The sequence below is a fragment of the Terrimonas ginsenosidimutans genome, assembly GCF_022012415.1.
In the GTDB taxonomy this organism is placed as follows: Bacteria; Bacteroidota; Bacteroidia; order Chitinophagales; family Chitinophagaceae; genus Terrimonas_A; species Terrimonas_A ginsenosidimutans.
The window spans coordinates 1-230,686 of sequence record NZ_JAKLTR010000002.1 but is presented as its reverse complement, the minus strand read 5'-3'; the positions used below and the strand labels follow the sequence as shown (position 1 = coordinate 230,686).

At 46.3% G+C, this 230,686-nt stretch carries 157 protein-coding genes (1 of these 157 cut by a window edge); 68 read left to right on the top strand and 89 right to left on the bottom strand.

Features of this window, described 5'->3' with window-relative positions:
* The 6 genes from LZZ85_RS03545 to uvrA form a co-directional block, all read right to left on the bottom strand.
* Positions 1 to 166, bottom strand: partial view of a glycoside hydrolase family 18 gene (locus LZZ85_RS03545; RefSeq protein ID WP_237868563.1) — the 5' end (the start) only. Its footprint begins 905 nt before the window's first position; only the first 166 of its 1,071 coding nucleotides appear in the window; the start codon lies at positions 164 to 166; its stop codon lies beyond the left edge, outside the window.
* A 20-nt stretch (positions 167 to 186) separates the two neighbouring features.
* Positions 187 to 1,806: a RagB/SusD family nutrient uptake outer membrane protein gene (locus LZZ85_RS03540; RefSeq protein WP_237868562.1), complete on the bottom strand. Its 1,620-nt coding sequence runs from the start codon at positions 1,804 to 1,806 to the stop codon at positions 187 to 189.
* Between the two features lie 23 nt (positions 1,807 to 1,829).
* Complete coding sequence (locus LZZ85_RS03535; protein WP_237868561.1) at positions 1,830 to 5,132, bottom strand: SusC/RagA family TonB-linked outer membrane protein; 3,303 nt, start codon at positions 5,130 to 5,132, stop codon at positions 1,830 to 1,832.
* Positions 5,133 to 5,487: 355 nt separating this feature from the next.
* A complete protein-coding gene (locus LZZ85_RS03530; RefSeq protein WP_237868560.1) occupies positions 5,488 to 6,684 on the bottom strand; it encodes a FecR domain-containing protein in 1,197 nt (398 codons plus the stop codon).
* A gap of 228 nt (positions 6,685 to 6,912) precedes the next feature.
* Positions 6,913 to 7,473: an RNA polymerase sigma factor gene (locus tag LZZ85_RS03525; protein ID WP_237868559.1), complete on the bottom strand. Its 561-nt coding sequence runs from the start codon at positions 7,471 to 7,473 to the stop codon at positions 6,913 to 6,915.
* 186 nt (positions 7,474 to 7,659) lie between these two features.
* Positions 7,660 to 10,158, bottom strand: a complete 2,499-nt coding sequence (gene uvrA, locus LZZ85_RS03520; protein WP_237868558.1) for an excinuclease ABC subunit UvrA — start codon at positions 10,156 to 10,158, stop codon at positions 7,660 to 7,662.
* A gap of 64 nt (positions 10,159 to 10,222) precedes the next feature.
* Here uvrA and LZZ85_RS03515 point away from each other — a divergent pair, with 64 nt between their 5' ends.
* A complete protein-coding gene (locus LZZ85_RS03515; RefSeq protein WP_237868557.1) occupies positions 10,223 to 10,771 on the top strand; it encodes a GNAT family N-acetyltransferase in 549 nt (182 codons plus the stop codon).
* A 187-nt stretch (positions 10,772 to 10,958) separates the two neighbouring features.
* Here the strand turns inward: LZZ85_RS03515 and LZZ85_RS03510 are convergent, their stop codons facing one another.
* Complete coding sequence (locus LZZ85_RS03510) at positions 10,959 to 12,077, bottom strand: hypothetical protein (protein ID WP_237868556.1); 1,119 nt, start codon at positions 12,075 to 12,077, stop codon at positions 10,959 to 10,961.
* 184 nt (positions 12,078 to 12,261) lie between these two features.
* On the opposite strand from LZZ85_RS03510, the gene LZZ85_RS03505 reads away from it, so the two are divergent.
* Positions 12,262 to 12,636 carry a response regulator gene (locus tag LZZ85_RS03505; protein WP_237868555.1) on the top strand — a complete coding sequence of 125 codons (375 nt, stop codon included), beginning with the start codon at positions 12,262 to 12,264 and terminating at the stop codon, positions 12,634 to 12,636.
* Positions 12,637 to 12,669: 33 nt separating this feature from the next.
* Here LZZ85_RS03505 and LZZ85_RS03500 read toward each other — a convergent pair whose 3' ends face one another.
* The gene (locus LZZ85_RS03500) at positions 12,670 to 13,059 is read right to left on the bottom strand and encodes a RidA family protein (protein ID WP_237868554.1); all 390 of its coding nucleotides are present in this window, start codon (positions 13,057 to 13,059) and stop codon (positions 12,670 to 12,672) included.
* 111 nt (positions 13,060 to 13,170) lie between these two features.
* A complete protein-coding gene (locus tag LZZ85_RS03495) occupies positions 13,171 to 13,854 on the bottom strand; it encodes a Crp/Fnr family transcriptional regulator (RefSeq protein ID WP_237868553.1) in 684 nt (227 codons plus the stop codon).
* A gap of 98 nt (positions 13,855 to 13,952) precedes the next feature.
* On the opposite strand from LZZ85_RS03495, the gene LZZ85_RS03490 reads away from it, so the two are divergent.
* Complete coding sequence (locus tag LZZ85_RS03490) at positions 13,953 to 14,963, top strand: hypothetical protein (protein ID WP_237868552.1); 1,011 nt, start codon at positions 13,953 to 13,955, stop codon at positions 14,961 to 14,963.
* 26 nt (positions 14,964 to 14,989) lie between these two features.
* Here LZZ85_RS03490 and LZZ85_RS03485 read toward each other — a convergent pair whose 3' ends face one another.
* The 3 genes from LZZ85_RS03485 to LZZ85_RS03475 all read right to left on the bottom strand — a co-directional run bounded on the left by LZZ85_RS03485 (position 14,990) and on the right by LZZ85_RS03475 (position 17,409).
* On the bottom strand, positions 14,990 to 15,232 hold the full coding sequence (locus tag LZZ85_RS03485; RefSeq protein ID WP_237868551.1) for a hypothetical protein: 243 nt from the start codon (positions 15,230 to 15,232) through the stop codon (positions 14,990 to 14,992).
* 287 nt (positions 15,233 to 15,519) lie between these two features.
* Positions 15,520 to 16,323, bottom strand: a complete 804-nt coding sequence (locus LZZ85_RS03480; RefSeq protein WP_237868550.1) for an SDR family NAD(P)-dependent oxidoreductase — start codon at positions 16,321 to 16,323, stop codon at positions 15,520 to 15,522.
* Between the two features lie 168 nt (positions 16,324 to 16,491).
* Entirely contained in the window at positions 16,492 to 17,409 is a 918-nt protein-coding gene (locus tag LZZ85_RS03475; RefSeq protein ID WP_237868549.1) for a LysR family transcriptional regulator, read from the bottom strand.
* Between the two features lie 69 nt (positions 17,410 to 17,478).
* Here LZZ85_RS03475 and LZZ85_RS03470 point away from each other — a divergent pair, with 69 nt between their 5' ends.
* Together LZZ85_RS03470 and LZZ85_RS03465 are read left to right on the top strand one after the other, a co-directional pair.
* On the top strand, positions 17,479 to 18,015 hold the full coding sequence (locus tag LZZ85_RS03470) for a GNAT family N-acetyltransferase (RefSeq protein ID WP_237868548.1): 537 nt from the start codon (positions 17,479 to 17,481) through the stop codon (positions 18,013 to 18,015).
* Between the two features lie 41 nt (positions 18,016 to 18,056).
* Complete coding sequence (locus LZZ85_RS03465; protein WP_237868547.1) at positions 18,057 to 18,941, top strand: DMT family transporter; 885 nt, start codon at positions 18,057 to 18,059, stop codon at positions 18,939 to 18,941.
* A 126-nt stretch (positions 18,942 to 19,067) separates the two neighbouring features.
* Here LZZ85_RS03465 and LZZ85_RS03460 read toward each other — a convergent pair whose 3' ends face one another.
* The gene (locus LZZ85_RS03460; RefSeq protein ID WP_237868546.1) at positions 19,068 to 20,336 is read right to left on the bottom strand and encodes a PAS domain S-box protein; all 1,269 of its coding nucleotides are present in this window, start codon (positions 20,334 to 20,336) and stop codon (positions 19,068 to 19,070) included.
* A 402-nt stretch (positions 20,337 to 20,738) separates the two neighbouring features.
* On the opposite strand from LZZ85_RS03460, the gene LZZ85_RS03455 reads away from it, so the two are divergent.
* From LZZ85_RS03455 to LZZ85_RS03445, 3 genes are all read left to right on the top strand, one after another.
* Entirely contained in the window at positions 20,739 to 22,715 is a 1,977-nt protein-coding gene (locus LZZ85_RS03455) for a T9SS type A sorting domain-containing protein (RefSeq protein ID WP_237868545.1), read from the top strand.
* A 137-nt stretch (positions 22,716 to 22,852) separates the two neighbouring features.
* Positions 22,853 to 23,551: a hypothetical protein gene (locus LZZ85_RS03450; protein WP_237868544.1), complete on the top strand. Its 699-nt coding sequence runs from the start codon at positions 22,853 to 22,855 to the stop codon at positions 23,549 to 23,551.
* A 319-nt stretch (positions 23,552 to 23,870) separates the two neighbouring features.
* A complete protein-coding gene (locus tag LZZ85_RS03445; RefSeq protein WP_237868543.1) occupies positions 23,871 to 24,329 on the top strand; it encodes a ferritin-like domain-containing protein in 459 nt (152 codons plus the stop codon).
* A 684-nt stretch (positions 24,330 to 25,013) separates the two neighbouring features.
* On the opposite strand, the gene LZZ85_RS03440 is transcribed toward LZZ85_RS03445, so the two are convergent.
* Positions 25,014 to 25,241: a hypothetical protein gene (locus tag LZZ85_RS03440; RefSeq protein ID WP_237868542.1), complete on the bottom strand. Its 228-nt coding sequence runs from the start codon at positions 25,239 to 25,241 to the stop codon at positions 25,014 to 25,016.
* A gap of 146 nt (positions 25,242 to 25,387) precedes the next feature.
* Between LZZ85_RS03440 and LZZ85_RS03435 the strand changes: the two genes are divergently transcribed.
* The gene (locus LZZ85_RS03435) at positions 25,388 to 26,290 is read left to right on the top strand and encodes a magnesium transporter CorA family protein (protein WP_237868541.1); all 903 of its coding nucleotides are present in this window, start codon (positions 25,388 to 25,390) and stop codon (positions 26,288 to 26,290) included.
* A gap of 254 nt (positions 26,291 to 26,544) precedes the next feature.
* Here the strand turns inward: LZZ85_RS03435 and LZZ85_RS03430 are convergent, their stop codons facing one another.
* Positions 26,545 to 27,357, bottom strand: coding sequence for a DUF8192 domain-containing protein (locus LZZ85_RS03430; protein ID WP_237868540.1), 813 nt, complete (start codon positions 27,355 to 27,357; stop codon positions 26,545 to 26,547).
* Positions 27,358 to 27,689: 332 nt separating this feature from the next.
* Between LZZ85_RS03430 and LZZ85_RS03425 the strand changes: the two genes are divergently transcribed.
* From LZZ85_RS03425 to LZZ85_RS03415, 3 genes are all read left to right on the top strand, one after another.
* Complete coding sequence (locus tag LZZ85_RS03425; RefSeq protein WP_237868539.1) at positions 27,690 to 27,995, top strand: hypothetical protein; 306 nt, start codon at positions 27,690 to 27,692, stop codon at positions 27,993 to 27,995.
* A gap of 159 nt (positions 27,996 to 28,154) precedes the next feature.
* Positions 28,155 to 29,186 carry an alpha/beta fold hydrolase gene (locus LZZ85_RS03420; RefSeq protein ID WP_237868538.1) on the top strand — a complete coding sequence of 344 codons (1,032 nt, stop codon included), beginning with the start codon at positions 28,155 to 28,157 and terminating at the stop codon, positions 29,184 to 29,186.
* Positions 29,187 to 29,561: 375 nt separating this feature from the next.
* Entirely contained in the window at positions 29,562 to 29,810 is a 249-nt protein-coding gene (locus LZZ85_RS03415; protein WP_237868537.1) for a hypothetical protein, read from the top strand.
* A 134-nt stretch (positions 29,811 to 29,944) separates the two neighbouring features.
* On the opposite strand, the gene LZZ85_RS03410 is transcribed toward LZZ85_RS03415, so the two are convergent.
* The 8 genes from LZZ85_RS03410 to LZZ85_RS03375 form a co-directional block, all read right to left on the bottom strand.
* Positions 29,945 to 31,387: an alpha-L-fucosidase gene (locus LZZ85_RS03410; RefSeq protein WP_237868536.1), complete on the bottom strand. Its 1,443-nt coding sequence runs from the start codon at positions 31,385 to 31,387 to the stop codon at positions 29,945 to 29,947.
* 141 nt (positions 31,388 to 31,528) lie between these two features.
* A complete protein-coding gene (locus LZZ85_RS03405; protein ID WP_237868535.1) occupies positions 31,529 to 33,127 on the bottom strand; it encodes a SusD/RagB family nutrient-binding outer membrane lipoprotein in 1,599 nt (532 codons plus the stop codon).
* Between the two features lie 18 nt (positions 33,128 to 33,145).
* Entirely contained in the window at positions 33,146 to 36,553 is a 3,408-nt protein-coding gene (locus LZZ85_RS03400) for a SusC/RagA family TonB-linked outer membrane protein (protein WP_237868534.1), read from the bottom strand.
* A 75-nt stretch (positions 36,554 to 36,628) separates the two neighbouring features.
* On the bottom strand, positions 36,629 to 37,855 hold the full coding sequence (locus LZZ85_RS03395; protein WP_237868533.1) for an ROK family protein: 1,227 nt from the start codon (positions 37,853 to 37,855) through the stop codon (positions 36,629 to 36,631).
* Between the two features lie 405 nt (positions 37,856 to 38,260).
* Positions 38,261 to 39,154 carry a metallophosphoesterase family protein gene (locus LZZ85_RS03390; protein ID WP_237868532.1) on the bottom strand — a complete coding sequence of 298 codons (894 nt, stop codon included), beginning with the start codon at positions 39,152 to 39,154 and terminating at the stop codon, positions 38,261 to 38,263.
* A gap of 13 nt (positions 39,155 to 39,167) precedes the next feature.
* On the bottom strand, positions 39,168 to 40,838 hold the full coding sequence (locus LZZ85_RS03385) for a RagB/SusD family nutrient uptake outer membrane protein (RefSeq protein WP_237868531.1): 1,671 nt from the start codon (positions 40,836 to 40,838) through the stop codon (positions 39,168 to 39,170).
* 18 nt (positions 40,839 to 40,856) lie between these two features.
* The gene (locus LZZ85_RS03380) at positions 40,857 to 43,868 is read right to left on the bottom strand and encodes a SusC/RagA family TonB-linked outer membrane protein (protein ID WP_237868530.1); all 3,012 of its coding nucleotides are present in this window, start codon (positions 43,866 to 43,868) and stop codon (positions 40,857 to 40,859) included.
* Positions 43,869 to 43,938: 70 nt separating this feature from the next.
* On the bottom strand, positions 43,939 to 44,994 hold the full coding sequence (locus tag LZZ85_RS03375) for a FecR family protein (protein WP_237868529.1): 1,056 nt from the start codon (positions 44,992 to 44,994) through the stop codon (positions 43,939 to 43,941).
* 196 nt (positions 44,995 to 45,190) lie between these two features.
* Here LZZ85_RS03375 and LZZ85_RS03370 point away from each other — a divergent pair, with 196 nt between their 5' ends.
* Complete coding sequence (locus LZZ85_RS03370; RefSeq protein ID WP_237868528.1) at positions 45,191 to 45,682, top strand: RNA polymerase sigma-70 factor; 492 nt, start codon at positions 45,191 to 45,193, stop codon at positions 45,680 to 45,682.
* A gap of 232 nt (positions 45,683 to 45,914) precedes the next feature.
* Here LZZ85_RS03370 and LZZ85_RS03365 read toward each other — a convergent pair whose 3' ends face one another.
* From LZZ85_RS03365 to LZZ85_RS03350, 4 genes are all read right to left on the bottom strand, one after another.
* Positions 45,915 to 46,853, bottom strand: coding sequence for an NAD-dependent epimerase/dehydratase family protein (locus tag LZZ85_RS03365; RefSeq protein WP_237868527.1), 939 nt, complete (start codon positions 46,851 to 46,853; stop codon positions 45,915 to 45,917).
* Positions 46,854 to 47,049: 196 nt separating this feature from the next.
* Entirely contained in the window at positions 47,050 to 47,424 is a 375-nt protein-coding gene (locus tag LZZ85_RS03360; RefSeq protein ID WP_237868526.1) for a response regulator, read from the bottom strand.
* A 55-nt stretch (positions 47,425 to 47,479) separates the two neighbouring features.
* The gene (locus LZZ85_RS03355) at positions 47,480 to 47,983 is read right to left on the bottom strand and encodes a RidA family protein (protein WP_237868525.1); all 504 of its coding nucleotides are present in this window, start codon (positions 47,981 to 47,983) and stop codon (positions 47,480 to 47,482) included.
* 31 nt (positions 47,984 to 48,014) lie between these two features.
* Positions 48,015 to 49,187 (bottom strand): acetyltransferase domain-containing protein, encoded by a 1,173-nt coding sequence (locus LZZ85_RS03350; protein ID WP_237868524.1) that lies wholly within the window; start codon positions 49,185 to 49,187, stop codon positions 48,015 to 48,017.
* 240 nt (positions 49,188 to 49,427) lie between these two features.
* On the opposite strand from LZZ85_RS03350, the gene LZZ85_RS03345 reads away from it, so the two are divergent.
* The 17 genes from LZZ85_RS03345 to LZZ85_RS03265 all read left to right on the top strand — a co-directional run bounded on the left by LZZ85_RS03345 (position 49,428) and on the right by LZZ85_RS03265 (position 78,049).
* Positions 49,428 to 53,534, top strand: coding sequence for a hybrid sensor histidine kinase/response regulator transcription factor (locus tag LZZ85_RS03345; RefSeq protein ID WP_237868523.1), 4,107 nt, complete (start codon positions 49,428 to 49,430; stop codon positions 53,532 to 53,534).
* 363 nt (positions 53,535 to 53,897) lie between these two features.
* The gene (locus LZZ85_RS03340; RefSeq protein WP_237868522.1) at positions 53,898 to 55,070 is read left to right on the top strand and encodes a serine hydrolase domain-containing protein; all 1,173 of its coding nucleotides are present in this window, start codon (positions 53,898 to 53,900) and stop codon (positions 55,068 to 55,070) included.
* 3 nt (positions 55,071 to 55,073) lie between these two features.
* Complete coding sequence (locus LZZ85_RS03335; RefSeq protein WP_237868521.1) at positions 55,074 to 56,228, top strand: FIST signal transduction protein; 1,155 nt, start codon at positions 55,074 to 55,076, stop codon at positions 56,226 to 56,228.
* 16 nt (positions 56,229 to 56,244) lie between these two features.
* The gene (locus LZZ85_RS03330) at positions 56,245 to 56,550 is read left to right on the top strand and encodes an EthD family reductase (protein ID WP_237868520.1); all 306 of its coding nucleotides are present in this window, start codon (positions 56,245 to 56,247) and stop codon (positions 56,548 to 56,550) included.
* A gap of 10 nt (positions 56,551 to 56,560) precedes the next feature.
* The gene (locus LZZ85_RS03325) at positions 56,561 to 56,797 is read left to right on the top strand and encodes a hypothetical protein (RefSeq protein WP_237868519.1); all 237 of its coding nucleotides are present in this window, start codon (positions 56,561 to 56,563) and stop codon (positions 56,795 to 56,797) included.
* 225 nt (positions 56,798 to 57,022) lie between these two features.
* On the top strand, positions 57,023 to 58,129 hold the full coding sequence (locus LZZ85_RS03320) for a sensor histidine kinase (protein WP_237868518.1): 1,107 nt from the start codon (positions 57,023 to 57,025) through the stop codon (positions 58,127 to 58,129).
* A gap of 18 nt (positions 58,130 to 58,147) precedes the next feature.
* On the top strand, positions 58,148 to 58,474 hold the full coding sequence (locus LZZ85_RS03315; protein ID WP_237868517.1) for a hypothetical protein: 327 nt from the start codon (positions 58,148 to 58,150) through the stop codon (positions 58,472 to 58,474).
* A 63-nt stretch (positions 58,475 to 58,537) separates the two neighbouring features.
* On the top strand, positions 58,538 to 61,567 hold the full coding sequence (locus LZZ85_RS03310; protein WP_237868516.1) for an ATP-binding protein: 3,030 nt from the start codon (positions 58,538 to 58,540) through the stop codon (positions 61,565 to 61,567).
* 14 nt (positions 61,568 to 61,581) lie between these two features.
* Complete coding sequence (locus tag LZZ85_RS03305) at positions 61,582 to 63,735, top strand: ATP-binding protein (protein WP_237868515.1); 2,154 nt, start codon at positions 61,582 to 61,584, stop codon at positions 63,733 to 63,735.
* Positions 63,732 to 65,762, top strand: coding sequence for a tetratricopeptide repeat-containing sensor histidine kinase (locus LZZ85_RS03300; protein ID WP_237868514.1), 2,031 nt, complete (start codon positions 63,732 to 63,734; stop codon positions 65,760 to 65,762). The genes LZZ85_RS03305 and LZZ85_RS03300 overlap by 4 nt, the downstream gene beginning before the upstream one ends.
* 36 nt (positions 65,763 to 65,798) lie before the next feature.
* Positions 65,799 to 67,196: a serine hydrolase domain-containing protein gene (locus tag LZZ85_RS03295; RefSeq protein WP_237868513.1), complete on the top strand. Its 1,398-nt coding sequence runs from the start codon at positions 65,799 to 65,801 to the stop codon at positions 67,194 to 67,196.
* A gap of 42 nt (positions 67,197 to 67,238) precedes the next feature.
* On the top strand, positions 67,239 to 69,209 hold the full coding sequence (locus tag LZZ85_RS03290; protein ID WP_237868512.1) for a tetratricopeptide repeat-containing sensor histidine kinase: 1,971 nt from the start codon (positions 67,239 to 67,241) through the stop codon (positions 69,207 to 69,209).
* Positions 69,206 to 71,182: a sensor histidine kinase gene (locus LZZ85_RS03285; RefSeq protein WP_237868511.1), complete on the top strand. Its 1,977-nt coding sequence runs from the start codon at positions 69,206 to 69,208 to the stop codon at positions 71,180 to 71,182. Before LZZ85_RS03290 ends, LZZ85_RS03285 begins: the two co-directional genes overlap by 4 nt.
* A 36-nt stretch (positions 71,183 to 71,218) precedes the next feature.
* Positions 71,219 to 74,893 (top strand): two-component regulator propeller domain-containing protein, encoded by a 3,675-nt coding sequence (locus LZZ85_RS03280; RefSeq protein WP_237868510.1) that lies wholly within the window; start codon positions 71,219 to 71,221, stop codon positions 74,891 to 74,893.
* A 131-nt stretch (positions 74,894 to 75,024) separates the two neighbouring features.
* The gene (locus tag LZZ85_RS03275) at positions 75,025 to 75,402 is read left to right on the top strand and encodes a response regulator (protein WP_237868509.1); all 378 of its coding nucleotides are present in this window, start codon (positions 75,025 to 75,027) and stop codon (positions 75,400 to 75,402) included.
* Positions 75,399 to 76,430: a response regulator gene (locus LZZ85_RS03270; protein WP_237868508.1), complete on the top strand. Its 1,032-nt coding sequence runs from the start codon at positions 75,399 to 75,401 to the stop codon at positions 76,428 to 76,430. Before LZZ85_RS03275 ends, LZZ85_RS03270 begins: the two co-directional genes overlap by 4 nt.
* 167 nt (positions 76,431 to 76,597) lie before the next feature.
* Positions 76,598 to 78,049 (top strand): YitT family protein, encoded by a 1,452-nt coding sequence (locus LZZ85_RS03265; RefSeq protein WP_237868507.1) that lies wholly within the window; start codon positions 76,598 to 76,600, stop codon positions 78,047 to 78,049.
* 170 nt (positions 78,050 to 78,219) lie between these two features.
* Here LZZ85_RS03265 and acnA read toward each other — a convergent pair whose 3' ends face one another.
* Entirely contained in the window at positions 78,220 to 80,943 is a 2,724-nt protein-coding gene (gene acnA / locus LZZ85_RS03260; protein WP_237868506.1) for an aconitate hydratase AcnA, read from the bottom strand.
* Positions 80,944 to 81,246: 303 nt separating this feature from the next.
* Between acnA and LZZ85_RS03255 the strand changes: the two genes are divergently transcribed.
* Positions 81,247 to 82,623: a TlpA family protein disulfide reductase gene (locus tag LZZ85_RS03255; protein ID WP_237868505.1), complete on the top strand. Its 1,377-nt coding sequence runs from the start codon at positions 81,247 to 81,249 to the stop codon at positions 82,621 to 82,623.
* A 76-nt stretch (positions 82,624 to 82,699) separates the two neighbouring features.
* On the opposite strand, the gene msrA is transcribed toward LZZ85_RS03255, so the two are convergent.
* From msrA to LZZ85_RS03220, 7 genes are all read right to left on the bottom strand, one after another.
* On the bottom strand, positions 82,700 to 83,194 hold the full coding sequence (msrA, locus tag LZZ85_RS03250; RefSeq protein WP_237868504.1) for a peptide-methionine (S)-S-oxide reductase MsrA: 495 nt from the start codon (positions 83,192 to 83,194) through the stop codon (positions 82,700 to 82,702).
* A gap of 122 nt (positions 83,195 to 83,316) precedes the next feature.
* Positions 83,317 to 83,910, bottom strand: a complete 594-nt coding sequence (locus LZZ85_RS03245) for a hypothetical protein (protein ID WP_237868503.1) — start codon at positions 83,908 to 83,910, stop codon at positions 83,317 to 83,319.
* A 1-nt stretch (position 83,911) separates the two neighbouring features.
* The gene (locus LZZ85_RS03240) at positions 83,912 to 84,346 is read right to left on the bottom strand and encodes a hypothetical protein (RefSeq protein WP_237868502.1); all 435 of its coding nucleotides are present in this window, start codon (positions 84,344 to 84,346) and stop codon (positions 83,912 to 83,914) included.
* Positions 84,347 to 84,569: 223 nt separating this feature from the next.
* On the bottom strand, positions 84,570 to 85,364 hold the full coding sequence (locus LZZ85_RS03235) for a class I SAM-dependent methyltransferase (protein WP_237868501.1): 795 nt from the start codon (positions 85,362 to 85,364) through the stop codon (positions 84,570 to 84,572).
* Between the two features lie 192 nt (positions 85,365 to 85,556).
* Positions 85,557 to 86,396: an SDR family NAD(P)-dependent oxidoreductase gene (locus LZZ85_RS03230; protein WP_237868500.1), complete on the bottom strand. Its 840-nt coding sequence runs from the start codon at positions 86,394 to 86,396 to the stop codon at positions 85,557 to 85,559.
* A gap of 18 nt (positions 86,397 to 86,414) precedes the next feature.
* Positions 86,415 to 87,296 (bottom strand): phytanoyl-CoA dioxygenase family protein, encoded by an 882-nt coding sequence (locus LZZ85_RS03225; protein ID WP_237868499.1) that lies wholly within the window; start codon positions 87,294 to 87,296, stop codon positions 86,415 to 86,417.
* A gap of 319 nt (positions 87,297 to 87,615) precedes the next feature.
* Complete coding sequence (locus LZZ85_RS03220; protein WP_237868498.1) at positions 87,616 to 88,527, bottom strand: cupin-like domain-containing protein; 912 nt, start codon at positions 88,525 to 88,527, stop codon at positions 87,616 to 87,618.
* 145 nt (positions 88,528 to 88,672) lie between these two features.
* On the opposite strand from LZZ85_RS03220, the gene LZZ85_RS03215 reads away from it, so the two are divergent.
* Positions 88,673 to 88,930, top strand: a complete 258-nt coding sequence (locus LZZ85_RS03215) for a hypothetical protein (protein WP_237868497.1) — start codon at positions 88,673 to 88,675, stop codon at positions 88,928 to 88,930.
* 7 nt (positions 88,931 to 88,937) lie between these two features.
* On the opposite strand, the gene LZZ85_RS03210 is transcribed toward LZZ85_RS03215, so the two are convergent.
* From LZZ85_RS03210 to LZZ85_RS03190, 5 genes are all read right to left on the bottom strand, one after another.
* Positions 88,938 to 90,260 (bottom strand): YeiH family protein, encoded by a 1,323-nt coding sequence (locus tag LZZ85_RS03210; RefSeq protein WP_237868496.1) that lies wholly within the window; start codon positions 90,258 to 90,260, stop codon positions 88,938 to 88,940.
* Between the two features lie 47 nt (positions 90,261 to 90,307).
* The gene (locus LZZ85_RS03205; protein ID WP_237868495.1) at positions 90,308 to 92,836 is read right to left on the bottom strand and encodes a TonB-dependent receptor; all 2,529 of its coding nucleotides are present in this window, start codon (positions 92,834 to 92,836) and stop codon (positions 90,308 to 90,310) included.
* A gap of 635 nt (positions 92,837 to 93,471) precedes the next feature.
* On the bottom strand, positions 93,472 to 94,707 hold the full coding sequence (locus LZZ85_RS03200) for a M14 family metallopeptidase (protein WP_237868494.1): 1,236 nt from the start codon (positions 94,705 to 94,707) through the stop codon (positions 93,472 to 93,474).
* A gap of 806 nt (positions 94,708 to 95,513) precedes the next feature.
* Positions 95,514 to 95,897 (bottom strand): response regulator, encoded by a 384-nt coding sequence (locus LZZ85_RS03195; RefSeq protein WP_237868493.1) that lies wholly within the window; start codon positions 95,895 to 95,897, stop codon positions 95,514 to 95,516.
* A gap of 160 nt (positions 95,898 to 96,057) precedes the next feature.
* Positions 96,058 to 96,681, bottom strand: a complete 624-nt coding sequence (locus tag LZZ85_RS03190; protein WP_237868492.1) for an HPP family protein — start codon at positions 96,679 to 96,681, stop codon at positions 96,058 to 96,060.
* 319 nt (positions 96,682 to 97,000) lie between these two features.
* On the opposite strand from LZZ85_RS03190, the gene LZZ85_RS03185 reads away from it, so the two are divergent.
* Positions 97,001 to 97,315 (top strand): hypothetical protein, encoded by a 315-nt coding sequence (locus tag LZZ85_RS03185; RefSeq protein ID WP_237868491.1) that lies wholly within the window; start codon positions 97,001 to 97,003, stop codon positions 97,313 to 97,315.
* 55 nt (positions 97,316 to 97,370) lie between these two features.
* Here the strand turns inward: LZZ85_RS03185 and LZZ85_RS03180 are convergent, their stop codons facing one another.
* Positions 97,371 to 97,604: a thioredoxin family protein gene (locus tag LZZ85_RS03180; protein ID WP_237868490.1), complete on the bottom strand. Its 234-nt coding sequence runs from the start codon at positions 97,602 to 97,604 to the stop codon at positions 97,371 to 97,373.
* A gap of 114 nt (positions 97,605 to 97,718) precedes the next feature.
* On the opposite strand from LZZ85_RS03180, the gene pdxR reads away from it, so the two are divergent.
* Positions 97,719 to 99,137 (top strand): MocR-like pyridoxine biosynthesis transcription factor PdxR, encoded by a 1,419-nt coding sequence (pdxR, locus tag LZZ85_RS03175; RefSeq protein ID WP_237868489.1) that lies wholly within the window; start codon positions 97,719 to 97,721, stop codon positions 99,135 to 99,137.
* Positions 99,138 to 99,271: 134 nt separating this feature from the next.
* Here pdxR and LZZ85_RS03170 read toward each other — a convergent pair whose 3' ends face one another.
* Both LZZ85_RS03170 and LZZ85_RS03165 read right to left on the bottom strand, forming a co-directional pair.
* Positions 99,272 to 101,584 carry a GH92 family glycosyl hydrolase gene (locus LZZ85_RS03170; protein ID WP_237868488.1) on the bottom strand — a complete coding sequence of 771 codons (2,313 nt, stop codon included), beginning with the start codon at positions 101,582 to 101,584 and terminating at the stop codon, positions 99,272 to 99,274.
* Positions 101,585 to 101,942: 358 nt separating this feature from the next.
* Complete coding sequence (locus tag LZZ85_RS03165; RefSeq protein ID WP_237868487.1) at positions 101,943 to 102,938, bottom strand: S1C family serine protease; 996 nt, start codon at positions 102,936 to 102,938, stop codon at positions 101,943 to 101,945.
* Between the two features lie 189 nt (positions 102,939 to 103,127).
* Between LZZ85_RS03165 and LZZ85_RS03160 the strand changes: the two genes are divergently transcribed.
* Complete coding sequence (locus tag LZZ85_RS03160; RefSeq protein WP_237868486.1) at positions 103,128 to 103,649, top strand: hypothetical protein; 522 nt, start codon at positions 103,128 to 103,130, stop codon at positions 103,647 to 103,649.
* A gap of 19 nt (positions 103,650 to 103,668) precedes the next feature.
* Here LZZ85_RS03160 and LZZ85_RS03155 read toward each other — a convergent pair whose 3' ends face one another.
* From LZZ85_RS03155 to LZZ85_RS03105, 11 genes are all read right to left on the bottom strand, one after another.
* A complete protein-coding gene (locus LZZ85_RS03155; protein ID WP_237868485.1) occupies positions 103,669 to 104,187 on the bottom strand; it encodes a hypothetical protein in 519 nt (172 codons plus the stop codon).
* 305 nt (positions 104,188 to 104,492) lie between these two features.
* Complete coding sequence (locus LZZ85_RS03150) at positions 104,493 to 105,215, bottom strand: sensor histidine kinase (RefSeq protein WP_237868484.1); 723 nt, start codon at positions 105,213 to 105,215, stop codon at positions 104,493 to 104,495.
* A gap of 22 nt (positions 105,216 to 105,237) precedes the next feature.
* Positions 105,238 to 106,479: a PAS domain-containing protein gene (locus LZZ85_RS03145; protein WP_237868483.1), complete on the bottom strand. Its 1,242-nt coding sequence runs from the start codon at positions 106,477 to 106,479 to the stop codon at positions 105,238 to 105,240.
* Positions 106,480 to 107,879: 1,400 nt separating this feature from the next.
* Positions 107,880 to 109,574 carry a hypothetical protein gene (locus LZZ85_RS03140; protein ID WP_237868482.1) on the bottom strand — a complete coding sequence of 565 codons (1,695 nt, stop codon included), beginning with the start codon at positions 109,572 to 109,574 and terminating at the stop codon, positions 107,880 to 107,882.
* A gap of 560 nt (positions 109,575 to 110,134) precedes the next feature.
* Positions 110,135 to 110,365, bottom strand: a complete 231-nt coding sequence (locus LZZ85_RS03135) for a hypothetical protein (protein WP_237868481.1) — start codon at positions 110,363 to 110,365, stop codon at positions 110,135 to 110,137.
* 588 nt (positions 110,366 to 110,953) lie between these two features.
* Complete coding sequence (locus tag LZZ85_RS03130; protein WP_237868480.1) at positions 110,954 to 115,042, bottom strand: carbohydrate-binding protein; 4,089 nt, start codon at positions 115,040 to 115,042, stop codon at positions 110,954 to 110,956.
* Between the two features lie 202 nt (positions 115,043 to 115,244).
* Positions 115,245 to 117,233 carry an FAD-dependent oxidoreductase gene (locus LZZ85_RS03125; protein ID WP_237868479.1) on the bottom strand — a complete coding sequence of 663 codons (1,989 nt, stop codon included), beginning with the start codon at positions 117,231 to 117,233 and terminating at the stop codon, positions 115,245 to 115,247.
* 224 nt (positions 117,234 to 117,457) lie between these two features.
* Entirely contained in the window at positions 117,458 to 118,909 is a 1,452-nt protein-coding gene (locus tag LZZ85_RS03120) for a RagB/SusD family nutrient uptake outer membrane protein (protein ID WP_237868478.1), read from the bottom strand.
* Between the two features lie 23 nt (positions 118,910 to 118,932).
* Positions 118,933 to 122,187: a TonB-dependent receptor gene (locus LZZ85_RS03115; RefSeq protein WP_237868477.1), complete on the bottom strand. Its 3,255-nt coding sequence runs from the start codon at positions 122,185 to 122,187 to the stop codon at positions 118,933 to 118,935.
* A gap of 406 nt (positions 122,188 to 122,593) precedes the next feature.
* A complete protein-coding gene (locus tag LZZ85_RS03110; protein WP_237868476.1) occupies positions 122,594 to 123,796 on the bottom strand; it encodes a FecR family protein in 1,203 nt (400 codons plus the stop codon).
* 98 nt (positions 123,797 to 123,894) lie between these two features.
* Complete coding sequence (locus tag LZZ85_RS03105) at positions 123,895 to 124,455, bottom strand: RNA polymerase sigma factor (RefSeq protein ID WP_237868475.1); 561 nt, start codon at positions 124,453 to 124,455, stop codon at positions 123,895 to 123,897.
* Positions 124,456 to 124,808: 353 nt separating this feature from the next.
* Between LZZ85_RS03105 and LZZ85_RS03100 the strand changes: the two genes are divergently transcribed.
* Positions 124,809 to 125,315 carry a hypothetical protein gene (locus LZZ85_RS03100; RefSeq protein ID WP_237868474.1) on the top strand — a complete coding sequence of 169 codons (507 nt, stop codon included), beginning with the start codon at positions 124,809 to 124,811 and terminating at the stop codon, positions 125,313 to 125,315.
* On the opposite strand, the gene LZZ85_RS03095 is transcribed toward LZZ85_RS03100, so the two are convergent.
* Positions 125,303 to 125,845, bottom strand: a complete 543-nt coding sequence (locus tag LZZ85_RS03095) for a MepB family protein (RefSeq protein WP_237868473.1) — start codon at positions 125,843 to 125,845, stop codon at positions 125,303 to 125,305. The two genes, LZZ85_RS03100 and LZZ85_RS03095, sit on opposite strands and share 13 nt — an antisense overlap.
* 39 nt (positions 125,846 to 125,884) lie before the next feature.
* Entirely contained in the window at positions 125,885 to 126,232 is a 348-nt protein-coding gene (locus LZZ85_RS03090; RefSeq protein WP_237868472.1) for a hypothetical protein, read from the bottom strand.
* A gap of 175 nt (positions 126,233 to 126,407) precedes the next feature.
* On the opposite strand from LZZ85_RS03090, the gene LZZ85_RS03085 reads away from it, so the two are divergent.
* On the top strand, positions 126,408 to 127,019 hold the full coding sequence (locus LZZ85_RS03085; RefSeq protein WP_237868471.1) for a YceI family protein: 612 nt from the start codon (positions 126,408 to 126,410) through the stop codon (positions 127,017 to 127,019).
* A gap of 168 nt (positions 127,020 to 127,187) precedes the next feature.
* A complete protein-coding gene (locus LZZ85_RS03080) occupies positions 127,188 to 130,580 on the top strand; it encodes an astroprincin family protein (protein WP_237868470.1) in 3,393 nt (1,130 codons plus the stop codon).
* A gap of 93 nt (positions 130,581 to 130,673) precedes the next feature.
* Here LZZ85_RS03080 and LZZ85_RS03075 read toward each other — a convergent pair whose 3' ends face one another.
* Both LZZ85_RS03075 and LZZ85_RS03070 read right to left on the bottom strand, forming a co-directional pair.
* A complete protein-coding gene (locus LZZ85_RS03075; RefSeq protein WP_237868469.1) occupies positions 130,674 to 131,069 on the bottom strand; it encodes a MauE/DoxX family redox-associated membrane protein in 396 nt (131 codons plus the stop codon).
* Between the two features lie 221 nt (positions 131,070 to 131,290).
* The gene (locus tag LZZ85_RS03070) at positions 131,291 to 131,479 is read right to left on the bottom strand and encodes a CsbD family protein (RefSeq protein WP_237868468.1); all 189 of its coding nucleotides are present in this window, start codon (positions 131,477 to 131,479) and stop codon (positions 131,291 to 131,293) included.
* Positions 131,480 to 132,074: 595 nt separating this feature from the next.
* On the opposite strand from LZZ85_RS03070, the gene LZZ85_RS03065 reads away from it, so the two are divergent.
* The 14 genes from LZZ85_RS03065 to LZZ85_RS03000 all read left to right on the top strand — a co-directional run bounded on the left by LZZ85_RS03065 (position 132,075) and on the right by LZZ85_RS03000 (position 152,553).
* The gene (locus tag LZZ85_RS03065; protein WP_237868467.1) at positions 132,075 to 135,032 is read left to right on the top strand and encodes a SusC/RagA family TonB-linked outer membrane protein; all 2,958 of its coding nucleotides are present in this window, start codon (positions 132,075 to 132,077) and stop codon (positions 135,030 to 135,032) included.
* Positions 135,033 to 135,061: 29 nt separating this feature from the next.
* Positions 135,062 to 136,678 (top strand): RagB/SusD family nutrient uptake outer membrane protein, encoded by a 1,617-nt coding sequence (locus tag LZZ85_RS03060; protein WP_237868466.1) that lies wholly within the window; start codon positions 135,062 to 135,064, stop codon positions 136,676 to 136,678.
* Positions 136,679 to 136,737: 59 nt separating this feature from the next.
* Positions 136,738 to 138,579: a glycoside hydrolase family 88 protein gene (locus LZZ85_RS03055; protein ID WP_237868465.1), complete on the top strand. Its 1,842-nt coding sequence runs from the start codon at positions 136,738 to 136,740 to the stop codon at positions 138,577 to 138,579.
* Between the two features lie 45 nt (positions 138,580 to 138,624).
* Complete coding sequence (locus LZZ85_RS03050) at positions 138,625 to 139,896, top strand: DUF4861 domain-containing protein (RefSeq protein WP_237868464.1); 1,272 nt, start codon at positions 138,625 to 138,627, stop codon at positions 139,894 to 139,896.
* A gap of 12 nt (positions 139,897 to 139,908) precedes the next feature.
* A complete protein-coding gene (locus tag LZZ85_RS03045) occupies positions 139,909 to 141,261 on the top strand; it encodes a glycoside hydrolase family 88/105 protein (RefSeq protein ID WP_237868463.1) in 1,353 nt (450 codons plus the stop codon).
* 6 nt (positions 141,262 to 141,267) lie between these two features.
* Positions 141,268 to 142,230, top strand: coding sequence for a class II fructose-bisphosphate aldolase (locus tag LZZ85_RS03040; protein ID WP_237868462.1), 963 nt, complete (start codon positions 141,268 to 141,270; stop codon positions 142,228 to 142,230).
* Position 142,231: 1 nt separating this feature from the next.
* On the top strand, positions 142,232 to 143,110 hold the full coding sequence (iolB, locus tag LZZ85_RS03035; RefSeq protein WP_237868461.1) for a 5-deoxy-glucuronate isomerase: 879 nt from the start codon (positions 142,232 to 142,234) through the stop codon (positions 143,108 to 143,110).
* Between the two features lie 6 nt (positions 143,111 to 143,116).
* Positions 143,117 to 144,163 carry a 5-dehydro-2-deoxygluconokinase gene (gene iolC / locus LZZ85_RS03030; RefSeq protein WP_237868460.1) on the top strand — a complete coding sequence of 349 codons (1,047 nt, stop codon included), beginning with the start codon at positions 143,117 to 143,119 and terminating at the stop codon, positions 144,161 to 144,163.
* 11 nt (positions 144,164 to 144,174) lie between these two features.
* Positions 144,175 to 146,040 (top strand): 3D-(3,5/4)-trihydroxycyclohexane-1,2-dione acylhydrolase (decyclizing), encoded by a 1,866-nt coding sequence (iolD, locus tag LZZ85_RS03025; protein WP_237868459.1) that lies wholly within the window; start codon positions 144,175 to 144,177, stop codon positions 146,038 to 146,040.
* Positions 146,041 to 146,056: 16 nt separating this feature from the next.
* A complete protein-coding gene (locus LZZ85_RS03020) occupies positions 146,057 to 147,529 on the top strand; it encodes a CoA-acylating methylmalonate-semialdehyde dehydrogenase (RefSeq protein WP_237868458.1) in 1,473 nt (490 codons plus the stop codon).
* A 3-nt stretch (positions 147,530 to 147,532) separates the two neighbouring features.
* Positions 147,533 to 148,447 carry a TIM barrel protein gene (locus LZZ85_RS03015; RefSeq protein WP_237868457.1) on the top strand — a complete coding sequence of 305 codons (915 nt, stop codon included), beginning with the start codon at positions 147,533 to 147,535 and terminating at the stop codon, positions 148,445 to 148,447.
* A 117-nt stretch (positions 148,448 to 148,564) separates the two neighbouring features.
* Positions 148,565 to 149,590 (top strand): inositol 2-dehydrogenase, encoded by a 1,026-nt coding sequence (iolG, locus tag LZZ85_RS03010; RefSeq protein WP_237868456.1) that lies wholly within the window; start codon positions 148,565 to 148,567, stop codon positions 149,588 to 149,590.
* A gap of 218 nt (positions 149,591 to 149,808) precedes the next feature.
* Positions 149,809 to 150,891 carry a LacI family DNA-binding transcriptional regulator gene (locus LZZ85_RS03005; RefSeq protein ID WP_237868455.1) on the top strand — a complete coding sequence of 361 codons (1,083 nt, stop codon included), beginning with the start codon at positions 149,809 to 149,811 and terminating at the stop codon, positions 150,889 to 150,891.
* 33 nt (positions 150,892 to 150,924) lie between these two features.
* Positions 150,925 to 152,553, top strand: a complete 1,629-nt coding sequence (locus LZZ85_RS03000; protein ID WP_237868454.1) for a sodium/sugar symporter — start codon at positions 150,925 to 150,927, stop codon at positions 152,551 to 152,553.
* 128 nt (positions 152,554 to 152,681) lie between these two features.
* Here the strand turns inward: LZZ85_RS03000 and LZZ85_RS02995 are convergent, their stop codons facing one another.
* The 12 genes from LZZ85_RS02995 to LZZ85_RS02940 form a co-directional block, all read right to left on the bottom strand.
* Positions 152,682 to 153,182 (bottom strand): porin family protein, encoded by a 501-nt coding sequence (locus tag LZZ85_RS02995; protein WP_237868453.1) that lies wholly within the window; start codon positions 153,180 to 153,182, stop codon positions 152,682 to 152,684.
* A gap of 295 nt (positions 153,183 to 153,477) precedes the next feature.
* Complete coding sequence (locus tag LZZ85_RS02990) at positions 153,478 to 155,001, bottom strand: RagB/SusD family nutrient uptake outer membrane protein (protein WP_237868452.1); 1,524 nt, start codon at positions 154,999 to 155,001, stop codon at positions 153,478 to 153,480.
* A 19-nt stretch (positions 155,002 to 155,020) separates the two neighbouring features.
* A complete protein-coding gene (locus LZZ85_RS02985) occupies positions 155,021 to 158,452 on the bottom strand; it encodes a SusC/RagA family TonB-linked outer membrane protein (protein WP_237868451.1) in 3,432 nt (1,143 codons plus the stop codon).
* Between the two features lie 38 nt (positions 158,453 to 158,490).
* Positions 158,491 to 159,363 carry a hypothetical protein gene (locus LZZ85_RS02980; protein WP_237868450.1) on the bottom strand — a complete coding sequence of 291 codons (873 nt, stop codon included), beginning with the start codon at positions 159,361 to 159,363 and terminating at the stop codon, positions 158,491 to 158,493.
* A 17-nt stretch (positions 159,364 to 159,380) separates the two neighbouring features.
* A complete protein-coding gene (locus LZZ85_RS02975) occupies positions 159,381 to 160,667 on the bottom strand; it encodes a YdcF family protein (RefSeq protein WP_237868449.1) in 1,287 nt (428 codons plus the stop codon).
* Between the two features lie 345 nt (positions 160,668 to 161,012).
* Complete coding sequence (locus LZZ85_RS02970) at positions 161,013 to 162,857, bottom strand: glycoside hydrolase family 35 protein (RefSeq protein WP_237868448.1); 1,845 nt, start codon at positions 162,855 to 162,857, stop codon at positions 161,013 to 161,015.
* A 51-nt stretch (positions 162,858 to 162,908) separates the two neighbouring features.
* The gene (locus LZZ85_RS02965; protein ID WP_237868447.1) at positions 162,909 to 165,341 is read right to left on the bottom strand and encodes a glycoside hydrolase family 2 TIM barrel-domain containing protein; all 2,433 of its coding nucleotides are present in this window, start codon (positions 165,339 to 165,341) and stop codon (positions 162,909 to 162,911) included.
* A gap of 22 nt (positions 165,342 to 165,363) precedes the next feature.
* Positions 165,364 to 166,896, bottom strand: a complete 1,533-nt coding sequence (locus LZZ85_RS02960; protein ID WP_237868446.1) for a glycoside hydrolase — start codon at positions 166,894 to 166,896, stop codon at positions 165,364 to 165,366.
* A 194-nt stretch (positions 166,897 to 167,090) separates the two neighbouring features.
* Complete coding sequence (locus tag LZZ85_RS02955; RefSeq protein ID WP_237868445.1) at positions 167,091 to 168,788, bottom strand: RagB/SusD family nutrient uptake outer membrane protein; 1,698 nt, start codon at positions 168,786 to 168,788, stop codon at positions 167,091 to 167,093.
* Between the two features lie 16 nt (positions 168,789 to 168,804).
* A complete protein-coding gene (locus LZZ85_RS02950; protein ID WP_237868444.1) occupies positions 168,805 to 171,915 on the bottom strand; it encodes a SusC/RagA family TonB-linked outer membrane protein in 3,111 nt (1,036 codons plus the stop codon).
* A 332-nt stretch (positions 171,916 to 172,247) separates the two neighbouring features.
* Positions 172,248 to 176,306 carry a hybrid sensor histidine kinase/response regulator transcription factor gene (locus LZZ85_RS02945; protein WP_237868443.1) on the bottom strand — a complete coding sequence of 1,353 codons (4,059 nt, stop codon included), beginning with the start codon at positions 176,304 to 176,306 and terminating at the stop codon, positions 172,248 to 172,250.
* A gap of 141 nt (positions 176,307 to 176,447) precedes the next feature.
* Positions 176,448 to 177,233 carry a ThuA domain-containing protein gene (locus tag LZZ85_RS02940; RefSeq protein WP_237868442.1) on the bottom strand — a complete coding sequence of 262 codons (786 nt, stop codon included), beginning with the start codon at positions 177,231 to 177,233 and terminating at the stop codon, positions 176,448 to 176,450.
* A 414-nt stretch (positions 177,234 to 177,647) separates the two neighbouring features.
* Here LZZ85_RS02940 and LZZ85_RS02935 point away from each other — a divergent pair, with 414 nt between their 5' ends.
* Positions 177,648 to 178,736 carry a mechanosensitive ion channel family protein gene (locus LZZ85_RS02935; RefSeq protein WP_237868441.1) on the top strand — a complete coding sequence of 363 codons (1,089 nt, stop codon included), beginning with the start codon at positions 177,648 to 177,650 and terminating at the stop codon, positions 178,734 to 178,736.
* Positions 178,737 to 178,896: 160 nt separating this feature from the next.
* Here the strand turns inward: LZZ85_RS02935 and LZZ85_RS02930 are convergent, their stop codons facing one another.
* A complete protein-coding gene (locus LZZ85_RS02930) occupies positions 178,897 to 179,496 on the bottom strand; it encodes a hypothetical protein (protein WP_237868440.1) in 600 nt (199 codons plus the stop codon).
* 174 nt (positions 179,497 to 179,670) lie between these two features.
* Between LZZ85_RS02930 and LZZ85_RS02925 the strand changes: the two genes are divergently transcribed.
* Together LZZ85_RS02925 and LZZ85_RS02920 are read left to right on the top strand one after the other, a co-directional pair.
* Positions 179,671 to 180,393, top strand: a complete 723-nt coding sequence (locus tag LZZ85_RS02925) for a basic secretory family protein (RefSeq protein ID WP_237868439.1) — start codon at positions 179,671 to 179,673, stop codon at positions 180,391 to 180,393.
* A gap of 53 nt (positions 180,394 to 180,446) precedes the next feature.
* Positions 180,447 to 182,756: a GH92 family glycosyl hydrolase gene (locus tag LZZ85_RS02920; protein WP_237868438.1), complete on the top strand. Its 2,310-nt coding sequence runs from the start codon at positions 180,447 to 180,449 to the stop codon at positions 182,754 to 182,756.
* Positions 182,757 to 182,859: 103 nt separating this feature from the next.
* Here LZZ85_RS02920 and LZZ85_RS02915 read toward each other — a convergent pair whose 3' ends face one another.
* From LZZ85_RS02915 to LZZ85_RS02890, 6 genes are all read right to left on the bottom strand, one after another.
* Positions 182,860 to 183,771, bottom strand: a complete 912-nt coding sequence (locus LZZ85_RS02915; protein ID WP_237868437.1) for a polysaccharide lyase — start codon at positions 183,769 to 183,771, stop codon at positions 182,860 to 182,862.
* Positions 183,772 to 184,201: 430 nt separating this feature from the next.
* Positions 184,202 to 186,265, bottom strand: a complete 2,064-nt coding sequence (locus LZZ85_RS02910; RefSeq protein ID WP_237868436.1) for a tetratricopeptide repeat protein — start codon at positions 186,263 to 186,265, stop codon at positions 184,202 to 184,204.
* 311 nt (positions 186,266 to 186,576) lie between these two features.
* Positions 186,577 to 189,144: an alpha-L-arabinofuranosidase C-terminal domain-containing protein gene (locus LZZ85_RS02905; RefSeq protein WP_237868435.1), complete on the bottom strand. Its 2,568-nt coding sequence runs from the start codon at positions 189,142 to 189,144 to the stop codon at positions 186,577 to 186,579.
* A gap of 34 nt (positions 189,145 to 189,178) precedes the next feature.
* A complete protein-coding gene (locus LZZ85_RS02900) occupies positions 189,179 to 191,338 on the bottom strand; it encodes a glycoside hydrolase family 43 protein (RefSeq protein ID WP_237868434.1) in 2,160 nt (719 codons plus the stop codon).
* A gap of 316 nt (positions 191,339 to 191,654) precedes the next feature.
* Entirely contained in the window at positions 191,655 to 192,416 is a 762-nt protein-coding gene (locus tag LZZ85_RS02895) for an SDR family NAD(P)-dependent oxidoreductase (protein ID WP_237868433.1), read from the bottom strand.
* 99 nt (positions 192,417 to 192,515) lie between these two features.
* On the bottom strand, positions 192,516 to 193,445 hold the full coding sequence (locus LZZ85_RS02890) for a helix-turn-helix domain-containing protein (RefSeq protein WP_237868432.1): 930 nt from the start codon (positions 193,443 to 193,445) through the stop codon (positions 192,516 to 192,518).
* A 259-nt stretch (positions 193,446 to 193,704) separates the two neighbouring features.
* Here LZZ85_RS02890 and LZZ85_RS02885 point away from each other — a divergent pair, with 259 nt between their 5' ends.
* On the top strand, positions 193,705 to 194,154 hold the full coding sequence (locus LZZ85_RS02885; protein ID WP_237868431.1) for a GNAT family N-acetyltransferase: 450 nt from the start codon (positions 193,705 to 193,707) through the stop codon (positions 194,152 to 194,154).
* 140 nt (positions 194,155 to 194,294) lie between these two features.
* Here the strand turns inward: LZZ85_RS02885 and LZZ85_RS02880 are convergent, their stop codons facing one another.
* The 8 genes from LZZ85_RS02880 to LZZ85_RS02845 all read right to left on the bottom strand — a co-directional run bounded on the left by LZZ85_RS02880 (position 194,295) and on the right by LZZ85_RS02845 (position 209,431).
* Positions 194,295 to 195,332 (bottom strand): TlpA disulfide reductase family protein, encoded by a 1,038-nt coding sequence (locus LZZ85_RS02880; RefSeq protein WP_237868430.1) that lies wholly within the window; start codon positions 195,330 to 195,332, stop codon positions 194,295 to 194,297.
* A 33-nt stretch (positions 195,333 to 195,365) separates the two neighbouring features.
* Positions 195,366 to 196,895, bottom strand: coding sequence for a RagB/SusD family nutrient uptake outer membrane protein (locus LZZ85_RS02875; RefSeq protein WP_237868429.1), 1,530 nt, complete (start codon positions 196,893 to 196,895; stop codon positions 195,366 to 195,368).
* Positions 196,896 to 196,905: 10 nt separating this feature from the next.
* Complete coding sequence (locus LZZ85_RS02870; RefSeq protein ID WP_237868428.1) at positions 196,906 to 199,941, bottom strand: SusC/RagA family TonB-linked outer membrane protein; 3,036 nt, start codon at positions 199,939 to 199,941, stop codon at positions 196,906 to 196,908.
* A gap of 456 nt (positions 199,942 to 200,397) precedes the next feature.
* Positions 200,398 to 201,543: a cytochrome-c peroxidase gene (locus LZZ85_RS02865; RefSeq protein ID WP_237868427.1), complete on the bottom strand. Its 1,146-nt coding sequence runs from the start codon at positions 201,541 to 201,543 to the stop codon at positions 200,398 to 200,400.
* 101 nt (positions 201,544 to 201,644) lie between these two features.
* Positions 201,645 to 203,258 carry a DUF6850 family outer membrane beta-barrel protein gene (locus LZZ85_RS02860; protein ID WP_237868426.1) on the bottom strand — a complete coding sequence of 538 codons (1,614 nt, stop codon included), beginning with the start codon at positions 203,256 to 203,258 and terminating at the stop codon, positions 201,645 to 201,647.
* An 11-nt stretch (positions 203,259 to 203,269) separates the two neighbouring features.
* Complete coding sequence (locus LZZ85_RS02855; protein WP_237868425.1) at positions 203,270 to 204,583, bottom strand: DUF4876 domain-containing protein; 1,314 nt, start codon at positions 204,581 to 204,583, stop codon at positions 203,270 to 203,272.
* A 33-nt stretch (positions 204,584 to 204,616) separates the two neighbouring features.
* Entirely contained in the window at positions 204,617 to 207,586 is a 2,970-nt protein-coding gene (locus tag LZZ85_RS02850) for a TonB-dependent receptor (protein WP_237868424.1), read from the bottom strand.
* A gap of 594 nt (positions 207,587 to 208,180) precedes the next feature.
* Positions 208,181 to 209,431, bottom strand: a complete 1,251-nt coding sequence (locus LZZ85_RS02845; protein ID WP_237868423.1) for an erythromycin esterase family protein — start codon at positions 209,429 to 209,431, stop codon at positions 208,181 to 208,183.
* A 469-nt stretch (positions 209,432 to 209,900) separates the two neighbouring features.
* Here LZZ85_RS02845 and LZZ85_RS02840 point away from each other — a divergent pair, with 469 nt between their 5' ends.
* A complete protein-coding gene (locus tag LZZ85_RS02840) occupies positions 209,901 to 211,373 on the top strand; it encodes an ankyrin repeat domain-containing protein (protein ID WP_237868422.1) in 1,473 nt (490 codons plus the stop codon).
* 1 nt (position 211,374) lies between these two features.
* A complete protein-coding gene (locus LZZ85_RS02835) occupies positions 211,375 to 211,863 on the top strand; it encodes a DUF2271 domain-containing protein (RefSeq protein ID WP_237868421.1) in 489 nt (162 codons plus the stop codon).
* Between the two features lie 79 nt (positions 211,864 to 211,942).
* Here the strand turns inward: LZZ85_RS02835 and LZZ85_RS02830 are convergent, their stop codons facing one another.
* Positions 211,943 to 212,947 carry an FAD:protein FMN transferase gene (locus LZZ85_RS02830; RefSeq protein WP_237868420.1) on the bottom strand — a complete coding sequence of 335 codons (1,005 nt, stop codon included), beginning with the start codon at positions 212,945 to 212,947 and terminating at the stop codon, positions 211,943 to 211,945.
* Between the two features lie 245 nt (positions 212,948 to 213,192).
* Between LZZ85_RS02830 and LZZ85_RS02825 the strand changes: the two genes are divergently transcribed.
* The 6 genes from LZZ85_RS02825 to LZZ85_RS02800 all read left to right on the top strand — a co-directional run bounded on the left by LZZ85_RS02825 (position 213,193) and on the right by LZZ85_RS02800 (position 221,783).
* Positions 213,193 to 214,449, top strand: coding sequence for an HAD-IIIA family hydrolase (locus LZZ85_RS02825; RefSeq protein WP_237868419.1), 1,257 nt, complete (start codon positions 213,193 to 213,195; stop codon positions 214,447 to 214,449).
* A gap of 51 nt (positions 214,450 to 214,500) precedes the next feature.
* Positions 214,501 to 215,529 carry a hypothetical protein gene (locus tag LZZ85_RS02820; protein WP_237868418.1) on the top strand — a complete coding sequence of 343 codons (1,029 nt, stop codon included), beginning with the start codon at positions 214,501 to 214,503 and terminating at the stop codon, positions 215,527 to 215,529.
* A gap of 215 nt (positions 215,530 to 215,744) precedes the next feature.
* Positions 215,745 to 216,098 (top strand): hypothetical protein, encoded by a 354-nt coding sequence (locus LZZ85_RS02815; RefSeq protein ID WP_237868417.1) that lies wholly within the window; start codon positions 215,745 to 215,747, stop codon positions 216,096 to 216,098.
* Positions 216,099 to 216,211: 113 nt separating this feature from the next.
* Positions 216,212 to 217,447: a TolC family protein gene (locus LZZ85_RS02810; RefSeq protein WP_237868416.1), complete on the top strand. Its 1,236-nt coding sequence runs from the start codon at positions 216,212 to 216,214 to the stop codon at positions 217,445 to 217,447.
* Between the two features lie 28 nt (positions 217,448 to 217,475).
* A complete protein-coding gene (locus LZZ85_RS02805; protein ID WP_237868415.1) occupies positions 217,476 to 218,558 on the top strand; it encodes an efflux RND transporter periplasmic adaptor subunit in 1,083 nt (360 codons plus the stop codon).
* A gap of 114 nt (positions 218,559 to 218,672) precedes the next feature.
* A complete protein-coding gene (locus tag LZZ85_RS02800; RefSeq protein WP_237868414.1) occupies positions 218,673 to 221,783 on the top strand; it encodes an efflux RND transporter permease subunit in 3,111 nt (1,036 codons plus the stop codon).
* A gap of 104 nt (positions 221,784 to 221,887) precedes the next feature.
* Here LZZ85_RS02800 and lepA read toward each other — a convergent pair whose 3' ends face one another.
* On the bottom strand, positions 221,888 to 223,681 hold the full coding sequence (lepA, locus tag LZZ85_RS02795; protein WP_237868413.1) for a translation elongation factor 4: 1,794 nt from the start codon (positions 223,679 to 223,681) through the stop codon (positions 221,888 to 221,890).
* Positions 223,682 to 224,143: 462 nt separating this feature from the next.
* Between lepA and LZZ85_RS02790 the strand changes: the two genes are divergently transcribed.
* A complete protein-coding gene (locus LZZ85_RS02790) occupies positions 224,144 to 225,418 on the top strand; it encodes a PQQ-dependent sugar dehydrogenase (RefSeq protein ID WP_237868412.1) in 1,275 nt (424 codons plus the stop codon).
* 102 nt (positions 225,419 to 225,520) lie between these two features.
* Here the strand turns inward: LZZ85_RS02790 and LZZ85_RS02785 are convergent, their stop codons facing one another.
* On the bottom strand, positions 225,521 to 226,402 hold the full coding sequence (locus tag LZZ85_RS02785; protein ID WP_237868411.1) for a L,D-transpeptidase: 882 nt from the start codon (positions 226,400 to 226,402) through the stop codon (positions 225,521 to 225,523).
* 744 nt (positions 226,403 to 227,146) lie between these two features.
* Between LZZ85_RS02785 and LZZ85_RS02780 the strand changes: the two genes are divergently transcribed.
* Both LZZ85_RS02780 and LZZ85_RS02775 read left to right on the top strand, forming a co-directional pair.
* Complete coding sequence (locus tag LZZ85_RS02780; RefSeq protein ID WP_237868410.1) at positions 227,147 to 227,602, top strand: DinB family protein; 456 nt, start codon at positions 227,147 to 227,149, stop codon at positions 227,600 to 227,602.
* Positions 227,603 to 227,633: 31 nt separating this feature from the next.
* Positions 227,634 to 228,341, top strand: a complete 708-nt coding sequence (locus LZZ85_RS02775; RefSeq protein ID WP_237868409.1) for an aspartate/glutamate racemase family protein — start codon at positions 227,634 to 227,636, stop codon at positions 228,339 to 228,341.
* 6 nt (positions 228,342 to 228,347) lie between these two features.
* On the opposite strand, the gene LZZ85_RS02770 is transcribed toward LZZ85_RS02775, so the two are convergent.
* Complete coding sequence (locus LZZ85_RS02770; protein WP_237868408.1) at positions 228,348 to 228,800, bottom strand: DUF4268 domain-containing protein; 453 nt, start codon at positions 228,798 to 228,800, stop codon at positions 228,348 to 228,350.
* A 559-nt stretch (positions 228,801 to 229,359) separates the two neighbouring features.
* Here LZZ85_RS02770 and LZZ85_RS02765 point away from each other — a divergent pair.
* A complete protein-coding gene (locus LZZ85_RS02765) occupies positions 229,360 to 230,559 on the top strand; it encodes an MFS transporter (RefSeq protein ID WP_237868407.1) in 1,200 nt (399 codons plus the stop codon).
* The last annotated feature ends 127 nt before the right edge of the window (positions 230,560 to 230,686 follow it).

The following is a 230,686-nucleotide window of genomic DNA, read 5'->3' as shown; positions in this document are numbered from 1 at the left end:
AGATATTGTGATTGGTTTTCTTATACGCGCGAAGATTGGCATGATACTGCTCATCGTACGTATATGGCTTCTGTATTTCAAGAGCTTCTTCTTTGACACATCCTACCGCCAGCAGCAATACACTGCAAAGCGTAAAGAGTGGAATCAGTTTTATTCTATTAGTCATAATAAAAGTATTTCGGTTTATTATTTTTTATCCCACCAGAGTTTAACGCCACCGCCGTCGGGGCCGCCGAGTGCTGTCAGGCCTGACTGAACGCCCGGACGGTTGTTATTGTATTCAGATTGCGGATACGTGATCCGGCGGATCTGTGTAGCGGTGTTGATCGTTCCGTTACTGTTATTGGAAACAACCGGGAACAGTTTCGGATAACCGGTACGGCGAAATTCAGCCCAGCCTTCTGGTCCGTCGGGGAACATCGCCAGCCATTTCTGGGTAATGATCCTTTCAAGATTTGTTTCGAAAGAGGCAGCTGCATCCCATGCGATGGTAACAGTGCTTGGCGCTGGTGCATTATTACCTGACTGGCCGCTGTTATCAGCAAAAGCAACAGGTACAGAAGTGGTGTTTGCGAGATAAGCAGGAGCTGATCCGGCTACGCCATTCTCTGTAAATGAAGCGGTAATACCCTGGTTATAGAATTGTTCGGCCGTTCCACCCATTGCCCATCCGCGCAAAGCGCCTTCTGCACGCAGGAAAAAGGATTCAGCAGCCGTCATCCATACGATCTGCGATGTGCTGTTGTTGATGTTCAGGTTGGATATCGCCGGTCCACTGTATGGAGTCCAGTTGGTAGTAACGATCCCCTGGCGAACACCATGGAAGTTTCCATCACTCGCGCGGGTAAAATAGGAAGTACGTCTTGGATCATCATAACCATTCATGTAGGCATCCATTGACGCACTCATACGGACCTCACCGGCGTTGAAGGTATAAGCGATCTCATAGAGAGGGTGGAAATAAACCAGGTTTGGTGAATGGATCAGCGCCGCTCTTTCGTCCTGCGTTGAGATAAACCCAAGTGGATTGGCTGCAGATTTTTCAGCTTCCGTTCTCGCCAATCCTGCATTCGCATACACCACGCGCAGTGCGAGACGCAGACGAAGCGTATTGGCAAACTTCACCCATTTGGTGACATTACCGCCATAGATATTGTCATAAGAGCGCATTACCGTAGAGGAAGGATTGCCCTGCGCATAAGTGGTCAGCACATCGATCGCACCATCCAGTTCCTGGAAGAAGCGGGCATACACGTCCTGCAAAGGGTCATACGTTGCCTGCAATGTTCCATTACCGAAGTTGAGATAAGGGATCGGACCATATGCATCTGCCACGCGGTGCATAGCCTGTACTTTCACGATCGTTGCCAGTGCGGCAACTTCCGGCAGGCCCTGCTGCGAGGAAATGGTATTGATCGATTGCCATGCCGGCATCACCGAAGCAAAACCAGAAACAAAGGTTCTTTCGATCCATCCCGGGATCAGATAGTAAGAACCGTTATGCACACCGCCATACCATGTACCTGTTGGTGCTACATAACCAGAATAAACGTCACTGGTCAGGCCCTGTGCAACCTGGTAATCACTCGATAGGTTGATCCCATCCCTGAATAAAACCACGTTACGCTGCATCTGCGAGAAGAAAGCGCCTGTCTTGAGGTTGTCAGTCGCCATCATATCCTCGGTTGCTTCATGCTGGTTGGTATTGAGCTCGTCGAAATTTTTCGTACAGGCTGAACCAACGACCAGTAGCAGCGCGCCTACCGGTGTGAAGTATTTCCAAAAATTTGTTTTACCTGTTATCATATAGAATCAAGTGTCTTGGGTGATCAGAAATTTAATTTGAACGAGAAGCCAAGAGAACGAAGGCTTGGCATCATGAAATAGTCGATACCCTGGAAATAAGTCTGGGTATTGGAAGTCAACTCAGGATCGAACGGCGCCCTGTTGTACAACATGAACAGGTTACGACCGATCAATGACACATTCATTTTCTTTATCACGTTGGTGAATCTTTTCACAGGGATGTCATACCCGAGTGACAATTCAGCCAGTCTTACGTTCGTTGCGCTGTATGTGTACATTGATGCGATACCGCCGGATGCACCAGCACCAACTACCTGGTAGTATTCTCTTGCAGGAACCGGACGGCCATTCACGATCGCACCGCCATTATCCCTTGCTTCTGCTGTTGCTTCAGATACACCAAACGCATCCATGATCGCCTGTGTGTTGGATACAACGATACCACCAACTCTTGCTGTGAAGAGAAAGCTCAGACCGATGCCTTTCCAGTTAAGATTATTACCCCAGCCAAGATTATATTTTGGATTGTTACTTCCCGCATAGACGAACTTGTTTGGTTCTGCCACTACGGTCTGTGAACCCGGATCAACATAGATCGCCCCATGCTCATCCACACGAAGTGTGTTCACATAAATATCACCCATAGAACCACCTTCTTTCAGGGTCATACGGTAACTGCCTGTACCAGCCATTTCCAGCTCACGCAGGGTTACCACTTCTTTCGTGATCGGGTTAACCCAGCCTGGCAACAACTCAACGATCTTATTCCTGTTCAATGAATAGGTTGCATAAGAGCTTACATTCAGGTCGCCAAACTTGCGGTTATAACGCGCACTCACCTCGATACCTTTATTATCAACACGGCCAGCATTCACGATCACACTGGTGTAACCGGAAGCAGCAGAAAGCGTCGGTTCAAAGAACTGGTTGTAAGTACGGGATGTGTACACCGTCGCATCAATATTCAATGCGCCTCTGAACAATGAAGCATTCAGACCGAGTTCGATGGACTTTGTCAGCTCCGGCTTCAGGTTTGGATTTGGCATCCTTGTTTGTGTAACAGGGAAACCTCCTGCAAGCGGATAAGTCGGGATCGTCAGCAAATGCGTCGGCTCATTACCCACTTCTGAATAAGAACCACGCAGTTTCAGATATGATAAGATATCAGATTTGATCGGCAACAGATCTGTCATTACACCAGAGAGACCTACTGATGAATAGAAGAACGACTGGCTAATAGATTCTGCCAATGTAGAAGCAAAGTCATTTCTTCCTGTAACATCAAGGAATACACTGTTCCTGAAAGCGAGTTGTGCGCTTCCGAATACAGATTGCTTTTGTCTGCTGTAACCCGTCTGAGAGATATCGGCACCGGTAGTGCTGATATTTGCATATGTATACAAGTTCGGAACGCCCTGGAGCCTGCCGCCATACATGTACTGGTTGGCACGGATATCTTCGATAGAACCACCGATGTTTGCCGTAAGTACGTAATCGCTGCTCAATGTTTTGTTGATGTTCACAAGGGCGTCCGCATAGATCTGACGGTTATCGATCGTGTTGAGTGAGTAGTACCCTCTTTCGGATGCGAACAACTGGTTGGTAGAGGCTGCAAATTTGCGCTCCGCTTTTTCGTTGTTCTTATCCATTTTCACACGGCCTGTCAGGTTGATCCAGCTGTTCAGCTGATACTTCAGTGCGGCGGTGGTCATGTAGCGCTCCTTCTTATTCTGGAAGAGATCACGCTCCGTCACCCAGTACGGGTTCTGCATCATCAGACCGTTATCGCCGTAAGGCCAGAACTGCGTCATCAGGTTACGTGAAGGATCATATCTTTCAAACGCTTTTACTTTATTGAAATCTTCGCCGGGAGGGAAGAGATAAACAGCTACCAGCGGGTTGAAATACTGTCCCTGGGAGATCATATTCTGCTCGTCAACGATCCCGGCCATAAAGCCCAGATCGAGTGTCATTTTTCCATCGAGGAAGCTAGACGTATTGCGTGCCGTGAAATTGTAACGATTGAAATCATTGTTAGGAATGATCCCACGTGCGTTCACATTACCCAGCGAAACATATGTCTGGTTCTTATCGGTACCGGTAGAAAGTGTTACCGAATTGCTGATGTTCAAACCATTCTGGAAATAATCCTTCGGCTGATAAGATGATGGAGTTGTCAGTTTTTCACCCCAGCTGTAATAGCTGCCGGTTTCAGACTGACCATACGTGTTCTGGAATTTCGGCAGCATCAGCGGATTGGAGAACATCGTTGAGTTGGAAGCTGAAACTTCCGTTTTGTTCTTTGCGCCTTTTTTGGTGTTGATCACGATCACACCATTTGCAGCAGCGCTACCATAAAGTGCAGCCGCGGACGGGCCACTCAATACAGTAAGGCTTTCGATATCTTCAGGATTGATGTTAGATACAAAGTCGCCTGTTTGTCCCGCTCCGGAGAATATGTCTTCTGCCTGGCCGCGGACGTTGTTCGGCATCGGTATACCATCGATCACATACAGGGCATTGTTATTACCAGTAATCGATTTTGCACCACGCATTACCACGCGGGATGAACTACCGGCGCCCGCAGACGAACTGTTGATGGTTGCACCGGCAACTTTACCCACAAGGCTGTTTACAAAGTTGGCATCTTTCACTCTGTTAAGCTCATCGCCTTTTACTTCCTGCACATTGTAAGTAAGCGCTTTTGACTTCCTGGTGATACCAAGAGCGGTAACAACCACCTGCTCCATTTCGTTTACCGCCTTTTCAAGGGTAACATCGATGGTAGTGCGGTTATTCACCGGCACTTCAAGATTGGTGTAGCCCACATAGCTGAATACCAGCACCTGTGTTCCTTCAGCAGAAATGGAATAGCGACCTTCCGCATTAGTGATCGCAGATTCTCTTGAACCTTTGATAGACACGGTTGCACCCTCCAGCGGAGTACCATCTGAAGACGTAACCGTACCAGTGATCGCGAGTTTCGGGATCTCCGCAACAGTCAGCTCTGTTCTGTCCGCTGCGCGGGATACCGGCTTTTCTTTAATAAAGATGGTTTTGCTTTCGATCTCATAACCCAGGGGTTGATTCCTGAAAGTGAGATCAAGAAATTCAGTCAAAGGCATTCCTGAGGCAGACACGGTAACGGGTCTGGATTCCTTCAGCAATTCTTTGTTTGCAAAAATGGAATAGCCGGTTTGTTTTTCAACGGCTGTAAAGATTTTGGCAAGCGTTACATTCTTGCCAGAGAAGGTAATGGTTTGACCAAAACCTTCAGCCCGGGCATGCAGCATGCCCAATGCAAGAAAGACAATCGTAAGTTTCATAACTATCAGCGTTTTGGTGAGAACCCTTCGCGGCCACCGGGGTTTCCAGGCTGATTGCGCAGACCTTTTTTCGGAAACCGGCATCTCGGCAGTGCGCCGGTTAGAATAAGCAGTTTTCTGCATAAATTCGCATTGGTTTAATTTTGAATGTTTGATTTTCCTCGAACGTTTAAAGTGAACTCCCGAGTGATCGGGCAGCCACCGGGATGGCAGTCCTGGTGGCTTTTTTATTGAAAGAGTTTTACATATGATTTGTTGGTTTAAAAGTTTAAATGTTTAAGGTTTAAATGTTAACCTGTTCAATTCATACCGGAAAAACTTTTAAACTTTTAAACCATTAAACTTTTAAACTTACCTACGGCAACACCAGCAGCTTTCTCCCCTCGAGCTTGAAACGGACTTTGCTTAGTTCGAGCCCGCGCAGAACGGATTTGAGTGAGAGATCGCGGCCCATTTTTCCGACGAATTCGATCTTTGGAACGCCCTGTTCGTATACCACGTCGATATCATACCATCTTTCAAGCTGATGCATTACCTCTTCGAGCGTTGCGTCTTCAAAGTTGAACGAGCCGTTCTTCCAGGCCATCACTTTGTCGATGTTCACGGATTCCGCAATGCGCACTGTATTGTCTGAATTGCGGGAGATCTTGGCCTGCTGGCCAGGCTTGATCGTTGCCAGGTTGCTTTTGCCTGATACCTGGACAGATCCTTCGAGCAGGGTTGTTCTGATCTCTTCCTCGTTTGTATACGCGTTGATATTAAAGTGAGTGCCCAGTACTCTCACAGTTGTTTCGTCATTCACTTTTACGATAAAGGGAGCAGCGGGGTTTTTCGCCACTTCGAAATAAGCTTCGCCATCGATCTCGACACGTCTTTCGTTCGCGGCAAAGGCCGTTGGATAACGAAGTGAGGAAGCAGCATTCAGCCAGACTTTCGTCTGATCAGGTAAGACTATCTGGAAGAAACGACCTTTCGGCGTGGATATAGTATTATAATAAGAAGCAGTGGCGTTGTCTGATACATTATCGTAGATCAGCTGACCATCAGAGAGCTTGACCTCCGCACCTTCCGAAGAAGCGATGATCCCGTTACCCAGGCTGTCCAGCAGGATCTTGCGGCCATCGGCCAGTGTAAGCACCGCGCCTTCATGTCCCGGCGCAATATCCGTAGAAGCGATGTTCGCCGTAACCGGCACTTTTACATTATCAGACGATTGAGGCAAGAATTTGTAGACAGAGAATCCGACGATCCCGATCAGGATGGCGGCAGCGGCAAAGCGGAACCAGGACTGGCGGACGATGTTGGTTCGGAGATCACGCCTTGCATTCCCTTCCTGGATGATCAGGGGTAAACGTGCCTGAAGCCTTTGCCGGATCTCCGGGGAAACCTCCTGCGAAGAAGCCGTTTGTTGAAAAGCGCTTAAGATAGAATCTGAGACTTCACTCCTATTCTCCTCACGCTGAATCCATTTTAGTAAATCTTCCGTTTCTTCAGCAGATAGCTTACCCTCGAGCAGCCGATCGAACAATTCATCGTAATGCCTTTTGTCCACGCAGTTAGTTTTATTAGAACAGGAACGGAGGAGCAAACCAAATGGGGGGATAGATAAAGAAAAAAAATTTACCGGCGGGGGAGTATCGCAGAGGACGCAAAGAAACCGCAGAGAACGCAAAGATTTTCTCTGCGCTCTCTGCGGTTTCTTTGCGCCCTCTGCAATACCATTTACGCCATGCAGGAGTAAGAACAACCCGTTAGTAGAATGTAAGATAAAGACGATAAATCAATGTAAACCAAAATACAACGACCAGCTCACTATCAGTATTGCCGCCGCGTCTGTGTTCGCTAAGATGTAATTGCGTATTAACTTATTGGTTGCGACAAGATACTCCTTCACCGTAAGCGGTGAGATCCCCAGTATCTCCGCAGCCTGCTTATAGGTATGTCCATTTATTTTGACGAGTTCATAGACCCGTCTTTGCTGAGGAGAAAGTTGCTTCATTGCCTGTTGCAGGAATATATGATGTTGTTTGTCTTGCAAAGCTTCTTCAATGTGCTCGTAATGCTGTTGGGCAAAAACCCGAAATTTTTCTAAGAGTTGCGCATCACGCTTGAGGCTCCTGTAAAAATCATACACCAGGTTTTGCCCGATCCGGTAGATATATCCCTGGAAATTTTCAGCGATTGCCTTATGACGGCGCTGCTGCCAGATCCGCGTAAAAAGTTCCTGAACGATCTCCTCCGCCTGCACCTGGTCTTTCACCATACGGAGGATATTGACATAAAGCCTTGGGCCATAATGCCCATACAGAACAGTAAAAGCCTGTTCATCGCCTTCCTGCATTCTGGTTATCAACCATTTTTCATTATGTAGGCCTTCCGTTCGCACGATCGCTGCTAATCAGTTAGAGTAAAAATTAATCGAAAAGTAATGAAAAACTCTCAATTTGAACACATGGTTATGGACGACCGGGATCACAGGATCATTCGTTGTCCGTTGCCCCTTGTCCTTCATCCGGATTAAAGCCGGTCAATGGATAACGAACTTCTGAAGATACGGTGCCGTCCTGCTTTCCGGATGCGCCGATACCTGTTCCGGCGTGCCGGCGACAACCAGCTGACCACCTTTAGCGCCAGCTCCCGGCCCGATCTCCATTACCCAGTCCGCCCCTGCGATCACGCGCATATTATGTTCAACCACGATCACCGTATTACCGGCATCCACCAGTTTATGGAGTTGCTTCATTAACTTTTCCACGTCAAACGGATGAAGGCCGGTTGTCGGTTCATCCAACACATATAGCGTATTGCCCTTGCCTACCCGTTGTAACTCCGTAGCCAGCTTGATCCGCTGTGCTTCACCACCCGACAATTCTGTTGCGGGCTGACCAAGCCGGAGATAGCCCAGGCCTACTTCGATCAGTACATTTAATGACCGGCTGACCGTTTCCTCTTGTTTAAAAAATTGCGCCGCTTCATTCACCGTCATGTCCAGTACCTGCGCTATGTTCTTTTCAAGATAGGTGACTTCGAGTGTTTTACCAGTGTACCTCGAACCATGACAAACCGGACAGGGCGTATATACGCTGGGCAGGAATAATAATTCCACCATAACAAACCCTTCACCCTGGCAATTCGGACAACGGCCTTTCGGGAGATTGAACGAAAAATAACCTGCGTCATATTTCCGCTGTTTGGCAAGTCTTGTCGCCGCGAATATTTTTCTCACATGATCGAATAGCCCCGTATATGTAGCCAGGTTTGAACGCGGGGTTCGCCCGATCGCTTTCTGATCAACCTGGATCAAACGCGTAATTTTTTCCATCCCGGCGGTGATGACACCACTTTCTGTACGGACGGGTTTCTCCTCCCACTCTGCTCCGCTTTCTTCTTTCTCACTGACCAATTCCTGGCCGAGCGCAGCAGACACCAGTTCAACCAGCGCCTGGCTTACAAGGCTTGATTTCCCGGAACCGGAAATACCGGTCACTGCGGTAAAGATCCCCAGCGGAAAATCAACAGCCAGCCGGTCCAGATTGTTACGGGTAATATCCTTCACCCTGAGCCAGCCTTTGGGCAACCGCTGATGTGAGTCTACCGGTGATCGCTCCTGCAGGTAATTCTTTGTAAGCGAGGCTTCCACTTTTTGAAGGCCATCCAGCTTTCCGCTGTAAAGGATCTCTCCTCCGAGCTGACCGGCAAAAGGACCAACATCAACGATCCAGTCTGCATGCCTGATCACTGCAAGATCATGCTCCACAATAAAAAGCGAGTTTCCCGCAGCTTTCAGCATATCGAGTGTTTCCAGCAAGGCTTCGGTATCTGAAGGATGAAGCCCCGCAGAAGGTTCATCCAGCACATATACAACGCCGAAAAGATTGGCACGTACCTGTGTGGCAAGGCGCATGCGCTGCAGTTCACCCGGAGACAAAGTAGGCGTACTCCGATCGAGAGAAAGATAACCGAGCCCAAGCCTTAACAATACATTCAGCCGCGCAACCATGTCCTCCCCGATGCGCAATACAACCTGGTGCTGCTGTTCATCCTGAAACGGCTGACCCAGGGCTGCAACCAGCAGTTCATGTAATTCCTCCAACGGCAGGGAACTGATCTCTGCTATATCATAACCCTGAAAGGTGATGGACAATGCTTCTTTCTTCAAACGCCTGCCGTTGCACACAGGGCAATCAGAGGCCACCATATATTGTTGAGCCCGTTTTTTCAGCATGGCGCTTTGTGAATTCGCAAAGGTCTGCAATACGTGTTTGCGTGCACTGGTGAATGTCCCTTTATAACTTGGCGCCACTTTCAGTTTGATCGCCTGTTTTACTTCTTTATGGGAAAATCCCGCATAGACCGGAACAACGGGTTGTTCTTCGGTGAACAGGATCCACTCCCTGTCTTTCTTCGGCAGATCACGCCACGGTGTATCCACATCATAACCGAGCGTAATAAGAATATCGCGAAGGTTCTGTCCATGCCAGGCAGTTGGCCATGCAGCAACTGCTCTTTCACGAATGGAGAGCGAATCATCAGGTACCATCGACTGTTCCGTTACGTCATATATACGCCCCAGTCCATGACATCTTGGGCAGGCGCCTTCCGGTGTATTGGGCGAAAAGGACTCTGCATATAAGATCGTTTGACCTTTAGGATAGTCGCCCGCACGGGAATAAAGCATCCGCAGCAGATTGGAAATGGTGGTAACGCTTCCAAGTGTTGACCGGTTGGTCGCAGCTCCGCGCTGCTGTTGTAAAGCAACGGCAGGCGGCAATCCGGTGATCTCCTCAACCTGGGGAACGGATAACTGATGAAATAAACGGCGGGCATAGGGTGAAACAGATTCAAGATATCTTCTCTGTGCCTCTGCATATAAGGTGCCGAATGCGAGCGATGATTTTCCCGAGCCCGAAATGCCCGTAAACACCACCATTGCATCACGGGGTATAGACAAATGAATATTCTTCAGGTTATGCTCCCGCGCACCTTTGACTTCCACAAAACCGGTGTGTTGCTTTTTCTTCTGCATGAATAGATGGATTCAACAATTATGCCCGCCGGCAAGTTAAGACAGCTTTAGTAACTTTAGGGCAATGAACAACTTCATTACAAAATCTGCCGATCAACTAGCTGATACTGAAATTGGAGTCATTTTAACCAACTGGGAAATGAAAGAATGGATGGCGATGGACGCGCCAACCTTCAGACACAAATTCAGGCATTCTGAATTTTATCTGCTAATTGATAAAAATGAATGCATATTGAGCCTTGCGCGTATAAACAATAATTTCTCTCTGCGCATACCGGATAAGACCTACAACTTCGCCGAATTCGTAGGGTTCGTTTCCGTCGAAAAACAGAAAGGATATGGAAGTTTACTGCTACGAAAAATTACCAAAGAGGCAAAGGACAGAAATATACAAATGATCGGGTTTTGTGAACAAAGGCTGCGTTCATTTTACACCAAAAACGGAATGGAGGTACTGGCAGATAAAGCCCGGTCTATTTATGAAGAACAGGACGGCGAATGGATAGAATCCACGGATGATGATATTGTTGTGCTGAATTTATCGGAGGAGAACAAAGATGTTTTGAATAGTCTGCGAAAAGATTTTCCGGCTTATTATATCCCGCAAGATTAAGGCCATATAACCAACTTCTAACACGCGGGAGCATTGTCCTGGTGTTCTGGCTGAAAGACACAGATGAACTTCACAGACCCCAGGTCGACTTCCTATTGCAGACAGATATCAGCGTACCCATGGGTTGATCCCCGGAAACTACTTGCAAAGCTGGCAAAACCTACTGTGCATAGTTCATTTCTACGGATCACTTCTGCTGCACCTTTTTCCCCTTTTCATAATGCTCCGTCGAACTAAGCACGCCATCTTTATACTTTTTTAACGGTCCATCATACAGTCCCTTTTTGATCATAATTTCTGCGGTGAGCTCTCCCTCATAATACTGCCTGAACAATCCATTGCCAAGGCCATCCCTCATCGGCCCTTCCAGCGTCAATCGCCCGTCCTCATCAAACCTTTTTGCAACGCCGTTCACCGGAATAACAGCACGAAGTTTTCCATCATCATAGGTCTGCCTTAAGGTTTCAGTCAGCGCACCTTCGCGATATGTAACACTACTGATCAGCTTTCCGTCCTTATTAAACTCTTCGAAAACCCCATCGGAAATGAACTCCCTGTTTCGCTCAATGAATCTCTCTGTGATTTTTGAACTATCCTTTTTTGATCCCGTTTGAGCATACAGGTACTGACCACTCCGGTACACCCGCACAAATTTTTCTGCATCACGTGAGGAGGGCGCCACCGGGGCTTCCCGTTTATCATAGTACAATTTTCCCGGCTGAAATCCATAAGTTCCCTTGTCTATACGGGTCAACAGATCTTCAGCCACGTCCACCATAGCAGAACTAAGAGATAGAAAATGGTGATAGATCTTCATATTCTTGTCCGCAAACAGGAACAACGGAGTAGTTTTCCCATTCCACAGATGCTGGTCCGCCACCGTATCATCTGTGACCAGGTTGATGAATTTATTCCAGTCACGCTTTGAATTAGTACCCTTGATATACTCTTCGAGACTCTTAGTTTCCGGCTTAGACGAATTAGTGTATTTAAGGAGGATCGTGATCACATTGTAGCGGTCACCAAAACCTCTTGCGGCCAGTGAGTCGACCTGCCTGACGCAGGCCGAACAAAACGTAAACCAGGTATAAACAAGGATCGGTTTATCAGGATGAAGACGGTTATCGCGTATATAATCAGCCAGTTTGAACTTATTGCCGTTACCATCCTGCACAGTCATATTGGGAATTTCATTAAGACTGATACGGGGTCCATAGTATGCGGGATCACCTTTTCCTATCAGCTGAGCAGAGGATGCAAGATGAAATACGCAAAGCAAAAGTGGCAATACGCACAGTTTTTTCATAAAAGACAAATTATGCGGTCGCAAGAAAATGCAAAAAACACACTTTCACAATACCCATTTATAGGTCTTTTATCCTCTTTTTAAGCACTTTCCCGTTAATCGACACAAATGGCATGAAAATTTATTCAGGTACTATGCGCTCAGCCAGGTTCCGGCTGCGCCAGTAAAATCTTCTCCTTAAATTATGCAAGACAAAACCGTACTGATCTGTGACGATGACCCAGCCATACTGGATGTTCTTCAACGCCTCTTTCAACCACATTGCAAAGTGATCGCTGAGCCGGATAGCCAGCAGGTGATCACCTGGGTCGAAAAACACAAACCCGATGTCTTGCTGGTAGACCTTTGGATGCCTTATTTATCCGGCGATCAGATGATCCGTTTATTGAAGAAAAACAAAGCCGCAGCCCGCATGCGTATTGTCGCAATTTCAGCAAACCCAAATGGAGAGCGCGTAGCGCTTGGCGCAGGAGCAGATCACTTCTTTGCAAAGCCATTCGACGTTAATGAGCTGTTTGCGTCTGTAAAAACAATGATGGAGCAGAAAACCAACGACTGAGGCCTTGCGGCTATTAATCAACTCAAGTCAGCGCTATCTTACCGCGGTTGCTTCCAGTTCTACTGACAATGTTTCAAACAATGTCTTTACTTCCATGAAAGTAACCGCCGTCTGGATCCCATGCCTGCTGATCCATTCCTGCAAAACGGGGAAATGCGGCCACAAGGTTTCTGCCGACGTCGTATAAATGGTGAGTCGTACGATGTCTGCACACCTGTATCCTGCCTTGCTGATCACCTCTTCCAGGTTCGCAATAGCAAGGTTCAATTGTGTAAGCATATCCGCATTGCTTGATCTGCCATCTGCATGTACAGCAGCCTGCCCCGAAACATATAATGTGCTATTCGCATTCTTTACTTCTACCGCCTGCACGTAACTACGCTCATACTGCCATTGCCAGGGATTAATTATTGCCTTTTCCATAATCATAAAATTTTGTGACATACAAAATGTCGCTTGAATCAAGTTATTGACTACGCAAAATTGCTGCAATAATACAGGGAGGCTTGTGACATTTGTCACTATTTGAACACACTATCTGCTGCGGGATAACCTGCTCAATGTCTCCCGGGATACACCCAGGTATGATGCAAGCACTGTTTTGGAAATGCGCTGCACCAGGAATGGATATCGTTCCAGAAACCACTGATACCTTAATTTTGCATCGACCATTTGAAAGGAAAGAATGCGCTGCTGCGATGCAATATGTCCACCGTTTGCTTTTGCAAGGAAGAAACGTTCCATTTTCGGCACCCGGCTGCAAATAGTATTGTAACCATCCAGCGAAAGCTTCAGCATGGCCGTATCTTCAAGACAATACAATCCCATTGTTGCATGACGCTGATGAAGAAAAGCCCCGAGATCGGTTTCCCACCAGTCCTCCATCGCAAAGGAAAGAATATGCTCCTGACCATTGTCATCAAGATGAACCAGCACGGTTAAACCCGATAATATAAAGTATACAAACGGAACCCGCTCCTGCGGACGAAAGACGAATTGCTTCTTTTGAAACTGCTGAGCGGTAAAATGAGAAGAGATGAGACTGAACTCCTCATCCGTAAGCGTTACGATTCTCTCTATATGCCGCCGTAAAATATCCAATGATATATTTTTTGTAGTGAAATACCGGGCCATTCCCTGATTGCTGCAAATATAGAATCTTCGAAGAACCGAACCAGCAGAAGAAATGCTATCCGTCCCCATACAACTGATCTTCACCAAAACCCGGTTGATCCGTCAGTATGGTCATTTCAACTACCAGCGCAGATTCCGAAAGGACATCTACCTTAGTTTTCCACTTTAAAACCCTTGCTTAAATGGTCCAGTTCCGGAGAAAACGTTTCCGTCCGCTCGTACTTTTCACAATGATGGGGCTCATCATCGCGCTGACAACGATCAGGGCACACCATACTCCAGCGCCCAATCCTGCCGTGCAATTTGTACATTCATCCCTGGGTGATTATCTGTACCTGCTGTTCAACAGGAAGACACTCGACCATCATCCGGACATTGACAGCATCTCCGGCATCCGGAATTTATCAACGCTCGACGAGCTGATCGCACTGCCGGAAATTGTAACTTCCCTGCAGCTTAAGTACTACCGGGAGATCTATCCCCTGCTGGATCGCCTTTATAAAAAAGCCGGATCAACCACTATACAAAAGCCATTTCAGAAGAAGCTTGGTTTTGGGGAGCGACTACCGCACTATGACTCGATACTTGCACTGGTTAAAGCCGGCGAAGCCCATTTCAGTACCTTTGATAGCATATGGCAGAAACAGATCCTTCCGGAGATCGAGGCGCATACAGCCATATGGAAACACCAGCTCACTGAAATGAATGTACTGGAGAATTATCAACGGCTGACAAGGTTATACTTAGCAACAGACACCTTACAGATCGGAGCACTTGCTTATCACCTGGCCGGCAGCGCAAATTATAACCCGACAGGCATCTATACCTCGCTATTTAAAACACCGAATCTACCCTGGGTGATCGGACATGAAGGAACTCATTTGTTACTGACCGGCCCTGCCGGGCAAAACTGGATGGAATTGCCACGGGCAAAAAAGCTTGCAAAGCTTGCTATCAGCCATAAAACATCTTTATATGAGATGGAAGAAGCGATGTGCCATTTCATGCAGGCACAGCTGTCAAAAACATGTGGCACCAAGCCGGCTGACTTTCCAATTGCCAGCCGTTACGAAAAGGGAATGCTCAGGGAGCTTCTAGCATACTGGGAAATGAACTGGCCCCAATACATGGCAGGAACAACTACTATCATTGATTTTCTGATACAGGGAGGTGAAGTTGTATTAAGTCTCTGACAGATTGTGCGTTGTCTGGAACTATACTATCTCTTACCCCAAACACTCTCAAATACCGCTGCTGTAATAAAGTCCTTCTGATCAAGCTGAAGATCGTCCAGGGACTGATCATACAAACTGAATTCTCCCTCTATCGGGTTTTCTGTTGACAAAAAGACTTTATGGTTAGGAGTAACTTCGATCTGACGTACGGCCCTTCCATCCTGGAAGTGTACGTAGAACAGGATGTTCTCCTCGGCCCAGTACTTTTTAATAAAGACTTCCCGCATATACAATAAAGATTTGAGAGAGATGAACAAAAGGATGGTAGCTCAATTTACGGGGAAAACAGTGCCAGCCGAGTATACCCGGCATCACCATTTAAGATGAGTGTAAAAACGGTCACAGGCAAATTCAAGCAGGAAAAAGCACATGATACATGTGTCAAAGCTCCCTGTTGACCACATTTATCATCCAATAGGATTAATCAAAAAAGTCCAACACCACATACTATTTTTCAGCAGAACAGCAGCCGGACCTCTTGTACGATCAAGTTTTTTTCAGACGAAACAACAGGTCAATGCGGCAACCCCAGTGATTTCCTGTATGTTTTTGCCATCGTCGAAAGGATAAATCTCCTCGGCAATAATTTCATGAACCGGCTTCCATTCCGGTTCAGTGCACCAGGAATATAGAAGAGCTTCCTGAATTTTAACGACTGGATCCCTTCCAACGCTGCCTGGCTCACAGGCATCAGCCATTTCTTCAGCCCCCCGAACTTTTCGTCCTGCGTCATTTCCGTTTCAATCCCGCTTGGAGCAAATACAGTAAGTGAAAGATCTTTATTGGTAAGTTCCTGTGATAATGCCAGCATAAAATTTGTGATGAACGCCTTGCTGCCACTATACAAAGCCTGGTACGGCACTGGGTATAATGTCGCCATACTGGTAACAGTCATAACACCACCTTCCCGGCCATTTTCCTCAAAATATTTCACCAGTTGCGTAGCCATACGCACTACGCCGGTTACATTTGTTTGTATCAGCCGGTCGAAATCGGCATCCGTGATCTTCTTATGTTCTCCGAAGTAGGTGATACCCGCGTTCAGGATGGCAGCGTAGAGCTCCTGCCCTTCTGTGCTTTCTTTGATGATCCTGTCCACATCCGCATTAGTCGAAATATCCGCCACGATGATCTTTACCTGAACGCCCGCATTTTTCACCAGTTCTGCCCTGAGTTGCTCGAGCCTGTCTGCACGGCGCGCCGTGATAATCAGATTAGCACCTTCTTTTGACGCAAGCTGCAAAGCCATTTCCTGACCCAACCCGGATGATGCGCCGGTTACCAAAACCCATTTATTCTTGAAATTCAATGATCGCATGCGTCAAAGCTAGGTAAAAAGGCGTTATCCCGGAGTCGTCCGATGTCGGATGGCCGGGGATCCGATCGGCAACCTGATCAAAGTCCACTGCAACGGATCAACGCTGGGTTATACAATCATATTTAACACCGCATCCCGTTCGGCCATCGGCAGGAAATCCCGCCACCTTCAGATGATCAGATCCAACACGTTCCTGATAACTGCGTTCTCTTCATCCTTCCGCCAAAGTAAATAAAGCGGCACTTCAAATGGCAGCTTTATAAATCTGACGCCTGGTGGCTTTGCCTGCGAATAAGAAAACGGCATAATGGATATTCCAAGCTTTTTGGCAACAAGACTCAGGATCACGGAACCGAAATCAGATTCAAAACGGATATTCGGCTTGATGGCATACGTAGCAAAGATCTCGTCGATCTTAAGCTGATAAGCCTCTCCATCCGTAAGAGTGGATAAGATAAAGCGTTCATTCTGCAATGTCCTTGAAGAGATCTCTGCTTTCCTGGTGATCGGATGAGCTTCGGGTACAACCAACGCCAGATGATCCTGGCGAATAAGTGTAGAAGTGATCAGATCGTCTTCATACAAATGCCTGCTGTAACACAGATCTACTTCATACGATCTCAGCATTTCTATCTCGAGCGAGTGTTTGATCTGGATAAGCTCAACCTTCACATCGCTGTAAAGAGAAGCGATCCGGCTAAGCAGGACCGGAAGTATATCAAAGCTGATCGAACCGGGATGATTGATGATCACGCTGCCGCCTTCACCCTGATGGATCTTGCGCGCATAACGCGCCGCTGAATGGACCCGTTCAAACAGGGGCTTCCACTGCTGCTGAAGAAATTTACCGGCTGGCGTCAACTCCACCTTCCTGTTGGAGCGCACAAAAAGCTGCACCTGCAATTCTTCCTCCAGGGATTTGATCTGCCGGCTGATCACCGACTGCGTTGCGTTCATTTTATAAGAGGTTCGCCAATAGTGAAGCTCTTCAGATAGCTGCAAAAAGTATCCGATCTGCTGTGTCGTCATATCAGGGATTGATGCGGTTTCAGCATCAATAAAGCCGAATTTAGCATTTTTCAGCATCGAATCGGTTAGTAGTTTTGTGTCATGAACAAAGGATCACGGAACAGCCACGTTCTCACCCATTCTATAATGACACAACAACTCCTGATGGAAGAAATAAGGATCTCGAAAGTAACCGCATCGGATATAAATGAGCTGCATACGATCAGCAAACGGACGTTCCTGGACACCTTTGCGCAACATAACAGTGAAAAGAATATGGCTCACTATCTCACGGAAAGCCTTTCTCTGGAAAAGCTGGCCAGTGAAGTAGCGAACGAAAATTCAGACTTCTATTTTGCAACAGCAAACGACGAGGTGATCGGCTATCTGAAAGTAAATTACGGCCCTTCCCAAACGGAATTGCAGGACAGCCAGGCACTCGAGATCGAGCGCATCTATGTTTCACAACAGTATCAGGGTAAAAAAGTAGGGCAGCTGCTCTTTGATCTTGCGATCGATCTAGCTGAAAAAAGGAACGCCCTCTATGTTTGGCTTGGCGTATGGGAACAAAATGCAAAAGCCATCAGATTTTATGAGAAGAACGGATTCGTTCCATTCAGTTCACATGTCTTCAAACTGGGGGAAGATGTGCAAACAGACATCATGATGAAGAAAGAGTTGTAACGGCGGTTATCCTTCCGATCAAATCCTGCGGGAAATATTATATGCAGTCACAAAAAACAAACAGGCGACATATTTTCACAGGTCTCCTGATACTGGGAACAGCTTTTTGGGGAATCTCATTCCCTGTAACGAAAATGGCTGTCAGTGGTGTATCTCAATCTACGTTCCTGTTCTACAGGTTCCTGCTTGCAACATTGATATTGACGGTGATCTTTTTCCGCCAGGTGAAGTCGCTTAGCAAAAAGTCCTTTGCCGGAGGTATTTCCCTGGCAATACCGCTTATTCTCGGGATATATCTTCAAACACTCGCATTAAAACATACCAGTGCGTCTCAATGCGCTTTTATTGCAGGCATGTGTGTAATAGTGATCCCGGTCCTGAAGCTGATCGTATACAGAACATCTGTCGATAAAAGGATCTGGCTTGCCGCAATCGTTGCCATGGCCGGCCTCTTCATCATCTCCGTCAATGACCGGTTCTCTATCGGCGCAGGAGACCTTTATACAATTGCAGGATCATGCTTCTTCGCCGTTTACCTGATCCATATTGAAAAATATTCGGAAAAGAATGATATCATACCCACCATCGTCCCCATGTTCCTGACATGTACACTCATCATGCTCTGTGTGGCGGCCGCCGATAGTTCCGCTACCTGGCTGCCGGAAACAAAGCACTTCTGGCCGGGAATCCTTTATTGCGCATTTTTCGCTACAGCTTATATGTATACTATTTCAAACATCTCCCAGCGATATATAAAAGCAGAAAAGGTGGCGCTTATTTATTTGTTCGAACCGGTTTTCGCCGCAGTGGCATCTTTCTTCATACTGGACGAGATCATCACAACCAGGTTGATACTTGGCGGATTGCTCATCTTTGCGGGAACCATCATTTCCGAAATGAAATTACCTAAGACTGATTTAAGGTAATTTCATATTGGACCCCGCCTTCTCCTTGCAGTTGACTTATAGAAGTAGAGCGGCATGAAAGTATTTTAAAAAACGGCAAATACATTCCAGTAACCTGATCATGGCTGGCGACTGACTGATCTTGTCCTAATTTATCTGTTCGATCTCAACCACGATGCCAGTAAAATATCCTCCGCTTCCCTGATGATCCCGTTGAAGCGTACCTCCTCCCCGTAGCCAGCGTGTACCCCCGCCGGAATGATCCATCACAGGAAATTCGATCTCGATCCGTTCTCCGGTTTTCATTACAGCATTCAGTTTGTTCATCACGTCAGGGCGGAAGTCGTCCCTGATCTGCTGCATGCATCGATCATAAGAAAGCGTCTCCTGGCGGTCAAAGCCAAATAATTCACGGAACCGGTCTGAGCCCTGAATAGTCAGCGTCTGAGTATGTACAGAAAAAGTTCCCATCTGGGCAGCCTCTACGGCGAGCCGCAAACGTTCCTCCGCCTGTTGAATTTGCTGACGTGCACGTACTGCTTCTGTAACGTCTTCTGCCGACTGCAAAATACCCGTCACGATCCCATCCTCCCAAAGAGGTGTGTACGTGACATTATAATACCCTTGAAAGGCTTTTCCATCCCTGATGAATCTTACACGTTCTTCTTTGAGGCGCTGCTCTTTACCGCTTTGGAAGGCTCTGTCTATCACATCCAGTATTGGCTGGCCTTTCAGTTCAGGCATAATATCCATTAATGGCTTTCCTTTAATAGTACTATCCTTACCTATCATCTGTAACATAACGGAATTCACTTCTTCAAAAACAAAATTGCTTCCGCGGAGGATGAGCATTGCAACGGGAGAAGAATCGATCATGCGGCGGATACGGGAGCGGCTTTCTTCTACAGCGCTGAATGTCCGTTCGAGTTGAGCCTGATGCTCCTGCAACTGAGTATTTTTAGTACGCAACTCCTGGTTCAGTGCAAGCGTTTCTTTTTCACGCATAGCGGCCTGGCGGCGGCGGTCAACTGCTTCAGTTACCTCTATGGACGTCTGAACAATGCAATATGTCCGGCCGGTAGCATCCTGTACAGGAAAGTATACCAGATCAAACAATGCGGGAGAAGTCATACCATCAACCTGCATTGATAAGCTCTCGATCGTCTTCGCTTCGCCGCTCCTCCACACCGCTTGCAGTAGCTGGGAATATATATGATCCTTTAACTCCGGAATAGCTTCCAGTAATGGCTGCCCGATGATTTCAGGCGCTTTCCCAAAAAGCCTTACGAATCGCTCGTTTGCAAATTGGAGATAGAACTGCTCGCCGGTGTATATCGCGGTAGCGTCTTTGCTTTTCGCGAAGATGTCAAGCAGCTGCTCTTCGGAAAAATGGTGATGGGACATGTTGGTTTGCACAGTAACGTTTAGTATAAGAAATTGCAATTTTATCGCCAATCATCTGACAAACATGCATGCAGGAGTGCGGCTCTGAAGTAGAGGAAACCTTTACTCACCTTACCCGAAACGGATCACTACAATCAGTATACACGCCCGAATTATTCCACAGAACCGCATTTCACTATAGCTATATATGTTTATTCTAATAAGAGCCTGGTTGCTTGGCCGTTAAGTATACCTTCTCCCAACGTATCATTGCTTAAGAGGAAACCGTAGAGTACACAATCATCTTCCCGGGTCACTCATCTGTTCACACAACCGTTCATCATCGATGACCGATTAAGGGTACTGATTGATCCGTATCAGGTACAGGCAGTTTTTTCTTTGATCTACTTTTGCCACCCGTAAATAAACTACCTTATGAAACATTTGATAGGTCTGGCTTTGGCCGGGCTATGCAGTGCCGGCTCTTTTCAGGCGTGTGCACAAACTGAATCACGTACATATGCAAACTTCCAGGGCGGCTATAGAACGGGGATGTATGCCCTCGGTCTGGAAACAGTATTCGGGAGCATCATTGATCCGAACTTTGCAACTGACAGTGATCCAAAAACTTTTTCCTCCCCTGTCATTCCTGCCGGCCTCGCAGGTATAGCGGCTGTCACGCAGTTTATGGGTTTCACGACTGATGGAACATTGAGCACAGCAAAACATATCAATGCCGGGGTTCCCGTAACAATTAAAATGAGTCTTCCGCAAAGTCTGCTTGGTTTGGCTGACGCAATTGAAGTAGGCGTGTACAGCGGTCTTCACCCTGTTACAGCAGGGATCCCGCCCGTACTTGGCACGGGCGCAGGTAATGCTGCCGGCTACAATGCAACTTCAATGACCAAATTATACGGAGGCGCTTCTCTCATCAATCTGTTAAATGGCGCTGGCGAACTGGAGCTCACCATGACGCCCTCTCAATCCTACGAAGGTGTTTATGTGAAGCTGAGCGGCGAATTACTTTCGCTGGCCTTAAGCATGCAGATCTATGATGCATATATTATGGAAAGCAATCCCATCCCCTGCGCTTCACAAGGCAATGCCATTGATATATTATCGGGCGTGAGAGGAAACGGAGTCGTGAACCTTTTATCCGCAACAGGTACTGTGTTCCAACCATGGAATACAGTGGATCAGGGAGCAGGCCACCTGAATACTTACGCAACGATCAGCACAGGTGCACAGGTGTTAAGCGAAGTTTTTGAAACGGTCATATTTAATACAAAGGCAAAAGCAGGAGATTCGCTGCAACTCGTGATCAGCGATCCTGGGTCGGGGCTGCTTGATCTGAACCTGCTGGCGGCACTGCAACTTAAAACATATAATGGCCCTGTTGCGGGAACCGTCATCGGCACGGCACAAACCGGGCTTTCATTACGTTTGCTTTCCTCTTCCTCCAACAGGTATTTGCTTAGCATACCAATGACCACAGCTTTTGACCGGGTAGAGATCTCCCTCGGTGGCGTGGCAAACGTATTAAGCACCTTAAGGATATACGACGTACGAAGACGCATGGCTACGCCGCTTGTTACCGGCAACAACGGAACACGCCAGGCAGATACCATCACTGTATACAAAGGCACTCCGCTTCAACTCATAGCCACATCAACTGATCCCGTCAGTTGGTACAATGCGGGCAACACCTGGCTGGGGGATGGAAATACCTACAATATTCCCTCTGTAACCGCTGATGGATATTATACAGCAACTGCAATTCGCTATGGCTGTGCTCAAAACTCATCAGAATACAGGGTGTACGTTAAGGTGATCGGTCATCTGACACTCCCCGTCCGCGAGTTGTCTCTCACAGCCGCTAAAGGCAATGAGCGCATCAATCTCTATTGGACTGCAAAAGGTGAAGAACAGGTCAGTTACTATACACTGCAAAAAAACACCGGAAGCTCCGGCTTCGTTGATATCGCTAACATTTTCGCCATTGGCAACAGCAATGAAGCGAAATATGAGTTCCCTGACAAATCACCTCACACGGGAAGAAACCTGTACCGGCTGATCATACATGACCTTTCAGGCGCCATCCATTATTCCAATACGATCCAGCTCTCCTGGGGCGGTGAAGACCATTCGGATAGGTTTAGGGTATTCCCTAATCCTGCGACCCAGAGCAGCACGCAATACATCGCAGGATTGCCGGCAGGAGATTACACGTTGCAGATCACAACAGCAAACGGCAAGATGATCTCACAATCCAATGTAAATGTGGCTCAGAATAATTCACCGGTATCCTTCCAAACGGGAAACTTAGTGGCCGGGATATACTGGTTAACGGCTATACCGATCAACGCACCTGGGAACGGGAAAAGAACGACCGTTACTATCAGGATCCAATAAATAACAGAACCTTATCCTGTTAAAAGAAAAGAGGCTGTCTCACTTCACAGTATGAGGCGGCCTCGTTCTTTGGACGAAAGCCCGGTAAGGCTGCCCTTACTTTGTTGCCGAATGATTTTATAGCTATATTAGCCGCAATGATAGACCTATCTCATGCTGAGAATCAAATTCTTTGCGTCTCGAATTTCCAGGACCTGGTCTCAACTCCTTTTACCGGAGTGATCAATGCAATCTGCTGGACCAGAAAACTAACCGGCGACTTTTCTGAGATCGTCAATATGATAGAGCTGACCGAAAATATAGCAACGATCGGTGAAGAAGAACTCAATGCACTACAATTGAGTGAAGCAGGGAAACTTGCACGTGAGATCCTTTTAAATGATCTGAAGGCTTTGAAAGCTCATGGCGCATCACCCATACTAAATGTGATCCGTTCTTATGACAGGGATGAATCATACCCATTTTTCCCCACCGATGTTTATTCGTTTCATGTAGATCGGTCTCCTGTACCAACCGATACTTTTTTATGCACCTACCATGGAGATCCAAGTGATATACTGCCAAACTCACAAGGCAGGAAGAAAGTCCTTATTCCGGAAATACGTAAGGAACTCAGGAAATTATATCATGGAACTGATGAAGGCTTTGAATCATTTTTGAGCGAGCATTTCTTCGATCTGCACTATCAGGCTAATCCTGATGCGCATCCGGTAAGTCTCGGTCATGGCCACTTATGGAGATTGGCCGTTGATCATCCTGAAAGCCAGGTCCCACCCTGTCTTCACCGTGCGCCAAATGAAAGATCCGGACTTAAGAGATTATTATTGATCTGCTGAACAAAGTCCCCGAGATGAATTGGCGTTTGCAGAAAGGTTCTCCGTTTGCCGTCAAAAAACAATCAGGGTTAATCTGGATAAAGCGATTCAACTCATTCCCTTATATTCGCTTGCTGCTTTCTTAGAAACGCAGTGCTTAATTGTGTCTCCCCTTTCGCTTTTGCGAGAGGGTTTTTATTTTCCCCGCTGGCAAAGAATGGGGAAACAGATGCCAGCTTACGCATGCCAGTCCGGCCAGGGTAACATGTGCTTTCATTTTTCTTCTCACATTCCGCATGGCATACTCCTTGTCGTTTTATTCGCATAAAACTCAATCATTATGGCTACAATGACAGAAACAAGAAACAGTGTACTCAATGATCTTATTGAGATCAACAATGACAGGATTGCGGGATTTGAAAAAGTGCTGGCAGATATAAAAGATGAAAACGTAGATCTCAAAGCTCTTTTCCAGGAATATGCAACGCAAAGCCGTAAGTTCTCCCAGGAGCTGACAGCCCTTGTTGCAGCATCAGCCGGTGATCCGGAAACGGATAACAGTTTTGCGGGAACGCTCCATCGCGCATGGATAGACGTGAAATCATTGTTTGGCGGCAGCGATCGCAAAAGCATTCTGGCGGAAGCTGAGCGTGGTGAAGATGCGATCAAGAAAGCCTACACCACTGCATTGACCGATGGCAGCCTTAGCGGTGAAGCGCTTTCGCTGGTCACCGCGCAGTCCGCGGATATTAAGTCGGCTCATGATAAGATCAAAGCGCTGCGGGACTCCGCGATATAGCCCTCTTTAAAAAGTAAATGGGTTGCAACGGGAGCATTGAAGCTGCGGTTGCAACCCTTTCGCATTTAAACAAGGTCAAAAAAACGGATCATGTCGAAATGGCTTTGGTTGAAATGTTCCGGATGAGCATCGCTCGCATAACTTCTGGCTGCCCTTCCACCGTAGCGAAGCGGAGGAGGTAACCTTCTCCAGTCGCTCAAAAGATTTATCGCCCTCAGCGTGTCAGCTTGTCAGCATTTTTCACTGCCTAAAATCCCGTCAAACTTTGGACGGCCAAAGGACGACCAAGAGACGAACTAACGACGACTAACAACCATTTCAAAAACACGCGAAGTTTGACCCTGAATGATTATCATCAGCAACACATCAGCTGGCTTCGCGTGCCAGAATGTCGTATCTACGGAGCAAGTATCGCTTCAAGGCGTGCTCAGGTTTTTTGTGCCCGATCAGGCAGCTATCGCTTAAAAACCTGTAAGTGGACAAGTGATAATAACCCATTTGCAGCATACCGCCAAGCCTGATTACATCAGGCGAGGGACCGAAGCAAAAGCAAAAACTTTAAACTTTTAAACCATTAAACATTTAAACATTTAAACAACCATCCCACAACTTTTAAGCTTGATCCAAAAAAACATTACCAGTGTTCAATGACAAAAACCTTGCATGCATTCCCGGGATCTCACGCTATTTTCTACTCCATGCACGCTCAAACTCCTCTGCCGTGATAAAATCTTTAGGCCCGGCACAAAGATCATCCAAATGCTGATCATAAAGAGTTGACTCACCGTCAACTGGATTTTCCAGGGTCAGATACACTGTTCGCCGTGACGTCGCTTCGATCTGGCGGACGGCATTTCCATCCCGGAAATGCACAAAGAACAGGGTCTGTCCCTCCGCCCAATACTTCTTCAAATACTGTTCTTTCATCGCGCCATAAACGCTGACTGACCCTTTACTGTTGCACCACCAAAAAGATTGATCGCTTACAGGCATCCGCTATCGCCTGTAATATTATATCCGGAAAAACTCTTTGGCACCACGATTGCCTTTAACTGCCTATGGTACACCAACTTGCAACAAAAGACAATCAGCATTACGACTGGCTCGATGTTTCCGACCCCGATGAAAAAGACCTAAAAGACATTGCAGCGCGTTATAACCTGCAGGAACAATCCGTTCAGGATGCCACTGAAGCCGACCATCTCCCCAAGCACGAAAGATTGAAAGGATATACATTTTCTATTCTTCGCATCTATTCACCCGACAACGATATGGAATCTGATACTGTACAGGAGCTGACGAATAAAGTATCCATATTCGTAAGTAAAGACTTTATTATTTCCGTACACAGAAAAGAATGGTCGGCATTGGGATCGATCAGCAAACACCAGGTCCAACCCGGCGATTGCGAAACACCTCTGCATGTCTATATCGAGATCATCAGGGCAGCGCTATTGACTTTCGATCAACCTGCCAGCAAACTCAACAAGGCGCTTGACTATTATGAAGAACATATTTTCCTGAAAGACAAACGCAAACCTATTCTTAAAGGATTGTATTTTCTGAAAAGAAAAGTTGATGTCATCCGCAGGATCCTGCTTCTTTCTTTTGATATTATTGATCAGGTGGATCCGGAAGAGAACTCCACTGCCTATACAAGAGACGTGCGTGATCTGTATGTAAAACAACAAAGCATTTTCGATTCGCTTTCCGAGAACATAAATCATTTGCTCAACTTCTATTTCAACGCAGCAGCGCAAAAAACAAATGAAACGATCCGCATTCTGACCATCTTCTCCGTTTTCTTTCTTCCGTTGACATTCATCGTTGGTATCTATGGAATGAACTTCAAAGCGATGCCCGAACTTAACTGGCGATACGGTTATCCCGGAGTTTACGTGCTAATGGCCGTTGTAACAATTTCTATTTATGTGTGGTTCAAAAGAAAGAAATGGCTTTGATCAGTCCAGGAAAGTACCAACACCAGTACTCAGCATCTTTCGAGACCGTGGCAACACCCATCCGGTCACTTACAGTCCTGCGTTTATAAAACCGCTTGCTGGATAATAAGGTTCTCGTAGAAAGCGATGCCGGATCAGTCACCATAACTCACGAACTTCAAAAGCAAATGAATTGCTGAATGCTTTCTCAGCATAGCACCACCATATTTTACCCGCAAGCTGGCAAGACGATAAGGGAGTGAAATAAACGGCATTTATTGAGGCTCATACTCTTTTTTCAGTTTATCGATCAGCCCCTGTACCGGGGCTCCGATCTTATTCCGGTAACTGATGACCACATCATATCCGCCGGTCTCCGTTTTCTGTTCCGGTGTAAGCAGGTAAGTAAATTCCGGAGAGCACCTACCCGACTCATCAAGCCTGTCACGTACATATTGGACATATGACGAAACAGGTATGCGCCTGACCTTTTCAATATCGGTCTCCCTGGAAAATATCGCCACCTTTTTCCCGGTAAAATCAAATGGCTGAGGAAGACGGTCGGGATAATACCGGTAGACCTCGTTAAAGAAGACCGCGTTTGCAGAACTTAAAAGAGGGCTATCATCTTTACCTGCATCATCCGGGATCTGTGGATAGTTGTTGGAGTAATATGACAGAAGTCCGTTCCGCTTCAATCTTCTCATTTTCCCTTTATGTTTGCTGTTTCCCAGAACGAAGATCGCATCGAGTCCTGCCGTCTGCTTTTTCTCTTCTTCGGTCAATATAAAAAGTTTGTGGAATGATTCACTGATCCCGGGAATGAAAATATATTTCTGATGGAGCGGGAGCGTAAATTTCCCGATCCCATAAAAGCCGCCGGTGAGCAGTTCGGCAAAGGCTACATTTTTGCCTTTGAAATCGAAATCCCCGCGATCGGGAATATGCGTGTTCAACCATTCGGCTTCGGCGTTGGTCAGTCTCGGGTTATAATCCGGTCTTATAGAATCCGGTGATTGGGAAAGGGCTGGATCAGCATGAAAACCGGCCAGTATAAACAGGAAGAATAATCGGGTAACCCTCTTCATAAATGATCAGTTTAATGATTAAGACTATACAAAGAAACGTTTGAACCGGATCAGTTGTTACACCTTTAAGAAGGCATATTCCGCGGAAAAGAATCCCGGCAAGACAGCAGCGGGAACACGGAAACATCTTTTAAGCGGCAGGTTGCGGCTTTACGCATGAAGCTGTCGACGATCCTTGACAGGAGAATACCTGCGTCAACTACAATTTCCCCAATGATGCGGACCTACCTTTGCGGTCCCGGAATAAATCCCCTTGTTAGCAAAGCAAATACCTGATAGCGAAGCGCCTCCCTGACAAGCATTGATCACAAAGGCCGGATGGAAAACAATTTATGTACAAGCTTATCAAAGACCTCCGTGATCTCGACACGCTCCGTATTGGCGACCTTCTAATCCAGTATCCGCTCTCCGGATGCCCGGCAGAAACGATCGATCTGTCTGTACCCGAAAACTTTGCGCTTTACCAGATCGCATCAGCGGGATCTGTTAAACTACGTTTGCTACTGCGCCAGGACATTGCAGACACGCCGGCCGCAGCACCTAACCCTTCGGAAGATCTACGTTCAGCAGCTGTCTCGATCGTTGTGGAAAAACTGACCTATGCACTCGTGAAGGAAAAAAACTGGTGGCGCCAGTAGGGCGAGATTGCTCCGTAACGTATTAACGATCTGGCCGATCTCCCCGAACTCTCCGGGACGGTTCCTCATTGCTTCCCAGAAACCTTCGCTGATGATCCCCGGAAGATTGTATTTTCATAATCTAACACGCAACATCAACCCATTAACCTGCCAGGAACAATGAGAAAAACAAGTTTCGTTCTGATCGCCATCCTGCTCACGCTAGTGCTCACTGCACAGGAGCAGAAAGACAGTGTCTACCATGCCAAAATAGCATCACCCGGTGTGCGGTTCATCCCAGTTTACGGTGGCAAATACAACGTATTCACGCAAAAGACCGGCAATGGACATAACAGCTTATTGCTGCTCAGTGGCGGTCCCGGCGAAACGCATGAGTATTTTGAAAACTTTCCCGAACACCTCAGGAATGCGAACCTTACTGTATACCTCTATGAACAATTAGGGAACTACTTTTCAGATCAGCCGGATGATTCATCCATCTGGCATGTTGACCGGTTTGTTGAAGAAGTAGAAGAGGTAAGGAAAGGTTTGGGCATTGACCATTTCTTCCTGCTTGGCCATTCCTGGGGCGGCATGCTGGGGACTGCTTATGCTGCGAAATATGGACAACATCTAAGGGGATTGATCTTATCAAATATCCCCGGATTCCCGGCGAATGACACCAACTATTTCTTTTCCTTGATGGACAGTATGGAAAACGTAGTAAGGGAGAAAACAATCAACTTTCCGCGTTTTGCTTCACACCGCGCACAAGTAGATTCGATCAGTAAAGGGCTTCCGATCGCCGATACAGCTTTATTGATCAGCTTAAAAAAAGACTATCGCAAGGTAAATGACAGCCTGTACGGAAGAACGATGTATTACCGCAAGCCGGGAAAGATCCCTGATCCCCTTGCAAGAAGCACCAGACATTATTCGCCGCCCGGCGGAGGAAAATATAATTTCAACATATTTGAAGTTGACTATGCGTCTATGATGAAGAATATACGTGTGCCCGTGTTCCTGCTGGGATCCCGGCATGATTTCCTTCACAACGAGCGATATCACGAACTTAAACAGCAATTCGCAAACACTTCAGTAAAAGTTTATCTCTGCCCTGATGGCGCTCATTTTCCCATGTGGGATGATACAGCTAACTATTTCAGGGAACTCTCACAGTTTATCAGCGAGGTCAGCAAAAGAAAAAAATGATGAAGATTGTTCTGTGATGCGTCAACGGACTATCGCCGAATACGTTCCCATCGGCTTACGCCGTACTTTAAAATTCAATGTCGTTTAGTCACGAGATCTTACTACACTAGCTCGATGTCCGATGACTGATGGCCGATCGCCGCATTTGGATGGAAGTTATTGCTCCTAATTGGTATAGGGTATTAACTAGCAGGTATATGTATTTTCGGCCATCGGCCATCGGCCATCGGTCAACGGTCAACGGTCAACGGCCATCGGCCATCGGCCATCGAATTAACTTTCGGAAAAATCCTTAACTAAACAACATTGCTTTAAAATTGATCGTCACAAAAAATATAATTCATTGTATTTTGCGCGAAATTGAAACCACACATCATGGCAGCAAGAAAACCAGCAGAACTAAGCAATGAAGAATTAATAAAAAACGAGAAAACGCTGAAAGCATCAACCTATATGTTGCTTGGAGCATCTGTAGCCTTACTGGTGATCGGGATCTTTCTTACCTTCAAACAGGGGTTTAGCTTCCTGGTGATCATTCCGACAACATTTACACCGATCATCATCATGAATGCAAATTCATTAAAGGAGATCAAGAAAGAGAAAGAAGTGAGAGGGTTACAATAATAACTGCGGGATGGTTAACTGATCTTATACCTGGTACCAGGTTTTTAAGATCTGCCTTAAATACTCTCTTAGCGCCTCACCGCTAACACCAACACGGTGAGACGATAAGAAAGTCCATTGTAAATAAATACTGTCTATTCGGGTTCAGCAATAAAGGAGAATGCCAATGCAGCAGTCTGCAACTTTGCAACAGATGCCGGAAGAGTTACACGCACAGCGCCGTCCTCCAGTTTCCATTTCACGGTCTCTCCGGTTTGCAGCAATTTCATCTTTGTTCCTTTTTTTGGAACATTGCCTTTCCAGGAAATCCCTTTCACTACATTCTCCCCTTCCTGTAAACACACGATCGCATATTTCGTTGTGCCTGTTTTATCCTGGGTGAACCAGGTATTGCCGTCATGATAATTCTTCGTGATCCTTGTGTTGTAAAGCGCGGCACCATTCTGATCCATCCAGCTCCCGATCTGCAGCAGTCTTTCATTGGCTTCATCGGGGAAAGTACCGTCTGCTTTGGGACCAACACCGAGTAATAAGCTGCCGCCTTTGGCAACAACTTCAACGAGTGTATGGATCACCTTCGCTGCTGATTTGAATTGATCTCCGGGTACATACCCCCAGGCTCCGCCTAATGTCATACAGCTTTCCCAGGGATAGCTGAGCTGCGCTTCGGGAACACGTTGCTCCGGTGTCTGGTAGTTTTCATATGGACCGTGAACGGTTCTGTCAACCATCAGCAAGCCGGGTTGTGCCTGCCTCGCCATTTTAGCGATCTTCGGCATATCGATATCCTGGCTCCATTCAGGAATGGGAGCTCCCCATGACAACACTTCTTCATTCACCGTTTCCCGCGGGCGTACCCAGCCTCCATCCAGCCAGAGAATATCTACTTTGCCATAGTTATGCATCAGCTCACTGAGCTGGTTGAACGTAAACTGCTTGTATTTATCCCAACGCCACGGATACTTACGGATATCGTAATTATTGTTCCTGTCTGCTGTTGCATACTTGGGCCACCAGTAGTTCTCCGAATGCCAGTCAGGCTTGGAGAAATATGCGCCGATCATAAAGTCCTGTTTACGGAATGATTCAAACACATGTTTCAGTACATCAGCTTTGGGATTGTCTTTGAAAGGTCCGTTCGAGATCTTGAAGTCGCTTTCTTTTGTATCAAACATATTAAAGCCGTCATGATGCTTGGTAGTGAACACCAGGTATTTCATTCCTGCTTTCTTTGCCACGCCGGCCCATTTTTCGGGGTCGAAATTTACAGGATTGAATTGGCTGGCATGCCCCCAGTACCATTTCTTATAATCCTCATACGCGATCGTGCTATCACGCTCGATCCAGCTCTCATTGCAGATACTCCAGGACTCAATGATTCCCGGAACAGCATATAATCCCCAATGCAGGATGATCCCAAACTTCTGATCACGCCATTTCTCCAGCTTCTCCCTTACTTCAGGTTCCGCGGGATATTCGTATTTAACAGAAGATGGATGAACGTTCTGCTGTGCATGAACTCCACTTGTCTGCAGCAAAGCAAAGGACGCTGCGGTTAAGATTTTCCTGATAGTCATTATTCTATTTTAAAAACTAAGTCTGAAAGGCTTGAGAAGTTTGAAAGGTTTGAAAGGTTAAAAACGTATCAAACGTGTCAAACCTTTCAAACCTTTCAAACTTTTAAACCTTACACTATTAAACTTTAAAACGCTCTCCCTCTATGGCTGCAACCAGATCTTCTTCGAAGGAAGATCATTGGAGCCGGTTTCAGCTCTCCAGTTCTCAAAGTTGTAGCTGAATTCATTATCCGGATAAACAAACCTGTTGTATGTACCAAAATTAGCAGCGTAGTACTGCGTATTGGTAGTTGACATTGGTGTTTTGCCGCCGGTCCTCCTCATCAGCGTCCAGGCATCCCATGGCTGTTTGAAAGTGCTCACCCAGTATTGTGCATAGATCTGGTTCAATGCGGTAGCGGGTGTTGCGCTATAAGCTACAGCGGGACTGGTGATCAGGGTGTTCAACACTCCCGCAGATACAGTAGCAGCAGCTGGCTTATTCACCACCCAATCAGGTGTAGAGAAGGCAACTTTTGTCCACATGTTTACGGATGCTTTGATACCTGCTTCATATTCCTGCTTTGCTGTAGCTGCGTTTGCCGCTACACCGATACCACGGTTATACACTTCTGCTTTCAGCAGGTATACCTGTGAAGCTGTCAGCATCAGCTCAGGAATATTGGTCATATCTTTTTCAAAATAGAAATTGAAGTTGGAGCTGTTATTACCGGTGCCTTTATCAGCCCAGGCTGCGGTGCGTTTCTCCAGGTTGTAAGGAGCACCTCCTTCAGAAGGCGTACCTGATGTTGGATTCTGCGGGTAAGCAGCCCACTGATCGGCTACGTTCGTTTCGAAATAGATCTTTGCACGCGGGTCAAAGATGCCGCTGCCATCGGTGTTGTTGTTGGCAGACATCAGGTTCCACATTGTGGTACCCATACGCAGGTAACAGTTTGCAGAGAAAGACCATTGTCTCCAGTCAAATTTCAGGTTGGGGATCTGAGTTGGCCACAGACCGATATCTTCACCGTCCACCAGTAATGGCTTGGAGAGGGCTTCGGTAATATGAGGTGCAGCGAATGCAGGGTTCTTATCGTGCATTGTTACAGCGGCCTGCAAACGAAGACTGTTGGCGAATTTCACCCAAAGAGGAATGTTATTCTTCAACAATGTCTCGTATGCACCAAGAGAAACCTGGTTAGCATTGGTCGATAAATTATCTACCGCCCACTTCAGATCAGTGAGCACGGCTTTGTAGATATCTTCCTGTTTGTCATAAGTCGCCTTATATCTTGTCACATCAGACAGGGGAGCAAATCCTGCATTAACATAAGGCATGCTGCCATAGTAGTTAGTGGTCTTCAGCGTTTGGTAGGCCATGATGGTTTTAGCCATCGCCATGATATTGTTATAGGTATCCTTGCTGGCGTCCTTGTTAATGCGATCTTCCATCACGCGGAAGTTACCCATTGTGAGGTAGTAATTCTCCCACACAGCGTTCTTGGCGTTATCATAAGGATAAGCGCCAGATACAACGATCCCCTGCTGTGTGATCGGATAGATCCAGGAGTTCAATACAGATTGCTCTCCGGCGGTAAGCGGAAGGGAGCTCACTATGGCATTGAATAGTTCCGGAGTCGTTGCGTTAGATGCCTTATCCGGCGGCGTATTCAATTCTTCAAAGCCTTTCTTGCAACCTGACCCAATGATAACCGTTGCAAAAACTGCGGCGTATATTTTATTTTTTATGCTTTTCATTGTTTGTCCATTTAAAGATTAAAATCTCACTTTAAGTGCTACACCCATATCTCTGATCATTGGAAACTGAGCCCACTGGATACCCTGTGCGTTACCGATACCGTTGATTGCTTCAGGATTCAGTTTTTCCGGCAGCGAAGAGTAGATATAGAACAGGTTACGTCCGATCACAGAAAGATCCAGGCCCTGTACAAACTTCATTTTCCTTACAAAACTTGAAGGAACGGAATAAGTGATATTCACCTCTCTCAGCTTTACCCATGAGTTTTCAAACACAGCATTGGCTCTTGGCATTTTCACATTTGACCAGCCCTGGTAAGCACCGGCATATTTGTACATGTAATGAACAACATCCGTATTTTTTGTACCATCAGCAAACACGCCATCGAGGATCACGCCATGATTGGCTTTTGTACCATCGGGATAGGTATAAGCCAAGCCGCCACCGTCTCTTTCAGTCAATGTCGATGGTGAAAGGCCCATTCCCACTGCTGCTGCATAATCCGCAGAATAGATATCACCGCCCAATTTAAAATCAGCCAAAGCATAGATGCTGAAGTTGCCGATCCGGAGACTGTTACCCAAACCACCGGTCAGTTTTGGCGTTGCGTTACCGATCGCAACAGGGTCAGTAGTGGTCACATAACGTGTACCAACCACTTTTGTAGGATCAGTTCTATCAAGGATCTTTTCGACTACACGCTGACCATTCTGATAGGTGTAATCATATCCATAGATCGTTCCATAATTTTCTCCTTCACGAACGAACATCTGCACACCATTGCTTCCCCAGAGATCCTGGAGAGGGAAACGGTCGATACCTTCCGTCAATTGCAATACTTTGTTCTTATTATGAGCAGCATTCAGCGTTACATCCCAGCGCAGTTTGGTCGTCTGGATCGGAGTACCTCTTACGATGAACTCAATACCCTTGTTAGATAATGCTCCTGTGTTGAATGTAACAGACTGCGCACCGGAAGAAAGTGCCAGTGCACCACTGAGAATCTGTGAAGTTGCCTTGGTCTGATAGTAAGTCACCTCCATGTTCAGGCGATTGTTCAGGAAGCCCAGTTCCAGGCCTACTTCGTACGACTTGTTATCCTGAGGGATCAACAGGTTTGCCGGAGGCAATATTTTCTCCGTTCTTCTTACGGGCACACCACCAAAAGAGGTTGGAGCCGTTCCGTTGATATAGTTGCTGATCACTTCTGAATTGTAGGTGTATACTGATCTGTAAGGATCGGTCCCATTTGCACTTTTAGCTGCCGATACTTTCAGTTTACCATAAGTCAGCCAGTCGATGTTCTGCATGCCCTTGATGCTTTCTGTAAACACATAGCTGAGGCTGGCAGACGGGAAGAAATAGGACGCGTTCTGGATCGGGAGTGTGGATGACCAGTCATTTCTTCCGGTAACCTGTAAGAACAGGTAATTCTTGTAAGAAAGATCCAGTACACCAAACAAGCTGTTCAGGTTATAGTCCCACCATTTCTCCGTTGCCGCAGGAAGGTTTCCTGTTGTGTTGGAGAGATAATATTTGTTCGGAATAGAGAATGGAGTGGTTTCGCCATTATTCCAGGCATTGATACCGTACTGTCTCGAGCGCAGGGCGCTGTTACCGATCATCAGGCTTGCATTAAGATCCGGGAGGATATTGTCTTTGTGCAGCGTGGTGAACAATTCGAAGTTTGCATTCCGGTCTTTGATCGATTCCATTCCGTATTGACCACGTACACCGCCTGCATCGATCGGCGTATACTTGCTCTCAACAGAAGCGTTTGAATAGTTCATGGATGCACGGCCCGAGATATTCAGCCAGGGTAACAGATCTGCCGAAAGTCTTACAGCACCAAGCAACTGATCACGGCTAAGTTGTTGATTGTGCTCATTGAGGTTCCAGAAGAGATCCTTAAATGAGTTATTGTTATAAGGATAAAAACGGAAAGGGGTAGTCTGATCAAAGATATTCTTGCTACCATCCGCGTTCTTATACATATCAAACTCCAGTGGCTTGTAATCTCTGGACATACCATGGATCATGAATTTAGCCCATGAATTCTCAGATCCGATATCCGGAGTATTCTTTCTGTTATAGTTTGTATAGCTGAAAGTAACTTCTGCTTTCAACTTCTCAGAGATATTGAGATTGGTTCCGACATTGATCGCATTCTGGTTGTAGTTACTGTTTGGCAACACAGCGGTATTATCCTGTCTTGTCAGACCAACACGTACGGTACCGAATTCACCACCACCGCTGAAAGAGAGATTATGAGTGGTTGTATTACCTGTTCTGAAGAATGCTTTCCTGTTATCAGGTTGTGCATCCCATTTCCTTTTCACACCATCCCACCAAACGATCTCTGTTCCGTCCAGCTTATGTCCCCATGAAGATGCAGGGCCATACCAGCTGAACAGGTCCCAGGTAGAGTAGCCGCCAGGGATTGAACCGGCCGCCTGGTATGCATCACCTACAGGCTGACCATCCCATGGATAGTTACCCGGGTAGCGAAGCTCACCATTCACTGTAGGGAATTGCGGCGTAGCAGACCACATCGCATTCGCACCACCGTAGCCATAGGAATTCTGCACTTCCTGGAATCGGGCAGCTTTGCTGAACAATGAAGAAAGATTATAGTCAACGCCGATACCTGGTTTCTTAACGCCTTTCTTTGTGGTGATCAACAACACACCGTTACCGCCGCGTGCACCGTAGAGCGCAGCTGCTGTAGCACCTTTGAGCACCGTGATATCCTGTACATCATCGGGGTTGATAAAGTTCAGGAAAGAACCCCAGTCTTTGGGATTTTCAAGGCTTGTTCCCGCCGTGCCGGTAGTACCGCCAACTGGATTATTCTCCACCTGGATCCCGTCCACAACGATCAGCGGTTGGTTACTTCCCAGGATGGCATTGTTACCACGGATCACGATCCGCTGAGAACTGCCCTGGATACCATTGGGAGAAGAGATATTTAAACCTGCGGATTTACCCATCAGGCCTGAACCAAGATCAGGTGCGGCAGCTTTGGTGATCTCTGTAGCAGAGACCTTCTGCGCAGAATAGCCGATCGATCTTGCTTCTCTTTTAATACCTAATCCTGTAACGACCACTTCAGACAGATCAACAGCACTTGTTTCAAGTGATACATTGATACTCGACTGATCTGAAACGGGGATTTCTTTTGATCCGAAGCCTACGGCGGTAATAACCAGCACGGGACTGGCCTGTTTAACACTCACACTGAATTTACCGGCTTCGTCGGTAATTACGGTTTGTGTTGTTCCTTTGACATTTACTGTTGCGCCGGGTACTGGTTTTCCAGAGGTGTTATTGACAACACCATTGACTACCCTGCCTGTTTGAGCCATAAGCAGTATATGGCCACAGAGCATCGCAACAAACACGAGTAACAATCGTTTTGTTTTCATTGCAGTTGTTTTGAGTTGAAGTATATAGAGTTTCAAGAGTTAAACAAGAGGCAAAGGAGGGAAAAGGATATCAGTTTACTGAACCTCTTTTTTTTCCTTTGAACTCCTGGCTTTTATAGGAGAATCGTTTGTTTTAGCAAGATGTTCCATTACCAGTGCGGCGGAGCCGATCAGTTCAGCCTGATAGCCAAGCGTGGAAATTGCCAGTGTAGTGTTTGCCGCCAGCCGGGGAATACTGTGTTCGTTCAATGCCTGTTGGATCGGAGCCTGCCATACTTTTCCGGCGAGTGCGCCCCTGCCACTCAGTACCACAACTTCCGGGTTCATCAGGTGAATAAGGATGGCGATCGCGCGGCCAATGTTATAGCCGGTGGTTGACAACAGCTCCATCACAAGGCGATCCCCTTTGGATGCCGCTTTCACTACTTCTTCCCAATCCTGTTCGGGATGGCCTGCGGGAAATCCTGCGCCCAAAGCTGAATTGCGGCCCTGCTGAATACCATTAGCCGCTTTTTCAATAATAGCCAGCAACGAAGCTTCCGTTTCAAGACAACCACTCTTACCGCAGCTGCATAATTTATTATTATCGAACAACGGGATATGGCTGAACTCACCGGCGAAGCCATTATGTCCACGGAATAATTCGCCATTCAGGATCATTCCGAGACCAATACCCCAGCCTTCATTGATCACCATTGCATTCTTGCGGTGTTTCGCCGATCCGAAATGCAGCTCTGCAAGCGCGATCAGACTCGAATCATTGTCTATATACACCGGCATTTTCAGCTTCTCCGAGAGGTACCCGGTGATTGTTTTTTCCTGTATTTCCAGGAAAGAATAGTTGACGCCTTTTTTAAAGTCGATAAACCCCGGCATGCCGATCCCGGCTCCGACGATCTTCTTCTGATCGATACCGGATTTCCTGATCACCTCTTTTATACGGTCAGCCAGTATGGAAATGGCCTTAGGGTTATTATTGAGCGGAAGCTCAAACCGTTCAACGGGAATAACATGATTGTTGTCGATATCCATCAGAGAGATCCGGCTTACGAGCTGATCCATTGCCACGGAAAGAATGTAGATCGTATCGGGTTTGATGGCATAGGTTACGGGCCTGCGGCCACCGCTGGAGGGAGCATATCCCGACTCAATCACGACACCTTCGTTGATGAGTTCGGTCAGCAGGTTCATTGTAAGAGGAACACTCTTACCGATCCGTTCGCTCAGGTCAGCACAGGAGAGCTTCCCGGAAAAGTAGAATTCCTTTAATAGAAGTCCTCTATAATGGCTCTTTTTTCCCATTTTCAGCAGTTAAGTTTGGCAAGCTTTACAATTAATTAACTCAATATTAGGAAACTTTTTAAAAAAATAACAGAAGTATGGGAAGTTTTTTTAAAATATTGTCCTGACGGGAAGTGTCCTTTCTTTGGCAAGAGCTTCTGCCTGCTCCGGCCAAACTTATTGCACGGATCTTCGATTTTACTGGCGTAGGGGATCGCAAAGCACGCAAAGTTGCCGCTAAGGACGCAAGGAAATACTTAGCGACCTTAGCGGCAACTTTGCGCGCTTTGCGATACTCTTATGCCCTTGCTATGTCAACCTGATTGTTATGAGGAAGATCAGTGTGGCCGAAATGGCGAAATTTTAGTTCAGGTTTTAAACAACAAACATATATTGCCAAACAAGCAATAGTAAAAGACTACGAATTCATTTCTCATACTCTACATACCTCCAGGAAACCTCCTCTCCTTTCACCTTTACCTCCATAAATCCCCGCTCACCATTTCTTGTCCCTGACCAACTCGGTCTTCCGGCAACCGATCCTGCCGTGAGAAAATGCGTTTTGTTGTTCACAAACACATCTTCGATCCAATGCACATGCCCCTGCATGACCAAACGCAGGTTGTAATCACTGAACAGATCCAGCACTTCGTTTCCCTTAAAGATCAGTACTCCATTCGGCTGATCCGACGACAACGGTTTCTTTGAGCCATACAGCTGATTGAAGGAAGAAAGAAATGGAATATGAACAGTCAGCGCAACCGGTGTTTTCTTATCAACCCCGGCAATATCCTGCTTTAACCATTCCAGCTGTTTTTTATCGATCCCTCCGAAATAAGCTTTCTCTGTATTTACATCGATCGAGTTCAGTACGATAAAATGCCAGCCTTTATGATCAAACGAATAATACGTTTTCCCGATATGCTTTTCATACATTCCGTATTTGTATCCCGGGTGGGTGCTATCCACATCACTCTCGGGGTAGATCCCAAACAGCTCGTGATTACCGATGCAGTTATACACTTTCGACCTGATGCCTGCACTCATCTTTTTGTATAAGTTAAAGAGCGAGTCAGCATGACCAGGATTTCCCCGCATTACATCATATACAAGATCGCCAGCCGCCATGACAAAATCTGGCCGGAGTTTATTTACGGTATCGATCGCGCGTTGAAATCTCTCCGTCACTTCCGGTTTTATATGAATATCTGACATCAGGACAAAGCTGAACGTGGAATCAATCGGCGATCTTCCTGTTTTCTGACAAAAGGAGTTCAGTGACAAAACGAGCATCGCGCATGTAATAATTATACTCTTCATACTATCAGATTTATCAGAAGCCGGGATTCTGTACCATTTTTTGTGTAAGATTTGCATCGATCACAGTCTGCGGGATCGGGAATAAAGTATCTCTGGCGGCTACCAATTGTCCGCCATTCTTATTATACTTCTTCGTTCTTTCCACCCATTTACCCGTACGAAGCAGGGTATAACGCCTGTGTTCTTCCAGCATCAGCTCTCTTGAACGTTCATCCAGCACAAAGTCGATCGTCATATCATTACCGGAGATCGTTGAAGCTTTTGCACGGCGGCGCAGTGCATTGATCGTTTCAGCGGCTGCGTCTTTTTGATTAAGCAGCAACTGTGCTTCTGCTTTCAACAGGTAAGTTTCACCGAGACGCAGATATACCTGGTCATTATAAGCCGATGACCCGCCCGGATTCAACGGATCTCCGGAATCGGCTTTGCGGGAAAATGGCCAGTCGACACGGGAACGGGAAGTCGCTGTAATATCATTTGCCCAGCTTAATTTTATTGTATCGCCATATTGGTAACCTGCAGGCAGCCTGTCCGCTTCCTGTGGGGCATTAGCCGCCGCATTGTTCAATACAAAATATTTACGGATCGCGAATCCGGATGCCCGCTCGTCAGTGGCTTCATAATTATCGATCGCCCATTTTGTAAGAGACATCCTTCCATAACCCTGTCCGCCACGCTCAGCAGTGACAATGAACGGAGAGATGGTGCCCACCCGGATATTTGTATAGCGGCTATGATGATCGCGGCGAAGGATCGCGTTTGTTCCGCCGCCATTTGTTTCCTGCTGGAACTGGAATACCCATAACGCTTCCGTATTCCCTTCTTCCCGGTTTGCATTGCCGTTGTAAAACATATCCATGAACGCGACGCCCGGCTGCGTTCTCTTCACCCCATATCTGGCCGTGATCAGCTTGTATGCAGGAGTAGCAATGGCTTTCTCAGCCCAGAGTAACGCGCTATCGGGTTTCTGGATCGTCAGGTACATTTCGGAAATGAAATGCTGCACGGCGCCTTTTGTGATCCGGCCCGCGTGAGAAGGTTCCACTCCGATGTATTGCTCGGCAAACCGGAAATCATCGATCACCTGTCTTCTTACAAGAGTCAGAGGAGTACGCTGCCAATCAGTACGGATCGTTGATCCCAATGATTCCGTCAGGCTCATCGGAACATCGCCCCAGCAGAAACTCAGATGACGGTAAGCCCATGCGCGCATTGCTTTTGCCTCCGCGATCACGCGAAGCTTATTAGCATCTGCGGTGGCAGATCCGCCGCGCCAATCAATATCAGATCTTGTCTCGGCACTAACGACAATAGTGTTCGCCGCATTGATCACCTGGTAAAGCCAGGCAAAGACATCTGCATAGAAACTATTCGCCGGGTTATTCAATGCGCCCCAGCCTTCGGCGATCTGTGAAAAACCGCTTACGGTATGATTGGTGACCATATTGTCCACCCCATTCATGAACATATTGCAAACGAGTGCAGTTCCTCCATTCAATCCTTCCCTTTCCTGTCTCACCAAAGAGTACAACCCATTCAGTCCGGCTTCGAAACCCGACAGATTTTTGTACAAAGTTTCTGTAGAAATAATATGCGGGGGATTTTCATTCAGCAGATCTTTCGAGCAACCGAATGATACACCCAACAACAGCGCTGCTGCTATGATTTTTGAAAACAATTTCATCGTTGATCATTTATTCGTTTAAAAAGATAAGTTTACTCCAGCCACCAGTTCACGTTGCAATGGAAGAGAACCTCTGCCCACGTTCAGTTCGGGATCGCTGGCTGTCCAATCAGTAAACGTGAAAAGATTCCGGGCCGTGAGGTAGGCACGCAGGCGGCTGATACCGGTTTTGCCTAACAGGCCTGCCGGAAAATCATAAGAAAGCGAAATATCCCTAACGCGGATAAAGCTTGCATCTTCGTAAAGCACTGCTGAGATCCCACTCATTTTTTCCGCATTGATGGCATTTGCATAAAACCCGTTGGTTGGATTCTGCGGTGTCCACCAATTCTTCTCTAACACATTTCTTCTCACTTCGGAACTCGCTGATGCATCCTGCAGCATCCGGTTCTCTCTTGTTACACCGTGCACTCCATGAATGAAAACTTCAAGATTGAATCCTTTATAAGAAAAAGAATTGCTTAGTCCCCACAGGAACTTCGGATCGCGCTGACCGATCACCTGCCGGTCATTTGCATCCAGTTTTTTGTTGCCGTCAGCGTCACGCAAGCGGGCAAAACCGGGTTGAGAGCCCCATTCAGCAGCAGCGGCGGCCTGATCCTGCTGCCATACGCCATCAAATACATAATCAAAATTCACGAGTATGGGTTTACCTATAAACCATTTGTTCGCCACATCATCGATCTCTTTACCATTTGCGTCACGAACACCATACAGCGAAACGATCTTGTTCTTAATATAGGACAGGTTACCGGAAGCCGTCCATTTGAAACCTTTCGCGTCGATCACCTTTCCGGTAAGCGTCAACTCAATGCCTTTATTTTCGGTTTCACCTATATTTTGTGTGATAGAGGAAATGCCATGCACAAGGGAGATCGTCCTGTCAAGCAACAATGCGCTTGTGCTTGTGCGGTACATATTCAGATCACCCGATAAACGGCCCTTCAGCAAGCCAAAATCGACGCCGATATTCAGGATGGAGGTAGATTCCCAACCAAGGTTATCCTGCCCCAGTTTTACCGGCACATAACCAGGCAACGCCTGCGTAAGAGCCACCATATTATTTTCACCAAGACGTGAGATGGTTTCATAAGCGGTTACTGCCTGGTTGCCATTCTTCCCATAAGAGGCACGCAACTTCAACCGATCAAACACGCTGTTCTGCGGAAAGAATTTTTCCTGGTCAAGGTTCCATCCTATTGCAACAGAAGGAAAGGTTCCCCATTTGTTCAATGCACCAAAACCTGAGTAACCATCGCGTCGCCCTGTAAGTGTAATAAGATAACGGCTATCATAGGAGTAGTTCAAACGAACCATTTGCGAGATGAGATCAGTCCGGTAATAACGGTATACGGGCGTGATCAGGTTTGCCTGGGCTATAGAATAATAACCAAGAAAATCCTGTGGAAAGCCGCTTGCATTGACCACATTGGTGGAGCTGGTGTTCTTTTCATAACTGTACAATCCAGTGGCGCCAAGCTGATGCATACCCAAACGTTTCTCATACGAAACGATATTCTCGATCACCAGATTGTCATCAATCGTTCTGGCTGTGTTTGCAACACCACGGGCCTCCAGGCCGGTCTTTGTATTCCGGCCAATATACGTTGCTGTATCTGCTGTCGTTTTACGAACCCCTGTATTGATGCGATAGCTCAGGCCTTTTACGAAAGGAATATCAACTATCGCATAGTTATTTGTCACAACCTGGAAGGCTTTATCCGTATTGGCATAATTGATCACTTCCAGCGGATTACCTATATCTGTGTATTCAGGCCATGGATAGATGGTCAGTTCTCCGTTATCATCATACGCCTTTGTCAGCGGATTTGTGCGCAGCACATCTTCCCAGTTGATCGTACTGCCGCTTCGGTCATCAAACGACAGTTGCGTACGCGTTCCAATGGTCAACCACGAAGTGATCTTTGTATCAAGGTTGATACGGGTGGTAAAGCGTCGGTATTTATCGTTCAGCGAAACACCTTTTACATCTAAAAAGCTCCCGCCAATAAAATATTTTGTCTGTTGAAATCCCCCGGAAACAGATACGTTGTGCTGTTGCGAAGTACCCGTTCTCAATACAAGATCGGCCCAGTTCACTGTTCTTCCATTATCGAAATTATCCTGTTCCGAAGCTGTCATCTTACCCGGTTCGCGAACATTCTTAAAATCATAGAACTCCTGCGCCGTCATAAAGTAAGGAACATTTACCGCTTCCTGCGTTGAATACCAGCCATCATAGGAAACGACAGGTTTGCCCTTTGCACCGGTTCTGGTTGTCACGATCACCACACCGTTCGCGCCACGTGAACCGTAAATAGCAGCAGCAGAGGCATCCTTTAACACATCGATCGATTCGATATCATTTACATTGATATCACGGAGCTGTCCGCCATAGGGGATCCCATCCACAACGATCAATGGATTGTTAGCCGCGAGAATAGACTTCCGTCCACGGATCATCAATTCTTCGCTGGACGCAGCTCCCGCTGATGTTTGCTGTACCATAAAACCCGGCACGGCCCCCTGCAGTACCTGTGCAATGTTCAGGTTTGGATTCTTTTCCAAACGATCCTTCGATACGGAGGAAACGGCGCCTGTAATATCTTTTCGCTTTTGCGTGCCGTACCCAACTACCACTACACTTTGCATAGACGCTTCGGCGATCTTCAGACTGATCAGGATTGACTCCTCATTACCAGGATTCAACTTTGACCTGCGGATCACCTGCGTTTCATAACCAACATAACTGACAACGATCTCGAATGGCTCTTGCGGATCAAGGTTCGTAAAAATGAACAGCCCTTTCGAATCCGTTTGAACGGTTTGTTTCAGCGAACGGGCATCATTTTTCAGAACGACTGTTACGCCTTGCAGAAATTCGCCCTTTTCATTTTCAACAAGTCCTTTGATCGAAGACACAAGTTCCTGTGCCGTCAGATCACGAACACAGAGTACAAATATCAACATAAAAAAGATCTTTTTGCAGTGGGCCAGGAACAGGCCCATTCGCAGCTGATTTTCTCTCATAACATTAATTTTTAGACATACCTTCTCCTTTACCCCAGTAAGGAGTTTTATCAAAAACGATACAAATGAATTACTGACTCGTGATTACATACTTTCCGTTAGAAGATTTGACGGATAAATTATTCAGGAGACCGATACGTTGCAGAACAGGCATCAGGTGATCTCCCGGTTTGACAGTTCCTGAAAAATCAAGATCCCGGATCTCGTTCAGGTTATACGTGATGGCAACTTTGTAAATGAGCGCAAGCTCGTCCAGTACTTTATGCAGCGGTTGTTGTTCAAAAATTACTGGTGTTCCTGCATTAACTAAGCCTGCTCGTTTAACAGCAACCAGTTCCCTGTCATTCTGCTTAGCTACAGGCATTACAGCAGATGCGATCAATGTATTTGTATTAAAACTGACAGTATACCCTGGATCAAGGTAGACAACCCTATCCCGCACTTCGACAGGCTTGACACTCACCCGTCCTTCCTGCAATAAAACATGAACAGTTGTATCGGATTCATATGCGGTAACATAAAATGAAGTACCCAGGGCGGTAGTAGCGATATTCTTACTATAAACAATAAATGGCTTTGCAGGATCTTTCTTTACTTTAAAAAAAGCTTTGCCTTTCAGCGTCAGTTCCCTGTTGCTTACGTTATAATTGCTACCATATGTAATTACACTAGTTGGTGACAGAGAAACTGAAGTCCCGTCAGGTAATGTATACTTCTCCTCAATACCGGCATTATTTTCCAGTGTAACAATCATCTGTGGATATGTAGATCCATCCTCAGCAGAAGCTATTTGCAGCACATTTACGTCATCCTTTTTATCTGACAGAGAAAAAATGAGGAAGAGCCCGAGTACAAGTACTACCGAAGCCGCCACAGACCATCGAAGGACCACCGCCCTACGCTTGCTCCTGAGCTGAAATCGCTCCGTCTCTTCCACACGAAGCATCAGGCCATCAGCCATTTCTGTTAATTCTCGCTGTTCGGCGTCTGACCTGCCTACGGAATAAAGCCCGGAATGGCCATTCTGCATATCCTGATACCATCGATCCAGTTCTCTCTGCTCCGAGCCGGACAGTTCTCCTTTATAATGCTGCTCCAGTAAATAATCTAACCTTTCCTGTGTCATGAAATTGCTTCTACTAGTATTAACACGCCAAAAGAACAAACTACCCATCCATTTCGAAAAAATAAAGGTTCATAGTAAGTTAACATCCAGCATTGAAAGGCTTGAATAAATTTGTCAAAATTCTTTCCTCATCCACCGCATCAATAACTATACAGACGAGCAACTGTGGAAGGGCATCAGGCTTGGCAACAAACCGATGTTCAGGGAATTTTATGTCCGCCACGCTTTGCAACTTACAAACCAGGCTTACAGGATCGTAATGGATGAGGAGCAGGCAAAGGACCTTGTGCAGGAAGTATTTCTTCAATTATATATAAAGGCAGAAAGTTTGCCGGAAGAGCTGAATCCGGGCGCGTATCTTAACACAAGTATCCGCAACAGAAGTTTAAATATCCTTCGGGATAAAAGGTTGCAGCAACAACACCACAGGCATCTGGCAATGGAAATGAGAGAGCAGGAAAAGAAACCATTGTTTGAAACGCTTGAACTGCGGATGCAACTAAACAATAGCATGAATGCATTGCAAGGAAAAAGCCGCGACGTTTTCTTTCTTCGTCACTACGAAAATAAAAGCCACCGGGAGATCGCGAACATTATGGGGATCTCTAAGAGAACTGTGGAGAAACATATAAGCAAAGCAGTTCATCAGATGAGGGAAGACCTCGGCGAAAACAATATCAACTCATAATTAGCATAGTTGAATTAATCGATTGACATAGGGCCCCGCTGATTTCGCAGATTTTATATTCATGATAACGAAGATGCTTGATCGACATGAACCATTCTTCAGTTTTGGGAGTGCAGATAAAGCAGATCAGTCCCTGATATCAGAAATTTACCAGCGTAACCAGCGGGAAAGAATGACGGCAGAGTTAAAAATGTGTCCGCCCACTAACTTAATTCATGGCACCACCCGCCGCTCAGTTAGAATAATTTGCCAATGTTTCCCGGACGGGCTTGAACTGCACGCCGAGATCAGTTGTGGCGCGGGCATTCTGATATATGACAGCTCCATTCTCTTTCGGCGCATAGTGATTCAACATCAGGTTCACATCAGATGCTTTATATGTTTCGCTCGTCAGCAAATAATCCTTACCATGCAGACCTTTCGTTGTTGCCGCGTTGAATATTGCCCGCGCTACATCTTCTACATCAACGATCGTTAAAGGAAGATCATTATCATATATCGCCTGAATAAACGGATCCGGGGCAATCTTGTTCTTAATCAGATATTGAAGACCACTGGAAGTGGAATCCTGCCTGGTAGATAAGGATCTCCCCATGACCATCACCGGAGATACTGAAGTGATCTCAAAAGAAAGTCCGCTTTTTTCAGTAATGAACTTCTCCACTGCCTGGTGCACGAGGTATTTGGCCTGCGCATAGGGATGACTTTCGTTGCTGATGAACCTCGTATCATTTTCATCAAACGAATCAGTAAAAGACTTCCCTCCTGCCGGCATCGGGAAGTTGGTATTCCAGCTGGCAACAGAAGCGATCAACACCACTTTTTCTATACCTGGTGTCTGACTAACCACTTCCAGGAAATTCTCCGTCCCTTTTATGGTACGATCAAAAAGATCCTTTTGCGGATCCTGCACACTGAGTTGAAAAGGCGTACCACCATGCACAACGATATCACATCCGGATACAAAACTGCGGAGCGCTTCTTTATCCTCAACATTAAGCGGAGCGAACTCAATTCTATCTGAATGCTTAAGCGACATCAGATGCTGATACTTCTCTTTGTTTGTAATATCAGTTGAAGAAACCTTCACCTGGTAACCATTGTCGAGAAAAACTTTGGTAACATAACTTCCGATGAAGCCTGAACCACCGATAATACCTGCTTTTTTCATAATTAAGGTTTTATAATGAATGCTGAAAAAAATCAACCCGGTTGGCGTAAGGTTCCCGCAGATTTACGCAGACGGGTACCAGGTATGCAGATACTCGATCAATATAGATCTGCGGGAAACCTACGCCAGCAACATTTAAAGATCAAGGCTAGCAAGAAACACGCATCTGGCAGCTTAAAATCCTGCATCTATCTGCTTACGACAATGACCTAAGCTTTTCCTTCAAGGCAACAAAGTCGACAGGTTTTGTCAGAAAATCATCCGCTCCCAGTTTCTTGGCCATGTTGTAATTCTCTGCATCTCCGTAAGCCGTCACCATTACTACAGTGGGCGGTGGCGCGGTAAATTGCTGTTTGATCTGCTCAAGCAACTGCAATCCACTCATTCCCGGCATATTGATGTCAGATAAGATCAACGTGGGTCTGTCTCCGCTCTTATCGAGATACTCCAATGCATCAGGACCTGAAAACGCAAAAGCGAGCGAGATCTCCTGGTTCCTGATCTCTTTACGAAAGCGTTGTTCAAATAACATTTGCACGTCCGTTTCGTCATCTACTACTAAAACTTTCATGTCTTTATTTTTATTTACTGTGGCAGCATAGGGCAAATCAATCGCAGCCCCTGCCTCACCGCGCTTTATACACTTCCAGCTCAATCTCGATCAAAAACTCCGGTAACGCCAGTTCACGCACTCCCAGCCACGAGCCCGTTGGGTAATGTTTTTTATAGATCTCATTCCGGTAGCCCGAGACCTTTAAAAAATCCGGCATATTCGTCGTGAAAATATTTTCAACTACCACGTCATCAAAACTGCAACCGTAGTGTTTTAAGATCTTATCAAGATCACTATAGCAATTCTTCATCTGCTGCGTCATATCTCCTTTCGCTGTTGGCACTCCTGCATCATCCATACTTACGGCCCCGGAGATCCTGATCTCATTTCCTATACGGACAGCGTGTGTGTAACCGTACGCTTTTTCTGCTACCGGTCGGAGAATAAAATAGTCAGGCACTTCAAATGTTTTTTCAGCAGATGCAGCTGTTGGGTCTTTTGACGTATCAGCATTGTTGCAGCCGGTTGTTGTAACAACCGTGATAAGTGTTAAGATGAATAGGATTTGTTTGATCATGTTTGTTTATTTATTCAGTTAATCTTCGTTTTTACAGGTAACTCAACCACCATTTTTCCTTATGAGCATTTTTATATCTGTCATACCATCTGCATATTGGATAAGCGATAGCGATCACCAGGATCCACACGAGATAAACGCCAACCAGGTTTGTTCCATAGCCTCTCATACTTCGGATCTCAGGCAACCAGTCGGGCAATGACAGCAGTTTCCATCCGTGCCCTGATGCAAGTCCATATATCACAGCAAGCACATGCATCAGGTATAAATGAAGCAGGTAATAAACGAAAGGTACCCGCCCGAACGTCGTAAAGAAATGGACCACCCTGCCTTTAAAATTCTCACTGACCCCTAAAAAGATCATCGTGCAGCCAAGTGTGAGCAACAGGTACAACAGAGATGGTGGATATTTCGTCACATTCAGGAAAGAAAAGAATGTTCTGACAGCTGTCGCCTGCACAGTCCATGGCAACAGGTCTCCGTATATATTCAGCCATCTTAACAAAAAGAACAGGCAAACGGCGGCGATTCCTATCGTGGTCAATAATTGTCTCCGGTGCCGGGAATCGAATCCTGTACTATAAAGCGGTCCGAAGCAGTAGCCCAGGGCCATGACGGCAAACCAGGGAATGATGGGATAATCCACATAAAACTTAACGTTGCCGAACTGAAATACACTTTGCTGGTGAATGACCGACCAGAGAAAGTTTTCCGGAAGGTTGATCGGATCCAGCAGGTTGTGACCAACAATCACGAGACAGCATAACACCAGTAAAACGGTGCGCGGCAAATGGATCAATGCCGCCAGCAGCATCATGCTCATGCCGAGGCAGGCGATGACTGCAATATTATTCATGCTAAAAGTTGGATCAAAAGCCCATCCAAAAATGACGAGCGTGAATTCCAGCAATATCAGCCAGAGTCCTCTTTTCAATAAAAAGGCCGACAGTGCGCCCTTCGACTTTTTCCGCCCACTCATAAAAGCGGAAAGTCCGGCCAGGAAACTGAACGCAGGCGCACAAAAATGCGTGATGAACCGGGTAAAGAAAATTGGAACCGTTGTTTGAGTTGGATCCATCGGGTTAAAGAAAAAAGTCGAGTAGTGAAAAAAGTCCCGGACATGATCGAGCGCCATGACAACCATCACGAGTCCTTTCAACAGGTCGATAGACGATATACGGTTCTGCGGCAGTGTGTTGGTCATGGTGGCTGGTAAAAGGGATAAGGCGGATGCGAACTGATACTCTCAAGGGTGGGGATGATATAAAGGTCTGCTCATCAGCAGATTTCTGTGAGTAGTTTTTCACTTTTCCCCTGACGATTTACTGCGTACACCCGGACAAATTCTCCACAGCTGGGATTTTTTCACCATTTTATCCGCATATCTCCTTGATTTCTTTTGGCTAAAAGCGGAAGCCTATGCCTTTACTTTACCTTTAGGAAGATGCCCACACCATCCACTGCTTTAAGAACCTTATTCCTCCTGTTCCTTTTATGGACGGGTATGCCATGCATCGCCCAAAACCTGCAGCCGGCCTACCAGACCATTTCCACAGCGCAGGGGCTTTCACAGGGGATGGTGTTTGATCTTCTACAGGACCGCGAAGGTTTCATCTGGGTGGGCACCAAGAATGGACTGAACCGGTATGACGGCTACTCTTTCAAAGTTTTTTCGACTGACCCCTACGACCCCAAAAGTCTCAGCAGTAATACCATCTTAAAGCTTTTCGAAGACTCAAAAGGAAGGATCTGGATCGGCACCCAGGATGCCGGTTTGAATGTGTATGACAAAAGATCCGGAAAATTTGTGCGTATCGCTAATAAGATCTCCGATCCAGCCAGTCTATCCGGCAATACGATCCGCCTTATGGATGAACTCCGCGACGGCCGTATGCTCGTAGCCGCAGATGGCGCAGGATTGAATATCGTTGATCTACCCGCTACGGGAGAAGCAAAACCTCATATCACCCGGCTGACGCTGCCTGACGACGTTACCATTTTCGGATTGGGAAAGGATAAGGACGATCAGATGTGGGTTGGCGGAATGGACCGTTCGGTTTATCGCTTTGACCCCGCCAGGAACAGTTTTGTCAAACTGGAAAATGGTCAGCTCCTGCATACCGGAATACTGACCCAGGACGGAAGCGTTGTTATTAACCGGAACGTTTACCTGTCGGACGGAAAGAAAATCCTGTCGCCTTTATTTGACACCGCCAGATACGGAGCCGGCAACATCGTTCTGCGCGAGTGGAAACCATTAAGTGATAATTACTATGGCGAATGCGGCTCTTATGATATCAGCAGACTGGAAGAGGAAAAAGAACTTCAATGGGATCTCAAATTAGGAGAACATACACCGATCGCGTATCCATTTATCCTCGATCGCTCAGGTATATTATGGTCGGGATCCGCCGGATACGGTCTTCGTAAATACAATGTTGCTACCAGCAAATTCAAAACATTGCTTGCCGGTACAAGCGTGAGATGGATCGTCCCTGATGCCGCAGGCAATATCTTTGCCGGCAACTACCAGCATGAATGGACAAAACTAACCCAGGACTCCGCGCAAAAAAATCCTTTCCCTGCCAGGCAACCATTTGACGAACTGGATAATTTCGCCATTACTCAAACAGGCGACTTCTGGTTCAGAACAGAAAAAAAAGGCTTCCTGCATTACACCCGTTCCGGAGAGTTAACGGAATATCCCTTACTGACACGTCATGCTGGTGCCGGTGAAAAACAACTGATCGTGGAAGATCGAAAGGGCCGGATCTGGTTTCCAGGCCGTGGAGGAAAACTTGCGCTCATCGATCCAGCCACTAAAAGGATCGACAGCTTCAGCATTAATACAAAAGTTTCAAGATCTATCCTTCCCCAGGCCGTCATTACTGCATTATATGACGACGGGCAGGGAACCTACTGGATAGGCACACAGGAAGGCTTTGCCAGTGTAAGGCTGAATAAAGAAAACAAGCCGGATCAGATAACATGGTACTACAATAATAGCAACAGCCGCAATTCACTTAGCTATAATCATGTGGCCTGTTTCATGAACGACCCGTCAAAGCCGGATCAATACCTGTGGATCTGTACCAAAGGAGGCGGGCTGAACCGGCTGGATAAAAAAACAGGTAATTTCTTTCACCTGACCACCAAAAACGGATTACCGGACGATGTAGTTTATGGTGTTCTATCCGATAATGACGCCAATATCTGGGGAAGTACGAACAATGGCTTGTTCTGCCTGATGGCAAATAAGACCGGCGACAGTACGAAATGGTCATTCAGAAATTTCACCAAATCCTATGGTTTGCAAGACAACGAATTCAATACCGGCTCTTATGCTAAATTAAAAAACGGGAACCTGGCCTTCGGTGGTGTTAATGGTTTGAATGTATTTAACCCGAAAGAGATTCTCAGTTCCGGATTCACTCCCAATGTATTCATTACAGGAATTCTTGTTAACAACTTACCGGTATCGGCAGGTGATCAAACAGGCGTACTGGAAAATACCATTGAGCAAACAAAAAAGATCACACTGGATCATCAGCAGGATATAATTACCCTAACATTCAGTTCACTTGATTATACCGCCCCATCACAGAACAAATACCGCTATCAATTAGTAGGGATCGATAACGATTGGGTGGAAAGCGGCACAAGACAAACAGCCACCTACCTGCATCTCCCTTCCGGAAATTATACGTTCAAAGTGCAGGGCAGTAACAGCCAGGGTATCTGGAGTGATAAGATCCATGAGCTGAACATAAAGATCCTGCCCCCATGGTGGCTCAGCTGGTGGGCTTATCTTGCTTATGCGGTACTCGTGTTGCTGGCCATCAGAGCATATTTCAAATTCAGCGTGAACAGGGAAAGGTTGAAAGCACAACTGAACTTCGAAAAACTGGAAGGCAAGCGGGTGAAAGAATTAGACACTGCCAAAACACAATTGTATACAAACATTACGCACGAGTTCCGAACACCACTCACCGTGATCATGGGAATGGCTCAACAGGTTGTGAATAATCCCAATGAACAGTTCGACAGCCGGATGAACATGATCATCCGTAACGGACAAAGCCTGCTCAACCTTGTGAATGAAATGCTCGACCTGTCAAAACTGGAAACAGGAAAGATGCAGCTTCAACTGTCCAGTGGAGACATTATCAATTTCCTCCGGTATATCGTAGAATCATTTCATTCATTCGGAGAAGGCGAGCAAAAGCAATTCCACTTCTTAACTGATATCGACGCACTATATGTTTCGTATGATCCGGAAAAAATGCGGCAGATCATCGTCAACCTGTTGTCAAACGCATTGAAGTTTACGCCGGAAAAAGGAAACATTTATATCAATGTAGCTAAAACAGAAACTGATCCCGGCGAGCCGGAAGTCACCCTCCTCATCAAAGTAAAGGACACCGGCATCGGCATCCCGGAAGATCAGTTGCTGCATATCTTCGACCGGTTCTATCAGTTGGACAATAGCCATACCCGTAAAGCGGAGGGCACGGGCATCGGGCTTGCGCTTACAAAAGAACTCGTAAAATTAATGGGTGGCGAGATCGCGGTAAAAAGTCCCGCAAGCGGAACAAATAAAGGAACCGAATTCACGATCACTATCCCTCTGTTAAAAACCGATGAGGCATTGACACAGGTCAATCAGCTGATCTCAACCGGAAAAGAGCCGCCGGTTAACGTCTTCAAGGAGACTCACGCATTAGAAATCCAACACCATCATAATAATGGCACAGCGCCGACCATTCTGCTGGTAGAGGACAATCCGGATGTTGTAGCGTACACCGCATCCTGTATTCCTGAATACCGCCTCGCCATTGGAAAGGATGGAAGAGAAGGCATTGCGATCGCCACAGAGATCATCCCTGACCTGATCATCACGGATGTGATGATGCCATTTGTAGACGGCTTTGAACTCTGCCGCCAGTTAAGACAGGATGAACGTACCAGCCATATCCCGATCATCATGCTCACAGCAAAAGCAGACCTGGCAAGCAAGCTGGAAGGATTGCAACAAGGCGCCGACGTTTATCTCGAAAAGCCTTTCCAGCAGGAAGAATTACAGGTACGGATCAAAAAACTGCTGGAGCTCCGCCTCACCTTACAGGCTTATTACTTAAGAAAAGCAGGTATCAGTTCTCCTTCCGTTGAAAACCTGGTCGAAGAGCCTGTCTCTGTTCCGGAAGAAACCAAAACGGAAGATGCGTTTGTAAGAAAGGTCAGATCAGCAGTTGAAGAGAATCTGACCAATACGGACTTCACTGTTGAACAGCTGTGCAAGCTCATATTCATGAGCCACTCGCAACTGCACCGCAAACTGGATGCACTAACAGGCCATTCTCCTAACCGGTTTATCCGCGTTGTGAGGCTGAACAAAGCGAAAGAGCTACTAAGAGAAACATCAGACAGTATCGCGTCGATCGCATTGGACTGCGGCTATAGTGATCCCGGTTATTTCGCACGTGTATTTAAACAGGACACGGGCTCAGCTCCGCAGGACTGGAGAGCAGAGAATATGAGTAGTGTAAAGTAAGTCCGGCAAAAAATCCTATCAATCGAACAACCAACCGTCCCCTCGTAATGTGTATTTCTTTGATTGACCGGCGTAGTTTCCCGCGGATTACGCAGATCTTATCTGGCCGATCTCAGAACGTGTACGATGATATAGCAAATGTTTTTGTGTAACACCGCAGAACACGCAGATTAGGCTCCATTATCAGACACTTATCCGCGTAATCTGCGTTAACGAAAAAATAATTATCAGAAGAGGCATAAATTTTCCAGGGAAGACATTTAAAATCAGCGAGATCTGCCGGGACCTACGCCAAACCCAAACTATTATAACGACCTGACCAACGCAGAAAAAAAAGAAGAACCACAAAAAACGCATCAGAAAATGAAACCAGTCATTATCATGAAGAAGATCACTTACTATTTTACAACATTCCTTCTCCTGTTTATATACGCAGCAGCGACTGCTCAATCTATCTATTACCCGGATACAGCCTGGCAGTCAAAAACGCCGCAACAGGCCGGCATGAACCAAACAAAGGTTGACAGTGCCATTGCATTTGCCTTACGGAGCGAAAACAAAGTGGAGAAGGATCTTCGTATCGCCAACCTGAGATCGTATGCAAGAGAACCGGGCTACGCCATCAACGGACCTATGAAAGAAAGAGGTGGCCCCGCAGGTCTGGTGATCAAAAACGGATACATCGTTGCTCAATGGGGTGATGTAAAAAGAGTGGACATGACCTTCAGCGCCACCAAAAGTTATTTATCCACCGTTGCAGGGCTGGCGGTTGATGACGGCCTGATCCGGTCTGTTCACGACCGCGTATCCAATTACGTTTGGGACGACAGTTATACAGGTCAACATAATTCAACCATCACCTGGGAGCACCTGCTTAACCAGTCATCTGACTGGAGCGGTTCCCTATTCGGTCTGCATGACTGGGCCGACCGTCCGCCAAGAGAAGGCGGCATTGATGACTGGAAGAACAGGAAGCTGCAGGAGCCGGGAACGGTGTTCAAGTACAACGATGTTCGTGTAAACCTTCTCGCTTATTCATTGCTGCAGGTATACCGCAAACCTTTACCGGTGATCCTGAAAGAAAAAGTGATGGATCCCATCGGCGCATCAACCACCTGGAGATGGTATGGCTATGACAACACCTTCGTAAACATCGATGGTATCATGATGCAAAGCGTAAGCGGCGGCGGTCATCACGGCGGAGGCATTTTTATCAATACCCTCGACCATGCAAGATTTGGTTTATTGTTCCTCAGAAAAGGAAAATGGAAAGGCAAGCAATTGCTTTCTGAAAAATGGATCAGTGAAGCACACAAACCGTCCGTCCCGAATAAAGAATATGGTTATATGTGGTGGATGAATACAACACAGAAATGGAAAGATGTTTCACCCGAAGTATACTACGCGGCAGGTTTTGGCGGGAACTACATTGTAGTGGATAACGAACATGACCTCGTCGTTGTTGCAAGATGGATGGACGACAGCAAAATGGGTGAATTCATGAAAATGATCATTTCATCAATTGATAAAAAATAACGCATGCGGGCCAAATCGATAAAAGGCGAATCGCCAGAGGAGATCAGGTCAGCTTTGAATGAAAGCTTGCAGGATGGCTTTACGCCATCGCTGGCCATCGTATTCATTTCTGTTAAACAAAACAGAGACGCGCTATGCGATATCCTGAACAGCGCTGGCATTGACATTATCGGGGCAACATCAGCCGGGGAATTCATCGATAATCACCAGAGTGATGGCGCTATCGCGATCCTGCTATTGGATCTCAGCAAAGAATATTACCAGATCATTTTCAGTGAAACAAAAGACACCGATGTGATCATCGCCGCAAAAGATGCTGTAAACAGTGCGAAACAAACCTTCAGCCGTCCGGCCTTTATCGTGTGCAGCACCTCCTTTTCGAGCACAGGAAAAATGTACGAAAGCGATAGATTGATCCATGGAATTGTTGAGGAAGCAGGAAACGAAACGCCTGTATTCGGTGCGATGTCGGGAGACGACTATCTTCTGGAAGGCACTTTCATTTTTACCAATCATCAAACAACAGACGAAGGTTTTATCATACTTGCGCTGGATAACGACAGGATCGATCTGCACGGAATGGCCATTTCCGGTTGGAAACCCCTTGGAAAAGTAAGAACTGTTACAAAGGCGGATGGCGAATGGTTGTTAATGATTGACGATCAACCTGCACTGGATATGTATTTGCGCTATCTGGGACAATCGATCGACACAGAAGTCAATTCATCCAACTTCCGCGAGAACATCGCCTTCTATTATCCTTTTCTTTCGGTAGATGGAGGAGAGCCGTCACTGCGAACACCAATGATCATAGACAACGAAAGAAAAGCCGTCAGGTTAGACTTTGCTATTCCTGAAGGAAAACAGCTGCAGTTCACCCTTCCTCCTGATTTCGATATCGTGGAATCAGTTTTAAACAAGGCAGCAGAACTAAAACAACAAGAAAGTGCCTCTGCCGATGCCCTGCTTGTCTTCTCCTGTCTTGGAAGACGGACAGCTCTTGGCCCAATGATCCAGGAAGAAAATGATGGTCTACACAGGCTGTGGGATGTTCCAATGGCGGGCTTCTTTTCCTATGGAGAATATGGGAAAGATCCGGTAAATGACAATGTTTTTCACTCTACCACTTGCAGCTGGGTAGCATTAAAAGAAAAATAACCTTAAACCAGATAGCATGATCAAAGCAACTGTTTTATACGGCCATCCTTCCAGCCCGGAAGAGTTTGAGAAATATTATAAAGAAACACACGACCCTCTTGTAAATAAGACAGCAGGTATCGTCAAAAAAGAATATACCAGGTTCCTGCAGAACGCAGACGGCAGTGCGCCGGTCTATTACCGGATGGCCGAACTCTGCTTTGAAAGCGGAGAAACCATGCAACGGGCAATGGCTTCAGAAGAAGGCAAAGCTATGGCCGCTGATCTGTCAAATTTCGCCACAGGCGGCGTGAAGATCATTGTTGGTATTGTAGAAAACTAAATCAGCAGACATGAAAGCGAACTCGATCAAAGGCAACTCACCGGAAGAGATCAGATCAGCTCTTGCAAAAAAAATGGAAGAAGGTTTCAAGCCCACGCTGGCAACTGTCTTTATCTCCCGGAAACAGGATCATAAAGCAGTGACCAAAATATTATCTGATGCTGGTGTTTCCATTTTCGGCGCAAGTACCAATGGAGAATTTATCGATGGAGATACCGGGATGGGCGCCATCGTTCTCCAATGCTGAATTGGGAAGAGCGACCGGTGGTAATCTTGAAAGCATAACCTCACTACCTGCGTTGTAGCGTTAAAAGAAAGATGAAGATATCTTACAAAGAGAACGGCGTAGGAGTATCGCAAAGAGCGCCAGGTCACGCAAAGAGCGCAAAGCATCGTGATAAACTGAACACCCTTGCGTCCATTGGGGCCCTTCGCGCACTTTGCGATACTCGTACGCCGCCCAACTATCTATATGAAACTCGTAAAAAGTAATCCATATTCATACCCGTACCTGTTATTACCTAAAACTTTCATCCTTTTGAACCCACACCTCCAAAATATAAAGAAACTGCTAGAACCAGCAGACCTTCCCGAAGCAGAGAAAGCCGCCCTGCTTAAAGCCATTACTGACGCCGATAAGCAATGGGCCATCACCGACTTTAAACTGGACAGAACCGGAAAAGTAAAAAAAACAACAGCCATCCTCCTGGAAGAAACCATAGAAGAACTCGAACAAAAAAGAAAAGCCGTAGAAGACACTAACGCCGCACTAGAAAGATCATTGACAGAATTAAAATCCGCACAACAACAACTCGTTCAATCCGAGAAAATGGCTTCATTGGGAGAACTGACTGCCGGTATCGCACATGAGATCCAGAACCCGCTGAACTTCGTCAACAACTTCAGCGAGATCAGCGCCGAACTGATCGATGAAATGAAAGAAGAATTAAAAAACGGAAACCACGAAGAAGCCTTGCAGATCGCGGAAGACATCAAACAAAATCTTGAAAAGATCAACCATCATGGCAAACGCGCCGACGGCATTGTAAAAGGGATGCTTCAACACAGCCGCACAGGCAGCGGGCAAAAAGAACTAACCGACATTAATGCACTGTGCGAAGAATACGTCAGGCTTTGTTATCACGGATTAAGGGCGAAAGAAAATACATTCAATGCAACCATAATTACAGATTTCGATCCGTCACTTACCGGTGTCAATATCATTCCGCAGGATATGGGCAGAGTGATCATGAATATTCTGACCAATGCCTTTTATGCCGTTAATGAAAAGAAAAAAAGACAAATACCCGGATATGACGCAACCGTTTCCATAAAAACAGAACACTGCGGAAACAAAGCAACCATTGCAGTATCTGACAATGGCTATGGCATACCGCAACAGATCATCGACAAAATATTTCAACCATTCTTCACCACTAAACCAACCGGGCAGGGAACAGGCTTAGGATTGAGCCTGAGTTATGACATCGTTGCAAAAGGACATGGCGGTGAATTAAAAGCCGAAACGAAAGAAGGAGAAGGATCACTCTTTACCATCACACTACCAAACACCAAATAACTCATTACAAAAGACAATATGAAATCTTACGAAAACATTCCTGCTTCAACGTTGCTACTGTTCTTAACCTTGGCAACAATGACCGGTTTTAATCAATTGAGAAAAGGAACCCTAATGTTTGACTCCCTCGCAGCTATAAAAGAGATAGATATTCAGAGCGGACTATTCGCAGAAGCTTTACGAAATTCAGATTCTGTAAAAGCAGGCAATTGTTATACAAAAGACACGCGCATCTTTAACAGCGTTCGAACCACTACAGAAGGCCGCGAACACGTCATCCACTTTTACGGATACATGATCAGAAATAGTGTTGATTTTCATCTGTCCCACAGACATACGAACTGACGTTCCATCCAAAGAAAACGAAGGATCCACATTTATCATCAACGCCCCATCTAAAAATAAAACATGAACCCGGAAAAGGAAATATTGCTGAATGAAGCTCTTGACCGAGTCTGCGCAATCGGATGGGGACTAGAACCAGACGATTTGCTTCAAAACTATTTCGCTGAGCATTTAATGATCGTCGGAACCACGGCAGATGAATTGTTTTTTGACCTGGATGGTCTTCGAACCCTGATCCGCCGGCAAAAAGACCAAAGTGCCGGACTTGAGCTACATTTTTCCCGTACGCCTGTATACCGGAACTATTGTGCAGATGATAACGTTGCAGTCTTTGTTGAGCACGTTGCGGTGAAGATAAAAACCGGCACTGAAACAATCATTCTTGGGATCCGCTCCTCCGCTGTCATGGAATACATAAGCGGCAAATGGAAACTGGTTCACTGGCATGCATCAAAACCGGAAATGGTCCAATCAGATTCAGATACATTCGGCATTGACGACTGGAAGAAGAAAACCGACGCGCTCGAAAAACTGGTTGCGGAAAGGACTGCAGATCTGGTTATAAAAAACCGGGAGCTGGAAATTGAAACTTCCCTCGAGAAAGTGAGAAGCCGCACCATGGCTATGCATCACAGCAGCGAACTCAAAGAGATCATCCGTGTACTATACCAGCAACTGATCTATATCGGGATGCCAGTTGAACATGCCGGGTTCATTATTGACTATAAGAGCGGCGATACAATGAAACTTTGGATCGCTGATCACTATAAGATCCCGTCAAAGATTACCATTCCCTATTTTGATTCACCACACTGGAACAGCTTTCTTACAGCAAGAGAAACAGGCGCAAATTTCTTTGCCAACCATCTTGACTTTGACGAAAAAAATCGTTTTTATACAAAACTGTTTACCTTCTTTCCCGAACTACCGGCTGAAGCAAATGAATATTATTTTACCTGCCCCGGTCTCGCGATCTCAACTGTACTGCTGGAGAACATCGGCGTGTATATCGAAAACTTCTCCGGCATTCCCTATACAGATGAAGAGAACGCTACGCTTATGCGGTTTGGAAATGTTTTCCAGCAGGCCTATACACGTTTTCTTGACCTCGGGAAAGCAGAAGCACAGGCGAGAGAAGCGAGAATTGAAAACGCACTCGAGAAAGTCCGTTCGAGAACAATGGGCATGCAGCATAGCAACGAGCTTGCGGATGCATCTTTCGTTTTGGATAGCCAGGTGCGGGCATTGGGTATTGAAACCTGGGGTTGCGCTTTTAATATCTATGGCGAAAATGATTCTACCGAATGGTTCAGCTCCGAACGAGGCACCCTGCCTGCGTACAAAACCCCAAGAGAGAATCTCTTTCTCCGATATTACGAAGCAGGTCAGACGGGAGCTCCGATCCATGTTGAAACTTTCAAAGGCGAAGAGTGTATAACGCACTATGAGTATCTCTGCACCATTCCGGTGATGGGAGATGCGTTAAGAGGAATGCTGGCTGCCGGCGGATCATTTCCGACACAGCAAACAGATCACGCTATTTACTTCAAATACGGATACTTGCTATTTATTACGTTAGATCCCGCGCCGGAATCTTATGATATCTTTATTCGTTTTGCTAAAGTCTTTGAGCAGACTTACACCCGTTTTCTTGATCTGCAAAAAGCAGAAGCGCAGACAAGGGAATCGCAGATCCAATTGGCACTGGAACGCGTACGGGCACGTACCATGGCCATGCAGAACAGTAACGAGCTGATAGAAGCTGCCAATGTAATGTTCCAGCAGGTTGCCATACTCACGGGAGATGTTTCCTGGAATTATGGATTTAACATCTGGGACGATGATAAACAATGGGCCACTTCCTGGAATGGCACAAAGATCGGCATCGCCGAAGCGTTCAGAACACCAAGTAATCAGGATGTTTATAAACGGATCTATGATGCGCTGCAAAAAGGCGAAACCTTATATATCGAAGAGATCGGTGGTCAGGAACTCACAGAACATTACCAATATATCGATTCACTTCCCATAGCAGGACAGATATTGAGAGATTTTCAAAAAGCAGGAATCGCATTACCTTCCTATCAGATCTTCCATGTTGCTTTTTTTACGCAGGGATACCTGATGTTTATCACTTATGAACAAGTCCCCGCATTGCACGATATCTTCAAACGGTTTGCTGTAGTATTCGAACAAACCTATACGAGATTCCTTGACCTTCAGAAAGCGGAAGCACAGGCACTGAAAGCGCAGCAGGATGTGACAGAGATCAAGCAGGCGAGACAAAAAGCAGAGAACGCCCTCTACGATCTGCAAGCGGCGCAGAAACAATTGATACAATCTGAAAAGATGGCAAGCCTGGGTGAACTCACCGCAGGTATAGCGCATGAAATTCAAAACCCGTTGAACTTCGTCAATAATTTCAGCGATGTCAGCAAGGAACTCATCGATGAAATGAAAACAGAACTGGCGAATGGAAATACAACCATCGCCATCGAAATAGCCGATGACCTGATCCAAAACCTGGAAAAGATCCATCATCATGGCAAACGTGCTGACTCGATCGTAAAAGGCATGCTGCAACATTCACAGTCAAGCAAAGGACAAAAGACTCCCACGGATATCAATACACTGGCGGATGAATACCTGCGTCTGGCTTATCATGGCTTAAGAGCAAAAGATAAAAACTTCAACGCAACACTCCAAACTGATTTCGACAGCACCATCGGAAATATCAACGTCATTTCGCAGGATATTGGCCGAGTTTTGCTGAACCTGATCACAAACGCATTGTACGTTGTTGAAGAAAAAAGGAAATCCGGAATAGGGAACTACAATCCGACAGTTTCTATAAGCACTCGAAAGACAAACAATACCGTGGAGATAGAAGTCTCAGACAATGGTAACGGCATTCCCAAAGCGATCATTGATAAGATCTTTCAGCCATTTTTCACCACCAAACCAACAGGCCAGGGAACTGGTCTCGGATTGAGTCTTTCCTACGATATCGTAAAAGCACATGGCGGGGAATTGAAAGTAAAAACAGAAGAAGGAAACCGATCAACGTTTATTATTCAAATTCCGGTAAGCTAGTTAAAACCATCATTGTGAAGCAACTATTTCTCCTCATATCATTCCTTATATCTGCTGCGGCTTCAGTCCTGTCGCAGCAGATAGGCACGTTTAACCTGAACCGAATTCCGGATAAGGACACATTACTTGCTGGCTGGAAAATGTATGCGGGAGATGACCCACAATTCGCCAATGCAACATTTGACGATAGCAAATGGGAACCAGCAGACCCATACCTACAAAAAGACATTCAAGAATTTGACCAACTTCGGCGGTCAGGAATAATCTGGCTGAGACTGCATGTGAACGCAGCGAGCACAACCTTGAAGCAACAGTTATCCGCTTACATCATCCAATACACGGCATCTGCGGTATTCCTGAATGGAAGCCTGATCAAAAAATACGGAACGATCAGTAATGATCCGAATGATGTAAAAGCCTGGCTCCCCTCTCCCATGCCATTCCCAATCCATTTTGATCCGGGCGGCAAAAATGTGATCGCCGTAAGGATCGCTTACGAGCCGGGCATGCCTCACATTTCCCTGATGAACGGAGCACTCACGGCATTTGAAATGCGTATTGGCGAGCTGAACAAAGCAACCGAAAACTACCTCGCCAACCAGTGGCAATCCAAGATCTACATCATCATTTACGGTGTTAGCGCAGGCATCCTGATGATTGCCGGAATTATTTACCTCGTCTATTTCCTTTACGACAAAAGACAAAAAGTGCATTTGTATTATGCTATATCCGTTCTGGCATTAAGCCTGAACGCATTCCCGATCGAAGTCTGGGGAGCGGACAGATATGGCCCCGTCGCTATCGCATGTTGGGTATACTATTTCGAGGCGATATTCTTCATGATCGGGACACTTTTCATCCTGATAACGATCTATACCATTTTCAACTATCCTTACAGGAAGACCTTTGCCATGCTAAGTGCTATCGCATTGGTGTTATGCGTACTAATGTACACGCACGGCACGCCTGCATTTTTCTGGGCTAGTAATAAATACCCTGTCGTCTGTCTGCTAAACGGAGTCTATGTTTGCTGGTGGGCCATGCAAAAACATAAGAAAGACGCACGTATCATTCTTATCGGGCTGATCATTTATCTCGGGTTTACGGTGATAGCCAATATCGCCGATATTGACAGCCTATCAAACCAACTGGCTTTTTATATCGGGCAGATGGCCTTCCCGGTCGGGATGTCATTTTACCTGGGTCTGCAAAGTTCGGCAATCAATAAAAGACTAAGCTCAACGCTGGAAGAAGTACAGGAGCTTTCTGCAAAAAACCTATTGCAGGAAAAAGAAAAACAACAATTACTTGCTGCGCAAAATGAAATACTGGAAGTTCAGGTGCGGGAACGGACTGCCGCATTAAACCAATCACTCGAAGACCTGAAAGCCACACAGAGCCACCTTATACAATCTGAAAAAATGGCCAGCCTCGGAGAACTTACGGCAGGCATTGCGCATGAAATTCAAAACCCCTTGAATTTCGTCAATAACTTCAGCGAAGTGACCAACGAACTTGTTGATGAGATGTATCTCGAACTGAACAAGGGAGAAATAATGGAAGCAAAAGCGCTCGCTATTGACATAAAAGAAAACCTGGACAAGATAAGTCACCACGGCAAACGTGCTGAAGCTATAGTAAAAGGAATGCTGCAATATTCCAGACGCAGTACCGGGGAAAAAGAAGCAACTGATATCAATCAAATGTGCGATGAATATATCCGGCTTGCTTATCACAACTACCTTGGGAAACCGGGTAATTCTCACTGCTTCCTGAAAACGAAATTTGACACCAGTATCAAAACAATCGATGTCATCCCAGAGGATTTTGGCATGGTCATTATGAACCTGTTGAACAATGCATTTCATGCAGTCAACCAGACTGCCAATGGAACGCCTCCCGGATATGAACCAACTGTATCCATCGCCACAAAAAAACTTCAAGGAAAAATCGAGATTGAAATAAGTGATAACGGAACAGGTATTCCGGAAAATATCATTGAGAAGATCTTCCAACCGTTTTTCACTACGAAACCAGCGGGTCAGGGAACTGGCCTCGGGCTAAGCCTTTCGTATGATATCGTAAAAGCACATGGCGGGGGATTGAAAGTAAGCAGCACTCATGGCAAAGGATCTGTATTTACCATTCAACTACCGTCAACTAAATGAAAAAAGCGAGGCAACATATATATGTTCTCTTTTTGCTGATGCCAATCTGGTCAGCCGGACAGCTTAACATTTACTGGAAGGAACCTACAATTGCGCAGGCAGACAGCTTAAAGCAGGTGTTGGCAAAAACGACGAATGATACAGCCAGCATGTACCTTAATAGGCAACTAGGCATGCACTACCAGGAAAAGACCCGAACAGTATCGATGTCTTACTACCAGGCGATGCTCGGGCTTGCGCGAAAAGTAAAACAACAGGTATGGGAAGCTGAAGCGATGAGCAGGATCGGGTATATGTATACAGCAACATACGAGTATGCAGAAGGTCTTCGCGCACTATCACAGGCACAGGCGTTAGCCGAACAATCAGGAATAGAGCGAGGGATCTGGAAGCCCGAACTTTTACAATCTGGTGGCGATCCTCATCTGGCAAGACTTACCGTGTTTGCAGGTGCCGTTCAGCATTTAGGTATTCTTCATTCTTTTGCAGGAGATTACCCAAGATCGATTGCGTATCATCAACAAGTAAGGAAACTCAATGAAACCCTCCAGGATCAGGCATTAGCCTCCTTAAGTTACCTGAATACCGGAGAAGCCTATAACGGATTAAACAAACCAGACTCTGCTAAAAGATCATTCCTGCACTCTGTTGAATATGCCGAAAAATCCGGTCATAGAGTATACACCGGCCTCGCCTATTACTTTATTGGTAAGATCTGTGAAAAAGAAGGCAATTCCGAAGAAGCAAAAAAATACTACCGGAAAAGCTATATCGCAAACATCGAAATGGAGAGCCCCGACTTTGAAGGAATGGCTTACCAGGCTTTGGCCGATATGGCACTCAATTCGCGGCAGATCGATTCAAGCTTTTTCTATTCCCGCAAAGCACTCTCGATCTATAACGTGATCAATGACACATTGGGATTGATCGGCGCCAACAACTCCCTATCGGCAGCATACGGATCTTCAGGGCAAACCGACAGCGCTTACTATTTTTTGAAGAAAACGCTCGATTTTAAAAACGGGCTGAATAAAGAAGAAAGAGTCAAAGTATTTCAATCGATCGGACTGAATGAACAGATCAAAGTACAGGAACTGGAAGCTGCGCAATTGCGTACGCAAACAAAGATCAGAACATATTCGTTCATTGGAGGAATTATCGTCCTCCTGCTGTTCAGCGCATTTTTCTATAGAAATTATCAAAGACAAAGAAAAGACAAAGCCATCATTGAGAAATCCTATGCAGACCTGAAAGCAACACAATCACAATTGATACAGTCAGAAAAAATGGCCTCTCTGGGAGAGCTCACCGCAGGCATTGCGCACGAAATTCAAAACCCGCTGAACTTCGTAAATAACTTCAGTGAACTAAGCGCTGAGCTGATCGATGAAATGAATGAAGAGCTAAACAAAGGAGATATCGGGGAAGCAAAATCCATTTCAGCCGATATCAAACAAAACCTGGAAAAGATCAATCATCATGGGAAACGCGCAGATGCGATCGTAAAAGGAATGCTGCAACACAGCAGAACCAGTTCAGGACAAAAAGAACCAACAGACATCAATGAGCTGACAGATGAATACCTCCGTCTCTCCTATCATGGCATCCGCGCAAAAGACAAGAACTTCAATGCGACAATGGAGACAAACTTCGAACCAGCCACTGGCAAAGCAAGCATCATTCCGCAGGACATCGGCCGTGTTCTACTCAATCTCTTCAATAACGCATTTTACGCGGTAAAAGAAAAGATGGAGCAGAGCCATCCGGGATACCGGCCAACCATTTCTGTTAATACAAGCCGGATCAATGATAAAATCACCATCTCAGTTAAAGACAATGGAAACGGCATTCCGAGAAATATTATCGACAAGGTCTTTCAGCCATTCTTCACCACCAAACCTACTGGTCAGGGAACCGGCCTGGGACTAAGCTTAACGTATGACATCGTTAAAGCACATGGTGGGGATATTAAAATAGAGACGAAAGAACAGGAAGGAACTATCTTTCACATAGAACTACCTTTCTGACAAATCATAAACAAGACAGTTAAAGACAAAACAAACATGAGATTCATATTACCGCTGCTACTGGTGCTAACATTTGTTTCCTGTAAGGAAACGAAACAAACCAATAATGCTTCTTCAAAACTGGATGAATTCCTTACAGGACAGGAAAAATATTTCCGTTTTAATGGAAACATTCTGATAGCTGACAAAGGCCAAACTATATTTCAAAAATCTTACGGTTTTGCCGACTATAATACAAAGCGTTTACTGAACGACAGTTCCGTTTTCGAACTGGCATCCGTCAGCAAGCAATTCACCGCCACTGGCATCTTACTGCTGGTCGATAAAGGGAAACTGAAACTGACTGATTCGCTCCGCCAGTTCTTTCCCGAACTCCCCTATCACAATATCACCATCTGGAACATGCTTACGCATACATCAGGCCTGCCCGACTATATGGGAATAATGATGGAAAAATGGGATCATAACAAGATTGCTTTCAACAAAGACATGATCAATTTTCTGGCAACAGAAAATTTACCTGCTCTGTTTGCTCCCGGCACTAAATGGGAATACAGCAATACCGCCTATGTGATCCTTGCTTCAATCATCGAAAAAGTGACTCGTGAGACTTTCGCAGATTACATGGCAAAAAATATCTTCAAACCTTTGCAAATGACCCGCACCCGTGTATACAATACCCGGCGATCTTTAAAAGACACGATCCCGAACTATGCCTATGGATTCTTCTATCACGATTCATTAAACAAGTATATGATCCCGGACGAAGAACCGCAAATGAACTTTGTGATCTACCTCGACGGTTTGCAAGGTGACGGCATCATCAATTCAACAACTTCAGACCTGTTGAAATGGGATCGTTCGATCAAAAACCATACCTTATTAAAAGAAGCTACCCAGCAGGAAATGGTGAAGGGCCAGGCGCTAATGGACACTGCAACAAAAAAGTATTACGGATTTGGTGTCGGTATCGGAAAAAATGATTTCGGCAACATCATCTCGCATTCCGGCGGCTGGCCCGGCTATGTTACTTACCTGGCTCGTAATACCCATACCGATCAAACATTCATTGTACTGTCCAACAACATGTCCAATTCGTCAACCATTGCGCTTACATTGCAAAACATAGTCGCAGGAAAAGAGGTGGTAATGCCGTATGAACACAAAGCCATCAAACTTGATTCCATCGCATTAAAAACATTTCCCGGAAAATACAAAACCGCTACGGCCGATATATTGGTGGAGCTGAAAGACGGGAAACTGTTCCGCACCGGAGGAGGATCATCTATTGAACTGATCCCGGAATCTGCGTCAAAGTTCTTTTATGGCGACGGATCGGACAGGCAGTTTGAATTTGAACTGGACGAAAACAAAAAGATCAAAAAAGCCTGGGTGATCTCGGCAGGCATCAAAACAGTCATCGAAAAGTTGTAACAAACGTTCCGGTAAGAAATCCCTGGAAACACCGTTAAACAGATGAGAAAACTGATCGTCATATCGTTACTGTTATTTTTCACCAGCTTCGCCTGGAGCCAGGAAGATATTGTTGTAAAAACAAGACAACAGATCGATTCAATATTGCAGCTCATAAAAAAAGAAAAAGACCCTGATAAACGGTTTGCGCAGGTGATCGCGATCTATGGAACTGCCTCTGAAGGTTTCCCTGTCCTAATGTTTGAATCTTACCAGAAACTGTATCTGATCGGAAAGGAAAGCAATGATCTGATCGCAGAATCCAGCGCCTGGAGTTTTGCAGGACAAGCCTACCGTCTCGGAGGAGATTATATCAAAGCACTCGAATGCCATCACAAAGCGATCACATTGGCTGAGCAATCCGGCAATTACTCACTCCTCGGATATGCGCAAAACCAGATGGCACATATCTATAAAGACCGGGATGAAACAGAGAAAGCATTGCAGTTGTACAAAACTGCTGCCGCAAATGTTGCAAAAGGACGGATCGAATCACTCAACATGTGGCCGGTAATGAATCTCGGCGCGGTCTATTTTAATGCAGACCAACTTGACACCAGTTTGGCGTATTCAGAAAAAGCCCTGGCATACAACATGGCCAACAGAGACGAAGGATACAAAGATTATTTGTTGGCAAACATCGGCGGGGTGTACAGCAAAAAAGCCGATTACAAAAAGGCGACGCCTTATTTCACACAAGCCGTTCAGTATGCGGAACAGTCGAAATCCGCCCGTTTCATGAATAACACCTACCAGGCAACTGCCGAGCATTTCTATCGTTTCAATATGATCGATTCAGCAAGTTTTTATGCAAAGAAAGCGATTAGCATAGTACAGGGTACAATCATGAACAACCTCGCGCTGAAACCTGCCAAACTGCTGATGGATATCTACGAGAAGAGCAATGCCGACAGCACGCTGAAATACCTGCGCGTATACCGCGTAGCCAACGACAGCCTTTATAACGTCAGAGCAAATCAGCAACTGCAGATGATGACATTTGAAGAAGATCAGCGTCAACGGGATCTCGCCACAGAAAAGATAAACTATCAAACAAAACTAAAAACAAATTTGCTGATCGGAGGACTGATCGCTTTTTCCGCCATCGCCCTTATCCTTTTTCGTAATAATAAGCTGAAACAAAAAACAAATAAGAAACTGGAAGAAACACTGGAGGACCTGAAAGCTACACAGGCACAATTGATCCAATCAGAAAAAATGGCATCGCTGGGAGAATTGACCGCAGGCATCGCTCACGAGATACAAAACCCGCTGAACTTCGTAAATAATTTCAGCGAGGTAAGCGCTGAACTGATCGAGGAAGTCAAAAGTCAAAAGGAGAAATTAGCAACTGACGAATTTAATGAGATATTGGATGATATTGATGGTAATCTCAAAAAAATTCTTCATCATGGCAAACGGGCTGATACAATTGTAAAAAGCATGCTGCAGCATTCACGCGCCAGCACTGACCGGAAAGAACCAGTCAACCTGAATGAACTGGCAGACGAGTACCTCCGTCTCTCCTATCATGGCCTGCGCGCGAAAGACAAGTCTTTCAATGCAAACATCCAAAAGGAATTTGACAAAAGCATCGGAAACATCAACATCATTCCACAGGATATTGGAAGAGTGATCATGAATTTGCTCACCAATGCCTTTTATGCAGTAAATGAAAAGAAACAACAATCGGGCGAGAAGTACCAACCAACCGTTACGATCCGCACGAAAAAGAAAGACAACCTCGTTGTGTTGAGTGTAACAGACAATGGCAACGGCATTCCTGAAAAAGTAGTTGAAAAGATCTTCCAGCCATTCTTTACGACCAAACCAACAGGCCAGGGTACGGGCCTTGGACTAAGCCTGAGCTATGACATTATAAAAGCACACGGCGGCCGGATCATTGTGAGCCCTCATGAAAAAACAGGCACCACCTTCGTCGTCGAATTACCATTAAATCAACTGCCCGCATGAAATTGAAACTTATCTATACTGTCTCTTTACTCCTGCTAACTGCAGCAGCATTTACTCAACCTACCGCTGAAGATCTGAAAAGACGTGAAGAAGGGAGCAAGAAACCTGACAGCAATTTTATCAAATTCATGCTGGAAGAAAAATGGCTCAACCATCGTGACTCCACGGAAAAACACATTACAGAAACGATTGCTCTCGCCCGCCGGATCAATTACGTTCCAGGTATTGACCAGGGAACTGACATTCTTGCCCAACATTATTACAACAATGGAAGAATGAGCGATGCGCTTCACCTGCTATTGGTCAACCAGGCACATGCAGTAAAACGGGGTGATAGCACATCTGTATTCAGAGGACTGCGGATGATCGTCACCATCTATATGAAAACGGGCGATCTCAAAATGGCGAAGGCCGGCCTTGACAGACGACAGGTAATACTTGATCAGAAAAGTATTCCGAATAGTGGAGACACCAGCTACTTCGCGATCTCCCAACTTAATTCGCTGGCGCAATACTATGGTCAGCCCAAAATTGACGATCAAGACTCGATCCAATACTTTTTCCGGAAAATATACGTATCCGGACAACATACCTCTTTTGAAAATCTCTGGACCCAACTTGGTGCCGGTGGACTGGGCAGGGTTTTCCTGAAAACAGGGCAAACGGATTCGGCATTATATTACCTCAATATCGCCACACGGGCAGCACTCGAAGGGAAACGATTAGAAAACTATTACGGCTTTGTATCGGTCAAATCAGATGTATTCCTATTACGGAACCAGATCGACTCCGCCTTTAAAACTGCCTATGAAGTTTACAATGGAGCTGAACAAAATCACCTGGCAGGAATAGCATTAACAGGGAGTGGCCAGCTTGCAAATCTTTACAAGAAGCAGCAACGCTACGATAGTGCTGTTAAATACCTGACTATAGAAAGCAGCTACAAGGACAGCCTGTTTGGAAAGGATGCTGTTACCAATATCCAGGTCTTGACAAATGAACAACAATTAAAAAGCCTCGAAGCGCAACGCGAAAAGGAAGAAGCGATCAGTGAGTACAAAAACAAAGTAAAGAACTACCTGTTTGCGGGTGGCGTATTGCTCCTCCTGATCATCATCGCCGGCTTATACCGCATCAGCAAACAAAGGGCGCTTGCAAAAAGACAGATCGAATCAGCTTACGATGATCTTAAAATAACCCAAGCCCAACTCGTACAATCAGAAAAAATGGCTTCACTGGGAGAACTCACGGCGGGCATTGCACACGAGATACAAAACCCGTTGAACTTCGTGAATAACTTCAGCGAGGTCAGTCATGAGCTCATCGACGAAATGAATGAAGAATTAGATAAAGGCGACATTGATGAAGCCAAAGCCATCGGCAATGACATCAAACAAAACCTCGAAAAGATCACCCATCATGGCAAGCGCGCCGACGCGATCGTTAAAGGCATGCTGCAACACAGTCGCACAAGCAGCGGGCAAAAAGAAATGACAGACATCAATGCGCTGTGTGATGAATATCTCCGTCTTGCTTTCCACGGATTACGTGCAAAAGACAAAACATTCAATGCAAATTTTGAAACCAGTTTTGATCAAAGCATTGGCAGGATCAGTGTAATGCCGCAAGAGATCGGTCGGGTGATACTGAACCTGATCAACAATGCCTTTTATGCCGTTACCGAAAAAGGGAAACAACAGATCGCCGGATACAAGCCTACTGTAACGGTGACCACACAAAAAAACGGCAGCAAGATCCTTATTCAAATAAAAGACAACGGAACTGGCATCCCGCAAACTGCGCTGGACAAGATCTTCCAGCCATTTTTCACCACCAAGCCGACAGGCCAGGGAACGGGGCTTGGCTTATCCATGTCATATGATATCATTACTAAAGGGCATGGCGGAGAATTAAAGGCAGAAACAACACAGGGAGAACGAACAGTATTTACCATTCAACTACCGACCAATTAGACCAACTATCGAAGCAACCACCATAACAAAACGCGTATGAGAAAGCTTATCCAACAAACTGCACAATTCCTGTTCATCAGCATCGGGATCGCTGCGGTAACCTCGTGCAATGACACACCACGTGATGTGCCCTTAGCCGCAGATAAGCTTGCCTTCCCGCAGCCTGTAACCACCGCATTACAGTTTGCCGATACCGTTCAATTGAAATGGGATACGATAAAAAAGGGATCGATCAGACCTGTCGTAAAGCGATTGGATCTTGATGCACTTCCTTCTTTCCCTTACGACAGTACAGGGTTTAAAAAACTTTCCAAAGCTCCGGAGATAACGCGATTTGATTTCAGCAAACTGCCGGAACGATCGATCAACCTCGACACGTTAACTTCACGCCCACTGCATTTCAAAACGATCATGATATCTCCCGGTGCCCTGAAGAAAGTATCACCAGAGTGGCAGAACACAAATCCAACTGCCATTGCCGACTTTGGAGCCAAACAGGGAGTACCCATCGAATTTGCATCATCCACGTTCAAAGACAGGAACGGACTGATCTGGATTGGAGGAAGGGCCGGCTTGTTCAGATACGACGGGGTGAACCTGCAGACAATCATTCCACGGGAAAACCCGGGAATTACCGCCATTTCAGAAGACAAAAAAGGACGCATTTGGTTTGCCGCAGAAGGAGGGATTGCCTTTGCGGATCTGGAAAAAAGCACAGTGGGTATTGCATACGAAATAGGTGTAACGCCGACCAGGATGAGCAACCTCACAGAGGACGATAACGGGAATATCTGGCTGGGAAACACCTTTGGGACGGGGATTGCCGTGATAGATCCAGAAAACCAAACTTACAAATTAGTGGGTGGATCAGGCAACTTTATCATAGACAAATCAACTGACGCGATCAAAGATCAGGACGGCAATATCTGGGCGATCACCTCCGGTACGGGAATCAGTATCATCAATCAGAAAACGGGAAAAGTAAGACAGATCCGTAAGGAACATGGACTGGCAACAGATACTGTCACAGCGATCATGCAGGCTAAGAATGGCAATATCTGGGTTGGTCTGTTTGGATTCCGGATCGATGAAATAGATCTGAAATCAGGTACGATCAAACACTACGGTACGGCTAACGGACTGCCCGCCTCAGGTACCAGCAAGATCATAGAAGATGATCGCGGCCGGATCTGGACAGCTGGATTGAACGGTGTAAGGATCCTTGACCCTGTCACGCAACAGATCAAATGGATCAACTCAAAAAGGGGATTCACTTCCGAATGGCCGATCGGCTTTGCACAGGATAACAATAAACGTATGTGGGTGCCAACCATCAGCGGCACACATGTTATTGATGCAGGAGGAGAATCGACCATGCCGCTCGGTAAAGAACAGGTGATCAGTCTGACCGAAGATGCTATCGGCAATATCTGGGTTGGATCTACCATAGGTATCATGCTGATCGATGCACAAAGGAACACCGTGAGAAAACTCGACCAGGCACATGGGCTGGCGCATGATTTTGTACAATCATTCACAGAGCAAAATCAAAAGATGATGGTGTCCACCAATGGAGGTTTTGATATCATCGACCCTGTCAAAAAAACTATTGAACATACCGGCCGGAAAGAAGGACTGACCAACGATACCGTCTATTCCGTTCTGCAGGATCGTAAAGAACGTACCTGGTTTACCGGACCAAGTAATGGTATTGATATCATCGACTCCGCAAGAACCATGATCCTGCACACAGAACATGAAAATGGTTTAAACGACGATAATATAGCCGACGCACTGGAAGATAATGACGGTGCTGTCTGGATCGCCGGTTACGGTGGCGGAGGAATAGGTATCATTGACCCGGCCACAACTTCCATACAACTACTTAACAACCTTTCCGGGCTACGTGAGACATCCGCAAAAGCAATGATGAAAGATCAATACGGGAGAATATGGATCGGCACAAGCAAGGGCCTTCATATAATCGACAAACAAAAACAAACTGTCACTACACTCACAACGAAAGAAGGGCTCCCGAGCGACAATATCCTGTCAATTCTTGCTTATAAAAACTCCGTCCTGGTCGGTACGAACCGGAGCAACGGGCTGATCACTCCTCCACCTTATAACGCAGACTCCGCCGGCAATAAATGGATAGTAGAAATACAGAAGGGATCAGAACTATTAAAAAGAGAACAGGTCAACTCCTGGAAGGTAGATGCCATAACCGAAAAAGGAGAATATCTCTGGGGGGATAATGGGCTCGTGATCCTCAACGGAATAAAACCAAGCAACGACTCTATCCTGACTTACATCACGGGCTTTAGCCTGATGAACAAACCACAATATTTCAAACAGCCCTTTGTCTTTTCGGACAAAGACAGCTTGACTATCGGAGATTCTACTTATGCTAAAGGCCAGCTCCCTCCGGATAGCGGTTACGCAAGCCGGAAAGACCTGAAATGGGACAACACCACCGGCCCTTACAATCTTCCTGAAAAACTCACTATTCCGTTTACCAAAAACTATATGCAATTCAATTTCGTTCAGGCCAATTCAGGCCTGAACGGAACCCCAGAATACATATACATACTTGAGGGAATCGACAAGGACTGGAGCAAGCCAACAACCAATACTTTTTCTGAGAACTATCTCAACCTCGGACCGGGTGATTACACCTTCAAAGTGACCAGTAAAGGATACAATGGAAAATGGGGAACGCCGGTCAGCTTCAGTTTTTCCATCTCTCCCCCATGGTATAAAACCTGGTGGTTCTATGCGCTCGTAGTAATTGCCGCAGCTGCTTTACTGAGAATGTACATCGTTTACCGGTCACGCAGGTTGCAACGCGAAAACAAAATGCTCGACGAAAAAGTCACACTGCGCACCAAACAATTGCAGCAATCCATTGAAGAACTCAAGACAACACAAAGCCAATTGGTCCAATCAGAAAAAATGGCTTCATTGGGAGAACTTACCGCTGGCATTGCGCATGAGATCCAGAACCCGTTGAACTTCGTGAACAATTTCTCTGATGTAAATACAGAATTGCTGGCGGAAGTAAAAGAGGAACTGTCAAAAGGCAATCTTAATGAAGTAAGCTTGCTGGTTGATTCATTGATCGAAAATGAAAAGAAGATCAACCACCACGGCAAACGTGCAGATGGCATTGTCCGAGGTATGTTACAACACAGCCGGAAAAGCACCGGGGAAAAAGAAGTAACGGATATCAACCTGCTGGTGGATGAATACATCCGGCTCTGTTATCACGGACTAAGAGCAAAGGATAAATCATTCAATGCAAAAATTGAAACTGATCTTGATCCCGCAGCAGGAAAGATCGCCGTTATCCCGCAGGATCTTGGTCGCGTCGTCCTGAACCTGCTGACGAATGCCTTCTATGCAGTTGATCATAAGAAAAAAACAGGAGCTGCGGGCCAGGCAGGTTTTCAACCTTCTGTTCACGTCAGTACAAAAAGAACCGGCGATAAAGTATTGATCAAAATAAAAGACAATGGTGAAGGTATTTCGCAGGAAGTATTAGGAAAGATCTTCCAGCCCTTCTTCACCACCAAACCAACAGGCCAGGGAACCGGACTCGGCCTTTCCCTAAGCTATGATATCATTACGAAAGCACATGGCGGAGAACTAAACGTAGAAACCAAAGAAGGCGAAGGCACAACATTCATTATTCAATTAAATGCGAGCTGAGTTATGTAATTGTTATCAAACACTAAGTAAAATAACTATTGAACCGGGCGCAACGCCGTTTTCACTTTTTACTTTTCACCTGGCCCGACTCATCCAGAATAACCATTTTATCACACATCAACCATCATGACATGAAAATTCTTGTTGTAGACGATGAACTGGACGTCAAAACGCTGTTTGAGCAGCGGTTCCGGAAGGAGATCCGGAACGGAGACGTTACATTTGCGTTCGCCCATTCCGGCGAAGACGCCCTGAATTACCTGAACCAGCAACATCAGGAAGCGATCCTGATCCTGTCAGACATCAATATGCCGGGCATGAGTGGCCTTCAATTATTAGAGCAGATCAAACAGAAATATCACAAGCCACCGCCAGTGGTCATGATGATCACCGCTTACGGCGATGAACAGAACTATTCCATGGCGATGAAACTCGGCGCTGATGACTTTCTGACAAAGCCTGTAGACTTTAATACACTGAAAGAAAAACTCAAAATCAATCAACCATGATTAAGATACTTGTAGCCGATGACGAGACAGACCTGGAGTCGTTGATACGGCAAAAATTCCGCCGCCAGATCAGGGAACAGCAATATGATTTCGTGTTCGCCATTAACGGAAAGGATGCGCTGGAAAAAATGAAGGAACACCCGGACGTTTCCGTGGTATTAAGCGATATTAATATGCCCGAAATGGACGGACTGACCCTGCTTTCGCGGCTCAACGAAAGTAACCCGCTTACCAAGACCGTAATGGTATCAGCCTATGGCGATCTTGACAATATCCGTGCGGCCATGAATCGCGGAGCGTTTGACTTTGTGACCAAACCTGTCAACTTTGATGATCTCGAACTAACAATGCAAAAGACCATCAAATACGTAGCGCAACTCAAAGAAACGCTTCAGGCGATCAAGGAAAACAATATCCTGAAGATGTACGTAGATGCGAACGTCCTGAATTTTATGGGCACCCGTGAATATGAATCATCACTCGAAGCAAATGAAAACCTGGAAGCTTCAGTTTGCTTTATCGATATCTGCAGCTTTACTTCCATCAGCGAAAAAGAGTCACCCGATACTGTGGTAAAATTGCTGAACCGCTACTTCGACCTTATCACCAAAGAAATTATTGCACAGAACGGAGTTATTGATAAATTTATAGGCGATTGCGTAATGGCCGTTTTCAAGGACGAGTATCACCTTGACCGGGCAGTGGATGCCTGCCTGGCGATCCGGGACAAGATCAACAGTCAACCGGCTGAACATGATTTCTCCCCTAAGGTCTCCATTGGGATCAATAGCGGCGAAATGATCTCGGGAAATATCGGATCAGCAACGCTGAAACGGCTTGACTATACCGTGATCGGCGATGTGGTGAACACGGCTCAACGCCTGCAAAGCGCCGCCGGCAGTGGACAGGTGGTGATCAATGAAACCTGTTATGAGAAGATAAAACAATCATTCAACTGTGCACCCATTGGTCGGGCAGCATTAAAAAATAAAGCGGCGGAGATGATGTTGTACGAGGTGCTGGATTGAGAGCCAACGGCCAATGAATGATCGCCGTTGGCCGTGCTTATTACAGACAAACCCTGAGACTATCGAAATTCAGATTATTGTTTTAAAATAATTCATCTGATGGAGATTCGGCCATCTGCCATCAGCCATCGAACAAAGTTCGCTGGCGTTCAAACAAAAAGCAACACATGAACTTTCAACAAGCGTATTCTTTTATCAGCGAAAAACTGAAAACTGAATTACCGTCTTATATCACATACCACACCTGGGAACATACGGAAAATGTGATCCGTTCAGCGGAAGAGCTGGCCAAAACCGAAAACATTTCAGGAGATGACCTGATATTGCTTAAAACAGCTGCTTTGTTTCATGACACCGGCTTCCTTCACCACCACCAGGAGCACGAGGAAGAATCGTGCAAGATCGCACGCAAATACCTGCCGGAGTATGGGTATAATGAAACGCAGATCGAACATATCTGCCGGCTGATCATGGCCACACGATTACCGCAGCTTTCGGAAGATCACCTGGCAAGTGCTTTGTGCGACGCAGACCTGTATTACCTCGGAACAAATAACTATACAGAATATGCTGAGCGGCTTTACCAGGAATCAAAGAAGACAAACGTTGTCAGCAACGATACTGAATGGTTAATGAAGCAGATCGAGTTTCTTTCTGCTCACACCTACTTTACCCGTACAGCACAAGACAAACTGACTTCGCAGAAACTGGCTACACTTGCCGCTCTTCAGGCAAGACTTCAACATACAAAACTTCATAAAGAATCTCCGCTTCAGCGGATACAGGATGCATTGCTCGCAATAGTGGGTGTTACTATCGCCGGCATTGCCCTGAAACTTTTCCTGGTACCCAATCACTTCTTTGACGGAGGCGTTACCGGCATCTCACTTCTTGTACATGAATTGTACCATTACAATCTTGGCGTTGTCATACTCTTCTTCAATCTGCCGTTGATCGTGCTCGGTTATTTCAGCGTTGGACAAAAATTCGCCGTCCGCACATTACTGTGTGTTATACTTTTGGGTGTTTGTCTTTCGATCATACCCGATCACTCGGTAACAGCCGACAAGCTGCTGATCTCGATATTCGGAGGCGCATTCCTTGGGATCGGCATCGGGCTGATCATGCGTGTTGGCGCTGCACTGGACGGCATTGAAGTGCTGGCATTATACGCCTTAAAGAAAACGTCCTTCACCATTACTGAGATCATTCTTGCCTTCAACATCCTGATCTTTACGATCGCCGCGTTCAATTTTGGCATTGAAACGGCTTTGTATTCGATCCTTACTTACTTTACGGCTACCCGTTGCATCAACTATGTGGTGGAAGGATTGCAAGCCTATACGGGTGTGACGATCGTATCCGCAAAAAGTGAAGTCATTAAATTCCAGCTGGTGAACAAACTTGGAAGGGGCATCACGATTTATAAAGGTGAGCGGGGATTTCTGCCGGGCAAATATGAGATCAGCAGTGATTGCGATATCATCTTTACGATCATCACGCGGCTGGAATTCAGAAAGCTGAAAAACCTGGTGTACGATATCGATCCGAAAGCTTTTATATTTACGAACGAGATCAAAGATGCTTCCGGCGGAATTATCAAGAGGCGGGGGCATTGAAACAATTATGCGAGCCAGGGAATATTATAACATTTTACTGGTGCGGGTGGAGCGCGGCGAACACCGCGATACGCAGCGGGCGCAGCGAAAACAGCCATAAAACATACTGTATTTCGCCGCGCCCTCCGCGTATCGCTGTGTCCGCCGCGTTCCTGCTTATACGGTACACATTACTTCTTCAGAAAATCTCTCAACACATACTGCAAGATCCCTCCATTCTCATAATACGCAATCTCTATTTCAGAATCAAGCCGGGATTGTACCTGGAATGAGATCTCGCTTCCACCCTCTCCTTTCGCTACAACAGTCAATACCTTGTTCGGCGAGGGAGAATCTGCAATTCCATTGATCGTATACGTTTCGTATCCTGTCAAGCCGAGTGATCCTGCATTTTCACCAGGAAGATATTCCAGTGGAATGATCCCCATCCCTACCAGGTTGCTGCGATGAATGCGCTCATAGCTTTCCGCGATGATCGCTTTTACGCCAAGAAGATTTGTGCCTTTTGCAGCCCAGTCACGCGATGAACCACTGCCATATTCTTTGCCGGCAAGAATGATAAGCGGAGTTTGTTCTCCCGCATATCGCATCGCTGCATCATACACAGGCATCTGCGATCCGCTAGGAATATGCGTTGTAAAACCACCTTCTTTGGAAGAGATCTTATTCCGGATACGGACATTTGCAAAAGTCCCTCTCACCATTACTTCCTCATTACCTCTTCGTGAACCATAAGAGTTGAACATTTTTGGGTCGATGCCGCGATCAAGGAGATAGCGACCTGCTGCAGTATCAGACTTAAATGATCCGGCGGGAGAGATATGATCCGTCGTAACTGAGTCACCCAGCATCAGTAACACCCTTGCGTCAGCAATATCGGTTACCGGAGGCGCCACATCCGGCAGATCTTTAAAGAAAGACGCCTCTTTAATGTAAGTGCTTCCGTTATTCCACTGATAGCTCTGCCCCGATGATGACTGCAGATCCTGCCATTGCTGATCTCCATCGAAGATCACACCATATGCATTTTCAAAATCAACTGTGCTCAACGCGTTATTCATGGCATCATTGATCTCCTGCTGACTGGGCCAGATATCCCGCAAATAAACCGCTTCACCATTGGGATCATAGCCCAGCGGATCCGCAAAAAGATTGATATCGATCCGGCCGGCAATGGCATAAGCTACCACCAGCATCGGCGAAGCCAGAAAATTCATTTTCACCTGTGGATGAACACGCGCTTCGAAATTCCTGTTTCCGGACAATACTGACGCAACCACCAATTTCCCTTTTTCCACCGCTTCAGCGATCGGCGGCGGTAATGGGCCGCTATTGCCAATGCAACTGGTACAGCCATAGCCAACCGTATGAAAACGCAGTGCTTCAAGACCAGGCATCAAGCCCGCTCGTTCGAGATAACTTGTTACCACTTTCGACCCGGGCGCCAAACTCGTTTTCACCCACGGTTTCGTGGTAAGCCCGCGCGCTACAGCTTTCTTTGCTACAAGGCCGGCGCCCAGCATCACACTGGGGTTGGATGTATTCGTACAACTGGTGATAGCCGCAATAGTAATGGCCCCATCACTCAGAACATATTCCTGATTCGGAAGTTTGATGCGAACAGACTGAAGACTGTCCAACTCAACAGCAACATCATCATGCTGCTTTTGCACCTCATAGGTAAATGTGGTACCGGAACCACCTTCGGAAAGCCATGCACTGTCCCGGCGCTTTCCTTCAGGCGTGTACATCCGTTGAAACTCCCGGGCCAACAGATCACTGAAATGATCATGTACGTCTTTGACCAGAATACGATCCTGCGGACGCTTTGGACCGGCTACAGCAGGCTGTATTGCACCGCAATCAATTCGCAATACATCCGAATAGCTGATCTGCTCGTCGCCCGTTCGCCACAAGAGATTTGCCTTGCAATACTCCTCCACCAGCTTTACCAATTCCTCCGGACGATTTGTACGTCGCATATATTCCAGCGTCTGATTGTCTATCGGGAAATAGGTAACGGTACATCCAAACTCAGGTGACATATTCGAGATCGTTGCACGATCAGGAACAGACAAATGATCCAATCCATCACCAAACACTTCTACAAACTTCCCGACCACGCCATATTTGCGCAACTGTTCCGTAATTGCCAACACAAGATCAGTGGCAGTAATACCTTCGCGAAGCTTACCGGTTAATTCAAGCCCTATCACCTGCGGACAGGTAAAATAAACAGGTTGACCAAGAAGTGCTGCTTCGGCTTCAATCCCTCCAACTCCCCAGGCCATTACCCCAATACCATTTACCATCGGTGTGTGTGAATCCGTTCCAACCAATGAATCTGGAAAGACCCAGCCATCTCTTTCTATAACAGTTTTGGCAAGGTATTCAAGGTTAACCTGGTGACAGATCCCCATACCGGGAGGCACGACCGTAAAATTATCGAATGCCTGCTGTGCCCATTTCAATAACTGGTATCGTTCTTTGTTACGCTCATATTCGTATACTACGTTTTTGGCATAGGCATAGTCGGTCCCAAAAAAATCCACCTGTACAGAATGGTCAACAACGAGGTCGACCGGGATTGCAGGATTGATCCGGCTTCCATCTTTACCACGTCTCACAACTTCGGCCCGGATAGAAGCGAGATCTACCACCGCGGGCACTCCGGTAAAATCCTGCATAAGAACCCTCGCCGGTTTGAAGGGAATCTCGTTGTCCGTGCCTTCAGGAGCCCAGTTCACAAGCGTGTCAAGATGTTCATCTGTAATACCAAATCCATCATGATTCCGGATCACATTCTCTAATAGAATTCTAATAGAAAAAGGCAGTCGTCCTATATCTTTTCCTTCCTGTTGAAGCTTCGCAAGTGAGGCAATTTTTCCATTCATATACCGGGATTTATAATATCGGTTCTTAAATCTAAATTACATAGCGATGTTAATCTCTGCAACTCCCTTACAGACAAAGACTGATTCAGACATGAATATCCATCATCCGTACAAGAAAGCATTATGCGTACAAGTCATCAGTTTTAACCGGTGACAACCTGCAAGCATAAAGCCAAATATTGACATCTAAGGGGCATGCGTTCCAGCCAGCACCAATTATTCAATAGTGGTCGATTTGTTAAAATCTCCACCAAAAGTGGGCGAACAACGTAAGACTTCGTACTTTAGCGAAAATCAAAACTAATGAAGCTATCACTGGCACTCCTCGCTATTTTGTTCTCGTTGTCTGCTTCAGCTCAAACCAGATCAAGATCACAGATGCAGACCATGCACTTTTATAGTGCAGTTCTCAAGCCTCAGCTTGATAAAGGTGCTGTCAGAATAGAAACATCCGCTGACGTCGATAAGTTCTTCGTGACCTTACAAGACAGCTGGAATTTGGTCGCCACAGATAGCATGAAAAAATATCCTACTCCCCTCACAGAACAGGAATTCAGGCAACTGGACGCTTACATATATTTTTGGGCAATTGCGAGTGCCTCACAGGATCTCGATATTGCAGACAAGATCGGGTCTCATCTTGTAAGAAAATATATGATCCCTGCTATGCGAAGTGATATGGCCACAATTACACGACTAAAAAGCATCGAAGCGCTCAGCCTTGTTCATGCTGGAACATTGGTCAACACTGTCAATATTGGTTCGAGTATCCATGCAGACAGAGAAGCGATCCTGGCAACCTGGGAATTACATAAAGATCTTACTAAAGTATTCAAGGAATTAACGGCAGGCTCCGATTCGCTTGTACGCAATGCCGCCAATCGCCATTTGCGGAATATGCAAAACACTTTCTATCCCTTAAATGCAAGTGCGGCATTTTATTCAGGTAATAACAAAGAAGCATTTTTAAAACTATCTGAAGGATTGAATGCGGAACGTTTCCCTGGAAGAAAAGCCGTGCATCTTGCAAAACAAATGCTTACCTCTTACGGGGAAATGAATCAGACAGAAGAGTCCTTCGCCCTGCTGGATACACTGGCATTACACGTTTCCCCTGAATTCCTGGGACGTGATACACTGCGAAACTTTTATTTGCAGATAGATAAAAATAAAGGACCGGTGCGCTATGCAACAATTCTTAAGAAACTTCCTGCATCAGCATTTTTTACCAGCTCGTCTTCCGTCACTTTACCAAAAAAATGGGCGTTTTTGCTGAACGAAATACCGGCAGAAAAAATAGGCAAAGCCAAATACTTTCTTTTCGATTTCTGGTATACAGCCTGTGGCCCCTGCATTAAGGAAATACCTGAACTGAATGAATTTTATACAAAGCTGTTAAAGAGAGATGATATCATCCTCATATCCATTAACACTGATGCAGCAAACGGACATAACGATGAATCATACGTAACAGATAAGAGCAAACAATATAAGATCAGCTTTCCTGTAGTATACGATCGGGCGGCATCATCACTGGCTGAACAATTGAAAGTTCAGGGGTACCCTCAGAAATTCATTCTGGATAAACAAGGTCGACTGGTCAACAAACTTGATGCACAATCTCACACACTGGAGAGCTTTGAGCTTCTACTGAAAGAACAAGATGCCAAAGTGAACTAAACTGCTTCCGCAGATTAATCAGGACAGGCTATAGGTCCGGGATACCCGTTCCTATAGCCTGTCCTTTGTATGCCCGCTAAGAAAGAAAAGTTCCGAAACGTTCGAAATGGCACGTATACCCATTGGGACGCTTTACCAGATAGTCCTGGTGTTCCTCCTCAGCCGGCCAGAAAGTAGAATATGGTTCAAGGGTTGTGACAGCATTGCCTGGCCAACGCCCGGATGCATCTACCAGTTTGATCATCTTCTCCGCCTCAGTTTTCTCTTCTTCATTTTGAAAGAAAATAGCTGAACGATAGCTGGAACCAATGTCATTTCCCTGACGATCTACTGTTGTCGGATCATGTACTCTGAAAAAGAAATCAAGTATTCTGGTAAAGTTTGTCGCAGCCGGATCGTATACGATCTCAATACCCTCTGCATGGCCGGGATGGTTCCTGTAAGTAGGATGATCATTTTGTCCGCCGATATAACCAACTTCTGTATCTATCACTCCGGGTTGAGTACGGAACAGTTCTTCCATTCCCCAAAAACAACCACCGGCGATATAGGCCTTTTTGTAATTGCTCATCGATTCTGTTTTGTAGCAAAGTTCCGATGTTTTACTCACTCATGTAGATTTTCTTTTGCAGACGGTTCGGGCTTGTAGAAATGCTGCCAGCATTCCGGGAGCCACTTGAGGTTTCAAAACAATTATTCGACTATGTAAAGCTGATAGGTAAAATTGTCGCCCGACTTCCAGCCGATATAATATAAACCACTGGACAGTCCGGCAAAATCAACGATAGTGAAAGCTTTCTGCGGTTTCACTCTGATACTGACCACTTTTTTATGATCCGCATTCAAGACTATTATATTATCCTGTTCACCTCCCGGGCAGTGAAATGCAGTAACCTTGAGTGAACCGGGAGACGCAGATAAAGTCAGCCGACTCTGATGTGTAAAGCTGATCGCGTACTCGTTGCTGAATTGCTCCGCCCTGTTACAGCCGATCTTTTTGATCCGGTATTTATTTACTCCTGCTGACGCATACGCTTCTGTATAAGTCAGGGTATGCTGATCCTGGGCTGATAGTTTTAGAGAATCGATAGTGTAATAACGCTGATCTATTTTCTTCTGGATCACGTAGTAATTACTACCAGCTATACTTCCACTCCAGGTCAACCGGACTGTATTACCTACCTGAAAGGCGGAAAGCTGCATTGGTTCAGTCGCATTTTGCACTCCTGCATTTACAGGCAAAAAACCAATAAGGGCAGCGGTGAGTGTTTGAGTAAAACTGATCATCTTAAACAAATGCCTTTGGGTTACAGAACAAATGATGGATCGCACTGCTGACTGCCAGCTCAGCTTTCGAAACGTATTTCACTCCAATGAACCGGGCTGCCTGTATCTCCTCCTGCGTACCATCTACCAGTGCAATCACAGTCACACTCCCAGGATCCGCATGTTTAAGAAAATCGAAGAAACCATCTTTCACGATCCGGGCAACTACGACCCTATGTTCAGCCGCCAGCGGGCTTGACATCATGGTTGAAAAATCCGCATAGTGCTCTGTAGTAAAAGATGTAGAAGGAAAGTAATTGCTGATCTGATCGTGGAGATATTCAATATCAAGCGGATCATCAGAGATCACAGATGCCGAAGGTATCGTTCCAATTTCTTCAGCTGTTTCAATAAAGAGAAACTGAGGCGGTTCGGTTATAAGCAACTGGGTGGTCATCGGTAATGATTTTTCCAAAAGTATTACCGCGGGGCAAGATTACATGTAGTCTGTTCCGATCAATCTTTTGTCGTTTTAAATCTACAAATACCCGGAATAGCTCATTTCGAAAACATTGCATTTCCTTGTGAATCAGCTTCGCCGGCCAGGCGAAGAAGTAATGCCCTTGTATCGCACTGCTTCCAACCGGCTTAAATATTATGAGCAGCCTCCAGGGCAGGCATCAGAGCGTTCCCCAGATCACCAGTGTCTCGTATTCGATCCCTACCAGTCCGTTTTCATTGTAGTTCACGAACAACCTGATCAGGTCAGTGATCATTGCGTCATAGGATTCATGCCCGGGCAAAGGAATGTACGACTTGGAGAGTAACTGCCCCTTCAAACCTTCAAAGTCAAGGAGCTGCTTGTTCGGAAATATTTTGGACAGAGAGGTATTGGGTGAGAAGAAATCTGCAATCAGAACCGGATCAACCTGTACAGAGGAACGTTCAGCGATCCCGTATTTTTCCCGTAGTGCGTTATACTGCTGCTCAAACGCTGAATCGCCTTTTTGGCGGTTCCAGGCGAGAACAACCTGCCCACCGGGAGCAAGTATACGCTGGCATTCGTGACGGGTCGCAACGGGATCCAGCCAGTGAAATGTTTGCGCAATGGTGATAAGGTCAATGCTATTACCTGTTAAACCGGTCTCTTCCGCCGTCGCGTTTATACTTTTAAAGGAAGGATATTTTTTTAGGCGCGCCTCTGCCACATTCCGCATATCGTCATTCGGCTCAATACCGGTGACTGAAAAACCATGCTGCAGTAATGGTTCTGCAAAAAGCCCGGTCCCTGATCCTATATCTACGATCTGCGTTTTGCCTGTCAGCCCCAATTCGCTTTGGAGAAAAGGAAAAATATCCGAAGGATACCCGGGGCGGAACCTCGCATAATTTTCTGCTCTGTTAGAAAACCTGCTTACTGCCGCATTACTACTGGTGGTTGCTTTCATGTCATCAAACATTGTCGAAAAATTCATTCAAAAATAAAACAATTGAGGCAGCGTAGTAACACTGCCTCCACAATTGTACAAGTATATTAAAGATACTTACAACACAGATAATGAACGAAAGTTCACGTTCAGATCTGATCTGGAGAAAAAGATGCAGAACGCTTCAACCAGTATCTTCTGATCAATGTATACGCCAGAATAATTAACATATTTTATACATTAAATGGGTAAATGTTCTTCAATCAGGGACTGCTTGAGCTTGTCATCTTTTTGCAATTCAGCTTTTCTGGGTTCATAAATAGATGCGGCAATCTTGCGGATAAAGGGGAGCGGGAAAAACTTAGGCAATCTTGCATTGAGTTTATTGAGAAAGCCCGGCACGATCTCTTCCTTTCCTTTGAACAAACCATCGATAGCAATCTTTGCCACCGCCCCGGGAGTCATATTAAACCGCTCGGCTGTTTTCAGCGTGTGGGGCTTCATCCGCGCACGGACAACAAAATCAGTATCGGTTGAACCGGGACTCAGATAGCTAAGAGAAACTGTTGATCCTCTTAATTCATAACGGAGGCTTTGATTGAAAGACAATACAAAAGCCTTACTGGCCGCATAAACAGCCAAATAAGGGACAGGCTGATAGACAGTAGTACTGCAAACATTCAACAGAAAGGATTTCTTTCTGCGCAATACAGGCAACAGTTCATGTGTGATAGCCAACTGGGCTTTGATGTTCACATCGATGATCCCAAACTGCTCTTCGATCGATAGCTGCTCAAACGGATCATTCAAACCATACCCGGCATTATTAACGACAACAGTCAGGAGATCATGATAAGGGAACGACCATGACTTCAGGTTTCGAGCGGCCCCGGCATCACTAAGATCCTGCACATACTCGTGTACTTCCACACCATACTCCTGTCTGATTGCAGCAGCCGAAATCTTCAGCTGTTCAAGATCCCAATCTGTGAGTAGGAGATTAAATTTGCGCCGGGCTAATTCAGCCGAAATAGCTTTACCTATTCCTTTGGCAGCACCGGTAACCAGGGCATATTGCATAAAACATTATTTAAGAATTCAGGCGATTTTTTTCTGTGCCGTTGCTGTTTTCCCTTCGGCCAGCGACCAATTGATCCTGCCGTTCGGATTTCGTTTCAAACCAGCCAGTTTATGGTAAAAAGGTGTAGCACTATTGGCATGCTTGGGCTGATAGGCTCCGGTAACAACTGGGATGTAAATTACGCGTCTTCTGCTAACTTCTCCCTGAAAAGGAGATTGCTGAACACGATGCCACAGACGGCCGTCATGAATGGTAAGGTCACCGGCGGAAATATCAAAGCCCACCTCCTTGTTGTCAGGTTTGTTATCTATAAAATATTTTTTCCGGAATAACAGCCTGAATAAACTTTGCGTATGCGTTCCCGGAAGCACTCTTAAGCCGCCGTTTTCAATCGGACAATCATCCAAATGCAAACCAACGTTCAGCATAGGAAGGATCTTGCTGCCCAGGAAAAGATCACGGGGGCTATCAGTATGCCAACCTAATTGTGTAAATGCGCTGGTCGGGGTATTCACATAATGATTCACTACCAGGCCATCTTTCTCAAATTCGCCTATACGGGCCTCATAAGGATTTAACAATTTCAATAAGCCCTGAAAACGTTCGTCTTTCAGAAAATCGCTTAACAAAGTACTGTATTGAGAGGCAAATGCTATCCGCTGAATAAGCAGGCTACCATCAGTATCCTGGCCAAACTTCAATGGAATACCATTTATTTTCTCAATATTATTATCTATCAGATAATCCTGGATACGTTTAACCTCCCGGAGAATATCACTAAGCACACCTCTCTCTATGAAGTTCTTAAAATGCAAATACCCGTTTGCATTAAAAAACTCAAGATGTTTAGCAGAGAGATTATTATCAAGAACGAAGTGTGGGTTTGAAGCTGTACTCATTATTTACTATTTAAGGTAAGAGAAATATTGTATCAATTGAAATATCAGATACAACATCGCCGAGATGCAGAATATATTCCGTAAAGGACTCTTGACTTAATTAATATAAAAGAAAAATGAGTGAACAACATTAGTCTACCATTTTTGTAGACTAAATTACTAAAGCAAGTTTACTTAACAAAGAATCTGCTATTCTTTTTCCATAAAAAAAGACCGTTCATTGCTGAACGGTCTTTCGCCTCTTCAAAAAATACTGACAGCCTATACCGGTAAAGGTCTTTGAATACGATCATTACTTCCGCCATCGCTTTTGTTTGCTTCAGGCGGGCAACCCTGATGTATGATCTGCAGGAACTGCATCTTCATCGCCAGACCATAGAGAGTCAATGGCTCTTTCGGCTCTTTTAAAGGCAATGTTCTTTTTGTAAACAAACCATCTTTCTCCAAAGACGCTCCTTAACATATTATCAAGTTTCCTGGCAACGATCAAATTCCATGCTCCTTTGACCTTGTCGGTAAAAGATGCCGACAACGCGCGATAACTAACAGAATATCCGTGCGTGACATACTGTATATAATGCCAGTAACCTGATGGAATGAACAATGTATCACCGGGCTCAAGGATACACTCATACCCTTCCGCGTACCTGAGTGCTGGAAATTTTTCAAAATCAGGATGACGAAGGTCAACAATTCCGTGAAAATTAAATGGCAACCGGTAAAGGAGGTCTGATTGATCGGGAGCAAACAACCACACTTTCTTCCTCCCTTCGAATTGCGTAAGAAATACATGACTTCTGTCAATATCATAATGCAAACGAACGCTGGAACCTGCACCGCCAAAAAACATTAGTGGTAAAGAAGAAAGAAAATTCTTCGCGAGTATACGAGGGCGGATCTCTTTGCGCAACTCTGGCTTATCCAGCAGCAGATTGAATAAGAAAAGCCGCTGCTCTGACGGGCCGTCACTGATATCATCAAGATAAGATCCAAAAGTTGTTTGCGCCACGGGAACACTGGTTACCTTATCCGGGTCGCTGTTCTCCGCTCCATGAACAGATACCGGTCTGTCTCCGGCTTTCTCTTTAAAATAACTATAATTCCATCTGTGAAGAGCAGGGCAATCTTCAATAAACCCTTTGATCACGACAGGCTGTGCCGGCTGGATAAACTGCCTGCGAAACTGCCTGATAGAAATGTGCTGAACAAAAGGAATTGACTTTAACTGCATGATCCTGTTTTAAATTTATCCTGGTATCCCATTGCAAATATAAGGGCTTTAATTATATTTGTCTACCATTTTGGTAGACTTATAATCTCAGTCTGCATAACTGAATACTCCTCTGACGGCTAACCATTCACCCAAAAATTCAACCATGGCAACATTTGTTACCAGGATCCAGCTGGAAGAAGGAACGTCCGCGGACTATCAATTGCTAAGTTCTTTGCTTAAGAAAAAAGCCTTTATCGTGCTCCTAAAGGAAAAAGGGGGTGCTAAAAATCGGAATGAACGGGATAGGACGTTTGTAACGCAGGGAACAATCAGTAACATTACTCAAACCGTGCTGAGTGCTGCAAGAAAAACCGGGCGCACCTTCTCTTTTACTGTGATCAAACAAAAGAGCTGGCATTAACTATTCTTTATTTGATGTCCGGAGGAGCAAATAAAATCCCTCCGAATAAGAGGTAAGCTAACAACAGTGTCCAAACAAGATTAAATACCTGAGCACCTATAAATGCCAGAGCCGGCCTGCCTCTTTCCATTTTGACAAGATCAGAGAATCTGGCTTCAAGACCTATTGATACAAATGCAAGAGCAAACCAAAGCGTGCGTAATCCATTTAACACTCCACTTATTTGCTTTGTGGTTTGTTCAGGAACTGCGAAAGAAAAGATCAACGACGCAGCCATAAAGCCAATTACGAATTTCGGGAATCGCTCCCAAATGATCTTTAGTCGCGGCCCACTCTCACTATTCTGCGTCTGCTTCTTTTTAATGATCCACCATGCTGAAATAAAAAATGCAGCAAAACCGATCAACACATTCTGGGAGAACTTTACGATCACCCCCGCCTTGGTTGCCACCGGTCCCACAAGTTGCGATGCCGCCGTTACTGATGCAGTGGTATCAAGAGTTCCTCCAAGCCAGGCACCCCCAACTAGTTCAGGGATTCCAAAATTCCTGATGATCCATGGCTGCAGGATCATCATGGGAATTGCCACCAATAATACAAGGGTCGTAACATAAGAAAGCTTTCTTTTGTCACCTCCAATCGCTCCGCTGGCTACGATAGCCGCAGAAACTCCACAAATAGAAACTGCTGAAGCAAGAATGACGGCAAATTCATCATCCACATTAAGCTTCCTGGAAAGCCAGATCGCAAAAAACCAAACAACGGCTACAACCGCCAGTGCCTGCAATAGACCGGGTAATCCTGCTTTCACAACATCAGTAAAAAGAATGCTGGTCCCCAGGATCACCAGTCCCGTTTTAATGAAAAACTCAGAGCGTGCTGCTTCTTTTATCCAGGCCGGAAGAGTAAAAAGATTACTGATAAGCAACCCGGTCAGCAACGCAAAAACAACATATTCCACTCCATAATAGCTTGCGTTTTTATTACCTGCAAGTATAAGCGAAATGACCGCCAGCAGATAGATGAACAGAAAACCTGCGAGATAGCGACGGATCCTGCCCTTTAAGAAAAACACAGCTATCGAAGACAGCAGCGCAAATACAACACCGGCTAAGAGTGGGAAAAGAAGATTTGCAGGAGTAAGAACTTTATCCATCAGCTCGCGTGGGCTGGTCCATTGATAAACGGCAGCAGGAAACCTGAACGAAGGCCAGGCGAATGCAATAAAAAGGGCAGCAGTGATCAGTATCCCACTGATCACTGCTGCCCAAACATCTTCCGATATCCGATTAAAAAAAGACTGATCTGTATTTTTTGTACCTGGTGACATTCAGTCTGGCCGCTTCATTTTATATTAAAGTTAGTAAGTCTGTGTTATCAAAACGAGTATCTCACTGTAGCACCAAACGTTCTCGGATCACCAAGTACAGATGCATAATGACCGGCATTACCTCCCGCAACAAGCAATTGCTCATGATAGTCCTTATTGAAGATATTCCGTGCCCAAACATATGCTGATAACCCCTGAGTCGCTTTGAACCCGATCCTTCCATTGAATAATGCATAGCCAGCTACGTTCAGATAGGCTGAAGGAGATGCACTGGAAGAAAACGATGAACGGGAGAATCCATCAACAGCGATAAAGAATTTCGAAACATTTCCAAGAAACACGGCCGGCGTGGTAAACTCCCCGCCCAGGGACCCTGCCCATTTGGAAATACCAGGCAACCTGCTTCCGGATACATCTTTAAAAGACACGGCAGCGCCGGTCTCCTCCAAAGGCAACGGAGCGTTGGTAAATCTCACATATTTCCCATCGGTATAAGCAAGAGCGCCAAAGAATGAAAAATGATTGCCTGCCCGAAGGTTTGCGTCAACTTCAACGCCTTTGACGTTCACCTTATCTGCGTTAGCTATATACCCGCGATTCACACCAAGCTCAGCTGTCTGCACATTGGTCTGATAATCTTTAATGTCCGAATTATGGAATGTAACATTAAAAGTAAAATTATCGAACGGCGTTGTTTTCACACCTACTTCATAATGTTTATCATATTCAGGCTTGATCACAGCCAGATCCAAAGCAGGCTGTCCGCCAACGGTAGGCAACCCTGCCACATTCACCCCAACAGGTTTAAAGCTGGTTGAGTACGTAGCGAAAACATTGATCCTTTTATTCGGACGATATGCAGCAGTCAACTGCCAGGTTACATTATTCTCATGCGCAGAAGATTCATACGCCTGGCTGCTGTAAACACCGTTTTTCAATGCTACCAATTGCGGATCATCAGTTTGCAGACCACCAGCGGCTACACGATTATATAATACATCTTTCTCATCGTAGTTGTAACGTATACCGGGAAGAATGTGCAATCCATTCAATACTTCCCAATCAACATTCGCAAAAACAGCCGCACTTAATGATTTAATAGAAGAGTTGGTATAAATGCCGTAACCTTCAAACAACCCCGGCGTTTTCCAGAGATTGCTGGTAGAGCTTTGAGAGAAGCGCCACTGTGCATTGCCAGATTCCTCTGTTCCCGTGATCTTCACTTCCTGGCCAAGGAGAAACACCCCGATAACTCCACTCAGTTTGGAATTGATCTCACCGGCATAACGGAACTCCTGTGACCAGTTCTTATGCTTTGCAGGGTTCTGAGATTTAGCCAGTGCCTGTAAGCCGGTAAAGTCCCTGTCATTTGAAGGATCCCAATTCCAGAATCTGTATGCCGTAGTCGAAGTCAGTGTGCCCGGGCCGATCTTTATATCAGCATTTGCGGATACACCACCAAGATCATTACCTGATCTCCACGGCGTATCATGATCCACTACCCTGTCAAATGCATTATAACTTGGCGGGGTATAATTCAGATCAGCTATGATCGCATTGAACTGACGGTAGGCTGCGCGTTGAGTTGTTGCAACACCCGCAAGCACCTGGGCGTAACCATTAGGACGTTGGCGGGAATAATCACCAGAGAAAGTAATAGCCACATTCTCGGAAGGCTTATACAACAATTGACTTTTCAATCCAAGGTTGTTGATATCGTTGATATACTGCTGCGTGCGTTCGTTATACACCGTTCCATCGCGCTGCGTTCCCGAGAAAGAAAAACGACCAGCCAGTTTTTTTGTCAATGGCCCGGTGATAGAAGCTTTCGCCTGTACAAACCCGTAATTACCATAGCTGACCTCAAAAGTACCTCCGGGTTTAAAACTGGGTTTACGTGTTGTTATATTAAAAGCACCGGATGTAGTGTTCTTTCCAAACAGCGTTCCCTGAGGACCACGCAATACTTCTATCTGTTCAACATCTATAAAATCGAGTGTGGCAACAGCTGGCCGTGCGATATAAACACCATCAATATAAAAGCCCACACCGGGATCCAGACCATCATTGGTCAGACCGAATGGAGATCCGATTCCGCGGATATTCACACCGGTATTCCGGGGATTAGACGTATACATCTGCACAGACGGAACAACTTCTTTAATACGCGTCACATTAAAAGCGCCGGCTTCATCGATCTGCGCTCCGCCTACTACTGAAATAGGGATAGGAACATCCTGCAGAACCTCCCTGCGGCGACGTGAGGTAATAATGACCGTATCCTGCTGATACAATGCTTGCAGCACAACAAGCAGATCATTCGTCGCGCTGCTTTTCACGGCCACTTCAGTGGGACGATATCCTACCGATGTTACTACCAGTGTAAATGGATACTTCTCAGGAAGGGTTATAGAAAACCGGCCGGTAGAATCCGTACTGGTTCCCGCGGAACCATTTTTCACGGACACTGAAGCAAAGGGAACACCCTGACTTCTTTCATTCACCACACGACCTGATAGCTGCGCAAAAGCAGCAGCAGGTATAAGCAAAATGATGGAGAGAATTAAACGATTCATGGTTTGGTTTGATTATACAAAGTCTACCTAAATAATAGACTAATTAAGCAAAAAAATATCGGTCCATAGGATCACAGCCGGATCAGTGGGAAGCCATACAACATCGCTCCTGTTCGTGAAGGGAAAGAATCATAAGTAAGGTTTTTGATTTACTGCAATGTCGTTTAGTTAAGGATTTTCCCGAAAGTTCATTCGATGGCCCATGACCGATGGCCGTTGGCCGAAAATACATATACGTACTTGTGTCAATACCCTATACCAATAACTTTCATCCTAATGCGGCATTCGGCGATCGGCCATCAGTCATCGGCCATCGAGCTAGTGTAGGAAGATCTCTTAACTAAACGACATTGGATTTAAATGGTTGCGCAAACTTAACTGGGAAGTTTTAGTCCACCAAATTTGTAGACTTTATTTTTGACAGTTTTTATTTTACCCGGCTTTCCACCTGCCGTGATTTGATTGTAAATCGCTCAAAACCCTGGCTCAGGAACGGATCGCAACCCGCGGACTTACGGACAGATAGGGCATAGACAGCGTCCCTGCAATGGCTGCAAAAAAGAGCCGTTAACCATCTCTTGATCAGCTACCACCAGTATCTTCAACGGCGGAGATCATCTCTATTTTCCGAAAGCTCATTTCAAATCATTCAGCAGCAGACGCATCAGGGATTCTGCCGCGAGTTGACTTTTGCGTAGTATAAATTCCCGCGAAGTATTATCACCGATCTCATACACCAGTGCTTCTGTGCCATAGGTCTTAAAAAAATAACTGAAAGAGGTATAGGTTGGACCATCAGAGTATAATGGCTTAATATTGGGAACATACCCGGGAATTGAATGCTCAAAGTTCTTCAGCCATGATTGGGTTAGTCCCGGTAACAATCCTTTCAGCTGCGGATCTACTATATAAAAAATATCCTCATGGGTTGAGTGAAAGTCCAATGCGAACCACAATTTAACCGGCGCTGTTATCTCTTTTCTTAAAAAATCGCTTACCGCTTTTGTTTCGGGCTGATTAAACGCATGCCAGTCCCGGTTAAGATCAACGCCGCCGGAATTGTGCCTCCAGAAACCCTCATCTACTCCATCAGGATTCATTTGAGGCACAACATAAAGTAAAAACCGTCGCCGGAAAGCGAGAGCCAGAGAGTCATCTTCACCTATCCTTTCGATAAAAGCTTGCTGGGCCAACTGTCCTGTCACTTCAGGCGGATGCTGCCGCCCTATCACCAGCAACCGATCTGCACTTTTCAGATTGCCGATACTCAACACTTCGATCTTTCTTCCAAGATGACTAACCCCGATCGTTTGACGCAGTGCTCCAGCCTTCTTCACGATACCTGAAATCCATTCATCCGTTTCCCTGGAGGTCAATAATTCCTGCGCAGCAATCCAGGTCGTATCGCGATCAACTTCCAGTTTAAATGAGTAGCCACCGGAAGTATCAAGCTGCTGATCAGCCCGGTCCGGCACCGCAGACCTCCAATCCCTTCCATTACTACTCAGTCGCGGAGTGTACCGATGCCGCGCATTCTGATAAGTCAGCCTCAACGTAATGGAGACCGGGGTCTTTGACCAAACTTTGAAGGCATACCAGGGACTTGCATTGACCGGTGTGTTTTCCGCAGCGATCAATAGCGTAAACGTTGAATCATTCACCCTGGCCACACCATTTAACCGCGCACCGGTGAAATCGTTCCGAAAGAATACGTTCGCACCAGGAAAAGAAAATACTCCTTTCCATTGGTTCAATACAGGGCGGGTTTCGGTAGACACCCCTTTGATCGGCCCCTGTCCTTCAAACTTACCTGGCAACTGCCCATGCGCTACCAATGATAAAAAGGGAAATATCAATACAAGTTTGTTCATTACTCCAGTTGGTTATAATAATATAGTCTACAAATATAGTAGACATAATCTGTTTTAACCTAAATAGGTTCCACAGGTCTCATAGGTTCCATAGGTTTAATAGGTTCACTGGGGTTCATAGGTTCTATACGTCGATATGTCGTAAAAGGTTTGGTAAAGGTTTGGTAAGTGCAGGGGGTATGCCTTCCCGGGGGGCGGGTTAATATACCCGTCGTGCGCTACGATCCTTTGGCCGATGCGCACGCCAGAACACGTTCACTTCCCCACGCGCTGACTCATTCACCGCCGCGCGCAGGCCAGAAATGGGCATACGACAGCAACCGCATTACTGCGTTTGACTGTCGTCGCCCACTTTTCAATTGTATCATTCCACATTTCCTATCTCATTCTTCTTTTTTTAATCATAGATGCAATAAAAAAAACGCACCGCCCTTTTCAGGACTGCCCTCCTCCACCAGTCCTGAAAATGACGGTGACTAAGAAATTTCTCTGTTGTAAATATCGCTTCATGCAAAAGGAAATCCATGGGAAAAACACAGGATCTTCGGGGAAAATGACGGAAGTATGGCGGTGAATAGACGATCGGCTACATAAGCGGAAGAATTCATCCGCCCAAGTCTTCCACCTGATCCGTGCTAACATCAGCCAGCCTGATCCCGCATAGAGTTTCCCGTATTACTCTGCTGATCCCGGAAAAGAAATGATCCTATCCTTCAGATAGCTGCCAATAAAAAACCAGGCTATCAAGCCTGGTTCATAAATTAGGGTATACGGAAAAATAACGGGTATTGATCAATCTGCTAAGATCAGTTCAACAAGGCCTGTACAGAAGAATAGACCTGTTCGCGGCTGAACGGCTTCTCAAGGAATCCATCGGCACCAGCAAAAAGAGCTACATCTTTTACGGCAGAAGCATGAAATCCGGAGATCATCAGGATCTTGATATCAGGATGATTAGAACGTATATAATTGATAAAGTCTACGCCAAAGCCATCAGGCAATTTGTTATCCAGCAGAATAAGATGAGGCTTTTCTTCGGCCAGATATTCTTTAGCGGCAGCCAGACTGCGAACATGCTCCAGGTCTATCTCATCCTTTTTCAGCATGATATTCAGCAGTAAACATATATCTCCTTCATCTTCGATGATCAGGATCTTCTTGGACTCCACAGTGGTGGTTGAGTTAAGCATATTGAATGGTTTGTCAACACACTAAAAAATCTGTGCCAGAATTTCAATAATATCCGATCCGCCACTGCAGACAAGTCCATCAGCGGCAATCATCGCTTATCCCGAAATTTTGTGGCAAACTTTCCCCAAAAAGGTTTTGTAAACCCAACGTCGGAACCGATCAGTCCGTATTCTTTTTCAGCTTGCGGATCTGATGCCGTACCGGGCTGATGGCCCATCTGATCGTACGAGAGAAACGTCCATTGGTTGGGTAGCGTCTGTTACTCGTCATGTTATTAAACAAGAGGGCGACTATCAGCAGTATCAAGACCCCGGAGAGAACCGGAGAAAGCACATAAAAATACCCGAGCGTTTTGATCTTCTCTGAACCGATAACAGCGATCAAAGCGGTCGCCCCGCCAGGAGGATGAAGTGTTTTCGTTACCTGCATCGCAATAATAGAAACGGAAACCGCCATCGGCGCGGTGATCCAGATCAGCTCCGGCAGGAGCTTATACACGGTAACACCAACCAGGGCGCTGATCACATGCCCACCGATCAGGTTTCTTGGTTGAGCAAGCGGGCTTTGGATCGCGCCATAGATCAATACACTGCTCGCCCCAAATGATCCGATCAGAAACACATTCTCCATAGAAGAAAGAAAACGGCTTTGAATAAAGGCAATAAGCCCTACGCCAATAAAAGAACCGGTAAAAGACCAGAATTGTTCTTTAAAATCCAGCAGTGTCTCTTTGTACACAACATACCTGCTGATCCTTAACCCACGACTGATATACTTTTTCATCCGGTATCTTTTGATCCGGGTGCAATTTAAGCATTATAGAAAAGGAGGTCCAAACTGCCATGTAAATGGAGAACAGCCATCTACATGTTTTTGCAATAGCGTGGCAGAAGATCTGTTCCAGCTATACCCAATCGCCCTGAAACCCGCAACCCTCCAGAGCCTGCAATAAAGGCCCGCGCAAAAATATTTTCTGACCACTATTGTGATAATGGAAAATTCAATTTAACTTTGAAATACAAAGTACTTTTAGAAGCAACACAGATTGCGTAGACATAATTTGTATCTGGCTGATTATTAATAAACAACAAAACACAACGTCATGATTCATAAACCCACTCCAACCACCATCCAGGATACAACCCTTTCACAGAAGCTTTCTATCTCTTTCGGGATTGTGACAGTCGCCGCGGGACTGATCAACACCTTTTGGGGAAATGACAGCCTTTTCGGCATATTCCTTATCCTGCTGTCATTTGCATTTTTCCCCTTTTCCACGCGCATCCTTTTCCGTATGACCGGTTTCGCGATCCCCGGCGTCATTAAAATAGTACTGGCACTCTTTATTGTTTGGGTAACACTGGGAGTAGGGGAGATCTTTGCCAAGATCGGGTTGATGATGAAAGATCTCGGATAAAAAACATTCCGGAAATGGTTTCACCGGGTAGAACAGCCGGTGAAACCAATACAGATCATCCCTTCACATCAGCAATAGAAGCGCCAAAATTGATGTGCAATACATTGCCATTGGATGTAACCAATGCCGGAACCGATTTTACACCCGCAGCTTCCGCCTCTCCGATCCTGCTGCTCACCTCTCCCAGGTGAACGATCTCCACCTTCTCCGCTCCTATCAATTCCACTATATCATGTTCCGCACTAATGCATACAGGACATCCTGCATGATAAAAAACTGACTTTGCCATATTAAAAATTTAGAGCTAAAAAAAACGAACTGTTATGTTCATCAATGAATCTCAAAATTATTTTACATTTGGATCAGACAGGTGATACAGTTTTAACAAAAACAGATAGTCCAGATGCTGAGACCGTGGAAGCTTTCCATTACTATTGATCCCAAAGCAGGAAAGGCAGTGTATCTCCAGATTGCGGACGCGATCATTTCAGATATACAGTCCGGCAGATTAAAACCAGGTGATGCGTTACCCGGCAGCAGAACACTCGCACATGATCTTGGGTTAAACAGAAATACGATCGTAGAGGCATTGAATGTTCTGCTCAATGAAGAATGGCTTGTATCCAACGAACGGAAGGGTACATTTGTCGCAAATACCCTACCCAGCCAGACCAGGAAAAGAAAGGCCGATATCCAGCCTGCATCAGTCACAGAACCCGTTTCCCCTGTTCGCATCAGCATCGATGATGGTCATCCTGATTCGCGTATTGCACCGGTAGATGAGCTCGCCCGTGCCTATCGCCAGATCTTCAAACAAAAAGCCCGCTGGCAAATGATGGGATATGGCGACGCAATGGGCTCTCCCGGCTTTAGAAAAGCGATCGTCAATATGCTCAACCAGCAGCGCGGGATGCAAACAAATGAACAACTGGTCTGCATCACCAGGGGAAGCCAAATGGCTATGTACCTGGCTGCACATGTACTTATAGATGAAGGCGACTATGTAATGGTAGAACATCCCGGTTATAAACCCGCCTGGAAAGCATTCGAAAAAGCGGGCGCAAAACTTCTTGCCGTTCGCCTCGATGATGAAGGCCTGCTGATCGACGATGTACTCCTGCACCTCAATTCAGGAAAAAAGATCAAAGCCATTTACACTACACCGCACCACCAGTATCCTACCACGGTCACGCTGTCCCTGCAAAGACGAATGCAACTGATACAGCTTTCCAATCAGCATGGCTTTACGATCATCGAGGATGACTATGATAATGAATTCCACTTCGGTTACAGGCCCGTACTGCCGCTTTCCAGTTTCAGTGAATTGAAGAACTATATCTATATCGGGACCATGAGCAAGGTCGTTGCAGCATCACTGCGCATTGGCTACCTTTCAGGCAATGACAAAAAACTGATCGAAAAAGCTGCTTCGCTCAGGCAGCTTATAGACGTCCAGAGTGATGCGATCATGGAACAGGCAATACTTCAACTGATCGAAGACGGTACGATCAAAAGACATTTGAAGAAAGCAACAACCTACTACCGAAATAAGCGTGAACTAACCGAAACTCTGCTCAATAAACACTTAAGCAATAAGGTCAGTTTCCGCACACCCGACGGCGGGCTTGCTTTCTGGATCGAACCTTATGCAAAAGTCAACTGGGAAGACATTGCCCTGAAACTTCAGAAGAAAGGGATCAGGATCATCACCCCGGCCAGCTATAGCCTTGCAAAACCCGTGAATGGTTTCAGATTTGGATATGGATCCCTCACAGAAAAGCAACTGGAAGAAGGGATAAAAGCACTGGCAACATTGCTCTGATATCACCACTATCAACGGTATCTTCTTCATCAGAAATCATTAGAGGTCCCGGTATTTATTTTCTCCGGAAAATGCGATCGCCGCTGAGTTGTATCAGCGGCGATCGTAAAACATTCTCTGTTTAAGCTTTCCTATCACTTTCCTTCCAGTAATGCTTTGAAAGACGGATCAGTGGATGAAGAATAAGGATAATTTGCAGCAGCGGTCCCGCGCTGTTTGTTAGGAACTGCACTCATGCTGAAGTTCAGCGTACCTCCCTTTTTCAGTTCGAAGTGATTCAGCCAGTTATTTGACCAACTCTTTCCGTTAAGGGAAACAGACTGAACATAACGATTCGCGGCATTGTTAGCCGGCGAATTGATCACCAGTTGCTTTCCACCTTCCAGTGTAACTGTTACTTTTTTAAACAGCGGAGCTCCCAGTACATACTGATCTGTGCCCGGGCATACCGGATAGAATCCAAGCGCAGAGAATACATACCAGGCAGACGTCTGACCATTATCTTCATCACCACAATAACCATCCGGTGTTGGCTTATAAAGACGGTTCATCGCCTCGCGTGTCCAGTACTGCGTTTTCCAGGGTTCACCTGAATAATTATAGAGATAGATCATATGCTGAATAGGCTGATTGCCGTGAGCATACTGGCCCATGTTCATGATCTGCATTTCCCTGATCTCATGGATCACACCACCATAATAGCTATCATCAAAAACAGGCGGCATATTGAATACTGAATCCAGCATACCGGAAAATGCCTTGTTCCCACCCATTAATTGTTTCAACCCTTCAATATCCTGGAACACGCTCCAGCTGTAATGCCAGCTATTGCCCTCTGTGAACGCATCACCCCATTTGAATGGATTGAATGGTGACTGAAATGTTCCATCCTGGTTTTTACCACGCATCAGTTTGGACTGCGCATCAAACAGGTTGCGGAAATTCTGAGAGCGTTTTGCGTAGAGCTGCAACTCTTCTTTTGGTTTGCCCAACGCTTTTCCAAGCTGATAGATCGTGAAATCATCGTATGCATATTCCAGCGTACGTGCGGCATTTTCATTGATCTTTACATCATACGGCACGTAGCCAAGGCGGTTATAGTACTCAACACCTTTGCGGCCAACAGCCGTCATAGGACCTTCATTATTCGCACCATGTTTCAATGCTTCATAAAGCGTATTGATATCATACCCGCGCAATCCCTTGATGTAGGCATCAGATACCACAGAAGCAGAGTTGTTCCCAACCATGATGTCTGCAAATCCGGGGCTTGACCATTCAGGAAGAAATCCTCCTTCTTTATAATCGTTGATCAGTCCCTCCTGCATTTCTTTATTGATCTCCGGGTAAAGGAAATTCAACAAGGGATACAAGGCACGGAACGTATCCCAAAAACCTGTTCCGCCAAACATATAGCCGGGAAGCACCTGGCCGTTGTACGGGCTCCAGTGGATGACCTTACCGGCCGCATCAACCTCATACAGGCGTTGAGGGAATTGCACTGCCCGGTATAAGCAGGAATAAAAAGTTTGTGTCTGCTCAGGCGTACCGCCGTCAACCAGCACTTTACCCAATTGCTTATTCCAGCTTTCTTTGGATTTCTTCTTAGTTGTTTCGAAATTATCAGCACCGATCTCACGGTTCAGATTGATCTCTGCCTGTTCAAAACTGATAAAGGAAGACGCTATTTTGAAATTCACCTTCTCTCCTTTCGCTGTTTTAAAACCGATCACCGCTCCTGCATGATCAGCCGTTAATTCCAGGCTGTCTTTTACCAGCGTGCTATCGTGCCAGGTATAAGAAAGCGAAAACGCTTTATCGCTTTGAATAACAAAATAATTCTTGAAGTTGGTCAGTTTGCCACGGCTGTAGCGGGTCGTATAACCAATGATCTTTTTCTGTGCGGGGATCACTTTGATATAGGAACCGCGATTGAATCCATCGATCACAAGAAAAGAACTGTCTGTTGCCGGATAGGTGACCTGGAACTGTGCCGCTCTTTCTGTGGTGGTAAGTTCAGCGGTCACATCATGATCCGCCAGGTAAACGCTGTAGTAGTATGGTTTTGATACCTCCGCTTTATGCGAGAACCAGCTTGCGCGGTCATCCTGCCGGAAGCTCAGGTGTTTGGTCACCGGCATGATGGAGAACTGACCGTAGTCATTCATCCAGGGTGATGGTTGATGCGTTTGTTTAAAACCCCGGATCTTATCGGAAGCATATTGATAGGCCCACCCATTCCCCATCTGGCCGGTCTGCGGCATCCAGAAATTCATTCCCCAGGGTACGCCGATCGCGGGATAAGTATTGCCATTGGAAAGACTGGGTTTGGAATCTGTACCCATCAGCGGGTTTACCTGCTCAACCGGATCAATACGTCCGGCAAGCTGTGCAGATGCCGCGAATAAACCGCAGCATGCTGTCAGAGCGAGAAAGATTTTTTTCATTGAAATAAACAAAGGTCTTCTTTAATGATTTTGCTAAGCTCACAGAGCCCGAAACACGATTTCAGGGCGTAAAATTGGGCAATTCTGTGGGGTTGATCAAAAAAGAATGAGAGGAAGGTTATTTCTGGCCAATGTCGTTAAGTTCAAAGAATTTTACTATATCAGACCGAGGGCCGATGGCTGATGGCTGATGGCCGATGGCTGATGGCCGATGGCTGATGGCCGATGGCTGATGGCCGATGGCTGATGGCCGATGGCTGATGGCCGATGGCTGATGGCCGAAATCAAAGAACAAACAGGGAATCTCTTGCGCCTGTCTAAATCTCCAGATGGAAGATGCCTGCTTTTTGGGGAACTATCAACTGCGGAGCCCGGCCATCGACCAACGGTCATCGGTCATCGAACAAACCCCTACCTTAACGACATTGACCGGCCCGGCTTGCCTTTCTTCCGTTCCGTCAGATCCGGATTCTCCTTTTTTTATAAATCCCGATACTACTTTTTTTACCAGGTTCACGGGGATCGCAAAGCCATAGCCGGCATATGATCCGTTGGCGGACAACATCGCTGCGTTAATACCGATCAGTTTTCCATCAGCAGACACCAACGCTCCCCCACTGTTGCCGGTATTGATCACCGCATCTGTTTGTATAAAATCCTCCACCGGATTGCTGCTGTGTTTCGTATTGATGCCTATCGAACGTCCTTTCCCGCTTACGATACCCGCCGTAACAGTTGCATCAAGCCCAAGCGGATATCCGACCGCCAGCGCCCATTGCCCTGTTTTTACAAGGTCGGAATTGCCCATCGTGATCACAGGAAGATCATTCGCGTCGATCTTCAGCAAAGCAAGGTCTGTTGCCGGATCGCGGCCTACGACCGTTGCTTTATGTGTTGAACGATCAGACAGCGTGACGATGATCTCATCCGCCAGCGTACCATCAAGATCACTGACAAGTACATGATTATTGGTAACGATATAGCCGTTAGCCGTCACGATCACCCCGCTCCCCGACGCACGCTGCTCCGGCAACACATTTGGCTTGATGCCAAAGAAGTTCTCAAACATGTTCTCAACATCGTTCTTCTTCTGCGGTTGTGTATTGTCCGCATTGCGTTTTTTTATGCTCGCCTTAATATGAACAACGGCCGGCAGCACCATTTCCGATGCTTCCGTAAAATCAAATGGCGACATAATATTATTTACCGAGAATCCGGCATATGAGGAAGACACATCAGGGAGGATCAATTCAACTTCTTTGCTTTTTTTAGAAAACATATCGTGCATACTCAAGGTCAACAGCGCCGTAACCACGCATAACAGGAAGTTTATAAGCAGTTGTTTGTATTTCATAAAACAGTTTGTAGTTGTGATTTTCAACATACAAACCGAAAGTACTAACCTTTTCGTACTTCTTCTTCCCTTCTGCACATCTTAACGTTTCATATGGACAGTTGAGCTTCTTTGCATACCAGATTGTCGGATTTTTTCTATCCCGCGCTTCCCTGTCAGACTAGTTTTGCATCACGATCAGTATATATCATGTCCCGAAAAATTCAAAACATACATATTCTGTCAGCAGTCATTCTGCTTTGCTTTGTGAGTTTACCAGTCATAAACCTTGTTCTCTCATTTATTGTTGATCTTCCCCGGACGATGATCACCCAAAGACTGGAACAGGCAGATCATTCATGGTTGATCGTAGTATTGCTGACAGCATCCACCATAAGTCACCTGGTGGCGGCCCTAAAGCTGAAGCATCAGTGGTGCCACAAACAGGTTGCAACCCGTCAATGGGTAAGATTATTTGCAGGATTTTATGGCGCCGCTTTTTTATTGATACATCTTGTATGTGTATCCGCCGGAAGGCTGATCTCAGGAACTAAAACCAGCTTTTATACGGGTATGGAAGGCATGAATACTGATCCGTTACAGATCGTATTCGTGATATACGTAGTGTTGTTCACAATATTCTTTTCTATGCAATTTATTTACTCGGGCTATACGAGATTTTTCAACTTTTTGTCAGGCATCACAAATAATAAAGCCGGATTACTTCAATGATGACTTCTTACAGATGAACTTACGGAGCGCGCATTTCCGGCGTAAAATATTTCAGCACAAAAAAATCATCACAAGTCCGACAGACAGGAGCCAGCTCTTTTGCTTTCCAGCGAATGAAAAGCTGCACACCGGAATTCACCCGTGTTTCTTTCACTTCCATTACAGGAACCTGTTGACGCTCTTCGACCACCGGTTTATTATGCCACAGTGCTGCATACATATTCCAAAGGACATTGAACACTTCTTCATCTTTTAATTGTCCCTCCTTCAGCATTGTCATTGCTTCTCCGACAAAAGCCCTGTACATCCAGAATTGGCGGAACTCTTTTGGTAAATCCTGGTACACTTTAGAACCGATCTTTGAAGCCCGGGCCATCCGTCCGGCATACATCCGGGTGTTCTTAAACTCCGGGCTTTTGAGCACACGCTTCCGGCTGAGCGGGCTCCGTACGCGCATGCGGATCTGCTCACCTACTTTGTAGAGAGTGATGAAGTCGAAACGGCCCACAAGCTTTAATGGATTCCGGGAGATAGCCACTTACAAATGCTTTACCTGAAGTTCGGTAATTTCTACCTGAACAGAAGGATGCCGGGAACAAAACAATTTCCCAAAGAGGCCATTTTCCTTTTACCATCTGCATCGCCTGCGTTTCTTTCGTCAGGGCATCCTGGTCGAAAAAAGATCGGTTTTGGGTGAAAAGGCCAGATTGAGCAGCGTATAACTTACTGGTTATGCGGGGCTTGGAAGGCGTTAGTGGAGGGTTTGCCCAGTTCTTGTAGTATCTTAGTGGATGTTTAAAGCGCATTTTTAAGGGTTTGGGAAATGATGCCCCGTCGGGGATCTTACCCACCCAATGCCGGTATCTTAAAGAAGAAGGTAGATCCCCGGCCCGGTTCGCTTTCCACCCAGATGGTTCCATCATGCCGGGAAATGATCTCGGCGGACAGGTAAAGGCCGATCCCGAACCCGGAAACAGACTCGCCCCTGTCTGCCTCAACCCGGTAATACTGTTCAAACAATCGTTCACGGTGTTCATCATTCACGCCGATACCCCTGTCTGTTACGGATACCAATGCGTAACCCTCCTCATAGTGGCAGTTGATCGCGATCGGAGACCTGGCGGCTGAATATTTTGTTGCATTGCTGATCAGGTTATGCACCACTTGCGAAATCTTCTCACGATCCGCATTAACCTTCACCGCTACGCTGCTATAGATAACAGGGTGTGAAGTAACAGTTGTTGATGTTTCCTCTTCAATCTCCGCCAGCAGTTCCCTGATGTCAAAGACCTGCTTATCGATTCTCATTTTGCCAGCTTCAAGCCGGGATACGTTCAAAAAGCTATTGATCATCCCGATCATCTTCTTTACCTGTCGTACCGCTTTCACCAGGGTCCCGGAAACGACCGGATCCTGCTTTTGACCTGCGTGCTGCTGTAACAACTGCAGGTATAACTTCATCGATGCGAGCGGTGTTTTCAACTCGTGACTCACCATGGCGATAAAATCGTTCTTCCGCTGTTGCTCACGCTTTGGCTCTGTGATATCGATCAGTGTACCATTCAAACTTAGTGCGTTTCCTTCTTTATCAAAAAAAGCACGTCCCCTTTGCTTTTACCATTCTCGGCTCCGGCATTTCAGGATGAATGATCGAATATTCCGTTTCAAACTGACCACCGGATCCAAACTGAAGTGCCCGTGTAATACTATCTACAACTTTCTGACGGTCCTCCACCTGAATGGCATCCACTGCAAGGCTCAGCTTCATCTGGCTATCGCCGGGTAATCCGAACCATGACTTCAGTGTTTCATTCGCAGAAAACAGATCGGTACGGGGATCATAATAGAACGTTCCCATTTCACCCGCTTTCACAGCCAGGTTGAACATATCCTGTATACGGTCTGCCTCTCTTCGTTGAATGACTTTCTCCGTGATCTCTTCCAGGATCACTACCACACCGGTTATTTCTCCACTGTTTCCGCGCGTTGCCTGGTAAACGGAGTTTACATATGCCTGCCGAAGGCCGTCGCCATCTTTAAGCATTACGCTTATTTCATTATTGATCTTTGTGATCCCGGTTTCAAATACTTCATCCAGCCAGTTGTACACTTCCTGGCCTGCTAATTCCGGGCGTGCCTTATGATGAGGTTTACCCAGCACTTCTTCCGCCGTTCTTCCCCAGGCTTTGAGAATGGTTTCGTTCGCTACTTCAATGACATGTTCACGTCCTTTCAGTATGCAGATACCGATAGGAGCTTTATCCATGATACTGCTGAGATGGCTCTGGCTTTCCGCAAGCTTGTTGGTAGAGTCGAAAAGTGTTTCGTTGGCAGTTTTAAGTTCCCGGTTAACCAGTAGCATTTCCTGGTTTGAGGCAGCCAGTTCGAGGCGCAAACGTGTTTCGCTTGTGGCTTTCTCTGCGATCAGACGTTGCGAGCGCAAACGATCTGTAACATCTGTTGCTGTATGAAGAATACAGAGAGTATTACCGTTATCATCTGCGATAGCGCGGTATTCGTAATCAAAATAGAATGTTTGCAGCTTTCCATCTACTGCAAGATCCGCTGGGCGTCCTGTTCCCGAATGAGTTTTTCCGGTATGCCAGACGTTTTTCATCAATCCGACAAACGGTTGTCCTTGCAGTTCGGGAACTGCTGTTTCAAGCGTTTTACCTATCACACTGCGGTCTTTACCCCAGATCGCCAGCATTGCATTACTCGCAAAACGTATATGAAGATCCGGCGTAGTGTAAACGGCCACGGCATCTTTGGAAAGGGCGAGGATCTGTAATAATTGATGATCGTTGAATGACTCGTTTAGGTTTTGCATGCAATTGTTCAAAACTACGTTACACTGGCCGGAAACACAAATCGGGGTAAAAGATCAAGGCATGTGATGTCTGCTGGGTTGATCTTCGTTGAGGGATGATGGGAAGGGTGCTTTTTTCGACGGGAGCGTCGAAGACTCCGTTTACTTTTTTTGCCGGACGGGCAAGGCGTTTTTTTCCGAGGGGTTGCCTCAAAGACTCCGTTTACATTTTGCCGGAGGGGCAAGGCTTTTTTTCGACGGGAGGTCGAAAGACTCCGTTTACTTTTTTTGCCTTGATGCAAAAAAAGTAACAAAAAAAGATCAAGGCTGGGAAAAAATGGCTAAAAATGGGAGGATGTCACCTGCACCAAAAAAAACTCGCCGGGAAAGTATGATAAATTGATTGGCGTGCCGGCTCAGACAGTTTTTTGGCGCCTTCGCACACCTGCGGTGTGGCTCAGACGGTGCCAGCCTCCCATTTTCTTAACGCCATTTTTTCCAAGGCCGGGCGTTGAGAGAGGAGGAGGCGTTTGCGGAGAAGATTCGTTCTAGCTCAGTAGCTCTATCATAACTTGATGCTGGGGCGCACTTCATGAGAGAAAGAGACAAAACTTACAAGAACCGTGAGGTTGCGTTTATATAAAGGCCTTCTGCCCTCTTTGAGAGGGGGCGGCCTAGCGCAAATGGCGTTAAGAAAATTATGGGCGTAACCGACGAGCCGAAGGCGAGGGCGCTAAAATACTGTCTGAGCCGGCACGCCACTCAATTCAAAACTCTCCTCCGGCGAGTTTATTTTAGTGCCAGGTGCAGCCCATAATTTTTAGCCCCCGCATCGAGTGCGGGGCTGGCTATTTGCGCGTAGCCTTGATCTTTTTTTGTTACTTTTTTTGCATCAAGGCAAAAAAAGTAAACGAACCCTTCGACCTCCCGTCGAAAAACAGCGCCCTTGCCCGTCCGGCAAAAAATTAAACAGAGTCTCCGAAACAACGAAGAATCGGTTGCTACGAAGATTCGTGGTATCTCAGTTGCGGTATCACAAACTAACGTGTTCCTATTCTGATAAAAGACAACAACACTTGCAAAAACCGTAAGGTTACAATCCTGTAAAGGCCTCCTACCCGCTTTAAGAGCGGTGGCCTAGCGCAAATGGCGTTAAAAAAATTATGGGCGTAACCGACGAGCCGAAGGCGAGGGCGCTAAAATATTGTCTGAGCCAACACGCCAATCAATCCCAAACATTCCTCCGGCGAGTTTATTTTAGTGCCAGGTGCAGCCCATAATTTTTAGCCCCCGCATCGAGTGCGGGGCTGGCTATTTGCGCGTAGCCTTGATCTTTTTTTGTTACTTTTTTTGCATCAAGGCAAAAAAAAGTAAACGGACCCTTCGACCTCCCGTCGAAAAACAGCGCCCGCCCGGCGCCCTCAATACTTCACAAACTGCTTCGTCTCCACCATCACACCTTTCACATAAAAATTAAACCGATACGCTCCTGCCGGCAGGATCTCCACGTATACAGAATGCTGCCCGGGCTGCAAGGCAAACTCATGCAATGATTTTCCCGTGATATCGGTTATAGCCGCTGTTACATTCTTCGCCTGAATATTCAACAGTAATTCTTCATTCTCAAGATTTGTGTCAAACTGGAAAGAACTAACGGTGCCTCTGTCGTAGCGAACGCTCCTGGCAACAGAACAGCCCGTCCGGCCATCTTTGTTGACCTGCTTTACGCGGAAATAATTTGTACGGAAAAGATCAGCCCCTGTGAAAGTAAGATCATAGTTCACCTCGCCTGTAGCTCCGCGTTTTACTTCTACTTTGTTCACCTGGTTATAAGTGACACCGTCGGTGGAATGTTCGATAAGAAAGTGAGATGTACGGGTATCAGCAACGGTGTTCCAGTGAAGCATGACATCTTTCCCGTTCGCAAAGGCGCGGAATCCACCCCAGGTTATTTCAAGCGGATCTTTGGCGATCTTCACCAGCACTAACCTGTTACCTTTAAATGAATAGCTGAAATTGCTTGGCGCATGAACAGTCAGCTGCGGATAGCTTTTTCCTTTTTCAAGCTGCAATGCCTTTGCATTGATGATGGTATACTCTGTGTTAACAGAATCGGCGGCTGTATTCGTAACATTAATGGTAGCATCCGCAAGATCACTCAGGGAAGGGACAGTCAGTTGGTCATAGTTCACACCGGCCACCGCACCGGTTGTTGCGATCTCAATATTAATAACAGGTGAAGCAGGAATTCCCTTTCCGAGTGTGAGGTGCCCAGGTGATGCACCCGGGGAGATCACTCCTCCACTGTTTGCCCCACCACTGAATACAAAGGTACCCACACCACCGATCGTTCCACTGTTTTCAACCTTCACGCGGAATTCAACTACATGCTCTTTACCAACATTGATGATCGCGCCTTTGTTAATGATCCTTGCAGGATGTTTTTTATTTCCATTGCAGATCAGATCACCAGCCACGGCATTGATCTGGAACAATCCATTGTTTGTAAAAACAGTTGCACTATCCATCATAAGCTGGCCATCGATCCATCTGCAGGTCTTATTGTTCACGATCTGACAAGCGGCGAATGACCCGGCTCCGTTTCCCTGACCTCCTAAATGGATCGTGCCATTGTTAGAAAGCGATGCACTTAACAAACCATTATCCCGCAACGAGAACACACCCGTTTCTGTTACCTGGATTTTCCCCTCACCACGCAGCATTCCCTCTGCGCCAATGTACATACGGCCTCTGATCGTGATATCATCTCCGTCTCCATCATTAAGCTTCACTGCACTATTTTCGTTTTGCATAAGGACCAACGATGCATTTTGATCAATCACGACCTGATCGATCGAAAGACGTGCCGCCGCTATCCCGGATATAATTACACTGTCACCCGTCTGAATGGTTATTACGCCATCAGCTGATGCAGGAAAACGTTCCGCAGAGAGCCATGCCTTCTGATCGGGATCATATCGCTGCCATATCGCAACATCTGTCCATTGAGACACTTTACCAGCAGTATGGGTACGATAAGCATCCTGCGCAAAAACCTGAAAAGCCGGAACAAGCACTATGCCTGTGAAAAGCAAAGCAAGGATGGCCTTCTTCATATTGTACGGTTAAATAGTGGCGAATACAATACAACAGCAGCTTAGCTGAAGGATCCTTCACGAATAGATGGAGAATAAAACGCCTATAGTATTATGGGCAAAGTCTTTAAAGAGGATAGCAGGATCAACCGCTTAAATCTTACTACACAAAGTTTTTGCTGAGGATGAGAGGAAGGAGAATGCAAAATTAAAAACATAAACCAAGAATCCTAGTGTTTGCGCTCTGAAAGAGCGATATTTTATGTTATAGTAGTTGTACTATGGTTTGTTATTTATTGAGTGTTATTTGCTTATGGGGGAAGATAGTTTTTTTTCGACGGGAGCGCCGAAGGGCTCTGATTACCATTTTGCCGGAGGGGCAAGGCCTTTTGCTTTCGACGGGAGCGTCGAAAGACGCTGTTTACTTTTTTTGCCGGCGGGCAAGGCGTTTTTTTTCGACGGGAGGTCGAAACACTCTGTTTACTTTTTTGCCGGACGGGCAAGGCGTTTGTTTTCGACGGGAGGTCGAAAGACTCTGTTTACTTTTTTTGCCTTGATGCAAAAAAAGTAACAAAAAAAAATCAAGGCTGGGAAAAAATGGCTAAAAATGGGAGGATGTCACCTGCACCAAAAAAACTCGCCGGGAAAGTATGATGAATTGATTGGCGTGCCGGCTCAAACAGTTTTTGGCGCCTTCGCACACCTTCGGTGTGGCTCAGACGGTGCCAGCCTCCCATTTTCTTAACGCCATTTTTTCCAAGGCCGGGGGCGTTGAGAGAGGAGGATTCGCTTGCGAGGAAGATTCGTTGCATATCAGTTGCGGTATCATAGTTTGAAAAGGTGCTCTTCTATTGATACGTTTTATAATAAGAGAACAGAAAAACTTACTAGAACCGTAAGGTTACAATCCTGTAAAGGCCTTCTCCCTGCTTTGAGCCGGGGCGGCCTAGCGCAAATGGCGTTAAAAAAATTATGGGTGTAACCGACGAGCCGAAGGCGAGGGCGCTAAAATATTGTCTGAGCCAGCACGCCAATCAATTCCAAACTCTCCTCCGGCGAGTTTATTTTAGTGCCAGGTGCAGCCCATAATTTTTAGCCCCCGCATCGAGTGCGGGGCTGGCTATTTGCGCGTAGCCTTGATCTTTTTTTGTTACTTTTTTTGCATCAAGGCAAAAAAAGTAAACAGAGTCTTTCGACCTCCCCTCGAAAAAAAGCGCCTTGCCCGCCGGCAAAAAAAGTAAACAGAGTCTTCGAGGCAACCCTCGAAAAAAAGCGCCTTGCCCGCCCGGCAAAAAAAAAGAGTCTTTCGATGCTCCCATCGAAAAAAAAAACGTTGCCCCGCCCGCCTCCCGGCAAAAGCACGGCAGACATGGCAGGGCAACGTTGTAAACCGAAAAACCTTAGTGCTTGATCAGCTTCACTGTTTTCCTCTCTTTAGACGCTCCTTCAAATACCAGCAGGTAAGTTCCCGCTTTTAAGGAGCTGATATCTTTGGTCAGTCTTGTATTGCCAGGCGTGATGGCCCAGTTGTAAATGATCAGGCCTGCCGCATTCATCACTCTTACAGTTCGATACTCCGGACTGTCCGGCACGATCGTGATCATACCAGATGCAGGGTTCGGATAAACGACCCTGCCAGTCGTAACATCACCGGTATCATTGCCTGCACCACTTAAAAGCAACGAAGAGCTGCTATTGACCACCGAGTCTGCGGAACAGTTATCGATCATAAAATAATTAAACTTGAACGTACCGGATACAACATGTATCCCCGTATAACTTAATGCCGGCAGGGTAAGCGTATCGGTGATCGTTTGCCAGACACCATTGGTTGAAGGAATACTCAGAATTTTGTACGTAAAGCTGCTGTGCCCTATCCTTACCTGCGAAGTTGCAGTGGATAATATGCGTAAACTGATCCTGTATACTCCTGCTGCCGGTACATTCAATGTATTGTAAGCAAAATAATGCCCTGCGGCAAGACCGGTGAAGTTCTCACCACCGCCGATATCAGTACAGGTTTCAAGAACAGGCGCTGAATGACGGCCGGAGAAACTTTCCGCTTCATACTTGTTGTTCACGGAGCAGTTAACAAGCTGGATCAATGCAGCTCCTGACACTGTATCCGCAGAAGCTGTAACGGCATAAGATCCCGGAATGGTTCCAGCTATCAAAAAACCCGTGGAATCTATTGCGTTGCCGGTTCCATTCACAGCCCATTGAACAGGCGGAAGGTTTACCGGATTGTTTATACTGTCATAACCAGCTGCGCGAAATAAATACTGGCTCCCTGTAGCAAGAAGGATCGTATCAGGAGTTATCCTGATCGTAGCCAGCGGTGTTGGCGCCGTTGCACAGTTATCGATCCTGAACCAATTAAACTTAAAATTACCCGACACTCCATGAATACCGGTATAGCTCAATGCCGGCAGCGTAAGTGTATCGGAGATCGTTTGCCACTGCCCACCGGTGGAAGGCAGATCGATCAGTTTGTAAGTAATGTTACCATGACCTATCCTGATCTTTGCCGCAGCAGTTGTTGAGACTCTCAAACGGATATTGTATTTCCCGGCGGAGGGAACTTTAAGCGCACTGTAGGCAAACCATTTCCCTGTTGTTACATTTTCGAAATGCTGCGCTCCATCCACATCATTGGTTGTAATGGCCGTCAACCCCGCTGCTTTCGAAGACGCCGTCTCTGCCTCGTACCGGTGGTTCACCGTACAGGTGTAACCCGTTTGTAAAGACAAAGTACCGGATCGGCCTCCTGATGTAGCGGTAACAGAATAGGTACCGGGTGTAGGGCCGGCATTCATCAGGCCATTATTGGTGATCGTATTCCCGGCACCTGTTACAGTCCAGTAAACAGAATCGATCAACGGCACCTGCGCATCATACTGATCATATCCTTTTGCCGTGAATTGCTGCGATGCACCAACAGGAACAACCAGCGTATCAGGCTTGATCAGGATATAAGTCAACTCCGGCGTTCCAAGCACACGCACAACAGAAGTATCACTCAGGGGTCCGGAGGTTGCTGTCACGACATAAGTACCAGCGGAATCGCTTGTAAAAATTCCTGCCGCACTTACCTGGGCATGAACGCTGTTCACTGACCACACCGGAGATGGAGAGAGCATGATGAAGTTATTACCGGCATCGCGTCCGATCGCTTTCAATTGCAATGTCTCTCCTACCAGGATCCTTGCGCTATCCGGCTGTATGGCCATGCTTTGAACCTGGTGATCCGCAGCATTGACAAACTGAAGCCAATTGAAGTTCCAACCCGAAGCAGAGGATGTGATCCGGATGGTTTTCTGCCCTGGTCCGAATACGATCGGAGCGGAAACGACTGTTCTCCATGTCTGCCAGCCGCCGGTAGCAGGGATCTGAACAGCAGATAACACTGTCGTATCGATCCTGATATCTACTGCAGCGGCACTATTCGCTGCCACTCTGAAACGGATGCGATAAGCGGCAGAATCAGGAACGCTGATATCATATTCAAACCAGCTGCCTTTTCCGATATAGCTGACATTCAAGACACCACTTGTATCCTGTGTATTTTCCGTACAGCAAACATTGGTATTGTCAAATGCTTCAGCTTCTATCCTTGCCGGAACGGGCTTGTAGTTCGTCGCTCTTACATTAATGAATGTCGAGCCCGATAGCGTCACGGTATCGTGAGTAGCGGTTGCCGTCACCACACCACTGCTTTGGATAGTTGCAATACCTGTGCTGCTGATCGTATTTCCGGATCCCGTGATGCTCCATGTTGGTGTAACGCCATTCATCACGTGCCCATTCTGATCAAGCACCTTTGCCGTGAATGGCTGGGTTTTACCAGGAAGTACCGATATATCACCGGGTGTGATCTGGATCGAATCCAGCACAGGCGTTCCAAGTCCTTTCTGAAAGATTCGGACATAATCCAACTGCATGCTATCCGGCCAGTCGGCATCTGTGATCGCACCGCCCATGCCACCACCGATGGCAACGTTCATGATCACAAAGAATGGCTTATCAAAGGGCCAGTCTTTCCAGTCTGTTTTGGGATTTACATATGTATAGAATCCAACGCCATCATGTGTAAAGCGTAATGAGTCAGGCGACCATTCGAGTCCATAGGTATGATATACGGTATCAACATCGGGCATGATCTGGTTGCCGCCGAGATTGCCGCCATTCGTCCAGTTCTTATTCTCCACGTGGATAGCGCACATTGCCTTTCCAAAATTGTTGCCCACGTGTTCAAGGATATCGATCTCACCGCTTTTCGGCCAGAATCCATACGCATTATCCACAGGCATGAGCCAGAATGCGGGCCATGAACCACGTGCACGCGGCAGCTTCGCGCGCATCTCCGCCTTACCATAAAGAAATTCCATTTTCCCCAATGAGACCACCCGTGCAGAAGACCATGGAGCATTGGGATCACCTGTAGGGAAATCTTTCTTCCCGGTAATGACCAGGTTGCCATTTCTTACCCTGGCATTGTCCCGGGTAGCATCTGCATATACCTGCTGTTCATTATTGATCCAGCCTTTGGGTCTTGCGTCGATCGTCCATTTTGTTGGATCAGGCAGACCATCCGTATCAAATTCATCATTGTAGATCATCGTCCAGTTAGGATTTCCATCAAACACCACCGATCCTTTCACACTATAGGAAGCAACATTAGGATTCTGCAATTCTGTTCCAGTCACTGTAAGGGAGAGAACGGTACGGGAATAGTTTGTCACGGAATTACCTGCCAGCACGAGGCGGGCTGTTGTATCATTGATCCTTGCGATGCTATCGACAGATACACCCGGAGGCAATGTTGATGTCACCCATTTTGACCGGTCAAGCACTGGCTTGAATGTATCACCATGCAATTTAACTTCGATGAATTTACCACTCTCCGCTCCCATGGGGATATTTGTGGTAGTGAATTGTAAGCTGGTAGGGTTCGGAGCCTGGATCTGATCGAAATACAGAATGCCATTGGCTTTCTTCCCATCGATGAACTGTATAGCGATCCTGTTAAGATCAGTACGGTGATTGATCCCGGGAAAAGTAAATACCGCCTCTTCCCATTGATTTACGTTTTGTATTCGATATGTTTGAAATACCGCCTGCGTATAATCTGTTCCAGGCTGCAGCTTGAACATCACATCCTCCTTTACGTTGCTATACACCATCATCCTGAAAGTGGCACCGGCGGAAAGATCAAGCGGGGATGAAAGCGTCACCGCTGCGGCCATATAGGCTGAACAGCTGGTATCCTTTGTAAATTTTGCTGTGTGTGAAGTTGAGTTCAGAGAGGACGGTCCGGGATTGGGTGAATTGAAGATCACCGAACCGGTGGCATTCGTACCCGCATTATAGATCCAGTTACCGGAAGCTGGTCCGTGTCCTTCCATATCATCAATCAATAAATACTGTGCATCAAGTTTGTTTATGCATGCCAGGATGCAAAGACAAACGAATAGTGTGATCTTTCTCATATGGCAAATGTTTAAGGTTTACAGAATTGAATAAAGGGCGGCGTAGAAGGAACGCGGCGGACGCAGCGAGCGCAGCGAAATACAATTTATTCATGGCTGTTTTCGCCGCGTCCGCCGCGTATAGCCGCGCTCGCTGCGTTCCTTTTTACGCCAACCATATATTAAGTTGGCATCGATGGTGCCGCAAGCATCAACACATCAATTACTGAGGGATAAACAGTATCGCATCAGCCGGCAGATACCCATCGGCATTGGCATTGCTGACTTCTACATAGCCCTTTTTATCGCTTGTAAATTTGTGCTTACCAAGGCTTACCCATTCTCCGGATGTTTGACCTTCTACAATGATCTCCGCAGGTTTGATCACAATGCTTTTGTTACCATCTGCGGTGGAGAGTTGAATAGGGATCTGAGAACTGATCTCTTTCATTTTCGGAATATAGATGTACACCTGGTAGTCGCCGTCTTTAGCGATGGCAGGAATGAACTGAATAGATTTCGCTTCTTTTCCTTTGCTGCTGTCAACAAACATTGACCGGCCATAAGCGCCTTTTTTCAACACCTGCCAGTTGCCGGTCGCTTTAACGTTTGCCTGATCATCGTTATCCACCATTATTTCAGGTGTCTGGCCGTTCATCAGGGGGTCGCTCTTCAGTTTCGCCTGCAGCTTTTTGATGTCAACACCGTGCACATCTGTTCCATTCTCTATTGCCAGAGAAGCAGCGATGGCGGCTGATTGCCCAAGAACCATGAAGACGGGCTCCATACGAATGGAACCATACGCGATATGCGAAGCCGACAAACACACAGGCACCAGCAGGTTATCAGCCTGGCCTTTCTTAGGAATAAGAGAACGGTAAGAGATCGGGTAAGGGCCAAAGCCGCCGATCTCCACATTGCCTTCGTTCTTAACCATACCATTTACCACGATACGCTGGCAATTGTGTGAATCCATGGTATACGCAGCCAGGCCGACAGCATCATCCGCCACTTCACGACCTTCGCAATTATGCTGCGTCATTACATATGCGCCAACCATGCGGCGCGATTCACGCACGTACATTTGTGGAGACCAGTTACCATTATCTGTGTATTCATCCTTTGGATACCCCCATTGCAGCATTTGGTTTCTCAGATGCTCAGGCATACGTGCATCATGGCCGATGAAATACAGAAGGCCTTTGGTATAATCTTCATGCTCTTTCTGGATCTTCTTTCTTGTAGCATAATCCGCTTCAGGAAAATTATGGTTGTACCCGATCATATCTGTTGAGATCGGGCCGTTGTTATTGATGTCTGTTTTATTGTTCGGCATCAGGTCAAACTTCAGAAACCCCCAAAGGTCGCCGGGTACTTTCTTTTGCAGGTAGCGGAGCAATAACTCATAGCGTGTCGAATCATAGTTATCCGGACGGGTAATCGTTACGCGATTCTCCGGTTTGTTGCTAAGGCAGATCCTGAAATTATAGGCCTGCACCTTTTTATCGCCGGCGCCTCTTTCGGCAAGTTGTCCGTCGCTAACGCCCCAAACAAGTCCACTGGAGGAATCGCCGGGTACTTTATACGGATCAATGCCATCAGGGAACTGATGTCCTTCCAGCAACTGCACCCCGTTATATGTTTCATTGTACAAGCTGTTGGCTTCGCGGCCAACTGTATAGGAAACTCCCGCGCGGGCCATTACATCGCCCTCATAAGAGCAGTCGATGAACATGCCGGCGGAGATCTGTTGAGCACTTCCATCATCATTCTGAACAGTAATGCTGCTGATCTTTGTTCCGTTCTTCTCCACCTTCTCCACCCTGTGGCCATAGATCACTTTCACACCAGCTTCCTGTATATATTGCTTCATCACGTTTTCAGCAACACCTGGCTCGAAGATCCATTGTTCAAACTTTCCGTAGTGCTTTCCGATGCGGCGATAGACGTCGAGCGACAAACCGTTTATGGCGTATTTATTACCGATATCAGTATAACCCAGGCCACCGGTGGTCAATCCACCCAGATGCGCACCGGGTTCAATCAAAATAACTGTCTTGTTCATCTTCACGGCAGTATATGCGGCGATCACCCCGGCTGCATTTCCGCCATAGATACAGATATCTGTTTTCTCCTCTCCTGCTTTACAACCTTGCATGGAAACAAAAAACAGACTACAAAGTGCTAAAAGCACAACTCCTGAATACTTCATGATCATGATTTTTCATTGAAAGAAATAGGCTGCCTCATCAAGGCAGGAAACCTAAAAGTGCAGAGAGATCTATCGTTCCACAAGTTTCAGAGGTTTCATAGGTTTCACATGTTCCATGATCCGGAACAACTGTTATCAAACCTATGGAACCTATGAAACCTATGAAACCTCTGAAACCTATACAACCTATACAACCTCTGTAAATCCACCTGTCCCGCGGCCGGTTAATATCCCGGATTCTGGTCTGTTGTCGGATTCAGCGCGGTATTACCATTGAACTCCCGTGGAGGGATTGGCCACAGCATATGTTTTTCTGCCACATCAATATTTTCGATCTGTTTGATGGTCTCTTTCCAGATTCCCAGTCTTTGCAGATCAAACCAGTGTTTTCCTTCCCCTGCTGTTTCATATCCACGCTCGAGCACAACGCGCCTTACAAAGGCATCGAGTGTCGGATAGTCTGACAGTTTCAGGTCGACCGCAGCATCTGGTGTACCGACAGGTTTTCCGTAAGCACGGCGTCGGACCATGTTCAGTTTTTCCATTGCATCAGCCGTTGGAGCACCACTCGCACTGGCTTCTGCTTCGGCATGGAAGAGAAGAAGATCAGCATAACGATACAAAGGATAATCATTACTTCCCTGCTGCACTGTTGCCGTACGATCACTGAACTTTTTAACAAGCACTGTTGTAGCACCTGCACCAACATTGGCAGGATACCAGGTGAAGCGATAACGCAGATCTGCGCGATCCCAGTTTCTCATAAAGAGATTCAGGGAATCAGCATAGATGGTACCAAAGCCGCCACGCGGAAAGTATATGGTGGTTGGAGCATGCAGGTAAGCGAGATACTGATACCCCTGACCTGATACCTTGGTAGAATATTTGAAATAGAGGATCTCTTCAGAAGTGTTGTTTGCATCTGGTCCAAAGATCTTATCAAAATCATCCGCGACAGATACGTTCACCAGTGAATACTTTCTGGATGCGATCACTTCCGACGACGCTTTTCTCGCCAGATCATACTTCTTCAATGTCAGGTATACTTCGGCCAGCGTGGTTTTTGCCACCCATTTTGAAGGCGTACCCACCAGGCGTGGGTTATCAGGAAGATTATTTTCTGCAAACACAAGATCTTGCTGGATCAGGTCATAGATCACAGCAGCACTTGTCTTTGGTACATTGATAGAATCAAGATTATTCTCTGTATGCAAAGGCACTCCTGACCAGTTTCTTACAATGTGGAAATAATAAAGGCCTCTCAGGTAGCGCGCTTCTGCGATATATCTTGTTCTTTCAGCTTCCGTGATCGCGTTAGCTAACGGGGCTTTCTGAATAATGATATTTGCATTGCGTACGCCTTTGTAAAAGTTATTCCAGGTATCGGTGATCCGACCTACGTTGGTATTATCCAATCCCTGGTAAGAGTTCATCGGAGCAAAGCTTCCGCGGCCATACATGTATTCCGTATTGATCTCATGCTGGATCGTGTAGAACCCGCCAAATGTAGAGAGATAACGAACCGTTTCATAGATCGCATTCAAACCGGATTCCATTTCAACCGGTGTATTATAAAAATTCTCCACAGCGATCTGCTGTGGCTCTTCATCCAGGAACTTGGAGCAGGATGTAAGTGACACCACACAAACAATCAGAAGTCCAAAAATATTTTTCATATCGAATGATTTAAAAGTCTTGATTAAAAACCGCAACGGAAGCCAACTGTAACGGATTTGTTGTTTGGATAAACTGTAAAGTCAACGCCCTGTGTTAAAGAGTTAGCGCTGCCATACGCGTTCACTTCAGGATCATATCCTGAATAGTTAGTGATCCTTACAAGATTTTGTCCGCTGACATAGATCTGTGCTGATTTAAGCGCGCCGAGTTTCCAATTACTTACCGGAAGAGAATAGGAAAGCATGATATTTCTCAGTTTCAGGTAGGAACCATCTTCTACAAAACGAGTAGAGAAGTTGCCATTGATCTTATTGGACGGCTTTGGATACTTTGCATTTGTTTTTTCAGGCGTCCAGTGATCTGTATAGACTTCCACAGGCTGGTTCAATCCCCAACCCATATCCAGGTTTGCCGCTTTATTGAGATTAAAGATCTGGTTGCCCTGGCTTCCCTGGAAGAACAACGTCAATTCGAAATTCTTGTAGCGTGTAGTTGAATTCAATCCGTAGATGAACTTGGGATTGGGATTACCGATAATGCTTTTGTCAAAATTATTGATCGCGCCGTCAGTATTCTTGTCCTCGTATTTGATCAATCCATTATCTGTATACCCGATCTCTTTATATCCATAGAATGCAAATACGGGCTCACCCACACGCAGGATGTTCACATAGTCGTTGATATTGCCGGTAAAAATATTCGGTCCAACGATGTCCTGACCTTCATAAAGCTTCTCTACCTTGTTCTGGTTGAAAGCGATATTACCGCCAAGGGTCCATTTCCAATCTTTGTTTTCAACCGCCGTAGCGTCAACAGCGATCTCCACACCACGGTTGCTGATCTCTCCAACATTCCGCAGCGACACCTCATATCCGAACGAAGTCGGCAATTGAACCTGGTTCAACAGGTCTATTGTTCTTTTGTAATAATAGTCGGCGGTGATACGGATCTTATTATTCAATAATCCTGCATCTATTCCAACATCCACCTGATCGGTTTTTTCCCATTTAAGATTGCCGGGATACTGGCTGCGTGGCGCATAACCAATGGCCAGCGCATCTCCGAAAATCGTACTGTATGGCTGCAGAATATTCTGTGTCTGGTAAGCCCCGATAGAGGTATTACCGGTACGTCCGTAAGATGCTCTTATTTTCAGATCAGAAATAATCCTTGAGTTTTGAAGGAATGATTCATTAGACACCCTCCAGGCGATCGCTGCAGAAGGAAAATTCTGCCAGCGGGATTCTTTTGAATAAGCTGAATAACCGTCACGACGGAAGCTCAGCGTAAAAAGATAACGTTGGTCGAATGTGTAATTCACCCTGCCAACAAATGAAGACAATGCCGTTTTAGAGTAGGATGAGCTTGGCAAACCTGGTATTGTTGCAGATTGGATATTTCCGGTGAACACAGCGTTGCTAAGGAAATCCTGCGCATTACCGGATCCCATGTAGGTATTTTTGTCTACCTGGTTTGCCATACCGCCAACAAAATCGAGGGCATGTTTTGCCGCAATCGTCTTTTTATAGGTAACGATATTTTCGTTAAGCAGCGTAGTACCCTGGTTGGTGTTTACATTCGCATTACCCGGAGAATTCAAACCATACGGATCACGGTTCCTGAAATTATCCTGCCGGCTATTGCTGTTCATAAGATTCCCGGAAATTCTGAACTCGAGGTCTTTTGACAGTTTTACGCGAACGTTCAGGTTCGAAACGATATCATCAGCTTTTGTTCTGTTGATCACTTCGTTCTGCAAAGCCAGCGGGTTGATGATCGCATTAGAAATAAAAGAGTAAACTGTGTTCATTCTGACATAGCGGCCGTTAGCGTCATACGGGCCTACCGTTGGCGGAGCAAATAACATGGCGCCGAACAGATCGCCGCCACGGTTGCCGATATTGTTGCCCTGATGAGATCTGTCACTTCTTGTATAGGCTGTTGTATATCCGACAGTAAATACTTTGCCGAGATCATGACTCAGGTTTACGCGGAATGAATACCTGTTGTAGTCAGAGTTTGGAATAATGCCTTCCTGCGTAAATACCCCGCCGGAAAGAAAGAAACTTGTTTTGTCATTACCGCCGGAAACGCTCACATTACCTGTGTAGATGGGTGCGTTGCGCATCATCAGGTCCTGCCAGTCGGTTCCCTGGATGCTACTGAATGAGTCAAGCTGTTGCTGTGTAAAATAAGGTGCGATATTATCATTCTTGGCCTGCTCATTGTACAATGAAGCGTACTGCAAAGGATTCAGCAGTTGGATTTTCTTTGTTACAGACTGCACGCTGTACCCCATATCCACGTTCACTTTTGTTGGCTGGTTCTTTCTGCCAGCCCTCGTCGTGATCAGCACAACGCCATTACCACCTCTTGAACCATACATTGCTGTTGAAGATGCGTCTTTCAGGATCTCCATTGATTCGATATCCGCATTCTGCAGGTAAGTCGGGCTGCTCGGAAAACCGTCGATGATATACAATGGTTCGTTTCCGCCAAGGATCGAATTTGCACCACGTATCCGCACGCTTACGGACGAACCCGGCAAACCTGAATTTTGCATTACTCTTACCCCCGGTGCACGGCCACTCATGGCCTGCAATACGTTGGTTGTTGGGAATGAACTAAGATCTGCCCCTTTTACCTGGGAAACGGATCCCGTCAGATCACCTTTCTTTACTTTACCATATGCTACTACGATAAGTTCTTCGCCGCTTTTCAGATCGGGATTCAGCGTAACATCGACTGTCGTACGGCTGCCAACAGTAATTTCTTTTGCTTCAAAACCTACATAAGAGACCAGGAGAATGTCACCTGGCTGCGCTTCAACAGAGAACTTACCTGTAGCATCAGTGCTGGTACCGGTATTCTTGTTTTTTACTACCACGGAAGCACCGGAAAGCGGTTGTCCCTGATCATCGAGTACACGGCCTGTAATTGTCAATGGCACTGGTGCTGCTACTTCAACAACCTGCGGTGTAACAGCTTTTCTCTTTATTACAATAGTACTGCCGACGATCACATATTCGAGCGGCTGATCTTTAAAACATGCTTTTAATACGTCTTCAATGTGTGCATTGGAAAATTGCACATTCACTTTTTTTGCTTTTGCTACCTGTTCCAAATCGAAAAAGAACACATAATTTGTCTGCTTTTCAATGGTTTCAAACACTTTCGGCAAAGAAGCATTTTTCTCAGACAGCGATATCGTCTGACTATTGCCCGTAGCGCTTACCTGTAAACAGGTTACCAGCATGAGAAAGGCAATGATTTTCATAATAAGCAATGTTTTGACTATCGGGTGTCGCTGCAGACGCCAGCGGCCCGACAAAAGATTAATTTGCATACATTTGATGTGTTTAGTGTAATTAAATGTCTACCCCGAGAATGGTGGCGTCAACACATTAAACTTCAAGCTGGAAGTATTCGCAGTACTTCTGGCTTTTTTAATGCCCGAGCCGTCAATCGATTAGGAATCGATCATACTTGATATTTGATGGTTTATAGTTTAGAAGTTTTGATGTTTACGAGGTTAGGAGTTTAAGAGTTTAATAGTTTAAGAGTTTAATAGTTTTAGTGTTTATCGACGAATCCAGGCGTTCCGTATAAAGGCTCTGCTTATAACCTTTAAACTATTAAACTATTAAACTTTAAAACCCATAATCCCGCCCTCAGCCTTTCACTTATTTATTGATTACAGTGATTGTTTTTCCTTCCACACGGAATTTTACATCGCTGAATTCAAGCACTTTCAGTATATCGGTCAGCGAACTTGAGCGCGAGATCTTTCCGCCGAATTTTCTTTCGGGCACAGTGCCGTCAAACCTGACTGATACATCATACCAGCGCTCGATCTGGCGCATGAGACGATCGAGCGGATCGGCATTGAACTGGAAATAATCATTTTTCCAGGCCAGTACCTGCTGAACATCGACATCATTTACCATCTTCATTCCGCCATCGTTTTGAGCCAGGGCCTGTTGCCCCGGCTTCAATAGCAGCTGCTTTGATGGAGAGCTGACACGAACCGATCCCTCCACCAGCGTAGTTGCCATCGCTGCTTCATTTTCATAGGCCATTATGTTAAAGTGGGTGCCCAGCACCTCTACTTTCATATCTTTTACCTGTACGCGGAATGGTTGCTGAACATTACGGGCCACTTCGAAATATGCTTCCCCATTCAATTCCACCTCGCGCGTTGAACCGGTAAATAATGTTGGGTAACGCAGGCTGCTTTCGGCATTCATCCACACTTTGGTTCCGTCAGGAAGTGTTAAACGATATTTTCCGCCCCGGGGCGTAACTATGGTGTTGAACATTACTTCATTCTCCTGTTTATTATTGGATTGATATGCTAATTCGCCGTTTGCGAGCTTTACAACGTTTGAGCTGCCCTGGCTGGCCAGCACTCCATTCTGCGCGTCTGTAAGTGCTACAACAGAACCGTCGGCCAGCGTCAGCATGGCCTTATTACCTCCCGGCTGTATCTCTGAGGAAATGTTCTCCACTTTTGGAGGTTGCTCTGCAATTGCTCCAGGCCGGTCACGCATCAAGAACTGATACATTCCAAGGCCTGCCGCGATCAGTACTGCAGCCGCTGCGGCGTATCGCCACCATTTTCGTTTGGAAGAAAAGGAAATTACAGGAGCTTCCTGTGCGGGTTGCTGACGTAGCTTTTCCCACATGTCATTAAATGCATCGGAGGAAGAATATTCAGGGGAGATTTCCTGCTTTTGTTCATATACGGAACCGAGCAGTTCCGAAACAAGACTGCTGTTGTCTTCGTCCTGGATAAGATCTTTTAACTGCCTGAGCTCAGATGCAGTAAGCTTTTGATCCCTGACGTATTTATCCCAAAGCAGTCGCAAGGTGTCTTGTTTAGTCATATGGCATTGCATGCTTTAAAACCGGGTTGACGGCAGCATACAGTAAAATGACGGATAGGAAAGCGGGAGGAATGCGTTTGCTGGAAAAAATATTTTCTTCAGAGGAAAAACAGTGCTAACCAGCAGATAAGTGGTTCATACTGATATTGGGAGAGATATTTCCGGATGGCTGCCAATGCGCGCACCATATAAGATTTAGAGGTCACGCGGGTAATATTCATCCGTTCAGCGATCTCGGCATGACTGAGTCCTTCAAACCGGCTCAACCTGAAAACCTGCTGCATTTGCGGCGGGAGGTGATCCACTGCATCATGCAGCAATTGCTCCAGCTCACGGTATTCAGCGTCTTCGCCGGGCGTTGCAGCATCCTCGGCGAAATAACTCACCAGGTATTCTTCGTTTTCAGCCGTAAATACCTTTTTGCGCAAATGATCGATCGCCAGGTTACGGGAAACAACATTAAGATAAGCGCGAAAGCTTTTCACGTCCTTTAACTGCTCACGATTATGCCAAACCTTCATGAAAGTATCCTGTGCAAGATCCTTAGCCAATTCGGGAGATTTGAGAATTTTGAGGCCAACGGCATGGATCTGATCCCAATGCTGCTCAAAGATCTCTCTGAACGCATGTTGATCGCCCGTGGATAGGCGTTGAAGCAAGTTGGCTTCGTTATATGATGGGATTATAGACAAGCAGCAGCATCGTTAGGGTGCTAAAGTAATAAAATTTTGATTGATTTATCAAATCGGGTCATTTTGACGAAGAATTACGCTCTCGCAGACAAACATATTGCACCGGAATTTAATAATCGGTAAGCCGGACCGGGGCTGGATTCCCGCTGATCTAAGCAGATCAATGCGCGCAGATCAGCGGGAACCACACGCAAAATATATGTATGAACATTTCGAACCTTGAAAGGAAAAATTCGATCAGCCGTTAAGGTGACTGTTATGAACTTTATCCGCTTTTTTTACAACTGCAACTTTATCCCTATTTCCATTATCTTTCCCCCATGGCCCGCAAAAATAAAAGACTGGTACATCTTTTCGGAAACATGGCGAAATCAATGGAGCCGTATTATCATCAACTCGACCTCCGTGCGGTCGACGAACTCACTGACGAAGCCTTTGCCTATATCATGCCCAATGTAAAAGGCGTGAACATGCTTGATCTGAATGAAGCTGAGATCGGCAACGAAAGCATTGAACTGCTTACAAAACTTGAATACGTAAAAGAACTTCGCATCAAAGGCTGCCGCAGTATTGACAACGGATGCATCGGATCACTGAATAAGATCAATGGCCTTGAATTTATTCATGCCCGATACACCGGCATCACGATCGACGGATTGTTACAACTGACGGGACACCCGGGAATGAAAACGCTGATGTTTTCAAATGATGCAAACGAGGACTTGCGTGAGAAGATGCTGCAATTAAGATCGCTTATGCCTGCCTGCGAATTCGTGATCGATGCAAAAGGCTATTACTTCGACGAGGAACCGAACTATCCCACCTGACGAAACAGGCTCAGGATCCTTTCGTGCGCTTTTTCATCATCCAGATCAATAAAGTAATCCTTCTGCCACTTCTGTGTCCTAAGCGCCTGGTCATTAGCCGGGAGATCCCATGGCGGGTATACCCGGATCCCCCTTTTACCTCCTTTATTACTTACTGCAATTATTTTCTGACGGATCAATAATGCTTTAGGGAAAACAAATTGTCCGATCTTATCTGCCAACCTGCAGGTGATCAGCACCATATCAAAATCATCGGCGGCATCCAGCGGAGCCGTAATGCCTTCCTTATTACGTTTCCATATCGTTACAAACTGGCCTTGCTTTGCTGGTGTGATATTTGCACTGCGATGTTCAACCGTATGGTCATCCAACTTAAAAGTACAGGCAGCATAAGCCCCTCCTTCCCTGTGCTGCACAAAACTTCGGAAAGATATTCCTGCTTTATCATACAACCGCTGCTTTATCATCGCTATATCAGCAAACAATCCACCCTGTATTTGTCCGGATGATTTTATTTTTTCGGCACACATAAGTGTTTACAGTTTAGATCAGATCATCAGTAATATCTATTATCGCTTCCTGGCTGTTTTCGCATCCACCATTTTCAATACAACATAATTCAGTAATGGAAATATGAACAGGAATATGTTTCCCGTCCTGATAATAGAAAATAAAAACAGGAACAAAAATAACAGACAGAGAGTAAAAAGCTCGATTGACACCCGTTTCCGGTAAACGAGCACCAGGTTTGCCAGCTGACAAACACCGAGGGCAATCAGAAAACCGGCGGAAAGAGAAAAGGTAAACTGCCATCCTTTATACGAACGGACGAGAAAATACATGACCGATACGACAAGTGCCAGCAGCAGGTTTATACCGAAAATAGTACGCCACTGTTTAATATTTCTGATCGCCATAGACGCGGTAAAGTAAAGTAATTATTCATTCAAAAAGACAACCCGAATTTTCTGAAAGTCATTAGTTACCTAAGAAGACAGGCATCATTTCGAAGTCAGATTTAAACAATCCATGCACGATCAGCTATCGCTGCAAAGTAACGCGCCGCATTTTTGCCTCACAAAAAAATACTCTATGATAAAAAGGGCAATGAGCGTTGCACTCTGCATGGCAGTTATCGCAACAAGCTGTAACAAGGACAAAGACGATGACACAACAACCTACCAGGTAAACGAAGACAATTCTGTAGCCGAATGGACCGGCCGATCCACTCCCACTACCAACAAAGGCTTCATCGGCGTCAGCAAAACAGCCATCAAAGTAAGAAACGGTAACATCGTGGGCGGCAGTTTCATCATGCCGGTAAGTTCGCTGCAGGTTACTTCAGCGCCACCTCCCGGTCCGCCAGTGTTACTGAACCATCTTAAAACTGCCGATTTTTTCAATCTTGTGCTGCACCCCAATGCAGGTTTTGAGTTCAAAAAGATCGAAACATTCACCGGTAATGAGCCTGCACTTCCGGGTTCCAATTTCCGGATCACGGGCGATTTCACCCTGATCGGCTCCACAAGGGAGATCAGTTTCCCCGCTAAAGTAACTTTCGCCGGAGACAGCCTGCATGTTGAAAGCACTTTTAAAATAGATCGCACAAAATGGGGAATGACCTATCATGCAGATCCGATCCATGGCAACGACCAGATCTTTCCGGAAGTTGATATTCACCTGAAACTGCATGCAGGGAAGTAAAAATTAAAAAGAAAAAAAACACCTAGGATAAAAGGCGCTAACCTTCACATTCAGAGGTGTTTTTTTTCTTTTTAATTTTGGCTTTTTAATTACTACTACAAATTCAGTATTTCCCATCTGTTGCATTGAGGACATTTTTGTACCGTCATTAACCAAAAGCCTCAACGCATGAAAAAGTTTCTTTCCCTTCTCAGTCTTATGATATTCGCAGTTGTCCTGGACGGCTGCAGGAAAAATCCCGATGTACCGGGCGGGCCGGACAATCCCAATATTCCCGGTATACCGACTGAAGGTGTAAAAATCAACACCAGTATCTTCGGCCGGATCGTGGATGAAGCTGATAAACCACTGGCGGGGGTTACCATTACCGGCGGCGGTTCTTCTACCACGACGGATGAGAACGGGATCTATTACATCACTAATATTATGCTTGACCAGGCAAGAGCATATATAGAAGCAACTAAACCCGGGTACTTTCACGGTTCGCGTATTTTCCAGCCAATTAAAAACGGACTCTCAAAACCACCGTTGATCAAACTTATGCAACAAAAAAGCATCGGAACTATCAGTGCTACTACAGGCGGAGCCGTGGAATCGAAAGGCGGTACACGCATCGAAATCCCGGCCAACGCCATAAAGGATTACACGGGAACGATCAATGTTGTGGCCAACTATATAAATCCTACGATCGCTGATTTTGCCGCAAGAATTCCTGGTGATATGGCAGCAAATAATTCAACCAACAAACGTGGTACACTTGTATCAATGGGAATGTCACACCTAGATCTGCTTGACAACAATGGAAATAAGCTGGCGATCAAAGCCGGTTCACAGGTGACCGTTTCACTTCCCGTCCCCAAAAGCTTACAGGCAAAAGCAAGTGCAAGTATTCCGATGTGGTATTTTGATGAGACCAAAGGGATCTGGACAGAAGAAGGAACCGGTACTTACCAGAATGGAAAGTATGTTGGGAAAGTATCGCATTTTTCTGTTTGGAATTATGACCACTTCTATGATTTTATGAACCTGCCTTTTATCCTGCAATGGATGCTGTCAAAAATCAATCCTGATCAGAGCACAATGGATCAGATACTGAACAATCCACCAACCTTCCAGTTGACTGTAAAAGATAAAGCAACCAAGAACACGCTTTACAGCAACACCTTCCCAACGCCAACACCGGTTCCGAACGCAAATCCCCCACGATCAGAGACATCTGTAACATTTCCGCTGCCCAATATTGCGGATGTGATGGAAGTAACCGTAACGCCCATTCAACCAGGAGGGCCTGACTATCCAACCAACACTAACTATTCATCGAATGCGGATGATGTAGTTCCACCGGCGCCCACATTTGCTACAGAACAGGAAAGTGTAACACAGGAAGTCCGTCCGACAAACCCACCAACGACTATTACGATCACCATCCCTCCTTCCGGCGGCGGTGGTGGCGGTAATGGTGAAACTGTGGTGAACGTCAATGGCAAAGCCGTCAATTGCAATAACCAGCCGGTCACACGCGGCTATGCAGTGATGGTAATGAAAGCCGGTAATACGGTGATCAGAACAACGACCGCACCCGTTTTTGGAACAGAAGGACGCTTCACCGCACAATACGTTTTCTACAACGCCTTGCCGAACCGTGTCGACAATGTATTGCTCACCGTCTACGACCTGCAAACTGGTAAGAAAACAAAAGACATTGCCTTGCAACTGAATCCTTCGGTTGCCTATATGATCCAGGATCCGGTAAAAGTCTGCGAAGACAATACACCGCCATCAAGCGACGGCAAAGTATTCAACGGAAACTATAGCATCAATAACGCCGCTACGCTGAAAGCCTTCATCGATTCAGCATACAATACAGTCAATGGAATACTTTATATAGCCAATGTATCCGACCTCAGCGGAATTACCGTATTAAAAAAAGTGGGAGGACTTGAATTGCGGAATACCACTATCACACAACTTGGAGGTCTTTCTCAACTCGAAAGCATCGGCTGGTTGTCTGTAGTAGCCAGCAGTCAACTCGTCAACCTGGCGTTCCCCAAACTGGCAAACAAGACCATGCAGGGGATACATATCAATCACAACCTGGGTCTTGCCGCCGTTACACTTCCGGGCATTGAATCAGTAAGTCCCCTGGGAAATGACTACATCACGATCACCGGAAACCCGGTCCTGAAAACGCTCTCTATTCCGCAATTGAAGTCGGTTGATAAATGCGGATTCATTGAGATCACGAATACCTCGCTCACCAACCTGGGAACTTTTGCCAATGCGACGGGAACGATCGGAAGTTGGGGATTGACGCTCGTAGACAACCCTGAGCTGACCAGCATGGCGGATATGAAAAACATTGTGATCACTGGCCGATTGACCATTGATCAGAATCCTAAACTCACTAACCTGACTGGTTTCAATATACCTTCAAACGTGACAGATTGGGTCACGATCACCAGAAATGAAAAGCTGACAGATATCAGTACAATCACCAGCAAACTTGTATCAACAAATGGTCTGACGGTATCCATCAACGCGGCGCTTACGGCGGTCAATTTCCCGCTGTTCGAAAAAGGAGCGTTGTCGATAAAAGATAATGCCAACCTTGCCAGTATCAGCTTCCCGAAATTAAAAGAGGCCGACGGGGTTGTGATCGAGCACAATATCAAAGTATCATCTATCAACCTGAATGCATTAGAGAAATCTACAGGCGGCATCTACCTCTCCGGTGGTTACGAGGCAATGCAGGCGCTGACCACCTTCGACCTGCCCGCGCTAAAGAATAGTGGAAGATTTCTCATCGAGTGGTGCCCGAATATTGTTAACCTCGATGGATTCAACAATCTCGAATCAGTGAACGGGGACCTGACCATCAGTAACAATGGCTCAAACGGATCTGCGGTAAAAATGATCACCATCAATGGCTTCAACAAACTGTCTAGTCTGCCTTATTCGTTAAACCTGGAAACCGCAGCCGGGAATACCTATACCGGCCCACTCACACAGATCAAAGGATTCAAAACATTGAAAACGCTTGGTGGGATGCTTAACATTGGAGGATTGAATCTAACAGATATCTCAGGTTTCAGTGTTCTTGAAAGTATCGGCCAGGATTTCCGGATCATCAAAACGAAGCTGGCAAGCGTAAATGGATTTGCCAAACTGAAAAGTATCGGACAGTCGGAAAGCCGAACCATATATGTGCAGGATAATCCAGCCCTCATAGACTTCAAGGGATTCACCTCTCTTATTACAGTAACGGGTATATACATCGTCAGAAATGATGCGCTGACAAGCATTGACGGCTTTAACGGCGTAACATCAATGACAGGGGGAATTACGCTGGTACAAAACAAGGTACTCGCCAACCTGAATGGACTAACAAATTTAACCGGCAGCACTAACGGTATTAATATAAATGGGAATGAGCTTCTCAAAAATCTTTGTGGCTTAACGAAGATCGCGAATGGAGGCGGCACGATCTCCAACTATACTGTGATCAACAATGGCTACAACCCGACATTGCAAAACCTGCGGGCCGGCAGTTGCAGCAACTAAGCAGTGAGGCACGAAAGATGCAACTACCATGCATCAAACAACAGGCGGCTCTTTAAAGAATCGCCTTTCTTTTATAGTAATATCCTTAAACGACTACCGCATGGATGTGCGTTCCGCCGGTTTGTATTTATCGTGCCACCATAACAACGCACCAAAACAGATGGCATGTATCAATTGCGCTTCGATAGCACCCCAGTTCTCAATGGATGCACTGCCCAGAATAAGAACGGACATTAATAAGAGGCCCGCATAGATCGTATACCGGAAGAAAACGCCGATAAGCAATAACACGCCGATGATCGCTTCCGCAAATGGGAGTGCATAACTGAAAGGAGTGATAATACTATCCGGTAGAACTGATTTCTGCATGGATTCGCGCATCCACTGACTGAAGCCTGCAAGCTTTGGTAATCTAACTAATCCATGCCCGAGCATGGAAACCGCTATCGGCAAGCGGAGAAAGAAAAAGGTTGATTTGAAGTTTGTCATTCTTGAAAGTACAGCTTTTTACGTGTGCAGTACTGGCTAACTGTTACATTGGTTTAGGATGACTGCATCAAGCCTCAACGTTGATCGCCGTGGCTGGAACGCGGCGAGCGCAACGATACGCGGCGAAAGCAACGAAATACAACACTTGTCATGGCTGCTTTCGCCGCGTCCGCCGCGCTCCTATTTCGCCAATCGAAATTAGCAAAGCCCCCTATCAACATCTATCCGAGCGACTTCAACCACTGCACCACATCGTCCTTTGTTTTCCCCAGTTTTTGCTGCAAACGTCCCAATAATTCATCATCCTTTCCTTCTTCGTATTTCAGATCATCATCGGTGAGGTTAGCATGGGCCTGTTTCACTTTACCTTTTAACTCATTCCACTTCCCTTTTAATTCCAGCTTATCCATAACATAAATGTTTTAGTGATTAAATAGAATTCCTGAAGTAAGGATACCAAAAGCGGGCCGCGAAATAAAGTTGCAAAAAACAATGGCCTGATCATTCAAGTCATTTTTTACCTAACATGAATAATCCATTAAGCCCGGAAAAAAAATTATAAAAAATTTGGTTATTAAAAAAAAGGCTGTACTTTCATCAAGTAAAACGTTATACTAAAACGTTTAATTGCCATAAGAAATAATTCCAAAACGATTGTTTATGCCTACACAATTCTTCCATTATGCGCGTGGCTGCAGTCCGGCCATGTGCTCACTGATCCGCTATCAGCAGCAAGACAACAGTCCCCCGGCATTTTCTTAGCACCGTCCTATTTTACTTCATCGTATATTCAGCAATAGCTTACGTATTGCCAGGCAGATCTGTGCCAGTACCTCTATCGTAACAACCTTAGCCTTCCTGTAAAAATTCAGATTGCTTCCTTTAATGCACTTCGGGTCACGATCATGCGTGCGCGTGCGCCTGCGGCTGCCTGCACCTGTCATCTGATTGTTTGATCGCTTTGCGCGGCAAAACACATCTTTCATCCAAACTGACGATTGTCATATGAAAAGTAAAATCACCTTTCTACTGCTAATGAGCTTCCTGTTCATGGGCGCCTCTGCACAGCAACGCGCCGTTACAGGAAGAGTAACCGCCACCAATGGTACGGTCGTACCCGGTGTAACCGTTACGCAAAAAGGAACAGGCAATGCCACGGTCACTAATGATCAGGGGAATTATGCCATCTCCTTACCCACCGGTTCAATACTGGTGTTTACCTCAGTAAACTATCGGACGGAAGAGATCAATGTTGGCGATCGAACGGTTGTCAATATATCCCTTACAGATACGACTACCACACTCAGTGATGTAGTCGTGATCGGCTATGGTAATCAAAACAGGAAACAATTAACGAGCGCCATCACGACCGTTAAACCGGACGAATTCAACCGTGGTGCGATCGTTGATCCCGCACAATTGTTACAGGGCAAAGTAGCCGGTCTGAACATTACCGCCAGCGGCAACCCGAACGCACCCGCTGCCGTGATCCTCCGGGGCGCTTCCACGCTGAACAGTTCACAGTCGCCCTTCTACGTCATCGATGGAATACCGGGCGCAGATATTTCCATTCTCGCCCCGGACGATATTGCCACGTTTGATGTATTGAAAGACGCTGCGGCAACAGCGATCTACGGTAACCGGGCAGCCAATGGAGTGATCATGGTAACGACGAAAAAAGGAAGGAAAGGCCAGGCAACTGTCTCTTATGCGGGATATGTCGGCTTTGAGAAAGTAGCAAAAAGACTGGAGATGATGAACTCCGACGAACTCCGTGGCCTGCTCACAGCAAACGGCCAGGCTTTCACGCCGGCAGATGATAAAGGCGCATTTACAGACTGGCAGAAAGAAGTGCAGCAATCTTCCGCAACATCGCACAACCACAACCTCTCTATTAGCGGCGGTACCGAAAAAACAGTCTACAGCGCAAGCATCAACTATGCAAAAAAAGAAGGTATCATGCGTTTCAGCGATCTCGACCGCGTGATCGTCCGTCTCGCACTTGATCAGATGGCCATCAACGATAAAGTAAAATTCAGCCTGATGGTAAGCAACTCTAACAGCGTTGCGAACAATGTGCCTTATCTCAATACCGTTCTCACACAAATGATCCGATACCTTCCTGTATCCCCGGTCAAAAATGCAGATGGGACTTATTTTGAAAACTTTGCTACAGTGAACTCTTACAATCCTGTAGCAATGATGGAGCAAAGCCAGTCAAAATTGAAAACAAACACGCTGATCGGAAGCTTCAATACGAACGTGAAACTTCCATTTGACCTGACTTACGATGTAAATATCTCCTATCAGAATTCCAACCGCCTGCTCGGCGAATATTACAATGCGTATTTCTCCAAATACAGTGCCCTTGCCAACTTCGGCACCAATGGCCTGGCATTAAGAAATTCTTATCAGAACACGGTCAAAACGCTTGAAACATTTCTGACCTGGAATAAACGTTTCGGAGAACACAGCCTGAATGCCGTTCTCGGTTACTCCTGGCAGGAAAGCATTATTGGCGAAGGCTTTCAGACAACCAGTACTAATTTCCCTGTAGACAATATCGGATATAACAACCTTGCTTTAAGTAATCCTTATGCGATCGGGCCTTTCCGTGTCGACTTCGGCGCTGATGGCATTTACCAGGAAGTTCGCCTGATCTCGGATTTTGCGCGGGTGAACTATAACTTCAGGAACAAGTATCTTCTTCAGGCTTCGGTTCGCCGTGATGGAAGCTCTGTATTCGGTGCGAATAACCAGTGGGGCTACTTCCCTTCTGTCGGCGCATCCTGGAGGATCATCCAGGAAGATTTCATGAAGAATCAAACACTGTTCTCTGACCTGAAATTACGCGCAAGCTATGGCGTAACAGGTAACTCAACTGGATTCAATGCCTATACCGCACAGATCATGTCCGGCAGTCTTGGCACATTCTATAGTAATGGTACGCAAACGGCGGCATATGGGCCAACTCAGGCAGATAATCCTGAGCTGGAATGGGAAAGAACAAGCATGACCAATATCGGTCTCGATTTCGCCTTACTCAAAGGTAAGATCTCCGGTTCTCTTGAAGTGTATGACAAAAACACAACAGGGATGATCTACGGATACAATGTAAATCCCGCCCTGATCCCAACCGGCCGTATCACTGCAAATGGCGGTAGCATGAACAATAAGGGAATTGAACTTACATTGACAGCTACTCCCGTAAGCACAAGCAAGTTCAAATGGAACACCAGCATCAACCTTGCGCATAACCGCAACGAGATCACGAGCCTTACAAACCCACTGTTTGCGGGAGGAGATTCAGTCAGGATCACTTCACCAAACGGACAGGGACAAACAGGAAGCAGTATCCAGATCCTTAAATCCGGCAAACCTGTAGGACAGTTCTTCACACTCGACTATGCAGGTAAAAACGCAAATGGTGTGTCCCAGTATTACGATAATAAAGGCGTGCTGACGCTGACACCCCTGATCGGCAGCGATTACAAATACCTCGGCAGCCCGCAGCCAAAATTGCTGGCCGGCTGGTCGAACTCATTCAGTTATGGCAACATCGATCTGAACTTCTTCTTCCGTGGTTGTTTTGGCAATAAGATCTTCAATGCAACGCGTGCAGACCTGTTCCGCCCAAGCACCGCACAGTACAGCAATATCCTGAAAGACGCGGCTGCAGAATCTGTTAACGATGTAAACGTGTTCAGGTATTCTTCCCGTTTTATTGAAAGCGGCAATTATGTCCGCCTGGACAATGCCACTCTCGCTTACACCTTCCGCAACCTTGGGCCGCATATCCGCAATATCCGCGCATATGTATCCGGCAATAACCTGTTTGTGATCACCAATTATACAGGTATTGATCCGGAGATCAGCCAGGGAGGTCTTGCTCCGGGTTACGACAACAACAATTTCTATCCGCGCACACGGACCATATTGCTTGGCGTTAACGTAACCTTCTAAAACTATTAACTGAATTCAAATTCATGTATATGAAAAGAATCATAAGATACTTGCTCACACCGGTACTGTTGATCAGCGTCCTGAGCTCCTGCCATAAGATCGATGTCCCGATCACCACGGAGCTTACTCCAAACGTATTCCCTCAGAATGATGCTCAATACACCCAGGCGATCGGGCCGGTTTATACAGCACTGCGTTCTGACTTCGGCGTAGCCTATTGGTTCGAACAATCACTCAGCAGTGATGAAGCGATCATGCCTGCACGCGGTGGCAACTGGTATGACAACCAGAACTACCGGATGCTCCATTATCACGACTGGAACCGCGACCATGGTTTCACCAGCACTTGCTGGAACTACCTTTCCCGGCTTATCGGAACGAGCAACCAGGCGATTTCTATTCTCAGACAAACCATGCCTGAAGGCGCCTCGAAGAACTCAAATATCAGCGAGCTGAGAACAATGAGAGCAATGGGATATTATATGATGATGGATCTCTTCGGGAATCTGCCGCTTGACACACTTTATGGAGATTTCAAACCAAGAGCTAACGTGCCACGGGCAGAAGTATTCAACTTCATAGAAAGCGAAGTAAAAGCCGCATTACCCTATCTCAACCCTGCGGCGGGTGTCACCACTTACGGCCGGGCCAACAGATACACAGCATTTGCCCTTCTTGCCAAAATGTATCTAAATGCAGAATATTACACCGGAACTGCGCGCTACAACGATGCTATTATCGCCTGCGATAGCATCATTCAATCCGGCAGATATGCACTTGAGCCAAGAAGTTCTTACCTGCGGATGTTCTATCCGAACAATGGTCCGCAGATGAAGGAATTCATTTTCGCCATTCCGTTTGACCCGACAGCACTTCCTTCTCCTGGAACAAACGGCATGATGTATCGCGCGAGATATGATGTTCCCCGTTCAATGAGAACCAAGTACTCCCTCCCCTATACACCCGAAGGACCTGAAAGCACCTTGCCTGAATTTTACGCACACTTTAACGACCCTGGCGATGTGCGGAACGGAATGTGGCTGACAGGGCTGCAATACAACCATGCAGGTCAGCCGATCATCGTCAACACTACAAAAAAAGGTTACGACTTCACTTATACCGGATCCGATGGCTCAGCGGCATACGCCTATCATGTGAACCTCACACCGAACATCGTACTTCGCCTGAACGCTGCTACGTTTGACGTTGGCAATGATGAGATCGGCTGGAATATGGGCTATCGCTGTAATAAATTTTACCCTGACAGTACATCGATCTCACGCAACCAGAACAATGACATGCCGATCTTCCGCTACTCCGACATCCTGTTGATGAAAGCGGAATCGATCCTGCGCGGCGGGACAGCCACGCTCGGCCACACAGCGCTGTCTCTGGCAAATATGTTACGTGCAGAGCGTTCAACATCCGCACCGCTTGCAACTGTTAATCTCGACTATATTTATACAGAAAGAGCGCGCGAATTTGTTCACGAAACATGGCACAGAAATGACATGATCCGCTTTGGCAAATTTGAAGGCGCATGGGGCTTCAAAACAAACAATGAAACATACCGCCGTATCTTCCCCATTCCAACAAACGCTTTTGTATTAAACCCAATGCTTATCCAAAACCCCGGCTATCAATGATAGACGGCCACCAGGCTGCTACCGCTGAATTATCCTGAAACTTTTGAAATAAATCATTTATGAAAAATATAAACAGAAACGAATTCCTTAAAACATCAATGAAGGCAAGCGCTTTGGTCGCACTTGCCCAATTCGGAAGTCCGCTGCTTTCTTTCGCGCAGTCAACCGGTCAGGGTGGCGACGTGGATACCGCTTTCATGGACAGCCTCGTCGCAGCCAACGACACCAGAGTAGGAACCATTCTGCAGGCAGGGCGTGTTGGTGCCGGCCGCGCACTGGGTCAGGATTTCGCGTTCATTGCATCAGCCTTCGCATCACCCGGCTCCAAATATTATCATGATGCCAAAGTAGTCGACCATCTGCAAAAGCTGACCAACACACTGCTTGAACATCAATCCGAGGATGGAACGCTGAATGCAGGCAACCTGGAGTCACCACCGGATACTGCCTTCCTGATGGAATCACTGACCTGTGGCGCCTACATCCTGCAAAAAGACAATTCCGCGTCAATGAAAGAGATCAATGGCCAGATCAAAAAGTTCTCGCAGAAAGTTGGCGAAGCACTGATCCATGGAGGCGTGCACACGCCGAATCACCGTTGGGTCGTTTGCCAGGTACTCGCAAGATTGAATGAACTGTATCCCGATAAAAGATATCTCACCCGCATCGAAGACTGGCTGGGAGAAGGCGTGTTCCAGGATAAGGACGGCCACTATCCGGAAAGAAGCCAGAATTATGCGGATGTTGAAAACAATTCCATGATCACACTCGGCCGTTTACTGAACAGACCCGCCATGTTCGACTATGCCAGAAAAAATCTCGACATGGCTTACTATTACATGGATCCGAACGGAGACCTGACCGTGAACGACTCACGCCGCCAGGATCAATGGTCATCCAAAAGCATCATGGCGTTTTATCTGCATTACCGTTATCTCGCGATCAAACAAAACAATGGAATGTTTGCCGCAGTTGCCAAATTCATCGAAACACTGCCAGGCTTTGATAAAGACATTATCAATAACAGGATCTATGACTTCCTCGAAAATCCTGTACTGCAACAGCAACTGCCAAAGGCTACAGAATTACCGGTTAATTTCGAGAAGCTATTCACCACTTCAAGCCTCTTACGCATACGCCGCAACGATACAACAGTAACACTTTTTGGCGGATGCGATCTTCCGACGATCATTGCTTCCGGCAGATCCAATAGTCCGAATTTCTTTGCATACAGAAAGGGAAAAGCAATCCTCAAATACATGCGCCTGTCTTCTTCGTTCTTCAGCATGGGATATTTCTATAGCGACGGGATGAAAAAAGAGGGAAACAAATATGTATTGTACCGAAAACTTACCGCGCCGTATTATCAGCCGTTGCCAAAAGACAAACGGAAGAAAGATGGCGACTACAAACTATCACCTAGCATCGACGATCGCTTCTGGAATAAGATGGACTTCTCCAATCGCCCTGTCAGCAATGTAAAATCATTGGAATCAAAAGTAACCCTGACTGAAAATAACGGAGCCGTTCAACTCGACTTTGAAGTAACAGGGCCGGAAGGCGTTAGCGTAACCATTGAACTTTGCTTTAACGAAGGTGGCAAACTCTCCGGTGTCACCACAGCACCGGAAAACCAGAATGCCTCTCCTTACGAAAGCAATTATGGAAGGAATACAGCAAATACACCGGGAGAGCCAAACAGTTTTCTCACCACTGGAGAAGGCAGTTACGAATTCGGCAATGACAAGATCACATTTGGACCCGGCACGGGAAGTGTCAGAGCAGTACGCGGCCTCGAAGGAGAACGATACAGTACACATTTTGGCAGCCTGAGAACTAAAGGAATGTACGTTTATCTCACAGGAAACACCCCCTTCAAACATACGCTGAAACTGAGTTAACAAACCACTATAAAGACTGACTCGATTAACTTCTGAAACATCGCTATGAACAGGAGACTGATACCTCTATGCCTGATGGTACTGGCTGCTGCATGCAAAAGCAGCAGCGGCAGTAACAATACGATCAATGTCAACAACACTTCAACGGAATACTTGAAAAGTAAACCAGTGATCGTGCTAAGAAGCCAGTTGCCGGGCAATCCGTCCGGCTTTCCATTGATCACGACAAATAATGGAGATACGATCCCATCACAGCTGGATGACCTTGACGGTGATGGGAACTGGGATGAACTATTCTTTGTGGCAGACTTTAAAGCCGGTGAAGAAAGACAGTTCACCTTAGCATGGACAGAGGTTCCTGTAAAAACAACACCCAAAGCCCATATCCGCTTTGGCGTAAGACAAACAGAAAATAGTATTGTTAAACCAGCTTTGAGCGACACATTCTACGCCGATCAGCTTCCCGGTGTGATCGGCTACCAGCACTACCAAACCGATGGCCCGACCTGGGAGAATGACAAAGTAGGGTTCCGCATTTATCTCGACGGAAGAAACTCGATCGACGTTTACGGAAAGAAAGTATCCTATATCACATCCGACAGTATTGGCATTGGGAAAGACGGGTACACAGAAAACAACTACAGCGAAATGAAGGAATGGGGAATGGATATTCTCGGTGTGGGAAATTCTGTGGGCATTGGCGGCATTTCTCTTAAAGCAGGAGACAGCCTGACAAGACTTGGTGTAACCGAACAGGATTCGCTGAACAATGTAGACTCCACGATCTGCAATATCATTTCGAATGGTAAGATCCGTTCGATCCTTGAATTCGATTACCGCAACTGGAAGCCTCTCGAAAGAAATTACCGGGTAAAAACAACAACCAGTATCTGGCCAGGTATGTACGCATTTCAAAACACCGTTAACCTGCAGGCAATACAATCGACCGACACCTTACTGATCGGACTGGTCAATTCAAACACTATGAAAGCCGCTGAAGAGATCCCTATCAATGATAGGTGGATCGTATTATTAACGCATGACCAGCAATCGATCAACAAGACCTGGTATATGGGCATGGCGCTGATCGTCCCGAAAGAACAATACGCCGGATTCTTTGAAGCACCAAAACAGGGGAAGTTATCCAATACTTTCCTGGCGAAAATGAACATAAAAAACAACCAACCCCTCACCTACTATGCTGTAGCAGCATGGGAACTGAGCGACCCTGGATTTAGAGATCCAGCCTATTTCAGGAACTATGTATCCAACCTCGCCAGGCAAATTGACGCAGTACTAAAGATCACGGTTAACTAAACGATGGGAGAAATGAAAACAAAACTACTTCATACAATTACCGCAATGCTTGCCGCAACTCTCATTCAGGCGCAATCCGCTTCCGACAAAAACCTGAAGGACGGGAACACGCCTTTGCATATGCTGCAACCGGATTACCCCACGCAATATGGAAAGACCACTCCGGCAGATATTAAAGTAGTACTTGATAGAGTACATAAATACCTGGATGAAACAACACCCGCGAGACTGGTCAACAAAGAAACAAATACAGAAATAACGGACCGTAAAAATCCCGGTACCAATGCCATTTTTGAAAAAGGAGACTACAGGCTCATTAGCTATGAGTGGGGCGTTACTTACGCAGGCATGCTGCTTGCGGCACAGGTGACCGGTGACAGTAAATTCAGTGACTACACCGCGAAACGCCTTCAACTGATCGCCGATATTGTACCCTACTACAGAGAGCAATCAAAAATGAATGCGGGGCTTGTTTCTCCTGTACAATCCGTCATTCACCCACACGCCCTGGATGACGCAGGCGCCATGTGTGCCGCCATGATCAAATCGATCAATGCTGGCGTAAAAGCAGATCTGCGATCAATGATCGACAATTACATCAATTACATCATGACCAAAGAATACCGTTTCAAAGACGGAACATTGGCCAGGAACCGCCCTTTCGCCAACACACTCTGGCTGGATGATCTGTTCATGAGCGTACCTGCACTTGCACAAATGGGTAAGTTCACCAGTCAAACAAAATATTACGACGAAGCCGTGAAGCAGGTACTTGCCTTCTCCGGCAGAATGTTCAATAAACAAAAAGGACTTTTTATTCATGGATGGGTGCAGGACATGAACCCTCATCCTGAGTTTCACTGGGGCCGCGCAAACGGATGGGCACTAATGACGATCGTTGAACTATTGGAGGTATTACCGGTCAATCATCCGGGAAGAAATTCAATCCTTGAATTACTGCGTGCACATATCAAAGGCCTCGCCGCATTACAGGACGGAACAGGATTCTGGCACCAATTGCTTGACAGGAATGATTCTTATCTCGAAACATCCTGCACAGCCATTTACACCTACTCCATCGCCCGCGCGATCAACCGCGGGTGGATCGATAAAAAAGCCTACGGACCGATGTTGCTCCTCGCATGGAATGCCGTGTCAACAAAAGTGAATGAGGCGGGACAGGTAGAAGGCACTTGCGTAGGCACAGGCATGGGATTCGATCCGGCATTCTATTATCACCGCCCGGTAAACAAATTTGCCGCACACAGCTATGGCCCTGTATTGCTTGCAGGTGCTGAGATGTACAAACTACTGGAGACAAACAAATACGAGTTGAACGATAGCGCCATTCAGTTCCCTAAATAAATAACCATGCGTGTTTCTCCTAAAATATTATTTGACGACTGCTATAGCGAGTACGCTATCGCCGCAGTGAACGTGTTCACCATGGAACAGGTGCATGGATTATTCAGCGCAGCCCAGGAGGCCGACTCTCCCATTATTGTTCAGCTGACACCAGTGGCACGCAATTACGCAAACCCGCTCATGCTGAACGCAATGATCGAAGCAGCTGCTGCCATTTATCCGGAGGTTGTTTATTCTGTTCATCTCGATCATGGCACAGAGAAACATGCATTCAGCGCCATCAAGCAGGGTTATTCATCCGTGATGATCGACGCCTCGCACGATGACTTTGAGACCAATATCAAACGAACTAAAGCAGTTACCGATACCGCACATAAGCATCACATCTTCGTCGAATCGGAATTGGGAGTATTAAGCGGAGTGGAAGATGATCTGTCTGTGGACGAAGCCCACGCACGATACACCGACCCAAAACAGGCGCGTGAATTCGTAGAGCGAAGCGCATGTAATAGCCTGGCAGTAGCAGTAGGCACCAGTCATGGCGCCTACAAATTCAGCGGCAGACAGGGTTTACAATTCCAGGTGCTGGAAAAGATCCAGGAGCAATTGCCCGGTTTTCCATTGGTACTGCATGGCAGTTCTTCTGTTAATCCCTCGGATATCTCCTCCATCAACAGCAACGGGGGCAAACTAAAAGAAAATGCAAGCGGTGTGACAGACGAGGAATTACAAAAAGCCATCCGCTATGGAATCTGCAAGGTAAATATCGCAACCGATCTGAGACTGTTATGGACAAGAGTCCACCGTGAATTCTTCGTACAGCAACCAGACCTGTTCGACCCCATCATTCCCGGAAAAAAATACATGGAAGCATATAAAGATTTTATGATCGGAAGATTTGACATTCTTGGCAGCAGCGGAAAATCCTCTTCTATCAGATCCGATAATCAGCATTATAAACAACAATAAAATGTCTATACCTAAAATATATAAACTGGTAAAACACCCGCTCAGGAGCAATGGTATTTATCATCGTATCAGTCCTGTTGATGCGGGATGGAATCATCTGCACTTCGAAGCACGATTAATGAAGAAAGATGAAACCTGGGAAGGAAATACCGGCGACAATGAATATGCTTTTATTCTTCTCAGCGGAAACTACAGGGTGTTTACAGACAAAGGCAACTGGCAGACAGTGAATGGAAGAAAAAGTGTTTTTGAAGGAATTGCGCACAGCCTTTATTTACCGAGGCATACTTCATTTAAGATCACAGCCGAAAGTGAAGTGCTTGATATTGCTGCGGGATGGTGTCTTGCCCATGAAGACTTCCCGGCCCGCTTCAAACGTCCCGAGGAAGCCGCGATCGAGATCCGCGGTGGCGATAATGCCACCCGCCAGATCAACAGTCTTGTTGAACCCGGATTCGGATGCAGCCGCATCATTGCCGTGGAAGTATACACGCCGTCGGGCAACTGGAGCTCCTTCCCGGCCCATAAGCATGATGAAAGAAAAACGGATAAGAACGGCAACCTGACTGAATCAAATCTCGAAGAAGTTTATTTCTATAAGATCGACAAGGAACAGGGTTATGCAATTCAGCAGGTATACACAAGTGACGGATCGCTGAATGAATTGATGCAGGTAAGAACAAATGATCTCGTACTTGTACCGAAGGGCTATCATCCCGTAACTGCCGCACACGGCTATCACTGCTACTATCTCAATTTCCTGGCAGGAAGTGACCAGTCGCTCGCGAATACTCCCGACCCCGATCACAGCTGGATCTTCGGATCCTGGAAAGGAACCGACCCAAGAATACCAATGGTGAATTCTTCAATGAATAACTGATAAAACATGGCAAACAAAAAATTCGACCTCGTTACATTCGGCCGCTCTTCCATCGATCTTTATTCGCAGAATATCGGAGCGGACTTCATCGAGATAAAAGGTTTCGATGCATTTGTAGGCGGATCTCCCCTCAACATTGCCGTAGGCGCAAGCCGGCTGGGCGCAAGTGTGTCCCTGATCACCGGTGTGGGCGATGATAAGATCGGTGAATTCATCCTCAATTTCCTGAAGAAACAAAACGTAAACACAGACACCATCGCAAAAATAAAAGCAGCCCGTTCGAGCGCTGTGGTGTTGGGGATCGAACCGCCGGACAGGTTCCCGCTGGTGTTCTATCGCGATAATGCGGCAGACAGCCAGGTCACCATTGACGATGTGATTGCCGCTCATGTTGGCGACTATCGCATCCTGGAAATATCCGCTACTGCATTGAATATCGAACCCAGCCGCAGCGCTGTCTTCTATGCCGTTGAACAGGCGATTGAAAATAATACGGAAGTAGTACTGGATATTGATTTCCGCGCTGATCAATGGAAAGATGTCCGCTCCTTCGGCCTGATGGTAAGAGCGCTTCTGCCAAAAGTTAAGATCGCTATCGGCACTGAAGAAGAGATCCTTGCCGCCACGCTGGAAAGTGCCAGCCAGGTGAGCATCGAACACCAGCAGATCTCAGCACCGCAGATCAAAGGAGATATTGAGGAGTCTATCCAAAAGATCATTCATGCCGGCCCGGAGATCCTGATCGTAAAACGCGGAGCCAAAGGCGCCAGCATCTATCATAAAGACGGGTGGAAAAAAGATGTGCCTGGTTTTCCTGTGGAAATCCTGAATATCCTCGGAGCAGGTGATGCATTCGCCAGCGGTTTCATATTCGGATACCTGCGGGGCTGGGACCTGTATAAATCATGCAGGCTGGGCAATGCCTGCGGCGCATGGGTTGTACAAAAACCGGGTTGCGCCAATGATATGCCATACTATGATGAACTGATGGCTTTTGTAGACAGCCGCGGAGGACTCATGGGAAATGAAAAAGAAACGATCCAACACCATTGAAAAGAACAACTATGGCAGGCAAAACAAAACGTCTTACTACTGCGCAGGCATTGATCCAATTCCTGCAACAACAATACATAGAGCGGGACGGGATTGAAGCTCCCTTCTTCGCCGGATGCTTTGGCATCTTCGGGCATGGAAATGTCGGAGGAGTCGGACAGGCACTGTTCCAATATCCCTCTTTTAAATATTACCAGGCGAGAAATGAACAGGCCATGGTGCATACAGCCATCGCTTACGCGAAAATGAAGAACAGGCTTGGTGCATTCGCCTGTACTACTTCTATTGGTCCGGGCGCAACAAATATGGTAACAGGCGCCGCAACTGCAACGATCAATCGACTGCCGGTTCTCTTATTACCAGGTGACATATTCGCAAGTCGCAACGTTGATCCGGTGCTGCAGCAGCTTGAGTACAACTATTCAAAAGATGCATCTGTGAATGATTGTTTCAAAACCGTTTCAAAATACTGGGATCGGATAAACCGGCCGGAGCAACTGATCTCTGCCATGATGCAGGCCATGCGTATCCTCGCCTGTCCTGCTGAAACCGGAGCTGTCACGATCTGTTTGCCACAGGATGTACAAGCCGAAGCATTTGATTTCCCGGTGTCATTCTTTGAAAAGAAGATCTGGCGTATTGCCAGAATGAGGGCCGATAAAAAAACAATACAGGAAGCAGCCGAGATCATACGTCGTGCAAAAACTCCGGTGATCATAGCTGGAGGTGGCGTGATATACAGCGCCGCAACACGGGAACTGCAACGGCTTGTCAACAGAACAGGCATCCCTGTCGTTGAAACCTATGCGGGAAAGGGCAGTCTCGCCTTTGACGAGCTGCAAAATCTTGGTGCAGCCGGCGTAACGGGCACACCAGCCGCCATTGAGGCATGTGCGAAAGCAGATGTAGTGATCGGGATCGGAACAAGGTATAGCGACTTCACCACTGTCTCGCAGGGAGGCTTTCTGCATAAAGATGTTCAATTCGTCAATATCAATGTTGCCAGTATCGATGCATTCAAACAAGGCGCCATACCTGTACTGGGAGATGCGAAAGAATGCATCAACGAACTAGATCGCCTTCTGGTCAATTATAAAGTTCCGCTTAAATACGCAACCGCGATCAAGCGGGGCAATGCAGAATGGAACAGGACCGTCAACGATATCTACAATAAGAAAACAAACAGCCTGCCAACACAGGGATCGATCATCGGTGCGGTTAACCGATTCTCATCTCCCAAAGATGTGGTTCTTTGCGCAGCAGGCAGTCTGCCCGGCGACCTGCATAAGCTCTGGCAAACCCGGGACAGCAAAGGATTCCATCTTGAATATGGTTATTCGTGTATGGGTTATGAGATCGCCGGCGGCCTTGGCGTAAAGATGAGCGACCCGTCACGCGAAGTGTACGTCATGGTGGGTGACGGAAGTTACCTGATGATGGCCCAGGAGATCATCACTTCTGTTCAGGAAGGATATAAGCTCACGATCGTCCTGATCAATAACAACGGGTATGCAAGCATCGGTGGGCTCTCCCAGTCATTAGGTACAAATGGATTTGGAACTCATTATAAATACCGCAATAAAAATAGCGGGCAGCTGAACGGAAAACATTTACCGGTAGACCTGGCTACAAATGCGCAAAGTCTCGGCGCAATCGTGCTTCGCACAAAAACACTGGACGACTTCAACCATGCATTAGCAGAGGCAAAAACCATTGACCGCACGACCTTGATCTATATCGAAACAGACCGTAACGAACGCGTGGGAGGATACGCCTGGTGGGACGTACCTGTGGCGGAAACATCCAGTTCAGCATCAGTTAAACAGAGCTATCAGAAACTCGTCAGCAATCGTAAAAAACAACGCTATCATCTTTAAATAAAAACTCAGTATAATGGAGTTATTAAAAAACTATATCAATGGGAAGTGGACGGATGGCCCTTCAGGCGAAACAAGCAACGTACTGAATCCGGCCACCGGCGATATCCTTGCGAAAGTTCCTGCCGGCAAAACAGCTGCAGCAGAAGTGGAAAAAGCTGCAGCCGCAGCGCATGCAGCATATCTGCAGTGGAAAGACGTTCCGGTATTAAAACGTATCCAGCCTTTATTCAAACTAAAACAACTACTGGAGCAGCATAGTGCAGAGATCGCCAGGCTGATCACTATGGAATCAGGCAAAACACTTGCAGAAGCAAATGGTGAAATGCAACGTGCGATCGAGAACGTGGAAGTTGCTGCCGGCGCGCCGATGCTGATGCAAAGCGAATACCTCGAAAACATAGCCACCGGTATTGATGAGTATATGGTGCGCCAGCCATTAGGGGTAACGGCCTGTATTGCGCCGTTCAATTTCCCCGCGATGATCTGCTTCTGGTTCCTCCCCTATGCAATTGCCTGCGGGAACAGCATGATCGTTAAACCTTCGGAAAAGGTACCGTTGACCATGATGAAGATCTTTGAACTGATCGATCAACTGGATCTTCCTCCCGGCCTCATCAGTCTTGTACATGGCGGAAAAGAAACGGTGGATGCCATCCTTGATCATCCGCTGATCAGATCCATCAGTTTTGTGGGCAGCACTCCCGTGGCGAAATACATCTATTCGCGCGGAACAGCCAATGGCAAACGCGTTCAGGCACAGGGTGGCGCAAAAAACCCTGTTGTAGTGCTACCGGATGCTGACATAGAAATGAGCTCACAGATCATTACCGACAGCGTATACGGCTGTGCCGGCCAGAGATGTCTTGCAGCATCAGTAGTGATAACCGTGGATGACAACAAGCAGATCAGGGATGCGCTGTATGCCTCCGCGAAAAACCGTTCCATAGGATATGGTTTGGATGAGGGAGTGGAAATGGGGCCTGTGATCAGCAGGGAAAGCAAATCGAGGATCGAAACGCTTATCGGCAAAGGCATTTCAGAAGGGGGATCTGTTTTGCTGGATGGCAGGGAAACATCAGTGAAGAATTACGGGAAAGGGAATTTCCTCCGGCCAACGATCATCGAGGATCTGCCGATCGGCGGAGAGTTGCTGCATACAGAGATCTTCGGTCCTGTTATGAGTTTACTGCACATGAAGACAGTCGAAGACGCGATCGCCTTTATCAACAACGGAACCTATGGCAATATGGCCTGCGTATTTACTTCCAGCGGATCCAACGCCCGCAAGTTCCGCAACCAGGCAATGGCTGGAAACATCGGTATCAATATCGGCGTCGCCGCACCGATGGCGCAATTTCCTTTTAGCGGATGGAAGGAAAGTTTCTTTGGCGATCTCCATGGACAGGGAAAACATGCCGTTGAATTCTTCACACAAACCAAAGTAGTTGTCGAACGCTGGCCGAAAGAATGGTCACGTAAATTTTAACCAATGAATACATCAACCATACAAATCGCAAATGCACCCTGCTCCTGGGGAGTGCTGGAATTCGAACTGGAAGGCAAGTCTATGGGATATGAACAGGTGCTGGATGAAATTGCACAAACAGGTTACTCCGGCACTGAGCTTGGCGACTGGGGCTTTATGCCTACTGATCCTGGATCATTGAGATCAGAGATCGAAAGCCGAAGACTCGAACTGTTAGGCGCTTTTGTTCCGGTAGCACTGGCTTATGAATCCGCTCACGACGCAGGTATCGAAGCAGCGTTAAGAACAGCAGGATTGATGCATGCTGCAGGATACAGCGATGCTTTCATCGTGCTCGCCGATAACAATGGGAATATCGATTTCCGGACAAATAACGCAGGCCGTATCAAACAAAAACATAGCCTTGCCGAAGACAGTATGAAAACCTTCGGACGTGGCGCTGAAAAAATTGCCAGTGCAGTGAAAGACCATTATGGAATGCGCACGGTATTCCACCATCACTGCGCAGGGTACATCGAAACACCCTGGGAGATCGAAGCATTTCTTTCCGTAACTGACCCATCATTGATCGGTTTGTGTTTCGATACTGGTCACTTTCAATTTGGCGGGGGTAAAGACCCCGTAGAGTTCATGACCAAACACTGGGACAGGATCTGGCATGTTCACTTCAAAGACTTTTCTCCTGAAGTTGCCATGATCGGCGCCGCCAATAACTGGGATTATTTCCGCTCCGTTAAACAAGGTGTTTTTTGCGAACTCGGCAAAGGCGTAGTCAGCTTTAAAGCCATCCGCGATCTGCTTCGTGATAAAAAATATAAAGGATGGATCGTCGTGGAACAGGATGTACTACCGGGCATGGGAGAACCGGCAAAATGTGCGGAGCAGAATAGACGGTATCTTAAATCAATAGGATTATAAAGTAAAAAGTCAAAATTAAAAATTAAAAAAACGGACGACTTCCTGCGATGTAAGGAGAACCCAAGATGGAAGTTTTTAATTTTTACTTTTTCATTTTTAATTTAAAAAACTTTGCAAATGAAAAAACTCAACATAGCCCTTCTCGGTTTGGGTCGGATCGGAAAGATCCATTTCCGGAATATCGCGCAATACTTTCCGATGGCAACTGTTACGGCTGTGGCTGATCCGCTTGGCGGCGGAGCATTTGCCCAACAAAACAAACAGGTATTCTTTTCCACTGATCCGTACGAAGTGATCTGCCGCAGTGATGTGGATGCTGTGCTGATCTGTACGCCAACCAGCTCTCATGCTGAACTGATCGAAGAAGCTATCAGGCAGAAGAAACATATTTTTTGCGAGAAGCCAATGGATCTTTCGCTGGAAAGAACAGAAGCATTAACGGCGATGGCAAAAGGAAATGTCAAACTGATGATCGGATTCAACCGACGTTTTGATCCGGACTTCATGCAGGCCTACCAGTCTGTAAGGGAAGGAAAGATCGGAGACGTACAGATCGTGAAGATCACCAGCCGTGATCCGGGCCTTCCTCCTATCGACTACATCCGTAATTCCGGTGGATTATTTATGGATATGGCTATACACGATTTCGACATGGCCCGTTACATCATGAAAAAAGAAGTAGTAGAAGTTTTTGCAAAAGGATTAGTGGTGATCGATCCGGCAGTGGCGGATGCAGGCGATATCGATACGGCGATCACCACTCTTACATTCGAAGACGGCAGCTATGCCATCATTGACAACAGCCGCAAAGCTGTTTATGGGTATGATCAGCGCCTGGAGATCTTCGGCAGTGGGGGAATGATACAGGTGGAGAACAATCTCCATAACCGGAATGTGCTGTATAATGAATCAGGCATTCACCAGGCATTGCCGCTTGACTTCTTCATGGACCGGTACAGCCGTTCCTATCTCAAAGAAATGGAGCTGTTCATTGATGCACTGACCAACGGCACCCATATGCCGGCAACCGGTACAGACGCGATCCAGGCAACCATGATCGCCGCAGCCGCCAAACTCTCTATGGAAACCGGCGGTCCGGTCAGACTTGAAGAAATCAAAAGGAAGAGCGTATTGACCGGATAATAGCTACATTTGAACGTTCGGCCAGTAAAGAGTGCAGAGCTGCCTGGCGTAGTTTCCCGCGGATCAGCGTGCAGAAACGCTGATAGGTTTCAAAAAGCAGGAATGCATCTGCGGATCTTCCCTGATCCGCGGTGATCTGCGGGAGACTACGCCGGATCCACCAAAAGAAGGTCCGATAATCGAAAGCAAAAGCAAGCTACTTAACCTGGAGTATGATTATGAAAAAGGTTTCGATCAAAGACATTGCAAAAAAATCGGGGGTTTCTATCACCACCGTTTCCATTGTATTAAATGGAAATGGAGCGGAAAGAAAGATCAGTGAGTCTGTGATCAAAAAGATCATGGACGTAGCCGCCGAATTGAATTACAGGCCCAATCAGCAGGCGAAAAGTCTTCGTACAGGAAAGACCTACACCCTTGGCCTGATCGTAGATGATATTTCGAACTTCTTCTTTAGCCACCTGGCAAAAACTGTGGAAGAAGAAGCAGATAAGTTTGGTTACACCGTAATGTTCTGCAGCAGTGAAAACGATGAAGGAAAATCGAGGAATGTACTGGGTTCGTTACTGAACAAACAAATGGACGGCTATATGATCGCGCCAACTGCAAGCATGTTACCGGAGATCAATCAGCTGGTGCAGGAAAAAAAACCACTGGTACTGGTCGACCGCTTTTTCCAGACCTCTCCTGCCAGTTACGTAACGCTTGACAACTACAAAGGCACATTCGACAGCGTAACCCATCTGGCGAAACAGGGTTATTCGAAGATCGCGATCGTGACCAATGATTCTGAACAGATCCAGATACAGGAACGTTTTGAAGGATACAAAACAGCCTTGCGGAAACACAAGATCCCATTTGTACCGGAGTACGTAAAAAAGATCCCCTTCAAATATTCAGCACAGAAAGCTGTCAAAGAAATAGAGTCATTCATTGCATCAAATGCTGATATCGATGCGGTGCTATTCACCTCGAATAATTTGGGTATACCAGGACTGGAAAGCCTGAAAAACCTGAAAAAGAAAGTCGGTGAAGAAATTGCTGTGATCTGTTTTGACGACAACGACCATTTCCGGCTGGCATCTCCCTCTATAACAGTGATCTCCCAGCCAATCAGGGCGATAGGAAAAAATGCATTGAAGATCCTGCTGGATCAGGTTGAAAAGAAAGAACTCTCACAGGTAAGATCTGTGTTGCAGCCAAACCTGATCGTGCGCGAATCAACGCCGGTCAAAGTTGCACCGGAAGTAAAACAAGCAGACACGGCGGGTGTAAAAAGCAAAAAAAGAACGGCAAAATAAAACAAGCCACTTTCATTATAAAAACGATTGTTCTTGGAAACATTACAATTTGCAGACTATCTTGTCTTCTATATCTACATCATCGGTATCTCTTTATACGGATACTATATTTACCGGAAGAAAAAAACGACCCAGGGTGCAAAGGAGTTCTTCCTGGCGGAAGGATCGCTGACCTGGTGGGCGATAGGAGCATCACTGATCGCATCCAACATTTCCGCAGAACATTTTATCGGGATGAGCGGGTCCGGTTTTGCGCTTGGACTTGCGATCTCTACCTACGAATGGATGTCTGCCGCTACGCTGATCATTGTTGCGATATTTATCATCCCGGTATATCTGAAGAATAAGATCTTTACCATGCCGCAATTCCTGGCAACGCGGTACAATGATTCCGTGAGCACGATCATGGCCATCTTCTGGTTGCTGGTGTATGTTTTCGTAAATCTCACCTCGATCATCTATCTCGGCGCTATCGCTATTTCTTCCATTTCAGGAATAAGTTTTGAGGCCTGTATTGTCGGACTGACCGTATTCTCCATCATCGTTACACTAGGTGGTATGAAAGTGATCGGATATACGGATGTTGTTCAGGTGATCGTGCTGATCATTGGAGGGCTTATCACTACTTATCTTGCCCTCACGCTTCTTTCGGAAAATTTTGGTTATGGCAAAAACATTCTTGAAGGATTAAAGCTTTTGCGCAAGGAAGCGCCGGGTCATTTCCATATGATCTTTGACAAGTCAAATCCGCATTACGATAAACTTCCGGGGATCTCCGTTTTGATCGGCGGGATGCTGGTAAACAACCTGGCATATTGGGGCTGTAACCAGTACATCGTTCAGCGAACATTAGGAGCAGATCTGAAAACCGCCAGGAAGGGCATCCTGTTTGCCGCATTCCTAAAGTTACTGATCCCTGTTATCGCCGTATTACCCGGCATTGCAATGTATGTATTGCACAGCAAAGGGCTTTTCCAGAAAGAAATGACAGATGCAGTTGGTTCCGTTAAGCCTGACCATGCATACCCAACACTAATGAATCTCTTGCCTGCCGGCCTTAAAGGCGTTGCATTTGCAGCACTGACGGCCGCGATCGTTGCCTCACTGGCAGGTAAAGCCAACAGCATTTCAACGATCTTCTCTCTGGATATTTACAGGAAGTTTATCGATAAGGATGCATCTGAAAAGAAACTGGTGCGGATCGGAAGATGGGCTGTGATCGTTTCGATGCTGATCGCAGCGATCGTTACACCAGCGTTGAAAAGTCTCGACCAGGCTTATCAATTCATCCAGGAATACGTTGGATTTATTTCCCCCGGCGTGCTGGCGATCTTCCTGCTGGGGCTTTACTGGAAGAAGACTACAGCGCGCGCAGCAATGGCGGGAGCGCTGCTTACGATACCTATCTCAACCGTGTTGAAGTTTTTGCCGGGGTGGACGAATGGGGCTTTCCCGGATTATCCATTCCTGGACAGGATGGGTATTACATTCCTGCTGACAGTGTTGATCATGGTAATAGTGAGTCTGGCGAAACCTAAACCGAAGGGAACACCGGATGAGATTGAAGTGGATCCGTCTATGTTCAGGGTATCGAGGGGGTTTGTGGTGGCGTCAATTCTTATTTGCGGGATACTGACAGCGTTGTATACTGTCTTCTGGTAAGACTGGCGTAATAGCAACGCAGAGAGCGCAAAGAACCGCAAAGGACGCGGAGGATTGATTTTCTGCGTCCTTTGCGGTTCTTTGCGCTCTCTGCGTTGCTACTACGCCAGACAGTTAACAAATCTGCATCATTTTTTATCTTCCGATCCGTATACTTTCTTCCTGTTCAGAATATATCGTATGCTGAACGCCGTGTTGATCACGCTCAATCCCTCATCCGCACCAAAATAATACGCGGGGCTCCAATCCACCTGCAAGTTGATCGGCGAGTTCAGGATCCTCCAGTCAAAACCGATCACCGGGTTAATACCCACTTTACCACGCTTGAAATGATAGGCCGGTCCGGCACCCAGCAATGCAGAAAACTTATACCCCGCCAGCGGTACATGTTTTTGCAAAGTAGCAGACAACATTATACCATCATAATCATTCTCAAAATTATTCGCCAGTATACTCTCAAACGCAAAACTCTTATTAAAGAATTTCTTGTACGTTACACCGGCAGAACCGCCCGCTCTCAGGCCAACCGCAGATTCACCACCATTATACTGTGCATTACTTTGCTGACATATCAACACACTCACCGCTATTGCCACAATCAGTTTTGCTTTACTTAGAATTCTAATCATAGTACAGAATATTTATGCCCCTGAATAGCCAAGTATCATGCCTCATAAGCCCAAATTTCCTGGCATGCAAAAGCAAATCATAGTACTACGCATGTTACATTACGAACAGGCAATACACTGCAAAACCCTTTTAACATGTCTTTAAGAACAACCCCAATGCCGCTATTCATTGTGGGATAAAAAATCCACACTTTAATACATAGCAAAGGGCCTTCTGCGAAGGCCCTTTGTTTTCATATAAGAATTAATACAATATATACTTTCCCTTACTTTTACCTCCTTCACTTCCCGGCTCTTAGTAACCGGGATTCTGATACATCTTCACAGGATCCAGCTTAAACTCATTAAAGGGGATCGGGAAATAATAATCTTTCGTAGTCATATTCGCCAGCGGAGAGTTATCATAATCCGCCTGCTTTTTTGCCTTGAAATATTCCACCAACTGTTCTGCGTTAAAGAACCTAACCAGATCATGCCAGCGATGATGTTCAAACGCAAGCTCAACTCTTCTTTCGTGCAGGATCGCCAGCTTCAGCGTTGGATATTTTGCGGCATAAGCAGGATCTGCCATCATTATCGCATAGTTAGGGCGCTGCGCGCGGGTACGCACCATGTTGAGGTAACTGATCGCACTAGCATTATCGTTTAAATACATCGATACTTCCGCAAGGTTCAGGATCACATCGGCATAACGGATCAGGATCCAGTCATTGCCACCATAGCCCAGCGTAGTAGCAGCAGAGCTCGCGTCCCGGAACTTTGTAATAAAGTAGGCATTGGATGAAGCGGCAAATTTAACAGAGAAGGTTGTTCGTATATCGCCGGCTTCAAATTCGTTCAGCAGGTCCTTTGTGAACAAACCGCCTGAGCCCTGCGATACAAACGGTGAATTGATTGTTTCGCCTTTCGCCTGGTTGTTTCGTGCCAGAGCAGATGAATAAGAAGGATCACCCTGTTTATATACGATCTGCCAGATGATCTCCGCATTCGTTGATTTCTTACTTACATCAAATACATCAGCGAATGGGATCTCCGACAAACTGCCAAACGTTTTCTGGTTAAAACAAGCCAGCAGGTACGTCTTCGCGTTATTCAGGTTCTCTATTTTGTTATCTGCTAGTGTAGTTGCCATGGTCAGGTAAACCTGTCCGAGTGTCGCATTGGCCGCCTGTAAAGAGACTTTACCTTTTGAAGCGACCGGCTGCACCACCGGAAGATTGCTGCCAACAACGTCCTTAAGATCAGCAACGATCTGTGCATACACCTGTTCTTTCTTAACACGTGCAGTGATGGAAGCTGCCTGTTCTTCCGAACTCAAACGCTCCGTTACCAAAGGAACATCACCAAACTCTCTCACAAGATTGTAATACATATACGCACGGATGAATTTCAACTCGGCGATGTATTGCGTTTTTGTAGCCTCACTTGCAAACGATATTTTATCAATGATGGATAATACAAGATTCGCTCTGGCAATTGGCACATACAAGGCAGACCAGTGGCTTTGCAAATAGCTATTGCCAGGAACAAGCGCAAAAGCGGAGAACTGGAACGGCTCACCGTTGTTCGACTGGTTATCCGTGGTATTGATATCGTCTGCACGATCATCCGTCCATAAAGAAGCGCCCTCCCCTATGGCATTGGAACTTCTCAGCGCCTGGTATACGCCGTATACCGCAGCCGTAACGTCATTTTCTGTCTTGATGCCATTATCAACCGACACACCGTTTGGGTTCGCCTGCTCAACGAAAGATTTTTTGCAGGCAGTCAGGCTCATTACAGCCAACCCGATAATGGAAACTGATATTATTTTTCGCATAATCTCTTTTTTAAAGCATTTAGAATTGAACCTTGATGCCTGTATTAAATGAACGGATCAATGGATACTTACCATAATCAACACCGGGAGTAAGGTTTGAGCCGTTGTTGAAGTCAACCTCTGGATTGTAACCAAGATATTTCGTCACCGTAAACGCATTGTCTACAGACGCATACCATCTGAGCGCATTCACGCTGATCTTTTTCAGTCCGGGAATGGCGCTGGTCAGATCAACTCCAACAGTGATGTTCGTACAACGGAAGAATGATCCATCCTGCAGATAGTAGTCAGACAAACGCGTGCTGTTGCTTTGTGTACCACCACGTGATGCCCGGTATTCGTGACCGTTACCTGGATTCTGCTCGTTCCTGTATCGCTGATCAACTACAGAATACTGGTTGCCGGAACCTTCCATATTACGGATATAGTAATCCTGTCCATCGATCACCTTGTTACCTTGTGAACCATTGAAAGAAGCGCTGAAGTCAACGATCTTGTAGCTCATATTGATCGCAAAGCCATAGGTAAAATCAGGGTACGGACTTCCAATCACGTCTTTATCGGCGTCAGTGATCAAACCATCACCATTCTTGTCGATGAAGTAAAGATCACCTGCTCTCATCGGGGTTGTAGCGAAAGTGGAGATCGGGAATCCCTGCAGTTTATATCCCGCAGGAAATTTGTTACCGTTCGCTTTATAAACAGCCAGGTCAGCATTTATATTCACCATATCTTTCTCTCTCACCATTCCTCCTACTTTCACACCATAGAAAGAACCGACCGGGTCGCCTTCACGTGTTACGTGCGTGATATAGCTTCTTTCTGCACCCGCTCTCTGAATTTCGCTTGCACCACCAAGGCTTTTCACATTGTTCGTATTCACGTTGATATTACCCGCGAAGCTCAGGTTGAAGTCTTTTGATTGAATCACTTTATAATCCAACTGGAGATCAAACCCTTTGTTCCGCAGATCTGAATTACGCAGGTTTGTCCAAACGGTTGTTGCACCGGTTGCCGCTGTGATAGATTTCTGGAACAGCAAATTATACGAGCGGCTGATATAATAGTTGAAATTGATCGCAAGGCGGTTCTTCAAAGTGGTCGCATCAAAACCGAAGTTATACTGAGAAGTAGATTCCCAACCCAGTTTACCATCAGTGATACCACCGGGCCATGTACCGTTGTAAACAGTATTCCCGATCACCACACCACCAGCACCTATCAGGCCCTGCTCATACAGGTAGTTTGGAATATTATTGTTACCCGTCAAACCCCAGCTTGCCCTGAGCTTCATTGTAGAACCAGCACCAAGCCATTCGTTATAGAAAGATTCGTTAGAGATATTCCAGCCTGCAGATACCGAACCGAATTTACCCCAACGATTCAGCGGACCAAACCTGGACGAAGCATCAGCACGGAATGAACCTGTCAGGAAATAACGTTTGTCATAGTCGTACACCACACGTGCGAGATAAGAAACAAGGGTTGTTACAGATTTACCCGTATTTCCCTGCATGGTAAAGTCTCCCGCGCTTGAACCACCGGCTGTGATCTCCGGAACCGCGTCATTGATAAAGTTCTTAGCTGCTACCGCAACAAGATCAGTCTTTGTACTCTGTGCAGTATAACCAACGAGTGCATTGATATTTTGTTTTTGATCGATCTGCTTTTTATATGTCATCGTAAATTCAGCCAGCCTGTCCTGCATATCAAGGAATGATGCAGATGCATTTGCTGCAGTGATCGACTGCTGGGAGCCGGGAGGATTGATGCCATTACTAAGGTTCGTCGGGAAGTAATAGCTGTACTTCTCATTATAAGTCTGCGCGCCGAGGTTCACTTTGAACACAAGATCACGGATGATCTCATAGCTTGCACTTGCATTGAACGTCCCTCTTGTTCCTTTACGGAAGATCTTTACGCGTTCTGCAAGAGCCAGCGGGTTTTCAATCCCCTGGAAGGCATATGCATAACCATCCCATTGAGCACCGGAACCTTTATCAGAAGTGAGCAGGCTGCCGTCAGGATTATATGCAGGGAAGATCGGCATATAAACCAATGCTCCGAGGATCGGGCCCTGGTTAAAACGTCCTTCCTGTACCTCGCGGTTATCGGTGTTAGTCACGAACATGCTGGAAGAAACTTTCAGTTTCGGAGAAACATCTGCATCAATATTCGCACGCAGGTTGATCCTTTTCTGATAAGTGCTTGCAAGAATACCCGGCTGATCGAGATAACCTCCACTGATCAGGTAGCGTGTATTATTGCTTCCACCAGAGAAGGACACATTGTGTCGTTGTACCAGTGCATTGCCATACAATACATCCTGCCAGTCTGTATCATACTGCGGCTGTATCACTTTCTGACCGGCAAAATCGTAGAGGTCTTTGATGATGCAGACAGAACAGTTCTGTTTTGTCTGACCCGCTTTCGTAATACGCGTATCATTATCATCAGAATAAAAAGCATCGTTCCAGGCGATATTTTTAGCAAGAAGAATGTCTTTATAGTTTTCATTACGGCCGTCTACGAACAGTTGAGCAAACTGCGCCGAATTCAACAGATCTACTTTCTTAGCCAGTCGCTGGCTGCTCACCTGGTAGTCATAGGTCAGTCGGCCTTTGCCCTGCTTACCACGTTTGGTGGTGATCAGCACTACGCCACCGGAAGCGCGTGAGCCGTAGATCGCGGCGGATGCCGCATCTTTCAGTATCTCGATCGACTCGATATCATCGGGGTTGATAAACACATCGTTCCCCCCGGTATTTGGGTTCACCCCACTTGTAGAGTTGCCGCCGTTACCCTGCCCGGAAGTGATATTCCCTCCAACAGCATAACCATCCACCACATACAGTGGTTCTGAGCTTGCGTTCACAGAACCAATACCCCGCACCCTGATCTTTGTACCCGCATAAGGAGCTCCGCTCACCTGGGAGATCTGAACACCCGCCACTTTACCAACCAGTGCCTGACCAATAGTCGGTGTGCTTAGATTCATTTCGCTTGCTTTTACACTGGAGACAGCGCCGGTCAGATCGGTTTTACGCACACGCTGATAACCTACATAAACCTCTTCCAGCGTTTTTGCATCTTCTTTCAGGCGGACAGATACGGCGGAGCCGGACACTGTCACTTCCTGTGGCATATAGCCAACATAGGAAAATACCAGCGTGCTGCCTTCCTGTGCCTCGATGGAAAACTCTCCTTTGATCCCTGTATTGGTTGCGGTCTTTGTTCCTTTGACCGTAACGGTTACACCTGCCATAGGCAGATCTTTCTCATCTGTCACTGTACCAGAAACCATTGCCGGCAGACGGTACTCATCATGATAAGGATGATCCGCCGCCTGCAAGGCCGGCTGACCTGTGCCCCAGGCAGCCAACAACAATACTGAACAACGGCTAACGAGCTTCCGCTTCAAGCCATTACCGGTAGATGTCTTTGTTTGCATACGTTTTAATGTTAGTTGTTAGTTGATTTGCGAAAAATTTACCAGGCAATGCTCATCGTATTGACATTATTCTTGCGGGAGGAGCTCACCGCGATCCCCTTTTTGTCATTGTTCATGAAAGTGAATCCTTCCAGTTCGTCAGCCCGATCGAGATCAATAGAACGGATCACCTCTTCTTTACCGGATGCAATCGATTTGTCGAGATCCACAAACGTGAATCGCCATCTTTTTCCTTCGATCTGGTTCTGGATCAGCACAAGGATGCCTTTCTCCGGCATCCATTTAAGATTCTGCACCCAGGGAGAGCAGGTGAACTTTTTATAAACGATCCCCTTTTCAGAAGTTTTCTTTGCTTTGGCAAGCAATGCCGGATCATACAATCTCACTTCATTGTTCTTTCCGCCATAGTCTGCTGTAGCCACATAACTCTTTCCTTTATACTTCACATACTCCGGTCTTGTACCCTGTACGCAGGCATCATCTTCGATCGTGTTCAGTAAATTGCCATCGAGTGTTCCGGTCTTCTGCAGACCTTTCCAGTTAACGCAGTAGATGACGGCCCTCCAAAGAGTGCCTTCTGTATTCAGGCGAATGCTGTTGCCAATAAATACCGGATCTTTCCCGTTGTAAGCAATCCCGGTCGGATGATTGATCACATCCGTATCATTAAGCGTGAGCTTCATTTCCTTACCAATATGACGAAGGCTATCGCCTTCCTGTTTGTATTCGCGGATCACACCGATCTCACGGTCGCCGTACAAAAACAAACGACCATCAAGGTTGGAGATTCCCTGGCAGGCACCAAGCGAATCGACGCTTTGCGTCTTTTCGATTTTCATTTCAATTGAATAATTGAAGGCCATCATCAACAGGGCTGTTGACATGATCAAAGAAGCGAGAATGTATTTCATAACAGTTAATTTTCGGATCAGGGATCCATTGGTTCTTTGGGATTGATATGCAATGCATCAAGGAGCGGATAGAATTCCACTTCCGTTTCACTTAAGCGAATACCGTTCTTGTAGGGAGCTTCGTTCAGCTCACGCAGGCAACGCGCGATCAGTGTTTTCTCGATCATTGTGCTCTGGCCACGCGTAGTGCAACTGATGCCCGGCTTATCCATTGGAATACCGTAGCGGAACATCAACCTCACCGTATTGCGCATATTGGTTGTAGTATGACGCGCATGCGGCTCTATGATGATCGCATTTGCCGGCACATTGCATTTTTCGATCAGGTAGATCTTCATCTCCGTTGCCTCGCAATATTTTGTTTTGAAAGGATGAACCTTGCCACCGGAAGGAACAATGTATGGCGCAACACCAGCATGATATTGCATAGCCGCCAGCCTGCAACGAAGCATTCCTTCGGCGCTAAGCGGCACCGCAGGATCTTCCGGACCGGCACCGGGTAACATTATCACGGAATATTTGTAGTTCGCCCATTTGACCGTTTTAACACGCTCAAATGCAGCTTTATTCTCTCCCTCAGTCATAGGCTCAAAATCAGCAGCCTGCTCCCGCTCATTGATCTCTACAAAACGAAGTGCTGCCGTAAGAGACGGTTCGAAGAATGCCGGCTTTTTATGATTCTCCTGCGCAACGAGATAGCTGGTATTATACAGCAGACTTACATAGCCCGGATTGAACTGATTCCTGTCTTTCGCATCGCGGGTATCAAAACTGATGGAATCAATATTCGGATAGTTGGGCTTCTGCCCTTCTGCATATACGCCTATGGCGAAGTTGATGCCTTCCGCATCCTGCGTCCATGCTTTTTCCAGCATTTCAGCAGCAGGAAGATCCTGAAACAGGATATATGTACCCGAAGGAATAAGATGATCTTTTACCAGTTTGCCCAAAGCATTTCCTGGCTGATAAAGGGCCTTCAGTTTTGCAGCCACCTGCTTTATTTCATCCTGACTGAACTTCAATGAACGGGTGTAACAAAACCCATCTCTTGCACAGGTCTTTAAACCTGCATTGATCGAATCAACTTTGCTGCGCCGCATTGCACTAAGGAAGGGATCAGCATCGAGGATCTTTTTTACGTCGGGAAGTGTTTGAAATAATGTGAGGAGGTAATAGTTCTTCGACTGAACATAGTTATTACCGGCAAGTAATTTGTAACGGGGATCGGGATGATTGGATTGAGCGAAGGCGCATTGTGCTAAAAGTATGCAGCAACATACACTTAGTAGTTTCAATGTTGACATAAGCAGTGAAGATTTTGCGGGTGCAAAGTCGGCTCTTTCACTACTCCAAAAATGTCAGTACGAAGAATTAATAATTAGGTGGTGTTTATTTTACGTTTTCTTAATATGGGGATTGGTTGAAAAAAAGAACATTGAAGTGCTCGTTAAGGTGGGAGGAGTTATAATAATCGACTGCCCTGGGAGTATCGCAGAGAGCGCAAAGTAAACGCAGAGATCGCTAAGAAAATCCTTGCAATCTCTGCGTTTACTTTGCGCTCTCTGCATTTACTTTGCGCTCTCTGCGTTTACTTTGCGCTCTCTGCGATACTTCGACGACAGTCAAACATCAGCACTATCCGAAGAAACTTACTTTCCGGCACCCCTCGTTTCCCGAAGGTCATCGAGTATCGGTTTATCCAAACCACTCAGCGTTGATTGTTCCGGCTTCAATAACTCAAGAACAACTATCTCATTCTGCCCCTTCTTCAACCATTCAGCCGGGAGATATATTGTCTGCTGAGGGCCTATGCCCCAATATCTTCCAAGGTTATGCCCATTCACCCACACACTACCTTTCCCCCAGTTCCGCAGATCAAGATAGGTATCGGCAGTTTCAGTGAGATTGAAAGAAGCCTTCTTCAGCGATGGATTTCCGGTAACAGCAGAAGCTGACGGCCACTTGACATCACTGATATTTTTGAATGGTAATGGATAATTCTCCCAACCCTTCCATTCTTCATCATTGAAGGTCACTTTCTCTGTAATGCCTTTATTGTTCTTCAAAAGGTTCGGACCATAGTTGATCCGCCCCATATTCTCCACGAGGATATCAATGATTACAGTTCCTGCAGGAAGATCTACCTGCAAACTATCTTCTTTAAACCTCCGGTCCAGCACTCCCACTTTCTTTCCATTCACCATCACAACGCCAAAGTCACGAAGTTCTTTTATTTTCAAAAGACCTTTGCGCCCGCCCTGTTGCTTTGTGCGGTATAGTACAAAACCATAAGCCTGGTTCAACGCTTCAAATGTCATCGGCGTTTCTGAAGGTTTCGGCGAAGGCAATGCTTGCAGAAGATCTACCGATGTTTCAAACCTGATCTCCGGAAGAACCATTGCTGGTTTGGCGGCAGGAATTTCTGGCAGCTTTGTTCCGGCAGGAAGGTTTTTCAGGATCGCTTCGCGGAACAGCTGAAACTTTCTTGTCGCATTACCGGCTTCATCCAAAGGTGCATCATAATCATAGCTGCTGATCTGCGGTTCATAGTAACCGGTATCATAATAGTTTGCTCCGTTCATAAAATCACGTGTAGTACCACCATGGAACATATACATATTGATGGAGATCCCGGCAGCGAGAGCTGTATCAAGATTGGCCGCGTATCCTTCCGGCGCAACCGTATGATGCTTCACGCCCCACCAGTCAAACCATGCCGGATACCATTCTGCTACATAATAAGGCCCTTTTCCGTTATGATATTTATTCACCAGTGACTTCACTTCTTCCGGTTTATCGATCCCATTCACAGCGGTCAGCATCCCCGGGAGATATCCTTCACCTAAAAACTTCGCTGCATCGCAGGTATAGAGATAGCAATCGAAGCCGGCATCTTTAAACAGTTGCTGGTTCTTCTCAAGATACTTCCTGTCTGAACCATAGGCGCCGTATTCATTTTCCAGCTGCACCATCAGGATATTGCCTCCATTCGTCACAAGCAAAGGAGCCAGTTGCTTACCCACTTCATTGATATATTTGGTATACTCCTGCATGTATTTTTCTTCGGTGCTTCTCACCACTAATCCTTTTTCATTCTGCAACCAGTAGGGATACCCGCCATATTCCCATTCCGCACACACATACGGGCTTGGACGCAGCACTACCCAAAGGCCTTCTTCCTTCGCGATCTTTACAAACTCTGCGATATCGTTATTCCCTGAAAAATCGAATACATCTTTCTCGGGCTCATGCAAATTCCAGAACACATACGTACCAATCGTATTCAGGCCCATTGCTTTTGCCATTTGCATTCTTTGACGCCAGGCTTCGCGCGGCACGCGGGGATAATGGATCTCGCCCGAGATCATCTGGAACGGTTTTCCATCTAATAAGAAATGTTCATTATCATAGGAGAAACTGTGTTTTTCCTGCGAACAACCGAGCAGAAGGCTCACAGACACCAACAGGCAAAAAATAAAAGACCGGTTACTCATACTTAACTTCGTTTGGTTTGTACACTGATCAGCATACGGATTTATAATTAGCTATCGCTTTTTTCCGGGATTGAACTCCTGAACAACAGGCGGTAATCCCGGAGACGTAATAATTATTTTAAAAGACGTTCTATTGCCAGCTGGCTTTACATACACCATCACAGGACCGTTCATCACCGGCTTGGAGGAAGCCTGATAAGCGGATGTATCTGCAAGATTGCTGTTTTCAATACCCAACAACTTTGCTCCGCCCTCCACACTGACTGTAATTACATTTCCCGGCCGATACAGCTCGTACCCTTTATCATCTGCAATAGTCACACTCATCTGCACCACCGCATTCGGGTCTTTGATCAGCGGATGGGAATACACCGACGTCTTAATTTTCGCGGCCGCACCGGTAGTATACAACACTTTGCTGGCAACAAGCTTTCCATTCTTGTATGCCCTGGCTTCCGCCTTTCCTGATGTGTATACTGTATTCCAGTTAAAGATCCCATTCCTTGAGTCCGCTTTTGATTGTTTGCCGATCGAACGATCATTCACCAGTATCTCCACTTCATCACAATTGGAGAAACATCTTATGCTGACAGAATCGCCTTCTTTCCGGTTCCAGTTCAGCTCGGCACGCTTCTGCGTCCAGTTGCCATTGTCTTCGCGCCTGTTGATATTAGAAGTGCCGACGTACAATACCGGGTTATCACTCCATAAACTCTGACGAAAAAAATATTCAGGCTTGGGAAAACCACCAAGGGTGAGCAAGCCCGCACCATTGCTGCGCGTTGGCCACTGACCGGCTTCTCCCATATAATCGATCCCTGTCCAGAGATACTGTGCTGAAATAAAATCATTCTTCGCTACATCCATCCAGGCGCTGTGTTGCATCCCATTTTCACTTCCGTAGATGATACGTTTGGGATAGACGAGGTGATCAGAATCATACCGGTATTCCTGATAATTATAGCCAACGATATCAAGGTTACCGGGATAGCTGGTGGTATTGGACATCACTACTCCGGCAAGCGCCGCCGTGACAGGCCTTGTTGTGTCAAGATCTTTGACCGCCCGGACCAGTCCCGCAGACAGCTCACCCAAACGTGCCGCAGGAGGATGGTCAGGCAGAAATCCCTTTCCATAGATCTGCGGATTGCGTCCGCTGCTCAGCACTTCATGTGTATAAGGATCATTCGGATAGTCGATCTCGTTTCCGATGCTCCACATAATGATCGAAGGACGGTTCTGATTGCGCAGTACCATTGCTTCTATATCTTTAACCGACCAGTCGGAGAAATATTCATGATAACCATCCTTACCGGGCGTTCCTTTATTCCAGCCGCTGATCCATTTATTCTTACCCTGCTCCCATTCGTCAAATGCTTCATCCATCACCAAAAAACCCATCTGATCACACAGACGATAGAGATATTCTGCATGCGGGTTGTGCGCCATACGGATGGAGTTACATCCGCCTTCTTTCAGCAAAGCGAGCCTTCGCACCCACACTTCTTCCGGTACAGCCACACCTAATACGCCCGCATCATCATGCACACAAACACCTTTGAGTTTCATCGGTACGCCGTTCAATGAAAATCCTTTTGCCGCATCAAAACCAAATGAACGGATCCCAACCTCATCCGTCCATTCATCCGACAGCTTGCCATCGGCCAGCACTCTCACCCGCAATGAGTACAGATAGGGATTATCTACTGACCAAAGCTTTGGGTTTATTACATCCATTGATAGAGCTGTGGTCAGCACTGAATCAACCGGCGAATTGAAACTGACCGATCTCGCGGCAACATCTCTGCCGGAAGTATCGCGTAAGATCGCCTGGATATCGATCTTTTTTGCACTACCCTTTTCAACGGATACTTTTATTGAGGCGGTAGCACGCTTCTCACTAACTAAAGGAGTTGAAAAGAAAACACCCCACTGGCTGATATGAGCCGGGTTAAGGATCTGGAGATGAACATCCCGATAAATACCCGAACCGGTATACCAACGCGAATCAGCAAATTTTGTATGATCCGCCTTCACGGCGATGATATTTTCTGCATTCAGTTTCAGGTAAGGAGTTAGATCATAATTAAACGAGACAAACCCATTTGGGCGTTTTCCCAGGTAATGACCATTGATCCAGACTTCACTGTTATTATACACTCCGTCAAAATGAATGGAAACTTTCTTGTTCCTCCACGCAGAAGGCGCGTTGAATTTATTTCTATACCATCCAATTCCTCCCGGCAAATAACCTGTGGCGCTGGCCCACTGATTGCTGAATGGCATTTCAATACTCCAGTCGTGCGGAAGATCAATTTTTCTCCAGCCTGCATCATTATAAGCAAGCTGATCTGCCCCCGGTGCGTCACCGGCATTGAATTTCCAGTTTGCATTAAATAGCAGTTCCTGCCTCGTTGATTGCGCTATTGCTTGTAATTGCGAACACAACAGCAGGCATGCCAGTAATCTTTTTCCTATTCGCATAGGTTCAATATTTTTTTGTTGATTATTCCAATACGATCGTAGTAACACTCCGAGGCTCCAAAGCAATGCTGGCTCCCGCTGATTGATACTGTAATTTTTTTGAATGGCTGGTGATATAAGCACTACGCTTACGGAAACTTTTTCCATTAGATCCATTGCCGCTTAACGCATCAAGGTTGATGTTCAGTGAGGTTTCACCTGTATTGGTCAGCACCACTACCAGTTTCTTATTTTTCCCTTCCATGAATGCCGCAACGAGACAAGCGGGATCGGCAGACAAAGCATCGACACGTTTCATACCGGGGCGAACGAACCGGCTGTAATTCCCCATCACCCACATGATCTTGCTGTCTGTATACCATCCATTCGTTTTATTTTTCTCCACGTAAACCAATCCATCTTTATAATCATAGGCAGAAACGGCGATCCACCATTGCCAGGCTGTTGCATTTCCGGCAACAAGATCCTGGTACATGACTTTGGCTACATAGAGACCTGCATTGATACCTGTGTCACGCTTATTTCCTTTGATCTCACCATCATTATCACCCAGAATGCAATATTCAGACTGCCAGTAAGACAATCCCTTGATACCTGCTACCGCATCGGCCAGTTCCTTTCTAAGCTTAATACCTGCATCAAACGGGGATGTACTGAAATAGCTATGAGCAGCCACAGCAGGATACAGGTTTTTCAGATCGCCGACATAATGCCGCCCGCCGGGAGTGAACAGATCCTGCAATTGCTTTCCTCTTCCCGGTTTATCATCTTCTTTTAAAAGATATTTGATATGACCCGATTCTGTGAGTAATATTTTTGAGGATGCTCTCTGCTTGGTAATAGCGGCATCCAGGCTTCGTGCAAATCCGGCAACCGTTTGATTACTGGCAGGATTTCCTTCCTGGCCACCATCACTCCAATCCCATTGAGGTTCATTGACCGGGCTGATATAAGGAATACGGATGCCGTTCCGTTTTTCCAGTTGCTTCACAGATTGAACAATATAATCAGCAGCTTTATCAAAAGCCGATGGATCCAGGTTATCCTCACCGGCTTTTGATGAAAATGCTTTTTTGTTTTTGGTGAATTGTACAGGCGGACTGTTAAGGAACACAAGGAACTCCGGTACTTTTCTTTTTTTGGCAGCTTGTAAGAACCATTGCTGCCCGGCCTGCAAAGAAGCGTCTATTTTGCCATTTGCATCCAGCAGAGATTCAGCACGGCGCCATTCATCGCGGATCCCGCTTTCATTGCCTTGTTGCGTGCTTCCGCCACCGAGATTAAACCGCCAGAGAGAAAGACCAATTCCTTTAGGAGAGCCGTCAGCTTTCGTTTCAAGACTGAATAACCAATCGGCAATGCTGTCTTTTTTTACCTGTGGCCAGTTGCCAACAAACTGGCAGGCCCAGGCATCTGAAGCGCCAAAGTTATCGATGGTTTGAAAAACCCGGCGGGTGTCGATCGCAATATTTACATCTTTTGACTGTGCATGTACCGCCTGCAATAAACACGGAATAGAGAAGCACGTAAGAGCGAAACGAATTGATCTGAACATAATCAAACCTACCGGGTTTTACGAACCGTCCTGAATAATTTATTTACCATCATCATTTAATAACTCCTATATATGAATTGCGTAGGGTTCCCGCGGATTTCGCTGATAAAGCGCAGATACGCAGAGTAATTTACTCTTTACAGAAAGGTATTTGCGGATCTGCGCATCAATCTGCGGGAACACTACGCCAGACCCTAATAACCAGTGTTCTGTTGTAAACGATTACCAGAAGCCTGGATCTCCGCCCTCGGGATCGGCAGCCAATAATGTTTGGCTTCAAACCTGCGGCCATCCAGCGCTACCTTGGTTGCATACGTAAACGTATTTCCCGTTTTGGTGATCGTGACCCCATTGGCAGGTCTGTTTTCCGTTACGTCAGCGATCTTCCATCTTCTGACATCATAGAAACGATGTTCTTCAAAAGCCAGTTCAACTCTTCTTTCATACCAAACGATCTCTCTGAACGCATCTTTCGATAAACCAGCAGCAACGGCGGGCATATTCACACCAGCTCTTGCTCTAACGAGGTTCAGGGCAAGACGCGCACTCAATGTAGAACCAGCGGGAACCACATCCGGACCATACGCTTCATTCGCAGCTTCCGCGAAGTTCAGCAAAACTTCTGCATAGCGGAAATAGTTCCAGGGTTGAAAGCCCGCATTACCCCATGGATTCTGCAATGGGTAAGCATCGTTCATGAATTTCTTGAGGTAATAACCGGTCTTTGATGTGTTCCAGTTATCCGGACCATCTTTACTGTCTTTACCACCGGGGATGAACGTCTCGATGGTCGCACCACGATACGTCGAACCATTATATGAAACAGTGGCATAAAACCGGGGATCACGATTCAGGTATGGATTAGCGGGATCAAACCCTGATGTACCGTCAGTGATCGTCTTGCCATTATTCATCCTGTAATCGTCCACCAGGTTCTGCAACGGAAGGTTACCACCCCAGCCACCGTAGCTGTTTGGACCATTAGCGATCTCGAGGTGTACGTGTCCTGCATTTCTTGTATACAATCTTGCGAAAATAACTTCTGTATTGGATGTTGACTGGAACAGCTTAGCGTATCCGTCCTGCGCGATGCTATATTTATTCAGTGACATTACCGCCTGCGCAGCGGTCGCTGCCGCTTCCCATGTGCCGGTTGCATATAACGGGCTTGCTGCGTACAATTGCAGTCTTGATTTCAATGCGAGTGCTGCGCCACGTGTAGCACGACCCAATGGGTAGCTGCCGCCATTATCTACCGGTAATCCCGCAGCAGCGGCATCCAGCTCAGCCAGCACATAATCCATACTTTCTTTCAACGTAGCACGTTTGAACAGGGCTTCATCCTGGAGATTATCTGCCAGAGAATACACCTTATCGCCCATCAGCACCACCCCTCCGTAGTTACGGATCAGATCCTGGTAACGGAAAGCACGGATAAAACGAAGTTCCGCACGCAGCCTGTTCTTACGCTCCGCACTCATCGTCAGGCCATCGATACCATTCAGCGCGAAATTACATTCGCGGATACTGCGGTAACTGCGGGGCCAGATCGTACCGGCCATGCCAAGATTCTCCGGAGCGAGCAAACCCCGCTGGATCGTCCAGGTATTATCATCATTATTATAAATAGACTCATCGGTGATAGAGCTCCACATGCTGTATTCAAAAGCACGTCCAAAACCGGGATCGGTACCATCACCTTCTTTATCCTGTAATCTTGCACCGATGTAACGGTTCACCACGAATGCTTCAAATACGACCGAGTCGGTCAGCACCACTGTTTCCGCGATCTTATCAGTGGGTTCAATTTCCAGGAAATCTTTTTTGCAGGAGGCGAAACTGATCGCCATTGCCGCGCCGCAAAGTATATGAGGGATATATCTTGTTTTCATTATAATCTTTTTTGTGTTAGAACCTGAGGTTTACGCCAACGTTGATGATCTTTTGCTGAGGATAGAACTGTCCGCTTCCGCTGCTGCCTTCCGGATCATAATCCTTAACTTTTGTAATAGTGAACAGGTTGAAAGCATTCAGGTACAGACGTGCGGATTGCATTCTCAGACGAGAAAGGAATGAACCAGCCAGGTTATAACCGAGTTCAATGTTCTTCATACGAAGGAAGGATGCATTGTTCAACCAGAATGTATTGTTATATAAACCGCCATTGATCGAAGAAGAAGCACGTGTGTCTACACGGGGAAAACTTCCATTCGGATTGCTGGGGCTCCAGCGATTGTCTGCCCAGCTGCTGTAGAAATTACCAACGGTTCCTGATTCAGGCAGCACATACTGGCTTACCTGCGCCTGACCTGCCAGTACAAAAGACAGATCAAAGTTTGCATAGTCAAAAGAGAAAACCGCACCATAGGTAATACGTGGAATATTTCCGTAATTGCTTCTTACCTGGTCATCGGCACTGATCTTGCCGTCTTTGTTATAATCCTCATAGATCAGATCACCGGGTTGTGCACCAGCCAGGTGAATACTCTGATCGATTTCCGCCTGTGTACGATAAATACCGAGTGAATTATACAAGAGGTAAGTGTTCAGCGGATGCCCTGTCTGACGCTGATAAGGTAAAACACCCGTCGCCTCGTCTATGAAAACTATATTGCTTTTTGCATAAGTAAAGTTACCGTTGACACTGTAATGGAATTTCCCTTTGCGATTAGTGTATCCGAGTGTCGCCTCAATCCCGTTGCTGTTCACCTTGCCGATATTTTCAGAAGGAACCAGCGGATCACCGCCGAAAGGATTCACGATACCGGATACAAACGGAATGGATGCATTACGAACCGCCAGGATATTCGAACGCTGCTGACGGAAATAGATGAACTCGAAATTGAAATTCTCAAACACTATACCTTCCAGACCGATATCGGTTTTACGGGAATCTTCCCAATGGATGTTCGTATTCGCCAGTTTGGTAAGATCAAGCCCCGGTACGATCACGGTTCCATTTCCTGTTTCCACTACAAACTGATTCTTCAGAGAATAGTTGGTGAAGTACTGGAACAATCCAACGTTATCGTTACCCAGTGCACCATATGAAGCACGAAGTTTCAGATCCTTTACAAAAGAAACATTGCTCATGAATGCTTCTTTTGAAATGCGCCAGCCCACTGATGCTGATGGGAAGTAACCATACTGATTCCCTTTGGGAAAAGTGGAAGAACCGTCTATACGCATTTGAACTTCGGCCAGGTATTTCTCATCAAAGTCATATCCCAGCTTTCCGAAATAACTTTTACGGGTAAAGCGATAGCTGCTGCCGCTATTGTCGCGGTCTGCCGCAGCTGTGCCGCCCTGCGTCAATTCAGGAGTAAGGATACTCAGGAAGTTGATCCTGGATGCGCCCATATTATCTCTCCTGATGCTGCTTTGCTCATAACCGATAAAGGTGTTCAGACCATGACTACCAAAACGCCTGTTGAAGTTCAGCTTGATATTGTAAGTAGCCTGACCAAGATTCTGCTGGCTTTGATTAAGCGAAGCAGCGTTATTGGACCCGCCTACAATGCGGGATGTATAGGCATTCGTTGCACGGTTATAGGAATACAGCAGGTAAGGAACGCTGAACGTTTTGCTGAATGACCATGATTTGTCAAATGCGGCAAAACCATCGATCGATAATCCCTGTACAGCAGCGATATTATAGCTGGCTTTCAGGATCCCGTTGAATACCTGGGTTGGGTTTTTGGTGATGCCGCCGATATCCGTTGCCATCATCACCGGGTTGCTGCCTTCGATACCGTTTGAAGGAAGTCCATTCGGATATCTTGCCGGAATGGTTGAATATGCACGATAGATAGACCGGAAGATATCACCTGCACCTGCTACAGGATACTGACGGTCTTCTTCTCTTCCCGAAAGATACAAGCCAACCTTGAAGTCTTTGGTGATGTTCGCATCGATGTTCGAGCGGAAACTGTATTGTTTGTATTTCGTTGCACCATTTTTATATAGACCGTCCTGGTATACTGCACCGGCAGAAACATAGTAGCGTACATTTTCAGAGCCGCCGGCAACTGAAACGTTCGCCTGGTTCTGCAAAGCTGAACCATTCAGGGTTTCTTTTGCCCAGTCAGTATTGGGATAGTTCAGCGGATCGCTGCCATTTCCAAACTTCGTGATATCATCAGCGGAATACTGCTGATTCATACCGCCTGCTTTATTATTATAATAAGCGATCTCATTGGAGATGGTTGCATATGTGGCCGCGTCAGCCATTTTAGGCAGGCGTGTTGGAGAAGAGAAACCCTGGTTGAAGCTTGCGTCGATCGTTGGCTTTCCGGTTTTACCACGCTTTGTAGTGACGAGTATCACCCCGTTTGCCGCCCGGCTACCATAGATGGCTGCGGATGCATCTTTCAAAACCGAGATACTTTCGATATCATTCGGATTGAGACGTTCCAGGCCACCCACCTGCCCGGGTACTCCATCCACGACGATCAGTACATCATTATTACCGGTTGTGGCCAGTCCGCGGATGGTAAAAGACGAACCGTCATAGCCAGGCTCACCTGCGCGGTTATTGATCACGATCCCGGAGAAACGACCCGCGAGCGAGTTGGAAACGTTGGGCTGAGGGCTCTTTACCAGATCGGCGCCTTTCACGACGGAGATTGATCCGGTAACGGTCGCCTTGCGCTGGCTGTTATACCCCACCACAACCACTTCACCCAAATTGCCGCTCACCAGTTCCAGCTGGATCCGCATTTCGGAAGAAGCATCGGCCGCCAGCTCATAGGCTGTATAATTTACATGCGAGAACGCCAGAACGGCGCCTGCAGGAGCGCTTATCGAAAACCGTCCCTGTTCATCTGTTGTGGTGGCAGTGCTGGTTCCTTTAAGGGTAACTGTTACCCCCGCAACCGGAGCCCCGGAAGATTGAACAACGCCCCTGATAGTCTGCTGGGCAAAAACGGAAGTTGATAAAAGGAGTAAGAAAAAGTAAAGTAAGCGATGTGGGCGCAAAAACGGGAATCGCGCCGCCCGAAGGCATGGCAGTAGTCTCATAAAAGCAAGCAAGTTTATGTTTTAAAAAGGATTCGGGGAACAAACAGTGTCCGGTCCACGATGATCTAAGATAACATCATACAACCACTGAATACGGTGGATTAACGGCGAAAAAATAGGGGGTAAATTGTTATTGGCAATTTACCCCCTGATAAATAATGTTGATTTTCAATAACTAAGCAATTGAGTGGCGTAGGAGTATCGCAAAGGATACAGAGGAACGCCAACGGCGCAAAGAACCGCGAAAGCTTCCTTCCTTTGCGCCCTTGGCGGAGCTCAGCGTCCTTAGCGATTCCCTACGCCGCCCCAATTACAACGGCACGGGCTACCAATTACTGATCTGACTTCAGAAGATTCAGATCGCCGTTGAACGACTGCCGGTACTTTTTTATATACTCCGACGGGGTCATCCCGAACAGTTTAACGAACTGCTCCCGGAAATACCGGACATCGCCGATCCCGACCTGGAAGGCTGCCTGGTTCACATTCATCCGCTCGCGGATCATGAGAACGGCGGCCCGGCGAAGCCGGATGGACCGCACAAAAGCGTTGAGCGACTGCCCCGAAATATGTTTGACCTTGTTATATAATGCCGAGCGGCTCATTCCCATGGCCCGGGCGAATTGCTGGATCGTGAAATTCTCTGTTTCGATATTATCCTCCACCAGATGGATGCACTGCTTTAGAAAGTCGCGGTATTCCGCCGGCACTTTCACTGCAGAATCCTGCAAGGTGATCTTATCAAAGAAATACCGCTGCAGGGCATTCCTGTTCTTCAAAATGCTGTTCACCCTCGCCAGCAGTAATTGCGCGTCGAAAGGCTTGGTGATATAATCATCAGCCCCTCCTTCTATTCCTTTCAGCTGCGCTTCCGCAGAGGAAGAGGCGGTGAGAAGGATCACGGGGATATGCCCCAGCCCCTCTGATCTTTTCAATCGACGGCACAGTTCCAGCCCGTCAATGCCATCCATATTTACGTCACTGATGATAAGATCCGGCATATGATGACCCGCCTGTTCAAATCCTTCCAAACCGTTCGGTGCAGTGAAGATGATATAGTTCTGATTAAAGATATGCTGCAGGTACTCCCGCATTTCGATATTATCGTCCACCACCAGGATCGTTTTTTTATCAGTCACCAACTCTTCAGAGAGAGGTGCTTCAGGCGATTTCGTGACATTTACAACAGGCACCTGTTCTTCTATCAGCTCTCCCAGCAACTGATGCTCATTCTCATTAGTAAAAAGAATATAATCTTCAGGCAGATGTGTTTTTCCTTTTTTCAAAGTGATCACAAACTCACTACCTTTTCCCGGCACACTGTTCAATGTAATTGTGCCCCCATGGCTTTCAATGAATGCTTTGGAGAGATACAGTCCGATTCCGAAACCGGTTTTGGGAGCGCGGGCAGAAGCCTGCTGAAATCTTTCAAACACGCGTGCCGCATCTTCTTTTCCAATACCACAACCCGTGTCCAGCACGCGGATCACCACGCCATCTGCGGTATCTTCCACACGGCATTGAATTGTTCCGCCAGAGGGTGTGTATTTGAATGCGTTGGAAAACAGGTTAAATAATACGATCTCCAGTTTTTCATTGTCCCCATAGATCTCCAGCGGTTGCTCCGGTACTACAAACTCAAACCTGATGTTTTTTGTTTTTGCCTGCTGTACAAAACACTGGAATACTTCATTGCAAATATCAGTGACATTCAGGCGGGAGATCTTCAGCACATCAGCCCCGCTATCGGCTTTACGGAATAACAGCAGCTGGTCCACCAGGCTGAGCAATCGTCTCGCATTCCGGTATACTATATTCAACTCCTGTTTATCCTTCTCCGGCTGGCGGCCCTGAATGATCTCGCGAAGGGGATTGATGATCAGGGAGACGGGTGTTCTGAATTCATGTGCTACATTGGTGAAGAATGAGAGTTTCTTTTCGGTCAGTTCCCGGTCCTTTTCGTTCTCGATATGCGCAAGTTTTATTTCGTAGCGCAAACGTTCCTGTCTTTTTGTGTAACGGATATATAAATAGATTGCCAGTGCTGCTGCAAGCAGGTAGAGCGTGTAGGCCCACCAGGTTCTGTACCAGGGAGGAAGAACGGTGATCTCCAGCAACAGTTCGGGGTCACTCCATTTACCATCCGGCTTCTTGATCTTTACATAGAATGAATAATTGCCCTCCTGTAAACGGGAATAGTTGGCCGTTCTGATGCTGTTCACATTATTCCAGTTCTTATCCCATCCTTCCAAAAGGTAGGCATAGCTGATCTTGTCAGCGTCGGCGTATGCCAGCGCCAGGAAGTCGAGCGTTACCACCGCGCGATCATAAGGCAACTTTACCTTCCTGATATTTTCGTTCTCCCGTCCGGTAATGTACCGGGGCACTTCACCGGCAGTTCTGCCATCGATGGTCAGGCCTGTAAGAAAGATCGGCGGGGATACGGACTCGTCTCTGACACTGTCGGGATAGAACAGGTTGAACCCGTGAATACCACCAAAGGCAAACTCTCCGTTGCGTAGTTCAAGGGCTGCATTAAAACTGAACTGATTATTCTGCAAGCCGTCAAGCCGGGAATAGTTACGGAACGTTCTTGTTTTTATATCAAACCGGGAAAGGCCATTGTACGTGCTTAACCACAGATGGCCTTTTTTATCTTCAAGGATCCTTAAGATAGTATTGTTGGGCAACCCTTCATTTGTTGTGAATTGCTCGTAGTGGCCGGTGTTGCGATCAAACAGCAACAACCCGCCTTCCTGTGTTCCGACCCAGAAGTTATGTGCAGCATCTTCATGTATACTGCGGATCGTGTAGCCAACAGAATACACACGATGTTTCTTCTGTACCCGGTCAACCCTGATCAGCTCTGCATAGTTGCCACCCCATAATTCGCCCTTGCTGTCTTCGGCAATGCACTGAAGGTTCTGCACCTTATCATCAAAAAGAACGAACTGATCTTTAGCCGGCTCATAATAGTAAAGTGATCCGTCATTGGTAGCGCCGGCCCAAAGTCTTTTCTGCTTGTCTTCATACAATACCCAAACATTATTTTCCGCCTCGCCTGTCTTATCATTGAACAACCTGTATTGTTTGAATTGTTTTGTTGCCGGATCAAAACGGCTGACTCCTCCAAACCAGGTGGACACCCAGGTATGATCATTCTCATCACAAAAGATATTCGTAATAAAATTGCTGCTCAATGATCCCGGCACGGAGGGTTGCCGGCGGTATTCCTGGAATGAATTGGCTTTACGGTTCCAGTATTTCAATCCCGCACCGTCTGTACCGATCCAGAGATTCCCCGTTCTATCTTCACAGAATGAAAGAATAAAATTATCCGCGGCATCCGCGGGGCCGGCTTTCATATAAGATACCTGTCTGAACCTTTCCACATGCGGTTCAATGATATTGATCCCACCGCGCAATGTCCCGATCCATTTACGGCCGTCCTTATCCTCGTAAATAGAATAGACCGCATTGCTGTTGATCGGGGACCGGCCATCCAGATCAGTGAATGTTTTCGCCTCCGGGGATGACTGATCCAGGAATAACAAACCTCCTCCATCCGATGCGATCCATAATATACCTTTGCTGTCTTCAGAAATACTTACGACTTTGCAGGGCGTTGCCAGATAGCTGGAAGAGTACTGATTGTTCTTACCGTCATAACGATACAACCCTTTTTCATTACCTACCCATAGCGTTCCTGCGGATGATCGTTTAAAACAGTTTGCCTGTTTGATATGGTCATTCACCAATGCAAGCTGGCCAGTACGCGTGTTATATTTGAACACACCCTGTTGTTGTATAAAGATCCAGACCGAGCCATCGGCACCTGCTTCGATCGCTGTTACATCATAGGTAGTCTGGTTAGCAGCTGTACCCGGCAATGAGATCTGCTTACCAGTCTTTGCCCCCGCTTCAAATACAAGCAGCCCGGAATGGTTTGTCCCGATCAGCATTCTGTCACCCACAGATCTTACGACGTGCACATTATCTTTTACCGGAGAAAGCTGTTTTCTGTCTGCGCTGTAATAGTAAACAGATTCAAACGCTGATTTGGAAGGATCAAAGAGACAGGCGCCTTTTTGTCCGCCCACCCAAATTCTTCTTAGCGGATCGCCATCGATTGAATAAACACTGTTGGTCAATAGCGATGTTGAGTCTCCGATCTTATTGCGGAATACATCAAAGTTATATCCGTTGTAACGGTTAAGTCCGTCATAGGTGCCAAACCACATAAAACCACGCTGATCCTGGTAGATACAGGTAACGGCGTTATTGGAAAGGCCTGCATCAATGCCAAGTGTCCGCACGGGAAAACGGTTACAAAAACCGGTAATTCCTGCAAGCAGCAGTACGAGGAGAAGGATGTTTTTCTTTAGTAGCATAAGCAATCAGGTATAGGAAACTTTAAAAGTTATAAGGTTTAAAGTTTGATGAACAGATGTTCTACATTAAACAAGAAGTTTACACTCCCCGGAGGCCTCGCGGCCGGTTGTAAAACAATCGAGCCTTTATCAATTAAACTTTCAACCTTTCTGCGCTCTCTTCGCCCCCGCTTTGCGATAATCGGGTTTTGAGTCCTTCCCGATAGCATATTTTATACCACCTAACAGATGTTGCAAAAAGAGCGGTTCTTTATAGGATTCATCAGTGTGTCCCAGTGCGGTATACCATGCGCGGCCACCATCATATTCATGGTACCATGCCATTGGATGATCTGCTCCATTGGCACCGCCCTGGTAAGAGCTTTCATCAATTCTGATCAGCACCTTTGTACTGGTGTTGAGCTGTTTGAAATTATACCATTCATCTTTCCGGTTCCAGACACCCGGAAGATGAGCGGTGGAGAGATGAGAAGTGTCGGTCACCTGCAGAGTGGCATCCTGAATTTTCGGATGACTTAAAAAGTATCCACCCACCAGTTTTCCAAACCATGGCCAGTCATACTCTGTATCTGATGCAGCGTGTATCCCAACAAAGCCGCCACCGCCCTTAATATACTGCTCAAAGTCTGCCTGCTGAACAGTATCAAACACATTACCTGTTGTGCTTAGAAATACAACGGCAGCATACTTCTTCAGATTCTTTTTGGTAATGATCGTGCTGGAAGAACTCGTGTCTACATCGAAGCCATTTTCTTCGCCAAGTTTAACAATTGCTAACCTCCCTGCGGGAATGGATGTATGATAAAAACCGGCCGTTTTAGTAAAAACTAGTATCCGGGGCTTGCCGCCCTTTTTGTTTTTCCATGATATAAAAAGAGTGATACCCGATAATGCAAGTAAAAATGACAGATAAACGGACCATTTCATCGTTAGATTTTTTAATACGACAGCAGATTTCCGCTGGGAATGATCATACAAATTAATCTTTTTCGGGTTCAGGAGTGACATATGACTGCCACGGATCAGATATTTCCCTTGAGATAACCAGCGTCCGGATCAAATTAAGCGATGAAGCCGGGCAGACCAGGATTTTAACGGGCGTGTGAGTATTGCAAAGGTCGCCTGCTACCGCGATGGGCGCAAAAAGCTCCGCTTGTAAAAGGAAAACCATAGCGGTCCTGTGTGACCCAAGCTTCGGGTTGAAGGATAGGTGAAAAAGCATACCGTGTCCGCCCAGCTCAACGCATCAGATTAGATGTTTCTTAATGAGAAAGCCTCTAATCGAAGCGTGCCTACACTGGCACAATTCTGGCGGCAGGGTGGACATTTTTTGATCTGGTTATGGATATACTGAATAATGTTTATTGGGGAAATACGGTAACGGCCTATCTGATCGCAGCGGGCAGCATTATAGTCGCATGGGCTGTATTAAAATTACTCAGGCATAAGGTGATCGCTGGCATTAAGAAGCGAACACAGTCGACAGCAACACAGACTGACGACATATTGATAAAAACTATACAGGATTACTTGTTGCCCTTCGGGTATTTGTGGATCAATTATATTATCATCAACCAGTTGAACCTGCATCCGAAATTTGACCGGATCCTTTCTGCGGCACTCATGGTGATCACCACCTACTACGGCGTCCGGCTGATCAATTACCTTGTCTGCGGAGTGCTCACGATCTATATGGAGCGAAAAAATGAACCGCAGGAACGCATCCGGCAGCTGAACGGAATATTGATGGTGGTGAAGGCGATCGTTTGGGTAATGGGTATAATCATGCTGATCGACAATCTTGGCTACAATGTCCGTACGATCATTGCAGGTCTCGGCGTCGGTGGTATAGCGATCGCACTGGCTGCACAGAATATATTGGGCGACCTGTTCAGCTATCTTGTGATCTTCTTTGATAAACCATTTGAAGTAGGCGATTTCATTATTGTAGGCGCGCATGCCGGTATAGTGGAAAAGATCGGCATTAAGACTTCGCATGTGAGAAGTCTTGACGGACAGCAGTTGGTTATGCCGAATGCGGAAATGGTAAAAACGGTGATCCAGAACTATAAACGTTTGCAAAGAAGGAGAATGGTGTTCACGATCAGTGTTTCTTACCTGACACCAGCTCACACGTTGAAAGAGATCCCGGGCATTATAAAGGAGATCGTCGACAAATATGAGATGGTCACGTTCGACCGGGCGCATTTGAAGACGTTCTCAGAACACAGCATTACATATGAGATCGTGTATTATATCAATAGTGCGGAATTCCCGGTATTTATGAATTCGCATCAGTCAGTATCTATCGATATACTGGAAGCATTTGAAAAACGAGGTATTCGCTTTGCGTTGCCGACGACGGTGATCCGGCAGGCAGATGGGAATGGGAAGTTGTTTGCGCAGGAGCAGTTGGTCAATCAGTCGTAAAGGAATATAATTTATACAAGGAGGCGTAGGTTCCCGCTGATTACGCAGATTTTATTCTTACTATCAAGGGAAATTATTTGCTGTCCCGGACAGACTTCCACCGTTGTGCGCAGATTTCGCAGATAAGCTCCTGCCAAGAAAGCGTTATCCGGGCGGTAACTTACGCTATCAATCCTTTCAGCAAAGCCCCCCACTGAGCTTCCGACAATCCCGCCTTTGCCCCCGCTCCTACCACCGTGTTTCTTACGTCATCAGACAGTTTACCTGTTTGATTGTTGATCACTTCATTCCGGCCATGATAACTTGCTTCTATATTTTTACCTTCTAATATGATCTCCAGTGTAGAACTTGAACCGGCCTCAAAGAAATGAGCCGTTGTATCATCCGGACTTTCTGGGTTATCCACTGGTTCCAGTTTTATGCCCAGCCTGCGCTCACCATCTTTTTCACTGGATCCGATCATCGCAACCCGTACCCAATCATAGCCCTCTCCTGCATCTGAACCTGGCCCGGGGACATCAATACGCAGGAAATCGCCCTCATTGACGGGCCGGCCTACCTCCTTCAGATCCGGCGCTATGACTGCAAACGTTGCGCTGGCTTTCCCGCAAAGCTCTTTCCAGCCCTGCGGTAAGAGCAGTCTTTCTGACGAAGCGTTGAAACCCCGCTCGGCGGCCTCCTGATCAGGAAAACTTCTTTTTTCCGAAAGATCTAACTGTTTGCCCCTTTCCTGCGCTGGTACTAATTGTTGTTTGTCCATAATACGATTAATGTCAAGAATGATACCATCCGTCAGGCATGCCACCGTGAATTACCCGTGGAATAATTAGCCCATAACGTTTCGCCCGGGCCCCTAACTTTGCGCCCCGACGGTCTTGCGATATGAAAACGGCCTCCGCGATGCGGAAATATTTAACCGTTACAAAAAATGACCATGTATAAGAAAATCAACTACTCTTTCAAATCATTCCTTCCTTTCCTGGCATTGCTGTGCCTGGGCTTTGTAGCTAACAGCCAGAAGAACTGGGAAACGATCGACACTACGGGCTATCACAGCAGTCAGACGATCACCAAAAAGAAATTCACACTCGTCATTATCAACAAGGATTCCAGTTTCAGCAACGAAACCAGGCAACGCATGATAGACGCCTTTTTTGAAGTGTATCCTAAAGAGGTCAAACGATTCAATCAGGAAGCGCTGCAGAAAGTCACATTTGTTATTGATCCGGCTTATACCGGTGTGGCTGCCACTTCAAACGGCATCGTCCGCTACAACCCTGAATGGATGAAGAAACACCCGGAAGATATCGATGTGGTAACACACGAAGCCATGCACATCGTCCAGAACTATGGTGGCAAAGGGGAAGGCTGGCTGACGGAAGGAATTGCAGACTATGTCCGCTACAGATACGGAGTGAATAATGAAAAAGGCAACTGGTCTCTCCCTGCATTCAAAGAAACCCAAAGTTACACAAACAGCTATCGTATCACGGCGAGATTTCTTGCATGGCTCGAAAAGAATGTAAACAAGAAGATCGTCGATCAGCTGGATGAAGCAAGCCGCAAAGGCACTTATACCTCCAACACCTGGAAGGAGCTTACCGGGAAAACCGTGGATGAGCTCTGGAAAGATTATGCAGCAAATCCTGTCCTCTAATTTTCGCAACTGATAAAGCGGGCGTCACAAACGCCGCAACTTAATATCAACACATGGAAAAACGATATAGCATCTCCCCTCTTGTAATTGCCGGGTTACTCATCGCCCCTGCGATACACGCCCAAACAAAGTCCGCCAACCCCGTTCAATACGTTCGCCCGATCATCGGCACGCAAAGGATGGGACATACTTATCCCGGCGCAACCGTTCCGTTTGGCATGGTACAGCTAAGTCCGGATACAGATACGATATCCTACGAAAAGAACGGCCGTTATAATCCTGACGTTTATAAATACTGTGCAGGATACCAGTATGATGATAAGTCAATCGTAGGATTCAGCCACACGCATTTCAGCGGTACAGGGCATTCTGATCTAGGCGACTTTCTCGTGATGCCAACGGTGGGTCCACTGAAATTAAACCCCGGCGTCGACAGCATTCCGCGTAGCGGATTCCGTTCTGCATTTTCCCATGCAAATGAAACAGCGGAAGCAGCCTATTATAAAGTAAAGCTCGATGATTATAACATCACGGCCGAACTGACTGCAACAAACCGTGTAGGATTCCACCAGTATACATTTCCAAAGTCAGACAGCGCACATATCATTCTTGATCTGATGAGCGGCATCTACAATTACGATGACAAGAACGTCTGGACTTTTCTCCGGATCGAAAATGACACGCTTGTTACCGGTTATCGTCAAACCAATGGCTGGGGACGAACGCGCACTGTTTATTTCGCCATGACGTTCTCCAAGCCATTCTATCAGTACGGCAATAAAAACTTTACACCCCGCCAGGTTTATCGTGGCTTCTGGGGAAAATTTGACCAGTCGAAAAACTTCCCGGATATAGCCGGCAAACAGATCCGCGCCTACTTTGATTTCAAAACCACGGAAGGTGAAAAGATCAAAATGAAATTTGCGCTTTCATCTGTAAGCACGGCGGGAGCATTACTTAATCTGCGTTCAGAAGCACCCGGATGGAACTTCGAACAGGTGAAGAAACAAGGACAGGATCTTTGGAATAAGGAATTGAACAAAGTTGCCATCGAAGCAAGTGAAGACGATAAGATCAACTTCTATACAAGCATGTATCATGCTTTTATCAGTCCAACGACGTATATGGATGTTGACGGTTCTTACAAAGGTCTCGATCAGCTTGCGCATAAAGCAAATGGCTTTACCAATTACACAACCTTCTCTCTATGGGACACCTACCGCGCGTTGCATCCACTGTTCAATATCCTGCAACCAAAGAGGAATGGAGATATGGTTAAATCAATGCTCGCGCATTATGACCAGAGTGCGTTGCATATGCTGCCGATCTGGAGCCATCATGCGAATGAGAACTGGTGTATGACCGGGTATCACAGTGTTTCTGTCATTACAGATGCGATCCTGAAAGGCAACACAACGATCGATGCAAAGAAAGCACTCGAAGCCTGTGTAGCTACTGCAAGAAACAGGAAGTTTGATGGCCTGGATTACTATATCGATAAGGGATATATCCCTGTAGACCGCAACGGAACCGGCGTTTCCACCACGCTGGAATATTCATATGACGACTGGTGTATCGCGCAGCTTGCAAAAAAGCTGAACCGCATGGATCTTTATAACGAGTTCATCAAACGGTCTGCGAACTATAAAAATGTTTTCGATCCATCCACAGGCTTCATGCGCGCGAAGCTGAATGACGGGACCTTCAAAAAAGACTTTGACGTATTGAGCACGCACGGTCAGGGATTCATTGAGGGCAATAGCTGGAACTATAGCCTGTATGTGCCACACGATCCTGCTTCATTAATTGAAATGTCCGGAGGCAAAGACCGTTTTGCAGCGCATCTCGATTCGCTGTTCACCATGGAACTGCCGGATGAGTTCTTTAAGGAAACAGAAGATATCACCCGTGATGGTATCATCGGCAATTATGTACATGGAAATGAACCGGCACACCATGCTGCCTATCTTTATAACTGGACAAATGCTCCCTGGAAAACACAGGCAACAACACGTATGATCCTCAAGCGTCAGTATCACACAGGTCCTGACGGATTGGGCGGCAATGATGATTGCGGACAAATGAGTGCCTGGTACATCTTCAGCACGCTGGGCTTTTACCCTGTTGCACCCGGATCTACGGAGTACCAGATCACCAGTCCCGCGATCAACAGCGCCACACTTAAACTTGAAAACGGGAAAACATTCCAGATAAAGACGGTGAATCAAAGTGATGAGAATGTATACATCCAGAAGATCGAATTGAATGGTAAGCCGTATAATAAGCTTTCCATTACTCATGAGCAAATCATGGCTGGCGGATCCTTTACATTTTATATGGGGAATACGCGAATGATACGCTAATGGCCGCGAATTAACGCGAATAGCCTCCGAAAACAGAATGAATATTCCTGAATTCGGAGGCTATTCGCGTTAATTCGCGGCCATTAGCGTATCATTCGCGTTATTACTCGATCTTATTCACTACAAGATTATCATAATAAATATAATCAGTAGACGACGCCTGCCAGTCAGCCGTACTTCCTCCTCTGAATGTATGGAAGCTCATTTGACGGATCAGTCGTTTGCTGTCATTCGTTGTCCAGCGGATAGCCTGATCGAGAACGGTTGTTCCATTGATGATGATCTGTACGCGTCCGTTGGTATTACTTCCCGTATTGCTCTTGATATACATATGCACATGATACCAGGCGCCTTTTACGAGCGAGCCTGAGCTTGGATAAGACTTACCGAAGGAGTTACCAAACTGCCCGGGCTGATCACGATAATAAACATATGGCTGGAAGTAAACGCGTCCGGGATTTCCGGCAGGCGAATACCACATCAAACGAAGGCTGCCGCCATTGCCGTCTGTTCCGGGATCTCCGCCGGTGTTACCATCTCCGACACGGAAACCGAATCCAACTTTACCACCACGGCTCCAGTTGAACTGGCTGTGGAATTTCACATCATAATCAAGCTCATAAGCCGATCCATCAGTGATATCCACATCAGTGATCAAACCACCTGCACCAGACAATGCATTTGGCAAAAGCGTTACGCGCATGCTTTTACCGCCGCCATTTCCGTTGGAGATGTAAGCACGGCTGTCGATCCAGCTGGAGACATTACCAAAATCCGCTTCTGCCTGCGCGCGGGTATAGGTGGTCTGATTGGTCCTGTTCTCCCAGTTAACCGAACGGGTAGTATAAACAGCACGGCCAGCCGATGGATCCGACTCTGCGGGTTCGCCGGGTTCTTCCAGTTTTTCAGGATTGCTGATCGACCCTTCGATACCATCTTTACGGCAGGAGGTTGAAAATACGGTAAGAGAAAATAATGTTATAGCAAGAATGGTTATGGAATATGTATTCTTCATGATAAGATATTTTGGGATGAAAATTATTTAGCGTTGGTCCGGTTGAAAATGGTGTAAGCAGAAACACCTAAGGAGGAGAATTCGCAGTTGATTCAATAACGAGCACGAAAACGTTATAGCTGTTCAGGCTTTTTTCATTCATATGGCATTCGTTGATTCAACTAAAATTGGTCATTAAAGTCTACGCCTGCCAAGAGAACCACTACGCTAAAACTTCGTCAACCTAAAAAACATCTATTGTAAAAGAGTGGTTTAAATGTGATGGAATATTTGCATTATCGTATTGGGGCACTATAACGATTTCGTATTGTTGGCCCAGGTAGTATCGCGAAGCATGTGAGGTGGCCGGAGAGTACGTCAGTATTTCTTTGCGTTCTCTGCGGCTACTTCGCGTGCTTCGCGATACTACCACGCCATTGTTTTAAGGGATCTATTTCTGTGCATTCGTGATCACACCCAGCGTCTCCGTTTTCCAGATCACTGTTTCACTACCCGCGATATTTGTTCCAAGTTTACCTCCGCTTTCCATACCCAACACACCGGTCAATTTTGCTTCTGTCGTGAGCGGCCCGACGGCAGCTTCAAAACCGACTTCGGCTTTATCGCCATAATCAATCACTTTACCCTCTCCATTAACTGTCACAAATACACCCGCTTTCGCAGCGCCTTCCGCACCACCGCCGATCTGTGCGATTCCGCCTTTTTCCCAAAAACCAACACCTACGCCAACAAAGATGGTCATCTCACCTGTGTGGAAATTCTTTTCAAATGAGCCTTGCAACCCTTCACCGCCTTCAATTGAAAAAGAAGAACAACTTAGCTTTGCTTTTGCAACGCCTATTGGTATTTCAAACTGAAGAGGACAATCTGTATCATCAGGCGTCGCAACGGAATCTTCTTCCGGCTTTTTGCTTTTATCTTTTCCAGCTCCCTGGCAGCCATATATCACGCCTTCAGGACCGGGATACAACATCTGCAGATCATCATATTTCCTCATCCGTCCCACCAGGTTCTCGACCGCTTGAATATGAGCCAGTCTGTATTGTTCGTTATGGACGAGAAAAGAAAGCCAGTACATTTTCTGGTTATCATAATCATACTGCTGGTTAAGCGTATTACGGATGGCCTGATCGCGTGCGTAAGAAGTTTTTATCAGATACTGATTGACCATTTCGGTTTTGCGTTTACAATCTTCATCGATAGTTGCATAGGGAAGGTTACGCATTTTCTCTACCAGCGCATCATGTTCTGCCTTGTTTGCCGCCTTTGTTTTCTCCATTTCCTCCCGGTATCGTCCAGCCATAAACTCTACATTCTCCCGGGAAGCCGCTTCAAACATCATTCTCGCTTTTCCTGCAACTGGTCCGCCATTACCGGTGAGCGCTCCAATATAGCCTGCATAGCTGGCTGCCTGCTTACCTATGCTTTCCTTTTGAAGCCTGGCATCGTTCTCCTCGCTTACCTGGCGCGCTTTTTCTGCAATGACACCATACCTCTCATTCTCCTGTTTTCTTTTTGCGTCAACAGGCCTCACTTCCGTTATATCATAAACTGATTCTGTGGGCTTATACATCCGGGTATTAAAATATTCGGGGATCTCCTGTCTTATTTCAGCAAACTTGAATTGTATCTTGTTTTGCTTTGCCAGTTCATCGGCCAACTGAGAATAGCCATTTTTCATTGCTTTCTTTACATAAACGGCCGCCTCTGTTTTCTTACCAGCTTCATTAAGAATGAGGGCTGTTCCGCATAAAGCATTTACATTGTTGGGAGCAGCACTTAACGCACCCATAAAGAAAGCTCGCGCTTTTGCGGTATCGCCGAGTGACAGAAAACAGTGACCAAGGCTAACCTGGAAGACAGGGTCGCTCTGCTGATCCTGCAGATACTGCAGCACTGGGATGGCTTTATGCGCATAACCGGTCTGATGAAGTGTTACCCCAAGATTGTTCTGAACATTTTTATTTGCAGGAAAAGCAACCGCTGCTTTTGCGGCTGCATATATCGCTGCATTGGCCTGTTTCTTTAATAAATACATCGGCGCAAGATTCGCCTGGCTTGCCATATCACCAGCCCCGATCGAAAAGGATTCATCCACTTCAGTAATGACATTTTTGCTGATCCTGAGTTTGCAATCCGCTTCCAACTGCTTTACATAAACGTTGTATTGCTCAACACTGTTGAGCTTTGGGATCTGCCTGATTAATGCAGTCTTTTTCGCCGGAATTTTCAGTATTGGCTCAGACGCACCACCGGGAGGCATCAATCCCTGCGCCTCCATTTCTTTCACAGCCTTCTGCCCCTCTGCCATCATCTTTTTCATTTCTGCGATCTGCTCTTTACTCATGCCCTGTGCTCTCATGGCATCTTCCATGAGTTTTTCCGCCTGTTTATTTGTACCTGTATTAGTCGGCAACTGCGCCTTTGGTTTAGGCTGTGCCCAAGATAGAGATATGAACAGAAGAAAAACGATCAGGAACAGATACTGCTTCATTGACTTTACGGGTTGGAGTGAACACATTAATGAAGGCGTGAAAGTGAGAAATCGGCGCTACGTTTCTTCTCCATGAAAAAGGGGATATTGCGGGAGGAACACTATGGAAGCAAACAGCATAGAAGGAACGCGGCGGACGCGGCGATACGCAACGGTCGCAGCGGAAACAGCCATAGAATAACTTGTATTTCGCCGCGCTCGCTGCGTTACTTCTACGCCGGCAAACCTTAAGTTGACATGGTAGTGAGGCACGCACCGGGGCTGCTAAACTAAACGACATTGGATTGAAATCATGGCTGTTCCTCTTACTCTCATCTCCCCTTAAACCTCAACACCGTAAAGGAGTAGGCATCCAGATTCAACCTGCCATCCGCTTGCAATTTCACTACAGCCTGTTCCGGTAATATTTGCCTGTCGCCGGGTTTACCCTTCAGAACAATTTTTGTAGCATCTGTTGATGCGCCGATGATCTGTCCCAGGTCGATCTTCAATGTTGTTGCAACCGGCAGCATATTTACCAACTTAACCACGATATCTCCCGACTTACTATCCCTGACCACAGAAAGACCAATTCGTTTTCTCACCGCTTCATCATTGGTCGAAACTGAAACCGTTGCAGGAATATAAACGTCCCCGGCATGAACGCCATAGATCTTTTGTACTTCGTAGCTAATCGTAGGCTTTATTTCTGTGTTATTGAAATAGATCAGATCCGGGTTCCACTGTGTATGTCCTTCTTTTGCCAACAGCGGTGCATAAGACGCCATCGTAACGATATCTGCATTGCGCTCCACGCCGGTCAAGTATAGCGCTTCTGATAATGCATTAAACAAAGTGGTGCCACGAGACGCATATTCGCCAAGGTAAACTTTCGACTTTGACCGGTCGTAGCTATCATAAAAGTCCTGGTTATTGATGAACCAGCCAGGTGTCTGATAATAGTGCTCATCCACCATTTCTATCTTTTCGCGGTCAGCAATGGCCCATCCTTCGCGATAATCCGTTCCTTCGAAGAAAGGCCCAACGGTTCCGATCACAACGATCTCCGGATACTTTGCCTTCACCGCTTTGCAGATCATCAGGTAGCGTTCTTCAAATACATCCGTGATCAGGTCTTCATTTCCGATACCGATATATTTCAGGTTGAATGGCGCCGGATGACCAGACTCCGCCCTTCGTCTTCCCCATACTGTTTTAATATCACCGTTAGCGTATTCGATCAGATCAATTACATCCTGTACATACTGATCCATTTCCGCCATCGGGATACCGCCCTGTTGTCCACCACCGCCGACGCCAGAGTTCTGACAGGGCACACCAGCCGCAACGACGGGCACTGGCTCTGCTCCTATATCTTCACAGAACTGGAAGTATTCGAAATAACCAAGTCCCGCGGTCTGATGATAACCCCAAAGATTACGTTGCGGCTTCCGTGCTTCAAGCGGCCCGATCGTATTCTTCCAATGATAGATATTCCCAATACCATCACCGTGCGCAACGCATCCGCCGGGAAAACGTACAAACCGGGGACGTATCTCGGCCACCTTTTGTGCAAGATCGGCCCGCAATCCATTCACTCTTCCTTTAAATGTTTTTGCAGGAAAAAGAGAGACCATATCAATCGCCAGTATGCCGGCTTCGCGCGGCTGCAATGCCAATCGCGCCTCTCCGTCAGTAGCGGAAGCGATCAGCGATACGTTGAATTTCTTCCAGTTGCTGCCCGCACCATTAATGGTCGTTTGCGCAAGTGTCTTTCCCTCTTTTCCCAATAAAAGAACGGTCACACTTTTTGCATTCGGATCAATCGCCTTCAGCGAAACACTGAACCGGTAGGTCTCGCCTGCTTTAACTGCCACACCATCAAATCCGCTGTTCACCAGCATCCCTCCCGTTACCTTTGTTTCCAGTAAGGCATAATGCGCATTGTTAGGATGTATGGGATTGATGCTATCCACCTTCCAGGAAATATCATTTCCTGTCAACGACCATGAATGAGTTTCATTCCAGTTCTTATCGCGACTTTCTTTATCAGTAAGCGCGTACTCAAAATCCCGGTTCTGGATCAGTTCTGCATATAAACCACCATCAGCAGCATAATTGATATCTTCAAAAAACACACCGGTCAGCATAGAACTGATCGGTTTGCCTGCTGACGGTTGCAGTTGAACGGATACTTCCAGCGGCTTCAGCGTTGCGAAGCGTAAAGAATCCTTCTTCGCATCTTCTCCTTCTAATATGATCCGGTATTGTTGTGTCTGATATGTTCTGATCAACTGTTCTATCACACTCCAGGCAACCTTATGTACTGTTCCCGACTCATTATTTCCCCTGACGGCTACTGTTTTCTTTTGGACCCATCCTGTAGTTTTCGCTGTAGCAGAAACAGCTGTAAAACTTTTGAAATCTTTTGTGGTTACAGCATTTTGCTGATCAGTTTTATTCGTGAACATGATAGCATAGGACTTTCCTTTCTGATCATATGCTATATCGGGGTCGGCGAATCGTGTTCCTTCAGGCAGATAGGGATAAGTTTGCCGTCCCCAGTTGATCAGATCGGCTGAGGCGGCATGTGCAAACTGGTTCACTTCTTCATTCAGTGCCCATACACAATGCCATATCCCATCTGCCCCCTGGAACAATACAGGGGAGATCATCCGTTTCTGGGAACCCCAGCGACCGTAATCTGAACGAACATAAGCAAATTCATTTCCAATCGAATTCCATTCATGACCGTCACGGCTCCAGGCAAAATGCAGGCCGTTTCGTCCTCCATTCTTTAAGGATGAATATGCAAAGAGGTAAACAGAATCCGGTGCTCCTGCATAGGATGGCACACAAAAAAGGATGATTATAAAAGAAGCAAAAAGTCTTTTCAGCATAAGATCTCATTTGGCATAAAAGTCCGGACAGCAATCAATACTTCAGCGTAACGGGTGTAATCCCTTTGATGGTTGGAGTAACAGGTTTGATGTTTCCTGCTGCATCAAACTCCATTTTATCGATGCAGGTCTCGCGATTGAAACCGGCAGCCTGTCCCATAGAAATTCCTTTGGGAACAGTAAAACGATGATAAACGATATACCATTCGTCTTTACCCGGAACCTGTATCGTGGAGTTATGACCCGTGCCGTAAATGCCTGCTGCTTCATCTTTCGCGATCACTAAATTTTCTGCAGGTGTGGATATTTTACCAAGAGGAGATTCCGCAAAACCATAGCGCACTTTGTAATCCGGACTGCGCGTATCATCTTCCGACCAAAGAAAATAATATTTACCATTTCGCCAGAATACATGCGTTCCTTCCCGGAAACTTTTATCAGGAGTGATAACAGTAGTGGTTCCCGGTTTTAGAGACACCATATCATCATTCAACTCAGCACCGGCCATATAGCCATTTCCCCAGTATAAAAAGTATTTGCCAGAAACGGGATCCTGGAATACATCCGGATCTATCTGCTGACCGCCTTTCACTCCTTCAGGAAAAGCACTGATCAACGGCTTACCGCTATCCTTGAACGGCCCGGCCGGATGATCAGCCACAGCTACACCGATCTTTTGTGCCGCAGTGAAGTAATAGAAGTATTTATACTGACCGTTGATCTTTCTTTCGATGATACAAGGCGCCCAGGCATTGCGGTTAGCCCAGCTTACATCCTTCGGAAGATCAAGGATCACACCTTCCTCTTTCCAATTCACCAGGTCAGCAGTGGAGAATGCTTTGAAATAGGTACCCGACCAGTTATTGAATCCATCCGATGTGGGATAGAGATAAAAGCGCTTTGTTTTTTCAGCGTAAATGATATCCGGATCCGCATAAAAGCCATTCAATACAGGATTGTGTACGACGGCTACAGATACTTTGTAGGTTGTAGCAGCGGCGCCTTTGCGACTGACCGTATAATTGACCGGACCTTTTGAAAAATCCACTTTGCCTGCGGGCTTAACGGTTACACCTGCTCCATTTGCGAACTGCGGATCAAATGAACGAGTACCTGATCCGGGCAACATGGGTACAAACACTGTTTTTGCCAGTGTATCCACTGTAACATTTTGTTTTCTTATGCCCGCACCGGCAGGATAACCAAAAACATCAGCAGGCGTCAGCCATTTAGCCGACAATTGCTCCATTTCTTCTTTTGTTACAGAGATCACTGTGCCATGACGCGGATGAAAGTTCATATTCACATCATGATCGATCACTGAAAAATTCACAAAATCTGTTGTCCGGGTGAACTGATATTTTCCTTTTGTATATACATCATACATCAGGATATAATCTTTACCACTGTTGAGCTTGAACACACCAGCGCCTTCCACGGGATCCTTTGTTTGCTGAACGTATTTATCACGCAGCACATAGCCATGCGTGAGATGATCAGACACAGCGATCTTGATACCGGCACCGTCACCTTCGGTTTTGAAAAAGAGATAGAACTTTCCATCTTTTTTGATCAGATCACCGTCAATACTGGCGCCGTTGGTCGGACTGAAGAATAATTGCTTTGGCTGGGATTCCAGATCGGTAAAATCCCTATTCGCATAGGCGTAATAGATCTTATCAGGATCAGGACCATGCTTCATGGAAAAATAGATCATGTATTTCCCTGCGCTATCGTCGTAAATGGTTTGAGGAGCCCAGACGCGAAGGAGGCTATCATTTCCCGGGAAACGTTTCTGAATGTTCACCACTGATGAAGTCCAGTTAACCAGATCTGTCGATCTCAGCAAAACCATTGCACGGTTGGAACTCCACCCAAGGGCAGAGACCATATCTGTAACAACCATGTAAAAACTTTTGCCATCGTGACCGCGGAGAATATGCGGATCACGAACGCCACCGGTGGAACTGATCGCGGCGGACGGGATTATGGGTTTATTGTTATTCAGCGCCTGGTAACTGTAACCATCGTTGCTCAGGGCAAAATGGATCGATTCATCCTGTTTCGCGTTTCCTGTGAAATAGGCAAACAGGTAACCCGAATAACCAGCAGCTCCTGTTTTTGAAGCTTTCTGCGCATGGCCTGCCATCGAACCCAATAACAGGAATGCAAAAAAAATGGCACTTATTTTCATGAAGCAATCCCGCCTTTAATATGCAGCATCTGAGAAAATATCTTCATATCAAACTATTTCCTCACACCCTGCAAAACGGTATTTACGAAAATAGCCTTGTCGGCGGGAATGAATGGGGGGTATTTTCGGCAAAAATGGACGGCGGAAGACGATGGCCGATGACCGATGGCCGTTGGCCGGGCTTCGCTGACAGATATTAAAAAAAAGTGAAGGAGCTGTTCGATATCAGAACGCCTCTCCACTTTTACTATAAATTGATATGTATCGAAACGCGGAGACAGGTCATCGGCCATCGGCCATCGGTCATCTGCCATCGCTAGATAAGCATCCCTCCAGAAACCTCAATCCTTTGCGCATTCACCCAACCCGCTTCCGGAGAGCAGAGAAATGCGACCACACCGCCGATATCATCCGGCAGGCCGGCACGGCCGAGTGCGGTTATGCTGGAAATAAATTGATCGATCTGCTCATTATCCCGCACATGTCCTCCGCCAAAATCGGTTTTGATGGCGCCGGGCGCGATCGTATTCACACGGATCCCGCGTGCGCCCAGTTCTTTGGCCTGGTAGCGCGTCAGTGTCTCGATCGCTCCTTTCATCGCTCCATAAGCTGAATAGCCAGGCATCGCAAAACGCGCAAGCCCCGAAGAAATATTGACGATCCCGCCACCATCATTCATTACTGAGAGTAATTTCTGTGTGAGAAAATAAACGCCTTTGAAATGGATCGAAAACAACTGGTCAAACTGCTCTTCCGAAGTTTCTGCGAAAGAAGCACTCAGCCCGATGCCGGCATTGTTCACTAAAAAATCAAATTTTTCAGCCTGAAGTTGGGTCTTCAGCGTGTCCTGAAATGCACGGGCAAATGCATCAAAACCTGTCACAATACCCGTATCCAGTTGTAACGCAGCCGCTTTTTGCCCTGCATCCTGGATCTGTTTTACCACTTTATCCGCTTCTTCTTTATTGCTGTGATAGGTGATCACGATATCCAAACCTTTGCGGGCTGCTGCTAATGCCATGTTTTTTCCTAAACCCCGGCTGCCTCCGGTAATCAGTGCAATCTTGTTCGTTGCCATAACTTGTTGTTTTAATTTGATACAACAAAGTTGGCTCAACAAACGGCCTGCTCCGTTGCGCCGATCAATCACTTATTTGCAAAAATCAAATCTAGCAACTTAAGCCCTAAAATTCATGGGAGACAGGGTGGTTTGCTTGCGGAAGAAATTAGAGAAGTGGGCTACTTCTTCAAAACCCAGACTATAGGCGATCTCTGAAATATTCCAGTCTGTCTGCTTCAACAGGATCTTCGCTTCCTGCACAACACGGCTGCTGATAATATCAGTGGTTGTCCTTCCCATATGTTCTTTCAGGACTTTGTTCAGGTGATTGACATGAACAGATAATCTGTCGGCATAATCTTTTGCCGAACGAAGATCAAGCGTCTGGCTGGGCGATTCGATCGGGAACTGACGTTCCAGCAATTCAATGAACAGTGAAGTGATCCTGGCAGAGGCACTATGCACCGGATGAAGTGCGGAGACTGGTTGCAGTTTTTGTCCGTAATGGATCAATTCCACTACATAATTGCGCAACAGATCATATTTATACGCATAATCGGAAGAAATCTCCCGGTGCATTTTCGCGAAGATCGCGCGAAGCTCTTCCCTGTTCTCATCTGTTAACTCAAACACGGGGCATCCACCGGCACGGAAGATCGGCAATTCATCCAATACAATTCCGCTTTTTGACTGGATCAGGAACTCATCTGTGAACACACAGAAATATCCCGACTGATCTTCATCCTGCGGTAACCAGTGATAGGGAACTTTGGGTGTGGCAAACAAAAGGGCACTCTTTTCAATATCGATCACTTTATCGGCATACTCCGCGCGGTTCTTTCCGTTGATAAAACTGATCTTATAGTAGGCGCGCCTGTTATACGGCATCTGGTGCTCTTCCTTTACTTTTTTATACACCTCGGCTATATTGAACACATTGAAATGCCCGATCTCCTTATTGATACCGCCCGGAAGCAAGCGGGAGATGTCAATTTGCGATTTTTCTGAGATCTCTTTGTAGAACTGTTCGAGGGAAGTTGTTTCCATGATATTTGCAAAAATCAAATGTAGGACATTTCCGGAACAAGGGAGTCTGGCGGCCAGGCCGACTGGCGTAGGAGTAACGCAACGAACGCAAAGAGCCGCAAAGACCGCAAGGGATCAAAATAAAAGAGTTCGCCCGTTGCGTCCTTTGCGGCTCTTTGCGTTGCTCCTACGCCAGTTCACCTCTCACCTGCTTCAGCAATTGAAGCAACTCATCCTAATACTTCCTCCAGATCCCCTCTATCCGCCTTATACTTGCAATATGAAATCAGAGGAAATCAGGATATTAAAAGCAACAAAACCAGACCGCCTCTCCCTCATCGAAATCTGGGAATCCGCTGTCCGTGCCACCCATCATTTTCTCTCAAACGATGACATCCTTTATTTCCGGCAACAGATCCTTGACCAATATTTCGACATGGTGGATCTCTACCTGTTAAAAATCAGCAATGATGAAACAGCCGGGTTTCTTGGCCTGTCACCCGGAAAGATCGAAATGCTGTTTATCGATCCCGCCTATTTCCGCAAAGGACTCGGAAGTATACTGCTGAGCTACGCCGTAACACAACACGCCGTAACAAAAGTAGATGTGAACGAAGACAATCCCGATGCGCTTCAATTTTACCTCCGCAAAGGATTTCATATCATCAACCGGTTGGAGAAAGATGCTGATGGAAAAGACTTTCCGATCCTTCAGATGAAGCTGGTATAAATCAATCCCCGCTTAAACGGCATCGTCTGCAATCAGCCATCTACATACGTTGTTGCTATCACAACTTCACCGCACAAAAAACGGCGGACTACCCGAAGATAGCCGCCGTTATGATCAAAATCACGAAATCGTTTATCGGATCATTTATCAAAGAGTTCCGCTAATTTCCTCTCCAACTCCTCTCCTCGCAGATTTCTTGCGATGATCTTTCCTGAAGGATCGAGCAGTACATTTCCCGGAATGCCGCGAATGCCATACAACTTTGCCGGAGCGCTATCCCAGAATGCAAGATCTGAAACCTGCGGCCAGTTCAGCTCGTCCTTTGCTATTGCCTTCACCCAGGCATCCTTCTTACTGTCAAGAGAAACACCAAACACTCCAAATCCTTTTTCCTTATACTTATTATGCAGTCTTACCACATTCGGATTTTCTCTTCTGCATGGCCCACACCACGCTGCCCAGAAATCAACCAGCAGGTATTTTCCGAAATTATCAGAGAGTTTCACTTGCTTGCCGGACGGATCCGGAAGGGTGAAATCTGGTGCTTGTTGACCGATCTCCGTGGTGCGTAATGCCGCAGGCAGATCCCGCAGGAGTTTTACGTACTGCGTTTGCTCCAGCGACTTATCCAGCAGATCCGTATACCTGACCACTTCCTCCGCAGAAAGATTCGGAGAAAAATAGCGATACAGAACAAAAGCAGATACGATAGATGACGGTTGCTTTTTTATAAACTCTTCGATATTGAAGTTCCTTGAATTCTGCTGATACTGCTTATACAGATCATTCGCCGCAGATCCTTTTACCGCTGAATTGCGGCCGCCACGCGCAGTATCCAGATGAACTGTCAGTTCATTTTTACTATCCACAAATACATAAAGCGGAGAGATCAATGTCGTATCCGTTGTAACACCATATAACTCCGGGATCTCCAGTTCTTTTGCAAACACGAATTTCCCGTTCTTTACTGTTGCCGAATCGATCACAAAAAACATCTTATTATAGTATCGTTGCAGGTACACTTTTTTGGAATCTTCGAGCCCAACAGATTCACCTTTGATCGTTACCCGGGCTTTAACAGGCGAAGCAATGGAAGCAGATGTAACTGAGATCAGTGACAGTACACTGATACCCGCTGCAAAAAACTTACGTTCCAGTCGTGCAGATCTATTATTCATATTATCGTTTTTACTGGTAAAAGAGTGATGATATTATTCCGATTGTTTCCAACCTTCGTTTGCAGCGGTGGCAACTTCACCGAATGATCCTTTTTCCCCGAAGAATCCTTTGCCACCGAAGGTGTACACTTGCTTCTTTGCCAGCTCCAGCTGCAATTGAGGAAGTGGATACTCCGTTGGCGTACCACCGATCAGCAAATTGTTTCTCCGCATAAAGGTGAAAGGAACAAATGCACCGCCCGCACCATCGATCTCGATCGCATACTCATAATGTAAAGCCTTTCTCAACGCAGCTTCAGTTGGTACTACCGCAGGCAACGTACCTTTTACGATCCTCGACGCTGATGGCGCATTAAGTTCGTCTGCCGCACCCTGGTAATCCTGCAGCCAGAACTTTGATTCTGCTTTCAACAACCTGATCTCTTCAAACAAAAAATAAGGATTGACTGCGCCAGGGTCATTCAATGTATTACGCGTATGATACCACCTGATGCGATAGTAGTTAGTGAACAGTCCTCTACCTCTTGACTCCAGCATGATTCCAAAACTTGGTGTGTAACCGAAGTATTGATAAAAACGTTTATCATCGGTAGTGATCGCAGGAAGGATGCCGGTGAGCGGATAGAATGCCGGGGTTGTACCGGTCTTATCAGCCAGGTATGCCACTTTGAGATCTGGGGCCAGCCAGCCGGACCCATCTGTATTGCGTTGTACAAGGTTTGATACAAGCTGGTTGTAATACCCGCCTGTTACTGTTGTAATAGTATAGTCTGCTACCACTCCTTTCGAAGCATAGGCAAGCACTTTATTCCAGTGGTCAGCGCCCAGGGCAGCAGCTTCTGCTTTATCACGGGCCTGTGAAGAAAGGATCCTTGCCGCGAGAGAGTTCGCGATCTGGATAAACGTGGCTCTGCTGATCGTAATACCCGTAAGAAAATCAAATTTCAGCGTGGTATGCGCTTCCGCGAGCTCGATCGACTTGTCGATCAGCTTCAATCCATTTGCGATAAGCTCCTTGTAGGAATGAGGGAAGTCGCGCGTGGTGAGATTCGCCTGATCAACAATGATACCTTTATCAAAGATCACTCCCAGGTATCCCTGCGAAACGCCTTTCGCAAAATAGGCGGCTACCTGGCAATCTTTCGTCCGGTCATTACCCAGGTTATCCAAAATGGTTTTCTTCTGTCCCTCGATAATGTCCAGCGCGATGGTTGCATCAAGGTTTGCCTGGTAGAAATTATTATAGAAAGTATTCCACGTTGTTGCACCGCGATAAGATGCATTGTTGTTCAAACGCAAACGCGGCTCATTGGCAAAATCCCACCAGGAAGAGTTACCGTTCGTATTCGTCGTTTGATCAGCGAGCAAACTGAAATGTGTACCGGCTGAACTGGTCGTTGTATTAAAGGTCGTCTGAACACTGCTTGTTACCAATTTGTAGCCAAGATCACGGATCAGCTCATTTGCTTCATCGTTGGTAAAGGAAGAAGGATCGTCAAAATCTGTTTTCTTGCAGGAAGTAAAAATGGCAAGCGCCAGAATTATATAGATTGATTTTTTCATGTCGTTACTTTTAGAAGTTAAGGGTAAGGCGACCGCTGAATGTGCGGAAGATCGGGTAAGAGTAAAAATCGATATCCCAGCCTTCCGGCGTTACACCCGTGAAGTTTGTCCAGGTGTAGAGGTTACGACCGATCAGGGAAAGTTTCGCGCCTTTGATCACGCCGCCTACGCCAAGTTTTTTCACCGGCAGTTGATAGGCTAATGAAACTTCCCGAAGGGAAACATATCCACTGTTCTCGATCCAGTAATCCGTTGTTTGTTGCGCATTGAACACTGCTGTGATGAATGGCAAAGGAAGACCCGCAGCTACAGCCTGATCAGTGAACGCGGAACGATACTGGTAAGTGAGATAGTTTACGGTTTCGTTATACTTCTGTCCGCCCTGTTTCCAGTCGAGCACGGTGTATAGCGAGAGTGGTCCCCAGCTCAGCGTGTTGGTAAATCCAACCTGGAAATTCGCCTGAGCATCTCCGATCACTTTATTATTGCCGGTTGCAGCATTCTGGTAGAATACGGGCAATTCGGCCGCCGTTCCGATCTGGCTTTTCAATACAACAAACCCAAGTTGATTTGTGGTAAAATCTTCCAACCTTAATGTACCGCCAGCTGCATTGCTTACAAAGCCTTTATCATCTACTTCAAGCTGAGAAAGATTGGTAAAGATGCTGTAACCATAATAAGAATACGGGCTGATGCCGGCTGCCTTGCGGAAATCTCCGGAGGTAAATTCAGGCACATCACCCAGTGAAGTGATCTTGCTTCTTACCCGGCTGAATGTTGCTCCCGCATTCCACTGCCATTTGCCATTAGACAGGATATTACCATTTATTTCAAGTTCATAAGAACTTGACTTTACTTCACCAAGGTTACCCCAGATGCCTGCAGTACCGGTGGTTGGAGGAAAAGCCGGCACCAGGATAAAATCATTTTTGCTGGTAGCTGTCGCATAGTTCGCCTGGATATTGATCCGGTTGAACAACACCGCGTCAACACCGAGTTCAAGCTCAGATGTTACGGCGCGTGTCAGATCGGTATTATCTCTACGTGTATAGCTCACGCCGCCGGAACTGGAGAGAGACACGCGGCTTTCTTTGGCACCGAAGCCCGGCAAACTACCTGCACGCCCATAGGCAGCGCGGATCTTAAGGTCTGTGATCGCACCAAGTTGAACATCCTCTGTAAGGCGATACGCAACAGACGCGCGCGGAAAGAATGCGGCAGCTACATCGGATCCAAATCTTGAGCTGAGATCAAAACGGCCTAATACATCCAGGAAGATCTTGTTCTTCCAGGCTGATTTCACATTAAGGAAATAACCATAGTTCACCAGCTGGCTCCAGGAAGAAGAAGTAGAACGCGTAGCCGCTTCTACCACACCCAGGCTTTTTACCGGTGCACTAAGGTTATAACCAGACCCACTTAAATTCGTCACTCTTGATTCTTCGTAAACAGATTTAAGATTTACACCGAAATCAAAATCACCGAACTTGTCGTTATAGTTCAATTGGATCTGCGCATTCTTTGATGCAACTCTTCCATTGGACAGGCCGTAATAACCATTGTTACGGCTTACTTCCGGAGTCAGGGTCTGATAACCTACCGGATAGTAATCTTCCGTTTCGCTGTATTCATTCTGGAATGCTCCATTAACTTCTGCGGATATCTTCCTGGAGAATTTATATTTCAACCGGCCACCGATCAGGAAATTGTTCGACGTATTTGCATATTCGCGATAGCTCAATTGATAGAACGGATTACCTACGTTGAACTTTTGAATATCGAAACCATAGGGTTTGAAGGCATAGCGACCGTCAGCCTGCCGTTCAGTAAGATCAATAAATGGCTCGTACAACAAAGCAGAATAGAGAACCGAACCGGCGCCGCTGGAAGAAAGGGAAGCCGACGGCGTATTGCGATTGAAATACTGCACCGTCACATCCGCTTCAATGTTCTTGTTAGGCTTAAAACCTACATTCAATAAAGCTGTTCTTCTGGTATCGGGGGAAATAGGACCGGCGACCCCTCCTTTGGATTGATTCTGAAAAGACCCATACAGGTTATATTTTTCCCCGGCAGTAGATACAGAAATAAAATTCGTATAGTAGGGATTATTGCTCAGCATGCTATTCACGTTATCATTGTAATTTGTATAGCGATGCTGGTTCAAAGAGAATCCATTTTCTTTAAAATCAAGCGTCCTGTTATTACCGGATGACAACACGAAAGACCCATCCGCATTCACTTTATAAAAATGGAGTTGAGAAGTAGGCGGCGTACGCTGAACATTGCTGATGCCATATTCGTTATCAACAACGATATTGAGCTTATTAAGCCCCTTTCCTTTCTTCGTGATCACCTGGATCACCCCACCCTCACCGCGTGTTCCATATAGAGCGGAGGCAGCAGCGCCCTTTACCACCTCGATCGTTTCTATGTCCTGCGGATTCAGATCAGAGAGATCAAGCGCGGTAACAAAACCGTCCACCACCAACAAAGGCGCGATATTACCGTTGATCGATTTTGCGCCACGGAGATAAACCGTTGCGCCCTGGTTGCCCGCCGACTGATCGATCTGCAATCCTGCCACTTTACCACGCAGCGATTGCGATGCATCCGTAGCCGGGACGGTATTCAATTGCTCGCTGCCCACTTTCGTTAACGCGAAAGAAAGCTTGCGCCGGCTTGTTCCTTCCGCGACACCTGTTACCACAACATCCTCGAGCTGTACTGCCTGCTCTTCCAGCTTTATCTCTATCGAGCCTGAGGTTGCTGTAACATCCTGTGTTGTATGCCCGATATAACTAACAGTAAGCACATAAGGGAATGCCTGGCCTGTACGAAAAACAAACTTTCCGTCTTTATCTGTCACCACGCTATGTGTAGTATTCCTGATCGCAACACTGGCTCCTTCAAGCGGAGCGTCTGTTTTTGCGTCAACAACACGACCATTCAATACAGAATTAATAGTAGAGGGATTTCCTTGAGAGAAAGCATACAGAGGTAGCCATAGCATAGCCACTAACCATATCCGCAGATATCGTTTCATTCAGTTTGGTTTAAAGTTTACGAAAAAGACAATACTATCCTGCCAGGCAAAGCGCCTGAAACCTGTATTATCAAAACAATTACAGCTATGGCATTAACCGTTAGGGAGAAGCAGATGAATTAAAGCTGACGAAGTAGAGTAGATAAAATGAGAGCTTTGCAGGAAGGTTACAACCGGCAATTAGTCTACCATTTTGGTGGACAAATATAAAACAGTTTCTTCACCAATTCCAAAAAAATATTTCGCTGGTATTTTATATGCGCGATATGAACAGTTGTAAGCCTGGTGATCTCAGGAGTTTGCTGGTTGACTGGCGTAGGAGTAACGCAACGGACGCAATGAACCGCAAAGGACGCAAAGAAATGCCCTTATTGTAAGGATATACTTTGCGCTCTCCGCGGTTCATTGCGTCCGTTGCGTTAATCCTACGCCAGAATATAGACAAGAAAGATTTGATCATTTTGGCAACTCCGGTCTCCGCATTTTGTATTGCGTAGCCGTGATCGCATCAAGAAAAGCGACCAATGCCTGCTTTTCTTCTTTGGTGAGTTTCAACGGTTGGAGAATGATATCTGTTTTCGGATAGAGGGTATCCGATTTATCTTTTGCCTTATCATCCAACTGATGCATGCCGCTGTTATACATGTTGATGATGCCGGTCATGTTATCGAACAGACCATTGTGCATCCATGGCCCGGTTTTCATCACATCACGCAATGAAGGTGTTTTAAAGCGGCCTACATCCTTTGCCAGTTTTGTGACGTTATATCGTCCGAGATCCTCATACTCCCGGCCATAATAAGTAAGACCGATATTATGGAATTGTTCGTCCGTAAAGTAAGTTCCATTATGACAGTTGATACATCGTGCTTTCCGGCGAAAAAGATCAAGCCCCTGGATCTCTTCATCATTCAGGGCAGTATACTTGCCGCGTACGAATTCATCGAAGCGGCTTTGCCGGCTTTTGATCACCGATTCAAAAGCAACGATCGCTTTTACGATCTTATCCAGCGACACCTGCTCAGAACCATATGCCTTTTTAAAAAGCGGTTTATACCCGGCGATATCTCCGATTTTCTTTGCCAGCAACGGCGTTTGCATATTCATCTCGTTATGCGCTGCGATCGGATTAAGCACCTGGTCTTCGAGGCTTTTGCTGCGGCCATCCCAGAAAAATGATTTACGGGAAACGATATTCAGCAGGGACATTGAGTTGCGTGAGCCCTGCAGGTGATCCGTACCCAGTGAAACACGGCGGGCATCGCCCCAGGCGATCTCCGGATCATGACAACTGCTGCAGGAGATCTGGCTGGAGGCAGAAAGACGCGGATCAAAGAAGAGCACCTGCCCTAATTTCACCTGTGGGTCTTTTTCTACCCTGAGCCATTCACTATCATAAGGAAGTGCAGAAAGTTCTTCGTACGGCAATCCTTGATCAATATTGGGAGCCGGCCATTCACCAGCAGGTCTTGCATAAAGCAGCCGGAGCGAATCATTGAGGCCTCGTCCATTCATTGTCGCAGATCTGGAAGTTGCCCATGATAAAATGGTCACAGATCCGGCGATCAATGCCAGGCAAATACTGGTTCTCTTCAATTTCATAAAATGTGCTTTACGGCCAAACAGACACCGGTTTACCGGATAATAAAACGCAAAAGTAAATCAAGAACGAGTGGCTTCCATAAAAAACGGATTCCGGATAATTAAAAACTGCAACCAACGGTCAGTGCGATCACACGGAAATCGCTTCCATTGTAAACAGTCTTCCATGCCCTGGTTAACGATGCGGACAGGTTAATAAATGCCTGCACATTCCGGTTGACACTACGGCTTACCCGGAAAGACGGTTGCAATGCGACTTGCGGACTCGTGAAGAACTCATACTCCTGCTGAAGATAAATATCCCTTGATCCCGGAGGGATCTGGCTGGACGAGGGCGGTACATATACGCCATCCGTCTTGGGAACTCCTGTACCACCACCATATCCCAATCCCAGCGAAGCGGTAAGCAAGCATGCATTTACCAGCCAGCTTCGTTTTGCTGTAACACTTGCGTGATAATTATTGTATTGCTGAACCCGGTAATAGGGGTACCGGATCACAGTCTGGTCGCGACTTGCATAATCTCCCAGAAAATGCACAGACCACAGTGGCTGGTCATTCCTTATATCCCAGTAATGTGAGTACTCTCCTTCCAGATAGGTTTTGTTACTGTTCAGTACCTTGTTCTGACCTATATAAGTTACCGCACTATTACCCCCTGGGGCAGTGCTGATGGTGTAAACATTTTCGAAATTCTCCAGTTTATCAACTGTCCCTGTAAGACGAATGTATTGAAGCGACCCGGCTTTTTTTATGCTGAGGCCCGTTGTAGATGCATACCTGTTTCCTTCATGCTCTGTGAATACGATAGTCGCAAGACCGCGTTCCCCATAATAACCGCTTCGCAGCTGATAGGAGAATTGCTGGAACAGTTCGATACCAGGCGCGACAGACCAGCCAACCTGTCCGGCAACAGTATGCCTCGAATCAGTCAGTGGCCGCGCCTGACCGGTATAACCCTGATCTGAGTGTAATTGGGAAAGTCCGAAAAAGGAGCCAAAGTTGATCAATGAAAGATATTGCCTGTCCGTGTTTCCCTGGATAGCGAAAGAGACACTCTCTATCCTGCGGCTATAGGTGTAACTTGCCCCCAATGTAACAGAAGAAGAGAGCTTGTAACTGGCACCCGCTTGCGCGTCCAGATCCAACAGCTTATTCACATGCCGAAGATCTCTCAGTTTGGCATAGTTCGCCGCTGTATAATTTACACTGCCGGCCAATGTGAACCTTGAAGTAACCTGGGCACTCACAGCACCCTGCAGGAAATAACTCTCAAGAGTCTTGCTTCCGGTCGTGCTATCAGCATTTTCATCAATATCCATTGCATGACTGTATGGATCGATAAATACAGATCCGCCCATATTCTTTCCCTTGAAGTACTCATAATCCACTTTACCGGCAAAAACAACTTTCGGGTTCAACCGGTAGATCGCTTCTGTATTTGCATTCAGTCCGAAACTATTACCTGACTGATAAAAATTCCTGAACCCTCCATCTGATTTCCTCGTGGTGACAGAAGCAAGCGACACACGTCCTTCACGCATGAACTGCAGACCAGTCGCCTGGTCACTATTAAGCCATGGATGGCGCTGCCGGATATATTGCAGATCCGGCAATGAACTGTCTGGCGATTGCGCAACTGACATGGCGGAGATCAACACTCCGCCAAGCAGTCCGCAATAGTATTTATACTTTGTTGAGATATTCGTAAACACGATCCTTTCGCTTAGTTTCTCAATGCAGCCTGGCTTCTCAGGTGGAAGTCATTGGTTGCGTTATTATCATCCTTAAAAATAATTCTCGCTCCAGCTTTGATAGAAGCTTCCGCATCGATACCGCTTGGGTCAGAAGAACCGCCGAGAGAAGTTGTACCAAAATTGTAACCGCTCACGATCTTGCCCGCATTTGTGGCAATCGCTTCGGTTGCTGCTTTATCGACATTGCGGTAAATAGAGTAACCAGATCTGTTTGCATGATACACGTAGCCAGCATCAACTGTTGCAGGGAAACGCTTTTTGTTGTCGTTATCATTCAACTGAAATGCTTCTACCGCATCGATCACCCAGCTTACTGGAACTTTTTTACTGGTAAGAGCTGCGCCCTGCTGATCATTCTGAGATACATCAGCACCAAATGCCACAGGAGTTGTATTAGCCACATTGAACAAAAACAGTCCCGGAGAAGTTACACTCAGTGTCCAGGCTGTTCCCAGCCCATACCTATATGCCTTCAGGTATTGGGTAGCCGGGATAGATGCTGCGGGAGTTACATATGTAGCAGCATGAGTAAATGTGGCGATATCATATGTTGCATAATAAGATGAATTGTCGAAGTTGATCGACTTAGAATACGTCACTGTATTATTCACCGCGTTAGCGATTGCGATAACCAATTGCTTACCCGGATCGAGTGTTACATTTTGCTGAAAATACCAGAATGCCTGTCCCGCAGGGATCCAGCCTGCATTTGCATAACTCAGTTGACCGCCCACGATGTACGCATTTGATCCTGTAGAATTATAAGGAGCGATCGTTGCCAGGCAAAGTTTACTGAGATCCGCCACGGCATCAGAGTTGTTGTACAATACAATGTATCTGTCATAAAGGAAAACGCCAGATCCGGCATCATTCGGTGTACCGCCCACAAACACTTCTTTGATGATCACCTGAGAACGCTGGGACTCCACCAGGTCAAGCGAAACCACATCTGAACTTACCCAGTTCGCAGCGACAGAGATCCCGCTTTTTACTCCATTGTAAACATAGGATCTGCCATTAGAAGAACGGCTGTCTGTAGCACTCGCTTCATAAACGCCTACAGGCAGCGTAAAAACAGCTTTACCGCCCGCATCAGTTTTTGCCTCATACGAAGACGCCGAAGAAGTGACCTTAACAGTCACACCTTCCTTAGCAGTAAAGGAACTGCCTGAAGGATAGTTTAACTGTACGTTCACCGTCAGTATACTTGGCCCCACATCATCTTTCTTGCACGAAGCGAAGAAGAGCGTAACCGTCAACATTACCAGCAATACATTTTTCATAATTCACGTATTTCTTTTGTATTAATAAACAGATTAAATTTTTAAGCGGAAAGACAAGCCGTAGTAAAATGCAGGGATATAGGAGCTGCCAAACAAAGAGGCACTTCCGTTATACTGACTGAATCTGACCTGCGAAATATTATTGATAAAATTGATTGCGTTAAATGTGATCGACACCGCCTTACCTAACTCTTTTGTGATACCGATATTGGCTGAGTAATACACAGATACGCGGGAAGGATTGTAATAGTAGTTATAATTATTCTTCACCACCAGCTTTACCAGCTCATTGTATAAAGCCCTGTCATTATCCTTCGCCCAGATCAGTTTCTCTGCGAATGGCACCTTCGTTTGCATATCATCATAGGCGGTATAGTATTCAGGATAGACAGCTATGAATTGATCTCGGCCATATATATCAGACTTCGTGGAGGAAGGTGTAAAATCCGACTGGTTGTCCAACACATATCCCCGCTGTCCATTTTTATATTCACTCAGGTTCCGGCCAAAATCATAAAGCGAACATTCCAGCCTGGCGGTGAATATCAATCTCAATGCAGGAATATGCGTAGTGGACGTGACGTTAAGATCGACACTCCTGCGAAGGCTTCCATTCGCAGACACAGAGCCGCCTGTGTAATACCCTACGTACTTGTAAGGGCTGCCATCTGCCATCAGTGTATTGGAGACCGGCATGGAAGCCACTACCGTTTGCTCAAGTCCTTTATACTGGTAATAATTACCATCCACTCTGAATCCTGTTCTGATCGCAGCGATCTGCTTAAAATCAATGATCCAGGCGAGACGTTTCCTGTAAACAGGTGAACCATTTTCGGGACGGTTATTGGAGATCCCGCGCGTGATCTCCCTGTATGGAAGAGCCTGCGAAGGCAAAGCTCCGGTTCTGTCATGCGCTGTTACAATACCGCTTTGCTGATCTATGGTGTAAATCCGGTTGTTTATCGGGATGGGAAAATTGTCAAGCGCTGACTGATCCGTGAACTTGTGCGTGAATGGAGTGTAGTTCGTGCTGAATATATACGGATTGGTCGTTTTATCATAAGATGCCGTGATCACGAACTTCACTCCATCTATATTTCCCTGCAGGTTGATCTCGCGCAGGGTATTTTGCTGCCACTTCAGATCCGGATTATACTCCTGCACATTCGGCTGAGTATAGTAGGCATAAAAAGTTTTTCCATCCGAAGTTGTTCCCGGTGCAAAAGAAAGAATATCCGTATAGCGGGGAACAGGAAACAGCATATTAAACGAAGGCAGCTTTACCGTCTTACCCCAGCTCACACGAACACTGAGGTCAGTCACACGCTGCTTTGCCTTTTCAAAGAAGCTGTATTCCGCACTGAACCTTGGCGATAAGCTGCCTGTGTTACCATATGCAGAACCGGCAACAGAGGTGATATCCGACCGAAGTCCCGCAACAAAACGAAGTGTTGAACTTGCGAAGCGCAGATTCATCCTGTCTTCTGCATAGAATGCGTAGTTAACAATGGCAGGCATCGCAGAATAAGGATAAGGCCGCCATGTTGGCGCATAGCGCATCTCTTGATAGTACTCACCCTCGCCCCCATTGTAGCTTCTGCTCCATTCGCCGCCAACAAGCAGGCGATTGCTTACATTATTGATCTGCCGGCTCCAGTTTGCTTTTAAACGGGCAGTATAATTTTGCATGTCATTTCCCACTTTCCTGATCTCATACCAGTAACCGGGATCGATAAGAATGATATTTGAATTCGGATTGTCGGCATAACGTTCTCCCACAAAATACCCGGTCTGCATTGTGTGGATCGCCGCTCTCGAAGCAGGGGTAGACATCGCACTGCTTTCCTCAAAGGATCTGTTATTCAGGTTGAACGTACCCGAAGCTTCCAGGGAGGTGATCCATGGCTTATTTAATTGCCATCTCACCGACATATTACCCCTAAGCGCATTATCTTTTTCTTTGACATACGTATTGCCAAAAAGGTCCGGATCCGATTTCGAATTATATCCGCCAAGGTTTCCGTTCAAACCCATTTCGAAAGAGATCGGTCTCCTGGATTTCCGGTTAAAAACATTACTGTAGTTGAGGCCGAGATTATTTCTTACATAAGTGGTATAAGGCGATGCAAGATTGGATATAGAACGTGTATGCTCAAGATTAAAGGAAAATACACCTGCCTTATCGCCCAGATCGAATCCTTTGCCAAGAGCAACCTGCTTTGTATTCGGCTTGGTCATTACATCGAAAACCAGCGGCGACTTGCCCTTGCGTGTGTTGATCTTCACCATTCCATTGCTCAGATCACCATACTCCACTGAAGGCAGACCCGTAACGATCTCTACGCTCTCAATATTTGTTGAAGCAATATTCCTGATATCGGCACCAATGTTCCGGCTGCCAGTTGAGGCCTGGAAAGACGATGGCGGTATTGCATTATTGGATAACCGTACTCCATCCAGCTCAACAGCCACGCCAAACAGGGCATTCCCCCCTTCTCCTGAAACACCGTTTACAGATAGCATCTGCGCAGCAGATCCTGCCAGGTGAAGATTTCTGTTTGTTTTCCCGCCTGGTAAAAGACTGGTGACATCTCCCACACTGAGGATCTGCATATGATCAAGCGCTGTACGATCTATCAGGTAAGAAGTAGATAATGTATTGGCATTGCGTTTGGCCGTAACCGCAACCTCCTTCAGCGTCAGATCCTGCGTTTCAAGAATGACGACAAGTCCCGAGCGGGACTGAACAACTTCGATATCTGTATTTTTTGGAGCAAACCCGAGACTTGACACAGAAAGCAGATGCTTACCTGCGGGAACATTACGCAGGTTGAATTCTCCCTTATCATTGGCAACAGCAGAAAGATCAAGCGCAGTAATAGTAAGCGTCGCAAAAGAAACAGGTTGCTGGTGATTGCTGATCACTTTCCCTGATACGTTGAACTGGCCCACCGTAACACCCGCAAGACAAAACAGGAAAAAAGATAAAAGTGCAATTCGCATGGACACGCCTGAAATTTGATAATTACATTCAATGATCTTAAGCCACCAGCCAAATTGTTCATAGTAGTGATACCAGCGTCCGGTATAAAACGGTCGGTTCGAAAAGGTTTAATCAGGCCTTACAGGTGCAGTTCTTTAAAGCTTATCACGAATGATAACGCACTCCGGAACAGTGCACGTCCTTTACGCGGGCTAAAGGGGGTGGTATAAGAGTCCGCAAATGTCGCTACGCAAAGAGGCGGGATGTTTACGAATTGGGGAAATAACCATAAGAGAAAACACTTGTTAGTGCTGGTCGGACGCTTTGTGATCACTACCTATATAAAAGTTCCCGTGCAGAATTGTAAGCGGTTTGTCATATTCAAAACAGCCAGCATTATTTTTCGATTAGAGATCGGCTACTCTTGCAGGTTTGTGCGGGTGATCGTAGTTGGAACACCGAGGTTTTCAGTAAGGACTTACTAGAAAAGGATGAGCTTTTAACTTTTTTCGCATTTCGTAAACGCTGAAACAAGCACCCAGGGACTTCGTTGAACCCGTCCCTGAGTGATATTTCCCAAATTGACCTTTCGGTATTAATTGAAAGACGCCGGTTCACCTTTTTGTACAGTGAAACATATCCCGAATGTAGAACACACCGTCAAACACATCAGCCCATTGAGCCTCCGCATTAGTATGAAACTTCCCTTTCATAAAGAAAACAGGTTTCTCTGCCGGGTTTGCCTGCCGGTAAGATTTGAGATCAACAAACGCAAAGGGTTCACGTTTCGAAGCCATCCAGTTCTCTATTCCATTCTTAGCCGGTTTGCTGACCTTAAAGGGCTTTACAAAGACCCGTCCGGCTGTGCCTTTATAAGAAGTAAATCCAAGCACGTACATGGAATCTTTTAACACTTTCCCCAGTTCATCCCCCATTGCGTAGTGCCTTCCGTACTTGTTTGTGGGAAATGCATCGTACGCGTTTTTTGCTATATGATAGTTGTGTGCCCAGATAATGATCTTCCGGCCAGCATATTTGTACCTGTAAAGCCAGAGGAAATTAGCCGCCATTTGGCGGTCGCGTGCCGAGGAGGCTGCCGGATAGCTGTTGTTTCCAAAAAAGATATGCTGCCGGGTATATGCTTTTACACTTTGCACCAGTATTTTCACCCGGGACGAATCTGGAAAAGGTTTCAGTTCTATCGCAATACTGTCCAGCAACCGGTCAAAATACAAAAGGCTGTCCGCCGGGATCACTTTGCCGGAATGCAAAGGGTAATAACGACTGATATAATCGAACAGGGGAACGATCTTTCCTGTAAAACGGCTGCCTGCCTTTTCGAGTAAAGCACGCATATCTCCCGGATAATTCTTTCTTCTATAAGCTCCGTGAAGCTGGCTGTCAAATCCTGTCACTGCGATCGGAGATGAAGTGTTATAACTACTATCGATATAAGAGAATACAGAAGAACACTCTATGCAATCCGTCCAGATCGAGAACACGTTGCCTTTCATCAGTTTCATAGGAGATTCACGTTTTGCACTGGCCTCATCCTGCGCAAACAACAGCCCGTAAAAATCACTTTCAAATGCGATCACATCAAATCCTTTTTTCTCATGGAGGTAACGGATCAGGCGGGCCTTTGCCTCAAAGGTCGGTGCGTCTCCATGATCCTGCTCTCCCAATGAAACGATCTGCGCATCACCGATCGCTTCCCCGATCACTTCAAGATCACTGAAGTCCGTATCAGTCACATCAATACTCCGGATCACTTTGGTATTAGCCTCAATAAACTTCCGAATATCCGTTTGGGCTTTACTTTCCGAAATGACAATAAGCAGGAGCAAAAAAATGATCGCTTTCATAAATAAGTTTTACTAAAACTACTTTCACTAATGCCCTTAGTGTTGCCCGATCTGCAAACACCGGCTTTTTGTCTGCAACACCAGCAATACAAAATTTCCGCAGCCATTTAACCAAATGATACCTCCCCGTTCTGACGCTCTTCCCTTTTGCCGGTAAATACACCGGTGCGGAAGGCCCAGCCCCGGTGCTAATACAGTTTTCCACTGGTTGAAGCGCCGGTCACCCGTTCGTTCTTCGTCCCGCAAAGATTTGTACCGACAAAAACTTGTTAATAAGACAAAACCATTTAGTTGGTTAACTTTCAAATAGTTGGGCAGAATCAAGCGGTATTTCTCCAATCGTTCCAACACTCCAGTTTTTCCCGATATAGAAAGCCGAAAAAGCGCCCCCGTGCTACCTTTGCGGCGTATAAAGAAATTTGTTGCATCATCATTGTTTGTTCACCGCACCAAAGCAGCCAATCATATCATGAAAAAAACATTACTGGGTATCCTTTTAGTTACCGCCATCACCGCAGGTGCCCAACAAAAAAACGTATTTCTCGATCAGGCATTCTGGAAGACCAATCCTTCTGTAGAGGCCGTAAAAGCAGAGATCGCAAAAGGCAGCGACCCTGCTGCATCAAACAGCAATGCTTTTGATGGCGTTGTAATGGCCATCAACTCCATGGCACCGAATGAGTCCATCAAATTCATGCTCGATCAGAAAGGAAATGAGATCAACAAGATCACCCACGACAGCCGCACGTATATATTCTGGGCTGCAAACCGTGGCAATGTTGAACTGGTTGAATACCTCCTGAGCAAAGGCGCGAGAATTGATCTCGAAGACAGCCACGGTGCTTCTCCCATGGGCTTTGCAGCCGGCGGCGGCCAGGCAAATCCCAAACTGTACGAAGCATTCATAAAAGCAGGCGCTGATGTAAAAATTCTTAACCGCGATGGAGCAAACCTGCTGATGCTCGGCATTGCCAGCGACAAAGATCTAGCCCTTACCAACTTTCTTGTTTCAAAAGGTCTTTCCCTGCAAAGCGTAGACAAAAATGGTAATACCCTATTCAATTACGCCGCAAGAACCGGCAACACCAAATTGCTGAATACTTTGCTGGAGAAAGGCGTTAAGTACACTGACAATGCAATGATCATGGCGGCACAGGGTACAAGAGGCACATCCAACACCATTGAAGTGTATGAGTATCTCGCCAACCTGAAGATCAAACCAACGGCGGTAAATGCGAACGGCGAAAATGTACTGCATATTCTCGCGCGCAAGCCAAATCAAAAAGAGATCCTCAGCTATTTCATCGCTAAAGGGGTGAATGCCACGCAAACTGACAATGACGGCAATACTCCTTTCATCAATGCAGCCGCTTCAACAAAAGACACGGCAACTTTATCTTTGTTGCTCGGCGCACTCAAAAACATCAACAACACTAATAAGAAAGGTGTTTCAGCCCTCGCACTTGCTGTTCGCAGTAATAGTCCTGAGATCGTGAGCTACCTGCTGGGCAAAGGCGCAGATACAAAATTGACCGATGCTGAAGGAAGCAACCTGGCTTCTTACCTCGTTCAATCATACAGCGAACAAAGAGCGGCGGAGTTTGAAGCAAAACTGAAACTTCTTCAGGAAAAAGGCTTCGCAGCAAATACACCTCAGAAAAATGGCAACACGCTTTATCATCTCGCAGTAGCAAAAAGCGATCTCGCGTTGCTGAAACGCGTATCACAGCTCTCCGTTGATGTAAATGCAAAAAATAAAGAAGGTCTCACTCCTTTACACAAAGCTGCCATGATCGCTAAAGACGATGCGATCCTGAAATACCTGCTTTCTGTTGGTGCAAAAAAAGACCTGATAACTGAATTCAAAGAAACAGCTTTCGATCTCGCTGTAGAAAATGAGAATTTTTCTAAGAACAATATCAAAACTGATTTTTTAAAATAAGATGATAAAGAATATCTGTAAGTTCAGCCTCGTGGCTGCAATGATCTGTAGCCTTCCTGCAATCAGCCTCTCTCAGAGCAGCAAGTACAAGTGCATGCTGCAGATGTCAAACTACCTGGGCGAAGGCGCTTATGTAGTCGTTTCACTGGTTGACCCCAAAGGCAACTATGAGAAAACATTGTATGTAATGGGCTCCGACAAAAAATGGTATCCCAATCTTAAACAATGGCATAAAGCCTACTCAAAGAAACCATCCAACATCAGCAGCATCACCGGCGCTTCTGTAACCGGTGGCGACCGCAGCATGACAGTGATCCAGATCGACAACAATAAGATCAACGCAGGGTACAAACTCCGTTTTGAGACCGCTGTGGAAGACAAGGAATACCACGAAAAAGATGTGGAAGTTGCCCTGACCAATGAAGGACTTGCTGCTAAAACGGAAGGAACGGGATATATACGGTATGTGAGGTTGAGTGCAAGCAACTAATTAAAAAGTAAAAATTAAAAAGTAAAAAAAGCCTCGCTTAAGAAGAGCACTCTCGAATAAGCGAGGCTTTTTTTACTTTTTACTTTTTAATTTTTAATTTTGACTTTCTCGACCTGATCACCTTCCCCGCATCCGTGATCATTATGCAGGAGTATTCCGGATATTTCTTTAGCAGTTCTAATCCTGCTTTTTGTCCAAGTACCATAAGGGAAGTACTGAAGCCATTGGCTTTCTCTGCGCTTGGCCCGAATACTGTAACACTTGTTAATCCGGTCACGGGATAGCCAGTTGAAGGATTGATTATGTGCGAATATCGTTTCCCATTAAACACCACATATTTTTCATAGTTGCCTGAAGTTGTTACCGCCCCCTCTTTTAACGGCACAACTGCAAACAGTTCATCCCGTTGTTTTGGGTTGGTGATGCCGATGTTCCATGGTTTTCCGTTAGGCTGCGTGCCCCAGGTAGCCATATCTCCGGAACCGTTCACGATCCCGGCTTTTACACCACGGGCCAGCATCATATCGCGGCAACGATCTGCCGCATATCCTTCACCGAGTGCTCCAAAGCCGATCTTCATCCCGGGCAATTTCAAAAAGATCGTGCTGTTAACACTGTCGAGAATAATGTTTTTGTATCCTACTTTCTCTACGGACTTCCTGATCGCTTCCGGCGTTGGCATCTCCTCCATTGACCCATCAAACTTCCAGATCCGGTCCATCGCCGCAAAACTGATATCAAATCCACCGTTGGTGATACGGGAAAATTCAAGTGCACGCCGCGTAAGTTCAAACACTTCACGGTCCACCTTTACCGCGTGCGAACCCGCCGCCGCGTTCACCTGCGAAACCTGCGAAGCGGGCTTCCAGTCGGAGATCAGGAATTCAATTCTCGACACTTCCGCGATCAAGGTATCGATATACCGCTCCGCCAGAACAGAATCGTTTGCCACGATCGTAAAATCAAATCTCGCCCCCATCAGCATTGTCATCCTTTTTCGCAACACCTGAGCCGAAGATCCCATCGCTACACCCGCAAACAATATTGTGATCAATACACTTTTAAGCAATAAACGATTCGACATAGATGATCTGGAATTGATAAAAAAACAGGAGAAGCTTCTCAAACGCCTCTCTATATTCACGACCCAAAGCTACACTTCGAAGAATACATACTATTACGGAAACGGGAATAAAGCTTTTTCTTAATCTGTTCAACAAGCACACCACCACGCCCTTTTCTGTTAAATGCTTAATTTAGCAAGTAATTTATTAAAATCCTGCTACTTGTATCGCATACAGCGACCTACGACAGACAGGCACCTTTATCATGATCCAACAAGCAATTATACTCGCCGGTGGCCTCGGCACCCGACTTCGTGAAGCAGTTCCTGATCTCCCAAAATGCATGGCCCCGGTAGCCGGGCGGCCATTTATTTATCATGTGATCAATTTCCTGCAGCAACAGGGCATTACGTCCTTCATCTTTTCCCTGGGATACAAACACGAAGTGATCGAACAATACCTGAAAGACGAATTTCCCGCGCTGAAGTATGAATGCGTTATCGAAACCGAACCACTCGGTACAGGAGGCGCGATCCAATTAGCCTGTAAACACGCCACAGAAAAACAAGTATTGGTCACCAATGGCGATACACTGTTCAAAATAGATATCGCACAGCTTTCAGCATTTCATCAATCGAAAAATTCAGAATGCACACTTGCACTGAAACCCATGCAGAATTTTGATCGCTATGGCATGGTAGCAGTAAACAACCATGGCATCGTTGAAAGCTTTAAAGAAAAACAATTCTACAAAGAAGGACTGATCAACGGCGGCACTTACCTGCTTAATGTGGATGCATTTCTCGCCCATGGCTTTCCCCTGAAGTTTTCATTCGAGAAGGATTATCTCGAGAAATCAACATCAACCGGCAAACTTGCCGCACTTGCCCAGGATGCCTACTTTATCGATATTGGCATTCCCGAAGATTTCAACCGCGCGCAGAACGAACTCAAACACCGCAATCTTCAGTTAAGTGATATCGATAAGAACTGGACGCTTTTTCTCGACCGTGATGGCGTGATCAATGAAGATAAACCGGGAAGCTATATCTTCTCCACAGACGAGTTCGTATTCATGGAAGGCGGGCCCGAACTGTTCAAAACTCTCGCGGAGCGCTTTAAATACATCGTGGTAGCCACCAATCAACGTGGCGTTGGCCGTGGACTCATGACGGAAGACACACTGAAAGAGATCCATCATAAGATGAAGACTGCTATCGTGAATGCCGGAGGAAAACTGGATGCTATCTATTACGCCACGTCCATCCACAATAATGATCAGTTCCGTAAGCCTAACCCGGGTATGGGATTACAGGCAAAAAAAGACCTAAGCAACGTTGATCTCCATCGATCCGTCATGATCGGGAATAATGTGAGCGATATGCAGTTTGGCCGCGCGGCAGGCATGTATACCGTTTTCCTGACCACCACCAATAAGGAAATCCGGCTGCCACACCCTGATATAGACCTCATTTTTAATTCATTAAAGGATTTTGTCAAAGCTTTAGCAGAAACCGCATAATTAATTCAGCTGCCTGTCGTTTACGGTGCACAGGTTATAATATCCATGCGCATGAAAAAAACATCCACAAGTGTAAAGATCTGCCTGCTGGCATTACTGGCCGTGATAACGCTCGGGAACAGCGTTAAAGCGCAGCTGATTACGCCTTCAGATAAGCGGAAGCTTCAGCACAAGGAAGACACCCTTAAGGAATACGCCCGTTACATGATCACTGACGAAGAGCCAGCAGACAGAATGGTGTCTGACAGTATTTTCGTCCGCACCCTCGTCAGAGCATTGCAGATCAAAAACTCTTTCTATTACCCTTTCGACTCCATCCAGGGCGTTTCAAGATTGTATGCGCCAGATTCCACCTTCCGCATCTTCACCTGGAATATGCAATTCGACGACTATTACTGCCGCCAGAAAGGAGCCATACAAATGAAAACCAAAGATGGCTCTCTAAAACTGATCCCGCTAAGAGATGTATCTGAATTCACAGACAATGCGAAAGATTCAGTGCGTACAAAGAACAACTGGATCGGAGCAATCTATTACAATATTATAAAGACCCAATATAATAACAAGGATTACTACACCCTCTTCGGCATCGACTTCAACACACCCATGAGCACAAAGAAATGGGTGGAAGTAATGCACTTCGACGAACGTAATGAACCTTTATTCGGCGGACAATTCTTCAGCTTTGCAGAGGATACAGTCCCCAAACCCGTTGCTTATCGCTATGGACTTGAATACAAAAAAGACGCCCGCGTATTGCTCAACTACGTGAAAGACCTCAAGCTCATCCTGGTTGATCACCTGATCTCCGAAACAGACCAGCAGGATCTCCCATGGACATTTGTTCCCGACGGCGATAATGAAGCATTCAAATGGGAAAATGGAAAATGGATGCATGTCGACAAAGCATTTGACTACAAAGTCGACATGCGTGGCGTTGACCCTTACATGGGTAACCCTCCCGTAGAAGACCCTCTGATGGATAAAAAAGGAAATGTGAACATGAAAAAACTGGATGAACAATCCGAAAAAAATAAAACGAAGGAAAAGCCAAAGACGGGGAACGAGAGGAAGGATTAAGCGCAAGAGAGAGAGACAAGTTTAATAGTTTAATGGTTTAAAAGTTTAATAGTGTAGAGACTATTAAACCTTAAACTATTAAACTTTTAAACTTTCCTCCCCCCTCCTTCGCTAACAAACTCTTAACACTTTATTTCCTGCCTGCCTCTTTTGTATTCTGACCCTTCGAAACTATCTTTGTCACATCTCTGATGCTGCAATTCCTTAAACATACGATGTTATGGCTCACGGCGCTGTCAATATTGAACTCCAGTATTGATATCACTGAGAGCCCTTTCGCGACCCACTATGCCGGGGTTGCCGAAGAGGAATATGAAGAAATTGAAAGCATTGCCGAGTTCCTTCTGGATGAGACATTCGATCAGACCCTTCCGGATCAATCCGGAAATGATGAACAGGGTGTACTGAAAAAAAGCACCACATTCGACTTTTCATTACCAGAAAGAAAAGTCAGGGTCAACCTTGATCACAGCATGAAAAACTGCAACACGCTTACCGGCGAGAACAATCATGCTGTTCTTCCTGCCGGTCACACTACCATTGTCACTCCTCCGCCTGACCAGGCCTGATATCTCCCCCTTTTAACTATCAATTTACTGAACGGAAACTGATTTCCCCATTAGGGTAAACCGGTATGCATGACACTATTTTCCGTAGCCGTCCTGCATGAAAATATTATTACATGAAAAGATACATATCGCTGGCTGCGGCCATCGTGCTGTACTGGCCATTGCCTGCTCAAACAGATACGCTACAGGTATCGCTTGAGCAGGCCGAGCAGCTTTTCCTTCAAAAAAACCTTTTATTGTTATCCGAACGATACAATGTAGATGCAGTAAAGGCAAATGAAATACAACAAAAACTTTACGATAATCCTACCATCTCGACGGAACTTGCCGTTTACGGCAATAACCGTAAATGGTTTGACAATGGCAGGAACGGTCAGAAAGTTTTTGGTATAGACCAGGTGATCACACTCGCCGGCAAACGAAACAAACGGGTTCTGCTCGCAAAAGAACAAACCACCGAAGCGAACCATCTTTTCTATGATCTGATGAGAACGCTGAAGTATGAACTTCGTCAGAATTTCTATACAGTCGCCTATGCAGATGAACTGATCTCGCAGTACAGCGAACAGATGCGCCAGTTACAACAGATCATCAGCGCGTATGAAGTACAGGCAGCCAAAAGAAATGTACCGTTAAAAGATGCGGTACGATTGAAAGCAGAATACATTCAGCTGAGCGCAGATCGAAATGCGATCGTAATGGATGCCATCTCCGCCCGGCAGACCCTGCAATTACTGATGGATACTACCGCATTCATTTCAACGGATAAGGTCAAGCTGGAAACAAGAACCCTCCCCGACCTGCTGCAACTCGCCGCTATCGCAAAGGAGAACAGAAGCGATCTGAAAGCCCAGGAAAGCCAGCTGAAGCAGGAACAGCTGAACTATAATTACCAACGCGCTCTCGCAACACCTGATCTGACACTGGGCGCTGGATATGACCAGGACGGCAGCTATGTAAAGAATTTCTATTCCTTCCGCGCAGCAATTGATCTTCCCTTGTTCAACCGCAACCAGGGAAATATCAAAGCCGCAAAGTCAACGATCAGATCCGCAGAACTGGTTCTTCAGTATAAGCAGAGCGAAGTGGACAAACAGGTGGCCGCCAGCGTATATCGCCTCGCTGAAGCAGAGAAGGAATATAAACTCACCGAGCAAAGCTTCAATAAAGACTTCCCCGAAGTAAATAAAGCGATGATCGAAAATTTCAATAAAGGAAATGTGTCTTTGCTGGAGTTCGTCGACTTCTTTGAAAATTACAATATAGCCATCCGTCAGTTGAATCAATTACACAAACAAAGACGGCTTGCCTGGGAGGAACTGGAATATACCCTCGGCACACGCCTCTGATCCCTTCACCAACTTAAATTAAAATTGTATGAAATCAATTATATCGCCCGCTTTTCTTCTCTTGATCATGGTAGCAACATCCTGCAAACAGGAAGCCGCCAAAGAAGTAAGCAAGGGCTTTGCATTAACAGATACCATGATGAACAGGATTGGTATCGATTCAGCATCTGTCAGACCCGTGATGAACGAACTCCGTTTCTCCGGGAAGATCACTCCGCAGGACAATAAGATGGCGAACATCTTCCCTATTGTATCAGGGTATGTTACCCGCCTGAATGTATCCTTGGGCGACCATGTAAAAAAGGGAGAGGTACTCGCGGTGATCCGCAGTACAGACGTTGCAGATTTTGAGAAACAACGCCGCGATGCGGAAACAGATGTACTGGTAGCGAAGAAAAATCTTAAAGCGGCGCAGGAACTCAATGAGTCGAGGCTGAATACTGACCGCGACGTGGTTGCCGCACAGAAAGAACTGGAAACCTCACAGGCTGAACTTGACCGGGTGAATGAAGTGTTCAGCATCTATCATGTCAACAAAGGATCGTACTACAATGTCATTGCGCCTATCAGTGGGTTCATTACAGACAAAAAGATCAACCCTGATATGCAGTTGCCGCCCAACCTGGGCGAAAGCATCTTCACCATTGCACAGATCGACGAAGTATTTGTAACAGCTAATGTTTACGAGACAGATATCGCACGCCTGCAGCTGAACATGCCTGCCGAAGTGGAACTCCTCAGTTACCCCGGCAAAAAATTCACCGGCAAGATCGACAAGATCCTGAATGTTCTCGATCCCGAAACAAAAACACTCAAGATCCGGATCAAACTGCCCAACCCGGGCTATGCACTGAAACCTGAAATGGCAGCTACTGTCTATATCCGGTATGAAGACAACCAAACGATGACGTCAGTACCCGCAGAAGCAGTCGTATTTGATAAGAGCAGGAATTATCTGATGGTATTCCATCGTAAAGACAGCATCGAAACACGCGTCATTGAACCGCTGAAAACAACAGCAGGCATTACTTACATCACTGCGGGTGTCAGCTCCGGCGAAAAAGTGATCGTAAAGAATGCTTTGCTTGTATACGATGCCCTGAACGATTAAACAATGAAAGTAAATCCATAGCCCCGAATGACCATCAAATCTTTCGGGGTCTATTCGTGTCAATCGTGCTCATCAGCGCTTCATTTGCGTAAATGAGCGCTTCATTCTATCAATATGAATAAGTTTATCCGAAACATAGTAGCGTTTTCGCTCAAGAATAAATTCTTTACGTTCTTCATGACCGCCGTACTGGTGATCTCAGGGATATTCAGCTTCATCCATACACCTATTGAAGCCTTTCCTGACGTCACCAACACGCAGATCATTATCGTCACCCAATGGCCCGGCAGAAGTGCAGAAGAAGTAGAACGTTTTGTAACACGTCCCACAGAAGTAGCCATGAACAGCGTACAAAAGAAGACCAATGTACGCAGTATCACCATGTTTGGCCTGAGCGTGATGAAGATCATCTTTGAAGATGGCGTGGAGGACTTCTTCGCCCGGCAACAGGTCAACAATCTTCTTCAGAATGTTAGCTATCCCGGGGGCGTGGACCCGGAAGTGCAGCCTCCTTATGGACCAACCGGTGAGATCTTCCGTTATACGCTGCACAGCAAGCAACGTACCAGCCGTGAACTGCTGACCATGCAAAACTGGACCATCGACAGGCAGCTCCGTGCTGTTCCCGGTGTTGCCGATGTAGTGGCATTCGGCGGAGAAGAAAAAATATACGAGATCCAGGTAAATCCTACCCTTCTTCACAAATATAACATCACCCCGCTGGAAGTATTCACTGCTGTATCAAAAAGCAACCTGAACGTCGGAGGGGATGTTATCGAAAAAAATAACCAGGCTTATGTTGTAAGAGGGATCGGCCTGCTTGATAAAATCAGCGATATCGGCGATATAATCATCGATCAGAATGGCGATGCGCCTGTCCTTGTAAAACATGTTGCCGAAGTAAAGGAGAGTGCACTCCCCCGGGTTGGCCAGACAGGACTCAATGATGAAGATGATGTGGTGGAAGGTATTGTCGTAATGCGCAAGGATGAGAACCCATCCGAGGTGCTGGCAAGAGTAAAAGAAAAGATCGCGGAGATCAACCAGAATATCCTGCCTGCGGATGTAAAGATGGAGACTTTCTATGACCGGGACAATCTCATGGCATATTGTACAGACACTATTTCACATAATGTGCTCGAAGGGATCATTCTTGTAACCGCGATCGTGTTCATCTTTATGGCCGACTGGCGGACAACCGTCATCGTATCCATCATCATTCCTCTTTCATTACTTTTTGCATTCCTGTGCCTGCGCATGAAAGGAATGACCGCCAACCTGATCTCGCTCGGCGCGATCGACTTCGGGATCATCATCGATGGAGCCGTCGTCATGGTGGAAGGAATGTTTGTGGCGCTCGCTCATCTCTCGCATAAAGAAGGAATGCCCAAATTCAACAAGCTATCCAAACTGGGATTGCTCAAAAAAACGGGTGGTAGCCTTGGTAAAGCAGTCTTCTTTTCCAAACTGATCATCATCACCGCCCTGCTTCCCATCTTTACTTTCCAGAAAGTGGAAGGCAAAATGTTTTCACCTCTCGCGTGGACACTTGGATTCGCATTGCTGGGTGCGTTGATCTACACACTCACACTGGTGCCTGTTCTATGCGCGATCCTGCTCAGAAAGAATGTCCGCGAGAAGGAAAACTTCATCGTGCGTTTCTTCAACCGCAGTGTAACAAGTGCGTTCGACTGGTGTTTCCGGAACAAACGTAAAAGCCTGATCATGGCGTTCTCCTTCATGGGGATCACCTTTGTTTCTGCAAAATTCCTTGGAAGTGAATTCCTTCCTGAGTTGAACGAAGGCGCACTATGGGTCACCGCAGAATTACCCATGAGCACTTCGCTGACCGAATCAATGAAGATCACTAAAACGCTCCGCGGAAAGCTGATGAACTTCCAGGAAGTAAATGGTGTTCTTTCACAAACGGGACGAAGCAATGATGGTACTGACCCGAATGGGTTCGGCTTTGTACAATTCCAGGTAAACCTGAAGCCAGCTAAAGAGTGGGACACTAAACGGACCAAAGATCAGTTGATCGAAGCAATGGATGAACAACTCAGCCAGATCCAGGGCATCACGTTCAACTATTCTCAACCGGTAGTAGATAACGTAGCAGAAGCTGTTGCAGGGTTCAAAGCATCCAATGCGGTAAAGATCTTTGGTGATGATCTGCAAACACTCGATGAACTGGCTGACAAGGTCTATCAAAGTATCAAAGACATCCCCGGCGTAAAAGATGCGGGAGTGTTAAGAAATGTGGGACAGCCGGAGATCAGCGTATTGCTTGACGAAGCAAAGATGGCCTTGTATGGCGTATCTACAGCCGATGCACAGGCGGTGATTGAAATGGCGATCGGAGGTAAAACCGCTACTGCCAAGTATGAGGAGGAGAAGAAGTTTGACATCCGTATCCGCTATAGCCCGGAATACAGGAAAGATGAAGACGATATCATGTCGCTGATGGTCCCAACATTGAAAGGAAGCAAGATCCCGCTGAGCAATATCGCACAGCTTCGGAAAGTAACAGGTCCCGCATTCATTTATCGTGATGCCAACAAGCGCTTCATCGGAGTAAAGTTCACCGTTCGTGAACGTGATCTTGGAAGTACGATACAGGAAGCGATGGCCAAAGTGAAGGACGAGATCAAATTACCCAAAGGTTATTCGATCACATGGGCCGGGGAATTCGAGAACCAGGTAAGGGCAACCAATCAGTTAAGCCTGGTGGTACCGATCAGCCTGCTCGCGATCTTCGTGATCCTCTTCATCACATTCGGCAATGCGAAAGATGCCGGACTGATCTTACTGAACGTGCCATTCGCGCTGATCGGCGGTATACTCGCGCTTCATATCACGGGGATCAACTTCGGGATCTCTGCAGGTGTAGGTTTCATTGCATTGTTTGGAATATGTGTGCAGAATGGCGTGATCCTTATCTCGGTATTCCATGACAACCTGCGGCAAAAACTTCCGCTTGCGGCAGCTATACGGGAAGGTGTCACCTCGCGTATACGGCCCGTTGTTATGACGGCACTGATGGCCATGCTGGGACTTTTACCGGCGGCGTTATCATCCGGTATCGGATCGGAAAGTCAGAAGCCGCTGGCAGTCGCGATCATTGGCGGACTCGTCACGGCAACCATTTTGACATTGCTCGTATTCCCGATCATGTTCTGGATCTTCTATCGCAAATCGGATCAGGCGGCGAAACGACTGGCATAGAAGTATCGCAAAGAAAGCTAAGTAAACGCAAAGAGCGCAGAGGATAAAACCTTTGCGCTCTTTGCATTTACTTAGCTCTTTTTGCGATATTCTTTTACGCTATTCTAATCATCAAGTTTCAACACTGCCAAAAACGCTTCCTGCGGTACTTCCACGTTTCCGATCTGTCTCATACGTTTCTTACCCTCTTTCTGCTTTTCGAGAAGTTTACGTTTACGGCTGATATCACCACCATAACATTTTGCAGTTACATCTTTACGCATCGCGGAAATGGTTTCGCGGGCAATTACTTTGGCTCCCACTGCTGCCTGTATCGCGATCTGGAATTGCTGACGCGGCAACAACTCCTTTAGTTTTTCGCAAAGCTTGCGGCCAAAATCCTGCGCACGGCTGCGGTGGATCAGCGCACTCAGTGCATCCACTTTATCTCCGTTCAGGAGGATATCCATTTTAACGATATCACTATCGCGATAGCCAATAGGATGATAGTCAAATGAAGCGTATCCGCGGGTTTGTGATTTCAGTTTATCATAAAAGTCAAACACGATCTCTGTCAATGGCATCTCAAAGATCAACTCTACCCTTGTTGGAGTAAGATAGCTTTGATTGATCAGCAAGCCACGTTTACCAAGGCATAAGGTCATGATATTACCGATATAATCGGGCTTGGTAATGATCTGTGCTTTGATAAAAGGCTCTTCGATCGATTCGGTTTTCACCGGATCAGGGAATTCCGTCGGGTTATTCACCTGTACAGTTTCGCCTTTGGTGGTGTGTGCGATGAAGCTTACGTTCGGTACGGTAGTGATCACCGTCTGATCAAACTCACGTTCCAGGCGTTCCTGGATGATCTCCATGTGCAGCATTCCGAGAAATCCGCAACGGAAACCAAAGCCAAGCGCCTGTGATGTTTCCAGCTCGTAAGTGAGTGAAGCATCGTTCAATTGCAGTTTATCCATGCAATCACGCAGCTCTTCAAACTCATCGGTATTTACCGGGTAAATACCGGCGAATACCATTGGTTTTACTTCTTCGAAACCTTTGATCTGTTCAGGTGTCGGATTTGCGGCCAGTGTAATGGTATCACCCACTTTCACCTCTTTCGCATTTTTGATACCCGTAATAATATAGCCCACATCGCCGGCTTTTACTTCTTTTCGTTCGGTCATCTTGAGTTTCAGGATGCCGATCTCGTCTGCGCCGTACTGCTGGTCGGTAGAAACAAACTTTACAATATCATTCTTGCGGATCGTTCCATTCAGGATCCGGTAGTAAACGATGATGCCTCTGAAAGAGTTGAATACGCTGTCAAAGATGAGCGCCTGCAAAGGAGCTTCTTCATTTCCTTCAGGAGCAGGTATCCTGTTTACAATGGCATCAAGCACTTTATCAACACCAAGACCGGTACGTCCACTGGCATGAAGGATATCCTCGCGTTTGCAGCCGATGAGGTCAACGATCTGGTCTTCCACTTCTTCGATCATTGCACCATCCATATCGATCTTGTTGATCACGGGAATGATCTCCAGGTCATTTTCTATAGCGAGGTAAAGATTGCTGATCGTCTGCGCCTGGATCCCCTGGGTCGCATCTACCAGCAGCAAAGCGCCTTCGCAGGCTGCCAGCGCACGGCTCACTTCATAGCTGAAATCCACGTGTCCGGGCGTATCGATCAGGTTCAAAACATAGTCCTTATTGTCCGCATGTTTATAATTGATCTGGATCGCATGGCTTTTAATCGTAATGCCTTTCTCCCTTTCCAGGTCCATATCATCCAGCACCTGGTCCATCATATCCCTGTCGCTGATGGTATTTGTTTGTTGTAACAGCCTGTCTGCCAGGGTGGATTTGCCGTGATCGATGTGAGCAATGATGCAAAAATTGCGAATATTCTTCATGTATTGTAGTCCTGAAAGACCGCTTTAACAGGCGGATTTCAAGGGTGCAAAGGTACTACAAATTCGTGAACGCTAATCGCGAATGAACGCGAATGGCCGCGAATTTTCGCGAATACGTCGTTCAGGCATATCATCTTTTCAGGGTTTGTCCGGTGATTAGAGCTTCGCGAACCATTCATTTTCAGTTCATCCTCTACAAACCGCCTTTCCTCACCACCAGAAAAGGACCATAGATTATCCCAAAACTCGTACTATGGCTTGACCTGACCGTTTTGGCGACTGGATCAATGAATATTCTGATGTTTGTGCGCATCAGAGAGAAACCGTCCAACTGAGAACTGCATTCGTGTTCATTAGCGGCCATTCGCAGCTATTAGCGTTCATTCGCGGCCATTTGCGTTCATTCGCGTATGGCATTATGTTTGGCTATCTTCCCCATCCAATCACCCAAACACACTTTAAATGTCCCAAAAGTTTATTTATTCCGCTTCCTTTCTTGCTGTAATTGGTTTTCTCGCTTTACAGAAAAAGGAGGCAAGCTTTGAGCCTGGTACTTCTTCTGCGAAACAATTCGTTTATATAGCTGCCAGCGACACGCTGCCTGCCCCCTTCGCCACGCCATCTGTGAGAAAGAACAGCCGTGTGATCGGATGGCCAGAAGGTAAAACACCTGTGGCACCGGCTGGTTTTACCGTTACGCGGTTTGCCGACAAACTGGAAAACCCTCGCTGGATCTATGTGGCTGATAACGGGAACATCTTTGTTGCGGAATCAGGCACAGGCAGTAAAAGCGCCAACAGGATCACGTTGTTCCAGGACGCCAATAAGGACGGAGTGGCCGAAAGCCGTGATATATTTTTGTCAGATCTGAATAAACCTCTCGGCATGCTGGTCCTCAACAATCACTTCTATGTGGCAAATACTGATGGCGTGGTGATGTTTGATTATACGCCGGACATGAGATCACTAACTCCCGCCAAAGGCAAAAAGATCATCGAACTGCCTGCGGGCGGGTATAACAATCACTGGACAAGAAATATCATTACCAACCAGGCAAAAAGTAAATTGTACATCTCTGTTGGTTCGGGCAGCAATGTTGCTGAGCATGGGATCGATCATGAAAAACGCCGCGCAAATATCCTGGAGACCAATCCTGACGGGTCCGGTGAGCGCATATATGCGGCCGGTCTGCGTAATCCGGTAGGGATGGATTGGGCGCCGGGAACAAATACGCTGTGGACGGCAGTCAATGAACGCGATGGCCTCGGCGATGACCTGGTTCCGGATTATATCACGAGTGTAAAAGAAAATGGGTTTTATGGATGGCCTTATGCCTATTTCGGACAAAATGAAGATCCAAGGAGAAAAGGAGAACGCCCTGATCTTGTAAGCAAAACACTGGTGCCTGATGTACCTGTGGGGTCCCACACAGCTTCACTTGGAATAGCTTTTTATACAGGGAAGAAGTTTCCGGCGAAATATCAGAACGGGGCGTTCGTGGGTCAGCATGGGTCATGGAACAGATCTGAATTCTCGGGATATAAGGTCGTATTCGTTCCTTTTTCCAATGGAAAGCCTTCAGGCGCTCCGGAAGACTTCCTAACTGGTTTTATAGCGGATGAGAAAGAAAGCCAGGTGTATGGCAGACCAGTATGCATCGCCAACCTGGCGGATGGATCCATACTTATTACAGACGATTCCGCGGGAACGATCTGGAGAGTAGCCGCTTCAAAATAAGCAAGCATGCGTTCATAATCTTCCGGATTACTCCACACCAGATAAACAAAAACGCGGCTTCATACTGTTGAAGCCGCGTTTTTTATAAAAATCTTATTCAACTCACTTCATCCCCTCACGCTTTTTCTGTGCTTCCATGATCTCTCCCTGGTGCTGTCCGATCAAACCTTCCAGCGCTGCCGCCTTTATATCAAGAGCATGTGCGTCACTAACCAAACTCAACCATGGCTTAGGGCCATCAAACGGATAATCACCAAACACGATCACGGGTGTACCTTTAAGCACCACACTATCCGTTCCTTTCAACTTCCACTCGTCTGCCCATTTATACAAATACTGCGCATCATCTTCAAACAAACGAAGACAGGAATGCGAAGCTGGATATCCCGGCATCGCGTACTGATGCCATCCGATGCCTTCCTTATTTTCAATATTGAAATTCCATTTCAGTTCCCACTCGTCATTGAAAGTACTCGTTGTCTTCTCAGCTTTCCAATTAGTAAAGTACAGACCGGCCGGTGTGGGATCTTTCTTTCTCCCCATATTCGTTGCACCTGCATATACCAGGTTGCCATATTCATAAGCTCCGAATGTCTGAGATGGGTAAGAGAAGAAAATGATCTTGCTTATATCCTGCAGGCCTTTCACTTCAAGTGGAAATGGTTGATAAAATACGATATCGCCCGACAGATCATTTGGCAACAACACACTATCCAGTGCGGAAATATTTGCCAGATCTGCGCGGTTTGCCGTCATCACGATCTTTTGCTGCTGCGCATTCAAACTATCCTTTTGCTTGCGGAACCATTGCTTAGCCGCCACTTTCTGATAGCTGATCTCCTGCGATGGTTTTTTCCATTGTGGTGCCGGCGGACGTTGAACTTTTTTCTCTTCGGGAACGGCTTCTTTCTGCTCCGGTTCACGGCATTGTGTGAAAAATAAAAGGGTAACTAAAATAACAGATGAAATACGGATCAACTTCATAATCTACGTTTTAGCCCTTATAAAGGTAATTTTCATGCCAAGGACCTTCCTTGCTGGCATACATGTTGGCGCTCTGTTCATAAAAAGACCATGATACGCAAACTAAAGTCTGGTGAGTACCGCATCTACTCAAGAAAGAAAAATCCAAAGACAAATAAACGCCGGAACCTCGGCACATTTCCGAGCCTGGAAGCCGCCAGGAAACATGAAAGGGAGATTCAGTATTTTAAGCATCATTGAAAGAGAAGTTTTGAAATAAAGCTTAATAGTTCAGCTAAAGAGAAAGTGAGCTGAAGTTTTTTGCACTTTACAGCCTTGCAGATCCGGGATGGCATGCTTTTTCATTTCTATCCTGTAAACGTTATTATGAAGAATTGGTTACGCACACTCATCGCCGGATATGCAGGTTACAAATGGGGAGGCGGATGCCTCGGTTTCATCGTTGTGTTCGCAATTGTGTATTGGTTGCTCGGACACTGTTGAAATTACTCCCCGGAAAGGGGATTTATTTGATTTTAAACTGACAGATCAGGCGGTGAAGAATATTTTTTGTTTCACCATCCGGTAAAATTATATAAATCCCCTGTCCCCTATTTCCAGCCTGTTTTTTTACTATTCACAACACACCCCCATTTTCATTTTTCTGCAGTTGGACTCCGGCGAAATGGCATCCTGACGGTTGGTAACCAAAACCGATAACTTTCTTTTTTTCAACGATAGTATATTGCAGAACAATTTCTGAATATGCTTACCCAAACCGCAGCAACGCTCGAAGCCCTCCTATTACTCCACATAGGAACGCTTAGAACACTTTCAACGGAAGAACTGTTATTCAAACCGTCTGCTGCAAAATGGAGCAAACTTCAGATCATCGGTCACCTTGCAGATTCAGCACAGAATAATATCCGGCGGTTCATAGTGGCTCAGTATGAGGAGAATCCATTCATCGTTTACAACCAGGACAAATGGGTGGAAGCTGTGGGTTACCAGGGGCTTCCACCTGCAGATGTAATTGATCTTTGGTTCCTGCTCAATAAACAGATCGTCCAGATCCTGCGCAGGATCAACAGCGATGCGTACCATCGTGTATGCACCACGGGCGAACCACATACCCTGGAATGGCTCGCGGCAGACTATGTCAAACACCTGAAGTATCATCTTCACCAGGTACTCGATCTCGAACCTTTTCCTTATCCCTGAATTATTGTCTGGAAAAACCGATTTTCGCAGTATGAAAACGATCGGACTTATCGGTGGCATCACCTGGCTTTCTTCCGTTGAATATTATCGCCTCCTGAATACGCTCGTAAATCAGGAACTCGGAGGCGTATCTTCCGCAAAGATCATCCTGCATTCCGTTGATTTCGCGGAGATCAAGTCGCTCACCGAGGCGGGACGCTGGGACCGTATCCTTGAACTCATGACAGATGCGGCAAAAAAACTCGAAGCTGCGGGTGCCGGCTGCATTTTACTCGGCGCTAATACGATGCACAAACTGGCAGATGACCTGCAGGCATCGATCAATATCCCATTGTTACATATCGCAGACGAAACGGGCGAACAGATCAGACAGGATGGCCTGCAAACAGTTGCGCTTCTTGGCACGAAGTACACCATGCAACTGCCATTTTACAGTGAAATACTGTCTGCATACGACATCACCACCATCATTCCCGGGCAGGATGATATCGATTATATCAACAACGCTATTTACACCGAAATGGGAAAAGGAATATTTCTTCCCGAAACAAAGCGAAAATTCCTTGACATCATCCATCAGCTGGCGGATCGTGGTGCGCAGGGAGTGATCCTCGGCTGCACCGAGATCCCCTTATTGCTGCAACAAAAAGACACAGAGGTTAAGTTGTACGATACTACGTTGATCCATTCCAAAGCAGCCGTTCGCTTTGCCCTGGGGAAAAATTTACAGGGAGATTAATGATTCTTACAGAAGAATATCCTTTACCTGCCACCAGAAATTGTCAAGGGCCAGCATCCTTGGTTTCAGAAAAGAGATCATGGCTGGCCAATCCGCTTTATTGAAAATATTCACTCCATCTATGGAGATACCTATCCGGCTGAAAACACGCCCATCTTCATCCAGCCTGTCTTCCTCCCATACCCATCCCTCACCCGCTTCCTCTTCCAACATGCCCCTCATTTGCACCAACCTGGCAAAATAATCCTTCCTGACCGACTCATCCACCTGCCTCAACTCGATCCCTATCGAAGCTTTTTTATTATCCGCATCCATGCGAAAATAAATATGCTTTACACCTGTCTTGTAATTCAGCCAGTTCACCGGCTCACCTTCTGCTCCCAATAACGGCCGCATATACAAACCCAAACTTGTCCAAAACTCCTTTCGCATTAACGATGCTTCCTGCTTTCCATACATTCTTCAAATTTAAGGCAAGAGTTTAACGAGGAGAAGAGGCTAACAGAAATCTCTCCCTACCCACTTAGCCCAAAAAAGCCGTCTCACAGGAGACGGCTTCAAGATTTTTTATTCCGGGCGACTTTTTAAGACTTACAACAGCAACAGGTACAAGGTAAAGGCAGTAGCAAAAAGTACGTAACGGAATACTCTGGTAACTAAACTGGTTTTTGTCATACCATTGGAATTTGTCACAAAGTACAATGCTCACCTGTTTGCCGCAATAGTAGATTAACAAGGAAATATACCGGGGAGAAAATCAGCTTGCCATCAAAAACACGTTCCAACGAATTGTTTTTCAATTGAAAATAAATAATAACACTTACGGAAAAACACGAAATCCCTGACCTTTCGAACCGTGTATATTTATCTTACTGTTGAAAAGATCACCGGAAGTTTTGTGCATCATCAAGCCTGCTAAGTACACTCATCCGGTTAGTCCCTCAGTTCGTCACACAGAAACGACGTCCCTTCATAAGTTGCTCTGAAGAGAATCTTCTTCCTGTTACATTTGCACGTCATGCTGAAAGCAACCGCACTAACTTATCGCAACGCATACAGTGGTTTATCAAGATCAACCTGGCTTCTGTCGCTCGTAATGCTGATCAATCGCAGCGGAACGATGGTGGTACCGTTTATGACCTTATATCTGACCAGCCCGGAAATGGGTTACAGCATCGGCAAAGCAGGCTATGTACTGGGATTATTTGGCCTCGGTGCATTTACAGGTGCCTGGTGCGGCGGGAAGCTTACGGACAGGATCGGGCATTATCCGGTGCAGCTCATCACGCTTATTGGCGGAGGCATCCTTTTCATTATACTTGGTCAGCTAAGGACCTTTCCACTGATCTGTGTATTTACCTTCCTGGTAAGTTTTGTTGGCGAAGCGTTCAGGCCTGCCAATTCAACGGCGATCGCGTTTTACAGCAAACCGGAGAACCGCACCCGTTCCTATGCGCTGAACAGGCTTGCTATCAATGTAGGCTGGGCACTTGGCAGCGCGCTGGGAGGTGTGCTTGCGAAGATCAATTACGAATTGCTGTTCTGGGTTGATGGGTTTACCAATATCAGTGCCGCTGTTCTTCTCTGGCTCGCCTTGAAACCTTCCGTTCAAACGGCAGACAGCTCAAAAAAGGAAGAGGTCAGACCACTGATAGCTGCTTATCGCGACAAGACCTACATCTTGTTCATTCTGATCACGATGTTGTTTGCCGCTTGTTTCTTCCAGATCTTCACCAATCTGCCGGTATTTTTCCGCGAGGAATTGCATTTATCTGAACCCGGGATCGGTTTTCTGATGGCCTTTAACGGTATTATTATCGCCCTGGTTGAAATGGTGCTTGTTTATAAGCTCGAGGGAAAACGTAATATCATGTACTATATCGCGGCAGGTGTCTCCCTGGTAAGCATCGCTTTCTGGTTATTGAATATTCCCGGGCCGCCGATGCTCATCGCCTTCCTCATGATCCTCGTTATCACCTTCGGAGAGATCCTTTCCATGCCTTTCATGAACGCCTACTGGATCTCACGTACACACCCCACCAACCGCGGCCAGTACGCAGCGCTGTATACCATGGCCTGGGCTGCGGCACAAACCCTTGGACCAATGAGTGGAGCCCAGTTGGCCGGATACGCCGGGTTTAATACGCTGTGGTGGGTCGTTGGTGGCCTTGCTGCCGCAGCAGCCGGTGGCTTTTACCTTATCCGCCACCGATCATGAGGGTTAACTAGAACCGTTATACATCCAGTTGAAAAACATCGAAAAAACTGCGTCGGCAGATCTCAAACGGAATGCATCAGCCAAGGAAATCTTTCGAATCTCCGGAACCTTCAACAATTAAGCCTTT

Bases quoted from the DNA above. Each gene is read 5' to 3' on its own strand.
- LZZ85_RS03540 (WP_237868562.1), bottom strand. From the start codon at position 1,806: ATGATAACAGGTAAAACAAATTTTTGGAAATACTTCACACCGGTAGGC.
- LZZ85_RS03535 (WP_237868561.1), bottom strand. From the start codon at position 5,132: ATGAAACTTACGATTGTCTTTCTTGCATTGGGCATGCTGCATGCCCGG.
- LZZ85_RS03525 (WP_237868559.1), bottom strand. From the start codon at position 7,473: ATGCAGGAAGGCGATGAACAGGCTTTTACTGTTCTGTATGGGCATTAT.
- uvrA (WP_237868558.1), bottom strand. From the start codon at position 10,158: ATGCAGAAGAAAAAGCAACACACCGGTTTTGTGGAAGTCAAAGGTGCG.
- LZZ85_RS03515 (WP_237868557.1), top strand. From the start codon at position 10,223: ATGAACAACTTCATTACAAAATCTGCCGATCAACTAGCTGATACTGAA.
- LZZ85_RS03510 (WP_237868556.1), bottom strand. From the start codon at position 12,077: ATGAAAAAACTGTGCGTATTGCCACTTTTGCTTTGCGTATTTCATCTT.
- LZZ85_RS03505 (WP_237868555.1), top strand. From the start codon at position 12,262: ATGCAAGACAAAACCGTACTGATCTGTGACGATGACCCAGCCATACTG.
- LZZ85_RS03500 (WP_237868554.1), bottom strand. From the start codon at position 13,059: ATGGAAAAGGCAATAATTAATCCCTGGCAATGGCAGTATGAGCGTAGT.
- LZZ85_RS03490 (WP_237868552.1), top strand. From the start codon at position 13,953: ATGGTCCAGTTCCGGAGAAAACGTTTCCGTCCGCTCGTACTTTTCACA.
- LZZ85_RS03485 (WP_237868551.1), bottom strand. From the start codon at position 15,232: ATGCGGGAAGTCTTTATTAAAAAGTACTGGGCCGAGGAGAACATCCTG.
- LZZ85_RS03480 (WP_237868550.1), bottom strand. From the start codon at position 16,323: ATGCGATCATTGAATTTCAAGAATAAATGGGTTTTGGTAACCGGCGCA.
- LZZ85_RS03475 (WP_237868549.1), bottom strand. From the start codon at position 17,409: ATGCTGAAAAATGCTAAATTCGGCTTTATTGATGCTGAAACCGCATCA.
- LZZ85_RS03470 (WP_237868548.1), top strand. From the start codon at position 17,479: ATGACACAACAACTCCTGATGGAAGAAATAAGGATCTCGAAAGTAACC.
- LZZ85_RS03465 (WP_237868547.1), top strand. From the start codon at position 18,057: ATGCAGTCACAAAAAACAAACAGGCGACATATTTTCACAGGTCTCCTG.
- LZZ85_RS03455 (WP_237868545.1), top strand. From the start codon at position 20,739: ATGAAACATTTGATAGGTCTGGCTTTGGCCGGGCTATGCAGTGCCGGC.
- LZZ85_RS03450 (WP_237868544.1), top strand. From the start codon at position 22,853: ATGATAGACCTATCTCATGCTGAGAATCAAATTCTTTGCGTCTCGAAT.
- LZZ85_RS03445 (WP_237868543.1), top strand. From the start codon at position 23,871: ATGGCTACAATGACAGAAACAAGAAACAGTGTACTCAATGATCTTATT.
- LZZ85_RS03435 (WP_237868541.1), top strand. From the start codon at position 25,388: ATGGTACACCAACTTGCAACAAAAGACAATCAGCATTACGACTGGCTC.
- LZZ85_RS03430 (WP_237868540.1), bottom strand. From the start codon at position 27,357: ATGAAGAGGGTTACCCGATTATTCTTCCTGTTTATACTGGCCGGTTTT.
- LZZ85_RS03425 (WP_237868539.1), top strand. From the start codon at position 27,690: ATGTACAAGCTTATCAAAGACCTCCGTGATCTCGACACGCTCCGTATT.
- LZZ85_RS03420 (WP_237868538.1), top strand. From the start codon at position 28,155: ATGAGAAAAACAAGTTTCGTTCTGATCGCCATCCTGCTCACGCTAGTG.
- LZZ85_RS03415 (WP_237868537.1), top strand. From the start codon at position 29,562: ATGGCAGCAAGAAAACCAGCAGAACTAAGCAATGAAGAATTAATAAAA.
- LZZ85_RS03410 (WP_237868536.1), bottom strand. From the start codon at position 31,387: ATGACTATCAGGAAAATCTTAACCGCAGCGTCCTTTGCTTTGCTGCAG.
- LZZ85_RS03405 (WP_237868535.1), bottom strand. From the start codon at position 33,127: ATGAAAAGCATAAAAAATAAAATATACGCCGCAGTTTTTGCAACGGTT.
- LZZ85_RS03400 (WP_237868534.1), bottom strand. From the start codon at position 36,553: ATGAAAACAAAACGATTGTTACTCGTGTTTGTTGCGATGCTCTGTGGC.
- LZZ85_RS03395 (WP_237868533.1), bottom strand. From the start codon at position 37,855: ATGGGAAAAAAGAGCCATTATAGAGGACTTCTATTAAAGGAATTCTAC.
- LZZ85_RS03390 (WP_237868532.1), bottom strand. From the start codon at position 39,154: ATGAAGAGTATAATTATTACATGCGCGATGCTCGTTTTGTCACTGAAC.
- LZZ85_RS03385 (WP_237868531.1), bottom strand. From the start codon at position 40,838: ATGAAATTGTTTTCAAAAATCATAGCAGCAGCGCTGTTGTTGGGTGTA.
- LZZ85_RS03380 (WP_237868530.1), bottom strand. From the start codon at position 43,868: ATGAGAGAAAATCAGCTGCGAATGGGCCTGTTCCTGGCCCACTGCAAA.
- LZZ85_RS03375 (WP_237868529.1), bottom strand. From the start codon at position 44,994: ATGACACAGGAAAGGTTAGATTATTTACTGGAGCAGCATTATAAAGGA.
- LZZ85_RS03370 (WP_237868528.1), top strand. From the start codon at position 45,191: ATGTTCAGGGAATTTTATGTCCGCCACGCTTTGCAACTTACAAACCAG.
- LZZ85_RS03365 (WP_237868527.1), bottom strand. From the start codon at position 46,853: ATGAAAAAAGCAGGTATTATCGGTGGTTCAGGCTTCATCGGAAGTTAT.
- LZZ85_RS03360 (WP_237868526.1), bottom strand. From the start codon at position 47,424: ATGAAAGTTTTAGTAGTAGATGACGAAACGGACGTGCAAATGTTATTT.
- LZZ85_RS03355 (WP_237868525.1), bottom strand. From the start codon at position 47,983: ATGATCAAACAAATCCTATTCATCTTAACACTTATCACGGTTGTTACA.
- LZZ85_RS03350 (WP_237868524.1), bottom strand. From the start codon at position 49,187: ATGACCAACACACTGCCGCAGAACCGTATATCGTCTATCGACCTGTTG.
- LZZ85_RS03345 (WP_237868523.1), top strand. From the start codon at position 49,428: ATGCCCACACCATCCACTGCTTTAAGAACCTTATTCCTCCTGTTCCTT.
- LZZ85_RS03340 (WP_237868522.1), top strand. From the start codon at position 53,898: ATGAAACCAGTCATTATCATGAAGAAGATCACTTACTATTTTACAACA.
- LZZ85_RS03335 (WP_237868521.1), top strand. From the start codon at position 55,074: ATGCGGGCCAAATCGATAAAAGGCGAATCGCCAGAGGAGATCAGGTCA.
- LZZ85_RS03330 (WP_237868520.1), top strand. From the start codon at position 56,245: ATGATCAAAGCAACTGTTTTATACGGCCATCCTTCCAGCCCGGAAGAG.
- LZZ85_RS03325 (WP_237868519.1), top strand. From the start codon at position 56,561: ATGAAAGCGAACTCGATCAAAGGCAACTCACCGGAAGAGATCAGATCA.
- LZZ85_RS03320 (WP_237868518.1), top strand. From the start codon at position 57,023: ATGAAACTCGTAAAAAGTAATCCATATTCATACCCGTACCTGTTATTA.
- LZZ85_RS03315 (WP_237868517.1), top strand. From the start codon at position 58,148: ATGAAATCTTACGAAAACATTCCTGCTTCAACGTTGCTACTGTTCTTA.
- LZZ85_RS03310 (WP_237868516.1), top strand. From the start codon at position 58,538: ATGAACCCGGAAAAGGAAATATTGCTGAATGAAGCTCTTGACCGAGTC.
- LZZ85_RS03300 (WP_237868514.1), top strand. From the start codon at position 63,732: ATGAAAAAAGCGAGGCAACATATATATGTTCTCTTTTTGCTGATGCCA.
- LZZ85_RS03295 (WP_237868513.1), top strand. From the start codon at position 65,799: ATGAGATTCATATTACCGCTGCTACTGGTGCTAACATTTGTTTCCTGT.
- LZZ85_RS03290 (WP_237868512.1), top strand. From the start codon at position 67,239: ATGAGAAAACTGATCGTCATATCGTTACTGTTATTTTTCACCAGCTTC.
- LZZ85_RS03285 (WP_237868511.1), top strand. From the start codon at position 69,206: ATGAAATTGAAACTTATCTATACTGTCTCTTTACTCCTGCTAACTGCA.
- LZZ85_RS03280 (WP_237868510.1), top strand. From the start codon at position 71,219: ATGAGAAAGCTTATCCAACAAACTGCACAATTCCTGTTCATCAGCATC.
- LZZ85_RS03275 (WP_237868509.1), top strand. From the start codon at position 75,025: ATGAAAATTCTTGTTGTAGACGATGAACTGGACGTCAAAACGCTGTTT.
- LZZ85_RS03270 (WP_237868508.1), top strand. From the start codon at position 75,399: ATGATTAAGATACTTGTAGCCGATGACGAGACAGACCTGGAGTCGTTG.
- LZZ85_RS03265 (WP_237868507.1), top strand. From the start codon at position 76,598: ATGAACTTTCAACAAGCGTATTCTTTTATCAGCGAAAAACTGAAAACT.
- acnA (WP_237868506.1), bottom strand. From the start codon at position 80,943: ATGAATGGAAAAATTGCCTCACTTGCGAAGCTTCAACAGGAAGGAAAA.
- LZZ85_RS03255 (WP_237868505.1), top strand. From the start codon at position 81,247: ATGAAGCTATCACTGGCACTCCTCGCTATTTTGTTCTCGTTGTCTGCT.
- msrA (WP_237868504.1), bottom strand. From the start codon at position 83,194: ATGAGCAATTACAAAAAGGCCTATATCGCCGGTGGTTGTTTTTGGGGA.
- LZZ85_RS03245 (WP_237868503.1), bottom strand. From the start codon at position 83,910: ATGATCAGTTTTACTCAAACACTCACCGCTGCCCTTATTGGTTTTTTG.
- LZZ85_RS03240 (WP_237868502.1), bottom strand. From the start codon at position 84,346: ATGACCACCCAGTTGCTTATAACCGAACCGCCTCAGTTTCTCTTTATT.
- LZZ85_RS03235 (WP_237868501.1), bottom strand. From the start codon at position 85,364: ATGAATTTTTCGACAATGTTTGATGACATGAAAGCAACCACCAGTAGT.
- LZZ85_RS03230 (WP_237868500.1), bottom strand. From the start codon at position 86,396: ATGCAATATGCCCTGGTTACCGGTGCTGCCAAAGGAATAGGTAAAGCT.
- LZZ85_RS03225 (WP_237868499.1), bottom strand. From the start codon at position 87,296: ATGAGTACAGCTTCAAACCCACACTTCGTTCTTGATAATAATCTCTCT.
- LZZ85_RS03220 (WP_237868498.1), bottom strand. From the start codon at position 88,527: ATGCAGTTAAAGTCAATTCCTTTTGTTCAGCACATTTCTATCAGGCAG.
- LZZ85_RS03215 (WP_237868497.1), top strand. From the start codon at position 88,673: ATGGCAACATTTGTTACCAGGATCCAGCTGGAAGAAGGAACGTCCGCG.
- LZZ85_RS03210 (WP_237868496.1), bottom strand. From the start codon at position 90,260: ATGTCACCAGGTACAAAAAATACAGATCAGTCTTTTTTTAATCGGATA.
- LZZ85_RS03205 (WP_237868495.1), bottom strand. From the start codon at position 92,836: ATGAATCGTTTAATTCTCTCCATCATTTTGCTTATACCTGCTGCTGCT.
- LZZ85_RS03200 (WP_237868494.1), bottom strand. From the start codon at position 94,707: ATGAACAAACTTGTATTGATATTTCCCTTTTTATCATTGGTAGCGCAT.
- LZZ85_RS03195 (WP_237868493.1), bottom strand. From the start codon at position 95,897: ATGCTTAACTCAACCACCACTGTGGAGTCCAAGAAGATCCTGATCATC.
- LZZ85_RS03190 (WP_237868492.1), bottom strand. From the start codon at position 96,681: ATGAAAAAGTATATCAGTCGTGGGTTAAGGATCAGCAGGTATGTTGTG.
- LZZ85_RS03185 (WP_237868491.1), top strand. From the start codon at position 97,001: ATGATTCATAAACCCACTCCAACCACCATCCAGGATACAACCCTTTCA.
- LZZ85_RS03180 (WP_237868490.1), bottom strand. From the start codon at position 97,604: ATGGCAAAGTCAGTTTTTTATCATGCAGGATGTCCTGTATGCATTAGT.
- pdxR (WP_237868489.1), top strand. From the start codon at position 97,719: ATGCTGAGACCGTGGAAGCTTTCCATTACTATTGATCCCAAAGCAGGA.
- LZZ85_RS03170 (WP_237868488.1), bottom strand. From the start codon at position 101,584: ATGAAAAAAATCTTTCTCGCTCTGACAGCATGCTGCGGTTTATTCGCG.
- LZZ85_RS03165 (WP_237868487.1), bottom strand. From the start codon at position 102,938: ATGAAATACAAACAACTGCTTATAAACTTCCTGTTATGCGTGGTTACG.
- LZZ85_RS03160 (WP_237868486.1), top strand. From the start codon at position 103,128: ATGTCCCGAAAAATTCAAAACATACATATTCTGTCAGCAGTCATTCTG.
- LZZ85_RS03145 (WP_237868483.1), bottom strand. From the start codon at position 106,479: ATGCAAAACCTAAACGAGTCATTCAACGATCATCAATTATTACAGATC.
- LZZ85_RS03140 (WP_237868482.1), bottom strand. From the start codon at position 109,574: ATGAAGAAGGCCATCCTTGCTTTGCTTTTCACAGGCATAGTGCTTGTT.
- LZZ85_RS03135 (WP_237868481.1), bottom strand. From the start codon at position 110,365: ATGCAACGAATCTTCCTCGCAAGCGAATCCTCCTCTCTCAACGCCCCC.
- LZZ85_RS03130 (WP_237868480.1), bottom strand. From the start codon at position 115,042: ATGAGAAAGATCACACTATTCGTTTGTCTTTGCATCCTGGCATGCATA.
- LZZ85_RS03125 (WP_237868479.1), bottom strand. From the start codon at position 117,233: ATGAAGTATTCAGGAGTTGTGCTTTTAGCACTTTGTAGTCTGTTTTTT.
- LZZ85_RS03120 (WP_237868478.1), bottom strand. From the start codon at position 118,909: ATGAAAAATATTTTTGGACTTCTGATTGTTTGTGTGGTGTCACTTACA.
- LZZ85_RS03115 (WP_237868477.1), bottom strand. From the start codon at position 122,187: ATGAAAATCATTGCCTTTCTCATGCTGGTAACCTGTTTACAGGTAAGC.
- LZZ85_RS03110 (WP_237868476.1), bottom strand. From the start codon at position 123,796: ATGACTAAACAAGACACCTTGCGACTGCTTTGGGATAAATACGTCAGG.
- LZZ85_RS03100 (WP_237868474.1), top strand. From the start codon at position 124,809: ATGGCCCGCAAAAATAAAAGACTGGTACATCTTTTCGGAAACATGGCG.
- LZZ85_RS03095 (WP_237868473.1), bottom strand. From the start codon at position 125,845: ATGTGTGCCGAAAAAATAAAATCATCCGGACAAATACAGGGTGGATTG.
- LZZ85_RS03090 (WP_237868472.1), bottom strand. From the start codon at position 126,232: ATGGCGATCAGAAATATTAAACAGTGGCGTACTATTTTCGGTATAAAC.
- LZZ85_RS03085 (WP_237868471.1), top strand. From the start codon at position 126,408: ATGATAAAAAGGGCAATGAGCGTTGCACTCTGCATGGCAGTTATCGCA.
- LZZ85_RS03080 (WP_237868470.1), top strand. From the start codon at position 127,188: ATGAAAAAGTTTCTTTCCCTTCTCAGTCTTATGATATTCGCAGTTGTC.
- LZZ85_RS03075 (WP_237868469.1), bottom strand. From the start codon at position 131,069: ATGACAAACTTCAAATCAACCTTTTTCTTTCTCCGCTTGCCGATAGCG.
- LZZ85_RS03070 (WP_237868468.1), bottom strand. From the start codon at position 131,479: ATGGATAAGCTGGAATTAAAAGGGAAGTGGAATGAGTTAAAAGGTAAA.
- LZZ85_RS03065 (WP_237868467.1), top strand. From the start codon at position 132,075: ATGAAAAGTAAAATCACCTTTCTACTGCTAATGAGCTTCCTGTTCATG.
- LZZ85_RS03060 (WP_237868466.1), top strand. From the start codon at position 135,062: ATGAAAAGAATCATAAGATACTTGCTCACACCGGTACTGTTGATCAGC.
- LZZ85_RS03055 (WP_237868465.1), top strand. From the start codon at position 136,738: ATGAAAAATATAAACAGAAACGAATTCCTTAAAACATCAATGAAGGCA.
- LZZ85_RS03050 (WP_237868464.1), top strand. From the start codon at position 138,625: ATGAACAGGAGACTGATACCTCTATGCCTGATGGTACTGGCTGCTGCA.
- LZZ85_RS03045 (WP_237868463.1), top strand. From the start codon at position 139,909: ATGAAAACAAAACTACTTCATACAATTACCGCAATGCTTGCCGCAACT.
- LZZ85_RS03040 (WP_237868462.1), top strand. From the start codon at position 141,268: ATGCGTGTTTCTCCTAAAATATTATTTGACGACTGCTATAGCGAGTAC.
- iolB (WP_237868461.1), top strand. From the start codon at position 142,232: ATGTCTATACCTAAAATATATAAACTGGTAAAACACCCGCTCAGGAGC.
- iolC (WP_237868460.1), top strand. From the start codon at position 143,117: ATGGCAAACAAAAAATTCGACCTCGTTACATTCGGCCGCTCTTCCATC.
- iolD (WP_237868459.1), top strand. From the start codon at position 144,175: ATGGCAGGCAAAACAAAACGTCTTACTACTGCGCAGGCATTGATCCAA.
- LZZ85_RS03020 (WP_237868458.1), top strand. From the start codon at position 146,057: ATGGAGTTATTAAAAAACTATATCAATGGGAAGTGGACGGATGGCCCT.
- LZZ85_RS03015 (WP_237868457.1), top strand. From the start codon at position 147,533: ATGAATACATCAACCATACAAATCGCAAATGCACCCTGCTCCTGGGGA.
- iolG (WP_237868456.1), top strand. From the start codon at position 148,565: ATGAAAAAACTCAACATAGCCCTTCTCGGTTTGGGTCGGATCGGAAAG.
- LZZ85_RS03005 (WP_237868455.1), top strand. From the start codon at position 149,809: ATGAAAAAGGTTTCGATCAAAGACATTGCAAAAAAATCGGGGGTTTCT.
- LZZ85_RS02995 (WP_237868453.1), bottom strand. From the start codon at position 153,182: ATGATTAGAATTCTAAGTAAAGCAAAACTGATTGTGGCAATAGCGGTG.
- LZZ85_RS02990 (WP_237868452.1), bottom strand. From the start codon at position 155,001: ATGCGAAAAATAATATCAGTTTCCATTATCGGGTTGGCTGTAATGAGC.
- LZZ85_RS02985 (WP_237868451.1), bottom strand. From the start codon at position 158,452: ATGCAAACAAAGACATCTACCGGTAATGGCTTGAAGCGGAAGCTCGTT.
- LZZ85_RS02980 (WP_237868450.1), bottom strand. From the start codon at position 159,363: ATGAAATACATTCTCGCTTCTTTGATCATGTCAACAGCCCTGTTGATG.
- LZZ85_RS02975 (WP_237868449.1), bottom strand. From the start codon at position 160,667: ATGTCAACATTGAAACTACTAAGTGTATGTTGCTGCATACTTTTAGCA.
- LZZ85_RS02970 (WP_237868448.1), bottom strand. From the start codon at position 162,857: ATGAGTAACCGGTCTTTTATTTTTTGCCTGTTGGTGTCTGTGAGCCTT.
- LZZ85_RS02965 (WP_237868447.1), bottom strand. From the start codon at position 165,341: ATGCGAATAGGAAAAAGATTACTGGCATGCCTGCTGTTGTGTTCGCAA.
- LZZ85_RS02960 (WP_237868446.1), bottom strand. From the start codon at position 166,896: ATGTTCAGATCAATTCGTTTCGCTCTTACGTGCTTCTCTATTCCGTGT.
- LZZ85_RS02955 (WP_237868445.1), bottom strand. From the start codon at position 168,788: ATGAAAACAAGATATATCCCTCATATACTTTGCGGCGCGGCAATGGCG.
- LZZ85_RS02950 (WP_237868444.1), bottom strand. From the start codon at position 171,915: ATGAGACTACTGCCATGCCTTCGGGCGGCGCGATTCCCGTTTTTGCGC.
- LZZ85_RS02945 (WP_237868443.1), bottom strand. From the start codon at position 176,306: ATGCTACTAAAGAAAAACATCCTTCTCCTCGTACTGCTGCTTGCAGGA.
- LZZ85_RS02940 (WP_237868442.1), bottom strand. From the start codon at position 177,233: ATGAAATGGTCCGTTTATCTGTCATTTTTACTTGCATTATCGGGTATC.
- LZZ85_RS02935 (WP_237868441.1), top strand. From the start codon at position 177,648: ATGGATATACTGAATAATGTTTATTGGGGAAATACGGTAACGGCCTAT.
- LZZ85_RS02930 (WP_237868440.1), bottom strand. From the start codon at position 179,496: ATGGACAAACAACAATTAGTACCAGCGCAGGAAAGGGGCAAACAGTTA.
- LZZ85_RS02925 (WP_237868439.1), top strand. From the start codon at position 179,671: ATGTATAAGAAAATCAACTACTCTTTCAAATCATTCCTTCCTTTCCTG.
- LZZ85_RS02920 (WP_237868438.1), top strand. From the start codon at position 180,447: ATGGAAAAACGATATAGCATCTCCCCTCTTGTAATTGCCGGGTTACTC.
- LZZ85_RS02915 (WP_237868437.1), bottom strand. From the start codon at position 183,771: ATGAAGAATACATATTCCATAACCATTCTTGCTATAACATTATTTTCT.
- LZZ85_RS02910 (WP_237868436.1), bottom strand. From the start codon at position 186,265: ATGAAGCAGTATCTGTTCCTGATCGTTTTTCTTCTGTTCATATCTCTA.
- LZZ85_RS02905 (WP_237868435.1), bottom strand. From the start codon at position 189,144: ATGCTGAAAAGACTTTTTGCTTCTTTTATAATCATCCTTTTTTGTGTG.
- LZZ85_RS02900 (WP_237868434.1), bottom strand. From the start codon at position 191,338: ATGAAAATAAGTGCCATTTTTTTTGCATTCCTGTTATTGGGTTCGATG.
- LZZ85_RS02895 (WP_237868433.1), bottom strand. From the start codon at position 192,416: ATGGCAACGAACAAGATTGCACTGATTACCGGAGGCAGCCGGGGTTTA.
- LZZ85_RS02890 (WP_237868432.1), bottom strand. From the start codon at position 193,445: ATGGAAACAACTTCCCTCGAACAGTTCTACAAAGAGATCTCAGAAAAA.
- LZZ85_RS02885 (WP_237868431.1), top strand. From the start codon at position 193,705: ATGAAATCAGAGGAAATCAGGATATTAAAAGCAACAAAACCAGACCGC.
- LZZ85_RS02880 (WP_237868430.1), bottom strand. From the start codon at position 195,332: ATGAATAATAGATCTGCACGACTGGAACGTAAGTTTTTTGCAGCGGGT.
- LZZ85_RS02875 (WP_237868429.1), bottom strand. From the start codon at position 196,895: ATGAAAAAATCAATCTATATAATTCTGGCGCTTGCCATTTTTACTTCC.
- LZZ85_RS02870 (WP_237868428.1), bottom strand. From the start codon at position 199,941: ATGAAACGATATCTGCGGATATGGTTAGTGGCTATGCTATGGCTACCT.
- LZZ85_RS02865 (WP_237868427.1), bottom strand. From the start codon at position 201,543: ATGAAATTGAAGAGAACCAGTATTTGCCTGGCATTGATCGCCGGATCT.
- LZZ85_RS02855 (WP_237868425.1), bottom strand. From the start codon at position 204,583: ATGAAAAATGTATTGCTGGTAATGTTGACGGTTACGCTCTTCTTCGCT.
- LZZ85_RS02850 (WP_237868424.1), bottom strand. From the start codon at position 207,586: ATGCGAATTGCACTTTTATCTTTTTTCCTGTTTTGTCTTGCGGGTGTT.
- LZZ85_RS02845 (WP_237868423.1), bottom strand. From the start codon at position 209,431: ATGAAAGCGATCATTTTTTTGCTCCTGCTTATTGTCATTTCGGAAAGT.
- LZZ85_RS02840 (WP_237868422.1), top strand. From the start codon at position 209,901: ATGAAAAAAACATTACTGGGTATCCTTTTAGTTACCGCCATCACCGCA.
- LZZ85_RS02835 (WP_237868421.1), top strand. From the start codon at position 211,375: ATGATAAAGAATATCTGTAAGTTCAGCCTCGTGGCTGCAATGATCTGT.
- LZZ85_RS02830 (WP_237868420.1), bottom strand. From the start codon at position 212,947: ATGTCGAATCGTTTATTGCTTAAAAGTGTATTGATCACAATATTGTTT.
- LZZ85_RS02825 (WP_237868419.1), top strand. From the start codon at position 213,193: ATGATCCAACAAGCAATTATACTCGCCGGTGGCCTCGGCACCCGACTT.
- LZZ85_RS02820 (WP_237868418.1), top strand. From the start codon at position 214,501: ATGAAAAAAACATCCACAAGTGTAAAGATCTGCCTGCTGGCATTACTG.
- LZZ85_RS02815 (WP_237868417.1), top strand. From the start codon at position 215,745: ATGTTATGGCTCACGGCGCTGTCAATATTGAACTCCAGTATTGATATC.
- LZZ85_RS02810 (WP_237868416.1), top strand. From the start codon at position 216,212: ATGAAAAGATACATATCGCTGGCTGCGGCCATCGTGCTGTACTGGCCA.
- LZZ85_RS02805 (WP_237868415.1), top strand. From the start codon at position 217,476: ATGAAATCAATTATATCGCCCGCTTTTCTTCTCTTGATCATGGTAGCA.
- LZZ85_RS02800 (WP_237868414.1), top strand. From the start codon at position 218,673: ATGAATAAGTTTATCCGAAACATAGTAGCGTTTTCGCTCAAGAATAAA.
- lepA (WP_237868413.1), bottom strand. From the start codon at position 223,681: ATGAAGAATATTCGCAATTTTTGCATCATTGCTCACATCGATCACGGC.
- LZZ85_RS02790 (WP_237868412.1), top strand. From the start codon at position 224,144: ATGTCCCAAAAGTTTATTTATTCCGCTTCCTTTCTTGCTGTAATTGGT.
- LZZ85_RS02785 (WP_237868411.1), bottom strand. From the start codon at position 226,402: ATGAAGTTGATCCGTATTTCATCTGTTATTTTAGTTACCCTTTTATTT.
- LZZ85_RS02780 (WP_237868410.1), top strand. From the start codon at position 227,147: ATGCTTACCCAAACCGCAGCAACGCTCGAAGCCCTCCTATTACTCCAC.
- LZZ85_RS02775 (WP_237868409.1), top strand. From the start codon at position 227,634: ATGAAAACGATCGGACTTATCGGTGGCATCACCTGGCTTTCTTCCGTT.
- LZZ85_RS02770 (WP_237868408.1), bottom strand. From the start codon at position 228,800: ATGTATGGAAAGCAGGAAGCATCGTTAATGCGAAAGGAGTTTTGGACA.
- LZZ85_RS02765 (WP_237868407.1), top strand. From the start codon at position 229,360: ATGCTGAAAGCAACCGCACTAACTTATCGCAACGCATACAGTGGTTTA.